166 protein-coding genes, 7 tRNA genes, 1 other RNA gene and 3 pseudogenes (2 of these 177 running past the window's edge) are annotated in these 230686 nt (G+C 64.4%); 119 read left to right on the top strand and 58 right to left on the bottom strand.

From position 1 onward, the window contains the following. A protein-coding gene (locus tag CGZ88_RS06355; RefSeq protein WP_243390095.1) for a TetR/AcrR family transcriptional regulator crosses the window boundary here: on the top strand, positions 1–531 show its 3' portion. The gene continues 93 nt to the left of window position 1, outside the view; 531 of the gene's 624 nt are visible here — the last part of the coding sequence; its start codon lies beyond the left edge, outside the window; the stop codon is at positions 529–531. A 507-nt stretch (positions 532–1038) separates the two neighbouring features. On the opposite strand, the gene CGZ88_RS06360 is transcribed toward CGZ88_RS06355, so the two are convergent. Next, positions 1039–1111, bottom strand: a tRNA-Lys gene (locus tag CGZ88_RS06360). A 66-nt stretch (positions 1112–1177) separates the two neighbouring features. On the opposite strand from CGZ88_RS06360, the gene CGZ88_RS06365 reads away from it, so the two are divergent. Beyond that, positions 1178–2713 carry a C69 family dipeptidase gene (locus CGZ88_RS06365; protein WP_026644782.1) on the top strand — a complete coding sequence of 512 codons (1536 nt, stop codon included), beginning with the start codon at positions 1178–1180 and terminating at the stop codon, positions 2711–2713. Here CGZ88_RS06365 and CGZ88_RS06370 read toward each other — a convergent pair. Beyond that, on the bottom strand, positions 2685–3485 hold the full coding sequence (locus CGZ88_RS06370; protein WP_101671404.1) for a TetR/AcrR family transcriptional regulator: 801 nt from the start codon (positions 3483–3485) through the stop codon (positions 2685–2687). The genes CGZ88_RS06365 and CGZ88_RS06370 overlap by 29 nt on opposite strands. 62 nt (positions 3486–3547) lie before the next feature. Between CGZ88_RS06370 and ftsY the strand changes: the two genes are divergently transcribed. The 11 genes from ftsY to CGZ88_RS06425 all read left to right on the top strand — a co-directional run bounded on the left by ftsY (position 3548) and on the right by CGZ88_RS06425 (position 18316). Further along, complete coding sequence (gene ftsY, locus CGZ88_RS06375) at positions 3548–5020, top strand: signal recognition particle-docking protein FtsY (RefSeq protein WP_101671405.1); 1473 nt, start codon at positions 3548–3550, stop codon at positions 5018–5020. 242 nt (positions 5021–5262) lie between these two features. Further along, positions 5263–6555, top strand: a complete 1293-nt coding sequence (locus CGZ88_RS06380; protein WP_101671406.1) for an ammonium transporter — start codon at positions 5263–5265, stop codon at positions 6553–6555. A gap of 2 nt (positions 6556–6557) precedes the next feature. Next, a complete protein-coding gene (locus CGZ88_RS06385) occupies positions 6558–6896 on the top strand; it encodes a P-II family nitrogen regulator (protein ID WP_024541425.1) in 339 nt (112 codons plus the stop codon). A 111-nt stretch (positions 6897–7007) separates the two neighbouring features. Then, complete coding sequence (locus CGZ88_RS06390; protein WP_101671407.1) at positions 7008–8825, top strand: [protein-PII] uridylyltransferase family protein; 1818 nt, start codon at positions 7008–7010, stop codon at positions 8823–8825. A gap of 502 nt (positions 8826–9327) precedes the next feature. Beyond that, positions 9328–10884: a hypothetical protein gene (locus tag CGZ88_RS06395; RefSeq protein ID WP_026644778.1), complete on the top strand. Its 1557-nt coding sequence runs from the start codon at positions 9328–9330 to the stop codon at positions 10882–10884. A gap of 113 nt (positions 10885–10997) precedes the next feature. After that, positions 10998–12374 (top strand): replicative DNA helicase, encoded by a 1377-nt coding sequence (gene dnaB / locus CGZ88_RS06400; RefSeq protein WP_026644777.1) that lies wholly within the window; start codon positions 10998–11000, stop codon positions 12372–12374. 1 nt (position 12375) lies between these two features. Then, positions 12376–13824 (top strand): Mur ligase family protein, encoded by a 1449-nt coding sequence (locus CGZ88_RS06405; RefSeq protein ID WP_101671408.1) that lies wholly within the window; start codon positions 12376–12378, stop codon positions 13822–13824. An 11-nt stretch (positions 13825–13835) separates the two neighbouring features. Next, positions 13836–14585, top strand: coding sequence for a type 1 glutamine amidotransferase (locus CGZ88_RS06410; RefSeq protein ID WP_101671409.1), 750 nt, complete (start codon positions 13836–13838; stop codon positions 14583–14585). A gap of 72 nt (positions 14586–14657) precedes the next feature. Next, positions 14658–15023 (top strand): phasin family protein, encoded by a 366-nt coding sequence (locus tag CGZ88_RS06415; RefSeq protein WP_051198469.1) that lies wholly within the window; start codon positions 14658–14660, stop codon positions 15021–15023. A gap of 94 nt (positions 15024–15117) precedes the next feature. Then, positions 15118–17112, top strand: coding sequence for an ABC1 kinase family protein (locus tag CGZ88_RS06420; RefSeq protein WP_101671410.1), 1995 nt, complete (start codon positions 15118–15120; stop codon positions 17110–17112). Between the two features lie 136 nt (positions 17113–17248). After that, a complete protein-coding gene (locus tag CGZ88_RS06425) occupies positions 17249–18316 on the top strand; it encodes a glycerophosphodiester phosphodiesterase family protein (RefSeq protein ID WP_101671411.1) in 1068 nt (355 codons plus the stop codon). A gap of 1317 nt (positions 18317–19633) precedes the next feature. On the opposite strand, the gene CGZ88_RS06430 is transcribed toward CGZ88_RS06425, so the two are convergent. Then, the gene (locus tag CGZ88_RS06430) at positions 19634–20572 is read right to left on the bottom strand and encodes an NAD-dependent epimerase/dehydratase family protein (protein WP_101671412.1); all 939 of its coding nucleotides are present in this window, start codon (positions 20570–20572) and stop codon (positions 19634–19636) included. 232 nt (positions 20573–20804) lie between these two features. Here CGZ88_RS06430 and upp point away from each other — a divergent pair, with 232 nt between their 5' ends. Beyond that, complete coding sequence (upp, locus tag CGZ88_RS06435) at positions 20805–21446, top strand: uracil phosphoribosyltransferase (RefSeq protein ID WP_026644771.1); 642 nt, start codon at positions 20805–20807, stop codon at positions 21444–21446. Between the two features lie 121 nt (positions 21447–21567). Here upp and CGZ88_RS06440 read toward each other — a convergent pair whose 3' ends face one another. From CGZ88_RS06440 to CGZ88_RS06450, 3 genes are all read right to left on the bottom strand, one after another. After that, a complete protein-coding gene (locus CGZ88_RS06440; protein ID WP_101671413.1) occupies positions 21568–22323 on the bottom strand; it encodes a hypothetical protein in 756 nt (251 codons plus the stop codon). Continuing rightward, entirely contained in the window at positions 22313–23368 is a 1056-nt protein-coding gene (locus CGZ88_RS06445) for an NUDIX hydrolase (RefSeq protein ID WP_423734415.1), read from the bottom strand. Before CGZ88_RS06445 ends, CGZ88_RS06440 begins: the two co-directional genes overlap by 11 nt. Before the next feature lie 142 nt (positions 23369–23510). Next, entirely contained in the window at positions 23511–25748 is a 2238-nt protein-coding gene (locus CGZ88_RS06450) for an RNA degradosome polyphosphate kinase (protein ID WP_026644768.1), read from the bottom strand. Positions 25749–26574: 826 nt separating this feature from the next. On the opposite strand from CGZ88_RS06450, the gene CGZ88_RS06455 reads away from it, so the two are divergent. The 14 genes from CGZ88_RS06455 (at position 26575) to leuA (ending at position 40477) form a co-directional block, all read left to right on the top strand. Continuing rightward, positions 26575–27555, top strand: coding sequence for a CpaE/TadZ family protein (locus CGZ88_RS06455; protein WP_243390096.1), 981 nt, complete (start codon positions 26575–26577; stop codon positions 27553–27555). A 16-nt stretch (positions 27556–27571) separates the two neighbouring features. Continuing rightward, a complete protein-coding gene (locus CGZ88_RS06460; RefSeq protein ID WP_101671415.1) occupies positions 27572–28648 on the top strand; it encodes a TadA family conjugal transfer-associated ATPase in 1077 nt (358 codons plus the stop codon). Next, complete coding sequence (locus tag CGZ88_RS06465) at positions 28584–29327, top strand: type II secretion system F family protein (protein WP_101671416.1); 744 nt, start codon at positions 28584–28586, stop codon at positions 29325–29327. The genes CGZ88_RS06460 and CGZ88_RS06465 overlap by 65 nt, the downstream gene beginning before the upstream one ends. A gap of 12 nt (positions 29328–29339) precedes the next feature. Beyond that, entirely contained in the window at positions 29340–29894 is a 555-nt protein-coding gene (locus tag CGZ88_RS06470; protein ID WP_026644766.1) for a type II secretion system F family protein, read from the top strand. A 224-nt stretch (positions 29895–30118) separates the two neighbouring features. Beyond that, positions 30119–30355 (top strand): DUF4244 domain-containing protein, encoded by a 237-nt coding sequence (locus CGZ88_RS06475; protein WP_231371414.1) that lies wholly within the window; start codon positions 30119–30121, stop codon positions 30353–30355. A 10-nt stretch (positions 30356–30365) separates the two neighbouring features. After that, positions 30366–30722, top strand: coding sequence for a TadE/TadG family type IV pilus assembly protein (locus tag CGZ88_RS06480; protein ID WP_051198465.1), 357 nt, complete (start codon positions 30366–30368; stop codon positions 30720–30722). 149 nt (positions 30723–30871) lie between these two features. Beyond that, the gene (locus CGZ88_RS06485; RefSeq protein WP_165778726.1) at positions 30872–31303 is read left to right on the top strand and encodes an Rv3654c family TadE-like protein; all 432 of its coding nucleotides are present in this window, start codon (positions 30872–30874) and stop codon (positions 31301–31303) included. A 173-nt stretch (positions 31304–31476) separates the two neighbouring features. Next, the gene (gene dnaX, locus CGZ88_RS06490; RefSeq protein ID WP_101671418.1) at positions 31477–34053 is read left to right on the top strand and encodes a DNA polymerase III subunit gamma/tau; all 2577 of its coding nucleotides are present in this window, start codon (positions 31477–31479) and stop codon (positions 34051–34053) included. 23 nt (positions 34054–34076) lie between these two features. Then, the gene (gene recR, locus CGZ88_RS06495) at positions 34077–34679 is read left to right on the top strand and encodes a recombination mediator RecR (RefSeq protein ID WP_026644761.1); all 603 of its coding nucleotides are present in this window, start codon (positions 34077–34079) and stop codon (positions 34677–34679) included. A 183-nt stretch (positions 34680–34862) separates the two neighbouring features. Beyond that, a complete protein-coding gene (locus tag CGZ88_RS06500; protein WP_026644760.1) occupies positions 34863–35624 on the top strand; it encodes an aspartate kinase in 762 nt (253 codons plus the stop codon). 60 nt (positions 35625–35684) lie between these two features. Then, complete coding sequence (locus CGZ88_RS06505; protein ID WP_026644759.1) at positions 35685–36251, top strand: ACT domain-containing protein; 567 nt, start codon at positions 35685–35687, stop codon at positions 36249–36251. Between the two features lie 54 nt (positions 36252–36305). Further along, the gene (locus CGZ88_RS06510; RefSeq protein WP_026644758.1) at positions 36306–37376 is read left to right on the top strand and encodes an aspartate-semialdehyde dehydrogenase; all 1071 of its coding nucleotides are present in this window, start codon (positions 36306–36308) and stop codon (positions 37374–37376) included. Between the two features lie 325 nt (positions 37377–37701). Next, positions 37702–38322, top strand: coding sequence for a DUF5701 family protein (locus CGZ88_RS06515; RefSeq protein WP_026644757.1), 621 nt, complete (start codon positions 37702–37704; stop codon positions 38320–38322). 241 nt (positions 38323–38563) lie between these two features. After that, the gene (leuA, locus tag CGZ88_RS06520) at positions 38564–40477 is read left to right on the top strand and encodes a 2-isopropylmalate synthase (RefSeq protein WP_026644756.1); all 1914 of its coding nucleotides are present in this window, start codon (positions 38564–38566) and stop codon (positions 40475–40477) included. A 78-nt stretch (positions 40478–40555) separates the two neighbouring features. On the opposite strand, the gene CGZ88_RS06525 is transcribed toward leuA, so the two are convergent. From CGZ88_RS06525 to CGZ88_RS08990, 6 genes are all read right to left on the bottom strand, one after another. Next, the gene (locus CGZ88_RS06525) at positions 40556–41188 is read right to left on the bottom strand and encodes an ABC transporter ATP-binding protein (RefSeq protein ID WP_101671419.1); all 633 of its coding nucleotides are present in this window, start codon (positions 41186–41188) and stop codon (positions 40556–40558) included. Positions 41189–41215: 27 nt separating this feature from the next. Then, positions 41216–41866 carry a hypothetical protein gene (locus CGZ88_RS06530; protein WP_051198463.1) on the bottom strand — a complete coding sequence of 217 codons (651 nt, stop codon included), beginning with the start codon at positions 41864–41866 and terminating at the stop codon, positions 41216–41218. 1 nt (position 41867) lies between these two features. After that, the gene (locus CGZ88_RS06535) at positions 41868–42137 is read right to left on the bottom strand and encodes a hypothetical protein (protein ID WP_026644753.1); all 270 of its coding nucleotides are present in this window, start codon (positions 42135–42137) and stop codon (positions 41868–41870) included. Between the two features lie 431 nt (positions 42138–42568). After that, positions 42569–43417 carry a hypothetical protein gene (locus tag CGZ88_RS06540; protein ID WP_133120914.1) on the bottom strand — a complete coding sequence of 283 codons (849 nt, stop codon included), beginning with the start codon at positions 43415–43417 and terminating at the stop codon, positions 42569–42571. Between the two features lie 92 nt (positions 43418–43509). Further along, on the bottom strand, positions 43510–43695 hold the full coding sequence (locus tag CGZ88_RS06545; RefSeq protein WP_026644752.1) for a hypothetical protein: 186 nt from the start codon (positions 43693–43695) through the stop codon (positions 43510–43512). Between the two features lie 52 nt (positions 43696–43747). After that, positions 43748–43924 (bottom strand): hypothetical protein, encoded by a 177-nt coding sequence (locus tag CGZ88_RS08990; protein WP_165778727.1) that lies wholly within the window; start codon positions 43922–43924, stop codon positions 43748–43750. Positions 43925–44186: 262 nt separating this feature from the next. Here CGZ88_RS08990 and CGZ88_RS06550 point away from each other — a divergent pair, with 262 nt between their 5' ends. Beyond that, positions 44187–44852 carry a helix-turn-helix transcriptional regulator gene (locus CGZ88_RS06550; RefSeq protein ID WP_165778728.1) on the top strand — a complete coding sequence of 222 codons (666 nt, stop codon included), beginning with the start codon at positions 44187–44189 and terminating at the stop codon, positions 44850–44852. A gap of 58 nt (positions 44853–44910) precedes the next feature. Continuing rightward, positions 44911–46026 (top strand): sensor histidine kinase, encoded by a 1116-nt coding sequence (locus CGZ88_RS06555; protein ID WP_026644750.1) that lies wholly within the window; start codon positions 44911–44913, stop codon positions 46024–46026. Between the two features lie 163 nt (positions 46027–46189). Here CGZ88_RS06555 and CGZ88_RS06560 read toward each other — a convergent pair whose 3' ends face one another. Beyond that, positions 46190–48502, bottom strand: a complete 2313-nt coding sequence (locus CGZ88_RS06560) for a transglycosylase domain-containing protein (RefSeq protein WP_101671422.1) — start codon at positions 48500–48502, stop codon at positions 46190–46192. A gap of 201 nt (positions 48503–48703) precedes the next feature. Between CGZ88_RS06560 and CGZ88_RS06565 the strand changes: the two genes are divergently transcribed. The 10 genes from CGZ88_RS06565 (at position 48704) to CGZ88_RS06610 (ending at position 65390) form a co-directional block, all read left to right on the top strand. After that, positions 48704–49846: an inositol-3-phosphate synthase gene (locus CGZ88_RS06565; protein WP_024541652.1), complete on the top strand. Its 1143-nt coding sequence runs from the start codon at positions 48704–48706 to the stop codon at positions 49844–49846. Positions 49847–49997: 151 nt separating this feature from the next. Further along, an RNA gene (gene ffs, locus CGZ88_RS06570) (signal recognition particle sRNA small type) lies at positions 49998–50094 on the top strand. A 53-nt stretch (positions 50095–50147) separates the two neighbouring features. Further along, positions 50148–51245 carry a phosphatase PAP2 family protein gene (locus tag CGZ88_RS06575; protein WP_026644749.1) on the top strand — a complete coding sequence of 366 codons (1098 nt, stop codon included), beginning with the start codon at positions 50148–50150 and terminating at the stop codon, positions 51243–51245. Between the two features lie 107 nt (positions 51246–51352). Then, the gene (gene topA, locus CGZ88_RS06580) at positions 51353–54247 is read left to right on the top strand and encodes a type I DNA topoisomerase (protein WP_026644748.1); all 2895 of its coding nucleotides are present in this window, start codon (positions 51353–51355) and stop codon (positions 54245–54247) included. Positions 54248–54249: 2 nt separating this feature from the next. Then, entirely contained in the window at positions 54250–54867 is a 618-nt protein-coding gene (tmk, locus tag CGZ88_RS06585) for a dTMP kinase (RefSeq protein WP_034523648.1), read from the top strand. A gap of 6 nt (positions 54868–54873) precedes the next feature. Then, positions 54874–56028 carry a DNA polymerase III subunit delta' gene (locus tag CGZ88_RS06590; RefSeq protein WP_026644746.1) on the top strand — a complete coding sequence of 385 codons (1155 nt, stop codon included), beginning with the start codon at positions 54874–54876 and terminating at the stop codon, positions 56026–56028. A 91-nt stretch (positions 56029–56119) separates the two neighbouring features. Continuing rightward, positions 56120–56674 carry a YbhB/YbcL family Raf kinase inhibitor-like protein gene (locus CGZ88_RS06595; RefSeq protein ID WP_026644745.1) on the top strand — a complete coding sequence of 185 codons (555 nt, stop codon included), beginning with the start codon at positions 56120–56122 and terminating at the stop codon, positions 56672–56674. 161 nt (positions 56675–56835) lie between these two features. Continuing rightward, entirely contained in the window at positions 56836–58461 is a 1626-nt protein-coding gene (locus CGZ88_RS06600; protein WP_101671424.1) for a C69 family dipeptidase, read from the top strand. 148 nt (positions 58462–58609) lie between these two features. Further along, complete coding sequence (locus CGZ88_RS06605; RefSeq protein ID WP_101671425.1) at positions 58610–60127, top strand: formate--tetrahydrofolate ligase; 1518 nt, start codon at positions 58610–58612, stop codon at positions 60125–60127. Positions 60128–60830: 703 nt separating this feature from the next. Continuing rightward, positions 60831–65390, top strand: a complete 4560-nt coding sequence (locus CGZ88_RS06610; protein WP_133120915.1) for a SpaA isopeptide-forming pilin-related protein — start codon at positions 60831–60833, stop codon at positions 65388–65390. A 103-nt stretch (positions 65391–65493) separates the two neighbouring features. Here the strand turns inward: CGZ88_RS06610 and CGZ88_RS06615 are convergent, their stop codons facing one another. The 4 genes from CGZ88_RS06615 to CGZ88_RS06630 form a co-directional block, all read right to left on the bottom strand. Next, positions 65494–65841 carry a phenylpyruvate tautomerase MIF-related protein gene (locus CGZ88_RS06615; protein ID WP_026644741.1) on the bottom strand — a complete coding sequence of 116 codons (348 nt, stop codon included), beginning with the start codon at positions 65839–65841 and terminating at the stop codon, positions 65494–65496. 178 nt (positions 65842–66019) lie between these two features. Beyond that, positions 66020–66577, bottom strand: a complete 558-nt coding sequence (locus CGZ88_RS06620) for a GtrA family protein (RefSeq protein ID WP_026644740.1) — start codon at positions 66575–66577, stop codon at positions 66020–66022. A gap of 425 nt (positions 66578–67002) precedes the next feature. Further along, positions 67003–67947, bottom strand: coding sequence for a hypothetical protein (locus tag CGZ88_RS06625; protein WP_231371395.1), 945 nt, complete (start codon positions 67945–67947; stop codon positions 67003–67005). Positions 67948–67974: 27 nt separating this feature from the next. Further along, positions 67975–68634, bottom strand: a complete 660-nt coding sequence (locus CGZ88_RS06630; RefSeq protein ID WP_026644738.1) for a histidine phosphatase family protein — start codon at positions 68632–68634, stop codon at positions 67975–67977. 286 nt (positions 68635–68920) lie between these two features. Here CGZ88_RS06630 and CGZ88_RS06635 point away from each other — a divergent pair, with 286 nt between their 5' ends. The 5 genes from CGZ88_RS06635 (at position 68921) to CGZ88_RS06655 (ending at position 73964) form a co-directional block, all read left to right on the top strand. After that, positions 68921–70468 (top strand): MFS transporter, encoded by a 1548-nt coding sequence (locus tag CGZ88_RS06635; RefSeq protein WP_051198460.1) that lies wholly within the window; start codon positions 68921–68923, stop codon positions 70466–70468. A gap of 104 nt (positions 70469–70572) precedes the next feature. Then, the gene (gene gltX, locus CGZ88_RS06640) at positions 70573–72108 is read left to right on the top strand and encodes a glutamate--tRNA ligase (RefSeq protein ID WP_026644737.1); all 1536 of its coding nucleotides are present in this window, start codon (positions 70573–70575) and stop codon (positions 72106–72108) included. Positions 72109–72323: 215 nt separating this feature from the next. Next, positions 72324–72396, top strand: a tRNA-Glu gene (locus tag CGZ88_RS06645). 34 nt (positions 72397–72430) lie between these two features. After that, a tRNA-Gln gene (locus CGZ88_RS06650) sits at positions 72431–72505 on the top strand. A 121-nt stretch (positions 72506–72626) separates the two neighbouring features. Beyond that, complete coding sequence (locus tag CGZ88_RS06655) at positions 72627–73964, top strand: metallophosphoesterase family protein (RefSeq protein ID WP_034523564.1); 1338 nt, start codon at positions 72627–72629, stop codon at positions 73962–73964. A 296-nt stretch (positions 73965–74260) separates the two neighbouring features. On the opposite strand, the gene CGZ88_RS06660 is transcribed toward CGZ88_RS06655, so the two are convergent. Continuing rightward, positions 74261–75013, bottom strand: coding sequence for an IclR family transcriptional regulator (locus tag CGZ88_RS06660; protein WP_101671593.1), 753 nt, complete (start codon positions 75011–75013; stop codon positions 74261–74263). Between the two features lie 435 nt (positions 75014–75448). Here CGZ88_RS06660 and leuC point away from each other — a divergent pair, with 435 nt between their 5' ends. From leuC to CGZ88_RS06675, 3 genes are all read left to right on the top strand, one after another. Beyond that, positions 75449–76852, top strand: a complete 1404-nt coding sequence (leuC, locus tag CGZ88_RS06665; protein ID WP_101671427.1) for a 3-isopropylmalate dehydratase large subunit — start codon at positions 75449–75451, stop codon at positions 76850–76852. Positions 76853–76878: 26 nt separating this feature from the next. Beyond that, positions 76879–77559: a 3-isopropylmalate dehydratase small subunit gene (leuD, locus tag CGZ88_RS06670; RefSeq protein WP_026644733.1), complete on the top strand. Its 681-nt coding sequence runs from the start codon at positions 76879–76881 to the stop codon at positions 77557–77559. Between the two features lie 106 nt (positions 77560–77665). Further along, complete coding sequence (locus CGZ88_RS06675; protein ID WP_026644732.1) at positions 77666–77944, top strand: Lrp/AsnC ligand binding domain-containing protein; 279 nt, start codon at positions 77666–77668, stop codon at positions 77942–77944. A gap of 9 nt (positions 77945–77953) precedes the next feature. Here CGZ88_RS06675 and CGZ88_RS06680 read toward each other — a convergent pair whose 3' ends face one another. Continuing rightward, positions 77954–79300 (bottom strand): NAD(P)/FAD-dependent oxidoreductase, encoded by a 1347-nt coding sequence (locus CGZ88_RS06680; protein ID WP_026644731.1) that lies wholly within the window; start codon positions 79298–79300, stop codon positions 77954–77956. 367 nt (positions 79301–79667) lie between these two features. Between CGZ88_RS06680 and murA the strand changes: the two genes are divergently transcribed. The 3 genes from murA (at position 79668) to CGZ88_RS06695 (ending at position 83283) form a co-directional block, all read left to right on the top strand. Beyond that, positions 79668–80993, top strand: a complete 1326-nt coding sequence (murA, locus tag CGZ88_RS06685; RefSeq protein ID WP_026644730.1) for a UDP-N-acetylglucosamine 1-carboxyvinyltransferase — start codon at positions 79668–79670, stop codon at positions 80991–80993. A gap of 146 nt (positions 80994–81139) precedes the next feature. After that, positions 81140–82147, top strand: a complete 1008-nt coding sequence (locus CGZ88_RS06690) for a lysophospholipid acyltransferase family protein (RefSeq protein ID WP_101671428.1) — start codon at positions 81140–81142, stop codon at positions 82145–82147. 137 nt (positions 82148–82284) lie between these two features. Next, positions 82285–83283: an NAD(P)H-dependent glycerol-3-phosphate dehydrogenase gene (locus CGZ88_RS06695; protein WP_026644729.1), complete on the top strand. Its 999-nt coding sequence runs from the start codon at positions 82285–82287 to the stop codon at positions 83281–83283. 106 nt (positions 83284–83389) lie between these two features. On the opposite strand, the gene CGZ88_RS06700 is transcribed toward CGZ88_RS06695, so the two are convergent. Continuing rightward, a complete protein-coding gene (locus CGZ88_RS06700; RefSeq protein WP_101671429.1) occupies positions 83390–84559 on the bottom strand; it encodes a D-alanine--D-alanine ligase family protein in 1170 nt (389 codons plus the stop codon). A 330-nt stretch (positions 84560–84889) separates the two neighbouring features. Here CGZ88_RS06700 and CGZ88_RS06705 point away from each other — a divergent pair, with 330 nt between their 5' ends. From CGZ88_RS06705 to CGZ88_RS06715, 3 genes are all read left to right on the top strand, one after another. Then, a complete protein-coding gene (locus CGZ88_RS06705; protein WP_133120916.1) occupies positions 84890–86257 on the top strand; it encodes a DUF4854 domain-containing protein in 1368 nt (455 codons plus the stop codon). Positions 86258–86412: 155 nt separating this feature from the next. Further along, a complete protein-coding gene (locus CGZ88_RS06710; protein WP_051198454.1) occupies positions 86413–86754 on the top strand; it encodes a DUF4190 domain-containing protein in 342 nt (113 codons plus the stop codon). 8 nt (positions 86755–86762) lie between these two features. Further along, positions 86763–87821 (top strand): CPBP family intramembrane glutamic endopeptidase, encoded by a 1059-nt coding sequence (locus tag CGZ88_RS06715; RefSeq protein ID WP_026644726.1) that lies wholly within the window; start codon positions 86763–86765, stop codon positions 87819–87821. A gap of 10 nt (positions 87822–87831) precedes the next feature. Here CGZ88_RS06715 and CGZ88_RS06720 read toward each other — a convergent pair whose 3' ends face one another. From CGZ88_RS06720 to CGZ88_RS06740, 5 genes are all read right to left on the bottom strand, one after another. Further along, positions 87832–88632, bottom strand: coding sequence for a mechanosensitive ion channel family protein (locus CGZ88_RS06720; RefSeq protein WP_026644725.1), 801 nt, complete (start codon positions 88630–88632; stop codon positions 87832–87834). Positions 88633–88725: 93 nt separating this feature from the next. Next, a complete protein-coding gene (locus CGZ88_RS06725) occupies positions 88726–89406 on the bottom strand; it encodes a TetR/AcrR family transcriptional regulator (RefSeq protein ID WP_051198453.1) in 681 nt (226 codons plus the stop codon). Between the two features lie 303 nt (positions 89407–89709). Further along, the gene (locus tag CGZ88_RS06730) at positions 89710–90903 is read right to left on the bottom strand and encodes a DUF2974 domain-containing protein (protein ID WP_101671431.1); all 1194 of its coding nucleotides are present in this window, start codon (positions 90901–90903) and stop codon (positions 89710–89712) included. Between the two features lie 111 nt (positions 90904–91014). Beyond that, a complete protein-coding gene (locus tag CGZ88_RS06735) occupies positions 91015–92205 on the bottom strand; it encodes a pyridoxal phosphate-dependent aminotransferase (RefSeq protein WP_101671432.1) in 1191 nt (396 codons plus the stop codon). An 81-nt stretch (positions 92206–92286) separates the two neighbouring features. Then, positions 92287–93153, bottom strand: coding sequence for a putative ABC transporter permease (locus CGZ88_RS06740; RefSeq protein WP_101671433.1), 867 nt, complete (start codon positions 93151–93153; stop codon positions 92287–92289). Between the two features lie 226 nt (positions 93154–93379). Between CGZ88_RS06740 and CGZ88_RS06745 the strand changes: the two genes are divergently transcribed. Next, on the top strand, positions 93380–96016 hold the full coding sequence (locus CGZ88_RS06745) for a tetratricopeptide repeat protein (protein WP_101671434.1): 2637 nt from the start codon (positions 93380–93382) through the stop codon (positions 96014–96016). Positions 96017–96083: 67 nt separating this feature from the next. Further along, complete coding sequence (locus CGZ88_RS06750) at positions 96084–98711, top strand: tetratricopeptide repeat protein (protein WP_101671435.1); 2628 nt, start codon at positions 96084–96086, stop codon at positions 98709–98711. A gap of 135 nt (positions 98712–98846) precedes the next feature. On the opposite strand, the gene CGZ88_RS06755 is transcribed toward CGZ88_RS06750, so the two are convergent. Continuing rightward, positions 98847–99887 (bottom strand): PfkB family carbohydrate kinase, encoded by a 1041-nt coding sequence (locus tag CGZ88_RS06755; protein WP_101671436.1) that lies wholly within the window; start codon positions 99885–99887, stop codon positions 98847–98849. A gap of 443 nt (positions 99888–100330) precedes the next feature. On the opposite strand from CGZ88_RS06755, the gene rpmB reads away from it, so the two are divergent. The 5 genes from rpmB to rsmD all read left to right on the top strand — a co-directional run bounded on the left by rpmB (position 100331) and on the right by rsmD (position 107811). Further along, positions 100331–100528 (top strand): 50S ribosomal protein L28, encoded by a 198-nt coding sequence (rpmB, locus tag CGZ88_RS06760; protein WP_081663964.1) that lies wholly within the window; start codon positions 100331–100333, stop codon positions 100526–100528. 393 nt (positions 100529–100921) lie between these two features. Beyond that, positions 100922–103348: an ATP-dependent DNA helicase RecG gene (locus tag CGZ88_RS06765; protein ID WP_101671437.1), complete on the top strand. Its 2427-nt coding sequence runs from the start codon at positions 100922–100924 to the stop codon at positions 103346–103348. A 543-nt stretch (positions 103349–103891) separates the two neighbouring features. Beyond that, positions 103892–104800, top strand: a complete 909-nt coding sequence (locus CGZ88_RS06770; protein WP_165778730.1) for a VWA domain-containing protein — start codon at positions 103892–103894, stop codon at positions 104798–104800. Between the two features lie 83 nt (positions 104801–104883). After that, the gene (locus CGZ88_RS06775; protein ID WP_101671438.1) at positions 104884–107181 is read left to right on the top strand and encodes a Spy0128 family protein; all 2298 of its coding nucleotides are present in this window, start codon (positions 104884–104886) and stop codon (positions 107179–107181) included. 18 nt (positions 107182–107199) lie between these two features. Further along, entirely contained in the window at positions 107200–107811 is a 612-nt protein-coding gene (gene rsmD, locus CGZ88_RS06780; protein ID WP_101671439.1) for a 16S rRNA (guanine(966)-N(2))-methyltransferase RsmD, read from the top strand. Positions 107812–107817: 6 nt separating this feature from the next. On the opposite strand, the gene trmD is transcribed toward rsmD, so the two are convergent. From trmD to rpsP, 4 genes are all read right to left on the bottom strand, one after another. After that, entirely contained in the window at positions 107818–108648 is an 831-nt protein-coding gene (trmD, locus tag CGZ88_RS06785) for a tRNA (guanosine(37)-N1)-methyltransferase TrmD (protein ID WP_101671440.1), read from the bottom strand. Between the two features lie 149 nt (positions 108649–108797). Beyond that, on the bottom strand, positions 108798–109325 hold the full coding sequence (gene rimM, locus CGZ88_RS06790; protein WP_034523561.1) for a ribosome maturation factor RimM: 528 nt from the start codon (positions 109323–109325) through the stop codon (positions 108798–108800). A gap of 17 nt (positions 109326–109342) precedes the next feature. Further along, positions 109343–109576 (bottom strand): RNA-binding protein, encoded by a 234-nt coding sequence (locus tag CGZ88_RS06795; protein ID WP_026644714.1) that lies wholly within the window; start codon positions 109574–109576, stop codon positions 109343–109345. A gap of 2 nt (positions 109577–109578) precedes the next feature. Next, positions 109579–110058 carry a 30S ribosomal protein S16 gene (rpsP, locus tag CGZ88_RS06800; RefSeq protein WP_026644713.1) on the bottom strand — a complete coding sequence of 160 codons (480 nt, stop codon included), beginning with the start codon at positions 110056–110058 and terminating at the stop codon, positions 109579–109581. Between the two features lie 298 nt (positions 110059–110356). Here rpsP and CGZ88_RS06805 point away from each other — a divergent pair, with 298 nt between their 5' ends. After that, positions 110357–113737, top strand: coding sequence for a glycoside hydrolase family 2 TIM barrel-domain containing protein (locus CGZ88_RS06805; protein ID WP_101671441.1), 3381 nt, complete (start codon positions 110357–110359; stop codon positions 113735–113737). Between the two features lie 6 nt (positions 113738–113743). Here CGZ88_RS06805 and CGZ88_RS06810 read toward each other — a convergent pair whose 3' ends face one another. Further along, entirely contained in the window at positions 113744–115180 is a 1437-nt protein-coding gene (locus tag CGZ88_RS06810; RefSeq protein ID WP_101671442.1) for an endonuclease/exonuclease/phosphatase family protein, read from the bottom strand. A gap of 131 nt (positions 115181–115311) precedes the next feature. Continuing rightward, entirely contained in the window at positions 115312–116946 is a 1635-nt protein-coding gene (ffh, locus tag CGZ88_RS06815) for a signal recognition particle protein (RefSeq protein ID WP_026644711.1), read from the bottom strand. Between the two features lie 199 nt (positions 116947–117145). On the opposite strand from ffh, the gene CGZ88_RS06820 reads away from it, so the two are divergent. The 3 genes from CGZ88_RS06820 to CGZ88_RS06830 all read left to right on the top strand — a co-directional run bounded on the left by CGZ88_RS06820 (position 117146) and on the right by CGZ88_RS06830 (position 120242). After that, a complete protein-coding gene (locus CGZ88_RS06820; protein WP_026644710.1) occupies positions 117146–118051 on the top strand; it encodes a cation transporter in 906 nt (301 codons plus the stop codon). 254 nt (positions 118052–118305) lie between these two features. Continuing rightward, the gene (locus CGZ88_RS06825) at positions 118306–118950 is read left to right on the top strand and encodes an ArsR/SmtB family transcription factor (RefSeq protein WP_243390097.1); all 645 of its coding nucleotides are present in this window, start codon (positions 118306–118308) and stop codon (positions 118948–118950) included. Continuing rightward, positions 118938–120242: an MFS transporter gene (locus tag CGZ88_RS06830; protein WP_101671444.1), complete on the top strand. Its 1305-nt coding sequence runs from the start codon at positions 118938–118940 to the stop codon at positions 120240–120242. The genes CGZ88_RS06825 and CGZ88_RS06830 overlap by 13 nt, the downstream gene beginning before the upstream one ends. Before the next feature lie 56 nt (positions 120243–120298). Here the strand turns inward: CGZ88_RS06830 and cysS are convergent, their stop codons facing one another. The 11 genes and pseudogenes from cysS to coaD all read right to left on the bottom strand — a co-directional run bounded on the left by cysS (position 120299) and on the right by coaD (position 130992). Continuing rightward, positions 120299–121906 carry a cysteine--tRNA ligase gene (gene cysS / locus CGZ88_RS06835; protein ID WP_423734421.1) on the bottom strand — a complete coding sequence of 536 codons (1608 nt, stop codon included), beginning with the start codon at positions 121904–121906 and terminating at the stop codon, positions 120299–120301. 139 nt (positions 121907–122045) lie between these two features. Then, positions 122046–123065: pseudogene (locus tag CGZ88_RS09255) on the bottom strand (ATP-binding cassette domain-containing protein); the annotation flags it as partial. Positions 123066–123164: 99 nt separating this feature from the next. Then, a pseudogene (locus tag CGZ88_RS09260) lies at positions 123165–124229 on the bottom strand (ABC-F family ATP-binding cassette domain-containing protein); the annotation flags it as partial. A gap of 93 nt (positions 124230–124322) precedes the next feature. Continuing rightward, positions 124323–125051, bottom strand: a complete 729-nt coding sequence (locus tag CGZ88_RS06845) for a type 1 glutamine amidotransferase (RefSeq protein ID WP_026644706.1) — start codon at positions 125049–125051, stop codon at positions 124323–124325. A gap of 90 nt (positions 125052–125141) precedes the next feature. Then, the gene (gene ilvN / locus CGZ88_RS06850; protein ID WP_026644705.1) at positions 125142–125696 is read right to left on the bottom strand and encodes an acetolactate synthase small subunit; all 555 of its coding nucleotides are present in this window, start codon (positions 125694–125696) and stop codon (positions 125142–125144) included. A 13-nt stretch (positions 125697–125709) separates the two neighbouring features. Beyond that, entirely contained in the window at positions 125710–127635 is a 1926-nt protein-coding gene (locus tag CGZ88_RS06855; RefSeq protein WP_081663957.1) for an acetolactate synthase large subunit, read from the bottom strand. 213 nt (positions 127636–127848) lie between these two features. Beyond that, the gene (gene rnc, locus CGZ88_RS06860) at positions 127849–128610 is read right to left on the bottom strand and encodes a ribonuclease III (protein ID WP_051198437.1); all 762 of its coding nucleotides are present in this window, start codon (positions 128608–128610) and stop codon (positions 127849–127851) included. A 127-nt stretch (positions 128611–128737) separates the two neighbouring features. Next, complete coding sequence (gene rpmF, locus CGZ88_RS06865) at positions 128738–128932, bottom strand: 50S ribosomal protein L32 (protein WP_026644704.1); 195 nt, start codon at positions 128930–128932, stop codon at positions 128738–128740. Between the two features lie 105 nt (positions 128933–129037). Then, positions 129038–129670, bottom strand: a complete 633-nt coding sequence (locus tag CGZ88_RS06870) for a YceD family protein (RefSeq protein WP_101671446.1) — start codon at positions 129668–129670, stop codon at positions 129038–129040. Positions 129671–129798: 128 nt separating this feature from the next. Further along, positions 129799–130479 carry an ATP synthase subunit B family protein gene (locus tag CGZ88_RS06875; protein ID WP_243390098.1) on the bottom strand — a complete coding sequence of 227 codons (681 nt, stop codon included), beginning with the start codon at positions 130477–130479 and terminating at the stop codon, positions 129799–129801. 24 nt (positions 130480–130503) lie between these two features. Further along, the gene (coaD, locus tag CGZ88_RS06880) at positions 130504–130992 is read right to left on the bottom strand and encodes a pantetheine-phosphate adenylyltransferase (RefSeq protein ID WP_026644701.1); all 489 of its coding nucleotides are present in this window, start codon (positions 130990–130992) and stop codon (positions 130504–130506) included. A 192-nt stretch (positions 130993–131184) separates the two neighbouring features. Here coaD and CGZ88_RS06885 point away from each other — a divergent pair, with 192 nt between their 5' ends. Then, a complete protein-coding gene (locus CGZ88_RS06885; RefSeq protein ID WP_081663955.1) occupies positions 131185–131541 on the top strand; it encodes a DUF3039 domain-containing protein in 357 nt (118 codons plus the stop codon). A gap of 78 nt (positions 131542–131619) precedes the next feature. Here the strand turns inward: CGZ88_RS06885 and CGZ88_RS06890 are convergent, their stop codons facing one another. Beyond that, a complete protein-coding gene (locus CGZ88_RS06890) occupies positions 131620–132627 on the bottom strand; it encodes an aldo/keto reductase (RefSeq protein ID WP_101671447.1) in 1008 nt (335 codons plus the stop codon). An 85-nt stretch (positions 132628–132712) separates the two neighbouring features. Beyond that, a complete protein-coding gene (locus CGZ88_RS06895; RefSeq protein ID WP_026644699.1) occupies positions 132713–134041 on the bottom strand; it encodes a nicotinate phosphoribosyltransferase in 1329 nt (442 codons plus the stop codon). Between the two features lie 154 nt (positions 134042–134195). On the opposite strand from CGZ88_RS06895, the gene CGZ88_RS06900 reads away from it, so the two are divergent. The 5 genes from CGZ88_RS06900 to CGZ88_RS06920 all read left to right on the top strand — a co-directional run bounded on the left by CGZ88_RS06900 (position 134196) and on the right by CGZ88_RS06920 (position 139262). Next, positions 134196–134834 carry a Pr6Pr family membrane protein gene (locus CGZ88_RS06900; RefSeq protein ID WP_026644698.1) on the top strand — a complete coding sequence of 213 codons (639 nt, stop codon included), beginning with the start codon at positions 134196–134198 and terminating at the stop codon, positions 134832–134834. 94 nt (positions 134835–134928) lie between these two features. Next, entirely contained in the window at positions 134929–135699 is a 771-nt protein-coding gene (gene rph, locus CGZ88_RS06905; RefSeq protein WP_026644697.1) for a ribonuclease PH, read from the top strand. Positions 135700–135779: 80 nt separating this feature from the next. After that, complete coding sequence (locus tag CGZ88_RS06910) at positions 135780–136487, top strand: non-canonical purine NTP pyrophosphatase (RefSeq protein WP_026644696.1); 708 nt, start codon at positions 135780–135782, stop codon at positions 136485–136487. A gap of 162 nt (positions 136488–136649) precedes the next feature. Then, positions 136650–137915 (top strand): aminoacyltransferase, encoded by a 1266-nt coding sequence (locus CGZ88_RS06915; RefSeq protein WP_026644695.1) that lies wholly within the window; start codon positions 136650–136652, stop codon positions 137913–137915. Positions 137916–137957: 42 nt separating this feature from the next. Beyond that, entirely contained in the window at positions 137958–139262 is a 1305-nt protein-coding gene (locus CGZ88_RS06920) for a peptidoglycan bridge formation glycyltransferase FemA/FemB family protein (RefSeq protein WP_081663954.1), read from the top strand. Here the strand turns inward: CGZ88_RS06920 and CGZ88_RS06925 are convergent. The 3 genes from CGZ88_RS06925 to CGZ88_RS06935 all read right to left on the bottom strand — a co-directional run bounded on the left by CGZ88_RS06925 (position 139259) and on the right by CGZ88_RS06935 (position 140562). Continuing rightward, positions 139259–140269 (bottom strand): AEC family transporter, encoded by a 1011-nt coding sequence (locus CGZ88_RS06925; RefSeq protein ID WP_101671448.1) that lies wholly within the window; start codon positions 140267–140269, stop codon positions 139259–139261. The genes CGZ88_RS06920 and CGZ88_RS06925 overlap by 4 nt on opposite strands. Before the next feature lie 58 nt (positions 140270–140327). Continuing rightward, positions 140328–140407, bottom strand: a tRNA-Leu gene (locus CGZ88_RS06930). 79 nt (positions 140408–140486) lie between these two features. After that, positions 140487–140562: transfer RNA gene (locus tag CGZ88_RS06935), tRNA-Thr, on the bottom strand. A gap of 150 nt (positions 140563–140712) precedes the next feature. Here CGZ88_RS06935 and CGZ88_RS06940 point away from each other — a divergent pair. The 7 genes from CGZ88_RS06940 to CGZ88_RS06970 all read left to right on the top strand — a co-directional run bounded on the left by CGZ88_RS06940 (position 140713) and on the right by CGZ88_RS06970 (position 149410). After that, complete coding sequence (locus CGZ88_RS06940) at positions 140713–141924, top strand: mannose-1-phosphate guanylyltransferase (protein WP_101671595.1); 1212 nt, start codon at positions 140713–140715, stop codon at positions 141922–141924. Between the two features lie 231 nt (positions 141925–142155). Beyond that, complete coding sequence (gene pgi, locus CGZ88_RS06945; RefSeq protein WP_026644691.1) at positions 142156–143853, top strand: glucose-6-phosphate isomerase; 1698 nt, start codon at positions 142156–142158, stop codon at positions 143851–143853. 415 nt (positions 143854–144268) lie between these two features. After that, a complete protein-coding gene (rplS, locus tag CGZ88_RS06950) occupies positions 144269–144634 on the top strand; it encodes a 50S ribosomal protein L19 (protein ID WP_026644690.1) in 366 nt (121 codons plus the stop codon). A gap of 277 nt (positions 144635–144911) precedes the next feature. Continuing rightward, on the top strand, positions 144912–145652 hold the full coding sequence (gene lepB, locus CGZ88_RS06955) for a signal peptidase I (RefSeq protein ID WP_231371394.1): 741 nt from the start codon (positions 144912–144914) through the stop codon (positions 145650–145652). Between the two features lie 224 nt (positions 145653–145876). Next, on the top strand, positions 145877–146578 hold the full coding sequence (locus CGZ88_RS06960) for a ribonuclease HII (RefSeq protein WP_101671449.1): 702 nt from the start codon (positions 145877–145879) through the stop codon (positions 146576–146578). Between the two features lie 163 nt (positions 146579–146741). Further along, positions 146742–147680, top strand: coding sequence for an ABC transporter ATP-binding protein (locus CGZ88_RS06965; RefSeq protein WP_101671450.1), 939 nt, complete (start codon positions 146742–146744; stop codon positions 147678–147680). Positions 147681–147991: 311 nt separating this feature from the next. After that, on the top strand, positions 147992–149410 hold the full coding sequence (locus CGZ88_RS06970; protein ID WP_101671596.1) for an FtsX-like permease family protein: 1419 nt from the start codon (positions 147992–147994) through the stop codon (positions 149408–149410). Between the two features lie 129 nt (positions 149411–149539). Here the strand turns inward: CGZ88_RS06970 and CGZ88_RS06975 are convergent, their stop codons facing one another. Continuing rightward, the gene (locus CGZ88_RS06975; protein ID WP_026644687.1) at positions 149540–150484 is read right to left on the bottom strand and encodes an AEC family transporter; all 945 of its coding nucleotides are present in this window, start codon (positions 150482–150484) and stop codon (positions 149540–149542) included. Between the two features lie 414 nt (positions 150485–150898). Here CGZ88_RS06975 and dapE point away from each other — a divergent pair, with 414 nt between their 5' ends. After that, positions 150899–152131, top strand: a complete 1233-nt coding sequence (dapE, locus tag CGZ88_RS06980; RefSeq protein WP_101671451.1) for a succinyl-diaminopimelate desuccinylase — start codon at positions 150899–150901, stop codon at positions 152129–152131. A 380-nt stretch (positions 152132–152511) separates the two neighbouring features. Here dapE and CGZ88_RS08900 read toward each other — a convergent pair whose 3' ends face one another. Beyond that, positions 152512–152727, bottom strand: coding sequence for a hypothetical protein (locus tag CGZ88_RS08900; RefSeq protein WP_133120917.1), 216 nt, complete (start codon positions 152725–152727; stop codon positions 152512–152514). On the opposite strand from CGZ88_RS08900, the gene CGZ88_RS06985 reads away from it, so the two are divergent. The 23 genes from CGZ88_RS06985 to CGZ88_RS07085 all read left to right on the top strand — a co-directional run bounded on the left by CGZ88_RS06985 (position 152726) and on the right by CGZ88_RS07085 (position 188307). Further along, positions 152726–155710: an Rne/Rng family ribonuclease gene (locus tag CGZ88_RS06985; protein ID WP_101671452.1), complete on the top strand. Its 2985-nt coding sequence runs from the start codon at positions 152726–152728 to the stop codon at positions 155708–155710. The genes CGZ88_RS08900 and CGZ88_RS06985 overlap by 2 nt on opposite strands. 650 nt (positions 155711–156360) lie before the next feature. Further along, positions 156361–160653 (top strand): SpaA isopeptide-forming pilin-related protein, encoded by a 4293-nt coding sequence (locus CGZ88_RS06990; protein ID WP_101671453.1) that lies wholly within the window; start codon positions 156361–156363, stop codon positions 160651–160653. A 64-nt stretch (positions 160654–160717) separates the two neighbouring features. After that, positions 160718–162382, top strand: coding sequence for a SpaH/EbpB family LPXTG-anchored major pilin (locus CGZ88_RS06995; RefSeq protein WP_101671454.1), 1665 nt, complete (start codon positions 160718–160720; stop codon positions 162380–162382). A gap of 318 nt (positions 162383–162700) precedes the next feature. Further along, positions 162701–163783 carry a hypothetical protein gene (locus CGZ88_RS07000; protein ID WP_133120918.1) on the top strand — a complete coding sequence of 361 codons (1083 nt, stop codon included), beginning with the start codon at positions 162701–162703 and terminating at the stop codon, positions 163781–163783. An 810-nt stretch (positions 163784–164593) separates the two neighbouring features. After that, positions 164594–168994 carry a SpaA isopeptide-forming pilin-related protein gene (locus CGZ88_RS07005; RefSeq protein ID WP_165778731.1) on the top strand — a complete coding sequence of 1467 codons (4401 nt, stop codon included), beginning with the start codon at positions 164594–164596 and terminating at the stop codon, positions 168992–168994. A gap of 172 nt (positions 168995–169166) precedes the next feature. Next, a complete protein-coding gene (locus CGZ88_RS07010) occupies positions 169167–170678 on the top strand; it encodes a SpaH/EbpB family LPXTG-anchored major pilin (protein ID WP_101671457.1) in 1512 nt (503 codons plus the stop codon). 25 nt (positions 170679–170703) lie between these two features. Then, the gene (locus tag CGZ88_RS07015; RefSeq protein WP_243390099.1) at positions 170704–171744 is read left to right on the top strand and encodes a class C sortase; all 1041 of its coding nucleotides are present in this window, start codon (positions 170704–170706) and stop codon (positions 171742–171744) included. 76 nt (positions 171745–171820) lie between these two features. After that, complete coding sequence (locus tag CGZ88_RS07020) at positions 171821–172867, top strand: Cna B-type domain-containing protein (protein ID WP_101671458.1); 1047 nt, start codon at positions 171821–171823, stop codon at positions 172865–172867. A 2038-nt stretch (positions 172868–174905) separates the two neighbouring features. Then, positions 174906–175214 (top strand): 50S ribosomal protein L21, encoded by a 309-nt coding sequence (gene rplU / locus CGZ88_RS07025; RefSeq protein WP_024541052.1) that lies wholly within the window; start codon positions 174906–174908, stop codon positions 175212–175214. 58 nt (positions 175215–175272) lie between these two features. Then, positions 175273–175524 (top strand): 50S ribosomal protein L27, encoded by a 252-nt coding sequence (gene rpmA / locus CGZ88_RS07030; protein ID WP_024541051.1) that lies wholly within the window; start codon positions 175273–175275, stop codon positions 175522–175524. 418 nt (positions 175525–175942) lie between these two features. After that, the gene (locus tag CGZ88_RS07035) at positions 175943–176599 is read left to right on the top strand and encodes a helix-turn-helix domain-containing protein (RefSeq protein ID WP_051198433.1); all 657 of its coding nucleotides are present in this window, start codon (positions 175943–175945) and stop codon (positions 176597–176599) included. Positions 176600–176610: 11 nt separating this feature from the next. Beyond that, positions 176611–177948 (top strand): type II toxin-antitoxin system HipA family toxin, encoded by a 1338-nt coding sequence (locus CGZ88_RS07040; protein ID WP_051198431.1) that lies wholly within the window; start codon positions 176611–176613, stop codon positions 177946–177948. 267 nt (positions 177949–178215) lie between these two features. Further along, on the top strand, positions 178216–178365 hold the full coding sequence (locus CGZ88_RS08995; RefSeq protein ID WP_155802735.1) for a hypothetical protein: 150 nt from the start codon (positions 178216–178218) through the stop codon (positions 178363–178365). 357 nt (positions 178366–178722) lie between these two features. Continuing rightward, on the top strand, positions 178723–180453 hold the full coding sequence (obgE, locus tag CGZ88_RS07045) for a GTPase ObgE (RefSeq protein ID WP_101671459.1): 1731 nt from the start codon (positions 178723–178725) through the stop codon (positions 180451–180453). A 176-nt stretch (positions 180454–180629) separates the two neighbouring features. Then, positions 180630–181763: a glutamate 5-kinase gene (gene proB / locus CGZ88_RS07050; protein ID WP_101671598.1), complete on the top strand. Its 1134-nt coding sequence runs from the start codon at positions 180630–180632 to the stop codon at positions 181761–181763. Positions 181764–182239: 476 nt separating this feature from the next. Next, positions 182240–183457 carry a pyridoxal phosphate-dependent aminotransferase gene (locus CGZ88_RS07055; RefSeq protein ID WP_101671460.1) on the top strand — a complete coding sequence of 406 codons (1218 nt, stop codon included), beginning with the start codon at positions 182240–182242 and terminating at the stop codon, positions 183455–183457. Positions 183458–184129: 672 nt separating this feature from the next. Then, positions 184130–184202 (top strand) — tRNA-Trp (locus CGZ88_RS07060). A 44-nt stretch (positions 184203–184246) separates the two neighbouring features. Continuing rightward, on the top strand, positions 184247–184477 hold the full coding sequence (secE, locus tag CGZ88_RS07065; protein ID WP_026645542.1) for a preprotein translocase subunit SecE: 231 nt from the start codon (positions 184247–184249) through the stop codon (positions 184475–184477). Positions 184478–184596: 119 nt separating this feature from the next. After that, positions 184597–185523, top strand: a complete 927-nt coding sequence (nusG, locus tag CGZ88_RS07070; protein WP_026645541.1) for a transcription termination/antitermination protein NusG — start codon at positions 184597–184599, stop codon at positions 185521–185523. An 88-nt stretch (positions 185524–185611) separates the two neighbouring features. After that, on the top strand, positions 185612–185752 hold the full coding sequence (locus CGZ88_RS09000) for a hypothetical protein (protein ID WP_155802857.1): 141 nt from the start codon (positions 185612–185614) through the stop codon (positions 185750–185752). Between the two features lie 462 nt (positions 185753–186214). Next, on the top strand, positions 186215–186646 hold the full coding sequence (rplK, locus tag CGZ88_RS07075; RefSeq protein ID WP_024541045.1) for a 50S ribosomal protein L11: 432 nt from the start codon (positions 186215–186217) through the stop codon (positions 186644–186646). Between the two features lie 14 nt (positions 186647–186660). Next, positions 186661–187350, top strand: a complete 690-nt coding sequence (gene rplA / locus CGZ88_RS07080; RefSeq protein ID WP_026645540.1) for a 50S ribosomal protein L1 — start codon at positions 186661–186663, stop codon at positions 187348–187350. Positions 187351–187524: 174 nt separating this feature from the next. After that, positions 187525–188307: a PucR family transcriptional regulator gene (locus CGZ88_RS07085; protein ID WP_026645539.1), complete on the top strand. Its 783-nt coding sequence runs from the start codon at positions 187525–187527 to the stop codon at positions 188305–188307. A gap of 403 nt (positions 188308–188710) precedes the next feature. Here CGZ88_RS07085 and CGZ88_RS07090 read toward each other — a convergent pair whose 3' ends face one another. Continuing rightward, the gene (locus tag CGZ88_RS07090) at positions 188711–191080 is read right to left on the bottom strand and encodes a DUF6020 family protein (RefSeq protein ID WP_101671461.1); all 2370 of its coding nucleotides are present in this window, start codon (positions 191078–191080) and stop codon (positions 188711–188713) included. 185 nt (positions 191081–191265) lie between these two features. Between CGZ88_RS07090 and CGZ88_RS07095 the strand changes: the two genes are divergently transcribed. Beyond that, positions 191266–192273, top strand: a complete 1008-nt coding sequence (locus tag CGZ88_RS07095) for a biotin--[acetyl-CoA-carboxylase] ligase (protein WP_243390100.1) — start codon at positions 191266–191268, stop codon at positions 192271–192273. A gap of 191 nt (positions 192274–192464) precedes the next feature. On the opposite strand, the gene CGZ88_RS07100 is transcribed toward CGZ88_RS07095, so the two are convergent. Continuing rightward, positions 192465–193121 carry a biotin transporter BioY gene (locus CGZ88_RS07100; protein WP_026645536.1) on the bottom strand — a complete coding sequence of 219 codons (657 nt, stop codon included), beginning with the start codon at positions 193119–193121 and terminating at the stop codon, positions 192465–192467. 400 nt (positions 193122–193521) lie between these two features. On the opposite strand from CGZ88_RS07100, the gene CGZ88_RS07105 reads away from it, so the two are divergent. The 5 genes from CGZ88_RS07105 (at position 193522) to CGZ88_RS07125 (ending at position 207405) form a co-directional block, all read left to right on the top strand. Next, the gene (locus tag CGZ88_RS07105) at positions 193522–195453 is read left to right on the top strand and encodes an ATP-binding protein (RefSeq protein ID WP_423734416.1); all 1932 of its coding nucleotides are present in this window, start codon (positions 193522–193524) and stop codon (positions 195451–195453) included. Further along, positions 195450–197120: an acyl-CoA carboxylase subunit beta gene (locus CGZ88_RS07110; protein ID WP_101671463.1), complete on the top strand. Its 1671-nt coding sequence runs from the start codon at positions 195450–195452 to the stop codon at positions 197118–197120. Before CGZ88_RS07105 ends, CGZ88_RS07110 begins: the two co-directional genes overlap by 4 nt. A gap of 110 nt (positions 197121–197230) precedes the next feature. After that, positions 197231–206584: a type I polyketide synthase gene (locus CGZ88_RS07115; protein ID WP_101671464.1), complete on the top strand. Its 9354-nt coding sequence runs from the start codon at positions 197231–197233 to the stop codon at positions 206582–206584. A gap of 189 nt (positions 206585–206773) precedes the next feature. Beyond that, complete coding sequence (locus tag CGZ88_RS07120) at positions 206774–207223, top strand: holo-ACP synthase (RefSeq protein ID WP_101671600.1); 450 nt, start codon at positions 206774–206776, stop codon at positions 207221–207223. 108 nt (positions 207224–207331) lie between these two features. Then, positions 207332–207405, top strand: a tRNA-Gly gene (locus CGZ88_RS07125). A gap of 616 nt (positions 207406–208021) precedes the next feature. On the opposite strand, the gene CGZ88_RS07130 is transcribed toward CGZ88_RS07125, so the two are convergent. After that, the gene (locus CGZ88_RS07130) at positions 208022–208489 is read right to left on the bottom strand and encodes a prolyl-tRNA synthetase associated domain-containing protein (RefSeq protein WP_101671465.1); all 468 of its coding nucleotides are present in this window, start codon (positions 208487–208489) and stop codon (positions 208022–208024) included. Positions 208490–208826: 337 nt separating this feature from the next. On the opposite strand from CGZ88_RS07130, the gene CGZ88_RS07135 reads away from it, so the two are divergent. Further along, positions 208827–209537: a hypothetical protein gene (locus tag CGZ88_RS07135; RefSeq protein ID WP_026645531.1), complete on the top strand. Its 711-nt coding sequence runs from the start codon at positions 208827–208829 to the stop codon at positions 209535–209537. A 98-nt stretch (positions 209538–209635) separates the two neighbouring features. On the opposite strand, the gene CGZ88_RS07140 is transcribed toward CGZ88_RS07135, so the two are convergent. Further along, a complete protein-coding gene (locus CGZ88_RS07140; protein ID WP_101671466.1) occupies positions 209636–210607 on the bottom strand; it encodes a lactate/malate family dehydrogenase in 972 nt (323 codons plus the stop codon). A gap of 298 nt (positions 210608–210905) precedes the next feature. On the opposite strand from CGZ88_RS07140, the gene rpsO reads away from it, so the two are divergent. Next, on the top strand, positions 210906–211175 hold the full coding sequence (gene rpsO / locus CGZ88_RS07145) for a 30S ribosomal protein S15 (protein ID WP_095612601.1): 270 nt from the start codon (positions 210906–210908) through the stop codon (positions 211173–211175). A gap of 343 nt (positions 211176–211518) precedes the next feature. After that, positions 211519–214170 carry a polyribonucleotide nucleotidyltransferase gene (locus CGZ88_RS07150; RefSeq protein WP_101671467.1) on the top strand — a complete coding sequence of 884 codons (2652 nt, stop codon included), beginning with the start codon at positions 211519–211521 and terminating at the stop codon, positions 214168–214170. Between the two features lie 104 nt (positions 214171–214274). On the opposite strand, the gene nrdF is transcribed toward CGZ88_RS07150, so the two are convergent. The 4 genes from nrdF to CGZ88_RS07170 form a co-directional block, all read right to left on the bottom strand. Further along, positions 214275–215249: a class 1b ribonucleoside-diphosphate reductase subunit beta gene (gene nrdF, locus CGZ88_RS07155; RefSeq protein WP_101671468.1), complete on the bottom strand. Its 975-nt coding sequence runs from the start codon at positions 215247–215249 to the stop codon at positions 214275–214277. An 85-nt stretch (positions 215250–215334) separates the two neighbouring features. Beyond that, positions 215335–217503: a class 1b ribonucleoside-diphosphate reductase subunit alpha gene (gene nrdE / locus CGZ88_RS07160; protein WP_101671469.1), complete on the bottom strand. Its 2169-nt coding sequence runs from the start codon at positions 217501–217503 to the stop codon at positions 215335–215337. 54 nt (positions 217504–217557) lie between these two features. Further along, a complete protein-coding gene (gene nrdI / locus CGZ88_RS07165) occupies positions 217558–217983 on the bottom strand; it encodes a class Ib ribonucleoside-diphosphate reductase assembly flavoprotein NrdI (RefSeq protein WP_101671470.1) in 426 nt (141 codons plus the stop codon). Beyond that, positions 217980–218219: a glutaredoxin domain-containing protein gene (locus CGZ88_RS07170; RefSeq protein ID WP_026645525.1), complete on the bottom strand. Its 240-nt coding sequence runs from the start codon at positions 218217–218219 to the stop codon at positions 217980–217982. Before CGZ88_RS07170 ends, nrdI begins: the two co-directional genes overlap by 4 nt. Before the next feature lie 518 nt (positions 218220–218737). On the opposite strand from CGZ88_RS07170, the pseudogene CGZ88_RS07175 reads away from it, so the two are divergent. The 8 genes and pseudogenes from CGZ88_RS07175 to CGZ88_RS07210 form a co-directional block, all read left to right on the top strand. Continuing rightward, positions 218738–219313 (top strand): annotated as a pseudogene (locus CGZ88_RS07175) (LemA family protein); the annotation flags it as partial. Positions 219314–220065: 752 nt separating this feature from the next. After that, the gene (locus CGZ88_RS07180; RefSeq protein ID WP_243390101.1) at positions 220066–222366 is read left to right on the top strand and encodes a DUF2207 domain-containing protein; all 2301 of its coding nucleotides are present in this window, start codon (positions 220066–220068) and stop codon (positions 222364–222366) included. A gap of 136 nt (positions 222367–222502) precedes the next feature. Then, complete coding sequence (locus CGZ88_RS07185; protein ID WP_026645523.1) at positions 222503–224644, top strand: DUF2207 domain-containing protein; 2142 nt, start codon at positions 222503–222505, stop codon at positions 224642–224644. Positions 224645–224766: 122 nt separating this feature from the next. After that, positions 224767–225630, top strand: coding sequence for an aldo/keto reductase (locus CGZ88_RS07190; protein ID WP_101671471.1), 864 nt, complete (start codon positions 224767–224769; stop codon positions 225628–225630). Positions 225631–225919: 289 nt separating this feature from the next. Next, positions 225920–227491 (top strand): peptidase U32 family protein, encoded by a 1572-nt coding sequence (locus CGZ88_RS07195; RefSeq protein WP_026645521.1) that lies wholly within the window; start codon positions 225920–225922, stop codon positions 227489–227491. A 67-nt stretch (positions 227492–227558) separates the two neighbouring features. After that, positions 227559–228791: a purine nucleoside phosphorylase YfiH/LACC1 family protein gene (locus tag CGZ88_RS07200; RefSeq protein ID WP_101671472.1), complete on the top strand. Its 1233-nt coding sequence runs from the start codon at positions 227559–227561 to the stop codon at positions 228789–228791. Between the two features lie 60 nt (positions 228792–228851). Continuing rightward, positions 228852–229676, top strand: coding sequence for an IspD/TarI family cytidylyltransferase (locus CGZ88_RS07205; RefSeq protein WP_101671473.1), 825 nt, complete (start codon positions 228852–228854; stop codon positions 229674–229676). Between the two features lie 563 nt (positions 229677–230239). After that, a protein-coding gene (locus CGZ88_RS07210) for a restriction endonuclease (protein WP_101671474.1) crosses the window boundary here: on the top strand, positions 230240–230686 show its start. It continues 549 nt past the right edge of the window; only the first 447 of its 996 coding nucleotides appear in the window; the start codon lies at positions 230240–230242; the stop codon falls past the right edge of the window.

Consider the following 230686-nt stretch of genomic DNA (forward strand, 5'->3'; position numbering starts at 1 on the left):
GACTGGATGCACGACACCGGCAAAGGTGCCGCCGAAATCACCGTCTGCGCGCTCGCGAAACGCGCGTTCGTCGCGCGCAGCACGTTCTACAAGAACTACGCGCACGTCGATGCCGTGCTCGACGTCATCGAACAGCGCATCCTCGCCGAGCTGTGCGACGCCGGCGACGCGATGCGGGCGCTCGCGCGCGGCGGCGCGTCGGCGACCGAATCCTATGACGCCTTCGTGCGTGTGCTGCACCGGCATGAGGATGAATTTCGACTGCTGCTTGTCGAGTTGCCGTCGGCGCGTTTTGTCGATCGATGGAAGCGCATGCTCGGCTACCACTTCTGGGAGCGGCTGTTCACCGACGGCGCCCGCGAGCAGCGGCTGCGGCCGTCGACCGTCAACCGCGCGCTTGTGCTTGAGATGATCGCGAGTGCGTTCATCTCGGGCGTGCGTTTCTGGCTGATGACGCCGGAACGCGTGGAGATCCCCGAAATCAAGGCGTTGATTCTGCGGCTGATTCGCGACATTGACGAGGTGTGGTGAGTGCACGGGTGTGCGCGTGTGCGCGTGCGGTCGCCTGCTGTGCGCATATCTCGATAGTTTCCGGGAAGTGTCGAGATATGCGCGGACGTCCGGCTTCGAATGGGGCATGATGTGCGTTGGTGTGCGGTTCGTGTGCAAAAGCGTGCTGTTGGACTGGGGTCATGGTTGATGTTGTGCAGTTGCGCCGATAGGCGTCATGGGGCTGCCGGCGTCGGATTGCAGCTTGGGCGCATAACTCGATAGTTTGAGGGAAACCTCGAGCTATGCGGCGCCGGGGGCTGGGACAGGTGGCGAGATGATGATGGGTGAGCATGAGCGGGGCCGATGGGGCGCTGGCGCCGTCGATGGGTGAGACGCGATGGATGTTTGGGGCGGGTTGGCTGGGCTGTAGGGGTTTTATCGCTAAATCACTGACGAAATGCTTACTTTCCGAGGGCGGCGGGTGCCGACCGGATATGGTGAAGGCTCTGAATCGTTGGGATTCCAATGGTTCAGAGCCTTGCTCGGTACCCCCCGTGGGATTCGAACCCACAACCCACGACTTAAAAGGACGCTGCTCTAACCGTTGAGCTAGAGGGGCAACAACCTGCAATTATACATTGCCGGATTGATTTCGCAAATCGCCGGTTCGACTAGCATGGGCATCATGTCTTGCACCACACTGTTAGTCGGAAAATCAGCCAGCATCGACGGATCCACGATCATCGCGCGCAATGACGACTCGGGCAGCGGCACCTACGACCCGAAGCGCTTCATCGTCGTGGCTCCCGAGGACCAGCCGCGGGATTACGCGAACGTGGCCGGAACCTTCCGCATCGAACTGCCCGACGACCCGTGCCGCTACAGCATCGTGCCGAATGTGCGCAACAACCGCGGCATCCTCGCCGAGGCGGGCGTCAATGAGCACAATGTGGCGATGAGCGCGACGGAGACGATCAGCGTCAATCCGCGCGTCCTCGCCGCCGACCCGTATGTCAAGGCAGACAAGGACGCCGGCGGCGAACAGATCAGCGGCTTTGGCGAGGAGGACGTCATCACACTCGTGTTGCCGTACGTCACGACGGCGCGCGAGGGCGTCGAACGCCTCGGCTCACTGCTCGAGCAGTACGGCACCTACGAATCGAACGGCATCATCATCAGCGATGTGGACGAGATCTGGTATGTCGAGACGATCGGCGGCCATCATTGGATCGCGCGCCGCGTGCCCGACGACTGCTATGCGGCGGTGCCGAACCAGCTCGGCATCGACGTCCTCGATTTCGACGACGCGCTGAGCGAGAGACGCAACAACATGTGCAGCGACGATCTGCGCGAATTCATCGATGCCCATCATCTGAACCGCGCGATGACGTCCGAGAACAGCAGCCCCGCGCATTTCGACGTGCGTGGCGCCTTCGGCACGGCCACGCCGAAGGACGCGATCTACAACACGCCGCGCGCATGGTACATGCAACGCCATCTCAACCTGTCGCATGACTGGGACGGCCCGGACGCCGAATACCGGCCGGATTCGCAGAATCTGCCGTGGTGCCGCGAACCCGAGCGCAAGGTGAGCGTCGAGGATGTGGCCTTCCTGATGGGTTCGCATTTCGAAGGCACGCCCTACGACCCCTACGGCACGACCGGCACGCCGGAAAGCCGCCATCGTTACCGTCCGATCGGCGTCAACCGCACCGGCCACATGGTGTGCATGCAGATCCGCCCGTATGTGCCCGAGGCGAACCGTGCGCTCATGTGGATCTCCTACGGCTGCGGCGCGTTCACGTCGCCCGCGCCGTTCTACGCGAATGTGCTCGATACGCCGCCGTTCCTGCGCGACACCGAGCCGGAGCATGCGTCGACCGATTCGCTGTACTGGATGAACCGCATCATCGCCGTCATCGCCGACGCGCACTGGTTCGACACGAACGGCGAAATCGAACAGTACATCGAAGACGTGCTCTCCTACGGCCTCAACCTCGTCGAACACACCGATGCGTCGCTCGCCGAGGACGCGGATGCGCTCGCCGACGACGTCGCAGTCGAAGGGCGCGCGGCCGTGCACATCGCGCTCGCCGACGCGAACGCGACGATGGCGACGTGGCTGCGCGCACGCACGCAGACGCTGCTCGATCAGGTGCTGTATACGTCAAGCAACCTGATGCACAACGCGTTCAGGATGTCGGATCACTGGATGCGGTGACTGCGTCGTCGGCGCCGTCATTGGACGGCGGTGCCGACGACTCGCCGGCGTTGTTGTCTTTGTCGACTTTGTCTTTGTCGACTTTGTCTTTGTCGACTTTGTCTTTGTCGACTTTGTCTTTGTCGACTTTGTCTTTGTCCTTGCGCGCCTTGCCACTTTCGAAGCGCAGCTCCGGCTTCGCTTCCATGCGCGACAGGCCGTTCCATGCGAGGTTCACGATGAGCGCGGCGAGCTGCTCCTTGCTGAGTTTGCGCTGATCGGCCCAGTATTGGCCGGTGTAGACGGTCATGCCCACGAGCATCTGCGCATAGTACGGCGCATGCTTCGCCGGCAGCTTCTGCCGCTTGAACCATTCCTCGAGGATTTCGCCGACGCGCGTCGAGACGTCGCCGAGCAGCGACGAGAACGAACTCGTCGGATCGGTCGTCGGCGAATCGCGCACGAGTACCTGGAAGCCTTCCGCATTCTCCTCGATGTAGGTGAGCAATGCGAGCGTCGTGCGTTCGACGATCTGGCGCGGGTGGGCGTTCTCTCCAGACAGCGCCTGGAACAGCGAGTCGTTGAGCGCGCGCATCTCACGGTCGACGACGACGGCGTACAGTCCCTCCTTGCCGCCGAAATGCTCATAGACAATCGGTTTGCTGACTTTGGCGGTCGCGGCGATCTCCTCGACGCTGACCGCCTCGAAACCCTTGGACGCGAACAGTGAACGGCCGATGCGGATGAGCTGTTCACGACGCTGATACGACGACATTCTGGAAGCGTTTGCCATACCGCGTATTCTTTCACGTCCTCTTGATTGGCCGTGTCCGTTGAGTTTTTTAGGCTGAAGCCATGGATACGAACACCGTGTACGGCATCATCGCCGTCGTGGTCATCGCCGTGCTGTTCATCGTGGGCGGCATCTGGGCCGATCGGTCACGCAAGAAGAGAATCAACAAGGCGCAGGAGGAAGCCAAGGCGAGAGCCGACGCCCGCCTCGCCGCCGAACGCGAGCAGGCGGCGCGCAAGTCCGCCGCCAAGCCGGCCGCCGAGCATCCGCAGCCGAGGAAGACCCCGGAAGCGGAGGAATCCGCCGACGAAAAGCCGGCGGCCGCAGTCGAAACGACGCCGGCTATTGAGGAAACGGTCACTGAGGAGACCATCACCGAGGAACCGGCAGCCGAGGAATCGATCACCGAAGAAACGGTCGCCGAAAAGCCGGCCGTTGAGGAAACGGTCGCCGAAGAGACGGTCACCGAAGAACCGGCGGCGCAGGAAGCCGAGGAACCGGTCACTGAGGAGACGGTCGAGCATGAGGAGGCCGAGCCGGCCGTCGTCGACGAGACGATCGTCGAGGAGGAGCCTGCGCCACTCGAGGAGAAGCCCGAAAAGCCGGTCGGCAAGAAAGGGCGTCTGCAGCGGCTGCGCGAACGGCTTTCCAAGTCGAGCAACCCCTTCGGCAAGGCGCTGTTCAACATTCTCGCGAAGGATCATCTGTCCGAAGCCGATTGGGAGGATGTCGAGGACACGCTGCTGCTCGCCGACGTCGGCGCCGAGGCGAGCGAGGAACTCGTCGAACAGCTGCGCCGCGACGCGCGCGTGACCGGCGAAAGCGACGCGACGCAGCTGCGCGCGGCCCTGCGCGCCGAACTGCTCAACCTCGTCGGCACCGACGTCGACCGCCGCCTCGAAGCGGAGAAACCGGTCGCGAGCACGCCGAGCGTCATCATCATGGTCGGCGTCAACGGCACCGGCAAGACGACGACGACCGGCAAGCTCGCGCGTCTGTTCGTCTCCGAGGACAAGAAGGTCATGCTCGGCGCAGCGGACACCTTCCGTGCGGCCGCCGCGGACCAGCTCGAGACGTGGGGCGCGAAGGTCGGCGTCCCGGTCGTGCGTTCGGACAAGGACGGCGCCGATCCGGCGTCGGTCGCCTTCGAAGCCTCGGCGAAGGCGAAGGAGACCGGCATGGACGTGCTCATCATCGATACGGCCGGCCGTCTGCAGAACAAGGCGAACCTGATGGACGAGCTCGGCAAGATCCGCCGCGTCACCGAGAAGAACCTGCCGGTGGCCGAAGTGCTGCTCGTGCTCGATGCGACGACCGGACAGAACGGCATGACGCAGGCGAAGGTCTTCGCCGAGGCGATCGGCATCACGGGCGTCGTGCTCACGAAGCTCGACGGTTCGGCGAAGGGCGGCATCGTCATTTCGGTGCAGAAGGCGCTCGGCGTGCCGGTCAAGCTCGTCGGCGTCGGCGAAGGCCCCGACGATCTGGCCCCCTTCGACCCGGAATCTTTCGTCGACGGCATCCTCGGCGAATAATGCGCCGCAGCGCGACAGGCGCCGCGCAACACAACGAAACGGGACGCAAACCGCATGGTTGGCGTCCCGTTTCGTCATGTTCGGCGTTTTACACTTTCGTAACGCGTCGAAACATGCTCAACATCCTCGGGGCGTTCCATATGGCTTGTGAGTTCCACTACGGAACTGCAATCGAAAGAGAGTCGCCCGCCGGATCCCCGGCGGACAAGCAAGAACAAGACATATGAGAGGGAGGTGGCCGTATGGGACAGCTTGATTCCGGTAATGCCGCGTGGATACTTACGAGCGCGTGCTTGGTGTTCCTTATGACACCCGGTGTTGCATTCTTCTACGGTGGCATGGTCCGCGCCAAGGCCGTGCTCAACATGATGATGATGGAAGCGGCGGCACTGTCCGTCACGATCATCATCTGGGGTCTGTGGGGTTGGTCGATCGCCTACGCCGGCCATTCGATCGGCGGCGTCTTCGGCGATCCGGCAACCGGTTTCCTGCTGCGTGACACGATGGTCGCGCAGGACGGCGTCTTCACGTCAGCGAGCATGAACGGCAACAACTATCCGGCTTCTGTCGACGTCGGCTTCCAGGCCGCTTTCGCGATGATCACCGTCGCGCTCATTTGCGGCGCGATTGCCGAACGCGTCAAGTACAGCACGTGGATGATCTTCGTCGCGCTGTGGATCACCTTCGACTACGCGCCGATGGCGCACATGGTCTGGAACGGTGGCCTGCTGTCCGCCGACGGCCCGATTTCGCAGGCGATCGGCGCGGCCGCGCACGACTTCGCAGGCGGCACCGTCGTCCACATCAACGCTGCGGTCGCGGCGCTGATCATCGTCCTGATCATCGGCAAGCGCAAGGGCTTCGGCACCGAGCCGATGCGTCCGCACAACGTCCCCTTCGTCATGCTCGGCGCATTCCTGCTGTGGTTCGGCTGGTTCGGCTTCAACGCCGGCTCCGCCTTCGCTGCGAACGGCACCGCCGGCTACGCTTGGGTCTCCACGTCGCTCGCCGCTGGCGCCGCGATGCTCGCCTGGGGCTTCACCGAGAAGATCCGCACCGGCCACTACACGGCGATCGGCGCTGCTTCGGGCATCGTCGCTGGCCTCGTCGCGATCACTCCGGCCGCGGATGTCGTCTCCCCGATCTGGTCGATCGTGCTCGGCGCGATCGCCGGCATCGTGACCTGCCTCGCCTGCTCGCTCAAGTACAAGCTCGGCTATGACGACTCGCTCGACGTCGTCGGCGTCCACGGCGTCGGCGGCCTCATCGGCACCGTCGCGCTCGGCTTCTTCATGCAGGACACCGGCCTGTTCTGCGGCGGCGACTGGCGTCAGCTCGTCGTGCAGATCGTCATCGCCCTCATCGCGATGGCCTTCTGCGCGGTCATCACGACGATCATCGCCTTCGGCCTTGAGAAGACCGTCGGCTGGCGTGTGACCCAGGCCCAGGAGGTCGGCGGCATCGATCTGGCCGACCAGGGCGAACGCGCATACGATTTCGCTGGCACCGCCAGCTCCGTCATCAAGGAGATGTGAGCATGAAACTCATCACCGCAATCATCCAGCCCTTCAAGCTCGACGACGTCAAGGAGGCCCTCGCGGCCGCCGGCGTGCACGGCCTGACCGTCTCCGAGGCGAACGGCTACGGCCGTCAGCGCGGCCACACCGAGATTTACCGCGGCGCCGAATACACGGTCGACCTGATCCCGAAGGTCCGCGTCGAAGTCCTGTGCGACGACGCCGACGCCGAAACGCTCGTCGACGTCATCATCAAGTCCGCCGGCTCCGGCACGATCGGCGACGGCAAGGTCTGGGTCGCCCCGCTCGACATGGTCGCCCGCGTACGCACCGGCGAAACGGGATCGGCGGCCATCTGACCTCCGACAGACAAACCCATGTGACACCCTGACGGCCTCCGCTGCACGACGTGCGCGGAGGCCGTCCTCGATTGAGCGGCGCCCACGCGACGCAGTCAGGAGAAGACGACGATGACGACGGCGGTCGACGATCTCAAGGAACGCATGCTCGCGCTGAGCGCACCCGACACGGACGGCGTGCTGCGCGGCGGCGCGGCGAAACGCGAGGCGCGCACGGTGCTCGCGATGGACGCGCTTGCGCGGCTGTGGCAACAAGCGTGCGACGACGTGCCCTTCGCCGTGCCGTCCGACGGCATCGGTCTCGCCGCCGTCGGCTCGCTCGCGCGCGGGCAGCTCGGGCCGTGCTCCGACCTCGACCTCGTGCTCATCCACGACGGCAAGGCGCTCGACGGCGCACAGCTCAACGAATTCGCGAACCGACTGTGGTATCCGCTGTGGGACAGCGGCATTGACCTCGACCATTCGGTGCGCACACGCGTGCAATGCGAATCGGTGACCGACGCCGACCTGCCGGCGGCGATGGGCTGGCTCGACGTGAGACCCATCGCCGGCGACATCGCACTGATCGAAGGCACCGCCGTGTCGATCCTCGAACGATGGCGCAAGGCCGCGCGCAAGCGGCTGCCGGAGCTGCTCGACTCGGCACGGACGCGGCTCGAACGTTTCGGCCGCCTGCCGTATGTCAACCAACCCGATGTCAAGGAGTCGCGCGGCGGCCTGCGCGACGTCGTGCTCACGGCGGCGCTGTCAGCGTCGTGGCTCGCCGACCGTCCGCACGGCCGCTACGACGCCGCCGTCGAACGATTGCTCGACGTACGCGACTGCATCCATCTGGCCGCGCATCGTGACACGAATCTGCTGCTGACGCCGTATCAGGCGCCGGTCGCGGCGATGCTCGGCCTTGCCGATCCGACACTGCCCGAGGACGAGCGCGCAGCGACATCGATCGACGATCTGCTCACACTGATCGCCCGGCTCGGCCGCGCGATCGCATTCTCGCTCGACGCGACGGCCGCGCGCGCCGAACACACGCTCGTGCATGAACGACCGCGATTCTCGTTCTTCCAGATCATGCATCCGCGCGCCGGCGGCAAGCGCGAGGCGCCGAAGTTCGAGCTGCTCGCGCCCGGCGTCGCGCTGCACGAACAGGAGGTCGTGCTTGCGCCCGGCGTCGACGCGGCGAAGGACGGCGGCCTGCCGCTGCGCGTGGCCGCGGCCGCCGCCGAAGGTGGACTGTCGATCAACACGTCGACATTGGCGAACCTCGCGAAATCGCCGATTCGCTACGCCGATTGGGACGATGATTCGCGCGCCGCCTTCGTCCGTCTGCTCGCGAGCGGCGAACATCTGCTCGACGTCTGGGAAGAGCTTGATTTCGTCGGCATCCCGAACCGTTGGATGCCCGAATGGGCGGCGATCCGCAACCGGCCGAGCGCATCGGCGGCGCACCGCTACACGATCGACCGTCATATGATCGCCGTGACGTCGCAGCTCAAACGAGGACAGTACGACGACGAGCATTACGCGGCGCTGCTGCTCGCCGGGCTGCTGCACGACATCGGCAAGCGGCCGCGCGTCACGGACCATGCGCGCGAAGGCGAGCGGCATGCGCGCGCCGTGCTCGAACGGATGGGCTTCGACGAGCGGATCGTGCATATGGCGACGCTGCTCGTGCGCGAGCACCTGAGCCTGTCCGAGTTCTCGACGTCGCGCAATCCCAACGATCCGAAGGCCGGCGAGGAGCTCGCGGCGCGCGTGGAGGGCGACCCGGTGCTGCTCGACATGCTGTTCGACCTGACGAAGGCGGACATGTCGTCGCTCGGCGCGACATCCGGCGAACAGATCTCCGGGCAGGTCGGTTGGAGCAAATGGAGCGCGCAGCTCGTCACGGCGATGGCGGCGAACGCGCGCGCGGCGATCAAGGGATGACGATTGCAGATCGCCTACCACAGATCGACGGCGGTCGCAAATCGGAGAAGCGCGAATCTGCAAGGATTGCGGCTGTATCCCCAAGTTATCCACAGGGTTATCCACCGAATGTGGATAACCTGAGCCGTAATCCACCGTAATCCACATGCTTATCCCCAAGATGTGGATAACCGGAAGTAAATTGTGAAGAAGTTGTCCACAACGAGCGTCGCGCGAGTCGTTCTACTTTCCGCTAAACGTCGACGGTGACGGTTACGGGCGGGGAGTACGGCGCACGCTGCTGTGTCGGAGGCGCCGGACGCATCGGGGGAGTCAGCGTCGGTGAGGAGGGCAAGCGGCGGCGTCATCGGTTGTCCACATCGGGGCGGATGGCGGTGGAACACGCGCGAACTTTCCACATATCCACAAAGGTTTGCCGTCCGTTGGCGCGCAATCGTCCGATGGTGCACAGTGGCTGGAACACCGGTGCGAACCAACGATATTCCACGGACAAGGAGGACATATGTCCACAACAGCAGATCCGGGCGCCAACGGCGCGACGCTCACGCTCGACTCGCAGGGCTTCCTCGAGAAGCTCGTCGAACTGCGCACATTGTTCGACGACCACATCGTCAACGCCGAACGCATCGTCGTCGACGAGAAGGACACGCCGCAGGGGCATATGCTGAGCACGATCATGCCGCCCGCTCCGGAACGGCTGCTCGACCTCGGCGAAGACCTCTTCGGCGCATCCTGCTGGCCCGTCGAACTGTGCTCGGCCGCCGAAACAGGCGACACCGCCTTCATCGACCACTGCCGCGCCTTCCTGACGCATTGCGAATACGTCGTGCGACGTCACGGACTCGGCCGCTGGCTGTACGAACGCATGGACCAGGCGCGCACGGCCTTCGCCACGGACCGGCCGGTCGACGAACTGCCGCTGCACATCCGCGCCGTCGACAACAAAGGCCTCGCCAAACGCTTCGGCGGCCGCGACAAGCGCCGTTTCGGCACGAAGCGGCAACGCTACGGCGACAGTTTCGAGTACTACCGCATGATGCGTTCGATGGCGGCGCGCGCCGTCATCCGCTGGGCAGAGCCGGGCATGCTCGCCGCGCGCATCGCCTACACATTGCTCACCGACGGCACCATCGGTGGCGAACTGCTCCTGCACAGCTCGACGCCGAACATCAAATTCCACAACGAGGCGCAGCGGCGCGCGCACGAGGACGCGCTCGACATCCTCCACACAATCGAAGGGCTGCGGCTGCAAGCCGACGCCGAATACGAGCAGGCGCTCGCGCGCGGCGACGTGCATGTGACGATGCCCGAGCGCACGAGCGACGACGAGGATCTCATGTGCACCTCCTATCAGTACTTCGCCTACCATGTCGGCATCGGGCAGGCGCTCGCGCACGCCCGTGCCGGCGAGGCGTGGGAGGACGAGGACATCGCGCGCTACGTGCAGGCCAAGCCCCGCGTCTGTGCCCTCGAACAGCGCATCGACAAGCGTTTCCTCTACGACGTGCAGCAGCTGCGGCGCGCCGTCGAGGAACTGTGGAACGACAAGCCGGTGTTCGTCGAAACGCTCTTCGAATCGCCGCAGGCACGACGCGAGGAGATGGACAAACCGTTGTGGCGCAACCTGATCTACATCAGCGACGTCGCCGGCTCGCTCCTCGGCGCGATGATGCGCAACCAGCTGATGGGCGCGCTCGCGACGCACGACGAGGAGCTGCTGCGCACGTCGTTCAAGAGCCTCGACTCGATCTGCGCGATGATGCGCGACATCGGCACGCTCGCAATGCCGATGCTGCTCATCGACGAACATGAGATCGACTACGACCGCCTGCACGAATCGTCACGCCAGGAGCAGACGCAGATGCTGCGCCACTACTGCTCGATCCGCGACGCGGCCGTCGCCATCTGGCTCGCGCGCATGCCGTGGAAGGAGGATCCGATGCTGCGCGAGGCCACGCTCGAACTGTTCGGCCCGTCGACGCTCGCCTTCTCGCGTGCCGTGCTGCCGCGGCTCGAACAGGAGCTCGCACTGCCCGGAACGATCGGCGAGGCCTGCTGAGAGCCCGCGACACTCCGTGCGAAGGCCCGACACGCGCGCATGCGCGGCCTTCGTGCGGAGTGTCGCGTCCGTGCCCTTCTGTGTTACATTCGCTTTTCTTATAATCGACTGTTATGGCTGAAGGATTCGACAGGAACGACAAGAACGACATGGCGTTGTTCGACCGTGTGCCGCCGCACGACGACGACGCGGAGATGGCGACGCTCGGCGGCATGCTGATGGCGAAGGACGCCATCGGCGAAGTGACGCAGACGCTCGAGGAGGCTGACTTCTACCAGCCGAAGCACCAGACGATCTACAAGGCGATCATCGACCTGTTCTCGGCGGGCGATCCGGCCGACGTCGTGACCGTCGCGAACCGTCTCGACGACGCCGGCGACCTCGAGAAAGTGGGCGGCGTCGACTATCTGCACGACCTCATCGGCTCGGTGCCGACGGCCGCGAACGCCGTGTACTACGCGACGATCGTGCATCAGCGCGCGATCCTGCGCAACGTCATCGCCGCGGGCACGAAGATCACGCAGCTAGGCTACAACGCCGAAGGCTCGCAGGCGCAGGAGGTCGTCAACCTCGCGCAGGCCGAGATCTACGAGATGAGCATGGGCAAGGTGCATCAGGACTACACGCCGATCGCGAACGCCGTCGAGGCGACGCTCAAGCAGATCGACCGCATCCAGAAGGGCGAGATCGAATCCGGTATCCTCACCGGCTTCCGCGACATCGACTCGGTGACGAAGGGTCTGCAGCCCGGCCAGATGGTCGTCGTCGCAGGCCGCCCGGCGATGGGCAAGTCGACGCTCGGCGTCGACTTTGCGCGCGCCGCCGCGCTTCACCAGCATCTGACGACCGTCATCTTCAGCCTCGAGATGAGCCAGATCGAACTGTCGCAGCGCATCATCTCCGCCGAGACGAATATCCCATTGTCGGCGATGCGCAACGCCGAAGACATCGACCCCGGCCGCTGGAACGTGCTCAACAACTTCTTCATCAAACTCAGGGACGCGCCGCTGTTCATCGACGATTCGCCGAACATGAGCCTGATGGAGATCCGCGCGAAATGCCGTCAGCTCAAGCAGAGCGACGACCTCAAACTCGTCGTCATCGACTATCTGCAGCTGATGAGCTCAGGCAAGCAGGTCGAAAGCCGCCAGCAGGAAGTCTCCGAATTCTCCCGCGCGCTCAAACTGCTCGCGAAGGAGCTCGAAGTGCCGGTCGTCGCGCTCTCGCAGCTCAACCGCGGCCCCGAAATGCGCAACGACAAGAAACCGCAGCTGTCCGATCTTCGCGAATCCGGCTCGATTGAGCAGGACGCCGACGTCGTCTTCCTCGTGCACCGTCCCGACGCCTACGACAAGGAGGATCGTCCAGGCGAGGCCGACATCATCATGGCGAAGCACCGCAACGGTCCGACGGCGACCTTCAACCTCGCATTCCGCGGACAGTATTCGAAATTCCAAGACATGCCCCAGGACTATCAGCAGGGAGTCTGACATGACGAACACGGCAACAGACACAACCCGCCGGCCATGGTACGCGTTCGCGACGCCGCTGCTAGGCAAATCGGTGCGCTGGGCGTCGCGCGTCACCCACCACGGCGGCAGCGCGTTCCCCGGCAAGGTCGTCGAACGCGTCGACCCGACGTTCCTGCACCGCACACTCGCGCAGCTGCCGCTCGGCGTCATCCTCGTCTCTGGCACGAACGGCAAGACGACGACAACGCGCATGGTCGCGATGATGCTCGAATCGTTGGGACTGCGCGTCTTCACGAACCCGACAGGCTCCAACTTCACGCGCGGTGTCGTCTCCGCACTGCTCAACGAAGTCACGATGAGCGGCCACATCGACGCCGACATCGCCGTCCTCGAACTCGACGAGGCCTACGCCGTGCAGTTCGTCGCCCAAGTCAAGCCGCAGTACGCGCTGCTGCTCAACGTCATGCGCGACCAGCTCGACCGCTTCGGCGAAATCGACAACACGGCACGGCTGCTCGGACGCGTGGCCGCAACGACGACGCGTGCCGTCGTCCTTAACCGCGAAGATCCGCGCATCGCCGCACTCGCCGCGCTCACGCCGGTCGACACGCGCGCCGCATACTTCGGCCTGTCGCGCGCGCTGCGCCGCTACTTCCCGACCGACGACGACATGGCGACGACGGTCGCGCTCGCCGGTGCCGCCGTGCCAAGCGAACCGCTCACGGCCGCCGCGCCCGTCACGCCGGCTGACGTCATGCTCACGGCGGTCGGCGACCATCGCGCGCAGATGGTCATCGACGGGCAGGAATACGAATCGGAAGTCAAACTCGAAGGCGTCTACAACCTCTATAACGCGGCGGCCGCGCTCGCCGTTGTGCGCGCCGTGCAGCAGGACCTGCGTGTCCCCGACACGATCGGCAACGCCGCGGCGACGTTGCCGCAGGCGCGCCGCGACGGATTCGTCATGCGCGCACAGCATTTCGCCGGCGCAGACACGGCGCACCTGCTTGACGCGCTCGCGCAGGTGACGCCCGCATTCGGACGCGGCGAAGTCATCGACGTGCACGGCTCGCCGACGGAACTACTGCTCGTCAAGAATCCGATGGGATTCCGGCTCGCGCTCGCGTCGTTCCCGCCCGACGACGCCGACACGATGATCTGCATCAACGACGAATACGCGGACGGCCGCGACATGAGCTGGCTGTGGGACGTCGACTTCACGAGCCTCAAGGCCGGCGGCGTCGACACCGTTTCCGGCGTGCGCGCGTGGGACATGGCACTGCGCCTCGCCTACGACGACGTCGCGGTCGGTGACGTCGACACCGACCTCGAGCGCGCCGTCGACGCCTTCGTGGCGCGCAATCCCGGCCGCCGCAAGCACATCTACTGCACGTACACGGCGATGCTCGCCGTGCGCGCGTATCTGGCGAAGATCGCCGACGTCGCCGACGCCGGCGTGGGCAAGTGAAGGAGCGACGCATGGCCAGACCGATCGACATCGTCTCGCTGTATCCGAAGGACATGAACATCTACGGCGATTCCGGCAACGTCCTGACGATCGAACGCCGGCTCGCACTCTACGGCTACGAGCCGCGCATCCACGCCGTCAATCAGCACGATCCGTGGCCCGAACACACCGACGTCATCCTCGGCGGCGGCGGTCAGGACACCGGCCAGAAGAAGATCATCGACGACCTCTACGCGCGCGCCGACACATTGCGCGCGCTCGCCGACGACGGCGTGCCGATGCTGATGATCTGCGGCCTGTACCAGTTGTTCGGCGACTATTTCGAAACGGTCGACGGCGCCAGGCTCGACGGCATCTCGATCATCGGCGCGCACACCGTTGGCCGCGACGTGCGCATGATCGGCAATCTCGTCGAACACAGCGACGATTTCGGCGACATCATCGGCTATGAGAATCATTCAGGGCAGACCTTCCTCGACGACGGCGTGCGCCCGCTCGGCACCGTCGACCACGACGGCATGGGCAACAACGGCGAGGACCACACCGAAGGCGCGCGCGTGCACAACGTCATCGGCACCTACATGCACGGTTCGCTGCTGCCGAAGAACCCAGCCATCAGCGATTTCCTGATCCGCGCGGCCGCCGAACGCCGCTACGGCGAATTCCGCGCGGAATCGACGCCGGCGGCGCGGGAGGAGCTCGCGCGCATCGACCGCGTCGCGCAGCGTGCGCGCGAGGTCGCGCAGCTACGCCCACGCTGAACGCCGGCGCGACGGAACGTGTAGAGTTGGCACTGAGCAATACGCCAACACAGGTATGAGCTGGGAGGCATCATGACCGATTCGAACAACAACATCCCGGACTTCGGCGAAGGCCTGCGCAAGATCTTCCTCGCGGGCGTCGGCGCAATCGCCACGACCGCCGAAAAGGGCCAGGAGCTCGTCAACCGTCTCGTCGAACGCGGAGAACTGACCGTCGAGCAGGGCAAGCAGCTCAACAGCGAACTCGCGCACAAGGCCGGCGACAAGAAGGAATCGCTCAAGGAGAAGGCCGCGCAGGCGTCGCAGACGGTGCAGGACGCCGCTGCAGGTCTGCGCAACCAGGCTGCGCAGGCAGTCGACGACCTCAACACGAAGCCGGCCGACGATGCTGCCGCCGACGCTGGCGCGAAGGCCGACGCCGCCGACGCCGATAAGTGAGCGTCCACCCCATCAACGTTGATCGCGCCGCCGCGCGCGATGATGCAATGCGCCGCCTGAGGCGCCGAACCGAAGGCGGTGCATCGTCATGCCTATGAATCAGCATTCAGACCAGCACGGCAACGTGACGCCGGACGAGCTGCGCCGCTTCGCGCGGGAGGAACACCGCGACCTGCGCGACGAGGCGCGCGCCGAACGCCACGAGGAGCATGAGCAGGCGCGCGCCGCACGCGAACGGCAGCACGAAGCGCGCGTCGACACATCGAAAATCGTCGACCTCGACGCGAAACTACAGGATCAGGAGGCGCACGCCGACGGCGGCGACGCCGACGAGCCGCATCGCGCACGTCTCCTCGAAGCGGAGGAGACGCAGGAGGCCGCGCACATCATCGAACTGCGCGACCAACTGCCGAAGGCGTCGAAGGACCCCGAGACGATCGGGCTGTTCGGCGCGCATCGCCGCTCCTTCGCCGACCAATACCATCTGACGCGCCGCAGCAAACTCAAGCGGCTGCACCAGATCGGCAAGATCGCGATGCAGTTCGACGCGCTCAAAGGACTGACACCGGTCAAGATGCGCCTGATGTTCGAAGCGCTCGGACCGACTTTCGTCAAAGTCGGGCAGATCCTGTCGATGCGTTCCGAAATCCTGCCGCAATCGTTCTGCGACGAACTGTCCAAACTGCGCGCCGACGCCGACCCGATGCCGTATTCAATCGTGCTCGAAACGCTCGAATCCGAATACCGCCGGCCGCTCGGCGAAGTGTTCCGCACAATCGACCCGACCCCGCTCGGCTCGGCCTCGCTCGCGCAGGTGCATCGCGCGACGCTGCTCAACGGCGAAGACGTCGCCGTCAAAGTGCAGCGTCCCGGCGTGCGCGTGACGATGGCGGAGGACGTCTCGATCATGCGCTCGCTCGCGCGCGGCGCGACGAAAATCATGCACAACGCGCAGGTCGTAGACTTTCAGGGCGTCGTCGAAGAACTGTGGGACACCTTCGACGAGGAGACGAACTTCCTCAACGAAGCGCGCAACCTGAGCGCCTTCAAACGCTTCTGCGACGGCTTCGCGTACATGGACTGCCCGACGCCGTACATCGATCTGTGCACCGAACACGTGCTCGTCATGGAATACATCGACGGCATCCCGATCTCGCATACGCGCGAACTGATCGACGACGGCTATTCACTCAAGGAAATCGGCACGAAACTCGTCGACAACTACGCAAGCCAGATCCTCGACGCCGGCTTCTTCCACGCCGACCCCCACCCGGGCAACATCGAAATTCGCGGCGGGCAGATCGTGCTGCTCGACCTCGGCATGACCGGACGACTCAACGCGTCGACGCGCGCCGCGCTCAAGCAGATGCTCTTCGCCGTCGCCAAACAGGATTCGGCACAGCTCGCCGACGCGCTGCTGCGCTTCGCCGGCACCGAAGCCGACCATACCGACTATCCGTCGCTGCTCGCCGACCTCGATGGCATCATCGAGGAATTCGGCACCGTGAATCTCGAGGACCTCGACCTCGCGCAGTTCCTCACGTCGCTCACGCAGATGGCACGCCGGCACGGCATCGAAATCCCCAGTTCGATCACGACGGTCGGTCGCGCGCTCGTGACGCTCGAAGGACTGCTCGACAAGTTCATCCCCGACGTCAACATGATCGAAATCATCTCCGAACACATCGAGCATTCGAAGACGAAGACGCAGACGATCAAAGACGAAGCCGAACAGCTCGCCATCGAAAGCCACGCGGCGTTGCACGGTGCGCTCAAATCGATGAGCGAGGCGAACGTCGCACTCCATATGCTCACGCGCGGCGAACTGCGGACGAACTTCGAACTCGTCGGCTCTGAGGAACCGCTGCAGCAGTTGTCGGACATGGTCAACAGGCTCACGATGGCGCTCATCGTCGTCGGTCTGTTCATCGGATCGTCGATCGTCTACTACGCCGGCATGAAACCGATCATCTTCGGTATACCGCTCGTCGGCTTCCTCGGATATGTCGTCGCATTTGTGCTGTCATGCTGGATCGTCATCGACATCTATCTCAAAGGGCGCGAACGGCGGCACCGAAAACACAAATAGGACGCGCGCGCCGGCCGTTCGCTGACGGCGCGTGTCGGCGCCGCGGCCGTGCACTAGGCTCGGAATCACTAGGCTCGGCGCAAGAAATAAATACGGAATCGATGAGGAATCGACGAAAAACAAACAAGGAGCAATCATGGCAAAGACGTTGAGGAACATCGTCATCGGCGCAGCGGCCGCCGCCGGCGCCGCAGTGTGGGCGACGGCGCCGCGCAGCTTCGGCAACCGCAGGAAGAACTACGTATCGTCGCTGCCGGAGGTCATGTACGCGCATCGCGGACTGCACGACGCCGGCTCGGGACTCAGCCAGCAGTACGCGGGCGAAAGCGGCGAATACGTGGCGCTCGCGCGGCGCATGGCGATGCAGGCGGGCTACGGCACGCCGAGCGAAGTCGGTCCGATCGCGCCGGAGAACTCGCTCGCGGCGTTCGCGGCGGCCGCCGAGGCCGGCTACGGCATCGAACTCGACGTGCAGCTGACGCTCGACAACAAGGTCGTCGTCGCGCACGACCCCGATCTGCTGCGCGTCGCCGGAGACCCGCGCAAGATCGCCGACCTCACCTACGACGAGCTGATGAGGATCGCGCTGTTCCCGACGGCCGCGCCGGGTGCCGAGACGTCGCCGCTGCTGCCGAGCGCGACCGCCGAGGATCCGGCGATCGTCAAGACGCCGGAGGAAGCGCCGAAGGGGTACTACCAGCATGTGCCGCTGCTCGCCGACGTGCTGCGCGTCGTGGACGGGCGTGTGCCAATCATCGTCGAATTCAAATTCGAGAACATGCGTGACTGGGGCAGCCGCGACGACACGCTGATGCAGAAGGCCGCCGATCTGCTTGACGCGTACAAGGGCGTCTATGCGGTGGAGTCGTTCAACCCGGCGGCGATGCACTGGTACAAGGAGAACCATCCGAACGCGTCGCGCGGACAGCTCGCCGAGGACGCGCCCTTCGGGGGCGCCGACCCGGTCGTGTGGGCGGCCGGCAAGCTCGCGTTCAACTGGATGAGCCGGCCCGACTTCATCGCCTACGATTACCGCAACGGCAACAGCAAGGCTCTCGCCTTCGCGCGGCGCATGGGCGCGCAGACGGTCGCGTGGACGGTGCGCAGCGAGCAGGAGCTCAACGCCTGCCTGCCGTACTTCGACCGTTTCATCTTCGAGGCCTTCGTGCCGGGAGAGACCCCGGCGAGCGCGCTGCAGCTGTAAGCTGCGGTGCCTGCCTGATGTGCGGCGTTTGGTGTGCGCGCGATGTATGTCGCGTGCACACTTCGCGTATGATGGTTGCTGGATGGCGGGGCGGTGCGGCTGAGGAGGTGCCGATGAAGCGCAAGAGGGTTCTCGCGGGGCTGATGGTGCTTGTTGTGGCAGTATGCGCATTGGCTGTGACCTATTGGGTTCTGCACCGAGAACGACCGAGCTCCGAGGTGCGGCTCTATGTCGTGAATCAGAATGGGCGGCCTTTGCCGGACTGTTTCATGTCTACCGCCCGCCGAGGATATGACGGTCCTGTCGCCCCCATTGCTGTAACCACTAATGCGCAAGGTGCCGTGAAATATGATATGTCCTATGGGACTTATGATATTGAAATATCATGCCCGGGCTATATCTATGGTGAAGCCCACGATAGTACAGCGGTGATTGAAGTCGATCAGCCTCGTATCGTCCGCAGGATTGTGAGGGTTAAAGGACAAAATGTGGGTCTAATGGGGGGTGTGCCACGCCCGTCCGGCCCAGCCTGTTCTGATGCCGAATCCGTTTTCGTATGCGTCCACGCCGGGTGCGGGGCGTTGCACGTCGGTGAGGGATCCCTCCTTCGGCCCCGGCGTGGCGGCCCTCTTGCGCATCGGATGGTTGCATATCGGGCATAGCCGCGCCCTTGCCGACTTTCTCCTGACCATGCACCAGCAGTAGCAGAAAACACCACGATGTCAAACTGGACCGCCGATTAGGCCCGGAAACCCTAATCACACCACGACACGCCAACCACCGGAAGGCCCGACGCCACTCATAAGACCCACATTCTGTCCTTTAACTCGATTGTGATGCAGGGCGTGTCGGTGCCGACGTCGGGTGCGGCGGCGGTGGACGGGCTGCCGCAGCAGTGAGGCACAGCCGAAGCAGCTTGCGCTTGTAGGGATAGGGCGACGCGCCGGATGCGGATCCGGCGAAACCATGTACAATGGTATCCGCGTCGGGCCGTGCATAGCCCCGGGCTCCATTTTTTGCCGCTGCGAGCGGCCTTTGCGCCGACATGGCGCTTTCGCGGTCCGGCGCATCTCCTTGTCACCTGTTTCCTCTGTTTCCTCACGCTAGCTTTTGCTGCCGCTGGCTCCAGTGCGTCGTTCGGACGCGCGTCGCTGACGCTATCTGCGCTGAGGGAGAGCAACTTCTTCGAAAAGGCCAAGTATGGGGCTTGGCGAGGCGCGCAACGGTGCGGTTTTCGCAGTGCATACTCGGCATATCCGCCGAAGAGGCACTCCCTCAGCGCAGATACGGTGTTCGAGGCCCCGCGATTGGCGCCGGTCAGTGCACCGGCTGCAGATCCTTGGCGGCGGGGGCGAGGTGCAGGTCGATGTACTGCGTGTACGGATGCGTGTTCACCTGATCGGTGTGGCAGCGGTACCAGTCGTAGGACTCGCACAGGCCCTTGTCCAGCGGCGTGACGTCGGGCATGATCTTCTGCTGTGCATGCACGTCGAGGCTGTATTCGTACTCGTGGAACGGGAAGAAGTTGCGCGGCTCCACACCGTCGACGCTCGCATAGGTCGGCGTCTTGCCGACTGCGGCGTAGCACAGGTCGACCCATTCGCGCACGGTGACGCTGTCCGGATTGCCGACGTTGAACACATGTTGCGCGGGCTGCTCGTCGATGATCAGTTCGAGGAAGCGGCACAGGTCGCGGATGTGGAAGAACTGCAGCCGCATATCGCCGTTGTTCGGCAGATAGAAGCGACGGTCCTCGCGGGCGCAGTCGAAGACGAAGGCCTCGCGGTACAGGTTGTTCATCGGCCCGTACAGATACGGCGGGCGCACGATGTAGGCGCCGTCGACGCATTGGAGCAGTGCGCGTTCGGCTTCGATCTTGCCGGTGCCGTAGTCGCCCCAGAACATGTTGCGGCCGAGGCGCACGTCTTCGGCGAAAGGCTGCAGATTCGTCTCGGGGTAGACGGCGCTCGAGCTGATCATGATCGTCGAGTGGACGCGCGCATGTTCGAGGGCATGCGCGAGGTCGAGCACGTCGCGCGCGTTGTAGGCGGTTACGTCGATGACGGCGTCGAAACGTTCCCCGTCGAGCTGATGGCCCAGATCGTGGCGGTCCGCGACGATTGTGCGCACGCTGGCGACAGGCGGGTGCGAGCCGCGGTTGAGCACGGTGACGTCGTCGCCTATCTCCACAAAATACTTCGCGATGAAACGGCTCACAAAAATCGTTCCACCCGTGACGAGGATGCTGCGTGTCATGCCTCGACCCCTCTCCGTGTTGTAGTCGATTGGTATGCGCCGCGTCCACCCTCGCGGGCCATATCGTTCGACAGTGTAGCGGCCCCGAACGGACGCGGCGTCGCCCTATCCGTCTGTTGAGATGGATGTGGTGTGGGGGCGTGCGTACTCTGTGAGCATAATACGGGGGAGAAGCGCGGATGGGCGGCGTGGCATGGCCGTTCGGCAGGGGTCGGGGGCTATGCTGGGAGGTATGGAATTGCATGTTTTGAATCATCCGCTCGTCGAGCACAAGCTCACCGTGCTGCGAGACAAGAACACCCCCTCTTCGACGTTCCGCGAACTCGTCTCCGAACTCGTCTCGCTCGAGGCGTACGAAGCCACGCGCAACCTTGCCGTTGTGGACAAGCCAATCGAGACGCCGGTCGCGCCGATGGTCGGCAAACAGATCGCCAAGCCGCGGCCGATCATCGTGCCGGTGCTGCGTGCGGGACTCGGCATGCTCGACGGCATGACGCGCATGATGCCGAGCGCCGAAGTCGGCTTCCTCGGCATGAAGCGCGACGAAGAGCATCCGACGCAGCAGATCACCTATGCGAACCGACTGCCCGACGATCTGTCGGGACGCCAGTGCTTCCTCATCGATCCGATGCTCGCGACCGGCGGCACGCTCGTCGCCGCGACACACTATCTGGCGGAGAAAGGCGCGAAGGACGTGACGGCGATCTGCATCATCGCGGCGCCGGAAGGCATCAAGTTCGTCGAGGACAACATCGATCCGAGCATCGACTTCCGCGTCGTCGTCTGCGGCGTGGATGAAGGCCTCAACGATCGCAGCTACATCGTGCCGGGTCTCGGTGACGCCGGCGATCGCCTCTACGGCGTCGTCGACTGATTCGGTCTCTGACCTGCGCGGGCGGGTGTCCCTGATTAGCGGGGCGCCCGCCCGTTTGCGTATGTAGGGCCTGAAGCGGGTCGGTTGGCCGATAGCGTCGAGGACTCGACCCGTAAATGGGCTACTCGAGGCGGCTGCGGCGCCACAGGTGGGCGCCGGCGCGCAGGTCGGCGGCCGTCGTATGCAGATTCGCGGCCGTGTGCAGCAGCTGGGCGGCCTTCGTGTGCGCGGCGCGGATGTCCTCGGTCGTGCCGACGGCCGACTTGTCCGGATCGGCCATCGCCTTCGCATGCGCGTTGAGCCGCTGCGCCTGTATACGCAGACCGGCGACGACGACGTCGACGAAAGTCGCGGCTCGTTCGAGCGCGATGGCGAAGTCGCCGCGGAACGCGCCTGCGAGAATCGAATCGGCGGTGCGGGCGATGTCCTCCTCGGTCGGTGCCGCGTCGATGCCGGCGATCGCCGACGCGGACGTGACGATCGGCTCGCCCAGCCTCCACAGTCGCGCGATTGAATCGCGGCGCCGCCGCATCCATGTGCGTAGCAGATACAGCCGCCACAGCACGCCGGGCAGCGAATCCGGCTCCGCGTGGCTCCACAGTTCGGCGATGACGTCGACGCCCTCATGGTCGACGAGCGTGAGCACGCGTTCGACGACCTGCGGATCCTCGGTCGTGTGGACATGGCTGAGCAGCGCCCACGCCGTCGCGTGACTGACTGCGCTGAGTTGTTCGGGGTCGACGCCGCCGGCGATGTTCTCGGCGAGCGCCTGATCGAGCTGCCCGGGGCGTGCGGGGCGCGGGGAGCCGGTGTGCGTGAAGGCGGAACGGCTCGCGATGATCGAGCCGGAGCCGCTGCGTTGCGCGTTAGTAGACAATCGGAGCCACTTTCTGGATGTCGATGATGCGCAGCCCGTCGTCGGTCGGCACGAGGAACATGGCGAGCGCGCTGCCGGTAGGCATGTATGGGGTCTTCGCGATGAGTCGTTTCGTCAATGATTTGCTCGCGCACATCGGCCGCAGATGGTCGAACATGCCGCCGATGACCGGTCGATGCATGCAGATCGCCATCGGATGGTCGCCGTGGACGGTCCGCTCGAGCTGCGCGAGGAATGCCTTCCATGTGCCGTTCGCGTCGCGCGCGTACGCGTCTTCGGTGAGCTCGGGGATGAACTCGACCGGCATGCCCGTCTGCCATGACAGCATCTGCATCGTCTGCTGGCAGCGCATCCACGGCGACGATGTGAGCCGCGCCGGCGCGTAGCAGGCGAGTTCGCGGTCGAGCGCGTAGGCGGCCGCCGCGCCGCGCGGCGTGATTGGGCGCGCCGCGTCGGTGCCCTTCCACTGTTTGCGCGCCTCGGCTTTCGCGTGCCGCACGAGCAGCACGGCGCTCGCGGCGTCGGCGTGCTCTTCGAGGCGATCGACGAACAGCGCGAGGATGTCCTTGTCGGTGGAGTGCGTCAGCGTTTTGCGCGCCTCGGGAACCGTCAGCCAGACGACGTCGTTGATTTCGCCGACGTCCGCGCGATGCACGGGGCCGAAGGCGGGCGCGAGCTGATGCGCGAGCGGACGGTCGATGACGGTGGCCATCCAGTAGAGCACATGCTTGCGCTGCCCGTTGTCCGGGCCGTCGTGCTTGTTGCGTGATTTGCGACCCTCCGCCGACAGTGGATAGTCGACTTCGCCCAGATACGGCCCGAGCGCGACGACCTGTCCGGTCTCCTCGCCGATTTCGCGCACCGCCGCATGCCGATGCGATTCGTTGTTCTCGAGTTTGCCTTTCGGCCAGCTCCAGTCGTCGTATTTCGGACGGTGCACGAGGCACACTTCGATCGGGCCGTCCGGCGCGCCGCCGCGGCGACGATAGAGGATGCCGCCGGCCGCCTCGACCACATGCTTGCATTTGCCACTCATAGTTCCCATTGTAGGAGGGGCGTCCGTTTTCACGGTCTGCGTGACGGGCGTGACAGATGTGTGATGTGCGCGTGCATACGGCGGGGCCGGTGCACGTTGACATGCACCGACCCCGCGTAATCGTGACGACTGTCGCCAATCAGCTGTGTGATCAGTTATGCGCGCTGGGGCGACGCTGATGCTTGCGGATCAGGTATTCCTGGCTGTCGACGAGCGGGCGACCGTCGGCATCCTTCGAATGGCGCACGTAGGTGCCATCGGACTGCATATGCCAGCTCGACGTCGAATCGGCCATCTGCAGGTCGATGTACTTGATGAGTTCGTCGATCTGCTCGGGCACGGTGATGCGCACGAGCGCCTCGACGCGGCGATCGAGGTTGCGGTGCATCAGGTCGGCGGAACCGATCCACACCTCCGGCCCGGAGATCGGGCCTTCGCCGATCTGCGGGCCGTCGGAGTTCGCGAACGCGTAGATGCGGCTGTGCTCGAGGAAACGGCCGAGGATCGAACGCACGCGGATGTTCTCGCTCAGTCCGGGCACGCCCGGCTTGAGCGAGCAGATGCCGCGCTCTACGATGTCGATCTTCACGCCTGCCTGGCTTGCGCGGTAGAGGGCGTCGATCGTCTTTTCGTCGACGATCGAGTTCACCTTGATCTTGATCCACGCTTCCTTGCCGGCGCGCGCGGCGTCCTCCTCGCGGCGGATGCGCTGGATGAGGCCGGAGCGCACGGTGCGCGGTGCGACAAGCAGACGATGGAAGCTCGACTTCGGCGCGTAGCCGCTCAGCTGGTTGAACAGGCGCGTCATGTCCTGACCGACGACGGGATCGCACGTGAGCAGGCCGAGGTCGGTGTACAGGCGCGCCGTCTTCGGGTTGTAGTTGCCGGTACCCACATGGCAGTAGCGCTTGAGGCCATCCGCCTCCTGACGCACGACGAGCGAGAGCTTGCAGTGCGTCTTGAGTCCGACGATGCCGTAGACGACGTGCACACCGGCGCGTTCGAGCTTGCGCGCCCACGCGATGTTCGCGTCCTCGTCGAAGCGCGCCTTGAGCTCGACGAGCGCGAGCACCTGCTTGCCGGCGTGTGCGGCGTCGATGAGCGCGTCGATGATCGGCGAATTGCTCGACGTGCGGTACAGCGTCTGCTTGATTGCAAGGACCTTCGGGTCGGCGGCTGCCTGCGCGAGGAACGCCTGCACCGACGTCGAGAACGAGTCGTAGGGGTGGTGCAGCAGGATGTCGCCTTCGCGGATCGCCGCGAAGATGTCCTGCGCACGGCTCGATTCGACCTGCGCGATCTGGCGGTTCGTCGTCGGTACGAAGGGACGGAACTTGAGGTCCGGACGGTCGATGCTGCCGAGCTCGAAGAGCACCGTCGCGTCGAGCGGCGCGGGCAGACGATACACCTCCTCCGGCGTGACGCCCATCTGGTCGGCGAGCAGCTGGGAGAGGAATGGCGACGTCTCATCGGAGATCTCGAGGCGGATCGGAGGGCCGAAGCGGCGGCGCAGCAGCTCCTTCTCGATCGCGTTGAGCAGGTTCTCGGCGTCGTCCTCCTCGACCTCGATGTCCTCGTTGCGCGTCACGCGGAACGAACGCGCCTCCTTGATGATCATGCCGGGGAACAGCGTCTCGAGATGCGCGATGATCAGGTTCTCCATCGTGATGAAGCCGTAGCGCACTTCGTCGGAATCGTCCTCGGTCATATCGTCGACCGGCACGAGGCGGTTGATGTTGTCCGGGATCTTGACTCGCGCGAAGTGCGACTTGCCGGAGGCCGGGTTCTCGACGATGATCGCCAGGTTGAGCGAGTTGCCGGAGATGTAGGGGAAGGGGTGCGCCGGGTCGACGGCGAGCGGCGTGAGCACCGGGAAGATCTGCTGGCGGAAGTAGCGCGACAGGCGCTCCTGCTCGCTGATCGTGAGCTTGTCCCAGCTCAGCAGCTTGATGTTCTCCTTCGCGAGGTCCGGAAGGATGTGGTCGACAACGTAGTGGGCATGCTCGTCCTGCAGCTTGTGCGCCTGTTCGGAGATCGCACGCATCTGCTGGCGCGGGCTCAGGCCGGACGGGCTCGTCACGGCGATGCCGGTGTCGATGCGACGCTTGAGGCCGGCGACGCGGACCATGAAGAACTCGTCGAGGTTGTTCGCGAAGATCGCCGCGAAGTTCGCGCGTTCGATGATCGGGATGTCCTCGTCTTGGGCGAGTTCGAGCACGCGCTTGTTGAACTTGAGCCAGCTGAGCTCGCGGTCGAAGAAGCGGTCCGGCGGTAACGGCTGTTCGCCGCTGAGCGTCTCGCGTTTGTCGGTCTTGTCCGTCTCTGCGATATGTTCGGCGATCTGGCTGCGCAGAATCGCCTTCGAAGGTGCGTCAAAAATCTGTGCCATGCACACTACTCTAGGGGGTGGTGGCCGAGAAATCACTGGGAATGTCGAAAAAATCTGCTTTCGTTGCACAAACTTTACCTACGTCGGCGCGTGGGAGGGGCGTGGCGACGGCTGGCGTCGGGCTCGGAGGTCGGTTGGAGGTCGTTCGGACGGAATTGCGACACGCCGAGAGCGGTGTTCGAATGAACATGCGGACCTGTGGAATGGACAATATGGCTCGTTTTCGTGTTGCGTTCAGCGTCGCGTTGCACAAAACGGAAAAAATGCGAACATCGCGCCGAAGAAGGCTGTTCCGACTTGCGAAGCCGGATGAATCGAGCATAATTAGCAAGTACAAGAACAACTGAATAGCAGACCCACAAAAAGTATATGATCAGCAAGATTATTACGTTGGGCGGGTATTGGAAAGACTTACCGTTGCAACGATGAGGTTGTGCAGAGATTCTGCGCAGTTGGACTTGTGAGGGACCCACTTCGGTGGGTCCCTTTTTCATGTTCGATGGATGTTCGCTCCATGTTCGGTGCATGGTTGTGCGGGTTGACGGGCGTGCCGCGCGGCGCGGAGACACGCCGAGGGGACGCCGGCGGCGGCGAAAAGTCGGCGATTTCGGGTTGCGCGGGCGGTCGCTGCAGATGTTGTCATCCCTACTGCCGGGCCGATGTTCACAATGAGATGATTGCGTCGTTCGCACTCGGAGAAATGTGGATAACCGGACCGTCCGTACACATACCCCCGTCCGGATTGTGCACGGCGGAGTGTACGTCGTTCAATCGAGCCATGAACACATTGGCGATGATGCCTGCGTATGCAGATGGACAAGGGGCGATGAGCCGGCCGATGGCCGTGTTCAGCGCGTCCCGCAGCACGAACGAGCCGCAACGGTACTACATGCCGCCGCGGGGAGATTCCGGCGCGCAGCCGTATCGGCCGCGCCCGCAGGAGACGATGCGCCGCGCCGACGCGTGTCGCGAGGCGATCGAACTGTCCGGCGGCAACGTCATCACGGTGTCGTCGGCGAGCGGTGGCGCCGGCACGTCGACGATCGCCGCGCTGCTGGCGCGGTCGCTCGCCGTCCATCATGCGCCGGCGGCGCTCGTCGATGCGGACGTGCGCATGGGCGGTGGCGGTCTCGACGTGCTGCTCGGCATCGAACATGAACAGGGTTCGCGTTGGCACGACGTGCATGCGCCGCTCGGACAGCTGAGCGGCTCGGCGTTGTATCGGCAGTTGCCGAAGTGGGGCAGCGTGAAGGTGCTCGCCTACAACGCGTGGAACGGCGACGCGCCGAAGCCGTGGGAGCTCGACGCCGCCGTTCACGCGCTCGCCGCCTGCGACGAGATCGTCGTCGTGGACGCCGGGCCGGGCACGACAATTGCCGAATCGCCGACGCTCATCGAAGCGGCGCATGTCGTTGTTGTCGAACTGTCGGTGCTCGGGCTCGCGCGCGGCCGTGCGCATCTCGATTGGCTGGAACGGCAAGGTCAGGAAAGCGTTGACCGTCGGACGATGCCGCCTGGGCCGGGGCAACCTTCGCGGCCGGTCGCCGAACATCCGGGTGACGTCGTCGCCGTCATCGGCGTCGAACCGCATGGGCCGGCGCGGCTGCGCGGCGTCGTCGACGTGTCGGACGCGAAATCCTACCTCGGCAAGGACATCATCGGCACGATCCGCAACGACGCCAAACTATGCGGGGACATCCTCGAAGGCCTCGGCATCCGCGCCGTGCCGAAACGCAACGCGCTCGTGATCGACAGGCTCGCCCAACAGGTGGAGCGCGTCTGCGACCTCAGTGGGACGCTGCGGTGAGGGTGAGGAGGGTGTGATGAACATCGCTGCGTGCACGACGCTCGAACTCGGCCCGCTTGCCGCGCTCGGCGGCGACAGACGCGTCACCGACATCGTCGTGACCTGCGACGGCGCCGTCTGGTTCGACGCCGGCCGCGGCATGCAGCTGGCGCACACGGCGATTCCGCTCGACGATCCGGCGGTGCTGCGCGACCTGGCCGTGCGATTGTGCGCGCAGCTGGGTGTACGGCTCGACGAGACGCAGCCAATCGCTGACGCGGCCGCCGACGACGGCACGCGTGTGCATGCCGTCATCGCGCCGATCGTGCCGCAGGGCGCGTCGATCTCCATCCGTTTCCCCGACCGCGCGCGTCCCGATCTGGAATCGCTCGCCGCGGCCGGCATGTTCCCAGCCCAATGGACGCCGATGCTGCGCATGCTCGTGCGCGCCAAGGCGAACATGCTCGTCTCGGGCGCGACCGGCACCGGCAAGACGACGTTGCTCAAGGCGCTGCTCGCCAGCTGCGAGCCGAACGAGCGGATCGTGACGGTGGAGGAGGTGCGCGAACTCGCCGCGGTGCCACATCCGCACGTCGTGTCGCTCATCGCGCGCGACGCGAACGTCGAAGGCGCCGGACAAGTCGGATTGCCTGATCTCGTCAAGGCGACGCTGCGCATGCGTCCCGACCGGATCGTCGTCGGCGAAGTGCGCGGCGAGGAGGTGGTCGACCTGCTCAGGGCGCTCAATTCGGGGCATCGCGGCTCGCTGAGCACGATCCACGCCGATGGCGTCGAACATGTGCCGTCGCGGCTCATCGCGCTTGGCATGCTCGCCGGCGTGGCACCGGACGCGCTTGAACGGCTCGCCGACGGTGCCTTCGATGTGCTCATCCATCTGGAACGCGTCGGCGGCAGGCGCCGCATCGCGCAGATCGGCATGCTCGACTGCTGCGACGGCAGATTGTGCGGTCGGCGCATCGTCGCGCGTGACGGATCGGGCGCGACGGTGACCGGTCCGGCTTGGTCCGATTTTCTAAGGAGGTGGTGCGATGCCGTGGGCGATGCTGGCGGCGGTGGGCGTGTTCCTCGCCGTGTTGCTTCACGAGGGTGTTGACGCGCGTCTCGGCTCTCTCGCGCCGCATGCGCATCGTGCGACGGATGACAGTGGGCGCGGCGGCGTGCTTGGCGCCGCTGTGCGTGGCGAGGGACGTGATTCTGGACGTCGTGTCGGCATCGGCGCGCAACTGGCGGGGCTCGCCGCAATGCTGCGTGCGGGGCGTGACGTGTACGCGGCCTTCGGCCGATGCTTTGGCGCGCAGGCGCATGCCAACGATCCGCAATCCGCGCGAGCCGTGACGATGACCGATTGCAACGGCGACATCGACGTCGGACTGCTCGCCGGCGCGCTGCGCGCGAGCGCGCTGCCGGGGGAGACGGCGGCGGAGATCCGGCATGCCTCGCATGGCCTGCGCGCCGCCTGCCGTCTCGGCCTGCGTCTGGGCTGCCCGACGGCGCGCTGCGTCGAGGCGGTGCGTGCCGCGCATGTGCGCATCCATATGCGCGAGGAGCTCAGGCGCAACGCCTTCGCTGTGCCGCAGTCGACGGTGAAGATGCTGCTCGGGCTGCCGGCCGTCACCGTTGTCCTCGGCGAGGTGCTCGGTGCCAACCCGATCGGTGTCCTCTTCGGCTCCTGGCAGGGCATGTGCTGTCTGGGACTCGGTGTCGTCTGCTATGCGCTCGGCGCCGTGTGGATGCATCGACTCATGCGACGGACGGGGGTGGATGATGACTGACGGGAGCAGGATATGGGTGACGGATGGGCCTGGTGCGCGGCCGTCTGCGCGGGATTCGCGGTGTTCGCGGCGCTCGCCGAACCATGTGTTGGTGTCCGGCTGCGCGCACTGCCCGGCCGTGTGTGCGAGGACTGGGTGCCGAGTGCGCCGCTCGTGCTGCAGCTGTTGGGCGCCGCGTTGGAAAGCGGCGCGTCGATTCCGCATGCGCTGCGTGCGGTCGGCACATGTTGTGCTGGCTCATGCGCCGAAGCGTTCGCCGCCGTCTGTGACGAACTGTCGGCCGGCGCGTCCTGGGACGACGCATGGACCTGTGCCGCCGACGATCCGCAGATCGCCGACGTCGCCGCGACGGTGTGCGCGACGCTGCGCGAGTCGTGGAACGAAGGCGTCGCCGCCGGCGATCGGATTGACGCGACGATGGAGCAGCTCGAGACGACGGAGCGTATGGAGATCGAACGGGCCGCCTCACGGCTTTCGGTGCGGCTATTGCTGCCGATGGGGCTGTGCTTCCTGCCCGCGTTCCTGTGCATCGCCGTCATCCCGACGATCATCTCCTTCGCGCAATGAGTTGATTGCGCGATGAATCGATTGCGCGATGAGTTGATCGACGCGTTTCATGTGAAACACATCAGTCACGTGAAACACGCGACCGCCCATCGACGCGGCGATCAACGAACAACCAAAATCAACAAACACGACAACCACAACCTACAACAATCAAACACAAGCGAACAAAGGAGTTGGCAATGCAGAACATGATCTCACTCGATGACGGCATCGGCATCGACACGATGGACACCGGCCGGCCGTTGCACGATATCGGCCAGCGCATGACGCGCGCCGCCGTCATGCTCGACTCGAGGATGCGCACGCTGACCGCGCAGCCGGAGGAGGGCGCCGCGACCGCCGAATACGCGGTCGTGCTCGTCGCGGCCACCGGCTTCGCGGCGGTGCTCGTTGCGCTGCTCAAGTCGGACGTGATCAAGACGCTGCTGACGAACATCGTCAAGAAGGCGCTGAGCGTCTGAGAGGTGCGGCATGCGACGTCTGTGGAAACGACTGCGCGCGTGGATGTGTGGCGATGACGACGGCGCGGCGACGGCGGAGTTCGCCGTTGTGCTGCCCGTCGTCGTTGTCACGGCCGCACTGCTGCTGTATCTCGCGCGTGCGAGCGTCACGCAGATCTCGTGTCAGGATGCGGCGGCCGACGTCGCGCGCGCCACGCTCGTCAGCGACGACGGTGTGGCCGCGCCGGCCGGCGTGCAGGTGGCGGTCGCCGACGGCGGCGACCGCATCACCGTCACGACGACCTGCCGTGTGCTCGCCGATCCGCTCGGCGTATTGCCGGCGACCGTGCACGGCCGCGCCGTCGTTGTCAAGCAGGATATGTCGTGAACAACGGTGTGAAACGGGATCCGCGAGTGCGCGCAACGCGCGACTGCGGCGTGCGGTGGAAGAACGACGGTCGCCGATGACGACAGTGATCGGTGATGGCAACGATGACGGTCAACGGTGACAACGATGGGATGGGAACGATGACGAGGATGGGTACACGCGCTCTGGCGTGCAGCGCGGGGTTCGTCGCGCGGATGAAGCGCGGTATTGCGCGGTTGCGGCGTGAGAATGTGCGGCGTGAGGATGAGGGTTCGGCGACGGTCGTCGGCGTCGCGCTCGTCGTGGCGGCCGCCGTGCTCGTCAGCGCGTTGGCCTGCGCCGGCGACATCGTGCTGCGGCAGTCGCAGGCGCGCACGGCGGCGGATATGGCAGCGCTTGGCGCCGCCGCCGCGCTGTGGCGAGGCGATGGCACGCCGTGCGCGGTGGCGGCGTGGCTGAGCAACGCGAACGCCGGGAATCTGCAGCGCTGTGAGGTGGTTGGCGACGATGTCAGCGTCAGCGTGCATGTGCCGACCGACGTGCCCTTCGTCGACCATGTGACGGCGGATGCCCGTGCCGGGCCTCGTCCGTGTCGCAACTGATGGCCCAGATGGGTCCCGCAGGTCGGGTGGAACCGGAGAGTCGGGAAAGTCCGGCGAGTCCGGCGCAGGCATGCGTCGCGGCGGGGTCGCAGGCGGCCGGCTCGGGTGAGCAGGCTGTACCTTAGAAGAGCAGTGAACAGCGAGGCAATCGCGATCGAGAAACGGGAAGCAACATGGCATTAGCGCTTTATCGCCGGTATAGGCCGGACACGTTCGAAGGCGTCATCGGGCAGGATCAGGTGACGCTGCCGCTCATGCGCGCGCTCGACGAACACAAGCTCACGCACGCGTACCTGTTCTCGGGGCCGCGCGGATGCGGCAAGACAAGCTCGGCGCGCATCCTCGCCCGCTGCGTGAACTGCGTCGAGGGGCCGACCTCCCATCCCTGCGGGGTATGCGACAGCTGCCGTGATCTCGCGACCGGCGGCCCGGGGTCGATCGACGTCGTGGAGATTGACGCGGCGAGCCACAACGGCGTCGACGACGCGCGCGAACTGCGCGAGCGCGCCGGCTTCGCGCCCGCGCGCGACCGCTACAAGATCTTCATTCTCGACGAGGCGCACATGGTGACGCCGCAGGGATTCAATGCGCTGCTCAAGATCGTCGAGGAACCGCCGGAGCATGTCATGTTCATCTTCGCGACGACCGAGCCGGAGAAGGTCATTGGCACGATCCGCTCGCGCACCCACCATTATCCGTTCCGCCTCGTGCCGCCGGAGACGATGGGGCCGTACCTCGAGAAGATCTGCGAAGAGGAGCACATCGAGACCGAACCTGGCGTGCTGAGGCTCGCGATGCGCGCTGGCGGCGGTTCGGTGCGCGACACGCTGTCCGTGCTTGATCAGCTGATGGTCGGCGCCGTCGACGGCGACATCACTTATGATTCCGCCGTCGCGCTGCTCGGTTTCACACCGGATGTGCTCATCGGCGCCGCGATCGACGCCGTCATCGATCACGATGGCGCGAAACTGTACGACGTCATCCAGAAGGTCATCGTCGGCGGCTACGACGCACGCCGATTTGTCGAGGATCTGCTTGCGCGCATCCGCGATCTGCTCGTGCTCACGCTCGGCGGCGAACGTGCCGAACGTGTGCTCAGCGACGACGCGGCCGCCGAGGATCTCGACGATCTGCATCGGCAGGCGACGGCGCTCGGTTTGGCGACGCTGACGGCGATGGCCGAGGAGACCGACGAGGCGTTGACGCATATGGCGGGGGCGACGTCGCCGCGCATGCGTCTCGAGCTGCTCGCCGCGCGCCTGCTCGCAGGCCGCGAGACCGGATACGCCGCGCTCGGCGGCAATGAGGCGCCTGTGGCCGCCGCGGCCGATCCGACGAAGCCGGCGACCGGCGGCGGATTCATCGGATCCGACAGCGGTAGCAGCGCGCAGTTCGCGCATGCACAGTCGACGCCGCAGCATGCGGCGACGGTCGGGCAGCCGGGCGCGCAGGCGATGCAGTCTGCGCCATCGATGCAGAGTGCGCAATCGACGCAGGGTACCCAATCGACACAGGCAGCACAGCCGATGCACGGTGCGCAGCCCGCGCAGCCTGCGCCGAATGCGCGCGAACAGGCGCATCAGTCGAAGGAACAGCATGCGATGGATGCGGCGACGGCGGCGATGCACGCTGCCTCCCAGGCGCAGCGGCTCGCCGAGGCCGGATCGCAGCCGGCGCCGCTGAACGGCACACCCGACGAGCTGTGGGATGGCCTCGTGGCGTCACTGCCGGCCGATGTGCGCGCCTATGTGGACCGCACAAAGGTGCCGCGCATCAAATTCGCTCCCGACAGGCGCACCGGCGGCCGCAAACTGATGATCAAGTTCGGCACGCCGATGGACAAGTACGCGTTCGCGCTCGCCGTGAGCAAGGAAAGCGTCGACGGCAGGACCGAGGTCACCGACATCCTGCGCGCCGAAGTGCACCGCGTCTTCGGCCCCGACGTGCGACTCGCGCCGACGCCGACGATGGAGGACGGCCAGACGGCTCCGCCGTTCAAGCATCTGCCCGCCGACCAGCAGCAGCGCATCAAGGCGCAACTGGCGAAGGAGAACCTGCAGGCGACGCTCAAGGCGCAGCTCGGTCGCACGCCGGGCGCGCAGGATGCCGCGCAGCCGTCCTCCAGCGACGACGTGCAGGCTGCCGACGACGCCGTTCATCGAGGCGTGCCCGCAGCGCATCCGGCCGATTACGATCCTTGGGCGAGCCCCGCGCCAGCCGGTGCGCCGTTCGCGGCGCCGAGTTCAGCACCGACTCCGTCCGTCCCGCCCGCCACCGCTCAGCCGACGATGTCGGCCGGGACGCAAGAGCCGCCGCAGCCGCAGGACGCCGGCGCGCATGCGCCGTTGACGACTCCGTCGCCGAACGGGGCGGCCGCGTCGATGACCGAGGCGGGCATCGACCCGTGGGCCTATCGTGACGACGAGCCGGCGCATATCGATTTCAGCCGCGTATCGTCGATCGAACAGCAGGCGGCGCAGGCACACCACGAGCAGACGACTGCGCCGGCCGATCCGTGGGGACAGCTCGACGACGCCGCACCGGCCGCCGCAGCCACGGACGCGCAGAGCACGCAGTCCGCGCAGCCGCAGGTCGACCCGGAGGAGGACGAATACTCAATCGACGACGAATCGCTCGCCTCATCCCAGACGATGAGCCTCGACGAAGTCAAGGAATTATTCGATGTGAAGTCTGTTGAAGAATTCGCGGCGGATGACCCGAGGAACCCGCGCAATCAGCAGGAGCGCTGAACGGCACGCCGAGGAAGGAAAGCATGGCATTGGCATACGACGGCGCGATCCAGCGCCTCATCGACGCGTTTGCGAGTCTGCCCGGCATCGGGCCGAAAGGCGCGCAGCGCATCGCGTTCTACGTGCTCGGCGCGCCGGACGACGAAGCGCAGCGGCTCGTCGAATCAATCACCGAAGTCAAGCAGAAGGTGCGGTTCTGCGACGTGTGCGGCAACGTCTGCGAGACGAGCCCGTGCGCGATCTGCGCCGACCCGCGCCGCGACCGCAGCACGATCTGCGTCGTCGAGGAGCCGAAGGACGTCATGAGCATCGAACGCACGCGGGAATACCGCGGGCTCTACCATGTGCTCGGCGGCGCGATCAATCCGATGGCCAACGTCGGCCCGAACGACCTCAACATCGCGCAGCTGCTCAACCGGCTGCAGACCGACGAAGTCAAGGAGATCATCGTCGCGCTCAACCCGAACATCGAAGGCGAGGCGACGACGACGTACCTGAGCCGTCTGCTCATGCCGCTCGACGTGAAGGTGACGCGTCTGGCGAGCGGACTGCCCGTTGGCGGCGACCTCGAATACGCCGACGAAATCACGCTGTCGCGCGCCCTCGAAGGACGCCGCGAGGTCTGAACGCCCCACGCCACGCACATGGCCTCCCGCAAGCGCCAACCCGGGCGTTTCGTATTCTGGGAAGGCGCCTCGGCGTCGTGCGGGCGCGTTCATATAATAATCGAGCTTCCTGCGTACACTGGGCACAGTCGCGGGTCCCAATGCGTACAACAAGACAGACAACACAGAGAAGATTGGATAGTTGTGGCTCTTATCGTGCAGAAATACGGTGGTTCGTCCGTCGCCGACGCCGACTCGATCAAGCGTGTGGCACGACGCATCATCGAAACGAAGAACGCCGGCAACGATGTGGCGGTCGTCGTCTCCGCCATGGGCGACACGACCGATGACCTCATCGACCAGGCGTTGAGCATCGACTCCGATCCGCCGGCCCGCGAAATGGACATGCTGATGACCGCCGGCGAGCGCATCTCGATGAGCCTGCTCGCGATGGCGATTCACGCCGCCGGCTCCCACGCCTACTCGTTCACCGGCTCGCAGGCCGGATTCATGACCGACGCGCAGTTCGGCGCCGCGCATATCCGCGCAGTCAAGCCGGACCGTGTGCGCCGCGCGCTCGACCTCGGCAGCGTCGCGATCGTCGCCGGCTTCCAAGGACGCAACGAACGCGGCGATGCGACGACGCTCGGCCGCGGCGGCTCCGACACGTCCGCCGTCGCGCTCGCGGTGGCACTCGACGCCGACATCTGCGAGATCTACACCGACGTGGACGGCATCTTCACCGCCGACCCGCGCATCGTGCCGACCGCGCGCCGCATTCCGTCGATCGGCTACGACGAGATCCTCGAGATGTCCTCATGCGGCTCGAAGGTGCTCGCGCTGCGCTGCGTCGAATACGCGCAGCGTTTCAAGATGCCGCTGCATGTGCGCAGCTCGTTCTCCCACCGTTCCGGAACGCTCGTCGTTCCCGACGGCGTCGATCCGAGCACGCTGCCGAACGTCTGATTTCGGCGACCGACTTCCGACCAACCCAACCACGCAACACCCACGGAGAGCAAAAGAACCATGAATGAGCACGAAGACAAGTCGATGGGCGATCTGTTTCCCGACCTCGGCCAGGAGACGCCGATCATCTCCGGCGTCGCGCATGACAGCAGCGAATCGCTGGCGACCGTCCGCGGCGTCACCGACGAACCGGGCATGGCCGCCCGCGTGTTCGAACGTCTTGCCGAAATCGGCGTGAACGTCGACATGATCGTGCAGGCCGGCGCTTCGACCGGCACCGCCGACATCTCGTTCACCGTGCCGGGCAAGGATGCGCAGCGCGTGCGCGAGGTGCTGATCCAGGAGCAGGACAACCTCGGCTACAACTCCTTCGACCTCAACCCGAACGTGGGCAAGGTGGCCGTCGTCGGCGTCGGCATGAAGACGCACTCCGGCCTCGCCGCGCGCTTCTTCAAGGCGCTCAGCGAAAAGGGCATCAACGTGCTGATGATCTCGACCTCCGAGATCCGCATCGCCGCGCTCGTTCCGCTCGACCAGCTCAACGAGGCCGTCAAGGCGCTGCACACGGCGTACGGGCTGGACGCGCAGAAGGTGGAAGCCGTCGTCTACGGCGGCACCGGACGCTGACGGCGAGACAAATACAAACCCAACGGCAGAACTGCACAACTAAGGAGCCGGCAAATGGTACAAATCAACGAACGTGGCGTCAACGTGGCCGTTCTGGGCGCGACCGGACAGGTCGGCATGGTCATGCGCCGTGTGCTCGACGAACGTGACTTCCCGGTCAAGGACCTGCGTTTCCTCGCATCCGCGCATTCGGCGGGACAGGTGCTCAACTGGCGCGGCCACGACATCACGGTGGAGGATGTGGCAACCGCCGATCTGAGCGGCATCGACATCGCGATCTTCTCCGCGGGTGGCGGCACGTCGAAGGTGTGGGCACCGAAGTTCGCCGAAGCCGGCGCCTACGTCATCGACAACTCATCGCAGTGGCGTATGCATGACGATGTCCCGCTCGTCGTTGCCGAAGTCAACCCGGATGATCTTGACGAAATCCCCTCCGGCATCGTCGCCAACCCGAACTGCACGACGATGGCGATCATGCCGGTGCTCAAGCCGCTGTCCGACGCCTTTGGCCTCAAGCGACTCATCGTCAGCTCCTATCAGGCCGTCTCCGGTGCGGGCCGCGCCGGCGTCGAACAGCTGATGAACGAGGCGAAGGCCGCTGTCGAGCAGGGCGCTGACAAGCTCGTCTTCGGCGGCGACGCGATCGATTTCCCGGAGCCGACGAAGGTCGCGCGCACGATCGCGTTCAACGAGGTTCCGTTCATCGGCGACATCGTCGATGACGGCTCGGAGGAGACCGACGAGGAGCAGAAGCTGCGCAACGAAAGCCGCAAGATCCTGCACCTGCCCGACCTTAAGGCGTCGTGCACCTGCGTGCGCGTCGGCGTCTTCACGTCGCACGGCATGAGCGTCAACGCTGAATTCGAGCAGGATGTCACGCCGGATCAGGCGCGCGAGGTGCTCGAGCAGGCGGACGCCGTTGAACTCGTCGACATCCCGACCGCGCAGCTCGCGGCAGGCAAGACGCCGAGCTTCGTCGGCCGCATCCGGCAGGACCAGGCCGTCGACGGCAACAAGGGACTCGCATTCTTCGTGACGAACGACAATCTGCGCAAGGGCGCGGCCCTCAACGCCGTCGAACTCGCCGAAATCGTCGCGAACAAGCATTTCGCCGATCAGCTCTGAGAGCAGCTGACGGACGGATAGGCCACAGCAGAGGCGCACGTCGTATGGCGTGCGCCTCTTTCGCGTTTTGTGTGAGCGGGGATGGTCGGCCGATGTTCGCAGACAGCTGCGACTGGTTCGGGTGCACTTCGCGGCGGGACCGTTCACTAAGGAGGGTGCCAGCGATTGGTTCGGGTGCAGAGTGCGGCGGCACCGTTCGCTAAGAGGTCCGTTTGCGATTGGTTCGGGTGCAGAGCGCAGCGGAACCGTTCGCTGCAGTCGGCGCCGCGGCCGCCGGCGCGACCTCGCGCCATGCGCGAACAGGCGGCGGGCTATGCTGGGAAGCATGTCAAAGGCATCGATCACCGCGCAGCAACAGTTGGACCGCATCGTCGCGCTGGGATATCCGGACGTCGCCGACATGAGCGACGCATCGTTCCGCGCGCTCGCGCAACCGCTCATCGCCGCGCTCGAGGACAGTAATCTAGGCGAGGACATCCTGCTCGTGCCGACGCGCGAGCTCGTCTCCCCGGAATCGCTGATCGCGCGCACGAGCATCAACCGCATGGCCGGATTCACGACGATGCCGCCGCGCGATATCGCGAGTTTCCTGCCGACTGATGGTTTTGAACCTCCCGAGGGGCCGTTCTACCTCGTCATCGAGCCGCATACCGGCACCTGCTACGTCAACCGCGAGCCCGACGTGGCGCGCAAGCTCATCGAATCGGACGAGCGTATCCCGTTGACGCTCGAGGAAGGGCTCGCGATTGCGACGCAACATCCGGAATGGCTGCTCGAGAAGAACGGCTTCAACCTGCTCGGCTCCCGCAGCGCGGACGGCCGCGTCCCGAGCATCTGGATGAGCCAGAACGCGCCGCGTCTGGGCGCCGTCTGGCCGAACTCACGGCACACCTGGCTCGGCAACGCCTACTGCATGGCGCGCCGCGGCGTCAACCTCATCAATTGATCCGGGCCGGATCGGCGAATCCGCCGATCACCCTCCTTCACCGCGCCGCCTATACCTGAAGAATGTAAACAAGCTGGGGAAAATGGCCGGATTGTGGACGTTTCTCCACGATTGCCTCGGTAGGCTTTATAGGGTAGGACGATATGCACGACCGTGCATAGCCACGATGTGAACACATCCGTGGACATATCGTGGAAACGACTGCACTCACAGTTTCAAAACACTCACAGAAGGAGGAGAGATGGGTCAGGATCATTCGTCCGTGTTTGATCTCGCCGCAGTGGCCGCGGCTTCCAACGGAGGGAACAACGACCCGCTGCTGCCTCCGGCACGTTTTATCGGCGCTCCGCAGAAGCCCAGCTCGATGCCGTACACGAAGTACGTCGCATACGACAAGCAGGTGCCGTTTGACTACCCGGAGCGCACGTGGCCGGGCAAGCGACTTACCCGTGCACCGCGCTGGTGCTCGGTCGATCTGCGTGACGGTAACCAGGCGCTCGTCAACCCGATGGACGCCGACCGCAAGCTGCGGTTCTGGAACATGCTCGTCGAGATGGGCTACAAGGAGATCGAAGTTGGCTTCCCGAGCGCTTCGGAAACCGATTACGACTTCATCCGCATGCTCATCGAGCGCGAACTCATTCCCGACGACGTGACGATCGTCGTGCTCACCCAGGCGCGCGAACACCTCATCCGCAAGACCTACGAATGCCTCAAGGGCGTCAAGCGTGCGATCGTGCACTTCTACAACTCCCTTTCGGTGCTGCAGCGCGAAGTCGTCTTCCGCAAGGAGAAGGACGCGATCAAGAAGCTCGCGACCGACGCGGCCGAGCTGTGCAAGGAACTCGAGGCGGATGCCGAAGGCGTCGATCTCTATTACGAGTATTCGCCGGAGTCCTTCACCGGCACCGAGCCCGAATACGCCGTCGAAGTGTGCAACGCCGTCATCGACGTCATCAAGCCGACTCCCGAGCATCCGATGATCATCAACCTGCCGGCGACCGTCGAGATGACGACGCCGAACGTCTTCGCCGACGAGGTCGAGTACGTCTCCAACCATCTGCAGGACCGCGACGCGATCGTGCTGTCGCTGCACCCGCACAACGACGAAGGCATGGGCGTTGCGGCGGCCGAGCTTGGCATCCTCGCCGGCGCGGACCGCATCGAAGGCTGTCTGCTCGGCAACGGCGAACGCACCGGCAACGTTGATCTCGTCACGCTCGGCCTCAACCTGCTCACGCAGGGCATTGACCCGCAGATCGACCTGTCCGACATCCCGCAGATTCGCCGCACCGTCGAATACTGCAACCAGATCAAGATCTCGGAACGTCACCCCTACGCCGGCAACTTCGTGTTCACGGCGTTCTCGGGTTCGCATCAGGACGCGATCAAGAAGGGTCTCGAAGCGCGCGAAGTGGCTGCCAACATGGTGGGCGCCGAGCTCGACAACTTCGTGTGGCTCGTGCCGTATCTGCCGATCGATCCGAAGGATATCGGCCGCTCCTATGAGGCGATCATCCGCGTCAACTCGCAGTCCGGCAAGGGCGGCATGGCGTACCTGCTCAAGGCGAACCACAACCTCGATCTGCCGAAGAAACTGCAGGTCGAGTTCGAGCGCGTCGTGCAGCAGCATGCGGATGCGACGAAGAAGGAAGTCAAGGACGAGGATATCTGGCATCTGTTCAAAGACGAGTATCTTCCCGTCGAGGAGGCCGGGACAACTGAGGCCGGCGCCGTCGTCGGCGATCAGCAGGACGCGTCGCTCGAACAGTGGGGCCGTCTCAAGCTGCTCAAGGTGAGCCTGTCCTCGGGCGAGGATGGCTCGGATACGGCGCTCAACGCGACCGTGCTCGACCGCGGCCTCAACGTCGGCGTCGACCCGGAGGAGGTCCGCGAGATCTCCGGCACCGGCAACGGCCCGATCGATGCGTTCCTCGACGCCGTCAAGGTGCTCGGCGTCGACGCGACCGTGCTCGACTACGCCGAGCATACGCTGTCGGTCGGTACCGACGCGCGCGCCGCCTCCTACGTCGAGTGCGAGATTGCGCTTGAGGATGGTGAGACGAACGTCGTCTGGGGCGTCGGCATCGATTCGTCGATCGTGACGAGCTCGCTCAAGGCAATCATCTCCGCCGTCAACCGTTCGGCGCGCTGAACGCTGTGATATGCAAAAGGCGGCCGCTGGGCTTTGCGCTCGGCGGCCGCCTTTCGTGCACTATTCGTGCAATGGACGTCATCCTTCGGTGAGCATGCCGTCGGCCATATGGTAGAAGTGGTCGGCGATCTGCTGCAGTTCGTCGCCGTGATGGCTTGCGATGACGACGGTGTTGCCCTTATCCCGCTGCCGTGTCATCTCCTCGAGGAACATCTGGACTGAATGTTCATCCAGGCCGTTGGTGGGTTCGTCGAGCAGGATGAGGCGCTGATGTTCCATCAACGCCTGCACGATGGCCAATTTCTGGCGCATGCCCAAGGAATACGACTTCACCTTCTCCCGCTCGTGACCCCTGAGACCGAATAGTGTGAGCAGCCTGTCCGTCTCCGTGGTGTCGAAATCGTGATTGATGCCGGCGAGATACTGCAGATTGTCCATCGCCGTCTCATAGGGGAGGAATCCCGGTTCCTCGATGATGATGCCGACTGGCTCGGGCAGTCTGCGGTTGAACTCCACCGGCTGTCCGTTGATGAGCACCTGCCCGGCGGTGGGGTGGATGAAACCGCAGATTGCGCGCAGCAGCATCGTCTTGCCCGACCCGTTGGGCCCGACGATGCCGTAGACGGCGCCATGCTCGAACTGCGCGCTGACGTCGCGCAGAATCGGCTTGTGCTTGATGGTTTTGGAGAGATGATTGATTGCGACATGCATGAGGATGCTCCTTTCGAGACGGATATATCAGCGTATTTCCAATCTGCTGAACAGCAGCAGGACGGTGCCTGCGAAGACCGTGGCCAGCAATGCGGATAGTGGCAACCCGTGGGTGGGTTGTGCGAACCATGCAAGTACGGGGGAGACGGCGGCGACAACCGCATACAGTGTGATGGCTGCCAGATATCCGTAGGCGGCGGCTTCGGCGAGACGGCCGGCGTCGATGATGAGGATCAGCGTCAGCGATGTCAGCATCGCGCATATGGCACCAGGAACCAGCGTGGCTGTCTCTGTCGGCTGTATGGCGATCGCCACAGCGAGTTCTATGCCGCACAGCATCGCGCAATAAAAGACGAGCATGGCCAGATAGGCGACGAAATGACCAACGGTGCGTGGGCGGCGCACATATACCAGATAATCCGGTGACGCAAGGAAATCCAGAGGGCCGCTCAATGGTAGTGCGACGGCTGTCGCCATGAACGCGATGGGCAGTAGATTCGTCAGCAGCGCAGGCGCACTCGGATCGTCGGATGGGCGTACCATGCCAATGAACATGGCGTGATCATGCGGCGATATGTAATACGCGTAGGTCACGATGGCGAGCAGCGTCAGTAACAGCAAGCGCATGCCAAGGCGTGCGCGGGACGCTGTGCGCAATTGGCCGAATGCAACGTGCATGTCATGTCTCCAATCGATCGCGATGCTCGAAGACCGTGACAATCGTCAGGATCATGACGATGCAGTAGCCGATGAACGGCAGCAGTTGCTGAACGAGGATGACGTTCCAATCGAAACTGAGCGGATACCAGAAGAAGCATACGTACCTTTGGACGTCGCCGCCGAGCGGCAGCAACATCCATTCGGCCAGCGCGAAGAACGCAATGAGCATGGCGGTCCCATAGGCCCAAGGGAGGCTGCAGACGGCGAGCAGCATATTCAGCAGCGCCAATGATATGTTCCATCATGGATGTGAGAACAATGGCGGTGAGCAGCAATGTGATGTCATCTGCCCGTGGTGGCCCTACTCGAGCAGATACAACGATGGCGAATAACACTACGCCGCCGACGGCGGCTGCCAGAGAGATGAGTATGATACGGCACAGATTCGCGGTCAGTTGTGTGCGGGGATCATGGCGGACAAGCACGAAGGCGCTATACTCCACTCGGAACAGGCATGCCAATGTGAGCGATGCGGGCAGTACGAATTGCGCTGCGCCTACGCGAAGAAATCCGATCGTGTCGCGCCCAAAGCCGTATAGCGTGCATGTCAGGTAATTCATGAGGCTTCCTATGACGCAGCCACAGCAAATCACGATGCTGATGATGAGCGCAACGGGGGATACGGGAGGACGACGCATGCGTAATTGGCGACGAAGTCGATCAGGAGACATCTTGCCGTCCTTTGATGAGAAGCGGTATGGAAGTCGCCAGTAGCAGCAGGATGATGGATAGGGCGATTCCCACGTAATTTTGCGCACGCAGTTCGTCCACCGTGGCTGGGGAGAAATTCAGGAATATGATATGCGTCCATTGATCGCGGCCGCCTTTCCCGCTGGTCGTGAACAGCCACCACAGCAGACTCAGCGTAAATGGCACAAGCAATTCCATATGACGACGCCGGATGAACAACGAGCTGGAGATGGCCAACGTGGCGAACAGTCCGGAAATCACGAAGACAAGCAGGCAGATGACGGCGACACATAGCCATTGGCTACGCTCGTACAGCGGATACGCCCATGACTTCGATGAAACGAGTACATAGCGGTTGAGATACAAACCTGTTTCATCCCATTCGGTGCCTTCAATGAAGTTCATATGAGGATTGATGATGCCCATGATGAGCATGTTGAGTGCCAACGGCATCAGACCGCCGATGCCGCCGAGCAGAAAACCTGCGCAGAGGGACGAACGTAAGAATATTGGGCGGTCGCATCGGCTGATGACGAAAGGTGCGCGTTTCCAGTATCGTTCTTCGGCGACGAGGCTGCCGCCGAGCAAGGCCGCCAAAAACGGCATCAGGAATAGGTAGAGGCCGGCGCCGCTGCCGAACTGGCTGAACAGCATGACGTCCGCGAGGAAGGTGGGTTCGTGATCATACAGCACAAAACTGGCTCGGTGAGTCGTCCACCATTGCACGGCGATCATGCCGGCTGACAGCACGATAATGATTGCCATGCGCCCGCTCAATAGATTACTGCGCAGTTGGCGGCGAATGATGGATCCGTTCATGGGGCCTCCGGAGTTGGCTATCATGCGTGGTGATGCGTGGTGGTGAAGGACGCGCAGTCCTTCACCACCACGCACCATTGCGAGTGGGATTATCAGTTGCTGTCAGGGGCCCAGAGTCCTGCGGCTTCCGTACCGGCGACGTTCTGCGTGTTCTGCAGACGCATATGCACTTGCTTGCGGCCGAAAATCTGATAGGTCTGATTGGTGACGTATCCGACAGATCCCGAGGTCAGCGTTACGGTACCGGAGCGCACGTCCTCATTGGAATAGCCGAGCATCCATGCGCGGATGGTTCGGTTGCCGGAAACGCTTGCTGCCGAGATGTATCCGTCAGAAGTGTTCTGCTTCTGACGATTTGGAGGTATCTGAGGTGTTCCAGTTGGTGAGGTAGGCGCTCCAACCGGTCTTGGCGGTATTGCCCGCAAGGGCGGGGGAGGCAAAACAGAAAGCGGATGCGGCGATGGCCAGCAACGCGATCGCTTTGCGACTTAGGTGTTTGCTTGTCATGGCAACTCCTTTACATCGTTTTCTTCTTCGTCGAATAATCGATGAATGGACATACTCCAGCGTATTGGGGTGGGAGCGTGGCGCCAAAGCCATGTAAAGAAAACACTACATGGCTGCGTTGTGGGCATTCTGCGGCGACGATGAAGGATCGTGAGCTACAATGCCCGTACGCGGTACGCGTGGATGGATGCGCCGCGTTGGCTCGGCAATGATTGCCGGAGAGCCAGAGAGAAGGAGCGACGTCTCAGATGGGGAGGGACATATGGCGATACCGGTGCTTGCCGTCATCGACAACGATGCATGGGCATTACAAACCATCACGCAGTGGCTGAAGGCGCAGCCGCGGCAATGTACATTGGCGTGGGCCACCACATCCTGTGCGCAGGCGGTGCACGGCTGCCTGTACGCGAAACCGGATGTGGATGTGCTGCTCGTAGATATGGCGCTTGGCGCGATGAGCGGTCCGAACCTGTGCAAGACGATCCGTATGCACTCGCCTCGTCCGGCGGTGCTTGGCATGACCGCTTTTGATCCGGAACTGTTCCGTGACGATCTGGCCGCGGCAGGTGCGCAAGGCATCATGGACAAGCAGTCCATCATCCCCGGTCTGACGTCGTGGCTTGCAACCCTCGCCGAAGGCGGCAGCATCCAGCCTGAGAGCTTCCATGATGCGCGCACGGCCCATCGAATCCTGTGCGCATCCCCGCAGACGCCGGCGGCCAAAGACATCAGAGACAACGAACTCAGCACACGTGAGCGGGAGGTGCTCGCGTTGTATGCGCAAGGCAAGACGACGGACGAAGTGGCCGGTGTCATGGCCGTCTCCCGTAACACCGTCTACACCTTCGTCGACCGTGCCTCCGGGAAGCTGGGCGTGCGCAATCGTGCCGAAGCCATCGAGAAAGCCCGATGGTATGGCCTGCTGTGACCTTCGTCCTTCCAGTTTCGTCAGTGCCGTGCGCGAGCGCGCCCACCATATGCCCTCCATGCTGCTGCGCGGCGTCGCAATCCTGTGGACGGTGATGCTCGTATTGGACGCATGCCGGTTCGTCGGGGAGGGTCGATGGATCTCCTGCTGTCTCGCCGGCGTCGAAATCGCCTGCCTGTGGCTGCTGGCGAACCGTCCGCTCGCAGGCGTCGCGCCGGTCGCCATCCTGTGGTGCGTGTTCCTCGTCAGCCCGATTCCGGTGCCGCCCGCCTTCGGCTATGTGGGATTGACGGCCGTAGGGGTGCTGGGATACCTTGGCATGCCGCTTGCCGTCGTCTTCACGTTTGTGTTCGTGGCGGCGGATTACGTGTCGCATCTGCTGATGGCCGATTTCGTCCCGCCGTTGGCGATCATGCCGATGCTGACGTTGTGCGCCAACATGCTGCTCGCCGGCGTCATCGGCTGCATCGTGCGCATCGTGCGCAGGAACATGCGCGAACGCGACCGTTGGCGCATGCAACAGCAGCATATGGCTGTCGCGGCGAGGCTGCACGACGAGGCGTGCAACGATCTCGTCTATGCGTTGCTGACGCTGCGCCATTCACAAGTCGAAACGGCGAACGCGAACGATGATGAGGAATACGAACGCCTCGCGCAGGTGTCTGCCGCTGTTGAAGACGCGCTCGCCTCGGTGCGCTCGGGCATCCTTTTGCTGCATGCGTCCGGCGACGGCGATGAGCTCCGCGCGGAGCGTCGTCGTACGCTGCCGGTGCATACGGCGATCGAGCGGCAGCATAGCCGTGTGCGCGAGCTCGGTTTTGACGGATTGACGTCGGTCGGCGACGGTGCCCGTTTCGTCACGTCCGGCACTGACCGCATCGCCGCGCTCGACGGACTGATTCATGAATTGTTCGGCAATCTGGTCAAATACGCCGACGCCGCACATCCGTTCGTCTGTTCCGTTGATGTGCAGGGGGACACGCTGTATCTGTCATGGTGCAATACGCGCGCCGCACAGCCGAACGTGACGGCGTCCTCAGGCTCGGGCATCGCCGGTTGCCGGCGACTGTTCGAACAATGCGGTGGCGCGCTCGCGGCTGGGGCGGGCGACGGCGCGTTGTGGTGCGTCGAGGCGTCGATGCCGCTGCACGACGCCCCGACGATGTCTGATTGAGCCGATGTCTGATTGAGTCGAATCGCTGTCCCGTCATCGATTCCATATACATACAACGAGCGGGCGCCCTTTCGAAGCACATGCGAAAGGACGCCCGCTCGGCCTGCCTGCCTGCCGTCCGGCACAGTCATGTCAACTGCGCCGGACGCGGCCCGACTTTCCGCTATTGCCCGGATTGCTGCTGCGGCTCAGTGGTCGGCTGCGTGTCCGGTTGCGTCGGCTGTGCCGGCGGCGTCGGTTCGGTGGTCGGCTGTGCCGGTTGCGTTGGCTCAGGCGTCGGCTGTGCCGGCTGCTGCGGCTCGCTCGTCGGCTTGTCGTTCGCTGTCTGTGACGGCGATGCGTTCTGCGTCGGCGACGCGCTCTGCGACGCCGACTCGCTGGGCGATTCGCTCGGCGTGACCGTGTTCTGTCCCTGATTCGTCGACGGCGCGCGAGATCCGCCCAGACCCCAGTCGCCGTCCGGGCCGCCGATCTTGCCGTTGTCGACGGCGGTCGGGAACTGCTCGACCGGCATGTCGGCGACGGCCGTCGACATGAACTCGGAGAACAGATGCGCCGGATAGCCGGTCGACGAGACGCCGTAGCCGGCGAAGGACGGTACGACGAGGTTCTCGCCGTTCTCGCCCGGATTCCAGATCGCCCACACGTTCATCAGCTGCGGCGTATAACCGACGAAGCTCGCCGCTGTCTCGTCGTTTGCGGTGCCAGATTTGCCGGCGACCGGACGGCCAAGCTGCGAGGAGACGCCAGCGGCGGTGCCGTAGGTCGTCGTGCCGAGCATCGCGTGCTGCGTGAGCGCGCAGACGTTCTCATCGAAGACCTTCTTCGGCTCCGGATTCGCCTTGTACATGTCCTTGTCGGCCTTCGTGACGCGGTCGACGAGATGCAGCGTGTTCTTCGTGCCGTTGTTCGCAATCGTCGAGTGTCCCTGTGCGAGATCCCAGACGGTGAGCGAGTTGATGCCGAGGATGTTGTAGAGCGTGTCCTCCTGGATGTCGCCGGTGATGCCGGCGTCATGCGCGATCTGCGCGTAGCGTTTCGGCGTCAGATGCTCGTTGACGTTCATGAACACGGTGTTCACCGAGTTCGCCGTCGCCTGATTGAGGTTGATCGTGCCCCAGCTGATGCCGAGCGCGTTCGGCACTTCGGCGAAGGTGCCCGGCGTCGTCTCGAAGCGTTCCGGCGAGTTGCCGTTGAACAGCGTCGAGAAGCTCACGTCGTCCTGCGCGGCGCCGATGAGGCCGAAGGGCTTCATCGTCGATCCCGGCTGGAACGTCGACTGCGTCGCGTTGTTGAGCTGCTGCTTGAGATAGTCCTGTCCCGCGTACATCGCGCGCACCGATCCGCTGCTCTGGTCGACGGCGATGCCGCCGATCTGCAACGTCTCGGGCATGCCTTCGGGCCGCTCGTCGCCGACCTGCTGGATGCGATCCTGCATTGTCTTGTCGAGCGTCGTGATGACCTTGTATCCACCGGTCTCCAGCTCGTCTTTCGTGAAGGCCTTGTTGTTCGTCAGCTCGGTCTCGACCGTCGACAGGATGTAGCCGGTCGGGCCCGCGTAGTCGTTGCTGGGTACGTATTCCTTGACTTCGGGGAACTTTGCGTCCGCCGCCTGCTGCGCGGTTAGGTAGCCGTCGTCCTTCATGATGCCGACGACGCGGTCGAAGCGCTTTTCCGCCTGCTTCGGGTTGACGGCCGGATCCCATGTGCTCGGCGCCGGGATGATGCCGGCGATCATCGCGGCCTCGGAAGGCGTCAGATCCTTCGCGTCCTTGCCGAAGTACGCTTGGGCGGCGGCCTGGATGCCGTAGGCGCCGCGACCCAGATAGATCGTGTTCATGTAGTTGCACAGCACTTCGGACTTGTCCTGCGAGTTCGCGATCTTCATCGCGAGGATCGCCTCGCGGATCTTGCCTGAGTAGGACGTCGTTTCACCCAGATAATAGCGTTCCGCGTACTGCTGCGTGATCGTCGAGCCGCCCTGACGGGTGCCTTTCGTCAGGTTGTTGTACAGCGCGCGCGCCATGCCGGTGATGTCGATGCCCTTGTTTGTCCAGAACGAACGGTCCTCGGATGCGACGATCGCGTTGCCGACGTAGTCGGGGAGCGTTGCGCAGTTGACGATCTCACGGTTCTGTTCGGAGAACGAGCCGATCGGCGTCGTGCCGTCGTTGTAGTAGACGGTCGTCTTCTCGGCGAGTGCGATCTTCTCCGGCTGCGGGATGTCCGTCGTCGCGTACAGATAGGCGAACAGTGCGATGCCGAGGACGATGATGCCGCCGATGACGCCGAGCAGGATCTTCCACCACAGTCCTTTGTGCTTGCGCTTCGGGTCCTTCTTGTTCTTCGGCGCGCGATGGTTCCTGCGCGCGCCGGCGGGGCCCGTCGATGTCTTTCTTGCGTTCGCGGAGCCGTGCGACGTCCTGTGTGCGTCGCCCGACGCGCCCGAACGTACGGTACGTGTCTGTGAAGCCATGCAGTCCACGGTAATCGGCGTACCTGAAAAACGGCCGACGCTTCGCCGAGGGGCGCATCGGCGACGGCCGACTACGCCGGCGTAGGTTTTCCTGCACACACGGTAACGTTAGTGTCTTGAAGTTCCTTTGGCAGGCCGCCGCGGGCAATGCGCGGTATGCTGAAAGGCGAACAACGCACGCAACTAGAGGAGTCATTTTTCATGAGCATTCGCGTGGCTATCGCCGGTGTGGGCAATTGCGCCTCGTCACTGGTGCAGGGTGTCGAGTATTACAAGGACACCAAGGATGAGGACAAGATCCCGGGACTGATGCACAACAACTTCGGCGGCTACCGTGTGCGCGACATCGAGTTCGTCACCGCGTTCGACGTCGACGCCGACAAGGTCGGCAAGGACCTGTCCGAGGCGATCTTCTCGTCGCAGAACAACACGATCAAGTTCTCTGATGTCCCGAATCTGGGCGTCGAGGTGCTGCGCGGACCGACTCTTGACGGTCTCGGCGAGTACTACCGCGAGATGATCGAGGAGTCGGATAAGGAACCGGTCGATGTGGCTCAGGTGCTGCGCGACAACAAGGTCGACGTCCTCGTTTCCTATCTGCCGGTCGGCTCCGAAGAGGCCGACAAGGCGTATGCGCAGGCCGCGATGGATGCCGGCTGCGCGTTCGTCAACTGCCTGCCGGTGTTTATCGCCTCCGACCCAGAGTGGGCGCAGAAGTTCCGTGATGCGGGCGTCCCGATCATCGGCGACGACATCAAGAGCCAGGTCGGCGCGACGATCACGCACCGTGTGCTCGCGCGTCTGTTCGAGGACCGCGGCGTGCATCTCGACCGCACCTATCAGCTCAACGTCGGCGGCAACATGGACTTCATGAACATGCTGCAGCGTTCGCGCCTCGAATCGAAGAAGATTTCGAAGACGCGCGCCGTCACGTCGATCGTCCCCCACGAGATGGATCCGTACAACGTCCACATCGGTCCGTCCGATTACGTCGCATGGCTCGACGATCGCAAGTTCGCGTTCGTCCGCCTCGAAGGCACGACCTTCGGCGACGTCCCGCTGAACCTCGAATACAAGCTCGAGGTGTGGGATTCGCCGAACTCGGCCGGCATCGTCATCGACGCCGTGCGCGCCGCGAAGATCGCGCTCGACCGTGGCCTCGCCGGCCCGGTGCTCGCGCCGTCCTCCTACTTCATGAAGTCTCCGGCCGTGCAGCATGAGGACAACGAGGCGCGTCGCCTCGTTGAGGAGTTCATCGCCGGCAAGGTCGAGGCGAACGAGGCCGAGCTCGACGCCGACGTCGCCAAGGCGAAGGCCGACGGCAAGGACGTCTGGAAGGCCTGATCCCCTCCCTGTCCGCCCGGATTTTCGGCTGAAGGCCGCCCGCATCAGCATCGTGCGGGTGGCCTTCGTCATGCAACGGTGGCGACGGCGACATGCAACAGCGTCATACGATGGGCGCGTGTTGCAGGTGTCCGGCCATGGTGTACACTGATGAATGCCTCCGCGTGGCACTACGTCACCCAATCCCCCCAGGGCAGGAATGCAGCAAGGGTAAGTGGCCTCTGGTGGGTGCGCGGAGGTTTTTCTATACCCAGGCGGCTTTCTCCCCGCGTTTTTCCCCACGTGCGCTACAGTCGGTAGCATGACCGAGCACACACATGACACTTCGCCCGCGCTCCCGCAGGACGCTTCGGACAACGCGACGCAATGGTCGGCGCTGGAGAAGCCGGAACGCCCCGTGCCGCAGCCGCTCAGGCGCGACGATGATACGCGGCCCCATGAGGAGGACGTCCTCGCGCAGGACATGAAGGCCAAGCTTGCCAAGCTCGATCCGCTCACGTTGCGCCCGCGCACGTCGAGCGTCGTCCTCGCCGTCGTCTTCGGCGTCGTGTTCCTCGCGATCGCGGGCGCCGTCTACTGGCTCGGCGTACGCACCGTCGCCGGGCAGACCTTCGAGGACCTCGCGATCGTCAACTATGCGTCGACGATGCCGTCATGGCTCAGCTTCGGCCATCTGCAGTCGCCGATCATCATCGGTGTCGCGCTCGTCTTCGGCATCGCGGCCTTCGTCGTCGCCGCACTGCGCCGCCGCTGGTGGCTCGTCGGGCAACTCGCCGTCTACAGCGCCGTCTGCTTCGTCGCCGCGAAACTGCTCAAGCCGTATCTGCCAAGGCCGTTCCTCATCTATGTGGAATCGTCGGTCAACAATTCAGCGCCGTCAGGGCACACGATGCTCGCCGCGGCCGCCGGATTCGTGCTGCTGTGCGCGGCGCCGCACGCGTGGCGCGCCATATGTGCCGTGCTGTCGACGCTATGCACGATCGCCGTCGGCGTATCGGTCGTCTTCGATCAGTGGCACCGGCCGAGCGACGTGCTGATGGCGATCTTCGTCGCCGGCGGTCTGATGATGCTCACGTTGGCATGCACGCGCGCCTCCGGCATGGACCGTCCAGGCGACCGCGTCTCGTCGCCGTCGATCCAGCTCGTCGCGACCGCGCTGATCACGCTCGGCCTGTGCGCGATCGCCTACGGCGTCTATGTCATCTGGCAGGTGCAGCCGGGACTCGTCTCATCGGCCGGATGGGCGGCCTCCGGATCGTGCGCGGCAACGACGGCGCTCATCTGCGGATGCGCCGCACTCGTCAACGGCATGGTGCTGATGATGCGTCAGCTGACGGCGGCGCCGCTGACGAAGCTTGGACTCATCGGCGCGCCGCCCGCCCCGCCCAAAGCGAAATAAGCGTCGCCGCAACGGCGGCATGACGCCATGCGACGCGGTCGCCGCGGAGATGATTGAACATCCCGTGAGTAAGATGGCGTGCGAATGACCGTATGTAAGGAGAAATCATGACTGCAGGCAGCAAGCTCGTGATCGTCGAATCCCCGGCGAAGGCCAAAAAAATCGGAGGCTACCTCGGGGACGGCTACACCGTGCTCGCTTCGGTGGGGCACATCCGTGACCTCGCCCAGCCGAGTCAGGTTCCCGCCGACCAGAAGGCGCGCTTCGGCAAGTTCGGCGTCGACGTCGACGACGGCTTCAAGCCGTACTACATCGTCGGCCCCGAAAAGAAGAAGACCGTCGCCGAGCTGCGCGCCGCGCTCAAGGACGCCGACGAGCTCTTCCTCGCGACCGATGAGGATCGCGAAGGCGAGGCGATCGCATGGCACCTCGTGCAGACGCTCAAGCCGAAGGTGCCGGTCAAGCGCATGGTGTTCCACGAGATCACGCCCGAGGCAATCCGCGCATCGCTCGAACACACGCGCGAAGTCGACGGCCATATGGTCGACGCGCAGGAGACGCGCCGCGTGCTCGACCGTCTCTACGGTTACGAACTCTCGCCGGTGCTGTGGCGCAAGGTCGGCCCCGGACTGTCCGCGGGACGCGTGCAGTCGGTCGCCACGCGTCTCATCGTCGAACGCGAGCGCGAACGCATGGCCTTCGTGCGCGCGCCGTACTGGGACGTCATCGCGCAGCTGCAGGCGCCCGACGCGCTCGGCGCCGACGTCGCCTTCGACGCGCGCCTGACCGCCGTCGACGGCCATCGCGTCGCCGGATCGAAGGACTTCACGTCGCGCGGCGAACTCACCGAGGCCGCGCGCAAGGACGGCGTGCGCCCGCTCGCGCAGGCCGACGCCGATGCAATCGCCGCCGCGCTCGCGTTCGTGCCGTTCCTCGTCTCCGACGTCGAGAAGAAGCCGTACCGTCGTCGTCCGCAGCCGCCGTTCACGACGTCGACGATGCAGCAGGCAGCAGGCAATCGTCTCGGCATGTCGTCGAGGCAGACGATGCGCGCCGCGCAGACGCTGTACGAGAACGGCTACATCACCTATATGCGTACCGATTCAGTCACGCTCAGCCAGGAGGCGATCCGCGCCGCGCGCGAATCGGTCGCACGCGAGTTCGGCGAACAGTATCTGTCCGAAAGCCCCAAGCAGTACGCGACGAAGACGGCGGGCGCGCAGGAGGCGCACGAATGCATCCGTCCGGCCGGCTCGCGCTTCCGCGATCCGTCGGAGCTCGCCGGCACGCTGCCGCCGGACCAGCTCAAGCTGTACACGCTCATCTGGCAGCGCACGCTCGCCTCGCAGATGGCCGACGCGACCGGTTCGACGGCCACGGCGCGCTTCACCGCAGATGCCGGCGACCGCGGCGAGACGACGTTCCAGGCCTCGGGCACCGTCATCGAATTCCCCGGCTTCCTGCGCGTGCTCGGCGATCAGCGCAAGAGCGCGAAGGACGACGATGCGTCGCTGCCGCCGATGAACCCGGGCGACATGCTGCATGCGCGCGACGTGAAGGCTGACGGCCATGAGACGCAGCCGCCGGCGCGCTACACCGAAGCCTCGCTCGTCAAGACGCTCGAGGCGAAGGAGATTGGCCGTCCGTCCACCTACGCGAGCATCATCTCGACGATCATCGACAGGAAATACGTGTACGAGCGCGGCCGCGCGCTCATCCCGTCATGGCTCGCGTTCGCCGTGACGAAACTGCTCGAGACGAAGTTCCCCAAGTACGTCGACTATCAATTCACGGCGGACATGGAGAACGGCCTCGACGAGATCGCGCACGGCAGGGACACCGGCCGCGACTGGCTCACCGCCTTCTATTTCGGCACCGGCAAGGACGCGGCGAAGAACGCCGACGAAGTGCATGAGGGACTGCAGCAGCAGGTCGCGCAGCTCGGTGAGATCGATGCGCGCGCGATCAACACGATCGAGATCGGCGACGGCATCAACGTGCGCGTCGGCCGCTACGGCCCGTATCTCGAGGACACGAAGCACCTCGACGACAAAGGCAACCCGAAGCACGCGTCGATTCCGCAGACGCTTGCACCGGACGAGCTCACCGTAGCCGAGGCGCATAAGCTCATTGACGAGAACGCCGGCGGCCCGCGCGTGCTCGGCATCGACCCGGCGACCGGCGGCACCGTCGAAGTGCGCAACGGCCGTTTCGGCCCGTACATCGCGCTCGTCGAGGAAGGTTCCGACGCGCGTCCGAAGATGGCGTCGCTGTTCAAGACGATGACGCCGGAGACAATCACGCTCGACGACGCGCTGCGGCTGCTGAGCCTGCCGCGACTCGTCGCGTCCTATGACGAAACCGACGAGAAGAGCGGGGAGGTCGGCACGACGCGGATCCTCGCGAACAACGGCCGCTACGGCCCGTATCTGACGCGCGAACGCGCCGACGGCACAAGCGAGACGCGTTCGCTCGAGAATGAGGACGCGATCTTCACGGTGACCGAACAGCAGGCGCGCGACCTGTTCGCACAGCCGAAGTACGGCCGCGGCCGGCGCGCCGCGAAGCCGCCGCTGCGCGAACTCGGCAACGATCCGACGACGAACAAGCCGGTGACGATCAAGGAAGGCTTCTACGGCGCCTACATCACCGACGGCGAGACGAACCGTTCGCTGCCCAAGCAGTACGATCCGAAGACGATCTCGGCCGAGGACGCGTTCCGTCTGCTCGCCGAGAAGCGCGCGGCCGGCCCGACCAAGCGCCGCGGACGCAAGACATCGGCGAAACCGGCGAAGGCGAAGTCGGTGAGCGCCGCGCAGGCCGCCCGCGAGGAACGTCGCAAGAAGGTGCGCGAACTCGCCGACGAGGGCTGGCCGACGTCGCGCATCGCACGTGAGATCGGCTCGACGCCCGCCACCGTCAAATCGGATATCGAATATCTGAGCGAACATGACGGCTACGTGCGTCCGCCTGTCAAGTCGAAGCGCTCCACGGCGGCATGACGATGGTGGCACAGGGATTGTTCGTTTCCTTCGAAGGCGTCGACGGCGCCGGCAAGACGACGCAGGTCGATCGTCTCGCCGACTATTGGCGCGCGCAAGGCAGAGAGGTCGTCGTCACGCGCGAGCCGGGCGGCACGCAGCTCGGCGTTGAGATCCGACGGCTGCTGCTGCACGGCGACGAGCCGATTGCGGCGCGCGCCGAGGCGCTGCTGTTCGCCGCCGATCGCGCGCAGCACGTCGCCGAGACGATCCGTCCGGCGCTCGATCGCGGCGCGATCGTCATCACCGACCGCTACCTCGATTCGTCGCTCGCCTATCAGGCGGGCGGCCGCGAACTGACGGCCGACGAAATCCGCGAACTGAGCATGTGGGCGACCGGCGGCCTGCTGCCGCGGCGCACCTATCTGCTCGACATCGACTCTGAACTCGCACATGCGCGGCTCACGCATGCCGACGATCGCATCGAATCGGCCGGCGACGCCTTCCGCAGGCGCACGCGGCGCGCGTTCCTCGACCTTGCCGAGCGCGAACCCGAACGATTCCTCGTTGTCGACGCGTCCGCGCCGGCCGACGACGTCGCGCGCGTGATTTGCCAAGACAGCGTGAATCTGGTTGGGTGAGACGTCATGAGCGTATGGGACACCCTCGTGGGGCAGGATCGCGTCGTCGAACAGCTGCGCGCGGTCAGCTGCGGCGATCCGCGGATGCTGGCGCAGTCATGGCTGATCTGCGGGCCTCCCGGCTCGGGCCGCTCCAACATGGCGCGCGCGTTCGCGGCCGCGCTCGAGAGTCCCGACCACGGCCTTGGTGACGAACCGACGAAAGCGGTGCGCGAAGTGTTCGCCGGCACGCATCCGGATGTGACGACGCTCACAACCGACAAGGTGACGATCGGCATCGACGAGGTGCGCGACCTTGTCACGACGGCCGAGCAGATGCCACGCAGCGGCCCATGGCGCATCATCATCATCGAGGACGTCGACCGCATGCTCGAACGCACGACGAACGTGCTACTCAAGGAAATCGAGGAGCCGAGTCCGCACACGATATGGCTGCTGTGTGCGCCGAGCGCGCAGGACGTGCTGCCGACGATCCGTTCGCGCACGCGTATCGTCAACCTTGGCGTACCCTCGGACGCGCAGGTCGCGCGCTATCTTGAGGATCGCCACGACGTCGAACACAGTCTCGCCGTGCGCGCCGCGCGGCTCGCCGAAGGACACATCGGCGTCGCGACGCTGTACGCGACCGATTCGCAGGTGCTCGCCGACCGCGACGAGCTCGTCGTCGGCGTCCTCGGATTGCGCAGGACGTCGCAGGCGATTCTACTCGCCGGAGGGCTGCTCGACAGCGCGAAGGCGCAGGCCGCCGCCGACGTGGCGAAACGCGGCGAGCGGGCGCGCGCCGAGTTCCTGCGGCTCAACGGGCTGCAGGAGGGCGACCCCGTGCCGCCGGCGCTGCGCCCCGCCTACAACGCGCTGACGAAGGCCGACGACGTCAAACGACAGACGACACGCCGCACGCGCGACGTGCTCGACCGCGCGCTCAACTCGGTTGCGAGCGTCTACCGCGACGTCGCCGTATTGCAGAACGACGCCGAGGAATCGGTCGGGTTGGTCAATATGGAGAATCGCCGTGCGATCGCCGATCTGAGCGCGCGGCTGCGCAGGGAGCAGACGATCCGTTGCCTCGACGAGATCAATGTCGCACGCCGCCGCCTGCTCGGCAACGGCAACGCGCTGCTCGTCTTCGAGGCGCTGTTCTGCGCGCTCGCCGAAATGTGAGACGTCATGTGAGACGCGCGCGCGATTCGCGACGCGCGATATATCCGAGCATCGGCCGCTGCGCACGTCGCCGATGCGCGATACTGGAGACATGCTAGTTTCCGCTGATTTCACCACCGTGCCGGACCTCTACGCCAAGAAGGCGCCCGCTGACGCCCGCGTGGACGGTGTGCCGTGCATCTCCTTCCCCTTCTACATCGATCATCTCAATCCGGCCGTCAAATACCTGCATTGGGAGTTCAGTGATCCCGATTCGATTCCGGTGTGCGGATTCGAATGGATTCATTGGACGATGGCGAACCTGCCGGTCGACGCGATCATGTTCGATCCTTCCGACGCGCATGCGCTGCAGATTCCCGCCGATTTCTCGCGCAAGGTCAACGCGATGATTCCGGAGGCCGCGCAGGGACGCAATTCGCAGGCGTCGCCGCTCTACGGCCAGGACCAGCAGAACCTGCAGCTCGTCGCGCACTACACCGGTCCGCAGCCGCCGGATCAGGACCACCGCTATGTGCTGCAGATCTGGGGCACGACCGAGCCGATCGCGGATCTCGAGCAAGGCTTCTGGCTCAATGCGATGCTGCACGGCCTCGAACATGCGCAGGTCGTCGACGGCGGCGGCATCACGCTCGTCGGCAGCTGCTGACGACGAGCGCATAGGATGCCGCACGCCGCGGTATCCATATCATGGCTGGGCCGGGGCGAGGCGATGCCTCGGCCTTCTACAATGACCGCATCAACGCATGGCCGCCGTCGGCGGTGCGTGTGCACGAAAAGAACACAACCAACAGGAGACATGGGAACAATATGAGCTGTACAACCCTGCTCGTCGGCAAGGACGCAAGCTACGACGGATCGACGATCATCGCGCGCAACGAGGACAGCTGCAACGGCGAATTCGACCCGAAGCAGTTCGTCATCGTCAAGCCCGAGGATCAGCCACGCGCATACAAGTCGGTGCTGTCGCACGTTGAGATCGCGCTGCCCGACGATCCGCTGCAGTATTCGAGCGTGCCGAACGCGATCCGCAAGAGCGGTATCTGGGGCGAAGCCGGCGTCAACGAGGCGAACGTCGCGATGAGCGCCACCGAGACGCTGACGACGAACGAACGCGTGCTCGGCGCCGATCCGCTTGTCGAATTCGCGCCGGCGATCGGCAAGCCGGGCGACGACGACTATGAACCCGAGGTCGCCGGCGGCATCGGCGAGGAGGATTTCGTCACAATCGTGCTGCCGTACATCAAGACGGCGCGCGAGGGCGTCGCCCGTCTCGGCGCGCTGCTCGAACAGTACGGCACCTATGAGATGAACGGCGTCGCGTTCAGCGACGTCAACGAGATCTGGTGGCTCGAAACGGTCGGCGGCCATCATTGGATCGCGCGCCGCGTGCCCGACGACTGCTATGTGACGATGCCGAATCAACTGGGCATCGACGAGTTCGATCTCGACGATGCGTTCGGCGAGCAGCGCGACTACATGTGCTCCGCCGATCTTGAGGAGTTCATCGAACGCAACCACCTGAGCCTCGCCGTCGAGGGCGCGTCACCGTTCTCGCCGCGTGACGCCTTCGGTTCGCATTCCGATTCCGACCATGTCTACAACACGCCGCGCGCGTGGTACATGCAGCGGTATTTCAATCCGCTCGACGAAGTGTGGGACGGCCCGGACGCCGACCACAAGCCGGACGCCGATGACATCCCGTGGTGCCGTCAGCCGGATCGCAAGATCACGATGGAGGACGTCAAGTACATCCTGAGCTCCCATTATCAGGAGACGCCGTACGACCCCTATGGCACGCGCGGCGACGAGGCGTCGCGCACGCGCTTCCGCCCAATCGGCATCAATCGCACGAACCATCTCGCCGCGATGCAGATTCGCCCGTACCGTCCGCAGGTGAACCGCGCCGTGCAGTGGATCGCCTACGGTTCGAACCCCTTCAACGCGATGGTCCCGTTCTTCCCGAACGTCGACGACACGCCCGCGTATCTGCGTGACACGACGGCGCGCGTGACGTCGGAGAACTTCTACTGGGCGAACCGCATCATCGGCGTGCTGTGCGACGCGCAGCACGCGCAGACGATGTCTGCCGTCGAGAACTACCAGCTGAAGGTCGGCGGCCTCGGCCATGCGATGCTGCGCGCGGCCGACGAGCAGGTGAACCGTCTCGGTGGCGACGCCGTACTTGGAGCCGCCGCCCGTGAACAGGACTACGACGACGAATTCGTCGAGGACGAGCTCGTCGAAGACGTGCAGCCGATGGAGCCGGACGAGATCATCGCGGCCGTGCGCAATCCGGAGGTGCGCGGCATCCTTGCGACGGCGAATGAGGACCTCGCGCGTCAGCTCAAGAGGGAGACCGAGAAGCTGCTCGATACAGTGCTGTACACGTCGAGCCTCGCGATGAAGAACCATTTCGCGATGTCCGACAACTGATTCGCAACCCTTCAACCGCCGAAGCCGGCGCAGCGAGCCTCGCCCGCTGCGCCGGCTTCGCCGTTCGCATCGTGACGTGGGATGTCTCGTGGCCGCAGCGTGCTGATATGTTGGGAAAGGCAGCTCAAACACCGGAAAGGAACGTGTAGTGTCGCTCATCGAGAATTTCACCAAGCCTTACGGACTGGTCGACAAGATCGACGCATTCGGCTATCTCGACTCCCTCAACAACGATCCCGACGCCCCGCGCAAGCACGGCAAGGTCGTCCTTGTCACCGCGGACACGCCGCTCAAGGCGTCGCGCGGCGAAGGCAAGACGACGACGACGATCGCGCTCATCGACGCGCTCAACGCGCGCGGCATCGACGCGGCGGCAGTGCTGCGCCAGCCGAGCATGGGCATCACGGCGGCCGGTTCAAAGGGTGGCGCATCCGGCGGCGGCAAGGCGTCGCTGACGCATCCAGAACTCATCGACTGGGGTCTGTGCGGCGAAATGGGCGCGATCGAGGCCGCGCAGAACCTGCTCGCGTCTTTCGCCGAGAAGGCCGTCGATGACGGTCTGCTCGACACGGTGCTCGTTCCGCGCGTCTCCGAAGTGCCGTCGCGTTCGCTGCGCAGCGTCGTCGTCGACGCCGGCAAGAACGACGTGCATGAGAAGACCGTGCTCACGCCGACCTGCGAGCTGATGCAGATCGTCGTGCTGTCGCGTTCGATGGACGAGATCGCCGACCGCGTCGCGAAGATGATCGCCGGCACGAAGGACGGCAAGGCCGTGACCTTCGGCGAGTTCATCGACCTGTGGCGCATCACGAACATCCTCGCCGACGCCGTCAAGCCGGCGAAGACCGAGACGAAGAACGGCTCGCCGGTGTACGTGCACGGCGGCCCCTTCGCGAACGTCTCGATTGGCATCCCGTCGCTCGTCGCGGTGGAGATGGCATGTGCCGAGCATGACGTCGTCATCGTCGAGGCCGGCTACGGCGCCGACGCCGGCGCGCAGAAGTGGCTCGACATCGCCTGCCGCGAATATGGTGCGCAGTGGCCGAGCGCGGCCGTCGTTGTGACGCGCGCCTCCACGTGGCGTGACGATCCGGCGCTGCAGTGGCGCTACCCCTTCCATGTCGAGCGTCTCGAAGGCCTCGGCATTCCGACCTTCCCGCTCATCAACCTGTGGGACGGCGAGGACGATCAGGTGCCGGCGCTGCGCGAGACGGCCGCCGAGCTCGGTTTCCGCGCGCCGATCATCGGCAACCTGTACCGCGACGGCGGCGATGCGCTCGCCCCGCAGCTCGACGACTTCGCCGAGGCCGTGAGCGCCGAGGATGCGCCGGAGACGCCGGCGAGCCACAAGGGCATGCCGCTCGTCGAGAACGTCAAGTGGGTGTGCGAACACGCCTACGGCGTCCCAGCCGACCGCGTCGTCATGAAGCCCGGCTTCGAGGAGTCGCTCGAGACCGCGCGGGCGCTCGCCGAGGACGCCGGCGTCGCTTTCGACGACCTCGCGCTCGTCGCCGTGAAATCGCCTGCGACGATGACCGATAACGACGCCGCCCCGGCCGACGAACGCACGGTGACGCTCAAGAAGGTCGACGTCCATTCCGGCGCCGGTCTCGTCCACGTCAACCTGACGACGTCGCTGACGACGCCGATGCCGAAGATCGTCTGAGATCCACACGGCTGTCCGTTTCCGGGCCGCCATGCGCCTGATCGCGCGTGGCGGCTCATATGTTATGAGCCGCGGGTCGTCGTAGGCTGCAGAGGCGGACGTGCCGCGGATGGTGCGCCGGGAGGGGCCGGCGCCGCAAACCGGATGGGGGCACCGGTGGATGTCTGGACTGCGCCGATGGCGATGGTGCTGTGCGCATGCGGATATGTGGGCGCTGCTTCGGGGGTTGCGTGAATGCGAACGTTGCTCATTCGCTGAATATGGACGGCGTGTTGCCCGAAGGGGAAACGTTGATGGCCATGGGCTTGCCGATCTAGGGAACTTAAGCGATTAAGTCTCGTAATACTGCAAATGCATGGTGTCGGCGTTGAGAGCATGTGCCGGCATAGGTGCTGTTTCGTGCTGATTGCTTGACTCTGAGAACGTATGCAGCAAGGGATTGCCCATAATGCTAAAGTACGAAAGTTGGGTAAAACCCCTATAATGTTCATTAAGCGCTTAATCGGCTGTGGGCGCAGGGATGACGAAGTTCCGCGCAGGTCGAAGGCGGCAGAGTCGGAGAGTCGGATATCGGGAAGCGGCCAAGGGAGCAGGGAAGATGAAGTACGGAAGGCATATGCGCGCGCGTCGGCGGCCTGCAGGCGCGCTGATGCGCCTGCAGGCGTGCGGTGCTGCCATTGTGGCATTGACATAGGTGTGCATCATGTCTGTGCTGCCACGTGCGGCGTTTGCGGATGGGTATGAGCAGGCGGATGCGGACACGATTCGGGCGGCCACGGTGGAATTGACGGCCACGGTGCTTGAGCCCAATGGATCACAGACGAAGAAGACATTCAAGAACGATGAACTCAAGAACACCGTGCCGAATGTGGTGCCGAACACCGATCTCGAATTCTTCCTGGATGTGCATCTCAAGGACAATGCGGTGGTCGCCTCCGACAGCAAGCATCTGAGTTGGGAATATGCTGTGCCGGTGCCGCCGTCGGTGGTGGCGAATCAATTCGACGAGCCGCAGATCGTGACCGAAGGCGGCCAGGAAGTCGCGACGATCACATTGGTGAAGAAGGACGACGGTACCTGTGCGTTGCGGGTGGAGTACAACGAGGAGTATGCGCAGGACAAGGATCACGATTACTTCTTCAGCTACAACCTGCGTGTGAACTATCGCGACGAGGCGCTCGAAGAGGGCGACGATCGGGGATGGGAGTTCCCCGGCACCGGCGTGACAATCAAGGTCGACCATACGCCATGGAAGGTGACCGGTGATAAGAACTGTGCATGGGTCGGTCGTTCGGAGACCGACCTCACCTGCACCGTCAAGCTTGAGGCGGAGGGTGATGTCGACAACTTCCGCTTCTGGGATGTGGCGGGTTCGGATCTGAACATGGATCGCGACTCCGTGCAGGTGAAATATCTGTACAACGCGAAGAATGAAGATGCGGCCAAGGAAGCCGCTTTGCAGCTGCAGGGCAAGATCAATCCGATCCCGGATTCGGATACGGGCGAATCCGCAGGCATGACGCTGCCGAAGGGCGCCTATGAAATTACCTACAAGGCATCTATCACGAATGGCGCGCAGGCTGATGCCAATGATGGCGACAAGTACCAGAGCGCGAAGAACACCGCCCATTGGAAGTGGCAGGACGGTGAAGGTGAGAGCAGCTATGTGCCGTCCAAGCGCAACTGGAACTACAACTGGGTGTCCAAGAACGGCTGGGTGGAAGACTCGTCGAAATGGTATGCCGAAGGCAGTGAGCAGAAGCGTGAGATCAAATGGACCGTCGATGTCAACAACGGCGGTGATCGTGCTGATATCAACGGGCGTCAGCTGACTGATACCGTGCAAGACGGTCATGAAATCGATCCTGATACCGTGACGATCCGTGCGTGGGATGAGAACAACCAGGAGATCGATCCGGCAGGTGTGCAGATCGTCGTCAATGACGATCGCAAGGGCTTCTCGATTGATTTCTCCTCGGGAGATCCGAATTACAACAAATATCAGATCGCATACAAGACGGTGCCCACCGACTCTGATGAGCATCCAGTCTCCAAGTATTCGAATAAGGCGGAGGTCTGTGGGCTGACTGAATGCAAGACCGCGACGAAGGATGTGGATCGCCCGAGCAAACCGAATCCCGATCCGGGCCCTGATCCCGGTCCGGAACCGGATCCGGAACCGCCGCTCAATCTCGATCTGATCGAGAAGAGCGTGGGGTCCGCCACGAAGATCCGCAATACGAACGTCTATAGCGTGCCGTGGACCATCGAGTACACGCCGCCGGCCGAAGGCAACGTGACCGAGCTGCATCTCTACGAGGACTGGGTCAACGGCGTCTCCGACGGCAACACGCAGCATATGTGGTACTCGAAGGACTATCTGGACCTCAAAGTCAGTGTTTACAACATCAAAAACGATGCGAACTGCTTGGAAGGCAATCCGAATTGCTGGACGGAGATTCCGACGGATGAGTTGTTCGTATCGGCCGCCGATAAGAAGAAGGGCCAGTCGGGCAAGGGATATCCTAACGAGTATTACGACGTTCGCGAATCGTATTACGACGATGAATATCATCGTGGACAGGGACGTGAACTGCCTGGTGGCACTGACTTCCCGGAAGGCTATTTCCGTGGCGAGGCGGACCGCAACGCCGATGACACCTATGCCCTTCATGATGGTGCGCCGGCGTTCACGTTCTCGTATCTGCATAAGCAGATCAAGGACGCCGAGGGCAACGAAATCCTGAATCTGGACTCGCCAAACCCGTTCTCGCACAAGATGCGCATCACCTACAACACGTTATGCGACGGTACTCCGGATGTGTACATCAACTATGCCAAGTTCCATTACAGGGTAAACGACAAGATCGCCGATGAAGTGGAATCGGCGACGATCCCGTTCGTCGGTGACGTCATCGGTGGCAAGACCGTCGACGCCGAGAACGACGGCGAAACCTGGTGGAACAATCAGGCGAACTGCGACGAAGGCGATGATGGGTACTGCCATGTGCACTGGCGTGTTTGGGGCAACGGCAAGAAGTCGTGGTGGTCGGTGCGCTATCTCTATGATGACGACGGCAACGTCAAGTTCTATGAGGAGTTGCCGGGCATCAGCGGCGTCTATGAGCTGCCGGAATCGATCACGATGACGGATACGCTGCCGGAAGGCTGGGAGCTCGATACGGATAAGCCGATCTTCGGACGTTTCGTGTCGATGGGCGACTACGCGACCGAGGATGAGCTGGAGGCTGCAGGACTGGATTTGGACCTCAAGGGCTGGCTGCCGATCGCCGAAGGCGACAAGCGGGGAGCGCTGCCACAGCAGACGGCGACCTTCGACTTCAGCGGCGATGGCAAGAGCTGCGATTCGGACGTTGCGTGCGCAACCTACACGGTGCAGGCCGGCAAGGTCGTGTTCACGGTGCCGAACGATGGCTCGTTGACGGCGTGGAAGACCGAGCGTGTGGGAGATGCATCACCTGACTCCACGACCGATGGCGGTCCCAACCGATATGACAGGCCTTCCACCCCGCTGGGCCCACCAATCGCCAAGCAGGGCCATTCGATTATCGTCTATGAGTTCGATACGAAAATCAGCAAGGTGGAACTGCGCAAGCAGGGCATGATCGACGGCTCGCGCTTCACTTACACCAACAACGCGAACGTGCAGATTGGCGAACACAGCTCCGACGTCACCGGTGATGTGTTCGTGCAGCAGGGTGAGGCGCCGAATCTGAACAAGTGGGTTGACGGCACTGGCAACAATCAGGTCAAATACGTCGTCGAAATCAATCTCACCCAGCAGAGTCAGCTGCCGGAGGGGACCGTGCTTACGCTCACTGACACGTTGCACTCGTCGAACGCGGCATATGTGCAGTCGTCGTTCAGGCTTTCGACGAATTCCGGTTCATGGGATGAGGTCACCTATCCGGAAGGCAAGGATCATTTTGAAGTGTCCTTCGGACATGCGGCGGGGAGCAATTTGCCGACGGCGACGATCAAGCTGCCGATCGATGGCATGCGGTCGAACAGCATGGACCAGAATTCCGGGCAGCCGTTGTATAAGCAGAAGCCGCTGCGCCTGAACTACACGGTGCAGCTGCGCGGCATTCCCGGACAAGACATCGATCTGCGTAACACGGTTTCGTTCAGAGGACAACTGGACGGCTCGGCGTCGACGAACCGTACGGTCCAGATCACGAAGACGGATACCGACGCCGGTGCATCCGGCTCGGTCACGTTGAAAAAGGTGGTCGACGGCGATAGCAGCCAGAAGTTGTCAGGCGCCACATTCAAGGTCTGCCCGGTCAATCTGAACGCGGCGCCCTCCAAGGAATGGACTGCGGATCGTCGGACCGAATGCAGTGAAGATCCTCGTACTGGCGTCACCGACAGTCTCGGTCGCCTTGTGTTCCATCACGGCGACGGCACTGACGTGGAATCGGAGCTCTATCAGTTCAACGAAAACCAGCTATATGTGGCTTGGGAGACGCAGGCGCCGTCGGGATATGCAGTGAACACAACGCCGCAGTTCTTCTACGTGAAGAACGGGCGCGCCTCCGACTTCGACACGAAGACGCGTGCGATGGCCGCCTATGCGGACCAGCATAATCTGTATGTGTGGGATTCGGGATTCCAAGTCGCCGACGGGCTGACGAGCTTCATGTTCGGCAAGGTGGGTGCTGATAAGGTGACGCAAGGCACCTATAAGGACCCTAATGACCCCACCGCGGAAGAACTGCCGACCTATGTCACGACGGATGAATCGTATCTGGCGGCCTCGGAATGGACGCTTGCGAAGAAGGACGGCTCTGCCGAGATGGCCATCGTCGACGGCGGCGATGAACGTTCCGAGAGCGGCGTCATCAAGCAGCTGAAGGATCACGATACGCGCGATGGTCGCATCGAGGTGCATGGCGTCCCGACGGGTGAGTATACGCTCGTCGAGACGAAGGCGCCGACGGGATATGTTGCCGAAGCGCAGAAGCGGTACGCGTTCACCATCGACGCGGATGGCAAGGTCACATGGTCCGGCGATGCTACGCCGCATGCCGTCACCGACGGGAAAGGCATGCCGACCGGTGAATGGGTCATCGGCAACGCAAAGGAGGAGGAGCCCGGCGTCGAGCTGCCTTCGGCGGGCGGCTTCGGGACGCATTTCGCGGCCTTCGGATTCGCGTTCATTGCGGCGGCCATGTGTCTGGCGGTGGTCGCGCAGAAGAACCGCAAACCCGGCGCCCACGCTGCGACGCGCAGCCGCTGAGCCGGATGAATGAAGAGAGCCGCCGCCGAATCGGATGGGATTCGGCGGCGGCTCTCGTATGCGCTGAGCGTTCGTCGCACGGTGGTCGACGGAGAAGTTCAGGTCAGAAGTTGGAGCCGTTCCAGCCCCAGTCGGGCGTCGCGGTGTAGCGGATGTAAGTGCGGTCGGCAGGGATCTCGAGCGTGTCCTGCAGCGCGTCCATGATCTGCGGCGTGAGCTTCTTCCAGGCGCTCGTCGGCACGTTCGAGCCGAAGACGTTCACCTCGACGTAGGCGACCGGCGCGGAATCGTCGCCGCCGAAATACATCGGTACGTTGTCCTCGAACATGCACATGAGCCAGCCCTCGGACTTGCCGGGGACGGCGGGAATCGCCTGGCCGAAGAGGTTCTTGAGCGTATCGCGCTGCTCTTTCGTGGTCGGCACGGAAACATGGGTGTGAATGACTGGCATCGATCCTCCTTGGAAACACTGGGCGGAACATCGGCCGTCGCATCGGCGTCCGATGATCAACAGTATTCAGTCTAGGTCAGCCGCAGTGCGCCCGACTGAGGTTGTGCCCGACGGCTGAGTGGAGGTTGGTGGTTGAGGTCAACCACCAACTGCCACGGAGACTGCCACGGGCGGCGCGTTACCTCCAGCCTTTGGGGGTGTGCTCGATCGACCACATGCCCAGACGGTGCGAGAAGCTCCGCTCCCACTTGGCTTCGAGCTCCTCTTCGGAGAGGATGTGGTCGCCGCGGCGCAGACGGTTCATTGCGTTCGTGTGCGTGTCGTCGAGCAGCCATTTGCGGATGATGAAGTTCCAGATTGCGACGACGACCGTCGAGATGAGCTTGCCGATGTTCGTGCGCAGCAGATACATCGCATGCTGGCTGATGTAGGCGTCCTTGTTCATGCCGTAGGTGGACAGCCAGATGATGACCATGTTGATGAACAGGCCGACGACTGCCGAGAACAGGAAGATCGCCATCTCCATCCACCGTGCCATGTCCGGACGGTGCTTGAAGACGTATTTCATGCTCGCGAAATAGTTGAAGATGAGCGAGATGAGGAACGAGATCGTCGCGGCGATGACGTTGTGCATGTGGAACACGCCGACGAGGAGGTTGAGGATGCCCCAGTCGATGAGGAACGCGATGATGCCGACGACGCCGAATTTCAGAATCTGCTCAATGAGTTTGCGCACACGAACAGTGTACAAGGGGTCCGTCCGAAGCCGCTGGCAGCGTAGATGTCGCCTGTCTCGGTGGGTATTCGCCCATGATGCGAACGGCGGCTGCATCAAGCCGCGCATAGCTTGATAGTTCAGGGGAGATCTGGGGATATGCGCTGCGTGCCGTCCGGGTGGAGGGCTGGGGTGTGCGATTATGTGCGCTTGGGTTGATGGATGTGTGGTCGAGGGATCAGCATGGTTGATATTGTGCGCCTTTGATGGCCCGGTCTGCCGGGGCGTCTGCGCCCGCCGGCGGTGTGCGTGCATAGCTCGATGGTTTGCGCGAAATATCGAGCTATGCACACGCAGGCACACGCAGCCGCGCGGAGAGGGCAGGGCTGAACGGTCGAACGCGGCGCTATGCGCCTGTGCATCCGCGAGATGGGGAATGGGACGTCCTACAGTTCGACTTCGGGTTTGGTGGGGTCGTCTTTGACGTGGGCGAACTTGGCGGCGAGCGCCTCTTTGTTCTTGCGTTCGTCGTCCTGACGGGCGCGTTCCTTCGCCTCCTTGGGATCCCACAGAATCTCCTCGCGATGCTTGCGCCATTCGGCGCCGGCGATCGGCGCGAGCGCCTGCGCGAGCACGGTGGCGGCATCCGTGGCGTCGTCGTCGCCGTTCGGCGTCGCGTAGGAGGCGACGACGCCGTGGAACTGCTCGGCCGTCAGGCAGATCTGCGGCAGCTGCAGCGTCGCGGCGAAATCGTTGATGAACAGGATGAATGGCAGCGTGAGCCGTTCAAGACCGCGCACACGCTGCTCGGGCGCGCCGCCGGACGTCGGCTCGGCGGCGCCGAGCGTCGCGGCGAGCTGCGTCGTCGCGACGCGCATCAGTTCGTTGAGTAGCACGACGGTGACGGCGTACTTCCAGGCGAGCGACTCGACCTTCGTTTCGGTGTGCGAGGCGACGAAATCCTCAATCGATGCAATGGCGGCGGCGGCGGCGGTGCGCGTTGCGCCGGACCATGCGGCGTCGAGCGTGTCGGCGGCGTCGAGTAGCTCGTGCACGTCGTGCGACGACGCGAAGCCGGCGAGTGTTTCGATGGCGTCGTTCGCGGCGTTCAACGCGTCCACTGTCTGCTGTGGGCGGCCGGGGATCGAATCGGCACCTTCGTAGACGAATTCGGCGTCGGCCATCGGAATCGTCTCGCCGGTCATGACCTCGGCGGCCAGCCGGCTCAGGCGCACCTGCAGATTCTCGCCGTAGCGCGCGTCGTTGTCCATGTGCAGGGCCGAGGTCAGTGGCCACAGTTCGGTCAGGTCGGTGCCCGTCTGCGCGGCCTGACGGACCGCGGGCAGCGCGGCGATGCGTTCGACAGTTTGGTCGGGTTCAGCGTTCATCATGACTCCTTCACGGTTCGTGGGTGACGGCTACGCGATGCCTTTCGCGGGATCGGCGTAGGTGATCGACAGGACGTCGTGCGTCGCGTTGTCGTAGGTGATCGACGTCACCGACGCGAGCGCCGTCTTGCGCAGCAGCATGTTGTGTTCGGGGTGGCCTGTTTCGAGCATGTGGCGGTACGACCAGATCGGCGACTCGTGCGTGACGACGATGATCTGCTCGCCGGGATGTTCGTCGACTTTTTCGAGAGCGAAATTCTGCACACGGTTCGCAATCGAACGGTAGCTTTCGCCCCAGCTCGGACGCCACAGGTTGCGCACAAGCTTAAGGTTCTCGGGACGCCACAGCGCGCCGTCGCCGTGGCCGATGCGCTTGCCGCGGAACTCGTTGCGCGCCTCGATGAGACGTGGGTCGGTGAGCAGTTCAAGCTGTTCCTGACCGCGTTCGGCGCGCAGCGCGTTGAGTTCGAGCAGGATCGCGCCGGCTGTTTCGCGCGTGCGGTCGAGCGGCGACGAGTAGACGGCGACGGCCGTGTTCGTCTGCGGGTTCGCGGCGAGATAGCGGCCGGTCGCCTGCGCCATGCGGCGCCCGGCTTCGGACAGGTGGAAATCGGGAAGACGTTCATAGAGCACATGGTTCGGGTTGTGGACTTTGCCGTGCCGCACGAAATTGATGGTGGTGGCCGTCATGACGCTCCCTTTCGAATCGATGTGAACATTTCACGATAATCGCTTCCACCTCAATAATGTACCGCGTGTCGCGCCGGCGGGTGCGACTAATGTGGTCGTGTTCGCGAACGCATACGCGAGGTGCGTGCGGTACGCGGACGATTCGATTGGTCGCTCGACGACGCCGTCGCCGAATCGCCGACCACCCCAACCACCAACCAACCGCATACGGCGACAATCAAGCCGTGACGCCAAACGGCGCGACGGCCGCATGCGGAACACATCCGCGAGCAGAAAGGAGCGGCACATGGCACAACGCAGGGAGCATGTAGTGACGAAAGGGATCAGGGACGTCAACAGACGGTTGTTCGGCGGCTACGCGCAGCTGCTGAAGATCCCGCACACGGCCCGGTTCACCGTCGGCTCGGTCATCGCGTGCATGCCGTTCCCGATGGTCGGCATGACGATGACGATCATGACGCAGCAGTACTACGGCAACTATTCGCTCGCGGGAGCGCTCACCGCCGTGCAGGCGATCGCCGGCGCCGCCGTAGGGCCTCTGTTCGGCACGCTCGTCGACCGCTACGGGCAGCGGCAGGTCTCGGTGCCGATCATCGCCGTGTGGATGGTCGCCGCCACCGCCTTCGTCTCCTGCGTGCTCGCACATGTGCAGCCGTGGATTCTGTTCTGCATCGTGCCGTTCCTCGCCGCCGTGCCGCCGTGGGGCGCGATGAGCCGCGCCCGGTGGACGAATCTGCTCAAACACGATCGCGTCGGCGTCAACCGCGCATTGTCACTGTGCGGTGTCTTCGATGAGGCGATGTGGGTCATCGGCAATCCGCTCGCTTCGACGTTGGCCGTCATCTCCGGCGTGCTCACGTTCAGCTTCACCGGCGCATGCGTGCTCATCGGTGCACTGATGTTCCTGACCGAACTGACGACTGAGCCAGCAAGCCAGACGCAGCTCGCCCGCGCCGAAGGCCTCACACGTCGCGAGTTCCGTGCCCGCGAGGACGAGAAGGCACGGCTGCTGCGTGCACAGACGGCGGAACGTGACGCCCGCGCGCACGCGAAATCGGAAGGGCTGACGGCGGCCGAAGTGGACGCGGCAGGCAAGGCGGCCTACGAGAAGTCGCTGAGCGGCAAGAAGGATTCGATTTGGGGTCCGGGCCTCGTCGCCGTATGCGTCACCTGGTTCGGGCTCGGCGCGTTCCAGTCGGCCGCCGGCATCTCGATCGTCTCGTTCGCCACCGAATCGAACATGAAGCAGTACACCGGATTCGTGTTCGCATGCTTTTCGATCAGCTCGCTGCTCGGCGCGCTCGTCTACGGCGCGAGGAACTGGACGATTCCGCTGTGGAAGCGCTTCTACGTGTGCCTCGCCGTGGTCAACCTCGGCATCGGCTCGTTCCTGTTCGCCAAGCAGCTGTGGGTCATCGCCGTCATCTACCTGTTCATCGGCGTGTGCCAGTCGCCGACATGGATCAACGGCAACCAGCTGATGCTGCATCTCGTGCCGCAGACGCGCTTCACCGAAGGCATGGCGTGGATGGGTGCGATGAACGCGATCGGAGGGTCGGCCGGGTCGGCGATCGCCGGCGTCGCGATCGACCATGCCGGCTCGCGCGGCGGCTTCGCCGTCGTCACGGCGCTCGCGCTCGTCTCGCTCGCGATCGCGCTGTGCGGCCTCAAGCAAATCAAGGAAAGCACGCAGACGCCGGTGCTCACCGAGGTCGACTCGACCGACGCCGCAGTCGGCGACGGCGACGAGACGGCCGCGCAGTTGGAAGACGTCGCCGCGATCGCGGCCGAGGACGCCCCCGCGGATAAGGCGCAGGAGCGGGCGGATCGCTGAGCGCGTGGCGGCTGCAACACGCCGCCGCCACGTCGGCCGCGCGCGCCACAATAGACGGCATGACTGATGCTGCAATCGTACAACCAGAAGACTCCGTCGAAGACATGAAGGAGCGCGAGCACGCCAAGCCGGAACTGCCGGCTGACGTGCGCGTGCGCTTCTGCCCGTCGCCCACCGGCATTCCGCACGTGGGCATGGTGCGCACCGCCCTGTTCAACTGGGCGGAGGCACGCCACACGGGCGGCACCTTCGTGTTCCGCATCGAGGATACCGACGCCCAGCGCGATTCCGAGGAGAGCTTCAACCAGATCATCGAAGCGCTCGACTGGCTCGGCATCGACTGGGACGAAGGCATTCGCGTCGGCGGCCCGGACGGTCCGTACCGCCAGAGCGAACGCGGACCGATCTACCATGACGTGGCGAAGAAGCTGCTCGACGCCGGCTACGCTTATGAATCGTTCTCGACGCCCGAGGAGATCGAGGCGCGCAACGTGGCCGCCGGACGCCCCAAGGAGTTCGGCTACGACGGCTACGACCGCAACCTGACCGAGGAGCAGAAGGCCGCGTTCCGCGCAGAAGGCCGCCAGCCGGCGCTGCGCATCCGCATGCCCGACGAGGACATCACGTTCAACGACCTGATCCGCGGCGAGATCACGTTCAAGGCCGGCTCGGTGCCGGACTACGTGATTGTGCGTCCGAACGGCGATCCGCTGTATACGCTGACGAACCCGGTCGACGACGCGCTCATGCGCATCAACGTCGTGCTGCGCGGCGAGGATCTGCTCAGCTCGACTCCGCGGCAGATCGTGCTGTACCGCTATCTGATCGAGATGGGCATCGCCAAGGAGATGCCGCTGTTCGGCCACATGCCGTACGTCATGGGGCAGGGCAACAAGAAGCTCTCCAAGCGCGACCCGGAATCGAACCTGTTCCTGCATCGCGAGCACGGCTTCATCAAGGAGGGCCTGCTCAACTATCTCGCGCTGCTCGGCTGGTCGATCGGCCCCGACCGCGACATCTTCACGATGGACGAGATGATCAAGGCCTTCGATGTGCGCGATGTCAAGGCGAATCCGGCGCGTTTCGACCTCGACAAGGCGACGGCGATCAACGCCGAGCACATCCGCATGCTCGAGCCGCAGGACTTCCTCGACCGTTCGGTGCCGTACCTATTCCGCGACGGCGTCGTCTCCGCCGATTCGTGGGACGCGCTGAGCGACCATGAGCGCGAGGTGCTCACCGCCGCCGCGCCGCTCGTGCAGACGCGCGTGCGCCTGCTCGGCGAGGTCGCCGGCATGGTCGGATCGCTGCTGTCCGACGACGCGTATATCCCGCCGGAGGACGACGCGAAGAAGCAGCTCAAGGCGACGGCCGGCGAAGTGCTCGACGCGGCGATCGCCGCGCTCAACGCGGTGCCTGAGGACGAGTGGAAGACCGATCATCTCCATGAGACGCTCAACAAGGCGCTCATTGAGGAGGGTGGCTACAAGCCGCGCGTCGCCTTCGGGCCGGTGCGCGTCGCGCTGAGCGGCCGCCGCGTCTCGCCGCCGCTGTTCGAGTCGATGGAGATCATCGGCAAGCCGCTGACGATGCAGCGTCTTGAAGGCCTGCGCACGCATCTCAACGAGATCCAGGGCTGAACGCCGGCGCGCACTGTGCGGTGTGCGACGCAATGCGTTGATGAAGCGGGGAACATCGTGCTGATGTTCCCCGCTTTTGTTGCTGCGGGTATGCGCGGAGGTGATGTAGCCAATGTGCAGAATCCTTGGAATCATGCGCGACACGCCGTGATTTGCGCAAGTGGAGAATCGCTAGTATATTTTCTTTCTGTTGCTTCACGGAGCAACGAGATGATGCCCCCATCGTCTAGCGGTCTAGGACTACGCCCTCTCACGGCGCCAACACCGGTTCAAATCCGGTTGGGGGTACGAAGTTCACCACCACGGTGATGAACATGCCAATTGGGATGTGGTGTAATTGGCAACACAGCTGATTCTGGTTCAGCCATTCTTGGTTCGAGTCCAGGCATCCCAGCCAATTGAAACCCTCGCTTCGGCGAGGGTTTCGTCGTTTTCCGCGCAGTGTGCTTGCGCAGAAAATGGGGGGAATCCGCATCACGCGCGCCATGTCGCGCACGAAGTGCATTACTGTTGGAAGTATGAGCGAACGAGTAACGAACAAGCAGGCTTTGGCCACGGCCGAGCCGCTGTCGGTATCGCAACGGCTCGGCCGGCTGCAGTTCCACCGTTCGGGGAAATTCCGCATCCTGCAGCTCGCCGACATCCAGGACGGCCCGAAGGTCTCGACGGACACGATCAAACTCATCGAAGTGGCGCTCGCAAGCGTGCGTCCCGACCTCGTCGTCTTATCCGGCAACCAGATCGCCGGATATGACCCCGCCTACGCTGCCACCTTCTGCAAACGCCATTGGAAGACGCCGGCGCCGACCGCGCGTCGCGAGGCGGAGCTCGAACAGACGCGCGACAAGGTGCGCGCCTCGATACGCCAGTTCGTCACGCCGATGATCGACGCGGGCGTCCCGTGGGCGGTCACCTACGGCAACCATGATTTTCAGTGCGGCCTGAGCAATGCGCAACTCGACGCAATCTACCACGAGTTCAAAGGCTGCCTCAACCCCGTCATCACCGCGCATATGAAGCAGACGATGCACGTCGACGACCCGTCCGCGCCGCTCGACGCGGCCGATGTGTGCGTGCGTACGACGGCGCCGACACTCGCCGACGAGGTCGCCTACGCGTGCGAGCCGGGCACCTTTGCGCTGCCGGTCGCGAACGAGCATGGCGAGACGATTCTCGGCGTTGTCCTCGTCGATTCCGGCGATTACGCACCGACGGGCGGCTATGGCACGCCGGACGCGCGCGCGTTGGCGTTCCTGCGCGCATTGCCGGCCGCGTTGGGGCCGCAGGCGAAATCGATCGTCTTTCAGCATACGGCGCTGCCGCAGTACTATCAGCTGCTCAAGCCGGTCGCGTCGACGGCCGCGCGCGCCGTCGAGGGGTACCGGATGTTCTCGGGGCAGTACTACACGCTTGACGATGCGAAGACGGCACCCGGCGGCTATCTCGGCGAAGGCATCAGCTGCCCTGATGATGACAGCGGCGAATTCGCGATCCTGCGGGACACGCATGCGTACTTCGCGATTTCGACTGGGCATGACCACCGCAACGCCTTCGACGGAATCGCCGACGGCATGCGCATGATCGCGTCGCCGACCTGCGGGTTCGGTTCCTATGGGCCGGTGCCACAACGGCGTGCGGCGCGGCTGTTCGAGTTCGATATCCGGCATCCGTACGAACCGCGCACGCAGCTGCTTGCGTTCGGCGACCTTGTCGGCAAGCCCAGTTCGAAGAAGGCCTACGTCTACGGGATGACGGCCGAATCGAAGCCGAAGAGCGAAGGCGTCAACCTGCTGCACAAGCCGACGACGGTCAGCCGCGTGTTCCATTCGATCGCCAAGAACCTGTTCGGCCGGTAGCGGGGCGTGTGCCGGGCCCGTTGCGGGTTGCTTCGTCGACGGTGTCGGTGGAACGGGACGCTGGAAGGGTGGTTTGCGGGTCGGCTGGTCGAGTGGGACGACGGAACGGGGCGCTGCGGGTCGGTTGATCGCCGGCGTTGATGGAACGGGACGCTAGGAGGCGGGTTTGCGGGTCGAAGTGTCGAGTGGGCCGATGGAACGGGACGCTAGGGGAGCATAAAAAAGGAGGGAACCTGGCGGCTCCCTTCTGGGGTATGCGGCTGCGGCTGGTATGGGCTACAGCGTAAGAGACTGGGTCAGCGACTGATGCTGGCTTTGATCAGGGCATCGGTCAGGTACTTGCCGGCACCCATGACGAGCGGGGCGAAGCGGTGGCCCGGATTCGAACCCATGCGGCCGCTCGGGCCGGAGATCGAGATCGCGGCGATGACCTGGCCGGAGGCGTTGCGGATCGGTGCCGAGATCGAGCACACGCCCTCGTCGCGTTCGTTGATCGACTCGGCCCAGCCGCGCTTGCGCACAGCGGCGAGCTTCGCGGCTGAGAAGCGGGCGTGGCGCAGGCCCTGGTGCAGACGGTCGGAATCCTCCCACGCAAGCAGGATCTGCGCGGCGGAACCGGCTTCCATCGACAGCATCGCGCCGACCGGAATCGAATCCCGCAGGCCGCTCGCACGTTCGACGGCGGCGATGCAGACGCGCTGTTCGCCCTGACGGCGGTAGATCTGCGCCGATTCGCCGGTGCGGTCGAGCAGTGTCTGCAGGATCGGGCCGGCGGCCGCGAGCAGACGATCCTCGCCGGCGGCTGCCGCGAGTTCGGCGAAACGCGAACCGAGGACGAACCGGCCATGCTGGTCGCGCAGCACGAAGCGGTGGCGTTCGAGCGCGATCGCGAGACGATGGGCCGTCGGACGCGCGAGCTTCGTCTGGCTTACGAGCTGACCGAGCGTGGCCGGGCCGGACTCGAGCGCGTCGAGGATCTTGACGGTCTTGTCGAGCACGCCAACGCCGGAATGGATCTCATGGTCATTGGCGGCCGAATCGTTCGTCATCGACGCCTGAAGATTGGAATGCGCCTCTTCGACTGCGGCGTCGACCGTGGACTCGGCCGACGCCATGTCGTCGGGCGTCACCTCGGTTTCGGCGGTGGGCACGGCGGTGACGGATTCTGTCACGGCCTCATCGAGCTGATGCTCGGTTTTTGCGGATAGCGTATTTGAAGTCATGACGACATTATGCCATCTCACATAATGAAACACCAAATCGGAGTGTGCAAGATTGTCGCACATCATGGGTACGGGGAGACGTTGAGTCGACAAAACACAGTGATTCCAATGTTTCTCGCTGCCTCAACCCATTCACCAAACCTCCATATCTCATATAGTGACGTGCATGCGGTGTCTTGAAAGATGAACTCATAAGCTGAACGGACATGTGAACCACGCTCTTGACAAGCGTGACCAGTTTTTGTAGGAGGAAGACCGAGCATGGGAATGACACTGGCCGAAAAGGTCTGGGCTGATCATTTGGTACGCAAGGGCGACGACGGCGCTCCCGACCTGCTGTACATCGACCTGATGCTCATGCACGAGGTGACGAGCCCGCAGGCGTTCGAAGGGTTGCGCCTCGCCGGCCGCGCCCCCCGTCACGTCGACCAGCTCATTGCGACCGAGGACCACAACACGCCGACCGTGGACATCGACCGTCCGAACCCGGATGAGACGAGCGCGACGCAGCTGACGACGCTCGAGAAGAACTGCCGCGAGTTCGGTGTGCGCCTGCACCCGCTTGGCGACGCCGACCAGGGCATCGTCCATGCCTTCGCGCCGATGCTCGGCCTGACGCAGCCGGGCATGACGATCGTCTGCGGCGACTCGCACACCTCGACGCATGGCGCGTTCGGCGCGCTCGCCTTCGGCATCGGCACCTCCGAGGTCGAACATGTCATGGCGACGCAGACGCTCAGCCTCAAGCCGTTCAAGACGATGGCGATCAACATCGAGGGCGATCTGCCGTCCGACGTCAGCGCGAAGGACATCATCCTCGCGATCATCGCGAAGATCGGTACCGGCGGCGGCCAGGGCTACGTGCTCGAATACCGCGGCAAGGCCATCGAAAATCTGTCGATGGACGCGCGCATGACGATCTGCAACATGAGCATCGAAGCGGGCGCGCGCGCCGGCATGATCGCCCCCGATGAGACGACCTTCGCGTATCTCAAGGATCGTCCGCATGCGCCGAAGGGCGAACTGTGGGATCAGGCCGTCGAGTATTGGAAGACGCTCAGGACCGATGATGACGCGCAGTTCGACGCCGAGGTCACGTTGCGCGCCGAGGATCTCGAACCCTTCATCACGTGGGGCACGAACCCTGGTCAGGGCGTGCCGATCTCGGCCGCCGTCCCGTCCCCCGAGGACTTCGCCGACGCGACCGAACGCGCCGCCGCCGAGCGCGCGCTCGAGTACATGGGACTCGAGGCGGGCACGCCGATCCGCGACATCCCGGTGGACACGGTGTTCATCGGCTCATGCACGAACGGCCGTATCGAGGATCTGCGCATCGCCGCCGAGATCATGAAAGGCCACAAGAAGGCCGATTCGATCCACCGCGTGCTCGTCGTGCCGGCGTCCTCGCGCATCCGCCTGCAGGCGGAGGAGGAGGGCCTCGACCAGATCTTCAAGGACTTCGGCGCGGAATGGCGCAACGCCGGCTGCTCGATGTGCCTCGGCATGAACCCGGACAAGCTCGTCGTCGGTGAACGTTCGATCTCCACGTCCAACCGCAACTTCGAGGGCCGTCAGGGTAAGGGTTCGCGCACGCATCTTGCGTCGCCGGCCGTGGCCGCCGCGACGGCGATCCGCGGCACAATCTCGACGCCCGCCGACCTGTAAAGCATTCCCAAGCAAAGGACGATTCGATGGAAAAACTCACGACCCTGACCGGAACCGGCGTCCCGCTGCGCCGTTCAAATGTCGACACGGACCAAATCATCCCAGCCGTCTTCCTCAAGCGCGTGACGCGCACCGGCTTCGACGACGCGCTGTTCTACGCGTGGCGCCGCGACCCCGAGTTCGTGCTCAATAAGCCGGAGTACGCCGACGGCCGCATCCTCGTGGCCGGTCCCGACTTCGGTATCGGCTCGTCGCGCGAGCATGCCGTCTGGGCGCTGCATGACTACGGGTTCCGCGTCGTCATCGCCTCGCGTTTCGCCGACATCTTCTACGGCAACACGGCGAAGAACGGCGTCCTCGCGGCGATCATGCCGCAGGAGAGCGTCGAACTGTTGTGGAAGCTGCTCGAGGAGGAGCCGGGCCGCCAGATGACCGTTGACCTCGAGAACCGCACCGTGAGCTGCGGCGACGTCGTGCTGCCCTTCGAAGTCAACGACTATGTGCGCTGGCGTCTGATGAACGGCTACGACGACATCGACCTGACGTTGCAGCACGAGGACGACATCGCCGCCTATGAGGCGATGCGCGCCGAGCGTTTCCCGTTCAAGCCGAAGACGATTCCGGCGCTGCGCGAGCCGGATCAGGCGATCGAATCGGCGCGCGAGCCGCAGGACGACGATTGGGCCGGCCCGATCGGCGCGCGCTGAGCAACCGCGGCCCCGCCGCCCGTACGTATCACCGTATAATGGGCAGCGGCGGGTGCGGTGATCCCCGTGCTCGCGAACGAAGTCGTCACAAGGTGAAGGAGCAGCCATGGCGGATGCGATTGTGTTGATCACGACGGACAGCGATATGGTCGGCGATGCCGCGGAACGCATCGTCGAAATCGACGGCGTGCGCGACGTCTACTCGGTCGCCGGAGACGTCGACCTTGTGGCCGTCGTCTCCGCGGACCGTTTTGAGGACCTCGCGCAGATCATTCCGCAGGGCATCGCGAAAGTGGACGGCGTCGCCGCCACGCAGACGCTGATGGCCTTCCGCACGTATTCGAAGGAGGACGAGGCGGCCGCCTTCGACCTCGGCGGCGACTGATCGCGCCGCTCAGGCGTCCTGCTCGGCGACGGCCTTCGCCGCCACGGCGCCGACATAGTAGACCGGCTGGTCGAAGTTCGGCTGGAACAGGAAATCGACGTTCGCGAGCATATCGATCGTGAACGTTGCCTGAATCGCCACCGACACGACGTTCGCGGCGCCGGAGACGTCGACCGACGAGCAGAACTGCGCGCCCTTGACGAGGCGCGTGTTCGGATCCCACGTCAGGATTGACGTGACGGGCGCCGTCGTCGTCATGAAGGCGGGACGGTAGTCCTCGACGAGTTCGGTCGAACGGATGTCCATGCCGCGGCGGTTCGCGCCGCCCTGCGTCAGGCCAGATGCGGCGAGCGACAGGTCGTAGAGCTGCACGGCGCTTGTCGCCTGCGTGCCCATGTATTTGCGCGTCGGCTTTTCGATGTTCTCGCCGACGAGCATGCCCTGGCGCACGGCGTTCGTCGCGAGCGGGATGTAGTCGTGCGCGTCGGTCGGGTTGAACAGCACGGTCGCGCTGTCTCCGGCCGCATACACGTACGGCACCGAGGCTTGCATGTATTCGTTCGTGACGATCGCGCCGTTGTCCATCGTGTCGACCTGCCCGCGCACGAGATCGGTATTCGGCACGAATCCGATCGCGAGCACGGCGAACTGTGCCGTGTGCTCGCCCTGATCAGTGACGACGGTGACCGTGTCGTCATCGTTGTCGCGGAAGGCGACGACCTTCTCGCCGAGCGCGAGCGTCACGCCGTGCTCACGGTAGCGTTCCTCGACCTGATCGGTGATCGTCTTGTCGAAGTTGTTGGCGAGCACACGGTCGGCGGCGTCGACGAGCGTCGTCTCGACGCCGATGTCGCTGAACTGTTCGGCGAGTTCCGCGCCGATGTAGCCGGCACCGACGACGATGACGGACTTCGCGTTGGTCGAACGTTCCTTGAGTTCGATCGCATTGTCCCAGTTCTTGCACAGCTGTACGCGCTTGGAATCGACGCCCGGAATCGACGGGACGACGGGGCGCGAGCCGGTCGTCACGACGAGCTTGTCGAAGGCCATCGCACGCGTGTCGCCGGTCTCCAGATCGCGGTATTCGAGCGTCTTCGCGGCGACATGCACGTCGGTGACGTCGGTGCGCATATGCATCGTCGCTCCGGCTTCCTCCAGTCGCGCGGGCGACGAGTAGAACATCTTCTTCGGGTCGGACACGTGGTCGCCGACCCACAGCGCGATGCCGCACGAGAGGAACGACACGGTGGCGTTGCGTTCGAAGACGTGCACATCCCAATCCGGATGCTTCTGCAGAATCGATGACGCGGCGAAGGTGCCCGCGTGCGTGCAGCCGATGATGGCGACAGTGGTCATAGGAATCTCCTTCGATGATCGTGACGGCGGCAGGCGACGCATCGACGCCCGGCCGTTTGGTGGTTCCGATGATATGCGCGCGGCGGCGGGGAGGGGTCGATTTTGCGCGCAACGCCAAGCGCGCGGCATATGCGGTGATTTCGCGTGCGCGGACACCTGTGCAGACGTGGACACGGCTGTGGCGACTTACATGCCTTATGGCACAATGAAAGGTCGATGGGTGACGGCGCAGCCGGCCGTGGAAATAAAAACGACGGCGTGCCGGTAGAGATACAGAGATACTGCAAATACACAGACGGAACGGACGTACTCGGGAAGCGCCGCATTGCGCCTCCCGTGGCAGCGACAAGACATGAAAGAGGTAGACGTGGCCGAACATACGGATGACGTGCTGCACGTCGTTGGCGGCAAACCACTCAACGGAACGATCAAGGTCCGCGGAGCCAAGAACTTCGTCAGCAAGGCGATGGTCGCCGCGCTGCTCGCACCGGGCACGAGCGTGCTCAAGAACGTGCCGGAGATCCGCGACGTGCACGTCGTCTCCGACCTGCTGCGCCTGCACGGCGTGAACGTCGACGTCGACGGTTCCGAAGGCGTCGTGACGATCGACGCGACGAACGTGCAGCTCGCCGATGTCGCCGATGTCGACACGCTCTCCGGATCGAGCCGCATCCCGATCCTGTTCTCCGGCCCGCTGCTGCACCGCCTCGGCGAAGCCTTCATCCCGGCGCTCGGCGGCTGCAACATTGGCGGACGCCCGATCGACTTCCATCTCGAGACGCTGCGCAAGCTCGGCGCCGACGTGGACAAGGAACACAAGGACGGCATCCACATCACGGCGCCGAACGGCCTGCACGGCGCGAAGATCCACCTGCCGTACCCGTCGGTCGGCGCGACCGAGCAGACACTGCTCGCCGCCGTGCTCGCGGACGGCAAGACCGAACTGTCCGGCGCCGCGACCGAACCGGAGATCATGGATCTCGTCGCTGTGCTGCAGAAGATGGGCGCGATCATCTCGGTGGACGTCGACCGCACGTTCCGCATCGAAGGCGTCAAGGAGCTCAAGGGCTACACGCACACGGCCCTGACCGACCGCATCGAGGCCGCCTCGTGGGCGTCGGCGGCGCTCGCGACGCACGGCGACATCTTCGTCAAGGGCGCCACGCAGCCGGAGATGATGACCTTCCTCAACGTCTTCCGCAAGATCGGCGGCGAGTTCGACATCACCGACCGCGGCATCCGTTTCTGGCATCCGGGCGGCGACCTCAAGCCGGTCGCGATCGAGACTGACGTGCATCCCGGTTTCATGACCGATTGGCAGCAGCCGCTCGTCGTCGCGCTCACGCAGGCCAACGGCCTGAGCATCGTGCATGAGACTGTCTACGAGAACCGTTTCGGCTTCACGAAGCCGCTCGTGCAGATGGGTGCGACGATTCAGCTGTACCGCGAATGCCTCGGCTCGCTGCCGTGCCGTTTCCAGCAGCGCAACTACAAGCATTCGGCCGTCATCTTCGGACCGACGCCGCTCGAGGGACGCGATATCGACGTGCCGGATCTGCGCGGCGGATTCAGCCATCTGATCGCGGCACTCACGGCGAAGGGCCCCTCCGACGTGCGCGGCATCAGCCTCATCGACCGCGGCTATGCTGACTTCCGCGGCAAGCTCAACGCGCTCGGCGCACAGATCGACTAATCGATTGAGCTGAAGCGCTTACGTACACTTTCTTTCCCTATGCCGGCCGGCTGGCCCTTCTCTCCAGCCGGCCGGTTCTTCATATCGACTTCTTCGTATCGACGTGCGGCGGGAACGAAGTACGGTTCTCGGGGCACAATGGGGGCATGGCATCCAAAGGCAAACCCTCCCCGCGCTCGGCGGTCGAGCCGCTGAGCAACAAGCAGGTCGCCAAGCTTGCGGCCGAATACGATCTCGTCGACCCGACCCGGCCGTTCCCGACCGGACGCATCCGGCCGAACCAGAAGGAAATCGACGAACTCAATCCGAAGATCACGCACCGCCTGCTCGAAGGCGCGGCGAAGGTGCTGCGCGCAAGCTGCAAGCTGCGCGCGTGGGGGCTTGACAACGTGCCGGTCGAAGGCGCCTACATCACGGCCGCCACGCATGTGACGCAGTTCGACGTCTTCGTGCCGATGGTCGCGATGTTCCAGATGGGGCGTCGTCCCCGCTACATGGCGAAGGCCGAGATGGGCAAGTGGCCGATCATCGGCAAATGGTTCCGCGCCGTCGGCATGCAGCCGGTGCCGCGCCGCAGCGGCAAGGCGAGGCAGATCGAGGAGGAGTCGGTCAAGATCCTCACCTCCGACCATGCGCTGACGATCTGGCCGGAGGGCACTGTCACGCGCGACCCGAAGAAATGGCCGATGAGCATGAAGAACGGCATCGGCTTCATCGCGCTCGAAGCCTCGCGCCGCGTCGGCCATCAGATCCCGCTGTACTGCGCGGTGACGTGGGGCGCCGCGAGCATCAACCATTGGTGGCCGTGGCCGCGCAAGAACGTCGTCATGTGCTATGACACGCGGCTCGACTACGCCGATCTGCTCGCCAACGCCGACCAATGGAGCGATGAGCCGCCGATCGAACTCGCCGACGAACTCGCGCGCCGTGTGCGCGTGCGCATGAAGGAGGTCATGGCGAATATCCGCGGCGTCAAGGCGCCGGACGGCTTTTATGATTACCGCATCATGAAGGAAGTGCCCGAGGTTGCCCCGTTCAGCGATCCGCATGTCGTCGACGCGCAGGCGCTAGGCAAGACGGCAGCTGAGTCCACGACCGTCGCAGAGATGACCGCAGCCGACAAGACCACGGACGCGGCGGCGAAGGCAGAATAACGCGCCAAGAGCGAAATCGAACATCGCGGCGCAACAACGGCGACAATAGAGAGCAGACGAATCCGCGGGGACGGGTCGAGGTCCGGCCCCGCCATCAGACAGATGCCGGCGCGCATGCGCGGCGGAAGGAGCACGATATGGCGAACATCACGGTTCTGGGAGCAGGCGCTTGGGGAACGGCCTTCGGACAGGTCCTCGCGGACGCGGGCAACAACGTGACGATGTGGGCGATCGAGCCGGAGATCGTCAAGGCGATCCAGACCGAGCACCGCAATCCGGTGCGGCTGCCGAGCGTCGAGAAGCTGCCGGACAACATGACGGCGACCGGCGACCGTGCCGAAGCAGTCGCGCACGCTGACGTCGTCGTCGTCGCGATCGCCGCGCAGGTCGCACGCAAGGCGCTTGAGGAGTTCAACGGCCTGCTGCCGGACGAGGCGCTCGTCGTCTCGCTGATGAAGGGCATCGAAAAGGACACCGGCAAGCGCATGGACCAGGTCGTTGAAGAGGCACTCGACCTGCAGACGAACCGATTCCTCGCCGTCTCCGGACCGAACCTGAGCAAGCAGGTCGCCGCGCGCGAACCGGCCGCAACTGTCGTCGGCTGCACCGACATCGACAACGCGCGCGCCTTCGCGAAGATGTGCACGACCGACTACTTCAAGGCCTTCATCACCTCGGACGTCATCGGCCTCGAACTGTGCGGATCGCTCAAGAACGTCGTCGCGCTCGCCGTCGGCATGTCGCACGGCGCCGGCTACGGCGAGAACACGGCCGCGATGATCGAGACGCGCGGCCTGACGGAAATCAAGGAAGTTGGCACCGAGGCGGGCGCGCTGCCGGAGACCTTCTACGGCCTCGCCGGCGTCGGCGACCTCATCGCGACGTGCGGCTCGCCGCTGTCGCGCAACTACACCTTCGGCTACAACCTCGGCAAGGGCATGAGCGTCGAGGAGGCGACGAAGGCGAGCAACGGCGTCGCTGAAGGCGTTGCGACCGCGTCCGCCGTCGTCGCGCTCGGCGAGAAGTACCATGTGGACACGCCGCTCGCGAAGGCCGTGACGCGCGTGCTCGACGATGGCATCTCCTTCGACCAGATGATCGCCGAGATGTTCCCGAAGGACATCACCGTCGAATGATCGATCGTCGATAATCAATAATCAATCGACTGCAAACGTAAGGGGTCGTGTACAGCTGCTGTGCACGACCCCTTACTGTTTTGTTCGCGATCTGTTGTCGCCGCCGTCAGCGGCTCAGCGCGCCTTCGATGAGCAATGTGACCATGTCCGGGAACGGGATGCCGGTGGCCTCCCACGCCTTCGGGAACAGCGAAATCGACGTGCAGCCGGGGAAGGTGTTGATTTCGTTGACGAGGACGTCGCCTTCGGCCGTCACGAAGGTGTCAACACGGCTCAGGCCGGTGCCGTCGACGGCGTTGAACGCGCGCACGGCGGTCGCGCGGACACGTTCGATCAGTTCATCGGACAGCTGCGGCGGGATCTCGGTGTGGCTCGCCTGCGCGTCCATGTATTTGCTATCGAAATCATAGAACTGATCGTCGCCGTCCTCGCGCTTGTCGAGCACGACCTCGCCGGGCAGGCTCGCGCGCGCCGAATCGGTCGGCTTTGGACGGATGACGCCGCATTCGATTTCGCGCGCGTCGATGCCTTGTTCGATGAGCACACGCCAGTCATGCAGACTCGCCTCGTAGACGGCGGCGGCGAGCGCCTCCGGATCGTTGACGCGTTCGACCTTCGTGACGCCGAAGCTCGAGCCGGCGCGCGACGGCTTGACGAACAGCGGCCAGGCGAGTCCGGCCTCGTCGACGAGTCCGAGGAAGGCCTCGCCGTCGGCGGCGAAATGGTTGGAGGCGTCGAAGCGCCGCGTGTCGATCGTGATGCCGGGGGCGACCGGAATGCCGGCGGCGCCCAGCAGCACCTTCGTGTAATGCTTGTCCATGCACGCCGCCGACGCGAGCACGCCGCAGCCGACATAGGGCACGCCCATCATCTCAAAAAGGCCCTGGATTGTGCCGTCCTCGCCGTACGGTCCGTGCAGCGCCGGGATGACGACGTCGATGTGGCCGAGCGAGGAGAGCGTGCCGTCGGTGTTGCGCGCCAGGAAGCCGTCGGAGCCGCGGCCGATGTCGAGGACGACGTCGCGCGAGCCGTCGACGCGTTCGACCTGCGGCAGGCCGTGAGCGAGATCCCAGTCGAGCGGATCGGCACCGTCGGTGATCCACGCGCCGTCCTTCGTGATGCCGATGAGGACGGGCTCGAACTTCGCCGGGTCGAGCGCGCGCAGGAACGTGGCGGCCGTGATGCAGGAGATCGAATGCTCGTCCGCCTTGCCGCCGTATATGACGGCGACATGGATGCGGTCGGTGGTTGCTTGCTGGGAGGTCGGTTCGGACATGGTCACCTCTGTGCTGGAACGTCTGGTTCTACGACGTCTTCAGCCTACTCGCAAGGCGGTAACTGACGGCCGGCGCCCGCTTGGCGCACGGCGATGTCGGGACGCTGACATCTCACGTCGGTATCTCATAGGTCAGAACGCGCGCCTGCGTCGGACGGAGCTTCGATACACTGTTGCTATTCGCGCGCGTTAGCGGGACATGCTCGTTGCGGCCATTGCCGGACGCCGCCGAACCACGACGTCGACGATGCCTCGGGCATCGCGACGGGACGGTCATGCCATGCCATGTGCGTCGGCCGTCCGTCCGACCACAGCAAGGGAGACACCACGATGAGCAACCCCAATGCGCCGTACGATCCGACCTCGCAGCCGCAGGGCGGTCAGGGCTATCCGCAGACCCCCAGCTACCCGAATTACGAGGACACGCGCACGGCCGGCCAGGAGCCGACGCAGGCCTACGGCGCGCCGACACAGGCCTACAGTGAGCCGACGCAGGCCTACGGCGCGCCGGCGACCGAGCCGATGAACTACGGCAGCTACGACGAGACGCAGGCCTACACGCCGTCCGCGCAGCCGAACCAGGCGCCGCAAATGGATCAGTCACAGTCGATGAATCCAGCGCCGCAGCTGAGCCAGACGTCGCAGCTGAATCAGACGCAGCCGATGCAGAACTATCAGGAGCCCTTCGCCTCGCCGTATGAAAGCCAGCAGCCGCGGTCGACTGAATTCGACGGCGCCGCGCAGTCGCAGCCGACGCAGGCCTTCAACTATGCGCCGATGCCGCCGATGAACCAGCCTCCGGTGAGTCAGCAGCCGCAGCCGCCGTATGGTACCCCGGCCCCGCAGGGCAGCAACTACGCTGAGGGTAACGGTTATCAGCCTGGTAACAACTATCAATCCGGCAACGGCTATGTGCCGCAGTCCGGCTACGGCTACGAGCAGCAGCCGGCCGCCTCCTATGGCGGCCCCGGTCAGGTGCCGCCGCAGATCCCGCCGGACGGCAACGCGCCATTCAACGGCCAGCAGCCGCCGAAGAACAGCAAGACGCCGATCATCATCGCGAGCGTCGTCGCCGCCGTGCTGCTCATCGTCTGCGTCGTCTTCGCCGTCATCGCGCTCAACAAGCACGACGACAACAAGCCGAACGAGAGCCCGTCCTCGTCGCACAGCCAGACGTCGTCGCCGAAGTCGAGCGACGACCCCTTCGACGATCCGAGTGATGATCCCTTCGATGAGCCGAGCGAGGACCCGAGCGACGAGCCGCTCGGCGGCGGCAGCCTTGGCAGCGACGCGCTCGAGCAGGCGCTGCGCGACGGCAAGACGCTTGAGCAGGCCTTCAGCAACCCGGAGGTCAAGAAGCAGCTCGAGCAGGCGATCGAGGAATCCTCCGGCGATACCGAAGGCATGGAGATGGACGTGTCCGCGAAGGGCAACACGCTCATTTACGCGATCCGCTTCACTGATTCGACCTACGACGGCTACAGCAGCATCTACTCGTCGATGCTCGACGGCATCATGTGCTCGCCGATGAGTGAATTCGCGAAGCAGATGGAGGACGACTACAACCTCAAGGACGCGAAGGTTCAGTTCATCCTGCAGGACTCGAAGGGCAAGACGATCCTCGACGAGACCTACGATGCGCAGTCCGAATGCGATGTGACGAGCGACGACTACGATTCGCTGCTCAACAACGACTGACGGCGTCCGATACACGCTGTCGATCAGCCGCCGATCAGTCATTGATCAGTGAGAACGCCGCGTGCACCACGCGGCGTTCTCGTCTAAGGTAGAAACGATGCGTGGCGCCGCCGGGCGCCGAGGAGACGCGCACCTGCGCGGGAAACGAGGGAACGATGAGCCAGAACGATCCGATGATGAACAATCCGTACATGGGCGGCGGTGCGCCGACGCCGCAGTACACGCCCTACCAGCAGCCGCAGTATTATCCGGCGCCGTCGTCGAAATGGAACGCCATGTCGATCGCCGGCTTCGTCTGCTCATTCTTTTTCTCACTCATCGGCCTCGTGCTGAGCATCATCGGCTATTCGCAGACGAAGAAGACCGGCGAACGCGGCGGCGACTTCGCAATCGCTGGCATCATTATCTCGGCCGTCTCGATCGCGCTGAGCGTCCTGGCGTGCATCCTCGTCTTCGTGCTCTTCGGCACCGTCTTCACGGCTGCCGTCCTGCAGTGAGGCAGCCGATGAGCGTTCCGACGACTCCGCCGCAACCGCAGCCATCACAGCAACTGCCGCCGCAGCCGCCGATGTACTATGCGCTCGGGCCGCAGATGCCGCAGCCGCAGATGGACGAGCGCATCGCGAAGGCGCGCCGTGGCGCATCCTGTGTCGGTGCCGGCTTCACGTTCATCATCGTCATCTGGTGCGCGATCACATTGCTGCTGCAGTCGGCCTTCATGTGGCTGCGCAGCAGCATGGCCGGATGGATGGCGATCACGATCTCCGATTTCGCGCTGTGCGTGTGCGCGATCCCGATCGGCTACCAGCTGCTGCGCGGCGTGCCGCTGCTGCCAACGCGCCGTTTCGTTCTGCGCCCATCGCAGTGGTTCGTCTATCTGCTGATGTGCCTGCCGATCATCTGGGTCGGCAACCTGCTCGGCTCGGGCCTGTCCGCACTGCTGTCGTCGGGACGGGCCGACAACCGCGTCACGGAGATGATGACCGGATCGAACTGGTTCGTTATGGCCATCGCGACCGTCGTCGTCGCGCCGCTCGTCGAGGAATGGCTGTTCCGCAAGCAGATCATCGGACGCCTGCGCCGCTACGGCGAAAAGCCGGCGATCGTATTGTCCGCGCTGTTCTTCGGCCTGTTCCACCTCAACCTCTACCAGTTCTTCTACGCTTTTGGCCTGGGACTGCTGTTCGGCTACGTCTACACGCGCACGAGTCGGCTGCGCTACAGCGTCGCGCTGCACATGGTCATCAACGCGAACAGCGCGCTCATCGGCACGACGATGCTCGGCCGCTACGAGCAGATCATCGCGAAACCCGACCTGCTGAGCCATCCGCAGACCGGCGACGTGCTGTTTATCGTCGCGATGGCGTTCTACCTCGTGCTGATGCTCGCCGGCATCATCGCCGGCTTCGTGCTGCTCATCCGCAGAAGGCGGCGCTTGCGCTGGTACGAGGCGCCTGACGAACTGCCGCGCGGCGCCGCGATGCCGACCTTCTTCGGCAACGCCGGTGTCATCGTCTTCCTCGTCCTCGGCGTCATCGGCACGTTCGCGATGACGCTGCTGTAGCCGCGCACGATCAGTGGGAGGCGGCGTCCTTCGCGGCGACCGAGCCGGAGGCGGCGAAATCGGTGAACATCGACGACGCGCTCACGGCGCGCGTGATCGCGTCGGTCACCGCCGACAATGCGACGCCCGGCCGCGCATAGGCAATGATGTTGCCGGTTGTGCCCGCCGGCGAGAAGCCGGTGAAACGGATGAGCGGCTGGGGAGTCTCGCAGATCAGGTCGTGCGCCGATTCGTCGATTTTGCCGAGCAGCTCGTCCGTCAGCGCGTCCATGTCGACGCCCGGCTTCGCCGTGAACGGAATTGCCACCTGCGACTCGTTCGCCGGCAGATATTTCTCCAACGCCGTCGTGTTGAGCACCGAATTCGGAATCATCAACGTGTTGCCGTTGCGCTCGCGTACGACGGTCTGCCTCCACGTGACGTCGGTGACGGTGCCGGTCACGCCGGAGATCGAGACGACGTCGCCCGGCTGCAGCACATGCGAGAACATCAGTTGGAAACCGCCGATCGTGTTCGCGATCGAATCCTTGAGGCCGAGCGAGATCGCGAAGCCGCCGATGCCGAGCGCTGTGAACAACGTGACCGGGTTGACGCCGAAGACCGGCTTGAGCACGATCGTGACGGCGAGCGTCCAGATGAGGATGCGCGAGAGGTTGATGAAGATTGACGCATTCGGGATCTGCGAACGCCGCAATACCTTGTCGAGCACGCGCGATGTGATGCGCGCCGCAATCATCGCGGCGACGGTCACGATGACGACGAGGATGATTTTGCCGCTGTTCACGCGCAGCCAGTCCCACACGATGTCCATGACGCTCCCGGAAGAATCGGTTCGATGGCCGCCGGTCGGCGGCCATCGCCATCATAGCGGCCATGTGGGAATCATGGCATTGCGGCAATCAGGTCAGCGGTAGCGGTCGCCGGGCGTGATGAAGCTCGGCACATGGTTGTGGACGCGGTTGTAGCCGAGCGCCATGCGACGCCAATAGGACGTCGGATCCTCGTCGGCCATCGTCAGGAACAGACCCATCGCGAGAATTGCGACGTCGCTGTCAAGCAGGTCGTCGACGGTGATGCGGTTGCGCATCTGCGGCCAGTTGTACAGCGAGGAGACGATGCCGCCGACACAGAAATCGACGAGCACCTTCGTCTTCGGCTCGATCGAGACGGTGTCGGAGCCGACGAGCGTCAGTAGCGTCATGCGCAGGAAGTCGCACAGCGATTCGACAAGTTCGTTCGTCGTGTGCGGGCCGACGAGCAGCGCGAGACGGTTGAGATGCTGCAACTGTTCGGGATCGTTGAGCAGACGAACGCAGAAGTGACGCCATTCGACGTTCGGGTCGCCGGCCGGATGCGCGTAGAACGGCATCGGCAGGCGCTCGACCTCATGCAGGATCGCCGAATCGGCGAGCTCAGGCAGTCCGGAGTAGTGGTAGTAGAAGGAGTTGCGGTTCACCTGCGCCGCATGCACGACGTCGGTCACCGTGATGCGGTCATAGTCATGCTCCTCGAGCAGCGTCCAGAACGCATTCTCGAGCCGCTCCTTGGCAGGGAGAATCTCTGAATCACGACGAGGCCTAGACATGCGTTCCGCTCCTTCAGATCGCTTCGATCATTGACGTCGGCCCATGTGCCGGATGCCTTTCGGATCATGCGCCGTATACGAGACGGGGTGGGATGCGGCCCCGCGTTTCCGTTGTGCTGCTCCTAAGTCTATAGGCAGATGATTGCTCAATGGCTGTGGCATGGCTGCTGGCGAAACGTCCGGGCTCTGGGCATCGCGCTGTTCGACCGTCGTGAGGGGGACCGTCATTTTGCGCTGTGGGCCATACCACAGGCCGACATGGGACGTTTCGACAACCGGACGGCAGGATTGGACAGCGGTGAATCAGTGGTGGAACGTGGCCGTCGCGAGCATCCACAGCGCCTGATTGATGTATTTGCGTTCCTCGCTCGTCAGTCCCACATATTGCCCGAGCATGCTCGGAATGACGCGCGGGCCGGCCTTCATCAGCTCGGTCGTGCTCTTGTAGCCGCTTGACGTCAGCACGCGGAACAGCGCCTCGACGCCATGCTCGCGCTGCCGCTGCGTCATGCCGGCGAGCCAGTCGTTGAGCGCGTCGTTGAAGATTTTCGAACTGTTCGACAGGCCTTCCGGCGCAATCTCGAACTCGTCGCCGTGCATCTGCCAGCTGTAGCATGAATGCTGACCGAGGCCGTCGGCGTCCGACTTGACGACGACGAGCTTCTCATGCGGCGATTCATTGAGCAGCATGCCGATAATCGACGAATCGGGCACGACCTTCGTGATGCGGTCGACGACGGTGCCGTATTCGTAACTGTGTACGACGTCCGGCGGGAAACCGGGGCCGTCGAAGGAGTAGATGTGGCGGATGCGGTCCTTGACGTCGTCATGCGCGTTCATCGCCGCGTAGACGGAGACGTTGCCGCCCTTCGAATGCCCGGTGAGGATGATGTCGCCGTCCCACAGCGCGGCCACCTTCTCGAGATAGTCGGCCGCCTGCTTCTGCGCCGGCACCGGATACTGGAAGGCCATGTTGAAATCCTCCTTCCAGCCGACGAGCGAATCGTCGGTGCCGCGGAAGGCGATGACGAGCTCGCCGGTTGGCAGCCGGAAGGTCAGCGCGGCGAACTGCGTCTGCTCGGCCTCGTCGAAGCGTTCCTCGGCCGCCGAGACATGCACGACCGAAAACCGCGGATTCGCGGCGATCGAACGGTAGAACGCATGCGACTCATGCGGATCGCCGAAGCCGGAATGCCTCGCGATGTACGGATGGGTCGTCTCATATTCGCCGAGCTCATGCTCGATGCGGCGCAGCGCCGGGCCGTCGAAGGGCGCGCGGACAAGCGCACGCAGCGAATGGGAGAGCCGTCGCCAATCGAAGGAGCGCACACGCCTGCCGAAACTGCCGTAACGCTCCTCGAGCGCCGCAAGTGTCGGCACATCGGAGGGGATCTTGTCGTAGCTCAGCAGCGCGAACACGAGCGCATCGGCCATATGAAACGGCCACTGGGAGAAATCACGGGTCTCCGTATGCGCATAGTCGAGAATGTTACCCATGCCGGCCTTCCCGGAACGTGCCGCTGCGGCCGTCCCCGCAGCCTATTGTACGGGCGGACGGCCGCGAGCGGGCGGGCGATTGCGGCGGGCGGAAGTCGGACGCCGCAGACTTCAGCCGCCGTAGACTTCGGAGACGAACTCGCGCAGCCTCGCGACGCCGCGGCGCACCTGATCGGTCTCCAGACAGTAGGAGATACGCAGATAGCCGGGCATGCCGAAGGAATCGGAAGGCACCATGAACAGGTCGTAGTCCATCGCCTTGCGCGCGAACTCGTTCGCATCCTCCTCAAGCGCCTTCGGGAAGATGTAGAAGGTGCCGCCGGGGCGCGCCACCGTAAAGCCGAGATCGACGAGCGCGTCATAGATGATGTTCATGTTCGTCTCGTAGATCGACAGGTCGCTCGTGTCGTCGAGCACGCGCGCGACGGCGAGCTGAATCGACGACGACGGGCAGTTGTGTCCGATCGTGCGGCTGATCTGCGCGAACATCGGCACAAGCAGATCGGCGTCCGTCGCGCGCGGATTGACGGCGACGTAGCCAATGCGCTCACCCGGCAGCGACAGCGACTTCGAGAACGAATAGCAGGTGAGCGTGTTGTCGTAGAAGCGCGCCGGATACGGCTGCTCGGCGCCGTCGAAGACGATCTCGCGGTACGGCTCGTCGGAGATCAGGAAGATGTCATGGCCGAACTCGCGCTGCTTGGCGCGCAGCATGTCGGCGAGCGTCTCGAGCGTCTCGGCCGAATAGACGGTGCCCGACGGATTGTTCGGCGTGTTGATGAGCACGGCCGCGACCTTCGGGTTGAGCGCACGCTCGAAGGCGTCGAAATCGATCTGGAAACGCTCGGTGTCCGGCGGCACGACGGTCAGCTTCGCGCCGGTGCCCTCGACGTACGGGAGGTATTCGGGGAAGAACGGCGCGAAGGTGACGATTTCGTCGCCCGGCTTCGTCACCGCGCGGAACGCGTGCGCGAGCGCGCCGGTCGCGCCGGCCGTCGGGAACAGGTGCGCGGCCTCGTAGTCCATGCCGAAGCGGCGGTTGAGCGAATCGGCCATCGCCTGACGCACCGACAGGATGCCCATCGACGGGCTGTAGCCGTGCAGCACATGCGGTGGCTCGGTCGAGTAGAGGTCAAGCATCGCGTCGGTGAACTGCGACGGGCACGGTACGTTCGGGTTGCCAATCGAGAAATCGAAGACATGGTCCGCGCCGATTTCGCGTTTGCGCGCGCTCGCGCGTTCACTGATCGAACGGATGACGGATTTCTCGTTGAGCATGTCCTTGTAACGGTCGTTGATCATGGCAGCCTTTCGGATCGGGTGGACGGGAATGAGGCCAGCGTACGCCGAAACCATGTCGCGCACGTTGCGCCGGCGCAGCGCTCAGCGCGACGCGCGATGCGCACGGTACTTCGCGAACTGCGCGCGCACCTCCTTGAGCAGATGCGGGTCGTGCACGGTCCGCATCTGCGGGTACGCGTCGATGAGGCGGCGCTGCTGCAGGCTGAACAGATCGTGCACGCGCGTCGAGAGCTGGTCGCTCGTGTCGTGCACGCGTTCGCCGGCGTCGCGCACCTTCGTCACGGCGCGCGTGCCGAGGCCGTCGGTGACCTCGTTGAGGCGTGCGCCGGCCGCTTCGATATGGTCGTCGGCGGCGGTGATGCCGGCGTCGATATGCGTGATTCCGCGCTGCTTGACGGCCTTGATGTCCGATTCGACGCGCGCGAGGCGGCCGTTCATGCTGATCAGGCTGCCGAAGGTGATGACGGCGTCGACGAGCGTGATGACGAGCAGCGTCGTCGATACGGCGATCAGTGTCGTCGGCGGGATTGCGTCGCACAATTCGGCGACGTGCGGCTGCGCCCACAGTTTGATGACGGTGCAGCCGAGGCCGAAGAAGATGAAGCCGTTGAGGTAGACACGGCCGTTGATGTTGAACGGCTTGTTCGAATAGTCCCACAGCCGCATATGGAACAACTTCTCGATGCCCCACGAAGTCAGGTATTCAAGGGTGCAGGCGAGGACGCCGCTGCTGAGGAAGACGGCGAGGAACGTGTGCTCGCCGGGCAGTGCGTAGATGGCGAGCAGCGCGCCGAAGCCATAGATCGGGCACAGCGGGCCGTTGAGGATGCCACGGTCGACGAAACGCCGCTTCATGACGATGTTGAGGCAGGTCTCCCACAGCCAGCCGATGAAACTGTACAGCAGAAACCACAGGAAGATCTTGTCGAAGGCGAGGAGGACGTTCATGGACACCACGGTACCGCATCGGCGGGTTCTCACGTGTTGGGACGGCGGTGAAGGCGCGCCGCGACTGCGCTACACTGTCAAAACCATGGAAAGGCGCGCCACAGTGGTGGCGTAGGCGCATACGGGCGATGGGGTCCTGCAGCAGGCCGCGTCCGGCGATGGACGGTGGCGGCGCGAATATGCGAAAACGACGACGGTAGGATACGGCCGCCGGAAAGGAGCACACGTGTTTGGATTCGGCAGGAAGAAGGACAAGGCACAAGGCGACACCGAAGCCACGGCGCAGCCTACACAATCAGCGCAGCAGCCGGGCATCGGCGCCGCAGTACCGCCGCCCGCGCCGGCGAACGGCCACACGAACGGCCCTGTGCGGCTCATCGACCCGGTTCCCGGACAGCCGCAGGCGATGCGCATCGGCATCGTGCAGGAGCTTGAACAGCCCGAAGACGGCCAGGGATACATCGTCGAACTCACGCCGTCCGGACAGATGAACATCCTCGCATGGATCGGCCACGACGACGCCGTGCACCCGACCTCCACCGTGCTTGCCGAGGACCCGGGCACGGCGGACGTCGAACTCAAACTGGACGCGTGGAACGAAGGCAACGACCGCATCGGCGGCATCTTCGTCTGGGACGTCGAACACGGTTTCAAGGCCGACGATCCCGACCTGCCGATCTGCATCGGCGAATACACGGTCGACCGGGACGGCGGCGTATACATCGCCGACTGCTCCCTCGACGTCGGCACCTACGGGTCCGCGTCGCATTCGCGCGCCGCGGCGATCGCCGCATGCTGGCATGTCGCATGCCGCCTGCCGAAGCTGCTCGGCGAACGGCTCACGACAAGCTCGGGCCGTTTCGTCGACCTGTTCGAACAGATCGAGAAGATGCCGCTGCCCGACGCGATCGACATGATCATTCACCGCGGCACGTCGAACACCGCGCGCGTCACGCCGATCGAACGCGCGCTCGCACGCCAGCTCGTCGAAATCGGCGCGCCGCAGATCCGCGCGATCGCCGCGAACACCGACCTCAGCATGCACCGCATCGACTCGACAGGGCAGTTCTGGATCAAATTCGACGCCGACGCCGTGCAAGGCCTGCAGCGCGACCTCGTCATCGCCGTCGAAGGTTCGTTCAACCGTCTCATCGACGCGCGCAACGCCGCCGCCCACCGTGACAACGACGTCGCGTTGCTCTCGACGCTCGACGACCGCACGGCCGGCTTCGTGTTCCGCGCCGCCCTCGCCCACTGGAACGAGCATGCGCGTTTCGTGCGCGGCGAAATCGACGCGCGCAACCCCTACATGGAGCTCTACGACGCGTGCGCCAAGCGCGGCGGCGCATGGGAGTCGCTGACGCGCTTCGGCAACGTCGCCGAACAGCTGCGGCTGCCGCTGCGCCTCGAATACGGCGTCGACGTCGACAACGCGTCCGGCACGATGGCGATTGCGTTCAATGCGCCGACGGCGATGGGCTTCCCGGCCTCACGCGTCGATGACGACGGCGTCTGGCAGGACATCCGAGACACGCGCGGCGCGCAGGCCTCCGTCTACGCGCTGCGACTCGTCGGCCTGCTCGCCTACGTCGGCTTCTCGTCGAGCACGGCGACGACGTCGGTGACGATTACGGCGCGCGCCGGCACGCTCACTGGCACGCCGGTGCTGTCGATGCGCTTCGAACGCATGGCCTTCTACGGTGGCGTGCTGCCGTACTACCTCGGCGGCGACATCGACGACGACGTGTTCGACTTCGACCCGAACGCGCTGCTGCGGCTGCTCGCGCCGGCCGAATGCGTCGTCGACTTTGGCGACGACCTTGGCCTTAAGGGCGTCACGCCGCTGCCACTGCCGCCGGCGATCGTCGCGCACCGCGTGCCGCTGTGGAAGGACATGCGCGAACTGCCCGCCGACCTCGCCGACCGTCTGCGTGCCGATCGCGCATGTGAACTCGACGTGCTGCACGACGACGCGCCGATCTCGCTCGCCGACGTCGAGAAGATCATCAAGGACAACGAGGAGTCGCCGGTGTCCGCCGCGATCGAACTCGAATCGGTCGTCATGGAACTGACGAAGCCGCTACCGCAGGAGACGGCGACGTTCCGGCCGCTGTACTGCAACAACCAGGGCGAACGCGAACTCGTCGCGCTCGCCGACGACGACGATCCGCAGACGCACGTGGACGGCCAGCCGAGCGTCGACCCGTCGACGATCAGGTATTTCAAGGTGCCGGACGCACTGTTCCGCGCGCTGATGGAACTCGCGCGCATCAGCGTCGCCAACGGGCAGTACGACAAGGCGCGCGAATTGTTTGCGCGCATCCACCACATCGGCAAACTGTCGATTCCATCGTACGTGCACGAATCGGCGATGTATGTGGAGGTCGAGGAACCCGATTGGGCCAAGGACGCCGACGTACTGACGAAGGCGCTGCCGCGCGCCGTCGAAGCCTCCGACGTCGCCATGCTCTACTACCGACTCGCCTATGCGATGCGCAACCTCGGCAAGACCGAGCTGTCCGCCGCCTGCTACGCAATGACGTTGATGCAGCCGGTGCCATGGCTGCGCGGAACGGCGATCGAGGAGCTCACCGAGTTGCTCGACGGCGATCTCTCCCGCGCGCCGGAGCTTGACGACGCCAAGCAGCTGCTGCGTGCGAACGGCATTCCGGTCGTGCCGTCGCACGGCCTGATGCATCTGCTCGCGCGCAACACGATCGACCTCGTGGACGTCGGCTTCCCGAAAGCCGCCGGCGTCGGCGCGCATCTGCTCGCGGCCGCCGAACGTGACGACACACTCAACTGGCTTGGCGGCACGTTGCGCTACGGCACCTCGAGCGAGGACGAACTCGAGGAAGTGTGACGTCGGCGACGCAATCGACGCAGATGACCAGCAACGATCAGAACAGCAACGATCAAAGGACGCAAAGATGACGCAGATGAACGGCACGAACGGTTTCACCGTGCCACCCCTTCCGACGCCGCCGGCGCCGGGCTCCGGCAAGCCGCAGGTTCCACAGATGCCGTCGGCGCCGCAGGTTTCGGCGACTGTGGCGATTCCTGTGCAGGCGGCACCTACGATCGCCAATCCCGGACGCGGGCAGCGCCTGCAGCCGCTGCCGGGACAGCCGGCCGGCCATATCTACGAGGTGACAGACGCGCTACCGCAGCCGAAGCGCGGCCTCGGCTACATCGTCGAACTGGTTGACGGCGGCGTGCGGATCCTCGCATGGATGCGCGACGATCTGAAGGTCTACCACATCGACCATCCGATCACCGAGGACATCGAAGACGCGGGCGATCCGCTGCGCGACCACCATCCCGACGTGCTCCTCGCCGAATGGGACGAAGACAGCACCGACCACACCGGCCCGATGCGCGTGCGCAGCATCTTCGAACCCGAACACGGCGTCAGCTTCGGCGAATACCAGCGTTTCGACGACGAACTGACGATCCTCGCCGCCGCGCTCGACTTCGGCCCGTACGCGCACGGCAGATTCGTGGTACGGACGATGCTCGCGGCAAGCTGGCTGCTCGCCTACCATTTCCCGACGCTCGAAGGACGTCGTCCCGGCGCCGGCCTTGGCCGCATCTTCGACGAGTTCAGGAGGGTGACGCGCGAACCGGTCGCCGACGCGATCGACTCGATCGTCTGGAGAGGCGCTGTGAACGCGGCCACGGCGGCACCGGTCGACCGTTTCGCCGCACGCGAGCTCATCGAAGCGGGCGCCGCCGCGCTGCGTCCGGTCAGCGCACGCCAGCCAGTGCGTTTCATCATCGTCGACGGAACGAACCTGTTCTGGGCCGTGTTCAACGGCGACATGCCGACCGATGACAGGCACGTCGTGCTCGCCATCGAATCCGCGCTCAACCGCGTCGCCGCTGTGCGCCACTCGGCGGATGGCAAGGACAACGAGAACGGCTTCGTCACGACGCTCGACGAAGCCGCCTGCTATGCCGCGGTGCGCCTGCGCGACCACATCTGGTCACAGCACATCGAGCATGTGCTCGACTACGCGAACGTCAACAACCGCTTCGCGCGCATCAACGACGCGGCGGCCGCGCCTGGCGGCATGTGGGACACGCTGACGCGCTTCATCACGATCGGCGAATCGCTGATTCTGCCGCATCGTTTCGAATACCGCGCCGACGTCAACACGGCCACCGGCGAGATGGCGGTCATCTTCTCCGCCCCCGACGAAACGCAATTCCAGTCGAGCGACTTCCGCGATGGCCACGTCGTCGACGTGCGTGCGATGCGCGCCGCGCACGCCGCGACCTACGCGCTCGAACTCGCCGGTCTGCTCGCGCAGATCGCGTTCACCGCCGGCCCGTACGTCACGCGCGTCACCGTCACCGGCTACCGCGGATCGCTGTACAAAACCGAGGATCCGGTGCTTTCGCTCGCCTTCGACCGCGCATCGTTCACGACGAACGTGCTGCCGCGCTACCGCGACGGCTTCTTCGACGACGCGGCGCTCGACGACGATCCGGCGCGCATCCTGCCGATGCTGCAGCCGGCGGCGTTCTCGCTCGCCTTCAACGCGCGCCGCGGACTCGACGTCATCACGCCGCTGCCGGTGCCGCAGTCGTTGCTGGCGAACCGCACGCCGCTGTGGGCGGATACGCGGCCGTTGCCGCCGCAGCTGTCGTCGCTGCTGCGCGCCGACCGTGCGCAGGACCTCGACATCCTGCACGACGACGCCACGATCAAGGGATCGGAAGTGATGGATCTGCGTCGCGACAACGAAGAGGATACGCCGATCGGGACGTCGATTGAACTCGAATCGGTCATCATGCAGATCGAAATGAGCGAACAAGCGCCGGTGAACCAACGGCCGCTGTACTGCGAAAACCCGACGCAGCGACTGCTCGTCTCCCTTGTCGACGACGGTCCGGACACGCGCTACTGGAAGGCGCCGGACGCGCTGTACAACGCGCGCGTCGGACTGACGCACATCTACCGCGACGACGGCGACTATCAGGCCGCCGTCGCACAAGCGAAGGCGATGGAACACATCGCGCCGACCTGCGCGTCCGCCTACTTCGAGGAAGCAGTCGTGCACGCCGACGCCGACGACTACGAGGCCGCGGCGCGCGTGCTCAAGTTCGCGCTGACAATCGCCGTCGCCCGCGACGACGTCGACTTCGTCTACTACCGCCTCGCCTACGCGCTGTGGAACACCGGCGACCGCGAATCGGCGGCCGCCTGCTACGCGATGCGCACGCTCGACAGCGCCTCCTATGCGCCGTCCGCGCGCCGTGAGGTCGTGCAGCTGCTCGCACAGCTCGGCTGGGACAAGCTGCCCGACCATGATCAGGCCGTCGCACGACTGCGCGAAGTCGGCATTCCGGTCGCCCCGCAGGCGCGCGCACTCGACGTGCTCGCCGAAGCGGCGATGGGACTCGTTGACGCCGGCTTCCCATGCGCCGCCGACGCGGCCACCGACATCATCGCGAACTCGACCGACGGCGACGTGCTGCGACTGCTGCGGCAGTGCCTGCGTTACGGCGTGCTCAACGCCGACGACGTGCTCGCGGCGGAACGCGGGGAGTAGCGCGGCAGCGCGCGGCTGCGCGGGTGGCGGCTGCACGCGCTCGCGAGAACGGGCCGGGACCTTGCGGTCTCCGGCCCGTTCTCGTTGCATGGGTGGATTTCAGGGGAAAATCTCAATCATCAAGGGAAATCGAAATCAGTCGGTGAGACGGTCCTTGATGAACGTGGTCGCCTCGTCATAGGGCGGGCAGACGGGCACGCCGCCGACGTTGTGCGCGATCGCCAGCGCGGACGCCGCGTTCGCGATCTGCACGCTCGCCTCAAGATCCCAGCCCTCGGCGAGCAGTGCGCACAGCGCGCCCGTATGCACCGGGCCGGCCGAGCGGATGTGCGTCGCCTTCGTCGGGAAGCCGTCGATATGCATGACGCCCTCGCCATGCTGACGGATCCACGCGCCGCGCGAGCCGGCACGCAGCACAATCGGCGCATGCAGCACGTCGCTCAGCGCCGTGCACAGCGCATGCATCGACTCGTCGAAACCTCCGGAAACGCGCAAGGTCGGCGTTTCGTCGATGCTGATCGACAGTCGTTCGGCGAGCGAATACGCCTGCTGACGATTCATCGACCAGATTGGGCGCGCAAGGATCAACGTTTCGAGCAGCTGCGCGTTGACGAGACGCAGCGCGCTCGTCGAATTGAGCACGATGCGGAAATCACGCGTCTGCGGTTGGCATTCGGGACGCGACAGGAACTTGTGGACGGCGACGGCGCCGTCGTTCATCAGCGCGTTGCTGCCGATGTGCACGACGTCGCCCTTCTTCGGGTGCGCGTTCGCGTAGGCGTCGGCGTCGCCATGCGATTCGGCGCCGTGATGCGCGACGTAGGACTTCACTTCGCCGTCGGAGAGGATGATGCGCATGCCGTTGTCCTGATTGGGCAACGTGCGGCCGGTGTGGACGATGTGCGCGCGACGCAGCGCGGACGCGATGCAATCGGCCCACGGGCCGGTGCCCATCATGCTCGCCAACTCGGTGCGCGCACCCATGCGACCAGCCGCGTCGAGCACCTGGAAGCTGCCGCCGATCGAACGGGTCACCGTGCTCGCTTCGATGAAACGGCCGGCCTGCGGCATTTCCGGCACATGCATCAGCGTGTCCACCCAGGTCTGGCCGAGGGAGATCACGGTGGGTTCATGGTCGCGCTGCGCGCGGATTTTGTTGACGATGTCACTGAGCATGGTTAGTTCCTTTCCCATGAGAACCCGTCGCGCGCCCGTCGGCGGATGCGCGCAGGCTCCACTTACCTTGGTTGCTTGGTCTTTGGTTTGCCTTGTCTGTGGTTCGCTTGTCCTTCGCCTGTTATGGCTGTTTCCAGTTCCCTCTCGTTTGCACGTCCGCCAGTACCTTGCGGCCCCCAGACGGGACGCTCTGCTTACGATTGTAGACGCTTGCGCGCGGCGGCGGGACACGGGCGCGCGCGGATGGACACGGATCGGCGAAATAGGGGAATGGGGGCGTGGGGGAGTGCGGGGAAGCACGATTGTGAAGAAGTGCGTAAAAGGGTGGCGTTGTCCGGCGTCTGGTTGTATCATTGGGAAGTTGTGTGTGACGGCGTACGTCTTTGTATGCGCGCAGCCGCACGCAGACTTGCAAGTCAACAGTAATTTATAGGGAGTCCATTATGGCAGCTCGTTGTGCAGTGTGTGGCAAGGGCCCGCGTACGGGTTATTCCGTGTCGCACTCGCATATTCGTAACAAGCGCCGCTTCCTGCCGAACCTCCAGCCGGTTCGCACCACCGTGGACGGTCAGAACGTCCGCCTGCGCGTGTGCGCGAAATGCCTCAAGGCAGGCAAGGTTCAGCGTGTGAGCGCCAACTGATATGCATTGAACCATGCGAAACGCATGATCAAGCCCCGTCGAATGAGTTCCTCATCCGCCGGGGCTTTCCTTATGCCCGGACGGCCATCTGGCCGGCTCGTTCCATCGCCCCCGTCGACGGTTCGGACCGGAACCGGGCCGTTTTGCGGGTGGGTTGGTCGACTGAGCCGATGGAACGGGACGGAGCGGGCTGGGTTGCCGGCGGGGTCGACGGTTCGGACCGGAACCAGACCTCCTCGCGGGTCGGGTTGTCGACTGGGGCGACAGTTCGGGACGGAAGGGGGGCGGTTTGTGGGGCGAGTTGTCGAGCAGGGCGACGGAGCGGGACGGAGCGGGGCACACCGCGGGTGGGGCGCAGCTGTACTGTCCGCGCGCGTGAGAGAATGGGGGGTTATGAGTACCGTGACCGTGGAGACACCGCTGGCGTCGTTGCTGACGAACAAGCGGCGCGTCAGTGCGCTCAAGGCACTCGGCGTCACGATGGTCGGCGAGGCGCTCAGCTACTACCCGTTCCGCGTGACCGAGCCGGTGCCGGTGCGTGCGCTCAGCGACGTGCGCTTCGGCGAGAAGATGGCCTGCCCGGTCGTCATCCGCGGCGTACGCGTCGCGCCGATGAGCTCGCGCGGCTCCTACCGTCTCGAAGTGCTCGTCGACGACACCGATTTCGCCCGCGAACACGGCTTGGCGCCGGCCGTCGCGAACCTCGTCTTCTTCTCGCACCGCAAATCGTACGTCGACTGGATGGCGTCGCGACTCATCACCGGCATGCGCATCGTCATCGCCGGCGAACCGAGCGTGTTCAACGACCGTCTGCAGTTCACACATCCGGAGGTCCTGACCGTCGCACCCGACACGCCGACCCCCGCACCCGCGCAACTCGCCTTCGACGACGCGTCCTGCGCCCAAGCCACCCACGCGCGCAACACGCCCGCCCGCACACTCAAGTATGACGTCGATTCCGTCGCGCAGGGCCTCGCCCGTGTCTGCCGTCCGCGCCCGGTCTACCATGCGAATTCGCGTATTTCGAGCGAGCATATCCATGAAACGATTCTCGCGCTGCTGCGTATGCTCGCCGGCGAGGACCCGCAAACCGCTACCATCGCAACCGCGACCGCCGCCGACACCGCCGCCGACGAACCCGCGCATTCGCTGTGGGACGAGGGCGAGCGCACGCGCGCCGCACTCGAGGCGGCGATTCCGGACGTGCTGCCCGAGCAGGTGCGCGCCGAACTCCATCTGATGCATCGTGCGCAGGCCTTCTGCGCGATTCACGACCCGGATGCCGTCGCCGACTTCCGCCATGCGATTCAGACGATGCGCTACGAGGAGGCCTTCGTCTGTCAGTGCGCGTTGCTGATGGCGCGTGACGCGGCGAGCGCGAGCGAAGCCTTCCGATGTGATGATGTCGCCTTGCGTGACGACTACATTGCCACGCTGCCGTTCCCATTGACGCACGGCCAGCGTCAGGTCATCGACGCGATTGGCGCTGACATGCGCGCCGACCATCCGATGCAGCGGTTGCTGCAGGGTGAGGTCGGCTCCGGCAAGACCGTCGTCGCCGTCGCCGCGATGCTGCAGGCCGTCGGCTCCGGCCATCAGGCCGTGCTCGTCGCGCCGACGCAGGTGCTCGCCGAGCAGCATTACCAGTCGATCAGCGCATCCGTCGGCACGCTCGGCGACGATGCGCCGGTGCTGCTGCTCACCGGCGGCATGAAGCTCGCCGCGCGCCGACGTGTCCTCGCGAAGGCGGCGAGCGGCGAACCGTGCATCGTTGTTGCGACGCACGCCGCGTTCTCGAAGTCCTTCCAGGCGCCGAACCTTGCGCTCGCCGTCATCGACGAACAGCACCGTTTCGGCGTCGAGCAGCGTGAGACCTTGCGCGGCAAGTCGGAGCGCGATCCGCATCTGCTCGTCATGACAGCGACGCCGATTCCGCGCACGGCTGCGATGACGTGGTTCGGCGATCTCGACATCTCGTGGCTGACCGAACTGCCCGGCGGCCGCCGTCCGATCCGCACGTTCATCGTGCCGGAGGAGGACGGCAAGCTGATGTCCGACATGTTCTGGCATCTGCGTGCGCGCATCGACGCTGGCGAACGTGCGTATATCGTCTGCCCGCGCATCGACGTGCCCGAGGAAGACGGCACGGGCGCCGACGACGACATGCAGATCGTCGAACTCGGCGACGACCCCGACCATCCGCGTCCGCCGCTGCATTCGGTGACCGAGATCCGCGATCGATTGCAGTCGTTGCCGCAGTTCCGGGGCGTTGTGATCTGCACGCTCACCGGGCGTGACGACGACGCGACGAAGCAGCGCGTCATGGAGGAGTTCGCGAGCGGTGAGACGCCGGTCATGGTCGCGACGACCGTCATCGAGGTCGGCGTCGATGTGCCGCAGGCGAGCTGCATCGTCATCTTCGACGCCGACCGTTACGGCCTGTCGCAGCTGCATCAGCTGCGTGGCCGCGTCGGCCGTGGCGGCACCGACGCATGGGCGTTCCTCGTGTCGCGCGCCGAGCCAGGCACGATCGCCGAGGAACGGCTGCAGGTCATCGCTAATTCGCTCGACGGCGCAGACATCGCCGCGAAGGATCTCGAATTGCGTGGCGCCGGCGACGTGCTCGGCGACGCGCAGTCGGGCGGCAAGTCGAGCCTTAGGCTGCTGCGCGTCGTCAAGGACGCGCCGATGATCGCCGATGCGCGCGAACGTGCACAGATGTTGCTCGACGCCGATCCGACGCTTGGCGGACATGTGCAGCTCGCCGGTGCCGTCCTCGATTTCACGCGCGGTAACGAGAAGTTCCTGACGAGCAACTGACGGCGGCGACACACCCGGATCCTGCATGGCGTCGCCGAATACTGAGCAGAGCCGCCGTTTTCGTGTTGATACCAGCGAATCCTTGCGGCGGCAGTGATTTGGCGGCTTTCTCTTGCATCCTCCGATTGTTGAGTCATATCGACTCAGCAATCGGAGGACATAATGTCCACCGATTTAGACAAACCGCCCTATAGTGCCGATGTCTCCCTGTCGGTCTCGCTGATTTGGACATAGCGCAACGCCCATTGAGACAATGTCTCCCACAACGTGACACCCATTGATTCAGCTGTTAGCGTGTATGCTTAACGACTAACACCAAAGCGACGCGAGTGAAGTCGGGATTGCACTCGCGGACTTTGGATCTCTGTTTTCCTGGGGGGTGCACATTCGCACTTCTGTCCACAGGGGAGATGTGCGAACGAGATAGGCAGTGGGATGGAAGAGCATACGATGCGCGCAAGGGTGCAGTGCCTCTTGGCAAAGGCGCGTACATATACGAAGCAAGCAATCGCGGCCGTGCTTGGCCTTGCGATGATCATGACGATGGGATTGGTGACGCGGCCGATCCAAGCAGAAGAAAGCGGCGACGAACGTGTTGCCGACCCGACGACCTTCACGCAGTGGGAGCAGGGTATCGGCAATCCGACCGACCCGCGCTCGACTGGTCGCGTGTGGACCGACAAGTCGGTCTCGACGGGCGCCGTGACGCTCACAACCTATGACGGCAAGACCGTGCAGGTGACGCCGAAGCATGACGACGCATTCCTCGTCGGACTTTCGGCGATGTCGAGCGCACAGAGGATCACCGGCGTCGCGAACGTGACGAAGCCGCTCGACATCGTGCTCGTGCTCGACACCTCCGCCACGATGAACTATGACATGGATGACGACAGGCACGCCTACAACCCGGTGTACAACCTGGACACCTCCAAGACGTACTACGTGCAGAAGAGCAACCCGAAGGAATACTGGTCGGTCACCTACAAGGGTAGGAACTGGGTGAATTCGAAGGGAGAGGTGTATACGCCGAAAACGTCTGCATCGAGCCGTGGCACGCAGTTCTACACCTACGATTTCTCGGCCACGCGCATGGCGGCCATGCAGGCGGCCGCCGGCGGCTTCATCGATCAGCTGGCCGACGCCAACGAGAAGATTCAGGACGTGAACAAGAAGAACCGTCTCGGCGTCGTCACGTTCGCCAGTACGGCTACGAAACGCAGTGGCCTCACCTATGACGAGCAGACGATGACCGCGGCGATATCCGGTTTGCGATCAAACGGCTCCACCCACTCGGAGGCCGGATTGGAAGCCGCGAAGGAATTGTTGGAACAGAGCCAGCGTGCGGACGCCACCTCGATCGTCATCTTCTTCACCGACGGTGAGCCGTCGTCCGGCAGCGGTTTCGATGCCACTTTGGCGAATACCGCCGTGACGACGGCAACGGCAATCTGACGATCGCCAGCCGGCAGCTGACGAACACCTTCGATGACGACGGCGCGCACATCGACGGCGAACCGGTCGTCGAGGGCGGTGCCGTGTTCACGAACCGGTTCCTCGGCGAGGACGAGGCGACGGCCGACATCCACGGCATCAAGCATTACGTGGACGCCACCGGCACGAATCCGAACGACACGGTCGGCAAGTTCCAGGTGCGCGTCACCGCCGATCCGGATAATCCTGAAGGCGGCCCGGTGCTGCCCGAAGACGGCGCGATCATCGACGTCGGTCTTGACGGCAGCTGGCGGCAGGTTCTCCAGTTCACCGGCGACGCACTCGGTTACGACACGGAGTCGAAGCGGTTCACCTATCACGTGCGCGAAGTCGTACCCGAAGGCGTGACGGCCGCCAATCCGACGAAGGACGGCATGACCTACGACCTCAACGACTACACGGTCGTCGTGACGGTGAGCCGCGATGCGGAAGGCGACCTCGTCACATCGGTCACCTACCCCGATGGCGGCACGCAGGTCGAATTGCACAACCGTTACGAGGCGACGCCGGCAGACGTCACGCTGAACGTGCACAAGAAGGTCTCCGGCGGCGACGCACCACAAGGCAAGTTCACCTTCGAGGCCGCACTTGACGGCGAAGCGGCGAATGTGACCGTGGACGGTGCCCCATGGACCGATCCGCAGACGGCCGTGACGCCGCAGATCAACGATGGCGCCACCGGCAACGTGACGTTCCCGACGGTTACGTTCACGAAGCCGGGCACCTACACGTTCACGATCAAGGAGAAGTTGCCGGACACGGTGCTACCGGGCACGTTGCAGCCAACGGCCGAAGGGTGGACCTACGACATCCACGAGCACAAGGTGGCCGTCGTCGTCACGGACGATAACGGGCAGCTGCAGGCGACGTCGAGTTCCGATGAATCGACGGCGTCCTTCACGAACACCTATGCCGTCGAACCGCTCGACTACGGCGACGTCGGCGCGCTGCGCATCAGCAAGACGCTCACCGGACGTGCGATGCGCGCCGGCGAGTTCGCGTTCCGCATCATGGCGCTCGATGGCGCCCCGTTGCCCGACGGTGACGGCGAGACGCGCAACCCCTACGCGGCCGCGGACGGACAGGCCATCGAATGGCCGGTCAACGGCACGTTGCTCGGCGGCCTGACATTCACCAAGGACGACATCGGCAAGACCTACTGCTATGAGATCTCCGAAATCGTGCCGAAGCAGGCACTGTCTGGGCCGGACGGCAGACCCGTCTTCCAAGGCGTGACCTACGACACCGCCGTGCACACGGCGTGCATCGCCGTCAGCGACACCGGCAAAGGCACGCTCGAGGCGACGACGACCGTCGACGGCCACGCCACGACGGTGGCGGCGTTCGCCAACACCTATGCCGCCGAGCCGACCGAGGACACGCCGGAGTTCACCAAGACGATCAGCGGGCGTGACTGGAAGGAGGATGAATCCTTCACCTTCACGCTTGCACCCGATGAGGCCCACTCCACCGTGGACCGCGCAACGCTCGAAGCGGCTATGCCCGGGAACGGGAATCCGGTGACGGTGACGGAAACCAACGCCAACGGCTTCGGGTTCGGCACGTTCACGTTCGGCAAGTCGGGCACCTACGTCTATACGATCACCGAAACCAACGCCGGCAAGACGATAGACGGTCTGACCTACGCGTCACCGGCCACAGTGGTCTTCTCGGTCGCCGACAACGGCGCCGGCGCATATACGGTTGGCACGACCGTCACCGGCATCGACGACATGACCTTCGTCAACGTGTACGAACCGGCGCCGGTGCAGGTGCAGATGCCCGCCGAGCTGAGCAAGGAGCTGCGCGGCGTATCGTCCTGGGACGACGAGACGAGGTTCCGCTTCACATTGACGGACACGACGACGTACGCGGAAGGTGAGCCGCAGCCTACGCTACCGCAGTGGAAGCCCGGTGAGGAAATCGATTCTGAGACAAATCCGCTCAGCTGCGATGTCGAGACGCGCGCATGCACGGTGAGCGTCGGCAAACCGGATAGCGGCCTGATCGCGCCGATCGACTTCGGCACGTTCACGTTCGTGCGCGAGGGCGTCTACACCTACGACGTCACCGAAATCGACGATTCGGCGACGCAAGGCGGCATCTACTACGACACGCACACAGCGAAGCTCACAATCACGGTGACCGACGACGGCAACGGCACATTGACAGCGACGACGAGCGTCGACGATGGTGCCTTCATCAACACGGCCGGCGTCGAACTGCCATCGACCGGCGGCCGGCGCGAACAGGGCATGATCGCGCTTGCGCTCGCGATCGTGTTCCTCCTCGGCGCGGCCGGCTGCGTGCTGCGCATGAACCGCGTCACGATGGGCGGGTGAGGCGCTAGGCTCGAAGCCATGCATGTCATCACCGGTCGATTCAAAGGCGTGGCGCTCACCACGCCGCTGTCCGTGACGCGTCCGACAACGGACCGTACGAAGGAGGCGATGTTCTCGCGCTTGGAATCGCGGGGATTGCTTGACGACGCGCGCGTGCTCGACCTGTTCGGCGGCACGGGTGCGCTCGGCGTCGAGGCGTTAAGTCGCGGCGCGCGCGAACTCGTCGTCGTCGAAGCGAACGCGCAGGCGGCGCGCCTGATCGCGCAGACGTTAACGACGCTGAAGCGCCACAGCGGTTGGGAGGACGGCATGGACGCGCATGTCGTGCGCGCGAAGGCGGAACGCTATGCGGCGAAGGCGAAGGTCGACGCACCCTTCGACCTCGTCCTCATCGACCCGCCGTACGCGTTCCCGACCGCCGACTGTGCGCGGCTGCTCGACGACCTCGTCGAGCGCGGACTCGTCGCCGATGACGGCGCAATCGTCCTCGAACGGTCGAAACGCACGAAGGCGCCCACGGCCCCTGCCGGATGGGTCGAGGACGACGTGCGCGACTACGGCGAGACGACCGTCTACACCTACCGTTCGGCCGCCTATGAGCGGCTCGTCGCCGAGCAGACGGCCGGCTGAAGCGCTTCAGCCAAGCTTGCGCGGATGCGCGCCGGAGACCTCCCAGCCCAGCGCGATCAACGTCTTGCGGTCGGCTTTGTCGAGTGCCGCGCAATCGAGATGCGCGATGAGGTCGGGGCGGAGTCGTGATGTTTTCTCGAGCGCCTCGTCGCGGCGGAAACGGTCGACCTTGCCGTGGTCGCCGGAGATGAGCACCGGCGGCACCGCCATGCCGCGCCACGTGGCCGGCTTCGTGTACTGGCTGTGCTCGAGCAGCGCGTTCGCGCCGGTGTACGATTCCTCGACGATTGACGCCGCGTTGCCCATGAAGCCGGGCAGCAGTCGCGTGATCGCCTCAAGCATGACCGAGACGGCGACCTCGCCGCCGTTGAGCACGTAATCGCCGATTGAATATTCGCGTACATCGACGCCGCGTGCACGGTAGTACTGCGGAATGCGCGCGTCGTAGCCCTCGTAGCGGCCGCAGCCGAAGACGAGATGTCCGGCATGGGACAGCTCGGTCGCGTCCTGCTGTGTGAACAGCGGCGCCGACGGATTCGGGAAGATCAGCACGGGCGCATCAGGGGCGGTGGTCGTATCGGCGTCCGTGTTCGCGGGCGCGTCGGCGGGGATGCCGAGCAGCTCGTCGAGGCATTCGGCCCACACTTCGGGCTTCATCACCATGCCGGCGCCGCCGCCGACTGGCGTATCGTCGACCGACTGGTGCACGTCATGCGTCCAGTCGCGCAGATTGTGCGCGCGGACCGTGACGAGCCCGCGTTCCATCGCCTTGCCGAAGAGGCTGAGGTTGAGCACGTCGAAATACTCCGGGAACACGGAGACGATATCGATGTCCATAGGACTCCTTGCAGTGTGAGTGAGCAGTGTGTGCAGTGGGAACGGTGAACGGTGGTGGGTGAACGGCTGCCCGAATCGAATGCCTCGGCCGCATGGGCGCGGCCGAGGCATTCACAAGACACGGATCGACGAGCGGAATCATCGGATCGTCAGATGCCGGGGATCAGGCCTCCGGGGGGATCGATCGTCAGATATCCCTCGTCGAGATCCACGTCGGGCACGAGCTCGATGACGAAAGGCACAAGCGCTGTCGACTCATCGCCGACCGGCTCGGCCAGACGGATCTTGAGCAGCCATTGCGCGCCCTCGATCATGTCGACGACCTTGCCGATGACCCGGCCGTCGGACGCGAGCCGTGCCTCGAGGCCGACGATGTCTTTCGGATAGAACTCGTCCTCCTCGAGCTCCCACGGCTCGCCGTAGAGGATCGTGCCGTTGAGCACCTCGGCCGCGTTGCGGTCGTCGACGCCTTCGAACTTGATATACCAGCGGTGCTTGAACGTGCGGGCGCCTTCGACGATGTACTCGTCCTCGGCGTCCTTCGTATACAGCGGCGAACCGGGGGCGAAACGCTCCTCGGGCTCGTCGGTGAACAGCTGCACGCTCACTTCGCCCTTGAGTCCCTGCGCGCGTCCGATACGACAGACCCTCAGCAGCTCGGGCTGTTGAGGGTCCATCGGTGAAGATTCATGATTCACTTGCGCACATCCATGATGTCCACGCGCACCTTGTGGTCGGCCATCGCCTGCACCACGGTGCGAATCGCGTTGGCGGTGCGGCCGTTGCGGCCGATCACACGCCCGATGTCCTCAGGATTGACGCGTACGCGAATCAGCTCACCACGCGCGTTCTCATGGGACTTGACCGAAACGTCGTCAGGGAAATCGACGATGTTCTTAATCAGATGTTCCACGACTTGAGCAAGCATGATCAGACGGCTTCCGGAGCGGACTCTTCAGGATCGGCGAACTCGACCTTCTCGTCGGCCTTCTGCTCGGCGGCGGCGTCCGGGTCGGTCGCGGCCTCGTTGGCCTTGATCTCGGCCTCGGCCTTCGCGGCCTTGAGCTTCTGCGCCTTCGTATCGGCCTCTTCGATGAGCGTGGCCGCATCCGGCTTCGCGGCGACGGTCTTCAGCGTGCCCTCGGTGCCCTTGAGGCCCTTGAACTTCTGCCAATCACCGGTGATCTTGAGCAGGTTGCGCACCTGATCGGTCGGCTGCGCGCCGACACCGAGCCAGTACTGCGCGCGATCGGAATCGATCTCGATCGTCGAAGGCTGCGTGTTCGGGTTGTACAGACCGATCTCCTCGATGGCCTGGCCGTCACGCTTGTTGCGCGAGTCCATGACGACGACGCGGTAGACGGCATAGAACTTCTTGCCCATGCGCTTGAGACGAATCTTGGTTGCCAAAACGGCTCTCCTTGTAACTAGGGTTGCGCGCCGCGCTTCGTCGTGTGGGGCACGGTTCGACCGGCACGCGCGTTCCTTGGCGCCTACGGGTGATGAGAGGGTCCCGCATCGCCAAATAACCAAGTCAGCATACATCAACCCGTGGTCATTGCTGTACTGCCCGGCCGCCGTCGGCGTAACGGCGCGACGCGGCGCGCCAGCGGCGGCGGATGATGGATTATATAGTGTGAATGGCGTCGCTGCGTCCGTCGTGCCGCGCGTCGCACGTCGATGAGGATCGATCACAAGGAGGCCTGCGATGTTCGTCCCGCGCTACTACGAGGATCCGTCCACATTGCATGTGGGCTGCGAGCCGAACCGCGCCTATTTCATTCCGGCGAGCGCGGCGATGGACACGAGCTTCGACCGGCGTGTGCGCTCCGACCGTTTCCAGCTGCTGGACGGCGACTGGCAGTTCCGCTACTATGCGAGCATCCACGACCTCGACGCCGAGGTCGCAGCCGCGACCGTCGCTTATGACCCGATCTTCAGCGACGTCGCGTTCAACCCGGGCGACGACTACACGCAGATTCCGGTGCCGTCGGTGTGGCAGATGCACGGCTTCGACCACAACCAGTACACGAACATCCGCTACCCGTTCCCCTTCGATCCGCCGTTCGTGCCGCAGGATGACCCCTGCGCCGTCTACCGCACGACCTTCGACTACACGCCCGACGAAGCGGCGCCGCGCGCGTATCTGAATTTCGAGGGTGTCGACAGCTGCTTCTACCTGTGGCTCAACGGCTCCTTTGTCGGCTATTCGCAGGTGTCGCACGCGACGAGCGAATTCGACGTGACCGACCTGATCGAGGAAGGCGAGAACACGCTCGCCGTCCTCGTGCTCAAATGGTGCGACGGCAGCTACCTCGAGGATCAGGATAAGCTGCGCATGAGCGGCATCTTCCGTGACGTCTACCTGCTCAAGCGGCCCACACGCATGGTGCGCGACTATTTCGTGCACACGGCGATCGATTTCGACGACGATTGCGCGACGACGGTGACCGTCGACTTCGACGGCGGCCGCGCCGGCCTTCCCGAACACCTGAACGTCGCGATTCTCGACGCCGACGGCGAGGCGATCACCGACGCTGACGCGCAGCCAATCGACAACAACGAAATCGAAACGGCCGACGACGACGTCTTCCATGCCTGCGCACGCGCATGCCTGACGATCGCCGACGCGCGGCTGTGGAATCCGGAGGAACCCTACTGCTATCGACTCGTCATCACCGCTGACAACGAGACGATCACGGCGCCGCTGAGCGTGTGCGAAGTGCGCGCCGCGCTCGGTTACGACGGCGTGCACGAACGGATCGAACTCAATCGCCGTCCGATCACGATCCACGGCATGAACAGGCACGACGCCGACCCGGTCACCGGCTACGCGGTGACGCCCGAGCGGTTCCGCGAGGATCTGCTGCTGATGAAACAGCACAACGTCAACGGTGTGCGCACGAGCCACTATCCGAGCGCGCCGTATTGTTACGACCTGTACGCCGAACTCGGTTTCCTCGTCGTCGACGAAGCCGACATCGAAGCGCACGGCGCGTACATGCTGCAGCACGAGCACGACGGCGACGGCGTCGACGACACGGCCGCGCTCGAGGCGTGGAACACGTACGTCGCCGACGACGAGGACTTCGCGCCCGCCATCGTCGACCGCGTGCGCCGCTGCGTCGAACGCGACAAGAACCACGGCTGCGTGCTCTTCTGGTCGCTCGGCAACGAATCCGCGTACGGCATTGGCTTTGAACGCGCCGCCGCATGGATCCGCCGCTACGACACGTCACGACTGACGCATTACGAAAGCGCGCGCTACGTCGAACACGGCGGCCACGACGCGCACGACTACGACGGCATCGACGTGCACAGCCGCATGTACCCGTCGATTGACGAGATCGACCGCTACTTCGCCGCCGACAGGCCGCGCGGCGACGGCGCGAACGGCGAGGACGGCACGCGCGCCGACGGCACCGTCAAACCGTATCTGATGTGCGAGTTCTGCCACGCGATGGGCAACGGCCCGGGCGATCTCGAGGACTACTTCGAGGCGATCGAACGGCATCCGGGACTCGCCGGCGGCTACGTCTGGGAATGGTGCGACCATGCCGTCGACGCCGGACGCACGCCGCAGGGCAAACGCGAATACCTCTACGGCGGCAACTTCGGCGACCGCATCAACGACGGCAACTTCTGCGTCGACGGCATGGTCTCGCCCGACCGCACGCCGCACTCCGGCCTCGACGAATTCAAGAACGTGTTCCGCCCCGCGCGCGTCGTCGATGTTGATGTTGACGAAGTCGACGGCACCGCCGTGCATGTGACGCTGCACAATCATCTCGATTTCACGACGCTCGGCGATCGTGTGCAGCTCATGTGGGAGCTGTATGTGGACGGCGTCATGCAGGCCTATGCATTGTGCGACGACGAGACGTGCGCCGCCGCGCTCGCGATCGCCCCCGGCGAAGAGGGCACGCTGACGCTGCCGGGCATGCCCGATCTGCGCGCCGTCGACGGCAAGGCCACAATCGTGCTGCGGTATCTGACGAAGGAGCCGATGTGGGGGATGGCGCCGCTGTTCGAACTCGGCTTCGACGAGATCGACGTCGCCGTGCCCGGCGCGGACACGCGCAACCAGTGGGTCGCGCGCCAGCATGAGGAGATGCGCGCCGGCGACGAACGCGGCGCGACGATCCACGTGACGCGCGCCGGCACGTCGATCGTGCTCGAAGGAGCCGACTGGCGCTACGAACTCGATATGCGCACGGGCCTGTTCTCACGGATGAGCTACCGCAACCACGCGCTGCTCGCGCGCCCGATGCAGATCGACGTCTGGCGCGCGCCGACTGACAACGACCAATACATCCGGCGCGCATGGGAACGCTCGCAGTACGACCACGCAAGCGCGCGCGCCTACGACGTGGTCGTGCGCACCGTCGCGTCGAGCGGTATCGCGCAACCCGAGGAAGGCTGCGCGATCGCGAACGAGGTCGACCCCGACGACGCGCGTCTCGCGCCGAGCGCCGTCGAACTGCGCGTCTCGATGGGCGTCGTCGCGCCAAGCGTGCAGCCGATCGCGCACGTCGACGCCGTCTGGACCGTGCACGCCGACGGATCGGTCACGCTGACGATGGACGTCGCGCGCGACACGGCGTTCCCGTTCCTGCCGCGCTTCGGCATCCGCATGATGTTGCCTGAGTCGATGAGGAACGTCGTCTACTGCGGCTACGGGCCGAACGAAAGTTACATCGACAAGCATCGCTCATGCTGGCACGGCATCTTCGAAGGGACGCCACGCACGCTCTTCGAACACGAAATCAAGCCGCAGGAGAACGGCAACCACCACGACTGCGACTGGGCGAGCGTCGGCGGTGACGGCGTCGCATTGGTCGTGCTGCGCGGCGACGGCGCCGAGGAGGCGCGCGCCTTCGACTTTCAGGCGCTCGACGTAACGGCCGAGGAGATGACGCGCGCACGGCACGACTTCGAACTCAAGCGCGCCGGCATGACCGTCGTCTGCGTCGACTACATGCAGTCGGGCATCGGCTCGAACAGCTGTGGGCCCGAACTGCTGCCGCAGTATCGGCTCGACGCCGCGCGCTTCCGCTTCGTCGTCACATTGCGGCCGCAGACGGCCTGAGCGGCGTCAGTCGGCATCCTCGTCGTCGCGTGCGGCGCGGATACGGTCGCGTGCGCGCTCGCGGGCAAGCGGCGGCAGCGAATCCGGCCACGTTTCGCCGGCGCCGGCGTTGAGCGGCGTCGGATGGTCGATGATCGTCAGCGTCGCGGCGAGCGCGAGATGGTCGGTGCCGCGCACTTCGATCGCGCGCACGTCGCAGGCGGTCAGATAGTCGGTGAACAGCACATGGTCGAGCACGATGCGCGGCCACTTGATCCAACGCGGATAGGTCGGGCGCAGTCCGCGCGCGTCGGTGAGCGCCGCGTCGTGGAAGCCGGCGGCGAGCAGTTTGCGGAAGCTCGGATGCGGGATGCTCGAGTTGAAATCGCCCATGACGACGCTGATCGTCTCACGTTCCGGTTCAGGATGGGCCGCGAGGGTCGGCGCAGTGTTGGTGGTGTGGTCGGCGTTGCTGGCGTGGTCGGTGTAGTCGGTGTGGTCGGCGTGGTCGGCGTGGTCGGTTTGGCTGTGGTGGGCGCTTTGGTCGGCGGTAGCCGAGCGCGCGGAGATGGCGACCTGCGTGAAGGCATCGTCATGGTCGGCCGACTTCGTCGCCGCCGCGGCCGCCGCGCGGTTGGCCGCATCGATCGCGGCGAGTGTCGGGTACTTCTCGAGCGGTTCGTCCTTCGGATGGCGGATGAGCGCGCGCAGACCGATGATGCCCTCCGACCACGCGCGGCAGCCGCGCATCGGCGACTTCGGATGGGCGGATGCAAAGGTGATGTCGCGAGTCGACGAGAACGGAATCGTCATCGTCGGCACGTCGGCGGCCGGAATCGGCACGCCGGTCGGTGTGCTCGCTGACGGTTCGACGCGCATCCAGACGCCGTTGAAGCCGCCGTTGTCGGTCGCGAGCGGTTCACCGAGTTCACGGTACGGCAGCAGCGCGCCGAGGCCGGCCGCATCGAGTCGGGAGACGAGATCCTCGCTGAGCTCCTGCAGCGCGAGCACGGCGACGTCCTCGCTTTTGACGAGATCGACGATCTGCTCGGCGTCGGCGCGCCCGTAGCGGCAGTTGAGCGTCAGCACGCGGAACTGGCCGCGTTCGGGATGTGATTTGCGCGGGCGGGCGGCATTGTTCGTTGCGTCGTCGGCTTCGCGCGCCTTGCGGGCGGCGAGACGACGTGCGAGCGCGGCGGCCGTGTTCGGCGCCTTGATGTCGTTGAGCCAATAGGCGGATTTGCGCATCAGCGACGCGATGAGCGCGACGACGGCGCAGATCGTGAGCGCCCAGTCATGCAGGCAGGCGGCGCCGACGGCGAGCGCCGTGAAGGGGATCCACAGGAAAGGCGTCAACGCGATCAGATAGGGCAGCGGCTTGTGGCCGTCCCAGCCGGCGGGCAGCTCGGTGAGTGCGAGCCACGCAATCAGCACGATCAGCACAATCCACATCGCGATGAGCATGAAGGAACCTTTCTTGGTCTTTCTGGGGGATAAGAATCAACGGGCGGCAAACGCGGCAAACAAGGCGTCAAACAAGAGGGCGGCTGCGCTCCGGCAGCCGCCCTCGAAGCGGGTCGGCGAAATCAGTCGACTCAGTTGCCGCCGAACAGGCCGCCGAGGCCGCCGCCGAGATTCGGCGGGACGTCGGCGCCGCCGAGCATGCCCTGCAATTCATCGGGCAGCTGCGGCGTCTTCGGCTTCTTGACGAAGGCCGAGCCGGACGTGTTCGACTTGCCCGACAGCCGTGCGCGCAGTGCCTGCTCCTCGGCTTCGCGCTTCATCGGATTACCTGACTTCGACGCGCCCTTCTTGCCTTTCTTGCCCTTCTTCGCGTTCTTGCGCGCCGAGCCGCCCATCGCGCCCATCGCGCCGAAACCGGCTTTGTTGCTCATGCGCTTCATCATCTTCGACGCCTGCTCGAAACGCTGTAGCAGCGCGTTGACGGCGGAAACCGTCACACCCGAGCCGTAGGCGATGCGCGCACGACGCGACCCGTCGATGATCTTCGGGTTGCGGCGCTCCTCGGGCGTCATCGAACGGATGATCGCCTCGGTGCGGTCGATCTCGCGCTCATCGAACTGCTCAAGCTCCTTGCGATGCTGCGCCATGCCCGGAATCATGCCGAGCAGCGACTTCATCGAGCCGAGCTTGCGCACCTGCTGCAGCTGCGCGAGGAAATCGTCAAGGCCGAAATCACCCTCGGCCATCTTTTCGGCGGCCTTGCGCGTCTGCTCCTCGTCGAACTCACGCTGCGCCTGCTCGATGAGCGTCAGAATATCGCCCATGTCGAGGATACGCGACGCCATACGATCAGGATGGAAGACCTCGAAATCCTTCAGTCCCTCGCCGTTCGACGCGAACAGGATCGGCTTGCCGGTCACCGACGCGACCGACAGCGCGGCGCCGCCGCGCGCGTCGCCATCAAGCTTCGAAAGCACGACGCCGGTGAAATCGACGCCCTCATCGAAGGCCTGCGCCGTACGCACGGCGTCCTGACCGATCATCGCATCGATGACGAAAAGAATCTCGTTCGGCTGCACGGCGTCGCGGATGTCGCGCGCCTGCTTCATCAGCGTCTCGTCGACGCCGAGACGACCCGCCGTATCGATGATGACGGTGTCATACAGCTTCTGACGCGCATATTCGATCGAATCACGCGCGACCTTCACCGGATCGCCATGCGTCTCGCCGGGGGCGGAAACCGCTTCGCCGCCCGCGGACTGCACGCCCTTCTCGGGTGCGTACACCGGCACGCCGGCGCGTTCGCCGACGACCTCAAGCTGCGTGACCGCATTCGGACGCTGCAGATCGGCTGCGACGAGCAGCGGCGTGTGCCCCGACTCCTTGAGCCAATAGCCGAGCTTGCCGGCGAGCGTCGTCTTGCCGGCGCCCTGCAGGCCCGCGAGCATGATGATCGTCGGCGGCGTCTTCGCAAAATTCAGCGGACGATCGACGCCCTGACCGAGGATGTCGGTGAGCTCGTCATTGACGATCTTGACGACCTGCTGCGCCGGGTTGAGCGCCTCGGAAACCTCGGCGCCGAGCGCGCGCTCGCGCACACGTGCCGTGAACGAACGGACGACGTCGAGCGAGACGTCGGCGTCGAGCAGCGCACGGCGGATCTCGCGGATCGTGCCGTCGATGTCTGCCTCGGAAAGCTTGCCTTTGCTCTTGAGATGCTTGAACGCGTTCGAGAGCCTGTCTGTAAGAGAACTGAATGCTGCCATAATGCGTACGATTCTACCGTGTTGAGGGGAAATCGTGCAGCTTGCACACCGGAACTTCACGGCCACGCGCGCGTTCATTACACTGGATGAGGTCGTCAATACTATGGGCGAAGCCCGCGCGCGACGACGGCGCGGGGAAACGTGGAAGTCAGTAGGAAACGAGCAAGTCCACAGGAAACGTGGAAGTCGAGGAGGCGGCATGCATCAGAAGGAAATAGAACAGCGCGCATTGAAGGTCGGCATCATAGTCAACATCGTCATGGTCGTCGCGGGATTCTTCGTCTTCTTCCTCACCGGACTCAAATCGATGTTCCTCGACGCCTCGTTCACGGTGATCTCAGTGATCTCAGGCGGCGTCGCCGCATATCTGTCGAAGAAAACGGTGCGAGTGAGCGAACGGTTCCCGAACGGCATGTTCGCGCTCGAACCGATCTACGCGATCTGCAAATCGATCTTCACGATCTGCCTGCTGCTGTTCTCGTTCCTCGACGTGCTGCGCGTCGCAATCGACTACTTCGCATACGGCGAAGGCGAACGGCTCAGCTTCGGGCCGGTTGTCATCTACCAGATCGCGGCGGTCAGCGTATGCCTCGTGCTCGTGTGGTACTACCGTGTGCGCAATCGTTCGATCGGCGACGCGAGCCTCATGCTCAAAGCGGAGGCGAACGGCACGTGGATCGACGGCATGATCTCGCTCGGCATCGGCGTCGTCGCCGTGCTGCTGTACTTCCTGCCGAACGGGACGCCGCTCGACTTCCTGCACTACACCGGCGATTTCTTCATCACGACGATCATCGTCGCGCTGACGATCAAGGAACCGGTCATCGTGCTGCGCGACGCCTTCGTCGAACTCGTCGGCGGCACGCACGACGACGAGGAAATCTCCGCGTTCGTCACGCGCGAAGTGGAGGCGCATCTGCCGGCGGCGATCGAAATGGAGAAGGTCCACGTGTTCAAGACCGGCATGAACTTCGACGTCGACATCTTCATCGGCAGCACGCAAGGCAGCGTGCGCATGGAGGAGCTCGTCGCTGCCCGGCAGACGATCGAAAAGGCACTCGAGGAGCGTCTGCACATTGTGAACGTCGATTTTGTGTTTGAGTGATGGTGGTATGGGCGGCTGAGCGGCCGGTTGGGTGGCTGGCCGGTAAGTTGGCTAGTTGATGGCGGCAGTCCGCGGTTGAGTTCAACCGCGGACTGCCGTTTTTTGCGGCTCAGACGGAGGTCGGTGGTTGGTCTCAATCACGGACTGCTGTCGAGACGTGGGTAGTCGGCGGTGGTCGGCGACATCAGCATAGTCTACAAACTATTTGTACAAACTTTTTGTATAATGAAGATAGCCACATGGAAGGAGTCATGATGACGCAGCGAACATCGGCAGCCGAAGAGACTGTCCACACGCAGGACGCCGCTTCGCGGGCGGCGCTCAAATGCATGGCGCATCCGGCGCGGATGCGACTGCTCGGCGCACTGCGTGTCGGCGGTGTGCAGACGGTCGGCGAACTCAGTGCGGCCACCGGCGAAGCGCCGGGCGCCGTAAGCTACCATCTTGCGCAGCTCGCCAAGGTCGGCCTGGTCGAAAAAGCGCAATCGCCGGATGGTGACAAACGCAAAAGCCATTGGCATGCATGCCATCACGAGACGAATGTGCGTCCGGACAGCGCCGATGCGGACGTCATCGACGCATTCAGCAAGACTGCGGCGCTTAGCTATCAGATGGCCTATGAACGTTTCCTCGACGTGCTGCCGACGCTGCCACCCGAATGGGTGGACACATGCGGCGTCAACGATCATGTCCTGAGGCTCACGCCAGCCGAAACGCGCGCGATGGTCGCCGAACTCAACGAAGTCATGCGCAAATGGGGACAGATCAGCGAAGAGCGCAACAGCGAGACGAACGTGTCGGCTGCAGTCGCTGCGACATGCGCCGACGGTGATGGCAACGGCAGCGGGGACGTGCAGCCGGTCGCCGTCGTGCAGCAGGTGTTCCGATGGGTGCCGTGACCGCGACGCCCGGCGTGCGCCGCTCGTTCTGGCACGCCCCGAACTACACCGCGTGGTTCACCGCGGACACGGCGTCGGCGGCGGGCGGTTCATTGCGTGCGCTCGCCGTCAGTCTCGCCGGATACGCGGTGTCCGGATCGACGGCCGCCGCCGGCTGGCTCGGCACGGTCGCCCTCGTCGCACAACAGACGGCGGCCGTATTCGGCGGCACCTTCGTCGATCGTCACGACCGGCGCATGCTCATCATCGTGAACGCGACGGTCGGCGTATGCATGTGGGGGAGCGTGGGTGCGTTGCTCGCGACGCATATGCTCACCTATCCGGTGCTGCTCGCAATCGCCGCGCTTGCTTCCGCCGTCAGCGGTTTCCTCGGCAGTGCGACCGATGCGATGCTCCGCTCGATCATCTGCATGCGCGACTACCCGAAGGCGCTGAGCCTCAACCGCGGGCGCGATGCGACAATCAACATCGCCGGCAATCCGATCGGCGGATTCCTCTACGGCGTCGCGCCATGGCTGCCGTTCCTCGTGACGACATGCCTGTACGCGATATCCGGCGTCGCCGCGCGGCGCATCCGCGAGCCGCAGTCAGTCGACAACGACGGCAACACGAAAGCCGCTGCGGACGGTAAAGGTCGCGGCAGCTTCCTCGCCGATTTCGTCGGCGGATGGTCATGGTCGCTGCGCCGGCCACTGCTCGTGACGGTCATGGTCGCGGCGGCGATACTGAACTTCGGCGTCAACGGCGTCGAATATGCGATTCAACTGCATCTGATGCAGCTCGGGACGAACGCGACGCTCATCGGCGCCATCGGCAGCGGCATTGCGGCGACGATGCTCATCGGTGCAATGCTCGCCGCGCGGCTGAGTGATCGCGTGCCGGCCGGCGGTTGCATCTGCGTGGGATTCGCGTTCCTATGCGCATGCGTGACGCCGATGCTGTTCGCGTACGGGCCGGGCATATCCACCGGCGCCTCCTATACGCTCGTGTTCGCTGCGAATTCGGTGATGGGACTGCCGTTCCCGATCATCGACGCGCTGCTGCTCGGATTCGTGTATGCCAAGGCGCCAACAGCCATGCAAGGCAGAATCGCCGTGACGCTTTCGGTGCCCGCGCAGGCGCTCTGCGCATTCTCCAGTGCGGCCGCCGGCACGTTGCTGCCCGTGCTCGGCTTCCGCGGTACGGTCGCCGTGTTCCTCGCGGCGCTCGCGGTATCGACGGCGATTGTGCTGTGCAGTGCGCGCATCCGCCGCATTCCGCGTGCCGACGCGTGGGACGCGGCGCGGTTGTAGCGGCCTTTAGGCGTTTTCGTTCGTCGTCGGGCAAGGCTGGTCCGGCTCGGAATCGGTCAGTTGAGAGTCCAGGTCGAGCCGGTCGGGCCGTCTTCGATCGTTACGCCGAGCTTGGCGAGGTTGTCGCGGATCGCGTCGGCCGTCGCGAAGTCCTTCGCCTTGCGGGCGGCCGCGCGCGCTTCGAGCTGCGCATCGATCAGCGCACCGAGGGTTGCGCGGGCCTTGTCCTCGCCGCCCTTGTCGTCGCCGCCGTCGATCCACGGTTCGGCAAGCGGGTCGAGGCCGAGCGTATCGAGCATCGCGCGGACGTTGACAAGTATTGCGCGCAAGCGCGGCTTAGCGTTCTCTGGAGTGAGAGTGTCGTCAGTGCCGCAGCGACCGTTGGTCTCAATTGTGGCAATAATGCTGTTGCCGGCGCGCAGCTGCGTGAAGATGACGGCGGTTGCACGTGAAACATTGATGTCGTCGTTCATTGCGGCGACGAAATCAATGGGTAGATCATCGGCGGACACGGCAGTGATCTCGTCGCGCGACGGCTGTTCGCCGAGCGCATCGCCGGCGTGTCCGATGAAGTTCATGACACGGTCGTAGGCGGCCTGCGCCTCGGCGAGCGTCTGATCGGACCATTCGAGCATCGAGCGGTATTGCACTGCGCCGAGCGCATAACGCACGACCCATGCGGAATGCTCGGCGAGCACGACCGGCACCGAAAGGCCGTTGCCGAGTGACTTGCTCATCTTCTCGCCCTTCGCCGTCACCCACGCCGAATGCATCCAGCGGTTCGCCGTGCGATAGCCGGCCGCGCGCGTCTGTGCCATCTCATTCTCATGGTGTGGGAAGCGCAGGTCGAGTCCGCCGCCGTGGATGTCGAACATGCCGTCGAGATAGCGGTAGCTCATCGCCGAGCATTCGATGTGCCAGCCGGGGCGGCCGGTGCCGAACGGCGTCTTCCAGCGCGCGTCGGCCGGATCGGTCGGCTTCGGGCGCTTCCACAGCGCGAAATCGCGCGGGTCGCGCTTGTCTTCGGACAGGTCAGCCGGATCGGCCGGGTTGTACTTGTCCTCGCCGGTCATGTCGACCGACGGTCCCATGCGGTCGGCGATGGCGGCCGCCTCGTCGACCTCGGAGGTCTGCTTCTGATGCGTCAGCTCGCCGTAGTGCGGCCACGATGCGACGTCGAAGTAGACATCGCCGGTCAGTTCGCCGTTCTCGTCGCGGATCACATAGGCATGACCGTTGTCGATGATGCGTTCGATCAGATGGATCATGTCCATGATGTGGCCGGTCGCGCGCGGCTCGTAGGTCGGCGGCAGCACGCCGAGCGCGGCGTACGCGTCGGTGAACTCGCGCTCGTAATGGTAGGCGCGCGCCCACCAGCGCTGGCCGGCGGCAGCCGCCTTGTCGAGGATCTTGTCGTCGATGTCGGTGACGTTGCGGATGAACGTGACCTGATAGCCGAGCTTGAGGAACCAGCGGCGGATGACGTCGAAGGCGACGCCGGCGCGGATATGGCCGATGTGCGGCGAGCTCTGCACCGTCGCGCCGCACACGTAGATGCCCACGTTGCCCGGGACGATTGGCTCGAAACGGCTGATCTCATGGGTCGCCGTGTCATAGAGCTTGAGGTCGACGGCCGCGTTCGCGACGCCGCCGTCGCCGGCCATTAGCGTCTCGGAGAACTGCTTGTCGTTGGAAGCATTGGAAGTGTTGGTATTGCTTGCTTCGTGGGAATGCTCGGTCATGGTTCGAGCGTATTGCGTTTTGTAGACAAGCGACGGCCGTCAGGGTTCAGCAGACCGTCCGTCACTGGCCCATTTGCTCGGAGAGGTCGAGCCATTCGGCTTCGAGCCCGTCCGATTCCGTCGTCAGCGCCTGCAGTTTCGCGTTGAGCTCGTTGAGGCCGGTGTAATCGCTCGGATCGTGCGCCGCCATTTGCGCCTCGAGCTCCTCCTGCTGCGTCGCAAGCTTTTCGAGCTTGCGCTCAATCGCCGAAACGCGCCGCGACGCATCCGCATAGGCCTTGCCGCTGAGCTTCGGCGCGGGCGCTTCGGCCGGGGAACCGGCACCCGCGTCCTCGGCCTTGGCCGTATCCGCGTCGATGGTCGGGTCGGCCGCGCCTTCGGCCTTGTTCATGCCGAGCGGATCCTCGCCGCGTCGCAGCGCATCGACGATGTCCAGATAATCCTGCACGCCTCCCGGCAGATGCCGAATCTTGCCGCCGATGAGCGCGAACTGCTCGTCGGTGACGCGTTCGAGCAGATACCGGTCGTGGCTCACGACGATCAGCGTGCCCGGCCACGTGTCGAGCAGATCCTCCATGACGGCGAGCATGTCGGTATCCAGATCGTTGCCCGGCTCGTCCATGATTAGCACGTTCGGCTCGTCGAGCAGGATTAGCAGCAGCTGCATGCGGCGCTTCTGCCCGCCGGACAGGTCGCGGATCGGCGTCATCAGCTGCGCCGCCTCGAACCCGAGCCGCTCCATCAGCTGTCCCGGCGTGACCTCCTTGCCGTCGACGATGTAGCTCGGCTTGTACCGGCTGAGCACTTCCTTGACCTTGTATTTGCCGAGCTTCTCCAGCTCGTCGAGCCGCTGCGAAAGCACGGCGAACTTGACCGTCTTGCCGATGTTGACGTGCCCCTGCGTCGGCGTCAGCGTGCCGTCGAGAATCTTGAGCAGCGTCGATTTGCCGGCGCCGTTCGCGCCAACGATGCCGAAGCGGTCGCCCGGCCCGATGAGCCACGTCACGTCGTCGAGGATTTCACGTCCGCTGATTGTCAGCTTGACGGCCGCCGACGTCACATCCGACGCCGTTTCGCCGTCCGCCTCGCCGCGCGTGCCGCGCAGCGCGTTGATCTCGCCGGCCGGCTCATGGTGCGTGAGCCCATGCGCGGCGGCGACCTGCGCCGCGCGCGACCCGAACGCCGATGTCAGACGCGGATCGTCGGCGTCATCGACGGCGATCGTCACCTCGCCGAAGGCTTGCGGTTCGCTGACCATCGGCTCGACGACGTCCACCATCGACGCCGATTTCGCGTTCGCCGCGAGCGCAGCCGCGTCCGGGTCGATGTCCGCGTACGCGCCTTGTTCGCGGTCGAAGATCTGCGTGACGTCGATGAGGTCGACGACCTGCTTGCCAAGCCTCGACGTCGCCATCTGTTTGAGTTCGAGCGTGTTGCGCATCGGCGGCACGTCGGCGATGAGTTCGCGCGCGGCCTTCACATGGAACTTCTGCTTCGTCGAGCGTGCGCGTGCGCCGCGCGACAGCCATGCGAGCTCTTTGCGCGCGAGGTTGCGGCGTTTCGTTTCGCGTACGTCGGCTTGGCGGTCGCGTTCGACGCGCTGCAGCATGTAGGCGCTGTAGCCGCCTTCAAAGGGTTCGATTTCGCCGTCGTGCACTTCCCACATCGATTCGCAGACCTCGTCGAGGAACCAACGGTCGTGTGTGACGAGCAGCAGCGCGCCGGTGCCTTTTGGCCAGCGGTTCTTGAGATGTTCGGCGAGCCAGTGGATCGTCACGACGTCGAGGTGGTTCGTCGGCTCGTCGAGTGCGAGGATGTCCCAATCCTTGAGCAGCAGCCGCGCGAGGTCGGCGCGGCGTCGCTGGCCGCCGGAGAGCGTGCCGATTTTCGCGTCGAGGTTGAGGCCGCCGAGCAGCGCTTCGACGATTTCCCTCGACTGCGTCTGCGCCGCCCATTCGTAGTCTTCGCGGCCTTCGAGCGCGGCCTGCCGCAGCGTCGCGTTGTCGTCGAGTTCGTCGCGCTGCCCGAGGACGCCGAAGGTCAGTCCGTTGCGGCGGCTGACACGTCCCGAATCGGGTGTCTGTTCGCCGTCGAGCAGATGCAGCAGCGTCGATTTGCCGTCGCCGTTGCGCCCGACGATGCCGATGCGGTCGCCTTCGAAGACTCCCTGCGTGACGTCGGTGAAGATGGTTTTCGTTGCGAAGGAAAGGGAGACGTGTTCCAGTCCCAGATCAAAAGTCGGCATAGGGAACACTGTAATGGTGACGCGGTAAAAGGATGGTGCGCGGATTGCTCGTCGCCGCGCACCGGCGTGTCAGTGCGTGTCAGTGATTCGTGATCAGCGCATCAGTGTGGTCGCGTAGGTGTTGCAGCGCGCGGCGAAACCGGAAAAGACCTGCTCGGCGAGCGGCTGCAGCTGCGGATTGCAGGCCGCGTACTGTTCGCGCAGCTGTGATTTCGAGCCGCCGGACGCTTTGAGCTGCTTGACCATCAGTGACTCCTCGAGCCATTCTTCGAGCAGTTGCGGTGTCACCTCAAGATGGAACTGCATGCCCAAGGCGGAACCGAAGCGGAAGGCCTGCACTTTCGCGCCGCCGGAGCGGGCGAGCAGCGTGGCGCCGTCGGGCAGCGTGACGCAGTCGTTGTGCCATTGCAGCACGTCGAGTTCCTTGTTCCACATCGAGAAATAGTCGTGGCGTTCGACGCGTTTGATCGGCAGCACGCCGATCTCGGGGTCGCCGTTCGTCTTGAGTTTCGCGCCGAGCGCGGTTGCGATGATTTGGTGGCCGAGGCAGACGCCGAGCACCGGCTTGCCGACGCTGATCGCGGCGCGCACAAGTTTGCCTTCCGCTTTCAGCCCGGGGTAGTTGTCATAGTCGGTTGCGCTCATCGGTCCGCCGAGCACGACGACGCCGGCGACTTCATCGAAGTCGGGCATGTCCGGCTTCTTTTTCTTCGCGATGTTGAGCGTCTGCGTCGGCAGATTGATTTCTTCGAGTTCGGTCTGGATGCGTCCTGGCTTCTCCCAAGCGGCGTGCTGCAGAATAAGGACTTCCGGTTGTGTCATGCCTCCCATTGTGCCATCCGCCCTGACTTGCGAGGAGGGGATGTGCGATCCGCGCGGATCGCACATCCCCTCCTCGGCGTCAGTGAAGTGTCAGCGGCCGGTGATCTCCGAGCCGACGACTTTCTCGCTCAGCGCACGCGGACCGCGGCTCATCGCGACGGCGCCCGAACGCACAAGTTCGATGATGCCGTAATGGTCGAGCAGCCCGAGCAGCGCGTCGATCTTGCCGCCGGCGCCGGTCGCTTCGATCGTCAGCGATTCCGGGTTGACGTCGACGACGCGCACACGGAAGAGACGCACGATCTCGAGGACGTCGGAACGATTGGACTCGTCCGCGGCGACTTTGATGAGCACAAGTTCACGCTCGACCGTCGTCGCCGGATCGAGATCGACGATCTTGAGCACGTGCAGCAGCTTGTTGAGCTGCTTGATGATCTGCTCGAGCGGCACTTCGTCCACTTCCGCCGTCACGGTGACGCGGGAGATGTCGGGACGTTCAGTCGGGGAGACGGACAGCGAGTTGATGTTGAACGCGCGCCGCGCGAACAGGCCGGCGATGCGCGCGAGCACGCCCGGACGGTTCTCCACGAGCACGGACAGCGTGTGGCGGTTGGCTCCCGGCTGGGATGCAGGATACGATGCCATGACGGTGCTCCTCTCAGTTCTCGTTCTCTTCGTTCGCGGCGCAATCAGTGGTCGGCGTATCTGCGGCGGTCTCATCGTTCAGCTTCACGTCGCCGGTCGGGTTGAGCAGCGGCTTGATACCCGGCATGTAGGTGACGTTGTTGTTCGAATCACCGGCGGCGACCATCGGCCACACCATCGCGTCCTTCCACACATGGAAGTCGATGAGCACCGGACGGTCGTTGATCTCGTTCGCCTTGCGGATGCACTCGAGCGCCTCCTCCTTCGTGCGTGCGCGCAGACCCACGCAGCCGTAGGCTTCGGCGAGCTTGACGAAGTCGGGGCAGCCGACGAGTCCGGTCTTCTCCTCCTCGTGGAGGATCGTGGCCGAATAGTGCTTGCCGTAGAACAGCGTCTGCCACTGGCGCACCATGCCGTACACCGAATTGTTGAGCAGCGCGATCTTGACCGGCGTGCCCTCAAGGAAGGCGGTCGCAAGCTCCTCGCTCGTCATCTGGAACGAGCCGTCGCCGTCGACGAGCCACACCGGCTTGCTGCCGTCGAAGTACCGCTGCGAGCCGACCGATGCGCCGATCGCCGCCGGCAGGCCGAAGCCCATCGTGCCCAGACCGCCCGAGGAGATCCACTGATGCGGCTTGCGGAACTTGATGAGCTGCGTTGCCCACATCTGATGCTGACCGACGCCGGAAACCCAGATCGTGTTCGGATCGGCGGCCTCGGACAGCTGTTCGACGACCCACTGCGGCGCGAGCGTGCCGTCCGTTGGCTCCTCGTAGCGCACCGGATACTGCTCGACCCACTTGTTGAGCAGCTTCCACCACGTGCTCAGGTCAGGCTTGCCGTAATCGGCATGCAGCTGCTCGATCTGCGGAATCAGCGCCTGCAGCACCGTCTTGACGTCGCCGACGATCGGCACGTCGACGTCACGGTTCTTGCCGATCTCCGCCGGGTCGATATCGATATGGATGACGCGCGCGCCGGGCGCAAACGCGTCGAGCTTGCCGGTGACACGGTCGTCGAAACGCGCGCCGATCGCGACGAGCAGATCGGAGCGCTGCACGGCGCCGGTCGCCGCGATCGTGCCATGCATGCCGAGCATGCCGAGGACGGCCGGATCGTCATCGGAGACGATTCCGCGCGCCGGCAGCGTCGTGACGATCGGCGCACCGGTCAGGTCGGCGAGCGCCTTGATTTCGTCGCCGGCGTCCGAACGCACAGCGCCGCCGCCGACGTAGAGCACCGGGCGGAACGAACGCTGGAACAGTTCCGCGGCCGTCGTCAGCACGCGGCCATGCGCCTCGGTCGTCGGATTGTAGCCGGGCAGAATCATGCGCTGCGGCCACGTGTAGTACATCTCCTCGTTCTGCGCGGTCTTCGTCAGGTCGACGACGACCGGACCCGGACGACCCGAACGCGCGATGTAGTGCGCTTCGGCGAGCACGCGTGGCACATCCTGCGCGCTCGTGACGAGATATGAATGCTTGGCGACCGGATACGTCGCGCCGACGATGTCCGCTTCCTGGAACGCGTCGGTGCCGATCGAGTTGACGCCGACCTGGCCGGTGATGACGATCATCGGAATCGAATCCATGTTCGCATCGGCGATCGCCGTGATGACGTTCGTCGCACCCGGGCCGGAGGTGACGATGCACACGCCGACCTCGCCGGTGGCGACAGCGTAGCCTTCGGCGGCGTGACCGGCCGCCTGCTCATGACGCGCGAGGATGAAACGGAAGGCCGTGTTCTCGTTGATGGCGTCGTAGACGGGCAGAATCGCGCCACCGGGGACGCCGAAGACGTCCTTGACACCCAGATCCTCAAGAGCGCGGACGAGCGCCTGCGCACCCGTCATCTTCTCACCGTCGGTGACCGCATGCTTGTGATGGGCGGCGGCGGATTTCGTCACGCCGCTGAACGCCTGCAGGGGTGTAGGTGACACTGCTGATCCCTCCCTTTTCTTGGTTCGTGTCTGCTGGTTGTCCACGTCATCCTACTGGAAACCGGCAGGAGGTCGGCATACGTGACCGAATGATGAATCCTTTTTCGGGCAGGTTGGGGAAGTTCAGAGAGCGGTGGTACCGCCCAGCGACCGTTGCGGGTGAGGCCCGCGCCGATTCCGTTCGCTGATGCGACGTCCGGCCGTCCGCGCCGGTCAGTCGCCGTCTGCCGCGTCCTCGTTGACGGCGTTCGCGGCGGCGGCGTCGAGGTTCTTCCAGGCCTGTTCGGCGGCGGCGAGCTGCGCCTTGCGCTTGCTTGTGCCACGGCCGATGCCGATGACGTCGTCGCTGTCGCCGAGCATCGCACGCGCCGTGAACTGCTGCGCGTATTCGGGACCGCCGACCGACATCTGGTAGCGCGGCTCGCCGAGTCCCAGCTGATGCGCCTTCACGGTGAGCGATGTCTTCCAATCGAGCGCAGGACCCTCGCTCGCGACTTCGGCGAGTGTGTCGTCGACGAGACGGTGGACGACTTCGCGCGCCCCGTCGATGCCGTATTCGACGAAGGTCGCACCGATCAGCGATTCGACGATGTCGCACAGGATCGAGCTTTTCTCGGCGCCGCCCTGCTCCATTTCGCCATGGCCGAGCAGGATGTACGGGCTCACGTCGAGCTTCGTACGCGCGATCGCGGACAGTGACTCCTCGGAGACGGCCTTCGCACGGATCTTCGCAAGCTGGCCTTCGGTCATGTCCGGATGCGCTTTGTACAGCGTTTCGGTGACGACGAGTTCGAGGACAGCGTCGCCGAGGAACTCAAGACGCTCATAGTTCTTCGCGTCGGGATGCTCATGGGAGAACGAACGGTGGGTGAGGGCTTCGACGAGCAGATCCGGCTGCAACGTCGTACCGAGCGCCTCGAACAGCGGGTGCGCGGGGTTGGGGTCGTCGATGGTTACGGTCACATGGTTGGTCATGTCTGCCATAGTAGTCGGCGGTGTATGCGGCGGCAGCTGACGGTGTATGCCACCGGGACAAACGAAAACGCTCTGCCACCCGTCGATGGCAGAGCGTTTTCGTTTATAGGGTATGGAAATCCGCGACTCAGCGAGCGTAGGTGCTGCGGATGGCCTCGCGATAGACGCGACCGCGGTAGGAGCCGCAGGTCGGGCAGGCCACGTGAGCCATCGTCGGAGCGCCGCAGTTCGGGCAGCTGATCGTCGGGACGGCCTTGGTCTTCCAGTTAGCGCGGCGCGAACGCGTGTTGGCGCGCGACATCTTGTACTTTGGCAGTGCCATAGTTTGTTTCCTCTATTCGATCGAACAATTGAGCTTAAGCGTTCAGAAGTCTAACGCATCGGCCGTACAAACGCGACGCGCGTGCTGTGACGCGGGCTGCGGAGGTTAGTTTTCGGCGGCGTCCGCGCCGTCTTCGCCGGCGGAGGCTTCGAGCTGCGCCTTGAGCGCTTCGAGGCCGGCGAAACGGATGTCGGTCGTTTCGTGACGGTGATCGGGATGCTCGTTGAGGTCGACGCCGCACTGCGGGCACAGGCCCTTGCAGTCGGGTCGGCACAGCGGCTGCAGCGGCAGCGCGTCGACGAAGGTGTCGCGGATCAGCGCCTCGAGGTCGGCGAAGGATCCGTTGTCCATCAGCGGATAGACGTCCTCGGCTTCGTCCTCGCCGGCGATGATCTCGACGTCTTCGTCGTTGCCGCCCTTGCCTTTGGATTCTGACTGCTGCTCCTCGTAGGGGAAGAAGGCCGTCACCTGTTCGCTCCAGTCGTCGTCGAGCGGCGTGTCGCAGCGCGAGCACACGGCGTGCACCGGCGCCGTGAACGTGCCGGTGAAGATGAGCCCGTCTACGATCGAATCGAACTGTCCGTCGACGTGGACGTCGGCGCCCTCAGTGACGCCGACGATGCTGTCGCCGATGCCCGACGGCGCCGGGAAGGTGCGCTTGAGCGGCATCTGCTGCCCCGCGTGCGAGCCGACCTGCGCGACCGGCACCGTCCAATCTGTGTACTGCACACGTGCCATGCGTTCCTCTTTTCTTGATGTCGTCTGTGATTTCGTCTGTGATTTGTGTTCTGTCGTCTTTGCCGTCGTTGTCGTCCGGTTCAACCAATCGTTGATACACAACGATTATTCCGCGTTGGCCTCCGGCGTCACGACTGCGGGTAGTCGTCGTCGGAGACGTGCGGCACGTCCTGCGCGGCCTTCTGCTGACGGTCCTCGAGGACTTTGAGGCCGCCGGCGACGTCCCGCTTGAGCTTGTCGAGCTGCTCCTGCAGATCGTTCATGACGCCGATGCAGTAGCGGTCGGCGCCCTGCGTCAGGCGATCGGAGGTGTGCTGCGCCTTGTTGAGCATCTGCGTCGCCTTTTCGCGCGCCAGCTGCGTGATGTTCTCCTGACTCGTCAGGAACTGCACCTGGTCGTTCGCATCGCGGATCATGTCGGCGGCGCGGCTCTGCGCCGACGTGATGATGACGTTCGCCTGCGACTGCGCGCCTTCAAGACGACGCTCCGCCTCGCGCATCAGCGCGGAGGCGCGTTCGAGTTGCACGGGCAGCATCGCCTTGAGCGACTGCAGCTGGTCGAGGAAGTCCTCACGGTCGATCTTCACGAGCGTCGGCGAGAACATGGTGCCCTTCGCCTCGTTGAGCGTGCGCTCCATCGCGTCGATCGTGTCGTAGACGGTCGTGAACTCCTCCTGCTCGCGCGACGGCGCCTCGGAGCCCGGATGGTCGCGCAGGTCGGGCAGGTCGCCCATGTTGAAAGCCGCACGGCCCCCCGCGTTCGCCGGGATGTGCTCGTCGGTGTCGTCGACCGGTGTCTCGTCCGTCATATTCGTCCTTCCTCCATGCGTGGATCAGCGGCACGCCGCCCCGAGCGCGATGTTGAGTTTTTCGACGACGTAATCGGGGACCATGCCGCGCACATCGCCGCCGTGCCGTGCGACGTCCTTGACGACGGAGCTCGAGATGTGCTCGAGCACCGGATCGGCGGGGAGGAACATCGTTTCGATGCCGGCGAGTTTGCGGTTGACGAGCGCCATGCCCAACTCAGCTTCGTAATCGCCGTTCTGCCGCAACCCCTTGACGATGACGGTCGCGCCGACCTTCTCGCAGTAGTCGGTGATGAGCCCTTCGGTGGAACTGACGACGATGTTCGTGTCGTCGGTCCCAAGGGTGTGGCGGATGATGTCGACGCGCTCCTCCTCGGTGAACAGCGGCGTCTTCGCGGCGTTCACGGCGACGACGACGTGCACTTCGTCGAACAGGCGCGCGCAGCGCCGGATGACGTCGAGGTGGCCGTCGGTGATCGGATCGTAGGATCCGGGGCATACAGCAATAGTCATATGTACAAGAGTAGCGACATGTGGGGTTTTCGGGCCGCGTTTCACAAAAAAGACGGCGGGAATGTGCACGGGCAGTGCGCGGTTGGGCAGATGCGGGTGCGTTATCATGGACGCACTGCAAACGCACCGGATGCGCCGCGGGCGCGGCGCGCGGGTGGACGCGGATGGGTGCGCCGCGGAACGGAGAACATCATGGAAGCAGCAATCGAACAGCTTGACCAGCTTGAACAGTTTGAACAGTCTCGTGGGTATGCGGGGGCCGTCGGCGAGGCCGATCCGCTTACGCAGACCGAACCGGACACGAACACCGGCACGACGGTGCTCGAACGGCCAGCCGAGGAGGAGCAGGCACAGCGCAGCGACAACGGCGACGCCGACCGCTTCGCGCACTACGTCTCCCGCGAACGCATCGAGGAGTCGCGGCTGACGGGGCGTCCGGTCGTCGCGCTGTGCGGCAAGGTGTGGGTGCCGAAGCGCAATCCGGCGGATTATCCGATCTGCCCCGAGTGCAAGCGCATCTATGCGGAGTATGGCGGGGCGCAATTCTAGTTGGAGGGTGCACTCCCTCAGCGCAGATACCTTGGCGTGTCGCCGCGGTAATCGACGCTGGGGGAGAGCAACATCCGGCTATCGGGCAAGTATGTCGATGCGCGCGAGCTCGTCGGCGGTGAATGCGGTGTTGTCGAGCGCGGCGAGGTCGTCGATCAGCTGCGCGGGGCGCGAGGCGCCGACGAGCACCGTCGTCACGGCCGGGTCGTGCAGCAGCCACGCGAGCGCCATCTCGGCGAGCGACTGGCCGCGCTGCGTCGCCAGCTCGTTGAGGCCACGGATGCGGCGCAGCCGGTCGTCGGTGAGCGCGCTCTCCTGCAGGAAGCGACCGTCGCGCGCGATGCGACTGTCGGCGGGGATGCCGTTGAGATAGCGGTCGGTGAGCAGCCCCTGATCGAGCGGCGAGAAGGTGACGAGGCCTTTGCCGAGGCGCGCGCCGGCCTCCTTGAGGCCGTTGTGTTCGATCGTGCGGTCGAAGATGTTGTAGCGGTTCTGGTTGACGATGCACGGCACATGCAGGTCGGCGAGGATGCCCATCGCGCGTTCCATCGTCGCGCCGTCGTAGTTCGACAGGCCCACGTAGAGCGCCTTGCCGCTGTGCACGGCCGTCGCAAGCGCGCCCATCGATTCCTCGAGCGGCGTGTCCGGGTCCATGCAGTGGTGGTAGAAGACGTCGACGTAGTCGAGGCCGAGGCGTGAGAGCGACGCATCGAGGCTGCCCAGCAGGTATTTGCGGCTGCCGCCCCGCCCGTATGGGCCGTCCCACATCTCGAAGCCGGCTTTTGTCGCGATGACGAGTTCGTCGCGGTGCGCGGCCAGGTCGGCGCGCAGGATATGGCCGAAGTTGCGCTCGGCGGCTCCGGGTTCGGGCCCGTAGTTGTTGGCGAGGTCGAAGTAGGTGACGCCGTTGTCGAAGGCCGTATGGATCGTCGCGCGCATGTTCGCCAGCGGCGTGTCGTCGCCGAAGTTGTGCCACAGGCCGAGTGCGATGCGCGGCAGCCTGAGGCCGCTGACGCCGCAGCGCCGGTACTCCATCGACTCGTAGCGCGTCGGATCGGGTGTGTAGTGGGAAGTCGGTTCGAGCATCGTGACCTCGCTGCCTTGCTGGTTGGGGATGGGCTGCCCCCATTGTAGCGGCATGCGCCCGCTCAGCCAACCGTCCGCAGAACCCTTACTGCGGCAGCACGATCGTCTGCGTCGGGATCACCGGGTCGCCGCGCATCAGCGACTGCGCGGTGATCGGCAGCGCCTTGAGCGCCTCCTCGTGGTGCGTGCGTGCGTCGATGATCGCGTCGTGCCCGCGCCAACGGTCGTCGATCTGCCCGTGGTCAACGAAATCGACGAGCAGATCCTGCCAGCCTTCGCCGGGCGTGAACGCGTCGAGCTCGTCCTTGCGGCCGGCGATGACGTGTTCGCAGTCGGCAAGCGAGTATTCGTAGGAGCGGAACGCGAGCTTGCGGCCGGGCACCGTCGCCTTGTCCGTCGATTTCTTCGCGACCGGCACCATCGTGCCGTCGTCGCCGGAGCGTTCAGTGAGCTTGTACACCATCGCGCAGGTCGGCGCGCCGGAGCCGGTAACGAGCTGCGTGCCGACGCCGTACGAGTCGACCGGCGCCGTCTGCAGCGACGCGATCGCGTATTCGTCGAGGTCGTTCGTCACCGTGATCTTCGTGTTGACGGCGCCGAGCGCGTCGAGCTGGTTGCGTACGCGCTGCGCGAGCGACGCGAGGTCGCCCGAGTCGATGCGCACGCCGCCGAGTTCGGGGCCGGCGACCTCGACCGCGGTCTTCACGGCCTCCTCGATGTTGTAGGTGTCGACGAGCAGCGTCGTGTTCTTGCCGAGCGCGTCGATCTGCGATTCGAAGGCAGCGCGTTCGCTGTCGTGCACGAGTGTGAAGCAATGCGCGGCCGTACCGATCGCCGTCAGATCGTAGAGTTTCGCGGCGAGCAGATTCGCGGTGCCCTGGAAGCCGCCGACGATCGATGCGCGCGCGGCGGCGACGGCCGCCCATTCGTTCGTGCGTCGGCCGCCCATGTCCATGCACGGGCGGTTCTTCGCGGCCGACGTCATGCGCGAAGCGGCCGCCGCGACCGCGGAATCGTAGTTGAGGATCGACAGGATCAGCGTTTCGAGCAGCGTGCATTCGCCGAACGAACCCTCGACCTGCAGGATCGGCGAGTTCGGGAAGTACATTTCGCCTTCGCGGTAGCCGCGGATCGAGCCGTGGAATTCGAAACGCTCGAGCCAGTCGATGGTCTCCTTGTTGACGATGCGACGGTCGCGCAGGAACTTAAGGTCGTCGTCGGCGAAATGGAAGTCGGCGAGCGCGTCGAGCAGGCGTCCGGTGCCGGCGACGACGCCGTAGCGGCGCCCTTCGGGAAGGTGGCGTGTGAAGACCTCGAACACGCAGTCGCGCGACGCTGTGCCGTCGCGCAGCGTCGCGTCGAGCATCGTGTACTCGTACATGTCGGTCATCAGGACCGGGTTGTAGTCGACCATGGGAACTCCTTGGAAGCTGCCGGATGCCCCGCGTCTGGGCGCGGACGGGCGCGTGATGCGCACCACAGTAGTCCCTCGGCGCGGCAACGGGCAGCGCGCGACCATATCGTGAGGCGGTGCGGGGGCGGCGCAGGCGTGCCGGTATGCTGGGGACATGCGTTTCATTGCGGGAATCTGGCGGCTGGCGATCGCCGCGCTGTGCATCATGGGCACCTCCGAGGCGTGGCGGATACCGAACCGTTGGGTGTATTTCACGTTCCAGACCGGCGCGCTCATCGCCTTCGTCATGCTGTGGGCGGGCGCCGCGTCGCTCGTGCACGGCGAGCAGCCGCCGGCGTGGCTCAAGGGGATGGCGACGACCTACGCCGTCGTCGTCGCGCTCGTCGCGTTCTTCATGATGCCGCCCGACGACCCGCGCTACGTGCCGCAGATCCTCGGCATCATGACGAACACGATGCTGCACCGCATCGTGCCGATCATGGTCGTCATCGATTTTCTCGTCTTCGACGTCCATCGCCGCTACAAGCCGACCTATCCGCTGCTGTGGCTCATCTACCCGCCGCTGTATCTGATCTTCGTGCTCGCGCGCGCATGGTGGTGGCCGCATGGCGTCGGCCCCGGCGTCGGCGGCAGCCCGTACCCGTACACGTTCCTCGACCTGCCGTCGATCGGCTGGGCGAATTTCGGTGTCTCGTGTCTCAAGATCGTCGCCGCGTTCCTCGTCGTCGGCGCGCTCGTGTGCATCATCGACCGCGCGATGCCGGCGCGCGCGCTCGCCGGCGGCGGCGCGTGAGCGGCTATCATCGGTAACGAAGTACACGAGGACACGTCTCGCGCGCCAGCCGCGCGCCGATGGCAGCATCCGGTAATCCGAAGGAAGCCACAGCATGGAAATCAAGGACATGATCAGTTCGACCACCGTCATCCGCCCCGACGGGCGGCAGAGCGACGAGCTGCGGCCCGTGCGGATCACGCGCGCGTTCACCGACGTCCCGGAAGGCTCGGTGCTCATCGAATGCGGCAACACGCGCGTCATGTGCACGGCCACGTTCACGCAGGGCGTGCCGCGCTGGCGCAAGGACAGCGGCCTGGGCTGGGTGACGGCCGAATACGCGATGCTGCCGCGCGCGACCACTGAACGCACCGACCGCGAATCGGTGCGCGGCAAGGTTGGCGGACGCACGCATGAGATCAGCCGTCTGATTGGCCGCTGCCTGCGCGGCGTCGTCGACATGAAGGCGCTCGGCGAGAACCAGATCCAGCTTGACTGCGACGTGTTGCAGGCCGACGGCGGCACGCGCACGGCGTCGATCACCGGCGCCTACGTGGCGATGGTCGACGCGTTGCGCTGGGCGCAGAAGAACCGCCGCATCCGCAGCGCGAAGCGCGTCATCAAGGACAGCGTCTCCGCCGTGTCGGTCGGCATCATCGACGGCCGTCCGATGCTCGATCTGCCGTATCTCGAGGACAGCCGCGCGATGACCGACATGAACGTCGCGATGACCGGCTCGGGCGAGTTCATCGAGATCCAGGGCACGGCCGAGCATCGTCCGTTCTCCCGTGACGAACTCAACGTGCTGCTCGATCTGGCGACGAAGGGCAACCGCGAGCTGCAGGCCGCGCAGCGCGCCGCGCTCGAGGAACTCGACGCCGAGTGAGCGGCTTCTCACGCAGCCGTTGCAGATAACAGTCGTTGTAGATAACGCAGACATCGCAGGAATCGTAGGAAAGGAGCGCCATGAAGATCGTCGTGGCGACGCATAACGAAGGCAAACTCGTGGAGATCCGCGCAATCCTCGCCGAACAGCTCGGCGAGCGTGCGGGCGATATCGAACTCGTGTCCGCCGGCAGCCTCGGACTGCCGGACCCGGTCGAGACCGGCGTCACCTTCGAGGCGAACGCGCTGCTCAAGGCACGGTTCGTGGCGCTGCGCACCGGACTGCCGGCGATCGCCGACGACTCCGGCCTGATCGTCGACGTCATGGGCAACGCGCCGGGCATCCTCTCGGCGCGCTGGAGCGGCGAGCACGGCAACGACGAAGCCAACAACCGTCTGCTGCTCGCGCAGATCGAGGACATCCCAGACGACGACCGCACAGCGCGTTTCCGTTGCGCGGCCGCGCTTGTTGCGCCGGTGGCCGACGAGGAGGACACCTGCGACGTGGTCGCCGGCGATGACATCGACGACGGCGACGGCGACGGCCTCGTGGACGCGCGCGAGACCGTCGTGCTTGGCGAGATGGCGGGAACGATCGTGCGCCACCCGCATGGTGCGAACGGCTTCGGCTACGATCCGATCTTCATGCCAGACGAGCAGCCGGCCGACGCGGTCGCGAGCGGCGAACTGCTCACGAGCGCGCAGATGACGCCGGAGCAGAAGAACGCGATTTCGCACCGCGGCAAGGCGCTGCGCGCGCTCGTGCCGGCGATCGAAGCGCTGCTCTGATCGCCACACGGGGCTCGCGGTTCGCGCGCATGGGCCGCCGGGTATACACGGCGGACGGATTGCCCGCCGGCCCCGTCCGTTCTTTTTGTTCATTGTTCATTGTTCGTTCGTGGGCGCGGCATGCGCCGCGCCCGCAAGCGCCGATGAGTGGAGGTTTTTGTGATGCGGCAGTTCGTGTTCACCGATCTGACCCGTGACGAGTTCGCCGGGTTCGCGGTGCGCGCCCGGCACGGCAATTTCCAGCAGACCGTGATGATGGCCGACCTGAGGGTGAGCCAAGGTCAGGTCATCGACTACGTCGGCGTGCGCGAGGACGGCGAGGTAGTCGCGGCCGCGCTCGTCGCCACGCACGGCTCCGGCCCCACCGCCTTCAGCACGATCGCCGACGGTCCGCTGTGCGACCTCGACGACCGCGAACTCACCGTCTTCTTCCTCGAGCACATCGCCATGATGGCGAAACGCCGCCGCCACGCCGTGCACCTCGACATCACGCCCGAACAGCCGTACCAGCTGCGCGACGCGCAGGGCGAGCCGCTGCCCGGGCTGCAGGGCGCACCCGACACGGCAATACTGGAGAACCTCAAGGCTGCCGGCATGACGCACGGCGGTTTCACGCGCGGCTACACGGCGGTGCCGCGCTGGCGATTCCTCAAGGACCTCGATGGCGTCACCGACAGCAAGACACTGCTCGCCACCTTCAGCAAACGCACGCAGTGGAGCGTCAAGCGCGCGCAGTCGATGGGTGTCGAAGTGCGCCGCGTCGGCATCGACGAACTCGACGTCTTCGCCGCAATCGAACAGCAGACGGCAGAACGACGTCACTTCGAATACCGCGGCGAACAGTACTTCCGCAAATTCGCGGCAGCTTTCGGCGACGACGTGCACTTCCTCGTCGCGCGCATCGACACGCAGGCATACCATGACGCGATGCAGCGCAAACGCGACGACCTCCAGCGGCTCGTCGACGAACTCGACGACAAACTCGCGCAGCGCGAAACGACGAAACTGCGCCGTCGGCACAACGAGGAATCAAGCAATCTCAAAGCCGCGGAAAAACGCTACGAAGAGGCGGCCACATTGCTCGAACGCGGGCCGTACATCCCGGTCGCCGCGTCGATGTTCGTGACGGTGCCGCAGGAAACGGTGTACCTGTTCTCCGGCAGCGTCGAAGAGTACAAGCCGTTCTATGCGAGCGCGCTGATCCAGTACGAGGCGATGTTGCACCTGTGCGTCGAACGCGGCGTGACGCGGTACAACTTCTACGGCATCGACGGCATCTTCGACGATCCGGACAGCGAGGGACGCGGCGTGCTCGAATTCAAGCAGGGCTTCGACGGCTACGTCGAGGAACTGCCCGGCGAGTTCATGCGCGTGCTGCGGCCGAATATATACAGATTCGAACAGTTTGTCCATAAATTGCGCGGATGAGGCCTCGGGCGCGCCATATGGCGCGGATACACTGATGGCCTTATGACTGCGAACGATACTCATGACGCCGGTCAGCGTACTGGTCAGGGCGCGCGGCGGTGGACGGCGGCGCAGCTGACCGCCGAACAACTCGACGCGCTCAGCGCTCGCGACCCGCGCGGCAATTTCCAGCAGAGTTCACGAATGGCGACACTCGCGGCGAAGCACGGTGTGACATGCTCCAACGTCGGGCTTGAGGACGGCGACGGGCATGTCGTCGCCGGCGCGATGATCGCCTACACACCAAGCCGCTTCGGTATGAGCGGATCAATCTGGCTCGGCCCGCTCTGCGACCCGGATGACACGCCGATGCTGTCCGCTGTGAGCGATGCGATTCATGCAGACGCGAAACGGCATCATGCGATCGAAGTGGCGGCATGGCCGAACCTCGTCTACCGGCTGCGCGCCTCGGACGGCACGCCGAGCGAGGCGCCGCACGACGGGTATCTGCGCGCGTTCGAGGCACTCGGCTGGAGACATCAGCCCTTCACCCGCGGCTACGACAGCGTCATCAACCGCTGGGTGTATGTCAAGGATCTCAGCGCGTACACGACGGCCGATGAACTGCTCGGCTCGTATGAGAAACGCACGCAGTGGAGCATCGGGCGGGCGCGGTCGATGGGCGTCGTCGTCAAGGAGGTCGGCGCCGACGAACTGGGCGTCTTCGCCGACATCGAGCGGCAGACGGCGCAGCGCCGGCATTTCGCCTACCGCGGTGAACAGTACTTCCATGACTTCGCGGCTGCGTTCGGCAATCGCGCGCATTTCCTGATCGCCTATATCGACACGGCCGCATATGAGGCGTCGATGCAGGAGAAGGTGCGGCGGCTCGAGGAGGTCGTCTCGGAGCTCGAGGAGAAGATCGCGCAGCGCGAGACGACGAAACTGCGCCGGCGCCACAACGAGGAATCGAGCAACCTCAAGGCCGCGCGCAAACGCCTCGACGCTGCACGCGAGCTCACGGCGCGCGGCGCGATGCTGCCGGCCGCGTGCTCGCTATTCGTGACGCATCCGCGGGAGACCGTCTACCTGTATTCGGGCAGCGTCGAGGAATACAAGCCGTTCTACGCGAGCGCGCTGATCCAGCACGAGGCGATGGTCCGGCTGTGCCTCGACAAGGGCATCACGCGCTACAACTTCTATGGCATCGACGGTGTCTTCGACGATCCGGACGACGAGGGCCACGGCGTGCTCGAGTTCAAGCAGGGATTCAACGGGCAGGTCGAGGAGCTCGTCGGCGAATTCACGCTGCCGGTGAGCCGCACGCGGATTGCGCTTCGGAACACGCTGAAAAAGGTCCTCGGCTAGATCAGCCCGGCGGCGATGAGCATATGCGCTCCGGTCATCAGCAGGATGCTGAGGGCGGCGGTCACCGCGAGGGAGAATCCGGCTAGTTTTGCGTTGCCGAGCACCTCATCGGTGAACAACGTGGAGAAGACGGCGATTGGCGCCAGACAGCACATCATCGTCGCTTCGCGGATCATCGGGTCGAAGGGCAGCCAATGCCAGGCGGCGAGCGCGAACAGGATTCCGAAGGGCAGGCGCCAGGCGATGACGCGCAGCACGGCGAGGACGTCGCGCCGGTCGGAGGGCACGTCCATCAGCATGCCGACCATCAGCATCGCGACGAAGGCGTTCGCGTTCGCCAGCGGCGCGAACAGGTTCGCGAACCAGACGGGCAGCGAGACGCCGGCGGCCGTCAGCACGATCATGACGACGTAGACGTCGAAGGGAACCGAAGCGAAGAAGCCCTTGAGGACCGTGCGGCGCAGCGCGCGGCGCGCAAGGCGCTTTGCGTCCGGGTCGTTCGGCTTCTCGTATGGCAACGTCGGCGCGTCGCTGGCGCCCTGCTCGGCGAGCGTGCGCCCCGGGCGGATGTGCAGCAGCGTCTGCGTCATCACGTTCGTGCCGGCGGCGACCATGATGCAGTTGCCGATGTCGAACATCGCGGCCGGCACGACGGCTGCCGAACCGAGGAAGGCCTGCACGACGGGGAAACAGAAACAGCCGATGTTCAGGCCCGAGGCGTTGAGCATCAGGAACGCGCGGCTCGCGATCGGCCGACGCGACGTCGCCAGATAGATGACGACGACCGGAATGAGCGCGACGATGAAACCGTAGGCGGACAGCCATAGCAGCGACAGGTCGTGCGGGTTCTTCGCGAAGGAGTAGACGATCGCGCCGGGAAGGACGAGGTCGAACAGCACGACCTGGATGATGCGGTAGTCGCGTTGGTCGAACAGACCGCCGCGTTTGAACAGATAGCCGATGACGATGATGCCCAGCAAGGCGATGGGTTGAAGCAGCGTGAGCATGGTGCCTCGGTCGGGGACGTGCGGATGACTCCGCGAAAAGGACGATGGGTGGTTCGCGTGCGCGAGACGGGACTCGAACCCGCACGTCAAAGACACAGGAACCTAAATCCTGCGCGGCTACCATTACGCCACTCGCGCGTCACTGCAAGGTTTCGGCATTCCGTCGCCGCGTCGGCGTCCGGAAAACAAAAACCCTAGGCTTGTGGGCCTAGGGCAGTGGAGCCACTTGACAGAATCGAACTGTCGACCTGCTCATTACGAGTGAGCCGCTCTACCGACTGAGCTAAAGTGGCGTGCTTAGTGCACAAGATGGTGAGTGTAGTCGAAGCCGGCGGATTGCGCAATTCGCGTGTGTCGGGCGTGTCGCGAACGCCGCCCGCACGCCGCGCAACGCGAGGCGGCGCAAGGGAAAGCCGCTGCGCGGCTTGTGTAAGATGAACGGCATGAGTAACGGATTCGACGATTTCTACGCCATCATCCCCGCAGGCGGCACCGGCACAAGGTTGTGGCCGCTGAGCCGCGAAAGCAAACCGAAGTTCCTCTTCGACCTGCTCGGCCAGGGACGCACGCTCATCCAGACGACCTTCGACCGGCTCGCCGCGATCTGCGGCATCGACCATGTGTGCGTGAGCACCGGCGAACGCCACGTCGCCGCCGTGCGCGAACAGCTGCCGGAACTCAGCGCCGAGCATATCTTCGCCGAACCGTCGCCGCGCGATTCAACGGCGGCGATCGCGCTCGCGACGGCCGTGCTGATGCGCCGCCACAGCGACGACATCATCGTCGGATCCTTCGCCGCCGACCACGTCATCCGCGGCAAGCTCGCGTTCATCGAGGCCGTGCGTCAGGCGGTGCAGACCGCGCGTGCCGGTTATGTGACGACGATCGGCATCGCCGCGTCGCGCCCGTCGACGGCCTTCGGCTACATCCACGAAGGCGGTTCGCTCGCCGCGCAGATCCCGGACGCGCCCGATGCGACGCTCGTCGAACGATTCGTCGAGAAACCGAACGCCGTCACCGCGCAGGCGTACCTGTCGACCGGCGAATATCGTTGGAACGCCGGCATGTTCGTCATGCGCGCGAGCGTGCTGATGGACCATCTGCACAAGGAAAAGCCGCGGCTGGCGCGCGCGATCGACGCGATCGCCGACGCAATCGTCGCCGACGACCACGCGTACGAGACGGCCGTCGAAACGGCGCGCATGCACGGCGAGAACCCGCGCGAAACCGTGCAACGCGAGGATTTCCACGCGCATCGCGACGCGGCGATGGCGCGCCACTGGCCGTCGATCGAGAAGATCGCCTTCGATTACGCGGTCGCCGAGCCGCTGTCTGTCGAAGGCGGCGTCGCGATGATTCCGGGTGATTTCGGGTGGGACGACGTCGGCGATTTCAATTCGGTCGCCGCTCTGCTGCCGAGCGTCGACGAACGCAACAACAAAGTGCTCGGTTCACTTGACGACGTCACGACGCTCGACTCGGCTGGTGACGTCATCGTTGCCGGCGGCGACCGCACGATCGCGCTGCTCGGCGTGAACGACATGGTCGTCGTCGACACCCCCGATGCGCTGCTCGTCGCGCCGCGCGCACGCAGTCAGGAGGTCAAGGCGATCGTCAAGCATCTGGCGGAATCGGGAGACGACGAACTGCTGTAGGCACCCGTGCATGCGGGGCACGTCAGCGGCGGCGTTGCGCCATTTTTCGGTTAACGTCGTTAAGCAATGAGCGATGTCACATCGCGCACAGCCGACGGGAGGCACTGTCTTATTTCGTGAGTAGTGTGTGTGTTCTGTGAAGCGTTGCAAACGTATGCCGACTGACGGCGGCGCGCATGGCGCCATCGCAGCACGCGCGCTTTGCAGAAGATGATGATGAAAGGACCAACAATGGCAATCAATCCTCCAGTCGACGCCACCCAGACCGAGGCGTGGGCCAAGCTGCAGCGTCATTACGACGACATGCAGACCGAAGGCGTCGACCTCAAGAAGTGGTTCGCCGAGGACGAGAACCGTGTGGATGCGCTGTCCTTCGACGCGGGCACGCTGCATTTCGATCTTTCCAAGAACCTGATTAAGCCGGAGACGCTGAAGCTGTTCGCCGAGCTCGCCGATGAGGTCAAGCTCGCCGAGCGCACCGAGCAGATGTACACCGGTGTGCACATCAACAACACCGAGGACCGCGCCGTGCTGCACACCGCGCTGCGCCGCCCGGCCGAAGACGAAGGCAAGTACATCGTCGACGGCCAGGACACCGTCAAGGACGTCCGTGAGACCCTCGATCGCATGTACGCGTTCGCCGACAAGGTTCGCAGCGGCGAATGGAAGGGCGTCACCGGCAAGGAAATCGAGACCGTCGTCAACATCGGCATCGGTGGCTCCGATCTGGGCCCCGTCATGGCGTACGAAGCGCTCAAGCCGTTCGCGGACGCCGGCATCAAGGCGCGCTACGTCTCCAACATCGACCCGAACGACATCGCCGAGAAGACGCGCGACCTCGACCCGGAGACGACGCTCTTCGTCGTCGTTTCCAAGACCTTCGGCACGCTTGAGACGCTGACAAACGCTCGTGAGGCGCGCGCTTGGCTCCTCGAGGAGCTGCAGGCCTCCGGCGCGATTTCCGGCGACGGCGAGTCCAAGGCCGAGGCCGTGGAGAAGCACTTCGTCGCCGTCTCGACGAATCTCGAGCGCGTCAAGGACTTCGGCATCGACCCGAAGAACGCGTTCGGCTTCTGGGATTGGGTCGGCGGCCGCTACTCCGTCGATTCCGCCGTTGGCCTGACGCTCGCCATCGTCTTCGGACCGGCGCGCTTCGAGGAGTTCCTCAACGGCTTCCATCAGATCGACGAATACTTCAAGAACACGCCGTTCGAGAAGAACGTCGTCGTGCTCATGGGCATGCTCAACGTCTGGTACCGCAACTTCTACAAGGTCGCTTCGCACGCCGTGCTCCCGTACGACCAGTACCTGCACCGCTTCCCGGCGTACCTGCAGCAGCTGACGATGGAATCGAACGGCAAGTCCGTGCGTTGGGACGGCACCCCGGTGACGACCGAGACCGGCGAGATCTTCTGGGGCGAGCCGGGCACCAACGGCCAGCACGCGTTCTTCCAGCTGATCCATCAGGGCACGCAGCTCATCCCGGCCGACTTCATCGCCTTCGCGAACACGCCGAACCCGCTCAAGGACGGCGACCAGGATATGCACGAGCTGCTGCTCGGCAACTACTTCGCGCAGACGAAGGCGCTCGCCTTCGGCAAGACCGCTGACGAAGTGCGCGCCGAAGGCACGCCGGAGGACATCGTCCCGGCCCGCGTGTTCACCGGCAACCGTCCGACGACGTCCATCATGGGCGTGCGTCTTGATCCGTTCGCGCTCGGCGAGCTGATTGCGCTCTACGAGCACATCACCTTCGTCGAAGGCACCGTGTGGGGCCTCGACTCCTACGACCAGTGGGGCGTCGAGCTCGGCAAGCAGCTCGCGAAGGAGATCACGCCGGCGATTTCGCAGAACGATGAGGCGCTCGCCGCCCAGGACGCGTCCACGCGCAGCCTGATCAACTTCTACCGCAAGGTCCGCGAGTTCTGATCTCCGCGGTGGCGGCTGCGGTTTGCTGCGGTGGCTGAGTAGCTGAAGCGGCTGCTGAACGAGGCATAAGGTGCATGGCCCAGTATGGGCTGTGCACCTTATGCGTTCTCTGGCTGCTTCGATGAGCCGATCGGCCGCCAATGGCCGTTTGTGGGTGATGCCACCTATAGGGTGCCGCCGCGGTGGCGGATGCCTGACCGATGACGTCCGAGACTGTTCATGGCCGTGTGTATACTACTGAACGTTGTGCCGATGCATGGGGTGCCGCATAACCCCGCGCATCTTCAGGTCCAGTCGAACGTGACTTTCGGCGGATCGGCAACGCGGGCCGCAGCGGTCCGCGAAAATCAGGCGGCGTCCGCGCGACGGCTGCCCCAACCACTGCGCTGATATGCGGCAGCGAGCGAGGAACACCATGGTTAACGCTATTGAGGCATTCGACGCCAAGCACATGAAGCCGGCCGACGAGATCCCGGCGTTCCGTCCGGGCGACACCGTTGACGTGAACGTGAAGATCAAGGAAGGCAACAACTCCCGTATCCAGACCTTCACCGGCGTGGTGATCGCGCGTCAGGGCGCGGGCGTTCGCGAGACTTTCGTCGTGCGCAAGATCAGCTTCGGCACCGGCGTTGAGCGTCGCTTCCCGCTGCACTCCCCGTCGATCGACTCGATCAAGGTCGTTCGTCGTGGCCGCGTGCGTCGCGCGAAGCTCTACTACCTGCGCAACCTGCGCGGCAAGGCCGCTCGCATCGTCGAGCGTCGCGACAACTCCGCCAAGTGAGTGCGGCCGCGCGCGTCGACCTTCGACGTCGGCAGTGCGCGTGCATGATCGTCAGAGGATCCGCAACCGCGGGTCCTCTTTCGTTTTTGTTGATGTTTGTTGATTGTTCGTTGGTTTTGCTGTCGGCGGCGACGATTCAGTTCGCGGCGCAATGTGATGGGGTTGTGCGTGCGCGCGGCCGTTATGCCAGCGATGTCATACAATGACGTACAGCGCAGTCGCGCCTTCGGGGGTGCGAATGCGACGATGAGCACTGCAGCCAACAGTCAGGAGATTCATGCGCAACGATTCGTCAGCCGAGGGCACCCGTATGGGCGGCGAAGACGCGCCTATGCCGTCGCCGGGCGGTGCCGGCCGCGACGACGCGACCAACGCGCGGCATGCCAACCAAGCTAAGCCGGACGCGAAGTTCACGGTGCGCGATTTCCTGTTGTGGTGCGCGTTGCCGATCGCCATCGTCGTGCTGATGCGCGTGTTCCTGTTCGGCATGTACGTCATTCCGTCGAAGTCGATGGAGGACACGATCGTCCCCGGCGACCGCGTTGTGACGACGAAGCTCACGCCGCGCGTCACCAAGCTCAAGCGGGGTGACATCGTTGTCTTCAAAGACCCTGCGAATTGGCTTGCCGATGAGCAGACAACGTTCGCGAGCGAATACCTGATCAAACGACTCATCGGGCTGCCGGGCGACATCGTCGAGTGCGACGGCAACGGTGCGCCGGTCGTCATCAACGGCGTCGCCATCGACGAGACGTCGTATATCAAGCCGGGCGCGGAGCCGAGCGCGTTCCCATTCAAGGTGACCGTTAAGCCGGGACATGTGTTTGTGATGGGTGACAATCGTTCGAATTCCGCGGATTCCCGATACCATCAGAACGATGGTGACAACGGGCTCGTGCCGATCAGCGACATCGTCGGCGTCGCCTTCGCGCGCTACTGGCCACTTAACCGTATCGGTTGGCTGAGCGCGCATCACGACGTCTTCGCCGATGTGCCTTCGCGCGAAACGAGTGAGTGACGTTTCACGTGAAGCACGGTAGGTGGTGACGACTGCCGCGGCGTGGCCGGCGTGGTGGCCGGCTGCTGGAACTGCTTGTGCACGGCGGCTGCGCGCAGTGACGATGTGCAGCGAATGGGCGGTCGCGTAGCGTGAAAGTGATTCGCGTGGAGCGGCGGTGAGGGTGATCGCGCAGTGTAGTGGGCGGAACGTCGAACGATCAGACGATCAGGAAAGAGGATGGGATGAGCATTTCCGCAGTGCCAACGTTTGAGCTCGAGCGGCGCATCGCGGCGGATGGATACGATGTCATCGTCGGCTTCGACGAAGTGGGACGCGGGTCGCTCGCGGGGCCGGTGATGGTCGGCGCCGCAGCGTTCCACGCTGCCGATCTCGACCGCGCGCAGCAGTCGATTCCGCAATATCTGGCGGATTCGAAGATGCTCACCGAGCATCGTCGCGAAGCGCTGTACGAGCCGCTGCAGAAGTGGGTGGACGCGTACGCCATCGGCTCGGCGACGAATCAGGAAATCGATGAATGGGGCATCACCTATGCTCTCGGCATCGCCGCGCTGCGGGCGCTCGATGAGGTCGAACGCGCGCTCGGCCTCGAACAAGAAGGTGGCGTGCGCGTTGGCGCGATTCTCGATGGGCCGAGCGACTACATCTCGAAAGCGTTCATGTCTTTTGAAGCGCCGCTCGCGCCGGTATTGCCATACGTCGTCACTCAGGTCAAGGGTGATCAGCGATGCTGTTCGGTCGCAGCCGCCGCCGTGCTCGCGAAGGTGAAGCGCGACCGGCTCATGGTTGCGCTCGCCGAGGAGAACCCCGACTATGCGCGCTACGGGTGGGCGCACAACAAAGGCTACGGTTCGCAGGCGCATCGCGAGGCGATTGTTCAATACGGTCCGAGCGATCTGCATCGCGTCAGCTGGAAGCTGACGTGAGTGGCGTCGCCGACGCTCCATAGCTGTAAATGCAAGGGTGGCCCCCTGTGCGGATATGCAATCGTGTGCGTCATCCTTAAGGTTGAGAGATGCGTGGAAGGCGGGGCAAAGTCATCCCGATGCATGATGGTTGCGCGGGCGGCGCAATCGTAGCGTGGCAACCATGAACGTACAGAACCCGTCACAGCAATTCAGCATCAACGATCCGCCGGCGGCGCACCAGCCGCGCGCCGTGCGCACACAGCAAGGCGCCCCGACGCCGGTGCTGCACGGCATCGACCTTGTTATGGATTACAACGCCACATCGCGCAGCACCATCCAACCTGGGCAGCCGCCGGCGCTCAACCATGCGAATTTCCTCGTTGGCGAAGGCGAACGTGTGGCGATCATGGGGCCGTCGGGGTCGGGCAAGTCGACGCTGCTGCATGTGCTCGCCGGCATCACGAAGCCGACGACCGGTCGTGTGATGTTCCGCGGTGCCGACATCGATCGCATCAGCGAAGCCGAGCGCACACGTTTGCGTCGTCAGGCCTTCGGATTCGTCTTTCAATCGGGACAGCTGCTGCCCGAACTGCCGGCTGTCGAGAACGTCGCGCTGCCGCTCATGCTGTCCGGCATGGCGTACCGCGAGGCCACTGACCGCGCCCTCAGCTGGCTGGACCGCATCGGGTTGCGCCACCTGATGTTCAGCCGCCCCGGCGAGATGAGCGGCGGACAGATGCAGCGCGTGGCGATCGCGCGTGCGCTGTGCGTAAATCCGGCGATCATCTTCGCCGACGAGCCGACCGGCGCGCTCGACCAGAACACCGGCCGCGACGTCATGCAGCTGCTGATGGAAGCGGCCGCCGCGAACAATGCTGCCGTCGTGCTCGTCACGCATGACCCGAACATCGCCGCCTTCTGCGGTCGCACCGTCCACATGCGCGACGGCATCGTACTCGACGCGGCGAATCAGCGGATGGGCAGTGCGGCGAATTGGCCGATGGGGGATGGTGCGCGCGTCGATGGTGCTCGCAACGGTGCCATGACGAGTGGCCCCATGGGTGGTGCGCCGATGATGGCTGGGTATCCACGCAATCCTTCGCAAGGAGCCCTACGATGAACACGTTTGCCCTCTGGAGGCTTTTCCACCGCAGCCCCGCCGCCGTCGCCCGGTCGCTTCGCGCGGTGCAAGCGGATACGCAGTCGGTGGTGGATACGACGGCGACGGCAGATGATCAGTTGGCCGCACAGTCGAACGCACAGTTGGCGGTGAGCGGACAGCTGACGGCTGACGAGGGGCCGGCTGCGTCATCGGATATGCAGTCGATGAACATGTCGGTGACGAACGAGTTGGCGGCGGACACGATTGCCACAGAGACGGTGATATCGGACGCCACTACGCCGGCGGCTGACGTAACCGACGCATCGGGGATGCAAGCGTTCGCACAAACCGCGTCGGACAGCATCGCACAACCCGTGCGCGCAGAACGGCGTGGCGGCGGCGACTTCACGGGGTTGCTCGCCACCATCGCGTTCGCCGCGGCGACGGCGATCTTCCTCACCGTCCTCGGCGGTCTGCACGGCTTCATCTGGCGTGCGTCGCCGGACCATACGACGGCCTGCATGTTCGACACGTCGCGCTGCACATCGCATGACAACGTGAGCGCCGACGGCGAGTTCTACGTCATGCTCGCGATCTTCGCGTGCGTGCTGCTCATCGTCCCGTTCACGACGCTCGCCGGATCGGCGGCCCGATTGGCGGCGACCCGGCGCGACGAACGCCTCGCGACGCTCAGGCTCGTCGGTGCGACGACATCGCAGGTCATACGATTGACGGCCTTCGAAGCGGTCAGTCAGGCGGTGACGGGCGCGATCATCGGCGTCGGCGGTTACTTCGCGATCATGCCGCTCATCATGACGCTCACCTTCGAAAATCGCCACTTCAACTTCGAACAATTGTGGGTCGGCCCCATTGCACTCGTTGGCACCGTCGTCGGCGTCGCGCTGCTCGCACTCGTCTCCGCATTGGTCACATTGCGCCGCGTCGCGATCACGCCGCTCGGCGTCACCGCACGCCAAGGCTCGACGCTGCCGAGCGGATGGCGGGCCGTCATCTTCGTCGCCGCAATCATCGGCGGATTCGTCGTACTCAACAGTCTGCAGCTGTTCGCGCAGGCGGGTGCGGTCGTCGTCTATGCGATCGTATTCGGCATCATCGGCGGCTGCTTCATGCTGCTCAACCTCATCGGTTCGTGGATAGTGACGGCCGTTGCGAAAACACGCGTCCGCCACCCGAAGAACGCGGCCGTCATGATCGCGATGCGCAGAATCCTCGACAATCCAAAACGCGCATGGCGCAACGTCTCCGGCATCGCGCTCGCCGTATTTGTCGCCGGCATCACGTCGGTGTGCGGCATCCTCGCCACCGGTGACAACGCCGACCCGGAATCGTTGATGATGATGCATGACATCGCGCTCGGCGGCACGTTGACACTCGTGTTCGCGGCAGTGCTCGCCGCGGTCAGTTCGGGCATCATGCAGTCGGCGAACGTGTACGACCAAGCGGCCGAATACCACATGCTCATCCTCGAAGGCACCGATGCGCGCACCTTGCGCCGCGCGCGATTCAGCGAGGTGCTCACACCGCTCAACACCGTCATCATCGTCGCGGCCGGATGCTCGATGTTCCTGATGCTGCCGCTGCTCGGCTCCGCGCTTACTGCGCCGGCGGTGCTGCTGCGGTTCGCGCTCGGCATTGCGCTGTGCTATGCGCTCGTCAGCGTCGGTGCGCTGTGCGCGAACCGGACGGCGGCGCGGCTCGACACGGTCAGTCGGCGGCGCGACGACTGAGGGCGTCGAGGCGACGGGGCGCGGGAGGCTGTCGCGATGGAGGTCGACGTTCGCTTGCGCTCGGGTCGGTTGCGGATGGCCGGAGTCGGCGGCTCCTTCATCCGCCGTTAGCGACGCTCGCGCGACGCGTCAGCTCAGAATCGCCGCGATGATCGCGATGAAGATCGGGCTCGTCACCGTCGAGACGAGGATGCCGTCACGCGCGAAGGTGAGACCCACGTTGTAGCGCGCCGCGTAATTGTAGACGTTCTGGCCGGTCGGCAGCGCGGCGAGCACGACGCACGCGTACAGCACCGGGCCGCGGAAGCTCATCACGAAGTAGGCGAGCAGGAAGGCGATGATCGGCATCACGACGTTCTTCAGGATGGCGACGGTGACGATCGCCGGACGGTTGCTCTTGTTCTGCATCGGTTTCGTGCCGTGCAGCGACATGCCGAAAGCCATCAGGATCATCGGAACCGCCGACGCGCCGATCATGCTGATCGGGTTGCGAATGTAGTCGGGCACGATCGCGAAACCGAATTTCGCGTTGAGCAGCGAGACGAGGATGCCGAGCATCGTGCCGATGAGCAGCGGCTGATGCAGCGGCTGCTTGAGGATCGTCTTCGCCGAGACCTGGCCTTTCGTCGTCGCGTCGAGCACCGTCAGGCCGATCGGCGTGAACACCGCCTGCTGCATGACGAGGATCGGCGCGACGAGTGCGGGGTTGCCGAGAATGTAGGTGGCGATCGGCAGGCCGATGTTGTTCGAGTTCAGATACAGGGAGTTGAGGACGCCGATCGTCGCGTCGGGCGCCTTCAGATGGAAGAAGCATGCGTTGAGGATCAGGAAGATGACGCCCACAGCCAATGCCGAGAAGAATGCAACGAAGATCGACGGGTGGAAGATCTCTCCCAGTTTCTCGTCGGCGAGGATGTCGAACATCAGGCATGGGCTCGCGACGAAGAAGCTCAGACGGTTGAGCACGTACTGCGCCTGCGGGCCGCCGATCTGCATGCGCGCGGCGACGTAGCCGACCGCGATCACGATGCCGATGACGCAGAATCCTTCCATCGCGCTGATCAAGCCCGTCATGACGCTCCTTCTGCTGGTTCGGGTGGGTGTGCGGTTGGACGTCGTGCTGCCGTGCGGTCGTGCCGACGCCGACGTGTTTCGCCCAACTCAGTGTGTCACCTCCCGCGCACATTGCGCGCCATCCGTCCCAAAATGGGTACCCGTGTGCGTCTCGTTCTGTTGACCTCCCCGACAATCTGACCCGCGGAGCGGCCGGTTTGCGTCCCGCTCCGCCAACCTCATCGACGTTCCGACCCGCACACAACCCATGCGCCCATATGCCCGCACTGCGGTCGCTTGAGTTGCGGGCTTGATTCAGCTGTTACGATATGTGCGAAAACCGACCATAGAACCGTCTCGTATCTGGAGATTTCGATGACTTCCAACTCCGCTTCCGCTGTCAACGAACCGACCCCCTCCGCTTCGGCCGTGCCGATGGCGGCCTCCGCTTCCGCCTCTGCCACGCCGATCCCTCCCGCCACCACGCTCGTGATCGACCCGTCGGCGAGCGATCAGCAGAATCTCAACGATCTGATGGCGCAGCTGATGAGCGTGTATTCGGTGAGCGACGACGAGGGGCCGCTGACGGACATGGTCGAGGCGTTCCTGCGCGCGCAGCCGCATCTGACGGTGCGCCGCCACGGCGACACGCTCGTCGCGTCCACGGACTTCGGCAAGGCGCACCGGGTCGTGCTCGCCGGCCACTTGGATACGGTGCCGGTCATCGACAATTTCCCGCCGATGTGGCTTGAGCCGGGCGATCCGCTGATCCGCGAGGACGTCGCCGCCGCCCATCCGTCCGAGCGCGTAATCTGGGGGCGCGGCGCGACCGACATGAAGGGTTCGGATGCGGTGCTGCTGTTCCTCGCTGCCACGCTGACCGACCCGAAGTACGACCTGACCTTCGTCTTCTACGACCATGAGGAGGTCGCCGCCGAGAAGAACGGCCTGCGCAAGGTCGTCGAGGCGCACCCCGACTGGATCGTCGGCGATTTCGCGATCATCGGCGAACCGACCGACTGCGGCATCGAGGGCGGCTGCAACGGCACGATGCGTTTCGACGTCGTCGCGCATGGCGTGGCCGCGCATTCGGCGCGCGCGTGGATGGGCGACAACGCGATCCACAAGGCCGCTGAGATCCTCAACCAACTCAACGCGCATGAGGACGAAGCGGTCGACGTTGACGGCCTGACGTACCGGGAGGGCCTCAACGCGACGTTGATCTCGGGCGGCAACGGCACGAACGTCATCCCCGACGAGTGCCGTGTGCACGTGAACTACCGTTTCGCACCGGACAAGACGCTGCCGGAGGCGAAGGCGCTGATGATGGGCGCCGATTGCGGCGCCGAGCTGGGCAACGGCGAGCATGTCGCGACCGGCGGCGTGTTCGAGGGCTTCGGCATCGAGATGAAGGACGAGTCGCCGTCCGCGCGTCCTGGCATGGATGATCCGCTCGTGCAGTCGCTTGTTGATCTGGTGCGTGAGCGCACGGGTCGTGAGCCGTTGGCGAAGCTCGGCTGGACCGATGTGGCGCGTTTCTCGCAGCTGGGCATCCCCGCCGTGAATCTGGGCGCGGGCAGTCCGCTTTTGGCGCACAAGCACGACGAGCAGCTGCCCGAAACCGACCTGACGCTCATGGCCGGCATCCTCACCGACTGGCTGAACTGACCCGCGCGTCCCGTTGCATCGACTCCGTCGACGTTTTGGGTCGCTAGAGGGCCGCTTCGCGTCCCGTTTCGTCGATTGGTACGACGTTCCGGCCCGCTGCGTTCTGGTTCGTCGACGGTTTCGATGGTTCGGCCCGTTGGGAGGCTTGTTTGCGGGTCGATCCATCGATGGTGCCGACGGTTTGGCCTGCTGCGTCCTGGTTTGTCGGCGGTTTCGACGGTTTGACCCGCTGGAAGGGCCGTTCGCGGGTCGAACCGTCCGCCCCGTCGACGTTCCGTCCCGCTAGGCCTACCCGTCAGGCTGCCCATCCGACCTGAGCCCTGCAGGACCGACCCCGACCCGCCCTTCCCGCACCGTAACCTATTCGACCATGAGTTGTGTCATACTGAGACATGGCGGTTTTCTGCAAAAATCGCCCAGCAACCGTTGGCGTTGATCCCCTCGCGTTGAACCCGGAAGAACGGGATCGCAAACCGCGAGCGCCGGTGTCCGCCATCGCTTGAATTGACTTTTGGATTGCCACCAGCGTGCGCGACCCGCGCGGCCATAGTGAGAGTATGGCGTGAGAACGCATGGGGCCAGAACGTCTGCGTCATGATTGCAGCATGGCGCGCCGCTAGGAGCATTGTGCCCGATTTGACTGATGATTTCGTCACGAACGAAACCTCCGCAGAGAGCAATTCTGCGCAGAAGACCCCCGAAAACACCGTCGCCCAGCCGGCGCCGCGCCGCCGTGGCCGCCGTGTTGTGCGTGACGCCGGCGCTGCGAACGCGTCCGTTGAGCTTAAGGTCGAGGAGCATACGCCGCTGTTCCGTGAGCCGACCGTGCCCGCGCTGCCCGCGTCGAAGTCTGCACCGTCGATCACCTCGTCGAAGGACGACAAGGATTCCGCTGACGGCGAACCGAAGCAGCGTCGCCGCCGCACGCGCGCGACTTCGACGTCGTCACGCGGCCGTTCCTCGACCGCAACCGCCGATTCGCTCGACGACTTTCTCAGCGACACCGCCGACCGTGAATCCGACCGTGAGCCCGACCGCACGTCGCACCGCCGCGCGTCGCGGCCGATGACGTCGCTGCTGTTCCAGGAGCCTGTCATCCCGCAGCCGGGCGACGACGATGCCGATCGCCGTTCCCGCCGCAATGCCGCCGATGACGACGAGGACGAACCGACGCCGCGCCGTCGTTCCCGCCGTGCATCCGCGACCGAGGACGACGAATCGGCGCCGCGTCGCCGTTCGCGCCGCGCATCGTCCGCCAATGAGGACGATGATGACGAGCCGTCGACGCCGTCGCGTCGCTCGCGCAGGGCGAAGTCCCCGGACGATGACGAGGAACCGTCGTCGCCGCGTAGCCGCCGTCGTTCCCGCCGTGCGAGCGACGCGCATGACGACGATGCGGCTGAGGCCAGCGAGACGAGCGAGGAGACGGCCGTCCTCGACTACCCCGACGGCGAAGAGGAAACGACATCGACGCGTCGCCGTTCGCGCAGGTCGAACCGCCGCCTCAACGCGCAGGAACGCCGTGCCGCGGCCGAAGTCGAGCAGATCGAAGAGGACCTCGTGCTCGACGACATCACCTATGCGCCGATCGATGATGCTATCGCGCGCAACGCGAAGAAGAAGGCGGATGACGAGGATGACGAGGACGAGGAGACGTCGATGCGCACGCGTCGCCGTCGCCGTTCGCGCCGCTCGCAGGACGCCGACGCCGAAACGAACAAGTCGAACGACAAGAACGACGACAAGGAAACCGAAGAGGGCGGCGAGGAAGACGAGGAGACGACGGTCACGCGTCGACGGCGTCGCCGCCGCGGCGGCAAGAACGTCGAAGAGGAAACGACGACGCGCCGCTCGCGCAAGCAGCAGTACATCGACGAAATCACCGACGTCGAAGGCTCCACGCGACTCGAAGCGAAGAAGCAGCGCCGCCGCGACAACCGCCGCGAGCGCAGCCGACAGAACCAGCTGCTCGAGCAGGACTTCCTCGCGCGCCGCGAAAACGTCGACCGTCTGATGGTCGTGCGTCAGCGCGAACGCCACACGCAGATCTCGGTGCTCGAGGACGATGTGCTCGTCGAACATTACGTCTCCGACATCCAGGAGGTCGCGACGGTCGGCAACATCTACCTCGGCCGCGTGCAGAACGTGCTGCCGAGCATGGAGGCGGCCTTCGTCGACATCGGTCAGGCGCGCAACGGCGTGCTGTACGCGGGCGAGGTCAACTGGGACACGACGCGTCTCGAGGGACAGCCGCGGCGCATCGAGCTCGCGTTCCGCTCCGGCGACCCGGTGCTCGTGCAGGTGACGAAGGATCCGATCGGCCACAAGGGCGCGCGTCTGACGAGTCAGGTGACGCTTGCGGGTCGTTTCCTCGTGCTCGTGCCGTCGGGAGGCATGACCGGCGTCAGCCGCAAGCTGAGCAGCCGTGAGCGCAGCCGTCTGAAGTCGATCGTGTCGAAGGTCGCGCCGAAGGACATGGGCGTCATCATCCGCACGGCCGCCGAGGGCGCCACCGAAGAGGCGATCGTCAAGGATATGGAACAGCTCGTGCATCAGTGGGAGCAGATCCAGAAGAAGTTCGAGGAGTTCCGCCATGGCAAGCGCCCGAAGCTGTTGCAGGGCGAGCCGGACATGGCGATCCGCGTCGTGCGCGACATCTTCAACGACGACTTCCGCAAGATGATCGTCGAAGGCGACAGCGTCTACGAACGCATCGAGCAGTATCTCGACACGATGGCGCCCGACCTGAGCGCGAAGCTGGAGAAGTGGGATCCGGCCGAGCATGAAGGCAAGGACGTGTTCGACAAGTGGCAGATCGACTCGCAGCTGCGCAAGGGCATGGAACGTCAGGTGTATCTGCCGTCCGGCGGCTCGATCGTCATCGACCGCACCGAGGCGATGACGACGATCGATGTGAACACCGGACGCTTCATCGGCCGCGGCAAGTCGCTCGAGGAGACGGTGACGCGCTGCAACCTCGAAGCGAGCGAGGAGATCGCGCGACAGTTGCGTCTGCGCGACATCGGCGGCATGGTCATGATCGATTACGTCGACATGGTGATGCCGGCGAACCGCGACCTCGTGCTGCGACGACTCGTCGAATGCTTGGCGCGCGACCGCACGAAGCATCAGGTGGCCGAGGTCACGTCGCTGGGTCTTGTGCAGATGACGCGCAAGCGCATCGGTCAGGGACTCGTCGAGGCGTTCTCCGAGGAGTGCCCGACGTGCAAGGGACGCGGATTCATCGTGCATGACGAGCCGACGATCTCCGGGGACTACGACGATCCGTATGCGCTCAAGGGCGGCGACCCGTTCGTCAAGACGAACAAGCACGGCCATGGCAGCGAAGCGCGCGGCGGCTCCGGCTCGCATGGTGCGCATGGCGCCGGTCACGGAACGTCGTCCGCGCGTGCCGCTTCGGTGCCACAGGGGTCGTCCGACGCCGTCAAGCAGAAGCTCGCGCAGATCGCGGCGGCGGCCGTGGCGGCGACGAACGCCGAAGAGGAGATTCACGATGCGTTGAACGACGCCGAAAACCTCGAGGTGCAGATCGAACACATCGAGGAGAACGAGGACTGATTCTACGTGCATGAACGGCCGTGGATGGAGGCTGATGCCTTCCTCCGCGGCCGTTTCGTATTTCCGCGGCCGCCATGTGCGGGTGGATTCGTCGGCGGAGTCGACGGGTTGGGTCGCTGAGGGGTTGGTTTGCGTCCCGGCTTGTCGACCTGGTTGGCGGGTTGGGCCGCTGCGTCCCGGCTCGTCGGCGGCCGCGGCGGGTTGGTATGCCGACGGGGCGCCATATGGCCGGAATCGGGGCACATGGCTGATCGCAATGCCATACCATCATGGCGATCGCCGCGTATCCGGGCTTCGACCACGGGCGTAGATTCACGTATTTTTCACTGAAGTGCATGATTAACGTTCGCTAGCAGTATCACTTTTTCACGCAGATCGATATTTGCTTTTCGCAATTGTTGCTCATGCGTCTATTCGCTATTCCCTTTTACTGCCGGGAGATTGCACGGCATGCTGCGTTGTGCGATACAAAGAAGGCGACAACGGAAATAGCACAGACGTGAATCGAGGGAACATGCAATCGCAATGCCTGTATGATCACATGCCTGCGATATGCGCAATGCATGACTAATAACAGCAATAACGAAAGAATCTCAGCACGAGGCGCCCTCCGGCGCCAGTGAGGGAGCAAGACAGGGGGGAAGCAAACGATGAACGGTACACGCTCGTCCATCCATGATCGCGACGCCTCCGACGTCATCGACAACCATGCCGTCGCCGCGTCCGCCGAGGCAGACACGGCCGCCGCATCCTCCCGAACCTCGCGCCATGCCGTCGCCGCGATCGTCGTGACCGTCGTGAGCATCATCGCATTCATCGTGCCGTCCTTCGTCACGCGCACCGCGCTCGCCGTGCCCACGGCAACCGCGGTGGCCGCACGCCTTGCGGCCGGTTCGGTCACCACTCCGTTGAACATCTCGCTCGGCTCGAACATCAACCAGACCTCTCCGGCGGGTCCCGACACCGGCGTCGCCACTTGGGTAGGCCGCGACCTGTACGTCGGCGCGCCGCCGGCAAACCAGTCGGCGCCGTACACCTACACGAACGCGAACGGTCCGACCGGCTCCTACACGGCCGAGGTCGAAGGCCTGACGATCGTCAAAGGCAAGTTCGCCAACCACAAGCTCGGCAATTCGTGGGGCGGCAACGGTCTGCGCATGGGCGCCGTCGGCTTCGGCACGATGTTTCGCCCCGCAAACGGCGCGCAGGCACTCGGCGTCGGCGGCGTCAACACCCACATCCTTTCGATGACGACCGGTCCGACCCGCACGACCTACGGCGACGTCGGCGCGTGGGAGCATGGCGCCTTCGTCGGCAAAGGCCAGGCGAGCGGCACCGTGCAGTTCACGGCATCCATCAGCGGCAACCGGACAAACTGGAGCGAGAGCTACGCCACCAATCCGCGCTCGTCCGTCGTGCAGACGGCCGGTTCCTACAGTCCGACCCCGGGCGTCACCTTCAACGCGACGAACCCGCTGACGGCGAACGACGTCGACTACACGAACTACGGCGACCAGACCGTCGTCCCGCTGTCCGACAAACTCGTCTCCTTCAATGGTTACGCGCAGCAATCCGGCGACGCCTTCACTGCCGCCCTGGCGGACGCGAAGCCCGGTGTCTACGTCGGCGTCGCACCCGATGGCGCCTACACGCGTAACCACTATTCCAATCCGTCCGTCTCCCACACTTGGCATTTCTCCGGCGCGAACCGAGAACGGCTCATCACTTTTAACGGCGACGGCTCAAGCCTGATGCAGGTCTTCACGATCGATGCGAGCCAGATGAACTCGACCGGGTTCGGCGGCCTTGACTTCGCGTTCACGAACATTCCGGACGATGCGGCCGTCGCCGTCAACATCACCGGAGCTGCACCCGTCACGTTCCAAAGCGGCTGGCGTTTCTGGTGGAACGGCACTGAAATCGGCAACGGATACGCGTCGAACGCCACGGCCGCGCAGAAGAGCGACTACAACACCGCCGCGCAGGCGATTATGTGGAACTTCGCGAACACCACCGAGCTGACCGTGCTCGGCGGCGCCTACGGTTCTACGGCGCTGAGCGAGGCCACGGATACGGCGAAGACCGGCACGCAGCTCGCGCCCGGCGACGATCCGGCCGCCGCGATGCTCGGCAGCATCATCGTGCCGCGCGGCTCCTTCGAAGACCATGTCATCACGAACGGCCGCGTCTACGTCGGCGGCGACTACATGCTCAACAGCCCCATCTACGTCGGCACCTACAACAACGCTGACTCCGCGTCGATCATCGGCATGGACCAGGAACGCCATAATTATCCGTGGCGCGGTATGCAACCGGCGTCGCTCATCAGCTGGAGCAAGGTGAACGCCGGCACCGGACAGCCGCTCGCCGGCTCCAGCTGGGAGGTGTACGGCGACCTGAAGAGCGCGTTGAGCGGCTCCGGCGCGATCCTGACCGTCAAGGACAACGATCCGCTCGATGTGAACAAGGCCGATGGCGCCTTCGAACTCGGACTGCTCACGCCGAACGCCACCTACTATCTGCGCGAGCTGACGCCGCCGGACGGCTATCGCCTCAACGACAACATCTACCAGATCAACACGGGCGACGCGTCCTTCACGCCGTACACGAAGATTGTCAACGTCTACAACAACAACGGCATGCCGGTGTCCGGCGGCAACAGTCTGCTCGTCGATACGACCGCATCGGGCGCGACGTCGCCGGCGATCGGCGACCGCCCGCTCGGCGGCACCGTCAACTGGGGCAAATACGCCGACGGCGACGCGTCGCGCGCAGGGCTGCCCGGTTCAAGCTGGACGCTGAAGAACGTCACGAACCCGAACGATGTGAAGTCGTACACGATCGACGACAACACGACCGCCGTGCAAAGCGTGCACATCCTCGACGCAAACGGCGCCGCGATACCGGGCAACGTGTTGACGATGACCGCCGGCGGCACCGTCAAGCTCACGGCGAAGGCGCTGCCGGACGGCTCGCCGCAGCAGGTCACGTGGAGCGTGAGCCCGAGCGACGTCGTCGGCGTGCAGAACGGCGTCGTCACATCGTACGGTCAGCTGACCGCGCCGAGGAAAGTGACCGTCACCGCGACGACCGTCGACACGACGCAGGACGGCAAACATCTGTCCGCATCCGTCACGATCACCGTCAATCCCGCCGCCGTCACCGCATTGTCGCTGAACTACAACGGCACCGCCGCGCCCGCGTCGATCAACACGGACGTCGCGTACGGCACGCTGCGGCTCACGTCGACGACGACGCCGACCGGCAGCGCCGTCACATGGACGTCGAGCAACCCGAACGTCGCCTCCGTCGACGCCGACGGTCTCGTCACGCTCAACGCGGCCGGCACGACGACGATCACCGTGCAATCGGGCGACCTGAAGAAATCGGTCACGCTGAACGTCACCGACGATTCACTCGTCGTCTATTTCAACACGCAGACGGCGAACATCAACTACATGCCGTTCCTCGCATGGAAGACGACGTCGCAGACGAACTACACGTACGCGCTGATGTCGCAGTACTGCGACGGCTGGTACCGCGCGGTCGTGCCGTCGAAGAACGCGGGAGTGCAGTTCTACTTCCGTTCCGCCAACGGCGCGACCTACATGGCGACCGGCGGCAAGACGCCGTTCGCGGCCGGCGCGGGCGCGCGCAGCATCGCCGTATATAAATACGACAACGTGCAGCCGGGCGTCACGCCGGAATGTGCGACGGCGGTCGATTCGTCGCGGCAGGCGACACATGTGGGCACCGTCGCCGCCGACGTCACCGATGACGACGTGTACGCCGAAAACGCCGCGAAACGCAAGGTGCTCTCCACGCTCACCGATGGTGGCAAAAGCGACCCGTACGTCGACGTCAACACCGGCATCGGCCTCTTCACACTCAAGAATCTGCCCACCGGCACGTACACGCTCGAAGAGAAGACGCCGCCGAGCGGCTATCTGCTCAATCCGACCGTCTACAAGTTCACGATCGACGCGAACGGCGTCGTCACGTGGACGGGCGATCAGCGGCCGTCGATCGTCGGCACGAACGCGTGGATCTCGGATGTGCCGTCGAGCGTCGTGTGGGCGAAGGTCGACGGCGGCTACGACGGCACGGCGAACGCTGGCTCGACGCCGCTCGCCGGTTCGGCGTGGACGTTGGAGCGCAAGGGCGCGGACGGCTCGTGGCAGACGGTGAACGTCGTGACCGACTGCGAGCACGCGCCGTGCGACGCGTCCAAGGTCACGTATCCGGACGTCGATGCGACGCCGGGATCGTTCCGCCTCAACAAACTGCCGCTCGGCACCTACCGGATCGTCGAAAGCGTCGTCCCCAACGGATACGAGAGCGTCGGCGGCCCGTACGAGTTCACGATCGACGATGCGACGCAGGCCACCGTGCAGGTGGCCGGCGGCACGATCGCGAACCGCCGCGCGACAGGAAGCGTCATCTGGAGCAAGACGGATGCGACGGAGCCGACGAAACAGCTCGCCGGCTCCGAATGGGGCATCACCTACACACCGAAAGGAAGCGCCACATCACAGACGTACACGATCACGGACTGCACGGATGACGGCGACTGCGCCGTCGCCGGCAATCCCGCATGGGCGAAGGACGTGGACGCCACGCCCGGAGCCTTCAAGCTGACAGGTCTTGAGTGGGGCACGTACACGCTCCGCGAAACCAAGGCCCCGGCCGGATACGACCTCGCCCCAGGAACCCACAGCTTCGTGGTCGGGCCGGGCGAGGACGGCACGGTGGCTCTGGACTGGGACCTCAAGGCGATTCAAGACGAGCCGGGTGTTGTGCTTCCCGCCACAGGCGGCACAGGCGATGCTCGGCACATGATCCTGATCGGCTGCGCACTCACAGTGCTCGCACTGCTGGGCTGCGCGCTCGCGATGCGCACACGCACCGCGAAGGACGCGCACAGCGCCCAGCCGCGCGGGTGACAAACACAACCAAGGAGACACGGCACGGACCGTCCGGACCGCGCCAGAAGACTAAGGAGACATCATGCAATCGGCATGGAAGAAGTTCGCAGCCACAATGGCCGCGGCCGCAATGTGCGCGATCGGGTTCGCGGGAACCAGCAGCGCGTTCGCGGAGGACACCGGGTCAACCGGCACGTCGACATCGCAGACGCCTACGGCGGCGACGTATTCGATCACGATCAACTCGATGGAGACCGGGCACACGTATAACGCGTATCAGATCTTCGCCGGCGACTATGCGCTCGTCAACGGCGCGCGCGTGCTGAGCAACGTGACGTGGGGAGACGGCCTCACCGCCGCCGGCCAGCAGGCGCTGCTCAAGCAGTTCGATGTGAAGACGCCGGCGGCGTTGGCCGAGCTGATGGCGTCGGAGAGCTTCACCGACGCGCAGCTCAACGAGTTCAGCACGATCGCCGGAAAGAACCTCTCGACGACCGTGGCGGGCACGGCGTCCACGCCGGGCACGTCCGGATACGTGATCAGCGGACTGCCGGCGGGCTACTACCTCGTCAACGACCAGTCGAACACGCTGACCGATGAGAACAAGGCATACACCGGCTACATCATCCAGGTGCTCGGCGACGCGACGGTGACGCCGAAGAGCAGCGTGCCGAGCGTGGACAAGAAGGTGCAGGACGAGAAGGCCGACGCCGAAGCCGGCTCGGACGCGGACGGCTGGGGAGACTCCGCCGATCATGCGATCAACGAGAACTTCCAGTTCAAGGTCACGGCCAATATTCCGGCCGATCCGACGCGTGACATGTACCAGCATCCGTACCGCGTGCAGTTCAACGATACGATGAGCGCCGGCATCACCTACGGCAGCATCTCCTCGGTGCAGATCTCCTATGCGGGCGCCGATGGCAAGACCGTCACGAATGATGTGCCGAAGGCGGCCTACACGGTGAACACCTCCACGGTCACCGCCGGCACGCCGACGATGCTGACGATCAACATCCCGAGCCTGCGCGCGGCCGCAGGACTGGACGCGACCGCAAGCATCGGCGGCGCGTTCACGATCACCGTCATCTACAACGCGCACCTCAATGAGAACGCGCAGGTGCTGCAGCAGCCGGGCGCCATCACGAACACGAACACCGTGAACCTGCAGTTCTCGAACAACCCGTACGTGCAGGGCTCGCTCGGCAAGACGCCGGACAAGACCGTGTACGTCGCAAGCTTCCAGCTCAACGGCACGAAGCACGCGGGATCCGAAACCGGACCGGCGCTCGCGGGCGCACAGTTCCAGCTGTTCGAAGCCGACGGCACGACGCAGATCCCGGTCTACAAGAGCGGTGACTTCTACTATCCGGTCGCCAATACGGAAAACGCTCCGGTGAACATGGTCTCGGGTACTGACGGCCAGTTCAACATCAAGGGTCTGGACGCCGGCACCTATGTGGTCAAGGAAGTCGTGACGCCGGCCGGATACAACACGATGGATCCGGTGACGATCGTCATCTCCGCGACGCATCTGCAGGGGAACGTGACCGCGCTGACCGCGACCGTGAACAACGAGCCGGGTTCGCTGAACGTCGATTATGTGAACACGACCGGCGCCGAGCTGCCGTCGACCGGTGGTCAGGGCCTGCGCATGTTCTACACGGTGGGCGCGGCGATCGTGCTCATCGCGGGCGCTGGGCTCGTAGTGGCGCTCATGCGCCGTCGCAAGGTGAATGGACGCTGAGCCTGTCAGCCTAGACCGTTCCTCTCTGGCGGGATGACCGCAGCCTACGGGTTGCGGCCATCCCGCTTCTGTGTTTGGGGCGGTCGGGGCGGTTGGTTGCAGCCGGTTGAGAACGGGTTGGGTGCGTTGTGCGGCGGAAACGTTCACGGGGGCGCGCGGTTGTGAACGGACTGGGTGCGTTGTGCGGTGGTCGCGTTCGCTGGGATGCGTAGTTGTGAACGGGTTGGGTGCGTTGTGCGGTGGAAACGTTCACGGTGGCGCGCGGTTGCGAACGGGTTGGGTGCGGGTTGCGGCGGACGCGTTCGCTGGGAAGGGAATGTGGATAACGGGGGCGTCCGTACACAGGGGTCGGCGCAGGTGGCGGCGCGGTGGGGTGAGCGGTTAACGTATGGGCTCACATCCTGCCGGCTGAGTGGGGTGCGGAAAGGAGCCATCATGCGCAGACATGCGGTAACGGAGCGGCAGCTGGATGAGGCGGAGGCGGCCCGCAGATGCCTGCACACCACCGATGATACGGTGCAGCAGGCGTTGAGGCGTCGGCGCAGGGAGGGCGAGATCGTGTCGCCGATGCCTGGATTGTTCATACGGTGCACGACCTGGGAGAAACTGACGCCGACCGAGCGGATGTGCCATCTGGTGCGTGGTCTCGCGCAGATTCATCCCGATTGGGTCTTCGGTGGCGTCGCCGCCGCATGCATACTCGGTCTGTGGATCGACTACCGCACCGTGAACGAGGCGCTGCGAAGCGGCAAGGTCGACGTGATGTGCACGATGCGCAACGGTAAGGGAGACAGCCGCCATGTGCGTCGCATCCGCTCGGATGCCGGATCGTGCATGCGCGTGGACGGCGTGAAGGTGACGGCGCCGGAGCAGACGGCGGTCGACTGCGCGCGGATGCTGCCGTTCGACGCCGCGATGCAGGTCGTGTGCTGTGTGCTGCACAACGGCGCGGAACTGGCGTCGATCATCGGATGCGCGGCGCATAACGGCGAGATCGGCAAGGCGGAGCGGGCCGTGTTCAAATATGCGTCGCCGCTCGTCGAGAACGGCGGCGAGGCGAAGGCGCTGGCCCGATTCATCCAATGCGGGTTCGCGGTGCCGCAGATGCAGGTGGTGTTCGTCGATCCGCAGACCGGGCGCACCTACCGCGTGGATTTCCTGTGGCTGACGAATGACGGCAGAATCATCGTCGTCGAGCTCGATGGGCTCGTCAAGTACACCGATCCGCAGATGACGAAGGGGCGGACTTTGGGCGGCATCATCGACGACGAACGCGAGCGGGTCGAGGGCTTGAAGCGTGCCGGCGTCCATACCGTGGTGCGCATCCGGATGGAGGACCTGAACAATACGGCGATGCTGCAGCGGAAGTTGTTGAACGCCGGAGTGCCAGTGCGGCGGTAGCGGGGTCGCGACCGTGCCGGTGTGGCTTTGCACGCGGCACGGTCACAAACATGGGCGGTTGCGATTGCGGTGGGTGCGGGTTGGGGCGGAAACGTTCGCTGAGAGACCTGTTTGCGATCGTTCGGGGTGCGGATTGACGCAGATGCGTTCACTGGGGCGGTCCGTTGTGAACGAGATGGGTGCGGATTGGGGTGGAGACGTTCACTGGGGCGGTTTAGGGGAGAGGAGAGCGGGGATTGGCAATGGAGGGGGCGAATTGATTGGAGAATGCGTACGTTGTCAGGAGTGGGGACGGGATGGGTCGGCGACGGTCTTATACGGGGATAACCCGCAGGCACGGGCTTCCGATGGATGATGCGGGATGCTGCAAACGGGCCGGAACTCGCGCGGAGACGCGCTGGCGCACTCGCATCGTGGAACAGGTGGGTGAGATGGATTGTGAAAAGTGTGTGGGAAAGGCGCCGAATCGATTGTCGTAGAAGGGCTTTCGTGGTTGAATGGATTATCCACAGACAGTGGCTGTTGTTGATGCCCGACTCATTCCCACGGCGAAACGCCGATGCAAACGTTTGAGGAGTGCATCTTAAGCGGTTCAGTTTTGTTGGATGTACGCATTACCTTTCAGCTTCGGGTAAAATGCAGTACATATGTGAAACGAAGGCGTTGCCACCGGTAGAGGAGGGATGCGACTGCGAAGGATTGCAGACGGATTCACCGCAGCATCCAGCTGGTCGGCAATGCCAGAAAGCACTTGGAGGAAACGTCCCGGTCCGCCTCGGATCGGGGGATAGAGCAAAAGGGGAAGAACCTATGAGGATGAAGCACGGGAGCGGCCGCGGGGAGGCCACATCGGCCAAGCCCCGCCTGCTCGCTGCATTCACGGCGGTAGCGATGATGTTCGCCACCGCCGTTCCCGCGTTGATGCCGAAGGCGGCGAATGCCGATGACGGATTGGCCAATGGTAGCATCTGCGTGCCTGAGGACAAGCCTCTCGGTGACGACACCAGCAATGCCGAACAGGACAATGGCATCGCCACATGGGTTGGCAAGGATATGTATATCGGTTACCCCTCAGCCGGCGTGAAGGCGAATTACGGGAACGGCGGCAACACCCCGGGGCAGTCCTATGCCGTGGAAGCCGAAGGTGCCACGCTGGTCGGTGGTCGCTTGGCCATCCACAGTGTCAAGAACTCTTGGGGCGCAAACTATGGCCCCAACGGCGTAAACTACAGTGGCCGCGGTTTCCGCTTCGGCATTGTCGGCTTCGGTGGTCAGTTCCGTCCCACCGAGGGTGACGCACTGGTGATTGCCGGCAGCAACTCTCAGATGAGTGGCATGAAGGACGCGCGAAATATCGACACCAACGCTCTCGGTTGGAATGACAACCAGAACATTCCTGGTCGCGGCCGTGGATGGTTGGGGTCCAACAGCGCCAGCGAGCCTAACTACACTGCGAAGATCGCCGGTGGAGCAAGCGAAGCGATGGGTCTGCACGGTCTTACGCCCGGTACCAATTATCCTGGTCCGGATTGGAGCTGGACGTCCGTGTACAACAACAATGTTGAAAGCAATGTTCAGTGGGGCCAAACAAATCCTCTGAAGAGCGTTAACATTAGTGGCGAGACGAAAGACCGTAGTGGTTTCGGCACAACGATTGCCACGCAGTCGGATCAGTTGGCTGGCTTGCCTGAGACCGGCACATATACCACTACAACCAGCAGCCAGAGCAATTACAAGCGCACCAAGTACAATTCGGGTGGGGTATCCATCTACGATAGCAATCGGGATATTAAAACACGAACCATCATCGAGGCCACCTTCAATGTGGATGAACGAGTCATCAAGTTCACAGGCGACGGTACGAGCAAGCTGCAGGTGTTCAACCTTCCCGCTACAGAACTGCGCAACAATGGCAAGGGCGGTGTGTCTTTCGCATTCGAAAAGATTCCCACCGGCGCATCCATCGTCATCAACGTCACTGGCGAAGAGAACATCGAATTCAATAACGGTTGGCGGTTCTGGTGGGCTGGCGACAAGGAAATCGGTAACAACTGGGACCAGTATGAAATCGGCAATGGCTATTCGCTGTATGATAATACGAGCGAGGCCAAGCAGAAGGCGTATGTCGCCGCCATGAGCGCCATCATGTGGAACTTCAACAAGACTGCATCGTTGACCATCAAGGGTGGGCAGGCGTCGAACGCTAGCATCACGGCAAAGAAGGAATACAAGTGGCCGACCGGTGTATGGTATGACGGCGCTGACCAGTTCCCAACAGGTAACTACAGCGGTACAGCAAGCGTATCCGACGATCCCGCGGCCGCCATGCTCGGCTCCATCATGATGCCCAACGACAATGGCGCTTTCGATGACCATGTGACCACGAACGGCCGCGTGTGGGTCAACGGCAACTTCTATATGAACAACCCCACCAAGGCATACCACTTCGGTGCCAATGTGGGTGAAGGCGATTCCGCCTCCATTATCGACATGGATCAGGAACGCCACAACAAGGGATGGAACGCCACTGTCAAGACCAACTGTCCGACCATCAGCTGGGAGAAGGTGGATGGCGACGGCAACGTCATCTCCGGTCTGCCCGATGGCTCCACCTTGGCTTCCTTCCAGGTCTTCGGCTCCAAGGACGATGCGGTCAACAACCGCAACGTCTTGGTGACTGTCACCGATAATCAGCCCCTCGTGGATCAGGATCAGGCACAGGGCAAGTTCCAGATTCAGAGCCTTGGGAAGAATGCGACCTATTACATCAAGGAGATCACAGCACCGACCGGATATGTGCAGAGTACGAACATCTACCGGATTGTTACGGGCAATAGCGATTCCGAGACCTACAGCACAATCGACAAGGTGTATACCGCTCAGGGTATTGAAATCACCAATGCAGACGACAAGGACCTCTCCGGTACGTCCGGCATTGTGAACAAGTCGGGAGGCGCCGACGTCGAGTGGGGCAAGTATGCGGAGGATGATACATCCTACGCTGGTCTCTCGGGCTCGGAGTGGACCCTCACACGTACTGACGCCGAGCCCAAGCAGGAGTGGACCATCCGTGATTACACGGCACAGGTCACCGGTGTGGAGATTTTGCATGACGGCACAGTGACGCAGTCGCTGGAGCTCACAACCGGTTCTCATGCACAACTGTCTGCCAACGTTCTGCCGGTTGGCGAAGCCATTCAGGATGTGAGATGGTCTTCCAGTAATCCTGGTTTGGTCTCGGTGAGCGCCACTGGCGAGGTCGTTGTATTGCGCAACACTGCCGATAATGAAGATCCGAACGTGACTATTACTGCACAATCCGTTTCGGATCCTACCAAGCAGGCGCAGATCACCATCGTATGTAAGCGGGTCGCCGTGCAATCTGTGACCATTCAGATGAATGGTTCGGATGTTGAACAGGTTTCCCTGCAGGAGGGGGAGACGAAGCAGCTCACTGCCAAGACCGATCCCGCCGGTGTGGGTGTGGAATGGAGTTCCAGCGACTCTAATGTCGTTGAAGTGGATGCGAATGGCCAGCTGACTGCAAAGAAGGCAGGTTCCGCTACCATCATGGCGAATGCGGGCGATAAGAACGATACCGTTACCGTCACGGTTAAGGCGAAGCCCGTACGTACCTCCACGGACGTGTATGTGAAGTGGACTGATCGTAGCCAGGCCAGACTGTACTATTGGAACGACACCACGAACAACAAGCCGTTCCCCGGTACAGCAATGCAGAAGGTCCAGTGCGGATCCGATTCGTGGTGGAAGCTCTCCGTGCCGCTCACTGGCACCTTTGAGGTGATCGTCACCGGCAACAACAATGATGATAAATACCCGGCTAACGGTAAACCCGGTACGACGGATATTCCAATTCCCGGCACGGCTGCCAGCTATTACATCGACGGCTGGTATGCCCCTGTGACTGAAGGAACGCCGCCTTCTGGTTGCTCTGTTCGCTCTGCGGCTCCGGCTCGTGCGCAGGCGGTCCCTTCCGTGGAACCGGTGATGGATGTTTCCAACGATGCGGCTCCGCAGGCCGAAGAAGCGACCGATCCGAGTGCTCCGCATGATGTCGATCCGCGTGTAGGCCGCTTTAAGATCGAGAACCTGCCGAACGGCACATACACGTTGAAGGAGTTCAAGGCTCCTACCGGGTACTGGCTCAATACGACGGAGTACGGCTTCACCGTCAAGAACGGTGAGTTGACGTGGACTGCAGGCAAAGAGCCGGATGTCCATGACAATGAGCATTGGATCTCCGATGTGCCGACCGAGTTCAGCTGGGACAAGATCGACGCTGGGTACTCCGAGAGCGACAATGTGAAAAATGGTCCGATTGCGGGTTCCGAGTGGAAGCTTGAAAAGTTCAAGGATGGCGACTATACGTCCGAGATCGAAAGGATCGAGGACTGCCAGCTTGTTGCGGCAACTGGCTGCAGCGGCTTCGACAAGCACTATGAGGCAGGTAAGTTCACGCTGAAGGGCCTTGCGATCGGCAAGTATCGTTTGTCCGAAACGAAGGCTCCTGAGGGCTACAACCTTCCGGAGAACGTCTACTACTACTTCGAGCTGGGTGCAACCAATCCAGGAGCGGTGACCTGGAACAAGGGCACTGCGACGAGCTACGACACGACCGGTTCCTTCACCGGCGCTAGTGAAGCTTCTGTGAATACTAACGCCGCGCCGAACTATCGCAAGACCGGCAATGTAGACTGGAACAAGGTTAATTCCGAGGACACTAGTGAACTGCTTGCTGGCTCTGAATGGAAGGTCAGGTTTAAGGCTGAAGGTACGGTTAATTACTCTGAGTGGTATAAAGTCATCGACTGCACGACTACCCCTACCGCTTGTTCCGTCCCCGGGAAACCGGATAATCAGCCGGTTTGGACCTATGACCATCACCCGAGCATCGGCGCGTTCCAGCTGCAGAACTTGGAATGGGGCGACTATGAGCTTGTTGAGACGAAGGCCCCCGATGGATTTAACCTGTCGGAGAAAACCTATACATTCACCGTTTCCAAGGCCAATGTAGACAAGAACATCACCATTCAGGGCGCGGAAGGCAGTGGCAACAACATCGCCAACGAGCCTGGCTTCGAGCTGCCTGAGACTGGTGGCGAAGGCAACACACTGATTGTGATGTTCGGGGTTGCGCTCACAGCGATATCGATGCTAGGCTATGCGGTAGCGATGCGTAAACGCGTCTAAGCAACATAGTCAACGATGAACAATTAAAGATTTGGGGCCGTCAACATCGGTTATCGCCAAGAGGCGGTCCCTCCCTTGCTTGAATCATCCGATTCTTTGCCGGGGGGAAGTAAAAAAAAGATTTTATGAATCATCTGATTTATAAAATTGACAATCAATCGAAGGAGATAACATGAAGAAGGTTTGGAAGGGCTTCGCCGCCGCGGTCTCCGCCGCTGCGATCGCCGCCACCGGTTTCATTGGTGCCACCTCTGCTAACGCAGCGGGCACCTATAGCATCCAGATTACCAATGCCCCTGAGGGACATGTCTATCAGGCATATCAGATCTTTGCAGGCGATCTTTCCAACGGCACGCTGAGCAACATCAAGTGGGGCAGCAATGTTTCTGCTGACGGTCAGGCCGCAATGGGTGACGCTGCAGCGAAGGCAAAGACGCTCGAGGGCGGAAATTCTGCCGCGGCCGAAACATTCGCAAAGGAAGTCGATGACTATCTTGCCGGTACTCCGACGGAATCCGGCGCGTTCGGTACTCCGACCGGTGGCTATACCATCAGCAATCTTGTCGCCGGCTATTATCTTGTGAAGGATAAGGCTCCTACTGGCGACCCGAATGACTTCACCTACACCTCCTACATCATGCAGGTGGTCGGTAATGTAACTGTGGATCCGAAGACCGAAGTCCCGACTGTGGAGAAGAAGGTCCAGGACGAAACTACTGATGCTGAGGAAGGTGCGACTGACGGCTGGGGTGACTCTGCTGATCATGACATCAACGAAAGCTTCAAGTTCAAGCTCACGGCGACTCTTCCCGCAGATGCTTACCGTGACAACTACGTGAACCCGTATAAGGTCGTCTTCACTGATACCATGTCGGATGGTGTGACTTTCGAGAGCATTGCTAGCGTCAAGGTGAATGGGACTAATATTGACGCCAAGGATTACGACTCTACTGCTACTGCGAATCAGGCAGGTGGCTCTTGGACTCTGACGATCGCTGATCTCAAGACGGCTGCCAGCCTGTCGTCCCTGAATGGCGAGATCACGATTGAGGTCATCTACAATGCTCACCTCAATACCAATGCAGTTGCGAATAACGAAACCGGAACGATTGGCAACACCAACAAGGTGAAGCTCGATTACTCCAACAATCCGTATGCTGATGGTACGGGTCATACGCCGGAAGACGAAGTCTACGTCGCGACCTTCCTGATGAACAACACGAAGGTCGACGCGGATAAGGACGACAAGCCGCTTCAGGGCGCAGGCTTCCGTCTCTATGCCTCTAATGGCACCACTGAGATTAAGATGGCCAAGAACGCTGATGGCACCTATTCCCCGATTGCGGATCAGGCTAACGGCACTGGCGTAGAAATGATCACCGGTGCAGATGGTCTGTTCAACATCAAGGGTCTTGATCACGGCACCTATATCATCAAGGAAACCACCACTCCTGCCGGCTACAATACGATGGCTGATAAGACGGTGACGATTTCCGCTACTCACAAGAATGATCACGTGGATCTTGGAACCTCGAATCTGAACAACATTGTCGAGAACCACAAGGGCTCCAACCTCCCGGCGACCGGTGGCATGGGCACGACGGTGCTGTACGTCGCTGGCGCTGCGATCGTCCTGATCGCCGGCATCGGTCTCGCGGTTGCACTCCGTCGCCGTCAGGCCTGAGTGACACCCCACAAGGAAAGGTGATATGAGGAATCGGCACTCGGCCAATCTGGAATCCCAGACTGACGGTAGTATCGATTCCTCATCCCTTACGCCGCCCGCCGGCTCCGCACAGGAATCGACGGGCGGCAGCCTTATGGAGGAACAGACCATCAACGCCACAAGCAATCAACCCACAACGAAGACAAAAAAGAAGAGCAACATCGGCATCAACGTCATGATCGCGCTCTTCGCGCTCGTGCTGCTCGGCGGCATCGGGCTCCTCGTCTATCCGACATTCGCCAACTGGTGGAACACGATGCACGCGTCGCGCGCCGTCGCCGGATACGTCGAAACCGTCAAAGACATGAGCGCGGACAAGAAGAAAGAACTCCTCGCCCAAGCCCACGCCTACAACGAACAACTCAACACGCTGCCGGACCGTTGGCACCTCACCGACGAACAGATGGACCAGTACAACAAGACGCTCGACGTCACAGGCACCGGAATCATGGGATACATCACGATCCCGAAACTCGAAGTGCGACTGCCTATCTACCACGGTACCGAAGACACCGTGCTGCAGATCGCCGGCGGACACCTCGCCGGATCGTCACTGCCCGTCGGCGGCAAAGACACGCACACGGCGATCTCCGGACACACGGGACTGCCGTCGGCGAAACTCTTCACCGGACTCGACAGTCTCAAAGAAGGCGACACCTTCGCATTCCACGTGCTCGACGACACGTACACGTATCAGATCGACCAGATACGCACCGTGCTGCCGAACGAAATGCGAGACCTCGACTTCGACCCCAATCAGGACTACGCGACCCTGATCACCTGCACCCCATACGGAGTCAACTCGCACCGGCTCCTCGTACGCGGCCACCGCATCCCCACGCCGGCGAACGCGGACGAAACACCATACGACAAGGCAGACAACCAGCGGACACTCATCATCGCGGGCATCGCACTCGCCATCGTGCTGTTCATCCTCTGGATCATCTGGCTCATCGTGCACCGCGGACGCAAACGCGGACGAGACGCCGTGTCGGGCACCCTGGCCAAACACGCGGGCCGCTGACACGGGCCGCAGCCACAACGCTTATAATCAATAAACAGAGAAGAAAGAACACCTCACCAACCCAAGGGGGGACAATATGGAACGGCTTACCATCGGCAAGCGCATCGCCACGGCAACGCTGTGCGCGGGCGCGTTGATCGCAAGCTTCGCCATCGGCCTGCCGAACGTCTACGCGGACGACACGGCCACGGACACGGAGGTCAACGACTCCATCACGACGACCGAGGATCGCACCGATCTCGCATCCACCGTCGTCGCCGGAGACGGTGAGGGCACCATCAACGTCCACTACGCGCACGACGAAGCCGGCCTCGAAGGCGTCGTATTCCACGTCTACAACGTGGCGAAGTGGGCAAACGAAGGCGGCTACGAGCCGATCGGCGACTTCGCTGACACCGAGAAGTACCCGGTGAACTGGGATGTGCTCAACGCCGATCCGCAAACCTTCCGCGACATGGCGAACACGCTCGCCGGATACATCGAAGTCAACGGCACCGAGCCGGCCGCCAGCGCAATGACCGACGCGGACGGTAATGTTACGTTCACCAGCGTCGGCGACGGCATGTTCCTCGTCACCGCGGACCGCCTCGTCGAGAAGACGCTCGAATGCGCGAGCTCGTCGATGCTCGTTGCGCTGCCGAACGTGCACGTCGAAGACGGCGCGAACCAGCGCGTCGTCAACATCGAGCCGAAGAGCGACTGCGTCGTGCCGGAAGTCAAGACCGAGACGCTCAACGTCAAGAAGGTGTGGAAGGATGCCGGCAACAACGACCGGCCGAAGTCCATCACCGTGGAACTGCTCAAGAACGGCGAAAGCCAGGAGATCGTTGAACTGTCCGACGCGAACAACTGGCAGCACACGTGGGCGGAGCTCGAATCCGGCAACGACTGGAAGGTCGTGGAGAAGGACGTGCCGGCCGGATATACGACGATCGCCGACTACGACATGACGGCGGAGGACGAGGCCAGCGTGACGATCACGAACACGAAGCCGGCGCCGCCGGTGACGCCGAAGCCGCCGGCGCAGACCGGTGCCGACATCGCGCTCGTCGTGGTCGTGGCGAGTGCGGCGCTCGTGCTTGGCGTGCTGCTCATCGTGAAGAGCCGCAAGAAGGAAGCGTGAGTCGCGCGAAGTGATAGCAGCGGCTGACGCTGATCGGTAGGGAAGGCCATCCGGGAGGGTGGCCTTCCCTCTTTTCTGATATTTGGGGTGTTGCTCGGGGGTCTGCGATTGGTGGTCTGGCGTGTTCGGTGGTCGGCGGCCCGTTGCGGGTTCCATCGGGGTTGGTTGGACGGCATCTCGGCTGAAGAGGAGCATTTTCTTCGTCGATGGCGGGTGGCGTCTATGGCGCGGCGCGAAAATAAGTGGGTATAACATGAGGTATTCCGAGAAAATGCTCCTCTTCAGCCGAGATGGTCGGAAGATAGGGAGCTGATGGATCGGAGCGTCGTGGGACGGAAACGGCGAAACACCGGATGGTTGGCGCAATCGTGGACGCTCGTAGACATGTGCCGCGTGTACCTGCGATTGTGGGGCGGGTCTTTTGGCTGAGAGTGGAGCAATCGCGCTGGTGGGGCGGAAGCGGTGTTGGGAATGCAAGGAAAACAGGTCCGGCTACCTGACATGCCCACCCCAAAATCGCAGATAGGGGATTTGAGGCGTCGTGAGGCAAGCTCGGTGCGCCGCTGCTCGTGAATGTGGCCGATCTGGACGGTACAGAACAGCGCAAAGCTGAACGGGGAGAAGCTGGGGGAGATCCAGGGCTGCTGTGGACCCTGAGGCGGACTGTACGAAGAATCTCCGTACAATTCCGCATTCCGAACTATCCACAGCGATGCTCACAGGAGGGTTGAAACCGAGGTGGCACATCCGGCTCGGCGATCCATGATGGCGGGATGCGGAGAGTGTGTGAAAATGGGACGACGCCGCACATTGACGGATGGATGCGAGTATGATGGAGCACATGTTTCATGAATGACACACAGGGTTTACTTTCAGTGCCTATCATGAAGCTGATTCTTCCCCCCCAACGGGACACACCGCGACGGTGTGTCCCGCTTTTACGTTTTCGGATCGGGGAGGATGGAGAAGGGGGTTAAAGGACAAAATGTGGGTCTAATGGGGGGGTGTGCCACGCCCGTCCGGCCCAGCCTGTTCTGATGCCGAATCCGTTTTCGTATGCGTCCACGCCGGGTGCGGGGCGTTGCACGTCGGTGAGGGATCCCTCCTTCGGCCCCGGCGTGGCGGCCCTCTTGCGCATCGGATGGTTGCATATCGGGCATAGCCGCGCCCTTGCCGACTCTCTCCTGACCATGCACCAGCAGTAGCAGAAAACACCACGATGTCAAACTGGACCGCCGATTAGGCCCGGAAACCCTAATCACACCACGACACGCCAACCACCGGAAGGCCCGACGCCACTCATAAGACCCACATTCTGTCCTTTAACTCGGAGAAGGGTCTGGATGCCGCAGCTCGGTCAGGTACTCTGAGACCGTATACGAACCTTGATACGCCCTATGGCGGTGAACCAACGAGCGTATTGCGCCACTGACCCCGAGTTCCTGCATGCATGCTCTAAACTGTTTTGCGGTGAGATTGCCGTCGAACAGCACTCGAGCGTCTGCATCTCGCATGAAATCAATGCGCGCGACATGCTCGAAGTGCGAAGCGCCGAACGCATTGACGATCCACGTCTTTCCGGTCTGACGTGCGCCGCGGAGAAGCAGAGGTTTTCTTCCGGGCTTCGTATTCCAGCATTCAAGGTCCTGAAGCATCGTGCGTGTGAGCTCCTGAATCAAAGTATCCCCTGTTAGTGAGTGACAACCTCATAATCAGGGGATAACGGGAAATCGGCGGGGCGGCGGTAGGTTCGGAGCCCGAGGCGAGGGTGGGAGTCAACGCGCGGCGGGTGTGCGGCGGCTGCGTGATGGGCGTGGTGGCTATACGCTGGTCAGCTGGCGGGAGTAGGTTGGGGAGATGCAGACGTCGGGCAGCGCGGCAGCGTCGGATGTCGGTGCGTGGCATCGGCGAGTATCATCGGCGTGTCGCGGATGGTCAACGGATGTTCATGGGACTGTGTATATTAGATTGCTGGTGTCTGGCCGCGAGGCTCGCACGCGCCGGACAGTAAGCTTCCCAAGTGAATAAAGGAACGAATATGTACGCGATTGTGAAGGCCGGCGGCCATCAGGAAAAGGTCGAGGTCGGCGATACGATCCTCGTGAATCGTCTTGCAGCCAAGAACGGCGAAACCGTGGAATTCCCGGTTGCGCTCGTCGTGGACGGCTCCAAGGTCACCGTTGCGGCGGCGGATCTCGCGAAGATCACCGTCAAGGCGGAGGTTGTGGACGACGAGGCCAAGGGCCCGAAGATCCGCATCCAGAAGTTCAAGAACAAGACCGGCGTTGCTCGTCGCAAGGGCCATCGCCAGAAGCTGACCGCCGTCAAGATCACCGAGATCGCCTGAGTTCGCTCGGACGAATCGGCATCGGAAGACTACAGTCAGACACTGAAAGGAACTAGAAATGGCACATAAGAAGGGCGCGTCCAGCTCGCGTAACGGTCGCGATTCAAATCCTCAGTACCTCGGCGTGAAGCGTTTCGGCGGTGAAGCCGTCGTCGCCGGCAACATCCTCGTTCGCCAGCGCGGCACCAAGTTCCACCCGGGCAAGAACGTCGGCGTTGGCAAGGATCACACGCTGTTCGCTCTGACCGACGGCCAGGTGCGCTTCGGCGTTCGCCGCGACCGCAAGGTCGTCGACGTCGTCGCCGAGTGAGTGCACTGATCGCGTAAGCGGCATAGGCGCTGCGGGAGCGGCGTTAGCTGCGTTACATAGTTTTTGGGAGACCCCCGCCTTTTGGCGGGGGTCTTCTGTGTTTTGGGGTGGTTGGGTGGTTGGTGGGGATTGAGGTCAACTACGTACTGCCGTTTTGCTCGGAGTGGGCGCCCTGATGGCAGTCGGTGGTTGAAGTCAATCGCGTACTGCCGTTGTGCGGGGGTGGGGAAAGTCGGTTGTGGCAGGGGATGCGCACACGGAAAGTGGATCGTGGCGACGCGGGGACGCAATGGTACTGTCGCCGCGTGGTCTGCGTGTTAGGATGAACTAACATACTATGTTTTGTTAGATACGACTAACACTCTTCGTGATGTTATGTACATCTAACATCATGGATGGCTAAGAGGAGGTGTGTGCGGTGGCATATACAAGCACGATCTGGTCCAGGAGACAGCTTGCTGTAGCGGTCCGCGATGCGCGCATCGCGCGTGGTTTGACGCAGGCTGAACTGGCTCAGCGGGTCGGCGTTTCCAGGCCGTGGATCAGCCGATTCGAAAGTGGGCATGTAGAGAACGCTGGGTTCGAGCGCATCATGAAGCTATTCGAAGTGCTGGATATGCGGATGGAGGTTTCATATGAGACGAACCAATCTGCATCTCGGACCCAGAATGACGGCGATTCGGTGTCGGCGGATGACGCGCGCAGCGCTGATGGCGCGCGGAGGGCGGACGGTGTCGGATTGGGTCGCTTTGCGGGTTCTGGAGGCTTTTCTTCTGCGGGGGTGGGGTCGTTGAAGGAGGCAGTGTCGTTGAAGAAGATCCCGGGGTTTGACGATGCTCAGTTGGAGAAAATGCGTAAGCGTGTAGATCAATGGATGCAGACGCAGCTCGCTGATAACGCGTTGGGTGTTTCGATGGAACGCCTTGCGGAGAGTCTGAAGCTTGACATCGCTCGTCATGATGAAAGCCTGTCCGAGGCGGTAAGGCAAATCACACAAGTGACGATTCCGGCGACGGCGAAGACTTCTGAGGCCCAGCGTGAATCCAACGACAGCCAAAGCCGCAGTCAACAATGAGGAAGGGAGATATGAAGGAACTTCATGTTCTGCTCGATGGGCAGCATATCGGAGTGCTCGCGGAGGACGACCATGGCCGGCACATATTTCAATATGATGCTGATATGGGGTCTGGCATGGCGCTTTCGCTCTCGATGCCGGTGCGTGGCGAGGCATGGTCAGGTCGACCTGTGGAGGCGTATATCGATGGGTTGTTGCCGGATTCCATGGACGTGCGTACTCGAATCGGAAACTTGTATGGAGTGAGCCCGCGTAATCCATTCGCGCTGTTGTCCGCGATCGGCATGGATTGTGGCGGGGCGGTGCAGTTCATCACGGAGGAGCAGCTTGCGGCGCTGCCGCTGCCGGAGGTGTGGGAGCCCGTCGATGTACAGGAAATCGGCGAACGATTGAGCGGGGCAGGAGGAGCGGTAGCCCATGCGTGGCAGACGAACAGGGAACGATGGTCGTTGAATGGCTCACAGGAGAAGATTGCGCTCGCATATGCCGATGGTCGAAATCAATGGTACGAGGCGCGAGAAGCTGCCGCGACTACGCACATAATCAAGCCGGGCGTCTCGCGACTGCAGGGTCAGGCTTTCAATGAGTATCTCTGCATGCGTGCGGTCGATCGGTTGGGTTTGCCGGCATCGGTCTCGTCATACGTGGACTTCGGTGGCGTGAGTGCCATCGTCAGTCGACGTTGGGATCGCGATGTCGAGGAAGAACCCACGGAGAGTAATCAACCACTGAAGGTGCATAGAATTCATCAAGAGGATCTATGTCAGGCGACGGGGGTCATGAGCGCTGACAAATACCAAAGCGATGGTGGTCCCGGCGCGGTGAGCATAGTGAAGTTCATGCGCGACAACGGATTCGCGGAGTCGAGTGTGGATTTGTTCTATTCGGCACTGATTGTGAATTACCTGTTGTGCGGGACTGATGCGCATGCCAAGAACTATGCGGTACTCGAACGGGAAGACCGGCGCCCCGCGCTGGCTCCGCTCTATGACATAGCGTCGATGTATCCGTATGAGGGCTATATTCATGGCGCTAGAAAACTGAAGGTGGCGATGAAGATTGGGGATGAGTATCGTTGGCGCTTTGCTGAGTTGAGGTCATGGCGGAAACTCGCTCAACTCTGCGGAGACAGTGGTGATGAAGATCGGATCCTCGACGGTCTCCGTGACTATGCGCAGAGACTGCCGCAGGCCTTTGCCGAAGTGGCCAGGGAAGAAGTGCTTAAAGTGTTTCTTGCCTACGGTCCCGATGATCCCGCTGCGATTGAACGAATGCAGGTGATTCAGGCGATACAAACCGGCTTGGCAGCGAAGTGTGCAGAAGTGCGAAGCTGGTTCGACGCAAATTGATGCGAAAGCTGTTGCGGCGGCGGCGATGGTGATGGCGAGTGGAAGAGTGAAGGCCGGTCCTTGCGGATCGGCCTTGCGCTTGACAATGGGTGACATCTCCGTATGAAACGGTTGCTCAGATGTCCACCATGATTCCATGATACCAGCTAGCATGTGATAGCCGCGTGGATGGTTTTGCTCGCTGTCCATGCGGACGCTTCGGCATCTGTCGGGGTGACGCTATGCGCCGCCCTTGCCGGTGGCGCATTTTGACAATGGAGTGGCATCATGTCCATCAAGAATCCGACGCCGGATGATTCCGGTGTGATGTTGATCGCGGTGTTAGCGGTTCTCGCTTCGAGGATCGATGCGCCGTACGCGTTCGCCGGCTGTGTGCTGGTGGTCGCGGTGATTCTCGTCCGCTGGTTGAGGCGGTGACGGATGCCGTCCTCGGCGGTTGCGCCGGGGGTGGCGTTTCTTCTTCGTCGGTAGTCAGTGCGGGTGGCGGTCTGTGCGTGCGGGCACCTCAATACTGCTGTCGTCGGTGGCTGCGGTGGCAGTTTCGGGGTGAAGTTACGCGCAGACTGCGGGCGGGGGCGGTGGCGGGGGCGGTATTTAGGTGCGGTCACGCACGGACTGCCGTTAGGAGCGGCTGTGGTGGCAGTATTTGGGTGCGGTCACCTTGATACTGCCGTCGGAGGCTGTTGGGTGGCAGTTTGAAGGTGTGGGGACGCATGGACTGCTGTTGGTGGGAGAAGCGGAAGGGATAGAGGCGGTTGGATAGAATGGTCGGCTATGAGTGACTTTGTAGATCGAGTGACAGTGCATGTGAAGGGCGGAGACGGCGGCAACGGGTCGGCGGGCATCCGCAGGGAGAAGTACAAGCCGCTGGCCGGGCCGAACGGCGGCAACGGCGGACGCGGTGGATCGGTCATCTTCGTGGCCGACCCGAACGCGAATTCGCTGCTGGACTATCGGTTCATGCCGCATCGCAACGCCGAAAGCGGAACGATGGGTCTCGGCGACACGAAGGACGGTTCGCAGGGGGCTGATCTGCGGCTTCCGGTGCCGGTCGGCACCGTCGTGTTCACCGCACGCGGAGCGGAAGGCCAGCCGAAGCGCCCGGGCGAAGTGCTCGCGGACCTGCGCCACGCCGGCGACGAGTTCGTCGCGGCGGCCGGCGGCGCGGGCGGCCTCGGCAACGCGGCGCTCGCCAACAAGACGCGTCGCGCGCCGGGATTCGCATTGCTCGGCGAGCCCGGCGAGGAACGCGACGTCATCCTCGAGCTCAAATCGATCGCCGACGTGGCGCTCGTCGGCTTCCCTTCGGCAGGCAAGTCGTCGCTCATCGCGGCGATGTCGGCGGCGAAACCGAAGATCGCCGACTATCCGTTCACGACGCTCGTGCCGAACCTCGGCGTCGTGCAGGCCGGCGACATGCGGTACACGATCGCCGACGTACCGGGACTCATCCCGGGCGCGTCGCAAGGCAAGGGACTCGGACTGCAGTTCCTGAGGCACATCGAACGCACCGAGATCATCGCGCATGTGATTGATTGCGCGACGCTCGAGCCGAACCGCGACCCGGTCGCCGACTACCGCGCGCTCGAAAAGGAGCTCGCAGAATACGCCGACGAACTCGAACTGCCGCTCGGCGCGATCCCGATCCCCGAACGCCCGCGCGTCATCATCCTCAACAAGGTCGATATGCCGGAGGCGAAGGAGCTCGCTGAATTCGTCAAGCCAGAGTTCGAGAAGATGGACCTGCCGGTGTACGTCGTGTCGACGGCGTCGCACGAAGGCCTCAAGGAACTCAACTTCGCGCTCGCGAACCTCGTCACCGAGATGCGCAAGGACGTCGCTGCGCGCGAAGCCAGCGCCGAGGAGGAGCGCGTCGTCATCAAGCCGCTCGAGGAGGCGGGGACTCGCCGCCGCAACGGACGCAACGGCGACGTGCAGGAGTTCACGATCGAACGCGAGCAGGACGGCAACGGCAACTACTGGTACACGGTCACCGGCACGAAGCCGGAACGCTGGGTCGTGCAAACGAACTTCGACAACGACGAAGCCGTCGGCTATCTTGCGGACCGGCTCGCGAAACTCGGCGTCGAGGATGCGCTCAGGAAGAACGGCGCCAAGCCGGGAGACGAAGTGCGCATCGGACGCGGCGCGCGTGCCGTCGCCTTCGACTGGGACCCGACGATCGCGGCCGGCGCGGAGATGCTCGACGGCGCGCAGCTCGGCACGCGCGGCCACGACCTTCGCCTCGAGGAGGAGGACACGCGTGCGCGGCGCAGGACGAATTCGGAACGCCGCCGGCAGTACCACGAGATGATGGATGCGCGCGCCGCCGTGCGCGCGGCGATGCAGGCCGAACGCGAGGCCGGGCATTGGGCGGATCCGTCGATCGACGACGACCGGCACGATGAGACGTCGCTGTTCGGCCGCGGCGAACCGGAGGAGTACGAGGACGATGCGGATCGCGCGGGTTCGGATCGTTCAGGTTCGCAGGGAGACGAAGCGTGACGGGCGCCGACGGTCTGGTCGGTCAGGCCGGTCAGCGTGGAGACGAAGGTCGGCTGCGGGAGGAATCGGCTGTGGACGAGTCGGCGAAGTCGGCTGTCGGCGATTCGGCGGTCGGCGGGAAGCCGGCTGCGGATGTGACGGATGGGTCGGCGGCGGTCGTCGGCGTGCGATCCGGGATCGGCGCATGGACGGCGGAGGAGACGCGGCGCGCGATCGCGGCGGCGAAGACGATCGTCGTCAAGGTCGGATCGAGCTCGCTGACGCAGCCGTCCGGGCATCTTGACGTCGGCAAACTCGAGGCGTTGGCCGGCGCGTTGGCGAACGTGCGGCTCGCCGGCGCCAATGTCGTCCTCGTCTCGTCGGGCGCGATCGCGGCGGGCTTCGGGCCGCTCGGATTCGCGTCGCGCCCGACCGATGTGGCGACGCAGCAGGCGTGCGCGTCGGTCGGCCAGGGGCTGCTGATGGCGCAGTACGAGATGGCGTTCGGACGCTACGGCGTGCGCGTCGGACAGCTGCTCATCACCGCCGGCGACACGATGCAGCCGCAGCAGTACCGCAGCGCCCGGCGCACGATGGCGACGATGCTTGAACTCGGCGTCGTGCCCATCGTCAACGAGAACGACGCGCTCGCAAGCAACGAGATCCGCTTCGGCGACAACGATCGCCTGAGCGCGCTCATCGCGAACATGGTATGTGCCGACGCGCTCGTGCTGCTCACCGACGTCGACGCGCTCTACACGGCGCCGCCGAAGGAGCCGGGGTCGCGCAGGATCCCGTTCGTGCCGAACGTGACGGCAATGATCGACGAGATCCGCGTCGGCGGCACCGGGTCGGGCGTCGGCACCGGCGGCATGGTCACGAAACTCGAGGCGGCGCGCATGGCGGCGGTCTCCGGCATCCCGGCCGTCATGACCTGCGCATCGAACGCCGGTCCGGCGCTGATGGGCGATGGCGTAGGCACCGCGTTCGCGCCGGTCAAACAGCGCGGTTCGGCGAAGCGGCTGTGGATCAAGTTCGCGTCGCATCCGCAGGGCACGCTTGTCGCGGATGCCGGCGCGGCTGCGGCCGTGCGCGCGGGACGGGCGAGTCTGCTCGCCGCGGGCGTTCTCGAAGCGCGCGGGGATTTCGCGGCCGGCGATGCCGTGTGGATCGACGACGAGGCGGGCAACCATCTGGCGCGCGGGCTCGTCGCCTACGATTCCGAGGAGGTGCCGGACATGCTTGGCCGCAACACGGCGCAGTTGCGTCGTCTGCTCGGAGACGAATACGCGCATCCGCTCGTGCACCGCGACAACCTCGTGCTCGTGTAGCGCGGGGCTGGGGTTGCGCGGACGAGTGCGGGGCCCTAGGATGGGGCGGATTGCGCTGGGACGCAGCAGTGGCGGCCATTGCGGTTTTCTCCCGCAACGGCCGTTTTGCGTCCTGCTTCGTCGGGGTGGTCGAGGGGTTGGGTCAGGAATCTGACTGTTCGCGGGTCGGTTCGTCGGTGGGGTCGATGGGTTGGGCCGTTGTGGGGCGGTTTGTCGGAGGTGCGGATGAAGTGGGACGGTTCCGGGCTGTTTTGCGGGTCGGTTCGTCGGTGGGGTCGATGGGTCGGGACGGGGATCGGGCGGTTGTCGGGGTGGTCGACAAGGCGGGACGGAATCGGAGGCTTGGCGGGCGAGAAGGTCGAAGAGGGGGCGAAGCGGGATGGAAATCGGCGGGAATCGGGAAGGAAGTCCGGATGGTGAATCGGGAAGGCCGGCATATGGCTGTGATGACAATGTGAAGGGATAGCATGGAGGGCATGAGCAACTCCCTTTCTCTCTCCGAACGAATCAACCGCGTCGCGCCGAGCGCCACGCTCGCAGTGGACTCCAAGGCCAAGGCGATGAAGGCGCAGGGCGTCGACGTCATCGGCTTCGGCGCAGGCGAACCCAACTTCGCGACGCCGCAGGACATCGTGGCGGTCGCCGCCGAAGCGGTCGTCGATCCGAAGAACTACAAGTACACGCCGACGGCCGGTTTGCCGGAGCTGCGCGCGGCCATCGCCGACAAGACGCTACGTGACAGCGGCTACGAAGTGAAGCCGGAACAGGTCGTCGTGACGAACGGCGGCAAGCAGGCCGTGTATGAAACGTTCCAGCTGCTGCTCGACGACGGCGACGAGGTCATCATCCCGACTCCGTACTGGACGAGCTACCCCGAAGCCGTCAAGCTCGCAGGCGGCAAGCCGGTCGAAGTGTTCGCGGGCGCGGACGTGAACTTCGAGCCGAACGTCGCGGACCTCGAGGCGGCGCGCACCGAACGCACGAAAGCGGTCATCATCACGTCGCCGAACAACCCGACCGGCGCCGTGTGGAGCGAGGAGACGATCCGCGGCATCGGCGAATGGGCGGTCGAGCACGGCATCTGGGTCGTGAGCGACGAAATCTACGAACACCTCACCTACGACGGCGTGAAGACGACGTACGTCGGTGCGGCCGTGCCGGAAGTGCGCGACCAGCTGATCGTGCTCGACGGCGTGGCGAAGACGTACGCGATGCCCGGATGGCGCGTCGGCTGGATGGTCGCGCCGGAGCCGGTCGCGAAGGCCGCGGCGAAACTGCAGGGGCATATGACGTCGAATGTCAACAACATTGCGCAGCGTGCGGCGCTCGCCGCCGTCGCCGGGCCGCTCGACGCGGTCGCGCAGATGCGTGCGGCCTTCGACAAGCGCCGCGGCATCATCGTGTCCGCGCTCAACGACATCGAGGGTGTACACTGCCCGACGCCGAAGGGCGCGTTCTACGCATTCGCCGACGTTCGCGGACTGCTGAACAGGCCGGTCGGGCCGAACGGGCTCGAGTTCGAGACCTCGTCGGACCTGGCTGCGGCGCTGCTCGACGAAGCCCATGTGGCGGCGGTGCCCGGCGAGGCCTTCGGCGCGCCGGGATGCATGCGGTTCTCGTACGCGGTGGCGGACGATCAGATCGTGGAAGGCATGCGCCGGTTCAAGGAATGGGCCGAGGCGAAGCGCGCCTGAGGATGCGATCACGGCGCTCGCGGCGGATCCGGTGGTGCCGGTCCGCCGCGGCGGCGGTCCGCGATAAGCGGCATGGCGGCGGTTGCGCAGATGCGTGTCCGCCGCTTTTTGCTGTTATACGGGAGGGGCGTCGGCGGGTGGAAGCGCGGATGGGGCGACGCGGGACGGGCTTGCGGGTTGGCTCGTCGGGCTGGTTGATGAAGCGGGTCGGAAAGGGGGCGGGTTGCGGGTGGCTTCGTCGGTGAGGTCGATGGGTCGGGACGGAAAGTAGTGGGGTTGCGGGTCGGTTCATCGAGACGCGCGACGGGTTGGGATGGAGCGGACGGAATCATCGACGTGGTCGATGGAGCGAGTCGGAAAATAGCTGGGTTACGGGTGGTTTCGTCGGCGGCGTTGACGGAGTCGGACGGAAATGGGGTAGTTTGCGGGAGGGGACGTCGAGGGTGTCGATGGGGCGGGACGGAACTGCCGGGGCAGACGGAGATGAGGCTGGGCGGCAGGTGGGAAGCCTGGCGAGAGCTGGCGAAGCCGGGCGAGACCGGACGGAGCATCGGTGAAACGTGGGCGGAATGTGAAGGAAACACACAGGATTGGACATCGTCGGACGGATACGTTACTATTTCAACTTGGCAGTTTTGCGAAGGCCGGAAACGGCAGACGCAGAATCAACCTAGGGAAGTGGCGCAATTGGTAGCGCAACGGTCTCCAAAACCGTAGGTTGTGGGTTCGAGTCCCGCCTTCCCTGCAAAGACAGCGAGTAAGTTCATCGAATGCCTTTCAGGAGGGAACATGGCCAAGAAGACCGATCATGGCGAACTAGTCGTGAAGCCGAACGTGTTCATGCGCATCGGCCTGTTCATCAAGCAGATCATCGATGAACTCCGCAAGGTCGTGACGCCGACCAGGAAGCAGCTGTTCTACTGGTCGCTCGCATCGTTCATCTTCGTCGTGCTGCTCATGGTGCTCGTCACGCTGATGGACACCGGACTCGGCAAGCTCGCCTTCCTGATCTTCGGCTGATTCGGCCAAAGCGAAAAGAGGCGTAAACCTTGAGATTATAGCTGGGGGGAACCCCAGCTATAATCGTTTTCTGGTACATTCAATCGTTGGAATCAACCCCCCAGCACAAAAGGACATGCATGAGTGACGAAGTGAATCTCGATGAGCTCAATCAGGCTGATCAGGCTCAGTCGCAGACGGAGGAGATTGACGCCGTCGCCGCCGCGTCGCCGAGCGAGGATGTCGCGGAAGGCATCGCATACGACTCCGTGGACGCCGCGGAACAGACGCCGGCCGACGACGCCGACGAGGCTGCAACCGTGAGCATCGAAGAGGACATCGACGAGCAGCCGGACGTCAACTCGGACGCGAAATCGAACGGCACCGTGGACGCCGACGCAAACGACGACGGTCCGGCGGCAGAAGCGCAAGAAGAAGCCGAAGAAGAGGACGCCGGCGCGAAGGCGGTCAAGGAATTCTCGAAGAGCCTGCGCACGCTCGACGGCAAGTGGTACGTGCTGCACACGTATTCGGGATACGAGAAGCGCGTCAAGAGCAACATCGAATCGCGTGTGGCCAGCTTCGGTCTCGAAGACACGATCTTCCAGGTGGAAGTGCCGATGGAGGAAGTCGAGAAGCACACCGAGAAGGGCAAGAAGGTCGTCACGCGCGTGCGTGTGCCGGGATACGTGCTCATCCGCATGTGGCCGGACGAGGACGCGCGCCGCATCGTGCGCGAAACGGAAGGCGTGACCGGCTTCGTCGGGCCGACGCGTGAGCCGGCGCCGCTGACCCGCAAGGAAGTCGTGCAGATGATGGCGCCGATGATCGCGTCGCAGGCGCTCAAGGAGGCGGGCGACAAGCCGGCCGCTGCGAAGAAGCGCGTCATGGAGGTCTCGTACGCGGTGGGCGATCAGGTCACCGTCACCGACGGCCCGTTCGCGACGATGTCCGCGGTCGTCTCCGAAGTCGAGCCGTCGACGCAGAAGCTCACGGTGCTTGTGTCGATCTTCGGACGCGACACGCCGGTCGAGCTCGGTTTCGACCAGGTGGAGAAGCTCGTCTGAGCATCAGACGGCATCAAGCGGTTCTAAGCAACGCGCAGTTCGCCTTCGGGCGGCTGCGCGTTGCTCGTTGTGACGCATGATGCGGGCCATGTACGCCGTTGCATCGCTGATTGCAGGCGGTTGCGGTACGCGGGTGTATCTCAGCTGGGAAGGAGCATTTTCTCGGCAGCGGGTCAGTATGGGGGTGGAAATCGGCGTGATGACGCGCACCTCGGACGGGGATATCTGAGGGTGGCGGAGAAAATGCTCCTTCCCAGCCGAGATACGGCCAAAAGATGGGTGTGGCCGTTTCTTGTGCGCAATCGTGCCGTGCAGGCATGATGGGACGGGGAGGAAGGGGGCTTGCAAGGGAACACAAGCGCGCGAAAAACCTGGGTGTCGGTTTGGATTCGCGGGGTTATGGGACGGGCGGGATCGTAATGGGGTGCTGCGACGGTTGATGGCGCGCGATGTGCCGTGACGGGTTGGCATCGTGATGCGGACGTGCTGTGATGCGGACGTGTCGTGATGCGGACGTGCTGTGATGCGGACGCATCGTCGCATCGTGATGTCGGCGCATCACGGCATAATGGATAAGTTGTGACTGGAGGGTACGCGTATGCGTTCCCGCTGGCACAGCACAGCAAGACAAGGTTGCGGAAGGCGTGGAAACACGCCGTTTTCACCGCTTCACAGAAAGAAGAACCAACTTATGGCTCCTAAGAAGAAAGTCTCGGCGCTGATCAAGCTCCAGATCGAGGCTGGCAAGGCCAATCCGGCACCGCCGCTGGGCCCGGCTCTGGGTTCCCATGGCGTGAACATCATGGACTTCTGCAAGGCGTACAACGCGCAGACGCAGGACAAGATGGGCCAGATCATCCCTGTCGAGATCACCGTTTACGAGGATCGTTCCTTCGACTTCATCCTCAAGACGCCGCCGGCGGCCGCGCTGCTCAAGAAGGCTGCGGGCGTGCAGAAGGGCGCCGACAATCCGCTGACGACGAAGGTCGGCTCGGTCACCAAGGATCAGGTCCGCGAAATCGCGGAGACGAAGATGGCCGATCTTTCCGCTCGTGACATCGAAGCCGCAATGAAGATCATCGAGGGCACTGCGCGCTCGATGGGCATCACGGTGACGGACTGAGAGGAGAGGGACAGATGGCTAAGCACTCCAAGAAGTATCGCGAAGCGGCCGAGCGCATCGATCGCAACAACCTGTACACGCCGGAAGAGGCCATTGCTCTGCTCAAGAGCATGCCGTCATACAACTTCGACCAGACCGTCGAAGCTGTGCTCCGCCTCAACGTCGACCCGCGCAAGGCCGATCAGCTCGTGCGCGGCTCCGTCAACCTGCCGAACGGCACCGGTAAGACCGCCAAGGTTCTCGTGTTCGCCCGTGGCCCGAAGGCCACCGAGGCGCTCGAAGCTGGCGCGGACATCGTCGGTGACGACGATCTCGTCGAGCAGGTCGCCAACGGCTTCCTCGACTTCGACTCCGTCGTCGCGACGCCGGACATGATGGGCAAGGTCGGCCGCCTCGGCCGCGTGCTCGGTCCGCGTGGCCTCATGCCGAACCCGAAGACCGGCACCGTGACCATGGACGTCACGAAGGCCGTCAAGGACATCAAGGGCGGCAAGGTCGACTTCCGCGTCGACAAGAACGGCAACCTGAGCTTCCTCTTCGGCAAGCTTTCGTTCACCGCTGAAGCGCTCGATGAGAACTTCCGCGCAATCGCCGACGAAGTCAAGCGCCTCAAGCCGGCCACCGTCAAGGGTCGCTACATCACGAAGGCGACGATCACCGCGACGATGGATCCGGGCGTTCCGGTCGATCCGGCTTCAATCTGATTCGGTTTCCGATCGGTCGGCCAACTACGGCTGATTGAAGCGTCATCCCCGCTGGGCAACATGCCCGGCGGGGATTTCTTGTAGGTGGTGGGTGTTGGTCGGCGGCGTGCGTGAATCGTGAGGATGAAGAGACGAAGCTCGGAGAAGAAACGGTCGGTGGGTAGAATCGAAATCATGTTGGGCGACGAACACGCGGATATTCTGGAACTGTTGGCGGGACGCACGGACGATGGCACGATTCGGGCGCTCGCGTTCGAATGCCTGATCAGCGGACTGCGCGATGAGCGCGTCACGTCACTGCTCAACGTCATCGGATGGCGAGGACAGTTCGAATGCTTCGCCGTCGGGGGAGAACCGGCCGAAAGCATGGCGGCGACGGTGGCGAAAATCGGACAGGTCATCACGGATCTCGGCGGCGTGTCGCCGCTCATCGGCGTCTATGGCGCCTTCGTCATCGTATGCGCACGGGTGCAGGCGGCTGTGTCGCCGGGCATCGCGAGCACGAATATGCTGCCGGCGTTCAGCGAAGGGGCAGCCGTGTACGTCAGCCCGATGCGGGAAGGTGTCGAAGGGGCGAGCCATGCCGTGCGCGAAACGCTGTTCTCGTTGCAGGCGGCGCCGTCGATCGTCGAACCGGCGCGGCCGCTGCGCGCCGACGATCTGCTGCCGGAGCGCGCGCTCATCGGTGACGACATGGCGCGCGAGGAGCTGTACCGCAACGTCTATCAGGTATTGCACGGCAGCAGTGAGGACGATCCGACCTTCGTGACGGTGTCCACGTTCCTGCGGCACGGCGGGTCGCTTGAGGCGACGGCGAAGGAGCTCAACATCCATCCGAACACGGTCCGCTACCGGCTCAAGCGCGCGGCAGAGACGACCGGGTGGGATGCGACCGACCCGCGGGATGCCTTTGTGCTCAATACGGCGATCGCCATCGGTCGGATTCGGGACCGGTGAGGGCGATGGGGCGTTGGCAAGGGGCTACGGGCCTAGAAGGCGGTGATGGCGGCGACCAGGGCGGGGCTAGTTGATGGCTAAGCGGTGGTTGGTCGGGATCCGGGCAACAGTCTGATTGGTATCTGCGCTGAGGGAGAGCAACTTCGTCGGATAGGGCGCCTAGCGGGCTTGCGTGGTGGCGGAAATATGCGGTTTTGGATGGGGCTACTTGGCGAATGCCGGGAAGATGCTCTCCCTCAGCGCAGATATGGTTTCGGAGCTGGCTGCGCGGTTGTTTTGGAGTGCGGTTGTGTGCGGATGTGGGGCGTTCTGAGCGAACCGGGCGGTCTGAAGCCGTGGAATGGCTGGAATCCGAGTGGGATTGAGGTGTGCCGGCCGTGTGACCGGCACACCCAGCGCGGAATCAGTGCTGTGATGTTGGGATGGCCGGGAGGTCGAGACGGCGGAGAGTGTCGCGGTGGAACATGAGGCACAGGAAGCCGAAGACGAAGACGATCGGCAGCATGTGGCGCTCGAAGTTGTTCGCCGGCGCCGTGATCATGACGCCCATCAGCAGCAGCAACGGCATGTGCCACGACAGGGCGCGCCAACGTCTGAGCACGAGTTCGCCGGCGCCGATGAGCAATGTGAAGATGACATAGCAGTTGCCATGGGTGAACCAGCCAAGCACGGGGATGCTGCTCCAGCCGCGGGCGAAATCGGCGACCTTCGTGCGCCAGCCGTGGTCGTAGTACTTGATCCAGGTGTTCGTCTGCTGGACATAGTCGTTGTCGATGTAATAGCTCATCGGGACGTAGGGCGGATCGAAGATGTCGAAGTAGCCGTAGCTCTTGGCGAACAGGCCGTCGAAGGCGGTGCGCGGGTCGGCGCGAACGATCTCAAGCCACGCCTTGTTGAAGTTGTCCATGTCCTCGGGCGTGACGGAACGCCAACGATAGCTGACCTTCTTCGACTGGATACCGGAGGATTTGACCGGGTCGGCGTCCTGGGGACGGTAGGCCTGCGCGGTCTGGTCGAGGTTGAAAATCGGGGCGAGCTTGTCTCGCGCGTCCTGCGGGATCGCGTTCGGATTCTCGTGGGCGACGCGCGCGATCATCTGAATCTGGATGCCGCGGGATTCGATCGGGTCGCCGCTGATGATCGTGCCGGAGGCGATCAGCGCGGCGATCGAACCGTGGATCAGGATCGTCGGCAGCAGCAGCGTGCCGAGGTAGAGCTTCCAGCGGCGACGGTCGGCGAGCAACGAAAAAACGACCTGTGCGAGAAGGATATACCACGCGTACTTCGCGCTGATCAGCATGACGCTCACCGAGACGACGAGCGCGGCAATCGTGATATGGCGCGTGGGGAGGACCTCGGTGCGCAGGGTGGGGGAGGTCTTCACGCGCGGGGCGTAAGTCATGTAGAGCTCGTACATCAGGCCGAACCACCAGGTGAATGCGAACGCGAACAGTGGGGATTTCGTCAGCGAAATCGTCGCGAACAGCACGAGCGGGCAGCAGATGAAGACGAGCATGATGAGCGCGCGGGCGCAGGCACCGGCGGGAGTGCCCGCGTAAGGGGTGATGCGCGTGGAGATCGTCGTCGCGGTCGAGGTGATCAGTGAGGAATCAGCGGGCATGCTGCGGTGGTCCTTGCTGCGCGAACGGCGGGTGAGCCACGGCAGATTGAAGAAACGATTCGCGGCGGATGCACAGCAGAAACCGGCGAACAACCATTGGAGGAAGGCGAGGACGACGAGGCCGGCGTCGTTCGAGCCGGTCAGGTAGCGGGAGATGGCGAGGGCGCCGCCGTAGAAGACGGTGAGGACGATGTTGTGCTGGTCGGTCAGGTAGGTCGGCTGGTCGGGCCACATGTAGTGGGCGGTTGGGTAGATGTCCATCGGGACGAAGGAGAAGAAGCCGATGTAGGGCTGGTCGACGCCGGTCCATTGATTCCACGCCCAGGCGAATTCGCGGGCTTGCGAATAGATGTCGGCGCCGAAGGCCGCGAGGAGCGTCGCCGGAACCCACAGCCAGCAGATGGCGAGAACGAGCCAGATGCGTTTCCAGTCGGAAGTCGCCGCGATGATCGCGCGCGAGACGGCGGCGGTGATGTGGGAGCAGTGGGGGCGGAGGCGGAAGGCGAAGGTGTGCTTGATGGGCTTCGCGTGGATGTCGGAGGTGTGGGCGTTTTCGGGAGTGTGAGAGTTCGCGGGGGTGTGGATGGAGGAGGATGTGGACAGAGGGGATGTAGAATGCACCGCGATTGTGGAAGAGTCATTGTGATCGTCCACATCAGTATCCACAGCGATGTGGATTGAGTCGGTGGTGGATACGGAGGTTGTGGGACCGGAGACGGAATCGGTTGGGGTGGAAGGGGAATCAGATGTGGTAGCGGAAGGGGAATCACCGACAGTGGCGGAGGTCGGGGTGTGGGGGCGGACTCGGGTGAGGTTGCGGGGTTTGCACATGCCTTCGCGGCGGTAGGCGGTGAAAACAAGCAGCAGCACAAAACCGAAGGTGCAGCTGAACATGACGAGGAACAGCAGCGCGTTCGTCCATCCGAAGCCGGCGAGACCGACGTCGGAGCGCATCAGCGGACCGATCGACGTGCACCAGGAGATCCAAACGCAGGCGAGCGCGGCGATCAGCCAACGGAAGAACGCGCCGCAGCGGTCGGCGAACGTTGGCGGCGTCACGCGGAAAGCGGGGGTTGTGGTCGCGGAGGATTCGGCATTGGTGAACGACGCGGTCGTCGGGGTGTCGGAATCGGTGGGATGCTCACGTGCCATAGACGCGATTGTACAATCGGCGGCAGAATGGACGGCTCATGCGGGGTTAGCCGTCGGCGCAGTGGGCGGTGGCGGGATGTGCGGGGGTCGTTGTCGGTGGGGAGGAGCATGGGTGGTCGCGTGTGGGCATCGGAGTTCGGGTGCATGATGGATAGGGAATCAGAACATCAACGGAGGAGCATCGCATGGCGGAAGGAAACATGAGCGGCAACGGCAACAACAACGATGGCGGTGCTGCGGCTGCGTCGATGTCTGGGTCGGTGGCCGCATCGAGCGCGCAGCAGAATCCGTTCCGCGATGACAATGTCGTCACCGGCGACCTGCCGCTGACGCGGGCGGTGGCGAATGTCGTGTCGCTCAAATCGGTCGGGTCGACGAACACGGTCGCTGAAACATACATCACAAGCGGGCGGTGGAATCGCAACGGCATGACGATTGTCAGCGCGCGGGAGCAGACGGCAGGGCGCGGCCGGCTCGACCACACATGGTTCAGCTCGCCGGGGAAATCGTTCATGATGTCGTTCATTTCCGCGGTGGGCAAGAATGTGGCATGCGACCCGCAGATCAACGGATGGCTGCAGATGATCGCGGGATTGTCCGTACTCGACGCGCTGCGTGAAACACTGAGTGAAACGGATATGATGCTCGTGCGCGACCCGGCGAACATCGACGACGCGCGCGACGACGTCATGCTCAAATGGCCGAACGACATCGTCTACCACGGGCATAAACTCGGCGGCATCCTCGCGCAGATCGTGACGGTGCCCGCGCCGGACATCGTCGCCGTCATCTATGGGGTCGGGCTCAACATCGACGTGCCGCTTGGTGAGCTGCCGACCGACGAGGCGACGTCGTGGCAGCTCATCACACAACCCGAGCACGCGGGGGAGCGGCCGAGCACGGAGGCGGTGATGGATCTCATCGCATCGCGCACGGTAAAACATATCGAGGAGCGGCTGTGGAGTCTTGGGCTGAACCCCGAGGTGGACGTGCAGCATTTGCGGCGCCGGCTCGTGCAGGAAAGTTGGACGCTCGGGCATCCGGTCGAGGTGCACTATACGAACGGCGAGACGGAGCGCGGGATTGCGCATGGCATCAACGCCGACGCGTCGCTGTCTATGACGACCTACGACGGCGAAGAGCGGATCGTGCACACGGCTGACGTAGGCGTGCTGCCGAACGTGGCGCGCTGAGCGGGCGACGGGTGGCGGTCGCTGGCGGGCTGGGTTGCGAACGTGCCGGGTGCGGGGTGCGGCTGCGGCGTTCGCTGGGAGGGGCGGTTGTGATCGTTCCGGGTGCGGATCGTGACGCTGGCGTTCGCTGACGGTTCGGTTTGCGATCGTTCCGGGTGCGGGGTGCGCCTGGGACGATCGCAACCGGCGGGTCAGCGCAGCTTGGCGAGCGCGATTGGTGTCGCAAGCGAAGCGGCAAGCGCGGCTTTCAGCAGATCGCCGGGGAGGAAGGCCGACGACGCCATCGCGAGCGGCTTTAGCGGCGCATGCGTCGTCGCCGCCTGAACGAGCACGCCAACGCCATCCTGCAGCAGCACGCATCCGAGTGCACACGCGAGGAAATAGCCGAGGAAGACCACAATCGGCATCAGCGCGGCCGCGCGCGTGGAGTGAATGTGGCCGTTGATGCCGTTTCGCGACGCGAACCGCACGATGAGCGCGCCGAGCAGCGACGTGACGATGCCGGCCGGCAGGAACGCATACAGGAAGCCGCATGTTGGACCGACGAGCGCGGCCGTCGACATGCCGCCCGAGAAGACCGGCAGTCCGCACAGCCCCATCGTCAGGTAGAGGGCGACGGCGCTCGCGACACGTCGCCAATCGAGCGTCACGGCGGCGATCATCAGCACGAGCGTCTGCAACGTGATCGGCACCGGCGTTCCCGGAATTGCGATGCGACCGATCGCCGCGGCCGCCCACAACGCCCCGGCCGTGAGCGCTACCGGCAGCGCACCGCCGGCGACACGCCGAATAGTGACTTCTGACGTCCGAATGGTGAGACTGCTGTTGTGGTTCGATTGATGATTCATCGTCGTTCCTTCATATGTTGTGGACTGTCCGTATCCGCCATCCCCGCCTGCTACCGGTAACGGATTGCTGCCGGCGGCACACGGCTGTCTGTGATCAGGTGCCTCCCGCAACAGGTCGCTACCCGTAACTGGAGGCTACCCGTAGGAGCCGGGCGGATGGGTTGCAGCTGCGAGATGGTGGGGACGGGGGTAAGGATACGGAAGGGGACGGGGGACGGGTTTTGTTCACGTCCACAAAAGTCGGGGACGATTCTTGTGGGAACGAAAGTGTCGACGCCTCACGAAAAAGAGGATGCTGAAACGCATGCTTGACCAAGACCCGACTGTGCATCCACCCACTGCGTGCGCTTCACCGACCCGCACCGACGCATCGTCCCGAACGCCCGGCCTACGCACGCCCATGGCCGCCGCCGATTCCGCCGCATCCACAACTCCCGACGCCCCAACCCCGATGAAGCTTCTGGTGGCCAATCGGGGGGAGATTGCGCTGCGCGTCGTGCGGACGGCTCGGGAGATGGGGGTGCCGACCGTCGTCGTCTATGCGGAACAGGATCGCCACTGCCAGTATGTGCGCATGGCCGACGAGGCGTTTCTGCTGTCCGGCGACACCTATGCGGACACCTATCTCAATGAGGATCTGCTCATCTCGATTCTGCGCCGTTCGGGCGCGAACGCCGTCCACCCCGGCTACGGCTTCCTCTCCGAAGTGAGTTCCTTCGCGCGCAAGGTGATCGCCGAAGGTGCCATCTGGATTGGCCCGTCGCCGGAGGCGCTCGACGCGCTCGGCGACAAGATCAGCGCACGCCGCGTCGCCGAAAAAGCCGACGTGCCGCCGGTGCCGGGCATCTCGCACGCCGTCACCGGCATGCGTCCGCTGCTCGACTTCGCGCACACGCACGGCTATCCGCTGATGCTCAAACGCACTGACGGCGGCGGCGGACGCGGCATCACGCTCGTGCGCAGCGACGACGAGCTGCGCGGCTTCTACCTCAACCACAACGCCGCGCAGGGCGGCGACCTCGACGACTATTTCGTCGAACGATTCATCGACAACGGCCGACACGTCGAAACCCAATGCGGCCGCGACATGCACGGCGATTTCACCGTCTATTCGACGCGCGACTGCTCGGTGCAGCGACGCAATCAGAAACTCATCGAAGAGGCGCCGGCGCCGTTCCTGCCCGACGACGTCCTCGAACAGCTCGAACGCTACTCGCGTCGCCTGTTTGAAGCGGTCGGCTATGTGGGCCTCGGCACCTGCGAGTTCATGGTGACGCCATCCGGCAAAGCGTATTTCCTCGAAGTCAATCCGCGTCTGCAGGTGGAACACACGGTCAGCGAGGAGGTCAGCGGCGTCGATCTCGTGCGCGAACAGCTGACGATCGCCGCCGGCGGTGCGCTGACGCACGCGCCGTCGCCGCGCGGCCACAGTTTCGAACTGCGCATCACGAGCGAGGATCCGCAATCGAATCTGACGCCGTCCGCAGGCACACTCGAGACGGTGCGTTGGCCGAGCGGCCCGGGCGTGCGCGTCGACTCCGGTGTCCTCGAAGGCGACACGATCTCCCCGAAATTCGATTCGATGATGGGCAAACTCGTCGTCACCGCGTCCGATCGCGCGGCGGCCGTCGCACGTGTGCGCCGCGCGCTCGACGAAATCGAAATCACCGGCGTGCCGACCCCGGTCGAGCTGTACCGCACCGTCTTCGCCGACGACGAATTCACGGCCGAACACGGTGCCGAATTCGCCGTGAGCACGAAATGGCTCGAACGCAAGTATCTCAACCGCGAGCCGGCGTCGACGCGCAGCGGCCAGCCGGCGTCGCTGAGCGCGTCCGCGGAGCCGGCCGACGCGCACACGCCGAGCGAGGAAATCGTCATCGAAATGAATCATCGGCGCGTCGTGCTCACCGTGCCGAGCGACGTCGTCGCGACGCTCACCGGAGGCGCACGCACACGCGCCGCCGAACGCGCGACGCAGCCGCTGCGCGGTCAGGGCATGCATCACATCGAGCGCGGACGGCAGCGCGAAGACGAACGTTCCGGCGTCATCGCGTCGCCGATGCAGGCGATCGTCACGCGCATCACCGTGACGCCGGGGCAGCGGGTGGCCAAAGGCGACCTGCTCGTCGTGCTCGAGTCGATGAAGATGGAAAACTACGTCTACGCGCCCGTCAACGGCGTCGTCAACAAGATCTTCGCGGCACCCGCGAGCGCCGTCGACGCCGGCGAAACGCTGCTGACGATCGACGTCGAAGGCGCGCATCGCAACGAGGAATCTACAGCTGCCGAGAACGCGGCTGCCAACACCAGCAAGGGGGAGCAGGCATGAGCGACATCACCGAATCACCGGCGCTGCAGGCGCTCGTCGCCGACGGCACGCTCGACGACGCCGTCGCCGCGGCCGTCGATACGCCGCGCGCAGCAACGGAGGGCGACGCGATGGGCGGCGAACGTCAGCCGATCCGGCCGTCTGTGCTCAAGGCGGCACAGCTGGCGCGCGACGCCGAGGCGCACGCGCGCGACCGTCAGCACGTCAAAGGCAAGCTGACGGCGCGCGAACGGCTCGATCTGCTGCTCGACACCGGCACCTTCGAGGAAATCGGACGATTCAGCGGCGGCGACATCAACGCAGGGCGCGCCGGCGCGGCCGTCATCACCGGATTCGGCGAAGTCTACGGGCGGCGCGTCGCCGTCTATGCGCAGGATTTCTCGGTGCGCGGCGGCACACTTGGTGTTGCTGAAGGACGCAAGATCTGCCGGCTGATGGATCAGGCACTCACGTTGCGCATTCCGATCGTCGCGTTGATCGATTCGGGCGGCGCGCGCATCCAGGAAGGAGTCGCCGCGCTCACACAGTACGGGCGCATCTTCCGGCGCACCTGCGAGGCGAGCGGCGCCGTCCCGCAGATCTCGCTGATCCTCGGGCCGTGCGCGGGAGGTGCCGTCTACTGCCCGGCGCTGACCGACCTGATCGTCATGACGCGTGAGAATTCGAACATGTTCGTCACCGGGCCGGACGTCATCAAGGCGGCGACCGGCGAATCAATCAGCATGGACGATCTTGGTGGCGGCGTCGTGCACAGCACGACGTCGGGCGTCGCGCACTATCTGGGCGTCGACGAGGCGGATGCGATCGACTATGCGCGCACCGTGCTCGCGTATTTGCCGGCGAATGCGGACGAGCAGCCGCCGACCTACGCGTATATGGCGACGCGCGCCGACCATGAGGTCGCGCGACGTCTGGGCACGATCGTGCCCGACAACGACCGCCAGCCCTACGATGTGCTCGACGTCATCCGCTGCGTCGTCGACTACGGCGAGTTCGTGCAGGTGCATGAGCTGTTTGCGCCGTCGGCCGTCGTCGGATTCGCGTGCGTTGACGGCTACCCGGTCGGCCTCGTCGCGAACCAGCCGAACGTCGACGCCGGCGGTCTCGACGTCGACTCGTCGGAGAAGGTCGCGCGTTTCGTGCGACTGTGCGACGCGTTCAACCTGCCGGTCGTCACATTGGTGGACACGCCCGGATACAAGCCGGGCGCCGAACAGGAGCACGCCGGCATCATCCGCCGCGGCGCGAAGGTCATCTACGCGTATGCGAACGCGCAGGTGCCGCTCGTCACGATCGTGCTGCGCAAGGCGTACGGCGGCGCGTACATCGTCATGGGGTCGAAGTCGATCGGTGCCGACCTCAACTACGCGTGGCCGGCGGCGCAGATTGCCGTGCTCGGCGCGACCGGCGCCGTCAACATCATCCATCGCAAGGATCTGCAGAAGGCGAGGGATGCCGGCGCGGACGTCGAGGCGGTGCGTGCGAAGTACGCGGCCGAATACGAACGTACGACCGTCAACGCGAACCTGTCGATGGAAACCGGGCAGATCGACGCGATGATCGACCCCGAGCAGACACGCGACACCTTGATCGAGGGACTGCGGCTGCTGCGCGGTAAACGACGCGCGCGCCGCGCCGGCAGACACCACGGCAACCAACCGCTGTGACGGCGGCCGACTTAACCGCTTCATCAACTGCAAACTCAATCAACTGCAAACGCAATCAAATCAACTCAAGACCACCGAAGAACACCGAAGAGAAAGCATCACCGATACCGATGAGTACCGCATCATTCATGGAACGACTCCAGCACGAAGCCCACGCCCTGATGTTCGCCGGGCAGTCCACGCCGTGGACGACGGCGCTCGCCGAGCTGATGGACGAGCCGATGACCGCCGACGCGCTCAGGGCGGCCGCGCGCCGCGCACACGATCTGCTCACGCCGGTCGCCGCGCAGCTGCTCGCGACGAGCGGACAAGATGTCGACCTGTTCGACTTCGACGCGAACCCGGCGACGCTCGGCGCGGCCGCGGACGCGACGGCGAGCATCGAAGGCATCGCGCTCGCCCAGCTCGGCGCCCTGATCGACCTCGAACAGCTCGGCTATGCGATCGCCGACGCGAAGCCGGTCGCGCTGCTCGGCCACTCGCAGGGCATCCTCGCCGTGCACATGGCGCAGGCGATCGCCGACGCCGGCTCGATCGAGGCGGCGCGCCCGCGCATCGACGAGATCCTCGCGATCGCCGCGTTGATCGGCGCCGCCGGCACGCGCGAGGCACGCGCACGACGCATTGTGCGCAAGTTCGGCGAGGCGACGCCGATGCTGTCGGTCAAGGGGATCCTGCCGGCGCAGGCGGACGCGTTGATCGCACGCGTCGCCGACGCGCTCGGCCCGATCAGCGTCGCCGTCATCAACTCGGCGAACCACGTCGTCCTCTCTGGTCACCCGCAGGACCTCGCCGCATTCGCCGACGAGGCGGCGCGCGAGCATCGCCGTCAGGCGCGGCTGCGCGCCGACAAGGTGCGCGGCGGCGACGTCTTCGACCCGGTGCTCGAATACCTCGAGGTGACGCTGCCGTTCCATTCGCCGCTGATGGCGCAGGCCGTCGAGACGACCGTCACATGGGCGGCCGTATGCGGCATCGACAAGGCACGCGCGCGCACGCTCGCCGAGGAGGTGCTCGTCAATCAGGTCGACTGGAACATGCAGATCGGCGAACTGCTCAAGGAACACGATCCGCGCACATTGTGGACGATCGACCTCGGGCCGGGTATGACGCTCGGCAAGCTGTGCGCGGCCGTCGCTGAAGGCACCGGCGTCGGCGTCGTCGAAGCGTCGGACGTCGCCTCGCGCGCGGCGCTCGCGACGGCCGTCGACGACCCGGCGCGCCTGCAGAACTGGACGAAGTATGCGCCGCGGCTCGTGCGCACGCCACAGGGTGAGCGTATTGAGACGGCGTTCACTCGGCTGACCGGCAAGCCGCCGGTGCTGCTCGCCGGCATGACACCGACGACCGTCGACCCCGAGATCGTCGCCGCGGCCGCGAACGCCGGATACTGGGCGGAGCTCGCCGGCGGCGGCCAGGTGACGGCCGAGGTCTTCGACCGTCATATGGCCGAACTCGGCGAACGGCTCGACGAGGGACGCACCGTCGAATTCAACGCGATGTTCATGGATCGCTATCTGTGGAACCTGCAGTTCGGCTCGTCGCGCATCGTGCCGAAGAAGCGCGCGTCCGGCGCGCCGATCGACGGCGTCGTCGTCTCTGCCGGCATTCCCGAACTCGACGAGGCGGTCGCGTTGGTCGCGTCGCTCAACGCCGACGGCTTCCCCTACGTATGCTTCAAGCCGGGCACCGTCGAGCAGATCCGCCAGGTTGTGCGCATCGCGAAGGCCGTCGTGCCGGCGAAGATCATCGTGCAGGTCGAAGGCGGCTCTGCGGGCGGCCACCACAGCTGGGAATCGCTTGACGACCTGCTGCTCGCCACCTACGCGCAGGTGCGCGGCCAGGACAACCTCGTGCTCGTCGTCGGCGGCGGCATCGGCACGCCCGAGCGCGGCGCCGACTACATCACCGGCGCATGGGCGACGCGCTACGGCCGCCCGGCGATGCCCGTCGACGGCGTGCTCGTCGGCACCGCCGTCATGACGGCGAAGGAGGCGCACACGTCGCCCGAGGTCAAGCGACTGCTCGTCGAGACGCCGGGCATCACGGCGGCCGACACCGATGCGGTCGACGTGTTCGCGCCGCTCGGCGAACAGTGGGTGCCGAGCGGCAAGGCCGTCGGCGGCGTGACGAGCGGCCTGAGCCATCTGCATGCTGACATCTACGAGCTCGAGAACGCCTCCGCGCGCTGCGGTCGCCTGCTTGTGCACATCATGAAGCACCCCGAGGAGCTCGAATCGCGCCGCGAGGAGATCATCGAAGCGCTCGACCAGACCGCGAAGCCGTACTTCGGCGACCTTGAGACGATGAGCTACGAGGATTGGGCTCGCCGATTCGCCGAACTCGCGTTCCCGTGGGCTGACGGCACATACGCCGACCGCTACCTGCATCTGCTGCAGCGCATCGAGGCGCGCGTCATCGACCTCGAACAGGGCGCGTTCACGCCGATGTTCACGCGCCGCGCCGACGTCGAAGCTGACCCCTTCGCCGCGCTCGCCGCGCTCGTCGAAGCCTATCCGGTGATGCAGGAACTCACGGTGACGCCGACCGATGAGGCGTGGTTCACCGAACTCGTGCGCGAATACCCCAAGCCGATGCCTTTCGTGCCGGCAATCGACCACGACCTGCTGCGCTGGTGGGGACAGGACCAGCTGTGGCAGTCCGAGGACCCGCGCTATCCGGCCGATTCGGTGCGCATCATCCCCGGCCCGATCTCGGTGGCCGGCATCACGACGGTCGACGAGCCGGTCGCCGACATCCTCGGCCGCTTCAACGACGCGATGACGGCGCGCGTGGCAGGCGAAACGGGTGCCGCGGATGTCGACGCGGCCGCCGCCGAGCGCTTCGCGCTGCTCGCCGGCGCCGACGACGCCGAGGACTTCATCCGCCGCAGTCCGAACCTCTCGTGGATCGGCCATCAGAGCGCCAATCCGGCCTACGGCACCGCGCGCGGCGACAAGACCTACGAATTGATTCATCTCGGCCGCGACGAGCAGGCCGGCGTCGAACAGTTCGACCTCGACATCCATCTCGACACGTTCTGGGACGACGAACCGGACGGCGGACTCGACAAGCATGCGGTGCGCGACATCGTCATCCCGCTCAACGTGCAGCTCGACGCGACCGGCATGATCCCGGTCGTCGACCGCGAGCGCCTGCCCGAACACGTCTACCGCATGCTCGCCGCGACGGCCGGTATCGGCAACACGGCGATCACCGGCGACCAGCTGACGGCGATGCCGACGATCGAAGCCGCCGACGCCGCGACGGACGGCGTGGACGAGACGGCCGCGCCCTTCGGCGTCGCGCACGCCGCATACACGCTGTCGGCGAATCTCGGCGCCGACCATGAGGCGGCCACCGGTGGGGCTCTGCCGGTCGACCTCGTGCCCGCGCCGATCGCGCCCGACGCGCTCGTCGGTCCCGCATGGCCGGCGATCTATGCGGCGCTCGGCTCGGTCAGCGTCGACGGATACCCGGTCATCGAAGGCCTGCTCAACGCCGTCCATCTCGACCATCTGATCGCGCTGGGCGTCGATGAGGAGACGCTGCTGGCGCACGTCGGAGAACAGGTGACGCTCACGAGCTGGGCAGAGCCGTACTTCGAATCGGCGTCAGGACGCGTCGTGACGATCCATGTGCGCCACACGGCCGCCGACGGCACCGTGCTCGCCGAAGAGAGCGAACGATTCGCGATCCGCGGCCGCGCCTACAGCGACGAACTGCCGGCGCCGGCCGCCGACGACGGCGGCCTCGACGCCCACGTCGTCGCGACGCCGCGCCGTCTGCTGCGCCGCGTCCACGTGCGCGCGCCGCACGAGATGACGGCGTTCGCGCGCACATCGGGCGATTTCAACCCGATCCACACGTCGCGCCGCGGCGCCGCGATCAGCGGACTGTCGCAGCCGCTCGTGCACGGCATGTGGCTGTCGGCGACGGCGCAGCACGCCGTGCAGTCGCTCGACGAACGCGGCGCGCACTACGAGATCGCCGGCTGGACCTACAACATGTACGGCATGGTGCAGCTCGACGACGACGTGGAGATCAGCGTCGAACGCGTCGGCCACGTCAGGCATGGCGGCCTCGCGCTCGAAGTGACGTGCCGCATCGACGGACAGCTCGTCAGCCGCGCGACAGCGGTCACGCGCGCGCCGATCAGCGCCTTCGTCTACCCCGGCCAGGGCATCCAAAGCCAGGGGATGGTGCTCGGCGAACGCATGAAGTCGCCGGCGGCACGCGACGTGTGGGAGCGCGCGGACAGGCTCACGCGCGATCGCCTCGGATTCTCGATCCTCGCCGTCGTGCGCGACAACCCGAAGGAGCTGACGGCGAACGGCGTCACCTACCGCCATCCGGAAGGTCTGCTCAACCTCACGCAGTTCACGCAGGTCGCGCTCGCGACCGTCGCGTTTGCGCAGACGGCGCGTATGCAGGAGGCAGGCGCCGACATCCGCCCGTCGTACTTCGCCGGCCATTCGCTCGGCGAATACAACGCGCTGAGCTCCTTCGCGCATGTCATCCCGCTGGAGACAGTGCTCGAACTCGTCTTCCACCGCGGCTCGACGATGCATCATCTCATCGACCGCGACGCGCAGGGCCGATCGAACTACCGCATGGGCGCGCTGCGTCCGAATCAGTTCGGCGTCGACGACGCGCACGTGCGCGAATATGTGGAGTCGGTCGCGCAGGCGAGCAGCGAGTTCCTCGAAATCGTCAATTACAATCTCGCCGGCCAGCAGTACGCGGTCGCCGGCACGATCGCCGGACTCAAGGCGCTCGCCGCCGACGCCGCGCGCCGCGTGGCGGAATTCGGCGGCAAGCCGGCGTTCATGCTCGTGCCGGGCATCGACGTGCCGTTCCATTCGTCGCTGCTGCGCAAGGGCGTGCCCGAGTTCCGCGACAAGCTCGATGCGCTGCTGCCGGCCGAAATCGACTACCGCGGCGCGCTCGAGGGACTGTACATCCCGAACCTCGTGGCCGCGCCGTTCGCGATGACGAAGGAGTTCGCGCAGCGGATCCTCGACGTCGTGCCGAGCGAACGCATCGCCGCCGCGCTCGCCGACGACGCTGTCTGGGACTCCTACGCCGCCGACGACCAGAAACTCGGACGACTGCTGCTCACCGAGCTGCTGTCGTGGCAGTTCGCGTCGCCGGTGCGCTGGATCGAAACGCAAGCGCTGCTGTTCGGTGCACGCGAACAGGGCGGACTCGGCGTCGAGGAATACGTCGAAGTCGGCCTCGGCAACGCGCCGACGCTCGCGAATCTCGCCGCCAAGACGCTCCGTCTGCCGCAGTTCGCGCGCCGGCAGGTCGCCGTGTACAACGTCGGCCGCGACGAAGGCCGCGTCTACATGACCGATGCGGATCCGCTCGTCGAGGACGCCGACATCGAGGAGACGACGACCGAAAGCGCACCGGCCGCGGCCGCCCCGGCGGCGCCGCAGTCCGTCGCACCGGCCGCCGCGGTGCCCGAAGTGCCGGTCGCGCCGGCGGCGGGCGTCTCCGGAGCAGACGTGCCGGACCTCGCGTTCCGCGCGCACGACGGCATCACGATGCTGCTCGCGTACGCCGCGAAGATCCGCCCCGAGCAGATCGGCGACGACGACACGACCGACACGTTGACGAACGGCGTCTCGTCGCGCCGCAACCAGCTGCTGATGGACATCAGCGCCGAACTCGGCGTCGCGAGCGTCGACGGCGCCGCCGAAGCGTCGATCCGCGACCTCGGCGCGCTCGTTGACAAGGTCGCGCCGAACTACAAGGCCTTCGGCCCCGTGCTCTCCGACATCGTGCGCGACCGCGTGCGCGCGCTCTTCGGCGCCGCCGGCGTCAAGCCCGCGCAGATCGAACGCCGCGTGCACGAGACGTGGGGACTGGGCGACGGATGGGCGAAGCACGTCGTCGCTGCGCTCACGCTCGGCTCGCGCGACGGCGCCTCCGCACGCGGCGGCGACCTGACGACGCTCGCCGCGACGACGGCCGCGAACGCCGCCGACGCGAACACGATGATCGACGCGGCCGTGCAGGCCGTCGCCGCCGCGCACGGCGTGCAGGTGGCGACGCCGAGCGCCGGCGCGGCCGCGGGCGGCGTCGTCGACTCGGCCGCGCTCGACGCTTACGCGCAGTCGGTCACCGGCTCCGACGGCGTGCTCGCCGCGACGGCCAGATTCGTTCTCGGACAGCTCGGCGTCGACGTGCCGGCGCCGCTGGGCGACGACGACGCCGAGCAGGCGGCCGTCGTCGCCGCCGTCGAAGCCGAACTCGGCTCCGACTGGCCCAAGCAGGTCGCGCCGCGCTTCGACGCGCGCCAGGCGATCCTCTTCGACGACCGCTGGGCGTCGGCACGCGAAGACCTCGCGCGCGGTTACTACAACGGCGACATGGACGCAATCGCTGGTGACTTCACGGCGGCCGGCGACGCCGTCGCCAAGCAGGCGGCATGGTACGCCGCGCACAGCGACGACGCTGCGCTCGCCGCACGCTACGCAGCGATCGCCGAGCAGGCGGCGGCCGACACGACCGAGGCCACGCTCGACTACGACGGTCAGGTGGCCGTCGTCACCGGCGTCGCGCCGAACTCGATCGCCGCGCAGATCGTCGGCGGACTGCTCGCTGGCGGCGCGACCGTCATCGCGACGTCGCACAGCTTCAAGCCGTCCGTCAAGACGTGGGCGCAGCGCAGCTACCGCGAACACGCGCGCGGCGACGCGAAACTGTGGCTCGTGCCGGCGAATCTGTCGTCGTATCGCGATGTGGACGCGCTTGTGGACTGGGTCGGCCATCAGCAGAAGAAGACGAACGGCGCGACGACGACGGTGCTCAAGCCGGCCTACGAGCCGGACCTGTTCTTCCCGTTCGCCGCACCGCCGGTGCACGGTTCGCTCGCCGACTCCGGCGCGCTCTTCGAATCGCAGGCGCGCCTGATGCTGTGGGGCGTCGAACGCGCGATCGGCGGATTCGCGGCTCTCGGCGCCGACACGGACGTGCGCCACAAACTGCACGTCGTGCTGCCCGGCTCACCGAACCGCGGCGTTTTCGGCGGCGACGGCGCATACGGCGAAGTCAAGTCGGCCTTCGACGCAATCGTCAACCGTGCGCGCGCCGAACGCGCATGGTCGCAGCGCGTCACCTTCGCGCATCCGAAGATCGGATGGGTGCGCGGCACCGGGCTCATGGGAGGCAACGACCCGCTCGTCGCCGTCGTCGAACGCCACGGCTTGACGACGTACTCGACCGAGCAGATCGCCGCCGAACTGCTCAAGCTGACGACGGACGAGGCGCGCGCGCAGGCCGCGCTCGCGCCGCTCGACGTCGACCTGACCGGCGGCCTCGGCGCCGAGCCGATCGACATCAAGGCTCTGCGCGCCGAAGCGCTCGCAGACGCTGCGCTCGACGCGGCGGAAACGGAGGCCAACGCCACCACCGACGACGTGCAGGTCAAGGCGCTGCCGAGCCCGCACGTGCCGAAGCAGGCTGCAGTCGACCTCGCCGACTGGGAACGTGTGAGCGCACGGCCGGAGGATGAAATCGTCATCGTCTCGATCGGTGAACTCGGCCCCTGGGGGTCGGGACGCACGCGTGCCGAAGCCGAGCTTGGCATCCACGCGGACGGCGACGTCGACCTCTCCGCCGGTGCCGTGCTCGAACTCGCATGGAACATGGGACTGCTCAGCTGGGCGGACTCGCCCAAGCCGGGCTGGTACGACGCCGACGGCAACCTCGTTCCCGAATCCGACATCGCCGAACGCTACCACGACGAGGTCGTCGCCAAATCAGGCGTGCGCCCCTTCGCGCTCGGCATGGGCTCCGACTACCGCGACGGCACCGACGAGGAGGAGGCCGAAGTCTATCTCGACCACGACGTGACCTTCAGCGTGCCGACGCGCGCGATCGCCGACGAATACATCGCAATGGACGCCGAGCACACGTCAATCATGCCCGACGACGACAGCGGCGAATGGATCGTGACGCGCCACGCCGGGTCGATGATCCGCGTGCCGCGGCGCGCGACGATGACGCGCACCGTCGGCGGTCAGTTCCCGGACGGCTTCGACCCGACGAAGTGGGGCATCCCCGCCTCGATGGTCGGCGACGTCGACCCGATCGCACTGTGGAACATCGTGACGACCGTCGACGCATACCTGTCCGCCGGCTTCACGCCGACCGAGATTCTGCAGGCCGTGCATCCGTCGATGGTCGCGAGCACGCAGGGCACCGGCTTCGGCGGCATGGCCTCGATGCGCAAGCTGTACCTCGACCGCTTCCTCGGTCACGAAATCCCGACCGACATCCTGCAGGAGGCACTTCCGAACGTCGTCGCCGCGCACGTCATGCAAAGCTACATCGGCGGCTACGGCAACATGGTGCAGCCGGTGTCCGCATGCGCGACGGCCGCCGTCTCGCTCGAAGAAGGCGCCGACAAAATCGCGCTCGGCAAGGCCGACTTCGTCGTCACCGGCGCCATCGACGACATCGGCGTCGAATCGGTTATCGGATTCGGCAACATGAACGCGACCGCGAACTCGCAGGAGATGTACGACAAGGGCATCGAAGCGCGGTTCTTCTCACGCGCGAATGACCGCCGCCGCGGAGGCTTCGTCGAATCGCAGGGCGGCGGCACCGTGCTGCTCACTCGCGGCGACATCGCGCTGCGCCTCGGCCTTCCGGTCGCCGGCGTCATCGGCTTCGTGCACTCCTACGCCGACGGCGCACACATGTCGATCCCGGCGCCCGGCCTCGGCGCACTCGCCGCGGGGCTCGGCGGCCGCTCGTCGAAGCTCGTGCGCGACCTCGCGGCGCTCGGCGTCACGCCGGACGACATCGCCGTGGTCTCGAAACACGACACGTCGACGAACGCGAACGATCCGAACGAATCGGAACTGCACAACACGCTCGCCCACGCAATCGGACGCGCCGACGGCAACCCGCTGTTCGTGATTTCGCAGAAGTCGCTCACCGGACATGCGAAAGGCGGCGCGTGCGTGTTCCAGATCAACGGCATCACGCAGCTGTTCCGCTCCGGCATCGTGCCGGCGAATGCGGCGCTCGAATGCGTCGACCCGAAGCTCGCGCGCGACGACTACATGGTGTGGCTGCGCCGGCCGCTCGCAATCGGCACGCGGCGGACGGTGAAGGCGGCGCTCGCGACATCGCTCGGCTTCGGTCACGTCTCCGGATTCGCGGCGATCGTGCATCCGGGCGCCTTCGAGGCGGCCGTCGAACATGCGCACGGCGCCGAAGCGCTCGCCGAGTGGCGTGCGCGGGCGAACGGGCGGCTCGCGGCCGGACGACGCAGGTTCGAGGAAGGCATGATGGGTCGTGCGGCGCTCTACGAGCCGGTCGACAACCGCCGATTCCACGAGGACGGACGCGGCTACGACGCGCACGAGGTCGAGAAGGCGATGCTGCTCGATCCGGATGCGCGACTCGGCGCGGACGGGTTCTTCGCGGCGTGCGCTCGCTGAGATTTGTGCGGGCGTTGTGTGGGGCGCGTTGGATGGCGTATGCGTAAGGCATACGGCGTTCGGCGCGCCCTGCGCGCGTTTTTGCGGAGGGTGCGCGTGTCGGTTGCGTTGCGCCGTGGGAGGACACGGGTGCGGCGGTTATCGTGGGGTGACGGCAGACGTTGATGTAGGGAGGTTGCGGCGATGACGATGCTCGGTGTCGGACATGATGTGGTGGACGTGCGCGCGTTCGAGGAGCAGCTCGAGGTGCCCGGGTCGCATATGCGCGCGCTGTTCTCGGCGCGCGAACTGCGGCAGGCGCGGCTGCGCGCCGAGCAGAAGCACGACGGGCAGGCCGTGCACCTCGCCGGGCGGTGGGCGGCCAAGGAATCGGTCATCAAGGCGTGGTGCGAGGCGCTCGGGACGGCGACGAGCCCCTACACGCTCGACGATACGCCGTGGGCGGCCATCGAGGTGCTCAGCGAGGCCGACGGCTGCCCGCGCATCGTGCTTGGCGGCGATGTGGAAAGCCGACTGCGCAAATCGGTCGGTGCACACGTGTTCAGCGACGCCGAGCCGGAGCCGGATCTGCATTGGTTCGTGTCGATCTCTCACGACGGCGGGATCGCTTCGGCCGTCGTCATGCTCTGCGCGCAGTAGGGAGGTCGCGCGGGCTGGTCTGTGTGGGTTGTGCGGCTGCGGATTTGCGGTTGGCACGGCGTTGTGTATAATGGCACACGTTGTCCGGAACGCTGTTCCAGACGGCACGCGGATGTAGCTCAATGGTAGAGCCTCAGTCTTCCAAACTGATTACGCGGGTTCGATTCCCGTCATCCGCTCCATCAGAAAGGCCGTGGATTCCAACGAATCCGCGGCCTTTCGCATATCGTTGGCGGGGGTGAGAAGGTACAAGAGCGGGTTAAAGGACAAAATGTGGGTCTAATGGGGTGTGTCATGTTCGTCCGGCCCAGCCTGTTCTGATGCCGAATCCGTTTTCGTATGCGTCCACGCCGGGTGCGGGGCGTTGCACGTCGGTGAGGGATCCCTCCTTCGGCCCCGGCGTGGCGGCCCTCTTGCGCATCGGATGGTTGCATATCGGGCATAGCCGCGCCCTTGCCGACTCTCTCCTGACCATGCACCAGCAGTAGCAGAAAACACCACGATGTCAAACTGGACCGCCGATTAGGCCCGGAAACCCTAATCACACCACGACACGCCAACCACCGGAAGGCCCGACGCCACTCATAAGACCCACATTCTGTCCTTTAACTCACAAGAGCGGTACAGGGGAGGCTGACTGCCCGTAGCGATTCCGTTGCGGGTTGGTTCGTCGATGAGGTCAACGGTTCGGGACGGAATGGAGCCTGTTAGCGGGGCGGTTCGTCGCCGTGGTCGACCGGTTGTATCGGAAACAGGCCTGCTTGCGGGTCGGTTCGTCGATGGGGGCGACGGAATGGGTCAGAACAGGGTTGGCGGGTGGTTGGTGGCGTCGAGGAAACGGATCAGATCGTCATAGTTGATCGCCATCGTCTTCGTATTCGTCAGTGGGTGCACGAGTAGACGCTTGCCGATGAGCGTGCGGTCGATGAGGACGGTCACCGCGTGGTCGGCGTCGTTGATGACGGCGAGCGGCGTGACGCTGTCAGGTTCGAGTCCAAGCGTGTCATGCAGTTGTTCGGCGTTTGCGAAACTCAGTCGCCCGCTGCGCAGGATGCGTGCGAGCTCCTTGAGATCGGCGCGTTTGCTCTCGTCGAGCATGGCGAGATAGTAGTCGTCGCGCGAGTTGCGCAACAACAGGTTCTTGACGCCGACGCCATCGATGAGCGTTTTGACGAACTGTGCGGCCTCGACCGTCGTCACCGGATCATGCTCGACCTCGTCGGTGTCGATGTGCAGGGCGGCGAGCGTGTGATACAACGTCTGCATACCGCGGATGCTACACCGCGACCTCTGACGAGACCGCTCAGCGGGTTGGTTCGTCGATGTGGCTGACGAAGTGGGACGGAAAGAGGCCGGTGAGCGGGTCGGTTCGTCGGCGTGGTCGACGGAATGGGACGTTGCGCGTCGACTGGTCGCCGTGGTCGACGGTTCAGCCTGGGACGGTAGGGCGCGGTTCGTATGCTGAAGCTGGCAGGCGTATATGCGTAACACGCGTCACACGTGCGGATCCGCGTCGGGTGCGCAACACGCGTCACGCATACGCAGCATACGCATAACAGGACGGCGCGCGTTTCGGGCGCGGGCATCGTAAGGGAGGTCACCGATGGCGGACGCCGACGAACGTGAGGTCGCGAAGCTCGAGGCCGAGCCGCGCCCGACACCCACCGAGCCGGAAAGCGGTCAGGAGATGGAGGAGAACCTCGTCTCGAAGCACCCCGAGGCCACGATCCCCGAATCGGACGTGTCGCTTGCCGACATCGAACGCAGCCGCTCGCATCCGGTGCGCTGGGCACTCGGCTGCATCCTCGTACTCGCCGCGCTCGTGTTCCCGTATTGGGCCGGCCGTTCGCTCGCGGTGCGGCACACGGCGCAGATCGTGCACCGTTTCGCGAACGTCGACCCGCGCGGCATCGCGCTTGTGGCCTGGGCGGTCACCGTATTCGCGTTCGTCTCACTCGCGATGATGATTGTCGACCGACGCAAGATCCCGTGGTTCACGTCTTTCCTCGTCTTCCTGTGCGCCGAACAGTTCATTTCGGGCGTGTCGCTGCTCAGGTTCGATTTCTGGCATTCGACCTACGTCATGTACGGCGACTCCGCGCGCATCGCGAACGCCGCGAACCTCGGTATCATCGCCGCGTCGCTTGCGCTCGCCGTCTTCGCCGTCGTCTGGGTGGGGCTGCTCGTCATCATCAGGAAGGATTCGCCGCTCAACGTGCTCACGCATGTGTGGACGTCGCTGCTGCTGTGGTTCGTCTTCGAAGTGGTCGCGCTGCTCATCGTGATGTTCGGCGGCATGCTGACGATCGTCTGACCACAATCAGTCATCCGCATAAGCAAAAACGGCCGTCCCCGCCGCACATGGCGGAGACGGCCGTTTTTTTCGCACGTGCGACTGCGTGAACGCTCAGTTCAGCGCAGGCCGATGCGCTCGAGGTTCTCCTTGACGTGCGCGCAGCTCGCGTGGAACTCGGCGAGCTCGGCGTCCGACAGATCGAAGTGCATGACCTCCTCGACGCCGTCGGCGCCGACGACGCACGGCAGTGACGTGAAGAATCCCTCCTCGCCGTAGTCGCCGGTCATCAGCGTCGAGCACGGCGTGATGTAATGCTCGTTTGAGACGACGGCGCGCACGAGGCGGCATGCGGCGTCGGCGACGGCGAACTCGGTGCAGTGCTTGCCGGCGTAGGTCACGTAGCCGCCGTGTCGCGCCTCCTCCTCGACCTCGGCCTCGTCGAAGCCGAAGCGTTCCGGCTGCTCGCTCCTGAGCTGCGCGAGCGGCTTGCCGCCGAAGTTGACGGCGCTCCACGCGGCGAACATGCTGCTGCCGTGTTCGCCGAGCATGTACGCGCAGATCGAATGCTGGTCGTAGCCGGTCGCGCGCGACAGCGCGTACTTGAGGCGGCTCGAGTCGAGCGCAGTGCCGGTGCCGATGACGCGGCGCGGGTCGATGCCGGAGAGTTTCCAGATTTCGGTGGCGACGACGTCGCAGGGATTCGCGATGCTCACCCAGACGCCGTCGAATCCGGCATCGGCGATCGGCTTGATGAACTTCTTCGCCGTGTCGGTCGTGTAGAACAGTTCGCCGTCGCGATCCTTGCTTGCGAGGCTGACCTTGCCGGCGGCGTTGACGATGACGTCGCATTCGGCGAGCCGACCGTAGTCCTCGCCGCAGTTGACGAGCGCGACGTTGTGAGGGCAGAACGCGAGCGAATCGCCGAGGTCCTGCACTTCCGCCGCGAGCTTGGCGCTGTGGTCCTCGTCGCCGGAGCACTGCTCCGTCATGTACAGTTCGTCGGCGATGCCCTGCAGCACGAGGTTGTTCGCGACGTGCGCGCCCACATGTCCCATGCCGATGATGCCGACCTTCGTGACTGTGCCCATATGTGCTACCTCCCTGATGCTCGCGTCTGCGTTCTCTATGTTGTTCTGTGTTCGCTGAACGGCGATGATGTTCGCTGAACATTGTCGGACGCGGCTGTTGCGCCGTCGTTGATAGGACGCCGCGCTTCCACCTTGGGCGAACAAAAGGGTCACATCGTGGACGTTGGCATGGGCTTGGCGATTGATTGCGCGCCGTCGTGGGTCGTGTGTATAGTGGCCGATTGGCGTGTTTCGCCCGCGGATGGAGAGCGCACCGGCATCGGGCCGGCAGCACCGCGCAGTCTACAAGGAGGATGCCGTGGCACTGACGGCTGAAGAAAAGCAGGACATCATCGCTAAGTACGCTACCCATGAAGGTGACACCGGCTCCCCGGAGGTCCAGGTCGCGCTGCTCACCAAGCGCATCGCCGATCTGACCGAGCACCTCAAGGAGCACAAGCACGATCACCACTCCCGTCGTGGTCTGCTGCTCATGGTCGGCGACCGTCGCCGTCTGCTCGACTATCTGAAGAACGTGGACATCAACCGTTATCGTTCGCTCATCGAACGTCTGGGTCTGCGCCGATAATCCAAACGTCCGCCCGAGTCCGGCCCAAGGTCGGCTCGGGTTTTTTGATGCCGCGTGCGACGGGAGCCGAAGAGGTCGCGCGACGATATAGCCGGCGGCATAGAGGGATGAGCACAGGCCGGCGGTATTACAATGAGACACTGGCGGAACCAAGGCCGGGAGAGGCTCGGGTTCCAGAACACAAGAGGCCCGGGGGATTCATCAGGCTGATGGATCGCGGGCGCGTGGGGCGAAACACCCGCGAACAACATAATCAAGCACGGCCACGGGAAGTCATCCGTGGCCCGACGAGGATGTTTGCAGAACAGTAGCAACAGCAACAACAGAAAAAAGGAGGAACCCTATGGAGGGTCCCGAAATCAAGGCGGTGGAAGCCGTCATCGACAACGGTTCGTATGGCAAGCGCACGGTGCGCTTCGAAACCGGACGTCTCGCCCAGCAGGCGGACGGCGCCGTGGCCGCGTATCTGGACGACGATTCAATGGTCCTGTCCACCACCACCGCGGGCAGCAGCCCGAAGGAGAACTACGATTTCTTCCCGCTCACCGTCGACGTGGAGGAGAAGATGTATGCCGCGGGCAAGATCCCAGGTTCGTTCTTTCGCCGCGAAGGCCGTCCGAGCTCCGAGGCGATCCTCGCGTGCCGCATCATCGACCGTCCGCTGCGCCCGCTCTTCCCGCACACGCTGCGCAACGAAGTGCAGGTCGTCGAGACGATTCTCGCGGTCAACCCGGAGGATTCGTACGATATGATCGCGCTCAACGCCGCCTCGGCGTCGACGCTCATCTCCGGCCTGCCGTTCGCGGGTCCGGTCGGCGGCGTGCGCCTCGCGCTCATCGACGGCCAGTGGGTCGCGTTCCCGCGCTGGAGCGAACGTGAACGCGCCGTCTTCGAAATCGTCGTCGCCGGCCGCGTCGTCGACAACGGCGACGTCGCGATTGCGATGATCGAGGCGGGCGCCGGCAAGAACGCGTGGAACCTCATCTACGACGAGGGCCAGGCCAAGCCGGACGAGGAGGTCGTGGCCGGTGGCCTCGAAGCCGCCAAGCCGTTCATCAAGGTCCTGTGCGACGCGCAGAACGAACTCAAGAAGATCGCCGCGAAGGAAACGCGCGACTTCCCGCTCTTCCCGGAGTTCACCGAGGAGATCTACAACCGCGTCGACGAGATCGCGCACGCCGACCTCGATGAGGCGCTCTCGATCGCCGAGAAGCTGCCGCGTCAGGAACGCATCGCCGAAATCAAGCAGAAGGTCAAGGACACGCTTGATCTCGAATTCACCAACATGGACGACGCCGAGAAGGAAAAGGAACTCGGCAACGCGTTCAAGGAACTGCAGCGCCAGATCGTGCGCCGCCGCATCCTCACGCAGGACTACCGCATCGACGGGCGCGGCCTGCGCGACATCCGCACGCTGTCCGCCGAAGTCGGCATCGTGCCGCGCGTGCACGGCTCCGCGCTCTTCCAGCGCGGCGAAACGCAGATCCTCGGCGTCACGACGCTCAACATGCTCAAGATGGAGCAGCAGATCGACGCGCTGAGCGGCCCGCAGACGAAGCGTTACATGCACAACTACGAGATGCCGCCGTATTCGACCGGCGAAACCGGCCGCGTCGGCTCGCCCAAGCGCCGCGAGATCGGCCACGGCGCGCTCGCCGAGAAGGCGATCGTGCCGGTGCTGCCGAGCCGTGAGGAGTTCCCGTACGCGATCCGCCAGGTCTCCGAGGCGATCGGTTCGAACGGTTCGACGTCGATGGGTTCGGTGTGCGCGAGCACGCTGTCGCTGCTTGACGCCGGCGTCCCGCTCAAGGCTCCGGTCGCGGGCATCGCGATGGGCCTCGTCTCGGGCGATGTGGACGGCCAGCACGTCTACAAGACGCTCACCGACATCCTCGGCGCCGAGGACGCGTTCGGCGACATGGACTTCAAGGTCGCCGGCACCGCCGACTTCATCACCGCGCTGCAGCTCGACACGAAGCTCGACGGCATCCCGGCCGACGTGCTCGCCGGCGCGCTCAAGCAGGCGCACGAGGCGCGCACGACGATCCTCGAGGTCATCAACGAGTGCATCGACGGTCCGGCCGAGATGAGCCCGTTCGCACCGCGCATCATCACGACGATGGTCCCGGTCGACAAGATCGGCGAGGTCATCGGCCCGAAGGGCAAGATGATCAACCAGATTCAGGAGGACACCGGCGCCGAGATCACGATCGAGGACGACGGTACCGTCTACATCGCCTCCGAAGGCGGCGAGGCTGCGCAGAAGGCGAAGGAAATCATCGACCAGATCGCCAACCCGCACGTGCCGCAGGCAGGCGAGACCTACAACGGCAAGGTCGTCAAGACGACGAGCTTCGGCGCCTTCGTCAACCTGACGCCGGGCACCGACGGCCTGCTGCACATCTCGCAGATCCGCAACCTCGCCGACGGCGAGCGCATCGACTCGGTCGAGGACGTGCTCAAGGAAGGTGACACCGTCGAAGTCGTCGTGCAGGGCGTCGACGACCGCGGCAAGATCTCGCTCGCGATCCCGGGCTATGAGAATCAGGAGAGCAACGCGGGCCGCCGTGACGACCGCCGCCGTGACGATCGTCGTGACGACCGCCGCCGCGATGACCGCGATGATCGTCCGCGCCGCCGCCACGACGACGATGACGATCGCCCGCGCCGTCGCCGCGACGACGACCGCCGTTCCGAGCGCGACTACGACGATCGCCCGCGCCGCCGCGACTATGACGACGATGACTACGACGATCGTCCGCGCCGCCGCCGTTCCGACGACCGCGACCGCGACTACGACGACCGTCCGCGCCGTTCGCGTCGCCGCGACGACGACCGCGACCGCGATGAGCGTCCGCGCCGCCGTCGTAACGACGACCGCAATCCGCGTTACGTCGCCGACGAGAACTACGACGAGTACCGTGAGGGCCGCGAGGTTCGCCACGAACGCCCGCGCCGCCGTGTGCGCCGCGACTTCGATCCCTTCGAGGACTGATTCGCGGACGCCGGCCGAGGTCGGCCGCTGAACGATGAGGGCCCTTGCCGTCCGGATGGACGGCAAGGGCCCTCATCGTTGCCGCTGCCCGCAGTGACGCGGGATCAGAAGTCCCAATCGTCGTCGTCGGTCTCCTCGGCCTTGCCCATCACATAGGAGCTGCCGGAGCCGGAGAAGAAATCATGGTTCTCGTCGGCGTCCGGAGCGAGCGCGGCGAGGATCGCCGGGTTCACGTCGCAGATCTCGGCAGGGAACAGCGCCGGGTAGCCGAGGTTCATCAGCGCCTTGTTCGCGTTGTAGTGCAGGAACTTCTCGACGTCGTCCGCGAGGCCGACCTCGTCGTACAGCGAATGCGTGTACGCGACCTCGTTCTCATAGAGTTCGTCGAGCAGGTCGTAGGTGTAGCGCTCCATCTCGGCGCGCTTCGCGTCATCGGCCAGTTCGAGGCCGCGCTGGTACTTGTAGCCGATGTAGTAGCCGTGCACGGCCTCGTCGCGGATGATCAGGCGGATCACGTCGGCCGTGTTCGTCAGCTTCGCGTGCGCCGAGAAATACATCGGCAGATAGAAGCCCGAATAGAACAGGAACGACTCGAGCAGCGTCGAAGCGACCTTGCGTTTGAGCGGATCGTCGCCTTCGTAGTAGTCGAGCACGATCTGCGCCTTGCGCTGCAAATGGGAGTTCTGCTCGCTCCATGAGAAGGCCTCGTCGATCTGCGCCGTCGAGCACAGCGTCGAGAAGATCGACGAGTAGCTCTTCGCATGCACGCTCTCCATGAACGCGATGTTCGTGTACACGGCCTCTTCATGTGGCGTGAGCGCGTCCGGGATCAGGCTGACGGCGCCGACGGTGCCCTGGATCGTGTCGAGCAGCGTCAGCCCGGTGAACACGCGCATCGTCAGTGTGCGTTCGGCGTCGCTCATCATGCGCCAATCGGGGATGTCGTTCGAGACCGGCACCTTCTCCGGCAGCCAGAAGTTGCCGGTGAGCCGGTCCCAGACCTCGAGGTCCTTGTCGTCCTCGAGTCGGTTCCAGTTGATCGCGGTGACGCGGTCGATGAGTGCGGTGTGCGGTGCCATGGATGCTCCTTCGGTGCAATCGGTCGGATGGGCGGATTGGGTTGGCTTGGATAGATTGGATGGTTCGGCCTGCTTCGGCCCGCGCCTACAGCGTGCAGCTGACGCAGCCGTCGACGGCGGTCCCTTCGAGCGCGCGCTGGCGGATGCGGATGTAGTAGAGCGTCTTGATGCCTTTGCGCCACGCGTAGATCTGCGCCTGGTTGAGCTCGCGCGTCGTCGCCGTGTCCGGGAAGAACAGCGTCAGCGAGAGCCCCTGGTCGACGTGCCTTGTCGCCTCGGCGTAGGTGTCGACGATCGCCTTCCAGCCGATCTCGTAGGCGTCGGCGTACAGTTCGAGGTTGTCGTTCGTCATGTACGGGGCGGGGTAGTACATGCGGCCGGTCTTGCCTTCCTTGCGTATCTCGATCTTCGCGGCGATCGGGTGGATCGAGCTCGTGGCGTGATTGATGTACGAGATCGACCCGGTCGGCGGCACCGCCTGCAGATACTGGTTATAGATGCCGTCACGCATGATCGCCTGCTGCAGCGCGCGCCAGTCGTCGGTGGTCGGGATCGCCACGCCGCAGCCGGCGAACAGCTCGGCCACATGCTTGGTGCGCGGTTCGACGTCGATTGACCCGTCGAGATACTTGTCGAAATGGTTGCCGGCGCCGGACGGCTTCGCGTAGGCGGAGTCCTCGAATCCGGCGAATGCGCGGCCGTGTTCGACGGCGAGCTCGTGCGAGGCGGTGTAGGCGTGGTAGGCGACCGTCATGAAGTACAGGTTCGTGAAGTCGAGCGCCTCCGGCGAACCGTAGCGGATGCCCTCGCGTGCTAGGAAACCGTGCAGGTTCATCTGTCCCAGTCCAATCGCGTGGCCTTCGTCGTTCGCGCGGCGGATCGACGGCACCGCGTCGATGTGTGTGTGTTCGGCGACGGCGGTGAGCGCGCGGATCGCCGTGCGCACCGGGCGCGCGAGCCCGGCGTCCATCGCGCGCGCGATGTTGAGCGAGCCGAGGTTGCAGCTGACGTCGCGTCCGACGTGGTCGTAGGCGAGGTCTTCGCGGTAGGTGCTCGGCTCCTGCACCTGCAGGATCTCCGAGCACAGGTTGCTCATCGTGATATGGCCGGCGATCGGGTTCGCGCGGTTCGCCGTGTCCTCGAACAGGATGTACGGGTAGCCGGATTCGAATTGAATCTGCGCAAGCGTCGTGAAGAATCCGCGCGCGTCGATCTCGGTGCGCCGGATTCTTGGGTTCGCGAGCAGTTCGTCGTAGTGCGCGCCGATGCCGAAGTCGGCGAACGGTACGCCGTATTCGCGTTCCACGTCGTAGGGGCTGAACAGCGCCATCGGTTCGCGCCGTTTCGCGAGCTCGAATGTGATGTCCGGGATGACGACGCCGAGCGCAAGCGATTTGATGCGGATTTTCTCGTCGGCGTTCTCGCGTTTCGTGTCGAGGAAGCGCATGATATCCGGGTGATGGGCGTGCAGATAGACGGCGCCGGCACCCTGTCTGGCGCCGAGCTGGTTCGCGTAGCTGAACGAGTCCTCGAGCAGTTTCATGACCGGCACGACGCCGCTCGATTGATGCTCGATATGCTTGATCGGCGCACCCGCCTCGCGCAGGTTGCTCAGCAGCAGCGCGACGCCGCCGCCACGTTTGCTCAACTGCAGCGCCGCGTTGATGCCGCGTGAGATCGATTCCATGTTGTCCTCGATGCGCACGAGGAAGCAGCTGACCGGCTCGCCGCGCTGCGCCTTGCCGAGGTTGAGGAAAGTCGGCGTCGCAGGCTGGAAACGGCCGGAGACGATCTCGTCGAGGACGGCGCGTGCAGCGTCCTCGTCACCGTCGGCGAGCGCGAGCGCGACGGCGGCGGCGCGTTGCGGGAAGTCCTCGAGGTACTCCTCGCCGTCGAAGCTCTTCAGCGCATAGGAACGGTAGAACTTGAACGCGCCGAGGAAGGTCTCGAAACGGTGGCCGGCGTTCGCGGCGCGCATATGCAGCTCGTCGAGGAAGGCCGGCGTATAGGCGGCGAATACGGCCGGGTCGTAGTAGTCGTGGGCGATCAGATAGTCAAGGCGTGCGGCGGTGCTCGCGAAGCGGCGCATGCGCGGGCGTACATGGCCGTCGAGGAAGGCGTCGACGGCCTCGTGGTCCTTGTCGAACTGGATATGGCCGTCCTTGTCGTAGAGGTTGAGCATCGCGTTGAGCACATGGGGATCGGCGGCGGGGTGGGTGATGGGGGAGTGGGTGGTCTGTGTGGTCTGTGTCATCGGTGGTCCTGGAAACGGTTGGTCGGCAATGGTTGGGGATGTGGTGCGGACGGGTCACTGGGGGTTGGACGAGAAGAAGCGCGTCACGCCGTCGGTCACCGTCGCGACGTCGCGCGCTGTGCCCATCAGTTCGAAGCGGTACATCAGCGGGACATGGCATTTGCCGGCGATGATCGGGCCGGCGGCCGCATACGCCTCGCCGAAGTTCGTGTTGCCCGAGGCGATGACGCCGCGGATCCATGAACGGTTCACCTGGTCGTTGAGGAAGCGCTTGACCTGAGGCGGCACGGCCTTGCGTGCGTCGCCGCCGCCGTAGGTCGGCACGATCAGGATGTACGGGGCGTCGACGTGCAGCGGGTCGTCCGCCGGTACGAGCGGGATGCGCCGCACGTCGACGCCGTGCGACGGGAAGTCGCATTGTTCGACGAAGCGTTCGGTGTTGCGCGACGCCGACGAGAAGTAGACGACGGTGCCGGTCATGCCGCGGCATCCCGCTGGGCGAGCAGGCGGATGCGGTCGGGACGGTAGCCGGACCAGGAGCCGGCGTCGGCGACGACGACCGGTGCCTGCAGGAACCCGGCGTCGCGCAGCGTCTGCGCCGCCGTCGGGTCGTGCGTGATGTCGACGGTGCGGTAGTCAAGGCCGAGACGGTCGAAGGCGCGGCGCGTCGCCGTGCATTGCGGGCATCCCGGCTTCGTGTAGATCGTGGTGGACATCAGTGCTCCTTTCGTTCGGCGGCCGTGGCGGGGTGGACCGGACGGTCGTGCGCTGTCGGCGGTCCAAGGCGGCGCGCTGCGCCGCTCGCGCCGTTCGGGTGGCGGCTGCAGGTCGTCGTCAGTGGACGGTGTCGTTGCTCGAACAACGATACATGGTGTGTGCGCAGGTCGTTGAGCACTAGATGTAGTGGTTTTGGGTGTGAGCAAGGACACAGTGCGCGCATGTCGGCAGACGTCCGTAAGGGTCGGGTCGGCACCGTGCGGACGCTGGCGCTGGCATGTCCTGTGACGTTGTTCACAGGACATGCCGCCGGTGGGCATGCCGCTGCGCCGTCGGCGGACGGGGCTCGACCGCGGGGCGCGTCGGGAGGCTCGACGCGGGCATATGGGCGTGTCCGCGAATCTGGGATGCGGAGGCGACGTTGTTGGCTGAACGTGCGATAATCGGGGCAATACCGGGACTGCGGACGGCGATGCATGAAGCCGTCACACCCTTAGCCAATCAAGGAGAACCGCTTATGAACGGCCCCATCATCGCGCTGATCGTCATTCTGGCGATCATCCTCGTGCTTGTGATCTGGTTCATCACGACCTACAACTCGCTCGTGCAGCTGCGCAACCGCGTCACGAACGGGTGGGCGCAGGTCGACGTGCTGCTCAAGAAACGAGCCGACCTGATTCCGAACATCGTCGAAACGGTCAAGGGATACGCCGGGCATGAGAACACCGTGCTCACGCAGGTCACTCAGGCGCGCGCCAACGCCGTGAGCGCCGCAAGCCAGCCGAATATGCCGCTCGCGAACCGCATGGCCGCCGAGAACCAGCTGTCGCGCGCGATGTTCAACCTGCGCGCCGTCGTCGAGGCCTATCCGGATCTCAAGGCGAACGTCAATTTCATGAACCTGCAGGAGCAGCTTGCGCAGATCGAGGAGCAGATCGCTTACGGACGCCAGTTCTACAACGACGTCGTGCTCAAGTACAACAACAAGATCCAGACGATCCCGTCGAACATCGTCGCCGGCATCGGCCACTTCGTCGTGGCCGCGTACTTCAACGTTGACGACGTGGATCGCCAGGCGCCGCAGGTGAGCTTCGCGCAGCCGGCGATGCAGCAGCAGACGCCGGGCATGCCGGTGCAGCAGGCTGGAATGCCGCAGCAGGCACCCGGAATGCCGGTGCAGCAGCAGGGTATGCCGGCCCAGCCGCCGGCGAACGGCGGCTATCCGCAGTACCCTAGCGCCGACGGTGGTATGCAGGGCGGCGGCATGCAGGGCGGATACCCGCAGTACTGAGCCGGTTCGCTGCCGCGTCCATGATGCGGCAATGAGCTAGGTCCATGACAGCCTAGGTCAACCTTTGACATCCCGGGCGGTGACGGTGCGCACGAAGCGCGCCGCCACCGCCTTCGCTGTTGTTGGGGCGCGTTCGGGGCGTGTACCGGGGCGCGGGTGGGGGATTCGGGCATGGCTGGATACGTATCTGCGCTGAGGGAGAGCATCTTGCGCGGCAAGGGCGAGTAGGCGCCTTGGGAACTGGCGGTTTTCGGGCCTGATACTCGGGATATTCGGGGAAGATGCTCTCCCTCAGCGTAGATACGTCGTACAGACCGCTCCGCGAGGCCCCGCAGCGGCCTGATGGCGCCCCGATGATGCACCGACGGGGCCGGTTTTGAGAAAAGCGAGCGGGGGGACGGCTCGGACGGGATAATCAGAAGCAGGCCCGGCGCCCTCGGAACGCAATGGCATCGCAACGGCGTCGTCGGAACATGGCCGTCCCGCCGAGATGGCCGGCGGCCGGGCGCGCATATCGGCGCATGACCCAGAACAATGCACGTGCAGGGAGAAACATGAAGAAACGCGTATGGCTTTCGATGCTGAACTCGGTGGTCTGGACCGTCGTCATCTGCGCGCTCGTGTTCGGCCTCGGGTTCCTGATCGCGAAGGAATCGAACTCGTCCGACCTCGAATACAACTCGCTCGATTACGACGTGCAGGTGCTCGACAACGGCGACCTGCGCATCAAGGAGACCATCGACGTGCGGCTGCACGAACGCAAGGATTCGGACGACAACGTGATCGCGTGGAAGCAGCTGTACCAGACCTACACGCTCAACGCGTCGCAGCTGACGAACATCACCGACATCAGCGTGAAGAACCTCAGCACCGGCGAGGAATACACGCAGACCGAGCCGAAGAACCCGAAATACATTTCCGCAGGCGCATGGAACAAGGAATACGCGAAGCATTGGTACATCGCTGACGTGACCGCCGGCGCATCGTCGCCCAAGCCCTACGATCCGGACGTCGACGGGCTCGAATCGCGCACGCGCACGCAGATGGGGCTCGACGAGCGGGCTACGACGACGCCATCGGCGACCGCCTCGACCGGCACCGCCGACAGCCTCGACAAACCGCGCGACAAGGAAGTGGAGATCGGCTGGAACATCCCGGCGACGAGTTCGCGAAGCAGCATGCGCTTCGAGATCGCGATGACTTGGGAGGGCGTCTCGACCGAATACAACGACGTCACGAAGTTCCAATGGGAACCCTTCGGCCCGGAGAATATGACGCCGATCGGCATAATGCGCGCGAAGGTGACCTTCCCGCAGGGCGTTGGCGAGCGCGATTCGTGGGCGTGGCTGCACTACACCGGCAACTCGCTCACGAAGCGCATCCCCGGCGGCATCGAGTTCACTGCCTACAACGTGAAATCCAAGCAGTACCTCGATCTCGTCGCGATGATGACGAATGCCCACGTCAGCGGCGTCGCACGTCACGTCGACGCCGATGCGAAGCAATGGACGATTGACGACGAGACGCGTCAGGAACGCGAATGGCACGACCAGCAGCACCGTCGCGCCGTCATCCGCGTGTGCGTCTGGATCGCCGTCGCGCTCGTCGTCGTGCTGCTGAGCTTCTTCGGCATCCGCGCCGCGTTGCGCTCGCGCCGCGCCGCGCGCCTGACGAGCGACATCGACTATTGGCGCACCGTGCCCGCGATGACTCCGGGCGCGGCCGCCGTCCTGTGGACGAAGCTCGGTCGTGCGCCGTCCGCGTCGCGCACGTCGCGTGAAATGGCCGCGACGATGATGTCGCTGATCGACAAGAAATACATCGCCGTGTATCCGGGCGAGGCGAAACGCTACGCCGGCATCGACCTGAGTCGCGTCGGCGCCGCCGAGATCGCGCGCATGCTCGCGTCGGGTGAGACGAATCCGAGGAAGCTCGGCAAGACGAGCACGATCGTGCTGCTGCCGCGCGTGTTCGGCTCGACGATCACCGACGGCGGCGGCCACGGCGACAGCTTGTGCACGTCGGAGCGGCGGCTGCTGAAGATCCTGCTCGAGGCGAGTGAGCGGCTGCACACGCCGGTGTTCGACATCAAGCAGATGAACAAGGCGTTCCGCCAGTGGGAGGACGGCCATCTGTCGGTCGACCTGTTCACTGAGGCGTGCGACGACGAATGCGACGAGCTCGGCGCGATGAGCCCCGCGTCGCCGGCGGCCGTCACGCTCGGCATCTTCGACATCGTCGTCGGCGTGCTCGCCGGCATCTACTTCATGGCGGCCGAAGGCAATCTGCTGCTCGCGTGCTGCATAGGACTGCCGGCCGTCTTCTGCGGCCTGCTGGCGTGCCTGCTGCACAAGACCTACCGCATCACCGAATCCGGGCAGCGCACGATCGGCGAACTCGTCGGCTTCGAACGCTACCTCGAGGACTTCAGCGAGTTCTCCGACCGTGAAGTGCTCGATGTGACGCTGTGGGGGCGCTATCTCGTCTACGCGTCCGCGCTTGGCGTGTCGCGCAAGGTGCTGCAGCAGCTCGCGGCCGCCTATCCACAGGTCAACGACGCCGCATGGCTTGACGACAACGCGGCCGCTTCCGGCGTGCTGTTCTGGTCGGCCAGGCCGAGCACGATCGTCGGCGCTTCGCTCGGCTCGGCGCTCGCCGGCGGCAGCTTCGGCGCGTTCTCCGGCGGCTTCGTCGATTTCGGCTCCCAGCTGAGTTCGGGCATGGCCTCAATGCAGTCGACGATTTCGGCGGCGGCACCGTCATCGTCGTCGGGCGGTTCGGGCGGTTCATTCTCCGGCGGTGGATTCGGCGGCTCGTCGGGCGGTTCCGGCGGCGGCTCCTTCGGCGGACGGTGACGGCACCACCTGGCCGTTGGAGCGTCATAGGCGACGGTCCATGCCCTGTGGGCGTGGGCCGTCGCGTGCGCACCGGTATGATGTTCGCATCCGATGGGGCGGCACATGGCGCTCACAGTGAACGCGGGGGATATCAATGACCAGACGGACGAAGAACATCGTGCTGATGAGCCTGCTGCTCGCCGTGCTCGGCGTGATCAGTGTGCTCTCGATCGGTGTGCGCGAGCAGGCGGGTGCCCCGCCGCTGTCCTACAACGAGACGTCCTACGATGTGCAGGTGCTCGACAACGGCAACACGCGCGTGACAATGACGCTCGACTACCGTCTTGGCCGCCGCGAATCGTCGAAGACATGGAAACAGCTCTACCGCACGATCCCGCTGTCTCCAGCCGGCATCACCAACGTGTCCGTCGAACGCGTGCGCAACCTGAGCACCGGCGAAACGTACACGCAGGGCGAGGCGGTCGACGCAAGCCTGTACGGCAACGACAACTGGGACGTGCAGCACGCGCGCCAGTGGTACATCACGATTCAGGGCGACATGTACCACGGCTACGATCCGCGCACCGACGGCATCCGCGCGGGCTCGTCGGACGAAATCAGCAAAAACGTCGAAATCGGTTGGAACATCCCGGTGACGAAGTCGGCGAAAAGCGTGAGGATCGAAGTGACGATGACGCTCGCCGGCATGGTCACCGCGTGCCCGGGCAACGACGTTTTCAACTGGCAGCCGGTGGACGAGACGAACGAATCGCCGATCCGACGATTCTCGGCGACCGTGCGCTTCCCGCAGGCTGTGGACGAGCACAATTCGACGATGTGGGTGCACTACGACGGCACGTCGACGACGGCGTATCGCGACGGCATGTTCACGTTCGGCATCGACAACGTGCGCGCGCGATCATATGTGCAGCTCACGGCGATGCTGCCGGAGGGCAGCGTCGCGAGGCCGGCGAGGACGGACACGGTGAGCGGCGACGAACTCAACGAACAGGAACGCCGGCGTGAGACGAAATGGCGCAGCGAACAGCAGTCGTCGGCGCGTGGATTGCTCGTCATCAGTGGCCTGCTCGTGTTCGCCGCCGCCGTGATTGCCGCGATCGGCCTGCGCGGCGTCATCAAACAGGGACATCGGCGCGCGCAGCTCGAAACCATCATGCCGTATTGGCGGGGGCTGCCGCCGATGAGCCCGGGCGCCGCGGCGCTCGTCTACGACACCGTCAACGGCGTGACCACTGACCGCCGACTCATCGGCCGTCAGCTGAGCGCGACGATGCTGTCGCTCGTGACGAAAGGATTCGCGCGCATGTATCCGGGGACGGTCGACATGTATCGCGGCATCGATCTGCTCAGGACGGACGCGGCGGTGCTCGCGCAGATGGTGTCGGCACGGGGCACGGGGCGCGACGCCGACGCGACGAGCACAATCGTGCTGCTGCCGCGCGCATTCGACACGGTGTCGTGCCAGCGGCAGCTGTGCGCGTCGGAACGCGCCGCGCTCGACATGCTGCACACGGCGGGTCGACAGTTGGGATCGGTCGTTTTCGACACGCGGCAGTTTTCGCAGTGCCTCAAGGAGACAGGTGACGCGCAGGAACTGTCGCAATCGTTCTACCTATGTTGCGTTGCCGAGATGAGCGCGATGGGTGTGTTCCCGAAACGGTCGATGAGCGCGCGCGTATGCGCCGTCTTCTCGTACGTGTGCGCGTTCTTCGCGGCGCTGCTGTGGCTGCTGCAGGCGGGCGGCGTACTGTTGCCGATCGTCATCGTCGTCGTGTTCGCTGCGCTCGCCGGCGTGCAGTCGATGGGGCAGACGCAGTACGGCGTCGACGATCAGGGGATGCGGCTCGCGGCGCAGGTGCGGGGCTTGGGCAGATATCTCGAGGACTTCAGTCATTTCGCCGACCGCGGCGTGCTCGACGTCAAACTGTGGGGACGCTACATGGTGTACGCGACGGCGTTCGGCATCGCCGACAAGGCGATGGCGCAGCTGACGGCCGCATATCCGCAGTTGACGGACCCCGCGTGGGCGTCCGGCGGTGCGGACGGCTACTCGCTCGTCTACTGGATGGACAGGTCGTTCCGACATACGCGCATGCGCGGCGGATCCGCTAGCAGCATGTTCATGGTCGGCGATTTCGTCGATCTTGGCGCGCGCTTCGCCGTCGGATTCAGCGACGTCGCGCACGTGATCTCGGCGGCGTCCGGCGCGTTCTCCGGCGGCTCGGGCGGATGGAACAGCAAGCCGGGCGCAGGCTGGGGCGGCGGCGGACGGTGAGTGGTCGCGGCGGCGGTTGTTGCTTACGACGGTTGTGGGAATTACTGGGCGATTTCTATGATGGTGACGGCGCGTCGTGCACGGCGCCGCGCCGGAACGTCAACAACCGCGAAGGAGCAGCGATGGTACTGCACAGGAACATGGGACCGTTCGACACGACGGCGATCGGTCTGGGCGAAATGCCGCTGACCATTGAAAACAATCTGGGCCCGAACATGGGCGTCGAGACGATCCATGCGGCGCTCGACGCCGGCTGCCGCCAGATCGACACGGCGTGGGCGTACTACTGCTCGGGCGGCGAGGAACAGACCGGCGAGAAGCTCGTGCGCGAGGCGATGGCCAGCTGGGACGGCCCGAAGGACGAAGTGCTCATCGCGACGAAGGTCGGCCACTACCGCAACTTCACCGACGGCAAGCCGACGTGGGCCGTCGACGGCTCGCCGGAGAACCTGATCCGCCGCGCGAAGGAAAGCGCGCTCGCGCTCGGCGTGGATACGATCGATCTGCTGTACTTCCACCGTCCCGATCCGCGCATCCCCTACGGCGAGTCGATTGAGGCGATCAAGCAGCTCGTCGACGAAGGCGTGGCGCGCGAGGCGGGCGTCTCGAACGCGTCGATCGAGCAGATGGACATCGCGCAGGAGATCCTCGGCGAGAAGCTCATCGCCGTGCAGAACCAGTATTCGCCGATCTACACGCAGACGGCGGACACGCTCGAGCATGCGGCGAGGATCGGCATCAGCTTCGTGTGCTGGAGCCCGCTCGGCGGCTTCCGCAAGCCCAAGGACGAGTCGAAGTTCGACCCGTTCCGCGCAATCGCCGAACGGCGCGGCGTCAGCTATCAGCAGGTCGTGCTCGCATGGGAGCTGTCCAAGGGCGACCACGTGTTCGTCATTCCGGGCGCGCACCGTCCGGCGACGATCCTCGATTCGCTCAAGGCCGGCGACCTCGAGCTGACCCCGGAGGAGCTCGCGACGCTCGGCTAGTGGCGTGCGGAGCGGGGCGGATTGTCGGTGTGGTCGACGGTTCGTCCCGCAACTAGGCCCTTTTGCGGGTCGGTTCGTCGACGGGGCGGATGAGCCGACCCGGAGCGGGTTGGGTTGTCGACGGGGGCGACGGTTCGACCCGGAAATGGGGCTCTTTGCGGGTCGGGTTGTCGGCGTAGTCGACGGATCGGAACGGGGTGGCGTTGCGGTTAGACTGGGCTGCGGCGAAAACGGGGTCGCGCGGGCGCAAGGACAATCGTCGCGCGGCGGCAACAGGAGGAAATCGGGCATGAAACGTCGTGTGAAACCAGAGGTGCTCGCACCGGCAGGCAATCTGCGCGGACTGAAGACAGCCGTCGACTACGGCGCGGACGCCGTGTACTGCGGCGGCAAGGCCTTCGGCATGCGGTCGGCGCCGCGCAACCTGAGCATCGAGGACTTCGCCGAAGGCGCACGCTACGCGCATGAACGCGGCGCGCGCGTCTACGTCACGCTCAACATCCTGCCGAGGAACAACGAGATCACGGCGATCGAGACGTACATCAACGATCTGAAGACGACCGGAGTCGACGCGCTCATCGTCACCGACATCGGCGTCATGATGCTCGCGCACCGCATCGCGCCGGAACTCGAACTGCACGTCTCCACGCAGGCCGGCGTCACGAACTACCTCGCCGCAAACGCGCTGTACGAGCTCGGCGCGCGACGCGTCGTGCTCGCGCGCGAGATGGATCTGCAGGCCGTGCGCGACATCCGCGCGAACATCCCCGACGACCTCGACATCGAAACATTCGTCCACGGATCGATGTGCATGGCGTTCTCGGGACGCTGCCTCATCTCGAACTACCTCACCGGCCGCGACGGCAACCACGGCGAATGCGCGCAGCCATGCCGATGGAAGTATTCGCTCGTCGAGGAGAAACGGCCCGGGCAGGTGTTCCCGGTCGAGGAGACCGCGCAGGGCACCTATCTGTTCAACTCGCAGGACATGAACATGATGGCGCACATCGATGATTTGATCGATTCGGGCGCCACGTCGCTCAAAATCGAAGGACGATCGAAATCGGCGTACTACGTGGCCGCGATGACGAACGCCTACAAGACCGCCGTGAACGAGTACATGGTGCAGCGCGGCTTCGAAGACGAGGACGGCAACGAACTCAAGCCGTTCCGCGACCGCGTCGTGCGCGCGGGCGACACAATCGACGATGACATGATCGGCACTGACTCGATCATGGCGAACGCCGACGCCGCGTTCGCCGGCATGCCGAATTGGGACAGCGCGAACGACGAAGGCGAGGAGACGGCCGCCGCAGCACAGGAAACGACGGCCGCCGCCGAGATCTCGAATCGCGCGGCGCGCCGCAGCGGCCTCGACCGCCAGCGCGCGTACGCCGAACAGACCGCCGACGGCTGGCAGCACGCCGCCGTACACCCCGCGCCGCACGTCGAACTGCCCGATTGGCTGATGGAGGAACCGTACAAGGTCGCACACCGCGACTACAGCACCGGTTTCTACTACCCCGAGCACAAAGTGGCGCAGAACACCGATCGCAGCGCATACTTCCGTGAATGGCTTGTCGTCGGCGAAACGCTCGGATGGAGCCCCGACGAAGGCGGTCGCGTCACGATTATGAGCCGCAACAAGATCGAGCCGGGACAGCTCGTCGAATTCCTGCTGCCGGGACGCGCGCCGCTCGAATACATTGTGCCCGACCACGGCATCCGCGACGCCGACGGCAACGACGTGCCGATGGTCAACAACCCCGCCCACGTGTTCTCGCTGCCGCTGGAGACGGAAGTCCCCGTCAACGCGGCGCTGCGTTCGCGCACGAAGAAGCCGACGCTCAAAGCGGAATGACACGTCCGTTATTGCCTGAGCTTAGGGAGGTGTCCGTCGGCGCGCGTCAGGCGCTAAAGTGAGCGGTATGAGTGAAACAGCACATGACGCGCAGCCCGACGAGGCGAGCGCACAGCACGGCGAACACCAGCCGCAGACGATCAATCTCGACGACCTGCTGCAGGCGGTGCAGGCGCACGGCAAGAAGACGATCGACGAACAGGACAAGGCGGCACGCGAACACGACGCCAAGGACGCCGACGGCAAACAATACGACGACGCAATCCTCGACAGCTCGGCGATCCAACCGACCGACGACGAAGGCAACCCGATTCCGGTGACGATTCCGATCGTGCTCGCCCCCGGCATCAACGTCATCTACACGACACGACTCGGCGGCGTAAGCACCGACGAATGGGCGCACTTCAACCTCGGCGGCAAATCCGGCGACGACCCGGCGCACGTGCGCGCGAACCGCGACGCGCTCGCGAACGAACTGCACGCGAAGCTGTCGATCATCAATCAGGTGCATTCGGCGAAGGCGATCGACACCGACGACGTGTTCACCGAAAACGCGACCTTCGGTTTCGACGCCTCCGGCACACAGCGCACCGCCGTGCGCGAAGAGGACGGCTCGATCGCCGTGGAGCAGCCGAGCGACGACGTCGACGACGTCGAATCGGTCGACGGCGCCGTGCAGATCATCGAAGGCGACGCGCAGGTGACGACGAAGACCGGCATCGCGCTCGGCGTATTCGCCGCCGACTGCCTGCCGGTGCTGCTCGCCGACCCGGTCGCCGGCGTCATCGCCGCCGCACACTGCGGACGCAAGGGACTGATGGCGGGCGTCATCGCCGAAACCGTCGACATGATGAAGCACAAAGGCGCCGATCCCGCGCACATCCTGGCGACGCTCGGCCCGGCGATCTGCGGCGACTGTTACGAGGTTGGCGACGAGATCGCCGACGCCTTCGACGCGCGATTCCCCGGCACGTTCACGCTCACGCGCTTCGGCGGCCCCGGCATCGACATCAACAAGGCGGCGCTGCAGGCGCTTGAAGAAGCCGGCGTCCTGCCGAAGCACATCTTCTCATCGCAGCCGCGCGTCAACGCGGCCACGCAGTACCTGTCGCAGGACGCCGAACTGCAGCAGCTGTGCCGCGAAGACAACGAAGGCGACCCCGAACTCGACGAGCGCATCAAAGGCATCCGCCACAGCATGTGCACGCTCGAGAATCCGCTGTGGTTCTCTCATCGCCGCGCGCAGCTCGCGCACAAGAGCCACGAAGGGCGCATGCTCGCACTCATCGTGCGGCAGTGAGCGGTTGCTCGGCAATCGTTCGATTTCTTGGATTTCTCGGATCTCTTGGAAGGAACAACCATGGAACAACAGGACGTGACCACGGCGGGCGACGCGCAGCCGCAGGAACGCAAGGGTGTGCCGGTCGTCGCCGTCGTGCTCGCCGCGGGTTCGGGACTGCGGTTCAACCCGGACAACCCCAAGCAGCTCGTCGCGATCGACGGCAAGCCGATTGTCGGGTGGAGCATCGACGCCTTCGAGCATAACGCGCACGTCAGCGACATCATCGTCGTCGTCAACGCGCAGGTGCGCGCCTCGGTCGAACAGCTCATCCGCGACGGCGGCGCCACGAAGGTGCGCGCCATCATCGACGGGGGCGCCGAACGCGCGGACAGCACGGCCGCGGCGCTCGAAACGCTGTCCGCCGCAGGCGTGCCCGGCGACGCGAAGATCCTCATCCACGATTCGGTGCGGCCCTTCGTCACGCAGTCGCAGATCGACGGCTGCATCGACGCGCTCGAGGAGTTCGATGCGGCCACCGTCGCGTGCCCGTCGACGGACACGATTCTGCTCACCGAGGATCTCGGCGACCGGCAGGCCGTCAAGTCGGTGCCCGAACGGCGCCATGCGTACCGCGCGCAGACGCCGCAGGCCTTCCGATTTGCGACGATCCACGAGGCCTACGAACTCGCGTCCGACGACCCCGATTTCCGGCCGACCGACGACACGCGCGTCGTCGTCGACTACCTGCCCGATACGCCGGTGGCGATCGTCGGCGGCTCGCCGCTCAACATGAAGGTCACGACGCGCGACGACATGCCGTTCGCGACGCTCATCGCCGGCGAGATCACGAAGGCCGCCGCCAAGCAGCAGGTGCACACGATGTTCCAGCAGGCGCTGAGCTGAACCGGCTGCGCTGAATCAGCTGCGAAGACGAACGCGGCGCATGGGAGTACAGCTCCTGTGCGCCGCGTTTTGCGTTGTTGTGCGTGTGTCTACGGCTGTGTAGGTCCGTGTCGGGTGGCGGTTCGCTGGCATCTCAGCTGGGAGGGTACGTTTTTCTGCGGGTAGGCGAGTATGCCCCGCGGAATCGTGCGGTTTTGGAGATTGATAGGTGGGGTAGTCGCGCGAAATGCTACCGCTCAGCCGAGATGCATGCGGGATGCATGCCGGTGGTGCGTGAGATGGCGGGAAAAGCGACGCTCGGCGCGGCGGACGTCCATGGTGACGCACAACTATGGTTATGGTGTGCGTCTACGCTGACGCAGGTCTACGCCGCAGCATGATGACCACAGGTACGCATCGGGAATCGGCGTAACATAGAGGGGCATCGGAGACAGTGCCCGGGCAATATAATCATCATATGAACGCATCGACGAACGCGGATACGGGCGGCGTTCCCATGAAGGGCGTCCAATGCTCTCCGAACGCCGAATACGCGGCATGCCCAGATACATCACAATGAAGGGATGAGCACAACGCCTGCACGGCGTACGCCCTACCAGCAGAACTCCATGACGGGAGCAGACACGATGATGAACTCAATATCCCCGCAGCTTCTACATTTCATCGACATAGCAATTGCCGTCATCGTCGCCATCGCTTTGGTGGCGTTGCTCGTCAAGCTGGTGCAACTGCTCATTCAGGAAATCCGACGCGACCGCTTCTACAGGGAATACGGCGTGGCCGTGACGAAATCCATGCGGATACGCAAAGCGAAGCGCCCCCATGTGCCGGGATCATTCGTTCTGGGATATCCGGTATGGAAAGCGGCCAAGCGCGATGGTACCCGTGACCGCCGTTCCAACGACACAGGCATCATTCATCAGCTGAGCGTCATACTCGTCGGCCAATGGAAGATCCTAGGTGACGATCCTTTCGCATCCTATGCTTTCGTGCGACAGCTGCGCGATGCG

Source organism: Bifidobacterium anseris, from assembly GCF_002860345.1.
In the GTDB taxonomy this organism is placed as follows: Bacteria; Actinomycetota; Actinomycetes; order Actinomycetales; family Bifidobacteriaceae; genus Bifidobacterium; species Bifidobacterium anseris.

What these genes read in the sequence shown, in the direction of transcription:
- CGZ88_RS06365 (WP_026644782.1), top strand. Translation starts at nt 1,178, where the DNA reads ATGTCTTGCACCACACTGTTAGTCGGAAAATCAGCCAGCATCGACGGA.
- CGZ88_RS06370 (WP_101671404.1), bottom strand. Translation starts at nt 3,485, where the DNA reads ATGGCAAACGCTTCCAGAATGTCGTCGTATCAGCGTCGTGAACAGCTC.
- ftsY (WP_101671405.1), top strand. Translation starts at nt 3,548, where the DNA reads ATGGATACGAACACCGTGTACGGCATCATCGCCGTCGTGGTCATCGCC.
- CGZ88_RS06380 (WP_101671406.1), top strand. Translation starts at nt 5,263, where the DNA reads ATGGGACAGCTTGATTCCGGTAATGCCGCGTGGATACTTACGAGCGCG.
- CGZ88_RS06385 (WP_024541425.1), top strand. Translation starts at nt 6,558, where the DNA reads ATGAAACTCATCACCGCAATCATCCAGCCCTTCAAGCTCGACGACGTC.
- CGZ88_RS06390 (WP_101671407.1), top strand. Translation starts at nt 7,008, where the DNA reads ATGACGACGGCGGTCGACGATCTCAAGGAACGCATGCTCGCGCTGAGC.
- CGZ88_RS06395 (WP_026644778.1), top strand. Translation starts at nt 9,328, where the DNA reads ATGTCCACAACAGCAGATCCGGGCGCCAACGGCGCGACGCTCACGCTC.
- dnaB (WP_026644777.1), top strand. Translation starts at nt 10,998, where the DNA reads ATGGCTGAAGGATTCGACAGGAACGACAAGAACGACATGGCGTTGTTC.
- CGZ88_RS06405 (WP_101671408.1), top strand. Translation starts at nt 12,376, where the DNA reads ATGACGAACACGGCAACAGACACAACCCGCCGGCCATGGTACGCGTTC.
- CGZ88_RS06410 (WP_101671409.1), top strand. Translation starts at nt 13,836, where the DNA reads ATGGCCAGACCGATCGACATCGTCTCGCTGTATCCGAAGGACATGAAC.
- CGZ88_RS06415 (WP_051198469.1), top strand. Translation starts at nt 14,658, where the DNA reads ATGACCGATTCGAACAACAACATCCCGGACTTCGGCGAAGGCCTGCGC.
- CGZ88_RS06420 (WP_101671410.1), top strand. Translation starts at nt 15,118, where the DNA reads ATGAATCAGCATTCAGACCAGCACGGCAACGTGACGCCGGACGAGCTG.
- CGZ88_RS06425 (WP_101671411.1), top strand. Translation starts at nt 17,249, where the DNA reads ATGGCAAAGACGTTGAGGAACATCGTCATCGGCGCAGCGGCCGCCGCC.
- CGZ88_RS06430 (WP_101671412.1), bottom strand. Translation starts at nt 20,572, where the DNA reads ATGACACGCAGCATCCTCGTCACGGGTGGAACGATTTTTGTGAGCCGT.
- upp (WP_026644771.1), top strand. Translation starts at nt 20,805, where the DNA reads ATGGAATTGCATGTTTTGAATCATCCGCTCGTCGAGCACAAGCTCACC.
- CGZ88_RS06445 (WP_423734415.1), bottom strand. Translation starts at nt 23,368, where the DNA reads ATGGGAACTATGAGTGGCAAATGCAAGCATGTGGTCGAGGCGGCCGGC.
- CGZ88_RS06450 (WP_026644768.1), bottom strand. Translation starts at nt 25,748, where the DNA reads ATGGCACAGATTTTTGACGCACCTTCGAAGGCGATTCTGCGCAGCCAG.
- CGZ88_RS06455 (WP_243390096.1), top strand. Translation starts at nt 26,575, where the DNA reads ATGAGCCGGCCGATGGCCGTGTTCAGCGCGTCCCGCAGCACGAACGAG.
- CGZ88_RS06460 (WP_101671415.1), top strand. Translation starts at nt 27,572, where the DNA reads ATGAACATCGCTGCGTGCACGACGCTCGAACTCGGCCCGCTTGCCGCG.
- CGZ88_RS06465 (WP_101671416.1), top strand. Translation starts at nt 28,584, where the DNA reads ATGCCGTGGGCGATGCTGGCGGCGGTGGGCGTGTTCCTCGCCGTGTTG.
- CGZ88_RS06470 (WP_026644766.1), top strand. Translation starts at nt 29,340, where the DNA reads ATGGGTGACGGATGGGCCTGGTGCGCGGCCGTCTGCGCGGGATTCGCG.
- CGZ88_RS06475 (WP_231371414.1), top strand. Translation starts at nt 30,119, where the DNA reads ATGGACACCGGCCGGCCGTTGCACGATATCGGCCAGCGCATGACGCGC.
- CGZ88_RS06480 (WP_051198465.1), top strand. Translation starts at nt 30,366, where the DNA reads ATGCGACGTCTGTGGAAACGACTGCGCGCGTGGATGTGTGGCGATGAC.
- CGZ88_RS06485 (WP_165778726.1), top strand. Translation starts at nt 30,872, where the DNA reads ATGGGTACACGCGCTCTGGCGTGCAGCGCGGGGTTCGTCGCGCGGATG.
- dnaX (WP_101671418.1), top strand. Translation starts at nt 31,477, where the DNA reads ATGGCATTAGCGCTTTATCGCCGGTATAGGCCGGACACGTTCGAAGGC.
- recR (WP_026644761.1), top strand. Translation starts at nt 34,077, where the DNA reads ATGGCATTGGCATACGACGGCGCGATCCAGCGCCTCATCGACGCGTTT.
- CGZ88_RS06505 (WP_026644759.1), top strand. Translation starts at nt 35,685, where the DNA reads ATGAATGAGCACGAAGACAAGTCGATGGGCGATCTGTTTCCCGACCTC.
- CGZ88_RS06510 (WP_026644758.1), top strand. Translation starts at nt 36,306, where the DNA reads ATGGTACAAATCAACGAACGTGGCGTCAACGTGGCCGTTCTGGGCGCG.
- CGZ88_RS06515 (WP_026644757.1), top strand. Translation starts at nt 37,702, where the DNA reads ATGTCAAAGGCATCGATCACCGCGCAGCAACAGTTGGACCGCATCGTC.
- leuA (WP_026644756.1), top strand. Translation starts at nt 38,564, where the DNA reads ATGGGTCAGGATCATTCGTCCGTGTTTGATCTCGCCGCAGTGGCCGCG.
- CGZ88_RS06525 (WP_101671419.1), bottom strand. Translation starts at nt 41,188, where the DNA reads ATGCATGTCGCAATCAATCATCTCTCCAAAACCATCAAGCACAAGCCG.
- CGZ88_RS06530 (WP_051198463.1), bottom strand. Translation starts at nt 41,866, where the DNA reads ATGCACGTTGCATTCGGCCAATTGCGCACAGCGTCCCGCGCACGCCTT.
- CGZ88_RS06540 (WP_133120914.1), bottom strand. Translation starts at nt 43,417, where the DNA reads ATGAACGGATCCATCATTCGCCGCCAACTGCGCAGTAATCTATTGAGC.
- CGZ88_RS06545 (WP_026644752.1), bottom strand. Translation starts at nt 43,695, where the DNA reads ATGCTCGGCTATTCCAATGAGGACGTGCGCTCCGGTACCGTAACGCTG.
- CGZ88_RS08990 (WP_165778727.1), bottom strand. Translation starts at nt 43,924, where the DNA reads ATGACAAGCAAACACCTAAGTCGCAAAGCGATCGCGTTGCTGGCCATC.
- CGZ88_RS06550 (WP_165778728.1), top strand. Translation starts at nt 44,187, where the DNA reads ATGGCGATACCGGTGCTTGCCGTCATCGACAACGATGCATGGGCATTA.
- CGZ88_RS06555 (WP_026644750.1), top strand. Translation starts at nt 44,911, where the DNA reads ATGCTGCTGCGCGGCGTCGCAATCCTGTGGACGGTGATGCTCGTATTG.
- CGZ88_RS06560 (WP_101671422.1), bottom strand. Translation starts at nt 48,502, where the DNA reads ATGGCTTCACAGACACGTACCGTACGTTCGGGCGCGTCGGGCGACGCA.
- CGZ88_RS06565 (WP_024541652.1), top strand. Translation starts at nt 48,704, where the DNA reads ATGAGCATTCGCGTGGCTATCGCCGGTGTGGGCAATTGCGCCTCGTCA.
- CGZ88_RS06575 (WP_026644749.1), top strand. Translation starts at nt 50,148, where the DNA reads ATGACCGAGCACACACATGACACTTCGCCCGCGCTCCCGCAGGACGCT.
- topA (WP_026644748.1), top strand. Translation starts at nt 51,353, where the DNA reads ATGACTGCAGGCAGCAAGCTCGTGATCGTCGAATCCCCGGCGAAGGCC.
- tmk (WP_034523648.1), top strand. Translation starts at nt 54,250, where the DNA reads ATGGTGGCACAGGGATTGTTCGTTTCCTTCGAAGGCGTCGACGGCGCC.
- CGZ88_RS06590 (WP_026644746.1), top strand. Translation starts at nt 54,874, where the DNA reads ATGAGCGTATGGGACACCCTCGTGGGGCAGGATCGCGTCGTCGAACAG.
- CGZ88_RS06595 (WP_026644745.1), top strand. Translation starts at nt 56,120, where the DNA reads ATGCTAGTTTCCGCTGATTTCACCACCGTGCCGGACCTCTACGCCAAG.
- CGZ88_RS06600 (WP_101671424.1), top strand. Translation starts at nt 56,836, where the DNA reads ATGAGCTGTACAACCCTGCTCGTCGGCAAGGACGCAAGCTACGACGGA.
- CGZ88_RS06610 (WP_133120915.1), top strand. Translation starts at nt 60,831, where the DNA reads ATGTCTGTGCTGCCACGTGCGGCGTTTGCGGATGGGTATGAGCAGGCG.
- CGZ88_RS06615 (WP_026644741.1), bottom strand. Translation starts at nt 65,841, where the DNA reads ATGCCAGTCATTCACACCCATGTTTCCGTGCCGACCACGAAAGAGCAG.
- CGZ88_RS06625 (WP_231371395.1), bottom strand. Translation starts at nt 67,947, where the DNA reads ATGATGAACGCTGAACCCGACCAAACTGTCGAACGCATCGCCGCGCTG.
- CGZ88_RS06630 (WP_026644738.1), bottom strand. Translation starts at nt 68,634, where the DNA reads ATGACGGCCACCACCATCAATTTCGTGCGGCACGGCAAAGTCCACAAC.
- CGZ88_RS06635 (WP_051198460.1), top strand. Translation starts at nt 68,921, where the DNA reads ATGGCACAACGCAGGGAGCATGTAGTGACGAAAGGGATCAGGGACGTC.
- gltX (WP_026644737.1), top strand. Translation starts at nt 70,573, where the DNA reads ATGAAGGAGCGCGAGCACGCCAAGCCGGAACTGCCGGCTGACGTGCGC.
- CGZ88_RS06655 (WP_034523564.1), top strand. Translation starts at nt 72,627, where the DNA reads ATGAGCGAACGAGTAACGAACAAGCAGGCTTTGGCCACGGCCGAGCCG.
- CGZ88_RS06660 (WP_101671593.1), bottom strand. Translation starts at nt 75,013, where the DNA reads ATGACGAACGATTCGGCCGCCAATGACCATGAGATCCATTCCGGCGTT.
- leuC (WP_101671427.1), top strand. Translation starts at nt 75,449, where the DNA reads ATGGGAATGACACTGGCCGAAAAGGTCTGGGCTGATCATTTGGTACGC.
- leuD (WP_026644733.1), top strand. Translation starts at nt 76,879, where the DNA reads ATGGAAAAACTCACGACCCTGACCGGAACCGGCGTCCCGCTGCGCCGT.
- CGZ88_RS06675 (WP_026644732.1), top strand. Translation starts at nt 77,666, where the DNA reads ATGGCGGATGCGATTGTGTTGATCACGACGGACAGCGATATGGTCGGC.
- CGZ88_RS06680 (WP_026644731.1), bottom strand. Translation starts at nt 79,300, where the DNA reads ATGACCACTGTCGCCATCATCGGCTGCACGCACGCGGGCACCTTCGCC.
- CGZ88_RS06690 (WP_101671428.1), top strand. Translation starts at nt 81,140, where the DNA reads ATGGCATCCAAAGGCAAACCCTCCCCGCGCTCGGCGGTCGAGCCGCTG.
- CGZ88_RS06695 (WP_026644729.1), top strand. Translation starts at nt 82,285, where the DNA reads ATGGCGAACATCACGGTTCTGGGAGCAGGCGCTTGGGGAACGGCCTTC.
- CGZ88_RS06700 (WP_101671429.1), bottom strand. Translation starts at nt 84,559, where the DNA reads ATGTCCGAACCGACCTCCCAGCAAGCAACCACCGACCGCATCCATGTC.
- CGZ88_RS06705 (WP_133120916.1), top strand. Translation starts at nt 84,890, where the DNA reads ATGAGCAACCCCAATGCGCCGTACGATCCGACCTCGCAGCCGCAGGGC.
- CGZ88_RS06710 (WP_051198454.1), top strand. Translation starts at nt 86,413, where the DNA reads ATGAGCCAGAACGATCCGATGATGAACAATCCGTACATGGGCGGCGGT.
- CGZ88_RS06715 (WP_026644726.1), top strand. Translation starts at nt 86,763, where the DNA reads ATGAGCGTTCCGACGACTCCGCCGCAACCGCAGCCATCACAGCAACTG.
- CGZ88_RS06720 (WP_026644725.1), bottom strand. Translation starts at nt 88,632, where the DNA reads ATGGACATCGTGTGGGACTGGCTGCGCGTGAACAGCGGCAAAATCATC.
- CGZ88_RS06725 (WP_051198453.1), bottom strand. Translation starts at nt 89,406, where the DNA reads ATGTCTAGGCCTCGTCGTGATTCAGAGATTCTCCCTGCCAAGGAGCGG.
- CGZ88_RS06730 (WP_101671431.1), bottom strand. Translation starts at nt 90,903, where the DNA reads ATGGGTAACATTCTCGACTATGCGCATACGGAGACCCGTGATTTCTCC.
- CGZ88_RS06735 (WP_101671432.1), bottom strand. Translation starts at nt 92,205, where the DNA reads ATGATCAACGACCGTTACAAGGACATGCTCAACGAGAAATCCGTCATC.
- CGZ88_RS06740 (WP_101671433.1), bottom strand. Translation starts at nt 93,153, where the DNA reads ATGAACGTCCTCCTCGCCTTCGACAAGATCTTCCTGTGGTTTCTGCTG.
- CGZ88_RS06750 (WP_101671435.1), top strand. Translation starts at nt 96,084, where the DNA reads ATGACGCAGATGAACGGCACGAACGGTTTCACCGTGCCACCCCTTCCG.
- CGZ88_RS06755 (WP_101671436.1), bottom strand. Translation starts at nt 99,887, where the DNA reads ATGCTCAGTGACATCGTCAACAAAATCCGCGCGCAGCGCGACCATGAA.
- rpmB (WP_081663964.1), top strand. Translation starts at nt 100,331, where the DNA reads ATGGCAGCTCGTTGTGCAGTGTGTGGCAAGGGCCCGCGTACGGGTTAT.
- CGZ88_RS06765 (WP_101671437.1), top strand. Translation starts at nt 100,922, where the DNA reads ATGAGTACCGTGACCGTGGAGACACCGCTGGCGTCGTTGCTGACGAAC.
- CGZ88_RS06770 (WP_165778730.1), top strand. Translation starts at nt 103,892, where the DNA reads ATGGGATTGGTGACGCGGCCGATCCAAGCAGAAGAAAGCGGCGACGAA.
- rsmD (WP_101671439.1), top strand. Translation starts at nt 107,200, where the DNA reads ATGCATGTCATCACCGGTCGATTCAAAGGCGTGGCGCTCACCACGCCG.
- trmD (WP_101671440.1), bottom strand. Translation starts at nt 108,648, where the DNA reads ATGGACATCGATATCGTCTCCGTGTTCCCGGAGTATTTCGACGTGCTC.
- rimM (WP_034523561.1), bottom strand. Translation starts at nt 109,325, where the DNA reads ATGGACCCTCAACAGCCCGAGCTGCTGAGGGTCTGTCGTATCGGACGC.
- CGZ88_RS06795 (WP_026644714.1), bottom strand. Translation starts at nt 109,576, where the DNA reads ATGCTTGCTCAAGTCGTGGAACATCTGATTAAGAACATCGTCGATTTC.
- CGZ88_RS06805 (WP_101671441.1), top strand. Translation starts at nt 110,357, where the DNA reads ATGTTCGTCCCGCGCTACTACGAGGATCCGTCCACATTGCATGTGGGC.
- CGZ88_RS06810 (WP_101671442.1), bottom strand. Translation starts at nt 115,180, where the DNA reads ATGCTCATCGCGATGTGGATTGTGCTGATCGTGCTGATTGCGTGGCTC.
- ffh (WP_026644711.1), bottom strand. Translation starts at nt 116,946, where the DNA reads ATGGCAGCATTCAGTTCTCTTACAGACAGGCTCTCGAACGCGTTCAAG.
- CGZ88_RS06820 (WP_026644710.1), top strand. Translation starts at nt 117,146, where the DNA reads ATGCATCAGAAGGAAATAGAACAGCGCGCATTGAAGGTCGGCATCATA.
- CGZ88_RS06825 (WP_243390097.1), top strand. Translation starts at nt 118,306, where the DNA reads ATGACGCAGCGAACATCGGCAGCCGAAGAGACTGTCCACACGCAGGAC.
- CGZ88_RS06830 (WP_101671444.1), top strand. Translation starts at nt 118,938, where the DNA reads ATGGGTGCCGTGACCGCGACGCCCGGCGTGCGCCGCTCGTTCTGGCAC.
- cysS (WP_423734421.1), bottom strand. Translation starts at nt 121,906, where the DNA reads ATGGCCGGCGACGGCGGCGTCGCGAACGCGGCCGTCGACCTCAAGCTC.
- CGZ88_RS06845 (WP_026644706.1), bottom strand. Translation starts at nt 125,051, where the DNA reads ATGACACAACCGGAAGTCCTTATTCTGCAGCACGCCGCTTGGGAGAAG.
- ilvN (WP_026644705.1), bottom strand. Translation starts at nt 125,696, where the DNA reads ATGGCATCGTATCCTGCATCCCAGCCGGGAGCCAACCGCCACACGCTG.
- rnc (WP_051198437.1), bottom strand. Translation starts at nt 128,610, where the DNA reads ATGACCAACCATGTGACCGTAACCATCGACGACCCCAACCCCGCGCAC.
- rpmF (WP_026644704.1), bottom strand. Translation starts at nt 128,932, where the DNA reads ATGGCACTGCCAAAGTACAAGATGTCGCGCGCCAACACGCGTTCGCGC.
- CGZ88_RS06870 (WP_101671446.1), bottom strand. Translation starts at nt 129,670, where the DNA reads ATGGCACGTGTGCAGTACACAGATTGGACGGTGCCGGTCGCGCAGGTC.
- CGZ88_RS06875 (WP_243390098.1), bottom strand. Translation starts at nt 130,479, where the DNA reads ATGACGGACGAGACACCGGTCGACGACACCGACGAGCACATCCCGGCG.
- coaD (WP_026644701.1), bottom strand. Translation starts at nt 130,992, where the DNA reads ATGACTATTGCTGTATGCCCCGGATCCTACGATCCGATCACCGACGGC.
- CGZ88_RS06885 (WP_081663955.1), top strand. Translation starts at nt 131,185, where the DNA reads ATGGAAGCAGCAATCGAACAGCTTGACCAGCTTGAACAGTTTGAACAG.
- CGZ88_RS06890 (WP_101671447.1), bottom strand. Translation starts at nt 132,627, where the DNA reads ATGCTCGAACCGACTTCCCACTACACACCCGATCCGACGCGCTACGAG.
- CGZ88_RS06895 (WP_026644699.1), bottom strand. Translation starts at nt 134,041, where the DNA reads ATGGTCGACTACAACCCGGTCCTGATGACCGACATGTACGAGTACACG.
- CGZ88_RS06900 (WP_026644698.1), top strand. Translation starts at nt 134,196, where the DNA reads ATGCGTTTCATTGCGGGAATCTGGCGGCTGGCGATCGCCGCGCTGTGC.
- rph (WP_026644697.1), top strand. Translation starts at nt 134,929, where the DNA reads ATGGAAATCAAGGACATGATCAGTTCGACCACCGTCATCCGCCCCGAC.
- CGZ88_RS06910 (WP_026644696.1), top strand. Translation starts at nt 135,780, where the DNA reads ATGAAGATCGTCGTGGCGACGCATAACGAAGGCAAACTCGTGGAGATC.
- CGZ88_RS06915 (WP_026644695.1), top strand. Translation starts at nt 136,650, where the DNA reads ATGCGGCAGTTCGTGTTCACCGATCTGACCCGTGACGAGTTCGCCGGG.
- CGZ88_RS06920 (WP_081663954.1), top strand. Translation starts at nt 137,958, where the DNA reads ATGACTGCGAACGATACTCATGACGCCGGTCAGCGTACTGGTCAGGGC.
- CGZ88_RS06925 (WP_101671448.1), bottom strand. Translation starts at nt 140,269, where the DNA reads ATGCTCACGCTGCTTCAACCCATCGCCTTGCTGGGCATCATCGTCATC.
- CGZ88_RS06940 (WP_101671595.1), top strand. Translation starts at nt 140,713, where the DNA reads ATGAGTAACGGATTCGACGATTTCTACGCCATCATCCCCGCAGGCGGC.
- pgi (WP_026644691.1), top strand. Translation starts at nt 142,156, where the DNA reads ATGGCAATCAATCCTCCAGTCGACGCCACCCAGACCGAGGCGTGGGCC.
- rplS (WP_026644690.1), top strand. Translation starts at nt 144,269, where the DNA reads ATGGTTAACGCTATTGAGGCATTCGACGCCAAGCACATGAAGCCGGCC.
- lepB (WP_231371394.1), top strand. Translation starts at nt 144,912, where the DNA reads ATGCGCAACGATTCGTCAGCCGAGGGCACCCGTATGGGCGGCGAAGAC.
- CGZ88_RS06960 (WP_101671449.1), top strand. Translation starts at nt 145,877, where the DNA reads ATGAGCATTTCCGCAGTGCCAACGTTTGAGCTCGAGCGGCGCATCGCG.
- CGZ88_RS06965 (WP_101671450.1), top strand. Translation starts at nt 146,742, where the DNA reads ATGAACGTACAGAACCCGTCACAGCAATTCAGCATCAACGATCCGCCG.
- CGZ88_RS06970 (WP_101671596.1), top strand. Translation starts at nt 147,992, where the DNA reads ATGCAAGCGTTCGCACAAACCGCGTCGGACAGCATCGCACAACCCGTG.
- CGZ88_RS06975 (WP_026644687.1), bottom strand. Translation starts at nt 150,484, where the DNA reads ATGACGGGCTTGATCAGCGCGATGGAAGGATTCTGCGTCATCGGCATC.
- dapE (WP_101671451.1), top strand. Translation starts at nt 150,899, where the DNA reads ATGGCGGCCTCCGCTTCCGCCTCTGCCACGCCGATCCCTCCCGCCACC.
- CGZ88_RS06985 (WP_101671452.1), top strand. Translation starts at nt 152,726, where the DNA reads ATGATTGCAGCATGGCGCGCCGCTAGGAGCATTGTGCCCGATTTGACT.
- CGZ88_RS08900 (WP_133120917.1), bottom strand. Translation starts at nt 152,727, where the DNA reads ATGACGCAGACGTTCTGGCCCCATGCGTTCTCACGCCATACTCTCACT.
- CGZ88_RS06990 (WP_101671453.1), top strand. Translation starts at nt 156,361, where the DNA reads ATGAACGGTACACGCTCGTCCATCCATGATCGCGACGCCTCCGACGTC.
- CGZ88_RS06995 (WP_101671454.1), top strand. Translation starts at nt 160,718, where the DNA reads ATGCAATCGGCATGGAAGAAGTTCGCAGCCACAATGGCCGCGGCCGCA.
- CGZ88_RS07005 (WP_165778731.1), top strand. Translation starts at nt 164,594, where the DNA reads ATGAGGATGAAGCACGGGAGCGGCCGCGGGGAGGCCACATCGGCCAAG.
- CGZ88_RS07010 (WP_101671457.1), top strand. Translation starts at nt 169,167, where the DNA reads ATGAAGAAGGTTTGGAAGGGCTTCGCCGCCGCGGTCTCCGCCGCTGCG.
- CGZ88_RS07015 (WP_243390099.1), top strand. Translation starts at nt 170,704, where the DNA reads ATGAGGAATCGGCACTCGGCCAATCTGGAATCCCAGACTGACGGTAGT.
- CGZ88_RS07020 (WP_101671458.1), top strand. Translation starts at nt 171,821, where the DNA reads ATGGAACGGCTTACCATCGGCAAGCGCATCGCCACGGCAACGCTGTGC.
- rplU (WP_024541052.1), top strand. Translation starts at nt 174,906, where the DNA reads ATGTACGCGATTGTGAAGGCCGGCGGCCATCAGGAAAAGGTCGAGGTC.
- rpmA (WP_024541051.1), top strand. Translation starts at nt 175,273, where the DNA reads ATGGCACATAAGAAGGGCGCGTCCAGCTCGCGTAACGGTCGCGATTCA.
- CGZ88_RS07040 (WP_051198431.1), top strand. Translation starts at nt 176,611, where the DNA reads ATGAAGGAACTTCATGTTCTGCTCGATGGGCAGCATATCGGAGTGCTC.
- CGZ88_RS08995 (WP_155802735.1), top strand. Translation starts at nt 178,216, where the DNA reads ATGTCCATCAAGAATCCGACGCCGGATGATTCCGGTGTGATGTTGATC.
- obgE (WP_101671459.1), top strand. Translation starts at nt 178,723, where the DNA reads ATGAGTGACTTTGTAGATCGAGTGACAGTGCATGTGAAGGGCGGAGAC.
- CGZ88_RS07055 (WP_101671460.1), top strand. Translation starts at nt 182,240, where the DNA reads ATGAGCAACTCCCTTTCTCTCTCCGAACGAATCAACCGCGTCGCGCCG.
- secE (WP_026645542.1), top strand. Translation starts at nt 184,247, where the DNA reads ATGGCCAAGAAGACCGATCATGGCGAACTAGTCGTGAAGCCGAACGTG.
- nusG (WP_026645541.1), top strand. Translation starts at nt 184,597, where the DNA reads ATGAGTGACGAAGTGAATCTCGATGAGCTCAATCAGGCTGATCAGGCT.
- CGZ88_RS09000 (WP_155802857.1), top strand. Translation starts at nt 185,612, where the DNA reads ATGTACGCCGTTGCATCGCTGATTGCAGGCGGTTGCGGTACGCGGGTG.
- rplK (WP_024541045.1), top strand. Translation starts at nt 186,215, where the DNA reads ATGGCTCCTAAGAAGAAAGTCTCGGCGCTGATCAAGCTCCAGATCGAG.
- rplA (WP_026645540.1), top strand. Translation starts at nt 186,661, where the DNA reads ATGGCTAAGCACTCCAAGAAGTATCGCGAAGCGGCCGAGCGCATCGAT.
- CGZ88_RS07085 (WP_026645539.1), top strand. Translation starts at nt 187,525, where the DNA reads ATGTTGGGCGACGAACACGCGGATATTCTGGAACTGTTGGCGGGACGC.
- CGZ88_RS07090 (WP_101671461.1), bottom strand. Translation starts at nt 191,080, where the DNA reads ATGGCACGTGAGCATCCCACCGATTCCGACACCCCGACGACCGCGTCG.
- CGZ88_RS07095 (WP_243390100.1), top strand. Translation starts at nt 191,266, where the DNA reads ATGGCGGAAGGAAACATGAGCGGCAACGGCAACAACAACGATGGCGGT.
- CGZ88_RS07100 (WP_026645536.1), bottom strand. Translation starts at nt 193,121, where the DNA reads ATGAATCATCAATCGAACCACAACAGCAGTCTCACCATTCGGACGTCA.
- CGZ88_RS07105 (WP_423734416.1), top strand. Translation starts at nt 193,522, where the DNA reads ATGGCCGCCGCCGATTCCGCCGCATCCACAACTCCCGACGCCCCAACC.
- CGZ88_RS07110 (WP_101671463.1), top strand. Translation starts at nt 195,450, where the DNA reads ATGAGCGACATCACCGAATCACCGGCGCTGCAGGCGCTCGTCGCCGAC.
- CGZ88_RS07115 (WP_101671464.1), top strand. Translation starts at nt 197,231, where the DNA reads ATGAGTACCGCATCATTCATGGAACGACTCCAGCACGAAGCCCACGCC.
- CGZ88_RS07120 (WP_101671600.1), top strand. Translation starts at nt 206,774, where the DNA reads ATGCTCGGTGTCGGACATGATGTGGTGGACGTGCGCGCGTTCGAGGAG.
- CGZ88_RS07130 (WP_101671465.1), bottom strand. Translation starts at nt 208,489, where the DNA reads ATGCAGACGTTGTATCACACGCTCGCCGCCCTGCACATCGACACCGAC.
- CGZ88_RS07135 (WP_026645531.1), top strand. Translation starts at nt 208,827, where the DNA reads ATGGCGGACGCCGACGAACGTGAGGTCGCGAAGCTCGAGGCCGAGCCG.
- CGZ88_RS07140 (WP_101671466.1), bottom strand. Translation starts at nt 210,607, where the DNA reads ATGGGCACAGTCACGAAGGTCGGCATCATCGGCATGGGACATGTGGGC.
- CGZ88_RS07150 (WP_101671467.1), top strand. Translation starts at nt 211,519, where the DNA reads ATGGAGGGTCCCGAAATCAAGGCGGTGGAAGCCGTCATCGACAACGGT.
- nrdF (WP_101671468.1), bottom strand. Translation starts at nt 215,249, where the DNA reads ATGGCACCGCACACCGCACTCATCGACCGCGTCACCGCGATCAACTGG.
- nrdE (WP_101671469.1), bottom strand. Translation starts at nt 217,503, where the DNA reads ATGACACAGACCACACAGACCACCCACTCCCCCATCACCCACCCCGCC.
- nrdI (WP_101671470.1), bottom strand. Translation starts at nt 217,983, where the DNA reads ATGACCGGCACCGTCGTCTACTTCTCGTCGGCGTCGCGCAACACCGAA.
- CGZ88_RS07170 (WP_026645525.1), bottom strand. Translation starts at nt 218,219, where the DNA reads ATGTCCACCACGATCTACACGAAGCCGGGATGCCCGCAATGCACGGCG.
- CGZ88_RS07180 (WP_243390101.1), top strand. Translation starts at nt 220,066, where the DNA reads ATGAAGAAACGCGTATGGCTTTCGATGCTGAACTCGGTGGTCTGGACC.
- CGZ88_RS07185 (WP_026645523.1), top strand. Translation starts at nt 222,503, where the DNA reads ATGACCAGACGGACGAAGAACATCGTGCTGATGAGCCTGCTGCTCGCC.
- CGZ88_RS07190 (WP_101671471.1), top strand. Translation starts at nt 224,767, where the DNA reads ATGGTACTGCACAGGAACATGGGACCGTTCGACACGACGGCGATCGGT.
- CGZ88_RS07195 (WP_026645521.1), top strand. Translation starts at nt 225,920, where the DNA reads ATGAAACGTCGTGTGAAACCAGAGGTGCTCGCACCGGCAGGCAATCTG.
- CGZ88_RS07200 (WP_101671472.1), top strand. Translation starts at nt 227,559, where the DNA reads ATGAGTGAAACAGCACATGACGCGCAGCCCGACGAGGCGAGCGCACAG.
- CGZ88_RS07205 (WP_101671473.1), top strand. Translation starts at nt 228,852, where the DNA reads ATGGAACAACAGGACGTGACCACGGCGGGCGACGCGCAGCCGCAGGAA.